This is a genomic window from Allorhizobium paknamense (genome assembly GCF_030815125.1).
Classification (GTDB): Bacteria; Pseudomonadota; Alphaproteobacteria; order Rhizobiales; family Rhizobiaceae; genus Allorhizobium; species Allorhizobium paknamense.
Genome location: NZ_JAUSWH010000004.1, coordinates 113637 through 340096, shown reverse-complemented (window position 1 = coordinate 340096; position 226460 = coordinate 113637). Strand labels below are relative to the sequence as shown.

Below are 226460 nucleotides of genomic sequence, written 5' to 3'. Positions count from 1 at the left end.
GGATCCGCCTCGTCCATCGCTCGTCTTTCCCACAGGTACAATGGAGTTGCCTCCCCTGTACCTTGCCCTGTTCAGGCCCATTCGCCCTTGCGCATGACCGGCACGCGAGCGCCATCTGCGGTCACGCCGTCGATATCGACCTGGTCGGAACCGATCATCCAGTCGATATGGATGAGGCTGGAATTGCCGCCCTGCGCCTTGATCTGGTCCGGGCTCAGCGAAGCGCCGTTCAGGAAGCACTTCGAATAGCACTGGCCGAGCGCAATGTGGCAAGAGGCGTTTTCATCGAAAAGGGTGTTGTAGAACAGGATGCCGGAGCGCGAGATCGGCGAGGAATGCGGCACCAGCGCCACTTCGCCCAGCCGTCTTGCGCCCTCGTCGGTGTCCAGCACCTTGTTCAGCACATCCGCGCCGCGTGAGGCTTTCGCCTCGACAATCCGGCCTGCCTCGAAGCGTACCTGGATATTGTCGATCAATGTGCCCTGATGGGAGAGCGGCTTGGTGGACGAGACCGTGCCTTCCACCTTCAGCGCATGCGGCGTGGTGAAGACTTCTTCCGTCGGGATGTTCGGATTGCAGGTAATGCCGTTCTTGGCGGTGGACGCGCCGCCATGCCATTCGTGACCGTCGGCAAGGCCGACTGTCAGATGGGTGCCCGGCCCGGAAAAATGCAGGGCGGAAAAACGCTGTCCGTTCAGCCAGGCGGAACGCTTGGCAAGCTCGGCATTATGGGCATCCCAGGCCGCGATGGGGTCCGGCTGGTCCACACGCGAGGCGGCGAAAATCGCGTCCGCCAGCTTGCGCACCGCCTCGTCCAGCGGCAGATCGGGGAAAACAAGTTTTGCCCAGGAAGGATTGGGGTAGGAGCAGATATTCCAGTTGATGTCGAAATTGGAGATCGGCTCCAGCGCCGGCTTGTAGGCCATGGAATTGGCCTTGTTGGCGCGGGCCACCCTGGCCGGATCCTGCTCGGACAGCAGCATCGGATTGTCACCGGAAATGGCAAGACGTGCCGCACCTCCGGCATAGGCCTTGGCCATGCCTTCATAGAGCCAGCCTGCGGCACGGTCGAAGCTTGCGTCATGGCCATGGGCATAGCGGACAAGGGTCGCTTCCTCATCGGCATAGAAGGTGGTGACGAGACCGGCGCCGGCCTTATAGGCGTGGCGGGTGATCGCCCGCACCAGCGGCAGGGCCGCCAACGGCGCGGTGATGACGAGATCCTGCTCACCGGAAAGCCGCAAACCCACCTTCACCGCCACTTCGGCGAGCTTGTCGAGCTTGACGGGATCGATGGAAGCGGAAAAATCAGGAAGGGTCATGAGCGTATCCTTGCTTTCAAAAAAGCGGAAATGGGTCTGAAAGAGGTTCTGATCAAGCCACCACGGCTGCGGCAATGGCATTCAGCACCGCCTTTGCGGCCTTCGGATCGATGCGGATCTGCAAGCCGCGCTGACCGCCATTCATATAGACATAGGCCTCCTCGAAGGCAGCGATCTCGATCACGGTCGGCACCTGCTTTTTCTGACCGAAGGGGCTGATGCCGCCGACGACAAAGCCTGTCAGCTTTTCCGCCTGCGCCGGCTTCATCATCTCGGCATGTTTGCCGCCCAGGGCGGCGGCAAGCTTTTTCATGCTCACTTCGCGATCCGAAGGCACGACGGCACAGGCCGGCTTGCCGTCCAGCTCCACCATCAGTGTTTTCAGCACGCGATGCGGCGGTTCACCAATGGCTTCGGCTGCCTGCAAGCCAATGCGCTCGGCCCCGGGATCGTAGACATAGGTCACCGTGGTGAAGGCAATACCGGCCTTTTCCAGCATCTGTGTGGCGCGGGTGGATTTCGACATGCGAAGGCCTCAGCGTCCGAAAAAGGCGGCGTATTGCTCAGGCTTGAAACCGACGATGATCCTGCCGTCCTGCGTCAGAACCGGGCGCTTGATCATGGAAGGCTGGGCCTCCATCAGCGCCAGCGCCTTTTCGGCATCCACACCCGCCCGCGCTTCCTCGGAGAGTTTTCGAAAGGTCGTGCCCGTGCGGTTCAGCAGCACCTCCCAGCCCACCTTGTCCTGCCAGGCGGCAAGGCTGGCCCGGTCGATACCGCGCAGCTTGTAATCGTGAAATTCATAGGCAATGCCCTCAGCCTCCAGCCAGGCGCGGGCCTTTTTCATCGTATCGCATGTCTTGATGCCGTAAAGGATCGTGGTCATGGGCGTCTCCTGTCCTGACCCGGTCTATCAAAACTGCCGGGCCGTGCAAGCCTGTCTGCTGACAAGGCCGTCTCGTTCCGGTTCAGGATTGGCGTTGCGCCAGCCGTTCCTGGACGTCTATAAGTGGAAAGCCCCCGCTGATCCTCTTGAAAGCCCTTCCCCCCAATGCATGAAATCGTCTTCAATGTCCTTCCTATTTTCATCCTGATCTTCATTGGCTGGCTGACGGTGAAGGCAGGGGTGATGAAGGCGGGGATCGGCGAGGCCTTGAGCGATTTCGTCTTCAAGCTGGCCGTGCCGGTCTTGATGTTTCACACCATCGTCCAGGCTGATTTTCAGGGCGCTTCACCCTTCCGGCTGTGGCTTGCCTATTTCGCCGGTGTCGGCGTGGCCTGGACGCTGGGGCATCTGGCCGCAACGCTGATCTTCGGACGCGATGCCCGCATTGGCGTGCTGGCGGGGCTGTCCTCGGCCTTCGCCAACAATGTCTTCATCGGATTGCCGCTGGTGGGGCGGATCGTCGGCGCGGACGGGCTGGTGGCGCTGTCCATTCTGCTGGCCGTGCATCTGCCGCTGATGATGGTCATCGGTACGGTGATGATGGAAAATGCCGAACGCAAGGCCGGAACGGGACAGGCGCATGGGCTGATCTTCGTGCTGAAACAGGTGGGGCGCAACCTGCTCACCAATCCGCTGGTGATCGGCCTGGAAGCGGGCATCGCCGCCCATCTGGTGTCGCTGCCCATTCCCGGCCCGCTCGAATCGGTCCTGTCGCAAATCTCCTCCATGGCCGGGCCTGCGGCACTGATTTCGCTCGGCATGGCGCTGACCCGTTACGGCGTTTCCGGCAATCTCGGCATTACCAGCGTTACCACCGTGCTGAAACTGGTGCTGATGCCCGCCGTGGTGTGGACGGCCTGCCATTTTCTCTCCCTCTCCCATGAATGGACGCTGGCGCTGGTCTTGACCTCCTCGGTGCCAACCGGCGTCAATGCCTGGCTGATCGCCAACCGTTTCGGCATCGGCCACTCGCTGGCAGCCTCCACCATCACCGTCACCACGGCGCTGGGTGTATTGTCTGTGTCCGCCTGGGCCTGGCTGCTCGGGGCATGAACTGCTGCCCATTGATTTGGAATAAAATCCAGGGTTGACCGCAGCGCGGGTTTTATAAACTCTTGCGACGTTTCGCGTTCTTACTGCATGATTCCTTAAATCGGAATCGATTTAAGGATAAAATTATGCAGCAGATTTAAAGTGTTACAGCGTCCTTTGTGCGTTTGATAAAACGCACGGCGCTGTAGGGAGGAGAAAATGCGTATGAAACAAAGAGCCCTGATATCGGCGGTGCTATCCATCGCGATGGCGGCTCCGGCGGCGCAGGCGGCGGAGCCGCGCAGGAAGCCGGTTCAGGTTCCGGTGGAGGCCCGCAGCAAGGCCATTCTGACCGTTGACGGGCTGAAATTCCGCGATCTCGACGGCAACGGCAAGCTGACGCCCTATGAGGACTGGCGGCTATCCCCGGCCCGGCGGGCGCGCGATCTTCTGGGGCGAATGACACTTGCGGAAAAGGCCGGGCAGATGATGCACGGCACGCTGCCCGGACGCGGCGGCGAGCTTGGCCGCTCGGCGGAAGGCTATGACATGACAGCGCTGGCACCGCTGATCAAGGATCTCTCGATCACCAGTTTTATCACCCGGCTGTCGCTGGCGCCGGCTGCCATGGCAGAACAATCCAATGCGGTGCAGGCGCTGGCTGAAGCCACGCGGCTCGGCATTCCGGTGACGATCAGTACGGATCCGCGCAACCATTTCCATCACGTTCTGGGGGCGGGCGAAAGTGCGGCGGGGGTCACTCAATGGCCTGAACTTCTGGGCTTTGCCGCCCTTGGCGATGCCAGACGCGTGCGCCAGTTCGCCACCATCGCAAGGCGTGAATACCGGGCAGTGGGCATTCATGAAGCGTTGAGCCCGCAGGTGGATCTGGCCTCCGAACCGCGCTGGAGCCGGATTACCGGCACTTTCGGGTCCGATCCGCGCCTGTCGAGCCGGTTGGGCGGCGCTTATGTCCAGGGCTTTCAAGGTGGTGCACGCGGGCTGGGCCGCGATGGGGTGATGACGGTCGCCAAACACTGGGTGGGGTATGGCGCCTTGCCGGACGGCTTTGACAGCCACAGCTATTACGGCCGTGTCGCCAAGCTGACCACGGCGGAACTGGACATGCATGTGGAAGCCTTCAAGGGGGCGCTGGCCGCCGGAACGGCAGGCATCATGCCCACCTATCCGATTCTCTCCGGCCCGACCGTGGGCGGCAAGCCCATCGAGCCCTATGGCGCCGGTTTCAGCCATGTGCTGCTGACCGATCTTCTGCGGGAGAAACTGGGCTTCAAGGGCATCATCCTCTCCGACTGGGCCATTACCAAGGATTGCAACGAGCGCTGCAAGGCCCCGACGGCAGAAGCGCCGCAGCGCCCGCAGGATATTTCCATGGCCTGGGGCGTGGAAAATCTGACGGTGGAGCAGCGTTACGCACTGGGCATTCAGGCCGGCATCGACCAGTTCGGCGGCACGCAGGATGTAGGCCCACTGCTGAACGCGGTTAAAAACGGGTCGGTCAGCGAAGCCCGCATCGACCAGTCGGTGCTCAGGATCCTGACGGCGAAATTCCGGCAGGGCCTGTTTGACGATCCCTACACCGATCCGGCCAAGGCAGAGGCGATCATTGCCGACAAGGCAAGCCACGATCTCGCCGAACGCACCCAGCGTGAGGCACAGGTGCTTTTGACCAACCGCAAGGGCCTGTTGCCCTTCAAGGCCGGGAAGGTCTGGCTTTCCGGGGTCGAGGCCAAGGCGGCGCAAGCAGCGGGCCTGACCGTGGTGACGACCCCCGAAGAGGCAGATTTTGCCCTGGTGCGGGCCGAAAGCCCTTCGGAAATGCTGCACCCCAACCATTTCTTCGGCAGCCGCCAGAAGGAAGGCAGGCTTGATTTTCGTGATGGCGACGCAGCCTTCGAGGCTGTGAAACAGGCCAAGGCCGCGGGCAAACCGGTGGTGCTGGCCATTTTCCTCGACCGTCCGGCCATTCTCACCAATATGCTCGACAAGACCGATGTCATCCTCGGCAATTTCGGGGCCAGCGATGCAGCGGTGTTCGATGTGCTGCTGGGCCGGGCCAATGCAAAGGGCCGCCTGCCTTTCGAACTGCCCTCCAGCATGGAGGCCGTGGAGGCGCAGGACCCTGCCATGCCGGATGACAGCCGCAAGCCGTTGTTCAAGCGCGGCGACGGTATTGTCCAGCGTTAGAGCGCTTGTCGATCTGATTGAATCAGATCGGCGCTCTAACAATTTCTTTTTGAAGCATAATCTTGATCGTCCTCGTTTCACTCCGGTCGGATTATGCTCTAAGCCAGATCGGCGATGCGCCAATAGAGCTTTTCCGGCTGGGAAAGCTCATCCATGGCAGGCATGGGCAAGGCAAGCGCCGGGGCGGGAAGGGCCACGGCTGCTTCGTCTTCGCCAACGGCGCTTTCCAATGCCCGGGTGGAGAGGAAGGCATCGTCCGCCTCTGAGACCTCGCTTTCAAGCGCTGTCTCTTCCGTCTCGTCCTCGGCATTCTCTTGCCGGTCCCGCCGCCGCGATCCGTTACCGCCGCGCCCTTCCTCGTCATCGGAGAGGGCGGCGATGGCATCAATATCCTGCTCTTCTTCCTCGCTGGCAAAATCATCCTGAACGGCCAGATAGCTGACCACCGGCAGCGGCACCGCCTGGGCAGGCGGAACAGGCAGCGGCAGAACCGTGGCCTGGGGCAAGCCGCTGATCGCCTGTTGCAGCGCGGAACCTGTCAGTGTTGAACGCGACAGCCCCTCGTCCTGCCCCTGATCGGCTTGCTGACGTGCCGGGACAGCCGTCTTTTGCAGCTCGGCCTGCGAAAGCTGTACGGCTTGCCCGGGCTCGGTGCCAGCGGGCGCGGATGCCGGGGAGAAGAACATCTGCTTGAGAAGCGCTTCCTCCCCTTCCTCCGCAGGCAAAGGCAGGGCGACAGGGCTGAGCGTGGGGGTCTCGGCCCACCCTTTCAAAGCCAGAAGATTGATCACCTCTTCCACCGGCGCCTTGCTGTACGGCGCGGAAACAAGAGGCTGCTGCTGCAGATCGTCCTGCACCGGAAGGGCCAATTCCTGCTGTAGCAGCGTTTGCAGGGCGCGGGCATCACCCGGCACTTTGACCGCAGCGGAAGGCTGAGGCGCAGACCCCGCAAGCGCAGAGGCGGGCGCGCGCGTCTCGACGGCAGTCGCCGTGGCGGCGACGGGCTGGCGCGTCTCGTCTGCCGCATCCGGCAAGGCCTCGGGCATGGCCCCTTGGGTCGTGTAAATGCCCGTTTCCTCGACAGCGGAGCCGGAAGAGGGCTGCGGCGTGGGGATGGCGGGTCGGGCAATAGCTGTGGATGCGGCATCTGTCTCAGGCGCATAGACAGGGCTGGGGCTCGCCGTGGCGCTGGAGGCAGGCGAGGCCGCAGACGGCATGGGCACGCCATCTTCGACAGGGCTGGCGGCACCCTCTGCTGGAACCATTGACAGGGCGGACCCAAGAGAAACAGCATTGGCCGCAACCGGTTGCGATAGCGGCGCGTCCCCATCCGTGACCGGGGCGGGAGCGGCGGAAGGTGCCGATACCGGGGTCTGAGCGGCCAGCGGTTCGGCGAAGGTCTCGGAGGCAGGCTGGGTGGCGGGACCTGTCGGGGCCGGAACAGCAGGCCGGGCAGGATTGGCCGCCATCGGTTCCGCCCCATCGGCAATTTCATTCTGGCTGTAGGATGTCAGAACCGACTGCGCCTTCAGATCCTGCTGATCGGCGTTGCGAATTTCAAGATAAGCGGCAATCAGCGTCGCCTCCGGCCCATCCGGCTGGGCCAGCGCGTCGAGCAGGGTCTGCAATTGCAGGCCGGCCAGAAGGTCGCCAAGACGGGTTTGCAGCGCCTGCCGTTGATCCGGCGAGAGTGATTCGAGGGCGGTGACGAAGCGTTGCACGAAGGCCGCATCCGTCTCGTCCTGCTGACGCTCGATGCCGATGGAGGATCCCACCAGCGAGGCGATGGTCAGAAGATCCGCCCGGAAAGCGCCGCGCCCGCTCATCAGCATGTTGATGCGCCCGGCAATCGAGGCGCTGGCCTCATCTTCCACCCGAACGTTCAGTTCCGGCTGGCCGGAGAGACCGGAGCGCGTGGACAGGCTATCGGTCTGGCCTTCCTGAAAGGCGACAGCAGTGCGGGACAGGGCTTGTACGGGAGGCAGCATGGCATACCCCTTCATCACAGCGGCGGACAGGCAGAGCGTAAAATCAACCGCTCATGCGGTCGCAAGCAGGGGCGCTTGACGATGGAACCGGTTTGCAGCGCGCCACCGTTCGGATCGAGCCCGGTGCGTCCGGTTCCAGCCCCGAAGGCCGACGGTGCCGGGCGCTCGGAGGAGTAAAAGACCATGACCTCCACGGATGACTCACGGGCTTTCAGTGAGAATTGCAAAATATGGTTAATAAATCATTAACGACGATGCCGTAAGTCAGCGCCTTTCCCTGAGAAGCAGGGTTCTCCGTTTCCGGGGCACGATCCTACCGTCAACAGCCGGGCCTTGTATCGCAGCCCATCCGGGATAAGAATGCGGGTTCCCCTCAGGGGCCCGATGCAACCGGTGGATAGGATGAGCCGATTGAACCCGATTTTGAACACCGACAGCTATAAGCTCGGCCATTTCCTGCAATATCCGCCCGGCGTTCAGGCCGTCAGCACCTATGTGACGACGCGCGGCAGTTCGGTCATGCCGGAAATCGTGTTCTTCGGTCTTCAGATGTTTTTGAAAGCCTATCTGGCTCAGGCCGTCACCGCCGCCGACATCGAGGAAGCGGAAGAGGTGGCGCATCTGCATGGCCAACCCTTCGACCGGCAGGGCTGGACCCATATTCTGACGAAACATGGTGGCCACATGCCTGTCAGGATCGAGGCGCTGCCGGAAGGCATGGTGGTGCGGCGCGGCATTCCGCTGGTTCAGGTCACCAATACCGATCCGGCCTGTTTCTGGCTGCCAGGCCATCTGGAAACCGCGCTGCTGCGGGCCGTCTGGTATCCCTCGACGGTGGCAAGTTCCTTGCGGCATATCCGGCGCACCCTCATGCCCTTTCTGGAAAAGAGCTGCGACGATCCGGAGACCCTGATGCCGACGCGCCTGTCCGAATATGGCGCGCGGGGCGCCACCAGCCTGGAGCAGGCGGGCCTTGGCGGTGCTGCCAATCTTCTCTTGTTTGAAAACACCGATACGCTCGCCGCCGTGCTGCATGCCCGCCGCTATTACGGAGCGAAGATGGCAGGCTTTTCCGTTCCCGCCTCCGAACATACCACCATGACCGCCTGGGGGCAGGAGCGCGAGGCGCAGGCCTTCGCCCACATGGTAGACCAGTTCGGCGACTATCCGGCCTATTCCGTCGTGTCCGACAGCTATGACATCCATAATGCCGTCTCGGAACTCTGGGGCAAGCTGCTACAGGCGCGGGTGCGCGGCAAGCCGGGCCTGCTGATCGTCCGCCCAGACAGTGGCGATCCGATCGATACGCCGGTGCAGGTGGTCGCCCAGCTTGCCTATCACTTCGGCACACGGCTGAACGGCAAGGGCTTTAAGGTGCTGGATGACAAGGTGCGGGTGCTTCAGGCTGACGGCGTCTCGCTGCGCGATATCACCATGATCCTTGGGCGGCTGGAGGGCATGGGCTTTTCAGCGGAAAACATTTCCTTCGGCGTCGGCGCCTCGCAATTGCAGAAGGTCAGCCGCGACACGTTTTCCTTCACCATGAAAAGCACCGCCATTCAGGACGGCGATGGCCGTTGGCGCGACATGTCACGCCGCCCCGTCACCATGCACGAAAAGCTGCCTGATCTCGGCCGTCGCGCTGTCATTGAGGAGGAAGGCGAGCTTACCTCCATTCGCCTGGAGGAGCTGGGCGGCAGGGTCAACCATCTGAGCCCGGTCTGGGAAAACGGCACGCTTTTGAAGGACTGGACCTTTGAGGAGGTTCGCCAGCGTGCCCGGGCGCGGCACCGGCTCTATGGGTAAAAGCGGTTTCCGCAATCTCACCATGGCGACTGCGATTCAATTCAAAGCAAGGGCCTTTTAGAAGGTCTTTCTTAAGTATTTCGGCCTAGCTTTTCTTTTGCGGGAGGGGACCGGCAGTCAGTGTCGGAATGCTGCCTCTTCGCTGAAAAAATGCCTACAGCGCCGTGCGTTTTATCAAACGCACAAAGGATGCTGTAAGACTTTAAATGTGCTGCATAATTTTCACCTTAAATCGATTCCGATTTAAGGCATTATGCAGTAGCAAAAAGAGTAACAGCGTTTGCCGCCGGATGATGTGCCGGCCGGTCGAGAGTGGCCATGACGGATGCAAATGTGAGTGAAAAACAGCCCAACCCCAGCGCCAGCCGGTCGGGCGAACAGACAGTACGGCTCGGCGCGGCCCATGGTGACGGGCAATTGATCGGCTCTTTCTTCTCCAGACCGAAAATCGGCAGATCCTCACAGGATGAGATCATCGTCGAGCCCGAATTCCCGGCCGATCAGGCGTCGGAAGCCTATTATCCGCCCGCCACATGGCTGGATGCCATGCAGCCCTATCATTACGAGGGCGCAATTCCCGACCGCAACTCCACCTTCGACGCCGACGATAACGGGCTTTACCGTATGCATCTGGCTGAAGTGGCCTGAAGACCGGGACAAAAGCCCCGGCCACTGCTGCATAATTTTATCCTTAAATCGGAGTGGATTTAAGGATAAAATTATGCAGCAGATATAAAGCGCTACAGCCTGTTCAAGGCTTGCCTTCAGCTATGGGCGAAGATGTCGGTTTCCTCCCAGCCAAGGAGATCGAGCTTGGCGCGCGTGGGCAGGAAGTCGAAACAGGCCTTGGCATGCTCCATGCGGCCATCGCGCACGAGTCTCTGGGTCAGCTTGTCCTTCAGCGCATGCAGGTAGAGCACGTCAGAGGCGGCATAATCGAGCTGCGCCTGCGAGAGCGTTTCCGCCGCCCAATCCGAAGACTGTTGGGCCTTGGAAATGTCGATATCCAGCATTTCCTTGAGATTGTCCTTCAGCCCATGTCGATCCGTATAGGTGCGGCAGAGCCTTGAGGCGATCTTTGTGCAGAAAACCGGCGTCGTCGTGACACCGAAAGTGTGAAAGAGCACGGCAATATCGAAGCGGCCATAATGAAAGATCTTTTCCCGGGCCGGATCAGCCAGCAGGGCGGTGAGATTGGGCGCAGACCTCTGGCCTGCGGCGATACGGATGACATCCGCCGAACCATCCCCCGGCGACAGTTGCACCACGCAGAGCCGATCCCGGCGCGGCACCAGGCCCAGCGTCTCGGTATCGATGGCAATGGCGCCGGTGTAGCGCGCCGCATCTTCGGCGCTGATATCGCCCTCATGGGCGCGGATGGTGGAAGCCATGTCTTACTCCGAATGGGATCTGTATCGGCTGCTGTCAGGATCGCTCTATACCTGAGCGATCCGGCAAGGAGAAGCGCGAATTCCCCTGCAGCGGTCTCTCAGACACGCGGCCTGCTCACCGGCCCCTCATCGGTCAGTTCCGTATAGGCAAGCGTCTGATCGAGATGCTCGGCCCTCAGTGCCAGCAGCTTTTCCGCATAGGCAAGCCGCACCGCCAGATAGGCCGGATCTGCCGCTACGTTGGTCAATTCGCCGGGATCGGCCTCCAGATCGAAGAGCAAGGGCGGCAGGCCGGCGAAATGCACATATTTGAAACGCCGGTCGCGGATAACCGCCTGGTTGCACTGGTTGGACTTGAGGCCGAAGGCTGCCTCCACCCCATTGCCTGCCACGTCGCGGAAGTCGAACTCCCAGAAGGCGTGATCGCGCCAGGCCTGCGGTGATTGACCCGCCAGAAAGGGTTGCAGCGAAGCGCCGTCCTGATGGTTGGTGGCCGCAACCCCCATGCACTCCAGAAGGGTGGGCATGATATCCGCCGCCGAGGTGAACTCCTCCACCTCGCGGCCAGCAACCTCCGCATGAGTGGGGTCGCGGATGACCAGAGGTATGTGATAGCTGCCATCATAAAAACCGCCCTTGCCGAACATCCAATGATCACCCATCATCTCGGCATGATCGGAGGTGAAGACGATGACGGTCCTCTCCCAATCTCCCGACGCCTTCAGCGCATCGATGATGCGGCCGAACTGGGCATCGACCTCGGTGATCATGCCGTAATAGGTGGCCGTCAGCAGGGCGATCTCGTCCGGCGTCCAATCCTTCACCAGCCCCGTCGCACCGTGCAGAAAGGCGGATTGCGGCAGGCGTGGCAAAAAGAGTGCCGCCAGCGGATGCACCGCCATTTCCTGTTCCAGCGTCGCATGACGCACCGGCTTTGGCACCTTTGCCGGCTCATAAAGCCGGTTGAACGGCTCCGGCACGCAGAAGGGCGGATGCGGACGCAGATAGGAAATATGGGCAAACCAGCCGCTCTTCTGCTCCTCCCGCCACGAGAGGAAGGCGTCAGTGAGGAAAGCCGTGGGCGTTTCGTCCGCGGCATAGGCGGGTGGCTCCAGGCTTGGCCGCACCGGCAGCGGTCCCGTCAGGTGAATATCCCGATCGGGACGCAGGCCGCCGCGTTTCTGCTTCAGCCAGCTCAACCACTGGCGATCGTCTTCCAGCAGCAATTGTCCTACGGTAAAGCCAGGCAGCACGCCTTCATAGCTCGTCAGATGCGGGTCGTGCGGGTCGAGCCCGCGTGGATCGGGCGACACATCCGTATAGCCGAACAGGGTGGGGTCGTAACCGGCGCGCCGGGCCGCAAGCGCAATCGTATCGAACCGTGCATCGAGCGGCGAGCCATTGCGGCAGACGCGGTGGTTCATCTGGTAAAGCCCGGTATAGATCGAGGCCCGGGCGGGCGCGCAGGGTGCCGTACCGGCATAATGCCTGCGAAACAGCACGCCTTCCGCAGCAAGGGCATCGATATTGGGCGTTTTAACAATCGGGTGTCCGGCCGCGGACAGACACTCTCCCCGCCATTGGTCGGCGGTGATCAGCAGGATATTGGACCGCATCTCTCTTCCATCATCTTGAAACCCGCATGCGCCCCCATGCCCCGGCTCAAGTTCCGCACTATCTCCAGACCGCATGCCGAAAGTCAAAACCTGCTCAAGCATTAAGCAGGATAGACGCAAAAAAGGTCACTTTGCCCCGCAGGCTGGAACACCTGCGACAAGCTGCCGCGTTTTATCGCCCCTTCACCCCTAAGATATGCAGGAAATGCATTGCTGCGATGCGGTATTGTCTCTGTTCACTGAGCAATGGCTCACCTATATTTCAATCATCGAAGCGACGCACTCCTCCTCCCAGTGTCGCTTTGAGAGGATCGGCAATACTCCTCCTCCTCCCAATTGCCGATCAAGTTCAAGAGCTCGACGCACCTCCTCCCGCGTCGAGCTCTTTTGCATTCTGGGCCTTTGCAATTCCAACCTCCCACTCCAGCGCCGTGCGCCATATATGGCGCACAAAGGTTCGCTGGTGCGCTTTAAATCTGCTGCATAATTCCTTAAATCGATTCCGACTTGAGGAACTATGCAGTAACTTCGGTTTTGCATTTCATTTCCAAACGATTACATAACGTCCCACGATCTACGCTCAGCGCCTTTCCGCTCATCCGGGAAGCAGCCGAACATGAAAACGATCCGGGAGAGACACCATGGCGGTAAAATTCGGCACAAGCGGCCTGCGCGGCCTGTCATCCGAATTGGTGGGCCGTGTTTCGGCACTCTATGTCACCGCCTTCGTCAAAATGCTGGAAGAGAGGCAGTTGGCGGCCAAGGGAGCAAAAGTGCTGGTGGGCCAGGATTTTCGCCCCTCCAGCCCGGACATTGCCGCAACGGCCATGGCGGCCATTCTGCGAGCGGGTTTTCAGCCGGTGGATTGCGGAACCTTGCCGACACCGGCTCTGGCGCTTTACGGCCAGACCATTGGCGCGGCATCGATCATGATCACCGGATCGCACATTCCCGCAGACCGCAACGGTATCAAATTCTACCGGCCTGACGGCGAGATCGACAAGGAGGATGAGGCTATTCTGACCGCGCTGGCGGATCGGTTGGCCGACGATGCGGATGCAAACCGTGTCGAAGCGGCAGGCGGGCCAGATGAGAGCGAAGCGGCGCAGAGGCTGTTTCTCGAGCGTTACCGCAACCTGCTGCCGGACACGGCTCTCAAGGGTCTGCGCGTCGGCGTCTACCAGCACAGCAGCGTGGGGCGTGACCTGCTGGTGACCATTCTTGAAGGCTTCGGCGCAGAGGTGGTGGCGCTTGGCCGTTCCGAAAGCTTCATTCCTGTCGATACCGAAGCGGTCTCAGAAGAGACGCGGCAGATGCTGGCGTCCTGGGCCAAGGCAGAGCCTTTCTTTGCCATCGTTTCCACCGATGGCGATGCCGACCGCCCGCTAGTGGTGGATGAAGCGGGAGAGCCGCTGCGGGGCGATCTCCTGGGCTTGATCACCGCCCGCTTTCTGAACGCCGAGGTGATTGCCACACCAGTGACCTCCAATTCCGGCATCGAAGTTGCCAGTGGCATGGAGGTGATCCGCACCCGCGTCGGCTCACCCTATGTCATCGCCGCCATGCAGGCGGCCCGGGATGCGGGCAAACGCGGGGTGATGGGCTTTGAGGCCAATGGCGGCGTGATGTTGGCCTCCGATTTCCCGCTAGAAAACGGCTTGCTCGGCGCACTGCCGACCCGCGATTGCGTGTTGCCGATTCTGGCCGCCCTCGGCAGTGCGGCGGCGGCGAAGACCAGCCTGTCCGGGCTCGCCGCGCGCCATGCCTTGCCTATCGCGCTCTCGGACCGGCTGGAGAACTATGCGCAGAACCGCAGCAGCAGCCTGATGAGCCACCTCACTGGTTCCGAAGACAATCTGAAGGCTTTTCTGGCTCCGATCGGCACACCCGCCTCCACCAGCCTGATCGATGGCTTGAGAATAACGCTTGCCGATGCACGCGTCATTCACTTCCGCCCCTCCGGCAATGCCCCCGAAATGCGCTGCTACGTCGAAGCCGCCGATGAGGCATCGGCGACGAGCCTGTTGGCGCAGGGGTTGGCGGCGCTTGGCAACTGGCAGCGTTAAAACATGCCGCGCAAAAGTGTGCCGCGGTTTTGCGATAACGACATGTGTTAAAACAAGAACGTAAAGCGCGTTGCATGAGGCCGATAAGCCGCAACGCGCTTTAGGACGCGTCGCAGCGGCTTGCCTTTTCGCCTACGGTGCGAACGATCTCAGCGATTTGCGCAAATTGTGCGGCCAGCGGATTGCTCTTGCGCCAGACCATGCCGATCGTGCGGGACGGGCGGGGATGCGGCAGCCGTGACACGCAGACGGAAGAGGAGCGGGTTTCTACCGGCACGGCCATTTGCGGAATGAGGGTGATGCCGATACCGGCGCCGACCATCTGCACCAGCGTCGACAGTGAACTGCCTTCCATCAGATCGCGCGGCTGCAGGCCGGAAATCGAGCAGAAGGACAGGGCCTGATCGCGGAAGCAATGGCCCTCCTCCAGCAGCAGCAGACGCATCTCAAGCAGCCGGTCGGCACTGGGGACAGGCTTTTCCGCGTCCTCCCGCGCTCTCACCAGCACGAATTCCTCCTGAAACAGCGGCACTTCCTGGAGCGAAGGCTCAGAAACCGGCAAGGCGACGATGGCGAGATCAAGCTTTCCCTCCATCAGGTCTTCCAGCAGGCTTTGCGTGATCGCCTCCCGCGGCCATGGATCGAGGCCGGGATAGTGCCGCGTGAGCGATGTCATGATCTCGGGCAACAGATAGGGGGCGATGGTAGGAATGATGCCGATGCGCAGCCGCCCATTGAGCGGGCCGAGTGCTGCGCGGCCCAGGTCCTGCAAATCATCCACCGCCTGAAGAATGGTCACCACACGGGCCGCAAATTCCTCCCCAAGCGCCGTCAGCCGGATCTGCCGGCCGCCGCGCTCCACCAGCGGTGCGCCGATCAGGTCTTCCAGTTCCCGGATCTGCAGGGAAAGGGCTGGCTGCGAAATGGCGCAGGCCTCTGCCGCCCGCCCGAAATGGCGAATGCGGGCCAGGGCCTCGAAATAGCGCAGATGTTTCATCGACAGGCTTATCATAAGCTGAGCATATCGCAGCCTTTAGAAGATACAATTGGAATTTATGATGGCGCTTTGTTACCCAAGGTGCAGGGAAGAAGATCTTGAGGAAGATGCCGCCTGTCACGATGCGGTCATTCTCCGAGAGTTTCTTGCCAATGGCAAGATTGACACCGGAGCCGAAAGGGCGGCCCAGTGTTTTCGAGGCTTGTCTCAAGTGTTTGTTGCGCTTGAGATATTCCTAATCAAGCAGAGGGTGCGCAGCATCTTCTCGCCTTGGATGAACAGCAAACTCCGTCGGAGGACGACATGGACGCGAAGACGAAACCGGCCGGCAAATGTCCGGTCATGCATGGCGGCAATACCGCGCTTGGCCAATCGGTCACGCAATGGTGGCCGAATGCGCTTAATCTGGACATTCTGCACCAGCACGACACCAAAACGAACCCGCTGGGCAAGAGCTTCAACTATCGTGAAGAGCTGAAGAAGCTTGATGTCGATGCTCTGAAGGCCGACCTGCGCGCGCTGATGAACGAGAGCCAGGAATGGTGGCCGGCAGACTGGGGTTCCTATGTCGGCATGATGGCCCGTGTGACCTGGCATGCCGCAGGCTCCTACCGCGTCACCGATGGCCGTGGCGGCGCCAATACCGGCAACCAGCGCTTTGCGCCGCTGAACTCCTGGCCGGATAACGTCAATACCGACAAGGGCCGCCGTCTGCTGTGGCCGATCAAGAAGAAGTACGGCAACAAGATTTCCTGGGCCGACCTGATCGCGCTGGCCGGCACCATGGCCTATGAGGCCGCCGGTCTGAAGACCTTTGGCTTTGCCTTTGGCCGCGAAGACATCTGGCATCCGGAAAAGGACACCTATTGGGGTGACGAAAAGGAATGGCTGGCCCCGAGCGACGGCCGCTATGGCGATGTCACCAAGCCGGATACGCTGGCAAACCCGCTGGCCGCCGTGCAGATGGGTCTCATCTATGTCAACCCGGAAGGGGTGAACGGCAAGTCGGATCCGCTGGCAACGGCGGCGCAGATGCGCGAAACCTTCGCCCGCATGGGGATGAACGACGAGGAAACCGTGGCCTTGACCGCTGGCGGTCATACCATCGGCAAGAGCCATGGCAATGGCAGTGCCGCGGATCTGAGCGCCGATCCGGAAGCGGCTGGCCCGGAATTCCAGGGTCTCGGCTGGATGAACACCAAGGGACGCGGTATTGGCCGTAACACCGTGGTCTCTGGCATTGAAGGGGCATGGACCACCGAGCCGACGAAGTGGGACAACGGCTTCTTCAAGATGCTGTTCGGGCATGAGTGGCATCTGGTCAAGAGCCCTGCTGGTGCGACCCAGTGGGAGCCGATCTCGATTGCCGAGGAAGACAAGCCGGTCGATGTGGAAGATCCGTCGATCCGCCTGATGCCGATGATGACGGATGCCGACATGGCGCTCCGCGTCGATCCGATCTATCGCGAGATTTCGCTGAAGTTCAAGGACGATCAGGCGTATTTCTCGGATGTCTTTGCTCGCGCCTGGTTCAAGCTGACCCACCGCGACATGGGTCCGAAGAGCCGTTACATCGGTCCGGATGTTCCGGCGGAAGACCTGATCTGGCAGGATCCGATCCCGGCTGGTAAGACCGGTTACGACGTGAAGGCCGTCAAGGCGAAGATTGCTGCGACCGGTCTGCCGGTGGCCGAACTGGTTGCCACCGCCTGGGACAGTGCCCGCACCTATCGCGGCTCCGACATGCGCGGCGGTGCCAATGGCGCCCGCATCCGTCTGGCTCCGCAGAAGGATTGGGAAGCCAATGAGCCGGCACGTCTCGCCCGCGTTCTGGCGGCTCTGGAGCCGATTGCCGCTGAAACGGGCGCAAGCCTTGCCGACGTGATCGTTCTGGCTGGCAATTACGGTGTGGAGCAGGCTGCCAAGGCTGCCGGCTTCGAGATCGAAGTTCCCTTCGCGCCGGGCCGTGGCGATGCAACCGCTGAACAGACCGATGTGGAGAGCTTTGCCGTTCTCGAGCCGCTGGCTGATGGCTTCCGGAACTTCCAGAAGAAGGATTTCGTGGTCAGCCCCGAGGAAATGCTTCTGGACCGTACCCAGCTCATGGGCCTGACGGCACCGGAAGCGACGGTGCTGATCGGCGGTCTGCGTGTGATCGGCACGAATTACGGCGGCACCGCCCATGGCGTGTTCACCGATCGTGTCGGCGCTCTCACCACGGACTTCTTCGTGACGCTGACGGACATGGCCTATACCTGGGTTCCGACCGGTCAGAATCTCTACGAGATCCGCGAGCGCAAGAGCGGCGCGACCAAGTTCACCGCCACCCGCGTTGATCTGGTCTTCGGCTCCAACTCCATCCTGCGTGCCTATGCCGAGGTTTATGCCCAGGACGACAACCAGGAAAAGTTCGTCCACGACTTCGTGGCCGCCTGGACCAAGGTGATGAACGCAGACCGTTTCGATCTGGTTTGACGCTGGCTTCCGTTCCCACCCTACAGCGGGAGCCTGCCGAAAAGAGCCTTTCTCCGGGTTTCCCGGAGAAAGGTTTTTGCGTGTAAGCCCTGCGGCGGTTCGGGATCGGATGACCTTTCGATGTTGGTTCGAGAAGAGCGCTTCACATGCTCTGTGAGGCGCTCTTTTTCTATCTTGGTAGAGCATCGACCGATTCGGCTTTTTCGGGCCGAGGCTCGCCTTGGCTGCTTGCGCGCGAAAATTTGTCGTGGCACACGTAAAGGCATAGGCTTGGAGGAAGCCGGGGACGTATTTTTTATTTCGTAAATAGTAAAATACTCGCCCTCTTCGGGTGGCTCCAAATTTCTGTTCGAAAATTGCATGCTTTTTGTCAGTTTGTGCAGGATGTGCAATCTTTACAAAACGAGGCAGAATACCGACTTTAGAGTTAGGATGCGGATTTGAACCGCATCAAGGCAGGAGTGGTTTCATGATGCTGGATGTGATGCCTCGGCCGGAGGTTCGCGACATGGTGAAAGCCGTTGCCGCTGCGCCGGATGTTGGCGCAGCCCTTGCCCTTTTGAAGATTTATTTTCCGGTCGATCATATCACTTATCACATGGCCTTCGCCTTTTCCGAAGCGGCGGACGCGCCCTTCGTGCGCAGCACCTATCCGGCGGAGTGGCTCGGGCTTTATCTCGTGCGCAATTATGTGCGCGTCGATGAGGTGGTGCGGCAGGGCATGACCACGGATGCCCCCTTCTTCTGGAGCGAGTTGCAACTGACGCCCGAATTCGTGGAAATCGTCGAGGAAGCCAGTCTTTATGGCGTGAGTGGCGCGGGCTATTCGATTCCCTTGTCGGACAGTGTCGGGCGGCGCGGCATGGTGTCGATCGTTGCCCGCATGCCGGAAGAGGATTTGCGAGAATATCTGAAAAAGACCGCCGCGATCTGGAAAACCCTGGCCGACGTGCTTCACGACAAGGCGATGCGTGAAGCCTATGGCGAAAACGATCCCGCCCGGGTCGTGACCACGCGGGAACGCCAATGCCTTTACTGGGTGGCGCAGGGCAAGGATCACCGGGATATCGCCGAAATCCTGCAGATCACGCCGCATACGGCCCGCAGCTACATGAAATCCGCCCGCCAGAAACTCGGCTGCACGACCATCGCCCAGGCGGTGGCAAAAGCTATGCGGTATAACATGATAGCGCGAACATAAGCACATCCAGGAAAAGTGGGAACCGGTTTTCCGTCCGGATGTGCGTAGGGAAAAGCACATCCAGGAAAAGTGGGAACCGGTTTTCCGTCCGGATGTGCGTAAAGAGAATCACATCCAGGAAAAGTGGGAACCGGTTTTCCGTCCGGATGTGCGTAGGGAAAAGCACATCCAGGAAAAGTGGGAACCGGTTTTCCGTTCGGATGTGCAGAAACAAAACGCCCGGAGATGATCCGGGCGTTTCTCGTTTTAGAGCGTTTCATTGTTTCACGGAAACATTGAAACGCTCTAAATTTTTGTTTTACGCATTTCCGGACGGAAAACCGCTACGCACTTTTCCTGGAGATGCTCTATGATCCGGCTTACTTCTTCTGCCAGCTCTTGACCAGGTCGTCGTAATTGACGGTGACCGGCTTTTCCTTTTCGTTGGCAATCTTCAGCTGCGGTGCGAGGTTGCCCTTCTTCACGGCATCCGCATTCCAGTAGTTGATGTCATGCTCTTCGGCGAGTTTCGGACCAATATCGCCCTGCACCTTGGCGCGTTCGAGACGGGCCAGCACCTTTTCCTGTTCGGAGCAGAGCGAATCCATCGCGGCCTGAGCGGTCTTCGCACCGGAGGCGGCGTCACCGATGGCCTGCCACCACAACTGGGCGAGCTTCGGATAATCCGGTACGTTGGTGCCGGTCGGCGACCATTGCAGGCGGGCGGGGGAGCGGTAGAACTCGACGAGACCGCCAAGCTTCGGTGCACGTTCGGTGAAGCTCTTGTCGTTGATGGTGGACTGGCGGATGAAGGTCAGGCCGACATGGCTCTTCTTCACGTCCACAGTCTTGGAGGTGACGAACTGCGCATAGAGCCATGCAGCCTTGGCGCGGTCGACCGGCGTGGACTTCAGGAGCGTCCAGGAACCGGCATCCTGATAGCCGAGCTTCATGCCGTCCTTCCAGTAAACGCCGTGCGGGCTGGGGGCCATGCGCCACTTCGGCGTGCCGTCCGCATTCACCACCGGCAGACCGTCCTTGACCATATCGGCGGTAAAGGCGGTGTACCAGAAGATCTGCTGGGCGACGTGACCTTGTGCCGGAACCGGGCCGGATTCGGAGAAGGTCATGCCCTGGGCTTCCGGCGGGGCGTATTTTTTCAGCCAGACGAGATATTTCTCGATGGAGTAAACCGCAGCCGGACCATTGGTGTCACCGCCACGGGCCACGCAGGAGCCGACGGGCCGCGACTTTTCATCGACCTTGATGCCCCATTCATCGACCGGCAGGCCGTTTGGAATGCCCTTGTCGCCGTTACCGGCCATGGAGAGCCAGGCATCGGTGAAGCGCCAGCCGAGCGAGGGGTCCTTCTTGCCATAATCCATATGGCCATAGACCTTCTTGCCATCGACATCGCGGCCGGTGAAGAATTCGGCAATGTCCTCATAGGCCGACCAGTTGACCGGAACGCCCAGCTCGTAGCCATACTTGGCCTTGAAGTCGGCCTTGTTTTTCGGATCGTTGAACCAGTCGTAGCGGAACCAGTAAAGGTTGGCGAACTGCTGGTCGGGCAACTGGTACAGCTTGCCATCCGGCGCGGTGGTGAAGGACTTGCCAATGAAGTCGTCGACATCGAGGCCCGGGTTTGTGGCATCCTTGCCTTCGCCCGACATCCAGTCGGTGAGGTTGCGGGCCTGCTGGTAGCGCCAATGGGTGCCGATCAGGTCGGAATCGTTGACATAGGCGTCATAGATATTCTCCTTGGACTGCATCTGCGTCTGGAGCTTTTCAATGACGTCACCCTCGCCAATCAGGTCGTGGGTGATCTTGATGCCGGTGATGGCGGTAAAGGCAGGCGCCAGCACCTTGGATTCATATTCATGGGTGGTGAGCGTCTCGGAAACCACCTTGATCTCCATGCCCTTGAAGGGCTTGGCGGCATCCACGAACCACTGCATTTCCTTTTCCTGGTCCGCACGGCTCAGGGTGGACAGCGGCCCGATTTCCTTGTCTAGGAATTGTTTGGCCTCGTCCATGCCGGCATGCGCCACACCGGCTGCGGCCAGAAGCAGGGCCGCCGTTGTCGAAAATAGAAACTGCCGTCGCATAATATCCTCCCGATTAGCGATTGCATGATGATGTGCCGTGAATGCACGTTCCCCCTTATACCAAGGCTCGAAGATGCTGACGCATCCTCGCCTTGAAGAGATTTCGAATATCTCAAATGCGTCAATGGCTTGAGATATTCGAAAAGGGAATACGAAGAGTCATCTTCAATGCCTCTTCGTATCACACGAAGCGAAAAACCCCCACGGCATAGACTGCTGAGAGCGCGAGCGCCCACCAGAGATTGGGACCGGCCAGACCGAGCCAGCCGAGATGAATGAAGGCCGCCCCCAGAAGCGAGATGAACAGGCGGTCGCCGCGCGTCGTCTGAAAGCGCAGCAAGCCAATACGCGGATGTCCGCCGGGGGAGAAGAATTCCCAGAGCCCCATCAGGGCGATCAGCACGGCAATGCCGATGAAGAACAGCGCCGTCGGCAGTGTCCATGCCATCCATGAGAAATCCATGATGCGATCTCCTCTCAAACCCGACCGAGCGCAAAGCCTTTGGCGATGTAATTGCGGACGAAATAGATGACGAGCGCGCCGGGAATGATGGTCAGCACGCCTGCTGCCGCCAGCACACCCCAATCCATGCCGGAAGCCGAGACCGTGCGCGTCATGGTGGCGGCAATGGGCTTTGCATCCGTGGTGGTGAGCGTGCGGGCAATCAGCAGTTCCACCCAGGAAAACATGAAGCAGAAGAAGGCGGCGACCCCGATGCCGGAGGCAATCAGCGGCATGAAGATCTTCACGAAGAATTTCGGGAAGGAGTAGCCGTCGATATAGGCCGTCTCATCGATTTCCTTCGGCACGCCCGACATGAAGCCTTCGAGAATCCACACCGCCAGCGGCACGTTGAACAGGCAGTGGGCAATGGCCACCGCGATATGGGTATCGATCAGCCCGAAAGCCGAATAGAGCTGGAAGAAGGGCAGGGCGAAGACGGCGGGCGGGGCCATGCGGTTGGTCAGAAGCCAGAAGAACAGGTGGCTATCGCCTAAAAAGCGGTAGCGCGAGAAGGCATAGGCCGCAGGCAGTGCCACAGCCACGGAAATCACCGTGTTCATCGCCACATAGGTGATGGAGTTGATATAGCCGCCATACCAGGAGGGATCGGAAAAGATCACGCCGTAATTGCGCAGGGTCGGCTGGGTCGGCCAGAGCGAAAAGGCCCCGAGGATCTCGCTGTTTTCCTTGAAGCTCATGTTGACGAGCCAGTAGATTGGCAGGAGCAGGAAGACGATATAGAGCGTCAGGATCAGGCCGGAGCGAAGCGAACGGGTGTCATTCATGGCTCATTCTCCCTTCGGCACACCGGCATCGGCGGCGTCGCTCTGGGTCATCACCGTGTAGAAGACCCAGGAAAGCAAAAGGATGATCAGGAAGTAGATGATCGACATGGCGGCTGCGGGTCCAAGGTCGAACTGGCCGACAGCCATCTTGACGAGATCGATGGAGAGGAAGGTGGTGGCATTGCCCGGACCGCCGCCCGTCACCACGAAAGGCTCGGTGTAGATCATGAAACTGTCCATGAAGCGCAGCAGCACGGCAATCAGCAGCACCCGCTTCATCTTCGGAAGCTGGATATAGCGGAAGACCGAGAAGCGCGATGCGCCATCGATGCGGGCGGCCTGATAATAGGCATCCGGAATGGAGACGAGACCGGCATAGCAGAGCAGCACCACAAGGCTCGTCCAGTGCCAGACATCCATGACGATGATGGTGATCCAGGCATGGGTGGCGTTCTGCACATAGTTATAATCAATGCCCATGGCGGCCAGCGTATGGCCAAGCAGGCCGATATCGACGCGCCCGAACACCTGCCAGATGGTGCCCACCACGTTCCACGGAATGAGCAGCGGCAGCGCCATTAAAACGAGGCAGACCGGCACGCCAAGGCCCTTTTTCGGCATGTTGAGCGCAATAAAGATGCCGAGCGGAATTTCGATGGCCAGAATGATCATCGAGAAGGTGAGGTTACGCCACAGCGCATCCCAGAATCTGTCGGAATGCAGGGTCTGGGTAAACCAGTCGGTGCCCGCCCAGAAGAATTCATTGTTGCCGAAGGTGTCCTGTACTGAATAATTCACCACCGTCATCAGCGGAATGACGGCGGAAAAGGCCACCAGCAGCAGCACCGGCAGCACGAGAAACCAGGCCTTGTTGTTCCAGGTCTTTTCCATGGTCAGGCCCTCCCGGTCATGGCGTAATCCACCCGCCAGCTATCGGCATAGATGTGGATGGCGGCGGGGTCGAAGCGAAGTTTCGCGTCAGCCGGGATCTCCTGATCCTCGCGCAACACCAGCGAAATCGGCTGATCGGCAAAGGCGGCGCGCACGATCTTTTGCCGGCCAATATCCTCCACCTTGCGGATGGTGACGGGCAGGCCTTCACGCGAAAGCGACAGGAATTCCGGGCGAATGCCAAGCTCGGTCTTGGCAGCTCCGGGAATGACCGGCCTGCCGGGCAGCGCCACGCGCGAACCGCCAATGATGGCCTCTGCCCCATCAATGCCCGCCGCCATGACATTCATGCCCGGTGAGCCGATGAAATAGCCGACGAAGGTGTGCCTTGGCCGGTCGAACAACTCGGCAGGCGTGCCGATCTGCACGATCTGGCCATCATACATCACCACGACCTTGTCGGCGAAGGTCAGTGCCTCGGTCTGGTCATGGGTGACATAGACCATGGTGAAGCCGAATTGCCGGTGAAGCTGCTTCAACTGCGTGCGCAGCACCCATTTCATATGCGGATCGATGACGGTGAGCGGCTCGTCGAACAGGATGGCATTGACGTCCGAGCGCACCAGGCCGCGGCCGAGCGAAATCTTCTGCTTCTGGTCGGCAGTCAGGCCGCGCGCCTTGCGTCTGGCCCAGCTTTCCAGATCGATCATTTTCAGGATGCCGCGCACCCGGTTCTCGATCTCGGCTTCTGGCACCTGCCGGTTTCTGAGCGGAAAGGCGAGATTGTCGTAAACGGTCATGGTGTCATAGACGACCGGGAACTGGAACACCTGCGCAATGTTGCGGGCTTCCGTCGGCAGGTTGGTGACATCCGTTTCTCCGAACAGGATGCGCCCTTCCGAGGGCTGCAACAGGCCGGAAATGATGTTGAGCAGCGTGGTCTTGCCGCAGCCGGAGGGGCCGAGCAGGGCATAGGCGCCGCCATCATCGAAATCGTGATGCACTTCCTTCAGCGCATAGACGGGATTGGCGAGGCCCTTCGGCCCATAGGCGTGGCGCAGATGATCAAGGGAAATACGTGCCATTCAAGCCTCCATCCCATCATGTGCCGGGGCGTTCTTCCCAAGCGCACGGCCCGTTCCGTCGAAGGCCATCAGGTGTCGCCGGTCGAGATAGACCGTAAACTCCCGCTCCGCCTCCACCTCGTGAATGCCGTGGGTGAGCATGACCCAGCGGGCGTCCCCCAGCCCAAGATGGATGAAGCTTTCCGAGCCGGAAATTTCGGAAATCATCGAGCGGGCTTGCAGTGCGCTGGCGTCAGTGCCCTCGGCGCGGGGGGAGAGATGGTGCGGCTGGAAGGCAAGGGTGACCGCGCCCTCAGGCACATCGGCAAGATGCGGCGGCACCGGGATGCTCTGGCCGGTGGCGATCACGAAGTCCGCACCGCGCCGCGCTGCCTCCACCGTGTTCAGCGGCGGATCGGCAAAGGTTTTCGCGGTCATCAGATCCTGCGGGCGGCGGTAGACCTCGATAGTCGGCCCGAACTGCGTGATGCGGCCTTGCGAAAGCGTGGCGGTATTGCCGCCCAAAAGCAGTGCTTCGGACGGTTCCGTGGTGGCATAAACGAAAATCGCGCCGGATTCGGCAAAGATTTTCGGCAGTTCCTCCCGCAATTCCTCCCGCAGCTTGTAATCGAGATTGGCCAGCGGCTCATCCAGCAGCACGAGGCTTGCCTGCTTGACGATGGCGCGGGCCAGCGCCGTGCGCTGCTGCTGCCCGCCGGAGAGGTTGAGCGGGGTGCGTTCCAGATAGGGCGTGAGCTTCAGCAGATCGGCGGCGCGGCGGACCTGCCGGTCGATCTCGGCCTTCTCCACCTTGCGGATGCGCAGCGGCGAAGCAATGTTTTCGTAAACGGTGAGCGCCGGATAGTTGATGAATTGCTGGTAGACCATGGCCACCGAGCGATCCTGCACCCGAACGCCGGTGACATCCTTGCCGTCAAAGAAGAGCTGCCCGGAGGTGGGCTTGTCCAGCCCCGCCATCAGCCGCATGAGGCTTGTTTTTCCAGACAGCGTCGGTCCCAGCAGCACGTTGAGCGAGCCGCGTTGCAGCGTCAATGTCGTCGGATGGATATGCGTATCCCCCGCGACAACCTTGGACAGGTTGCGTAATTCCAGCATATGCGTCAGGCCTCCTCCAACCCGGCGACATGTTTTTATGGGCAAAGCCAAACAGGCTTCGCAGATCAAGCCGCCCGGGCCGTATCCATGTACTCCTCCAGCCCCTTTGCCTCGTCTCGGCTCAGGAACAGGCCTTGCTTTGTGCGCCGCCAGAGAATGTCCTCAGCCGTTGTCGCCCATTCGCGGGCAATCAGCCAGTCGACTTCCGTCTGATAGAGCGTGCCGCCAAAGTGCCGGCCAAGGTCATTTTCGGTTCTGGCGCTGTCCAGCATGGTATGCGCCAGCGTGCCATAGCAGCGGATCAGCCGCTTGGCGTGACGGTCGGACAGGAAAGGGAAGGCGCGCTTCAGCTTGCCGACTTCACCCTCATAGCCGGTCGGCTGAAATTCTCCGCCCGGCAGATGGCTGCGGCCTGTCCAGGGAGTACCCTTGACGCCGATGGTCTCGCCAATCTTTTCCAAGGCATGTTCGCCAAGGCGGCGATAGGTGGTGAGCTTGCCGCCGAACACGTTGAGAAGCGGCGCGCCGCCTTCCGGCTGGTCGATCTTCAGCACGTAATCCCGGGTTGCTTCCTGGGCTTTCGAAGCACCGTCGTCAAACAGCGGACGCACGGCGGAATAGGTCCAGACAATATCGTCCCGCGTCACCGGTTCGGCGAAATATTCGCTGGCGCAGGCGCAGAGATAATCCGTCTCTTCGTCGGAAATCGCCACGTCCTTGGGGTCGCCCTTGTAATCCCGGTCGGTGGTGCCGATCAGCGTGAAATCGGTTTCATAGGGAATGGCAAAAATGATGCGGTTATCCGGGTTCTGGAAGAAATAGGCGCGCGGATCGTCGAATTTCTTTTTCACGACGATATGACTGCCCTGAACAAGCCGCACATTATGCGCCCGGTTCTTGCCCATGGCGCCTGAGAGAACCTGATCCACCCAGGGACCGGCTGCATTGACCAGCATCTTCGCCTTATATGTCTTGCGGCTCCGATTGGCGCGGTCTTCCACCTCGATCACCCAGATCCCATTCTCACGCCGCGCCCCGAGAACGCGGTGACGGCTGAGAATGGTGGCGCCCTTGTCGGCGGCGTCGCGAGCGTTCAGCACCACGAGACGGGCATCATCCACCCAGCCGTCGGAATATTCGAAGGCACGGGTAAAGAGCGGCTTCAGCGGCTTGCCCGCCGGGTCCTTGCGCATGTTGAGCGAGCGGGTGGCAGGCAGAAGCTTGCGGCCGCCGAGATGGTCATAGAGGAAAAGCCCCAGCCGGATCAGCCAGGCTGGGCGGATGCCGCCCTTATGAAACGGCAGAACGAAGCGCATGGGCCAGATGATGTGCGGGGCCATGGCCCACAGCACTTCGCGCTCCATCAGGGCTTCGCGCACGAGGCGAAACTCGTAGTGCTCCAGATAGCGCAACCCGCCGTGAATGAGCTTGGTGGCGCCGGAAGACGTGCCGGAGGCAAAATCATTCATTTCCGCCAGCGCGACCGAATAGCCCCGGCCCACCGCATCCCGGGCGATGCCGCAGCCATTGATGCCGCCGCCGACGACGAAAATGTCGAAAACCTGACCTTCGGACACGAACCCCTCCTGTTTCGCCCCTCCTGTTTCGCGATGCAGCAAAACAGCAAATTGCGAAAGTCAGGATAGGTAAAGCGAACCTATAGCGAATGTCAAATGAAACTTTCACAGAAAATTTACGGAGCTTCTCCCTCAGCCTCGATCAGCCGGACGCCGTGCTCGCGGCAGATGGTTTTAAGCGCCGGAACCGAGCAGACATCGGTAATGAAGGTATGAACCTGTGAAAGATGACCGATGCGCACGGGGGCGGCGCGTTCGAATTTCGAGGAATCGGCCACCAGGATCACATGCCGGGCATTGGCCATGATCGCCTGCGCTACCTTCACCTCGCGGTAGTCATAGTCCAGAAGCGCGCCGTCATGGTCGATGGCCGAGACGCCGATCACGGCATAATCCACCTTGAACTGCCGGATGAAATCTACCGCCGCTTCCCCGACGATCCCGCCATCCGAGCCACGCACCACGCCACCGGCAATCACCACCTCTATTGCCGGGAAAACCCGCAAGCGATTGGCCACATTGATGTTATTGGTAATGACCATCAATTCTTTATGGTCGAGCAGCGCTTCCCCCACGGCTTCCGTGGTGGTGCCGATATTGATGAAAAGCGAGGCATTGTTGGGAATGAGGCTGGCGGCGGCGCGGCCAATCGCCTGCTTTTCCGGGGCGGCGATGGAGCGGCGGGCTTCATAGCGTACGTTTTCCGCGCCGCTTGGAAAAATCGCGCCGCCATGCACGCGCGTGAGCTGGCGGGATTCACACAGATCGTTCAGATCCTTGCGGATGGTCTGGGGTGTCACGGAAAAGCGGTTCGCCAGTTCCTCCACCAGCACCCGGCCCTCGGCCTTGGCAATATCCAAAATCTGAGTCTGGCGGGGAGAGAGGAACATGCGTGTTTCCCTGGTTTCGTTTTTCTTTCATCTTAAAGCACCTCCAGGAAAAGTGTAGGGCGGTTTTCCGTCCGGAGGTGCGCAAAAGAAAGCACCTCCAGGAAAAGTGTAGCGCGGTTTTCCGTCCGGGCGGGGACTTCAAATAACTCGGGCGGGTGCAATTTTCGAAAAGGTGGGTAGAGTCAAAAACCGAAAGAAAACGAAAGGGAGGATGCATGTTCGACAGGGAGCTTTTCAAGGGCAGGACGGTGGTGATCACCGGGGCGGGACGCGGCATCGGGCTGGCGACGGCTGAGGCCTTTCTGGCGCATGGGGCGATGGTGATTGCCCATGCGGGGCGCAGCCTGCCGAAGGAGGGGCCGCTGGCCGAGGCGGAGCGGCAGGGCCGGGCACGATTGATCGCGGCGGATTTTCTGAGCCATAATGGCGTGGACCTCTTCGCCAACACCGTGCAGGCGGAAACGGATCATATCGACGTTCTTATCAACAATGCCGGGACCATGCAGGGCCGGTTTCCCGCCGAAGGGCTGACCCCGCAACAATATGAAAGCGTGGTGCGTCTCAACCAGACTTCGGTGGTGGAACTGACCACGGCGCTGTTACCGCTGCTGAAACAGGCCAAGGAAGCGGCGATCGTCAACACGGTATCGATTTCGGCCCGCACCGGCGGCAGCCCCGGTTCTTCTCTTTACTCGGCGTCCAAGGCCTTCATTTCTACATGGTCGCGGGCTTTGGCGCGGGAACTTGCGCCAGATGGCATCCGCGTCAATTGCGTCTCTCCCGGCACCATCGATACGGATTTTCACCAGCGCTATTCCAGCGCCGAAAAGCTGGAGGCGACCCGCAAGTCCATACCGCTGCAAAGGCTGGGCACGGCGGAAGACTGCGCGCCCTCCTATCTGTTTCTCGCGGCGGCAAGCCTTTCCGGCTATATCACCGGTCAGGTTCTGGAGGTGAATGGCGGACAGTTGATGGCGTAATACCAAGGCTCGAAGATGCTAACGCATCCTCGCCTTGAAAGAATTTCGAATATCTCAAATGCATCAACGGCTTGAGATATTCGAAAGGGGAATACGAAGAGTCATTTTCAATGACTCCTCGTATAAGCCGCTGCCCGCTCCGGGAGACGGGGTGTTACACCTCGAACTCGTCCTCGAAGGATTCCGGAAAGGTCTGCCTTGCCACTTTTTCGTTGATGACCAGCATCGCCTCATAGGAGAGCGGATCGAAATCCTTGCCCGCCGGTATGACCTCGCGGCCAAACAGCAGGTTGAGACGCGCGGCATCGAGATTGCCGCGTTCAAAGGGTTCCGCACCGAAATGATGCCACAGCGCATGCAGGAAGGCCGCGTCGATGCGGTGTTCCTTGGTGCCGGGACGGCCCCGTCGGGGGATGTTCTTTAGCGGGGTCACGCCTTTCGGATTGGCGCGGCGAATGGTGAACTGGATGCCCGTTCCCGGCATTCCCGAAGGAAAGCCCCGGTGTTTCGTCATCTCGGGAAGGTTGGCCACGCGTCTCTCCAGTCGTCTAGAGCATAATCCGACCGGAGTGAAACGAGGGTCGACAAGATTATGCTTCAAAAATAAAATATTTAGAGCGCTGATCTGATTCAATCAGATCGAAAAGCGCTCTAAGTCCGTATTTTGGATTGCGAGAAGGAGCAAAAACTGCTCCTTCATCCGTTATTGTCAGATCACTTCAGGATCAACCAAGCGTCAGCCCATCGAAGTCCGAGGCATCGTGGCGTTCGGGCAGGAAGGTGCCGGGATCGCCGGAGGCCTTGTTGACCACAATACCACGTTTGACGCCCGGACGGGCCGCGACCTCCTTGGCCCAGCGCACCACATGTTCATATTCGTGGGTGGCGAGGAAGGTGCCCGCATTCGGATAGGACTGGTCAAGCGCCAGCCGTCCATACCACGGCCAGATGGCCATGTCGGCGATGGAATACGCATCCCCGGCCACGAAGCGATGATGGGCCAACTGCCGGTTCAGCACGTCCATCTGCCGCTTGGCCTCCATGGCATAGCGGTCGATGGCATACTGGATCTTGACCGGCGCATAGGCGAAGAAATGGCCAAAGCCGCCGCCGACAAAGGGGGCGGAGCCCATCTGCCAGAACAGCCAGTTCATCACCTCGGCGCGGGCCCGCGGCTCCGTGGGCAGGAAGGCGCCGAACTTGTCGGCCAGATAGACGAGGATGGAGCCGGATTCGAACAGCCGCACCGGCGCGCCGCCGTCCTTCGGCTTGTGGTCCATCAGCGCCGGGATCTTGGAATTGGGGTTGACGTCCACGAAGCCGGAACCGAACTGCTCACCCTTGCCGATGGTGATCAGCCAGGCATCGTAGTCAGCATCCTTGTGGCCTGCTTCCAGCAATTCTTCGAGCAGGATGGTGACCTTCTGGCCGTTGGGCGTCGCCAGCGAATAAAGCTGGAGCCCATGCTTGCCCACCGGCAAGTCCTTGTCATGGGTCGGGCCGGCAACAGGCCGGTTGATACTGGCGAACTGGCCGCCATTGCCCGCCTCCGGGCTCCAGACCTTCGGTGGCTCATAGCCGGCAGGCAAATTGTTTTCCGGCGGAAATTTCGTGTCGCTCATGGCATCCTCGCGTAAACCTGACGCATTGACCGGAAAACCGGCAGCCGCCTTTGCGGTCAATGCTCTTCTTCGAAAGAGGTATCCTGTCCTGCTCTCAGTCGTTTGCGTCCAATCGCGGCTCAAAGCAAGGCATGATGGTCGTGTTACGCGAAGAATGTGGCAGTTCCGTTTGATCAATCAAGCCGGATTCACGTGAAACCCGGTCCTTCAAGGAGCATCGCAGTCACGAAGCAGGGGTGCGAAAACTATAAACCAGGAGGTCAGCCCGCCAGATAGCGGCTGGTCACGGCATAACCGGCAGCTGCGGCAATGGCGGTGAGAAAAGTGCCCCAGGCCATGTCCACAAGGCTCATGGACAGCGACCAGTTTTTCAGGGTCGCCAGATTGGTCATGTCGTAGGTGCCATAGGCGATGAGACCCAGGATGGCGCCGCTGACGATGGCCGTGGCGAGGCTGCCGCTCTGCAGGGCAGGGGCGACGGCGAAGTAGACAATGCCCGCGACATAGAAGAGATAGAAGATCGCCGCCGCCGTGAAATTCGGCTTGTCCAGCATGATCTCGCCGATGCGGGATTTGTAAAAACTGGTCGCAACTTTTCCCAGCCAGACGAAATCGAGACCGAAGAAAACGATGGCGGTCGAGAGGTAGGCGATGCCAAATTTCAGCATGAATATCCCTTCGCAGCCGTTCTCGCGGCGGCGCCCCAGAGTGTCGTCATAACCTCAGCAATGACCGGTCAGATCCCCAGAACCGGCTGGATAATCCGCAAAAGACGGCTTTTGAATTTCAAAGGCGCGTCCGTCACGGCAAGACAGATGCAGTCTTCACCTTCATCGGCGATCGGCTGGTGTTCCAGCGAGGAATCGGCGTCCTCCAGATCGCCGCGGCCAAAGCGACCGGTTTCATCGTGGAAACTGCCAGCGAGAACCAGCGTCAGCTCCCGCCCGCCATGGGTGTGTTCGGGCACCGGTTTGCCGGCGGGAATCCTCAGCAGCCGCACGCTCGTCTCACCGTCATTGGTGCGGATGGGAATGTGATAGGCCCCGCGTCCAAGCGCCTTCCATTTCAACTCCCCGACATCACCACCGACATAGGAGCGCAGAGGTTCGGGCAGGATCGCAGCCGGCCTGCCCATCGTCTGCGTCGATGACCGCGTTTTTGCCGTTGCGGGTGCGTCAGCCTCCGCCATTCGGGCCTGCATGGCGGCCCAGGAGGCGTCCACCGATGCAGCCTGCGCGTCCGTCACGTCATCCGCATCCATCAAGGCACCGGCAGCCGCTTCGATACGTCCCAGCCGCACCCGGCATTCCGGGCACAGCGCCAGATGGGTCGCAACCGCCAGTCCCCAGCCCTCGCTGAGACTTCCGCTGGCATAATCCAGCAGCAATTCATCACTGACATGGTGGCGCACGCTCATCGATGGTCCTCCATCAACCTGTCGTCGAGGGCGGCACGCAACTTCGCAAAGGCCATGCGGATGCGGGATTTGACCGTTCCCAGCGGCAGGTTGAGATCCTTGGCTATGGTACTGTGAGAGACTTCGTTAAAGAAGGAAAGCTGGAGCAGTTCGCGCTGCTCGCTGGGCAGATCCTGCATGGCGATGCGCAGGCGCTCCGCCTCCTGCCGGCTCTGGTATTCCTCGTCGGCGGAGGGCACGTCATCCGGCACGAAGGCGGGATCCTGCGGATCGAATTCCGGTCTGCGATCCTTGCGGTAGGCCGAAACCCTGAGATTACGGGCAATGGTGAAAATCCAGGCCGAGACATTGCCCCGCTCCGGATCGAAAAGTGCCGCCTTGTTCCAGACGGCCATCATGGTTTCCTGCATCAGTTCCTCAGCCGCCTGGCTGTCACGCGCCTGCCGGGCCATGTAGGCCTTCACGCGCGGAGCATAATGGCGAAACAGTGTCTCGAATGCCTCTTTGTCCCTGTCCCGCGCCACAGCCGCGAGAAGGTGAGACATGTCCTCGGTCTTTGCGTCCATAACCATCCCGTTGGCGCGCGAAGGCGCCTGTTGACCGGCAATCCCACGCCGTCCCCTCGGACGTGCGACCGGGCTCCTGGTATTGTGGCATTCAAAGGCCGTATGGGAAATGGTTATTGTCATGTTCCCCATTACGCAGCCTGCTTTCCACTGGATCACAGACCCAAAAAAGTTCCGTATCCGCTAATCCACGAGCTTCTTCATCTCGTAAAGAGTGGCAAGAATTTCAACGGAACAGCGATTCGTTTGCTGAAGCGGCAGTGCCGGTCGGGAAACACCAGGATCGTTCAGGGGAGGGATCATGGCACTCAAGGAAGACAGGTTTCCGCCCCGTGGCGGCCAGCGCGTGGCGGTCATCGGCTCCGGCATTTCAGGGCTTTCCGCCGCATGGCTTTTGTCGCGCAGCCGCCCGGTCGTGCTCTACGAATCAGAGACCAGGGCAGGCGGCCATTCCAACACGGTCGAGGTTGCCGCCGCAGGCAAAACGGTGCCGGTGGATACCGGCTTCATTGTTTATAATGAGCGCAACTACCCCAATCTCGTGGCGCTGTTCGAGCAGCTGAAGGTGCCGACGCTCGACTCAAACATGTCCTTTGCCGTCTCGCTGCGCTCCGGTGGCTTTGAATATTCCGGCTCCGGCCTTGGCGGCCTGCTCGGCCAGCGCCGAAACGCGTTCAGCCCGCGTTTCTGGCGCATGGTGTCGGATATCATGCGTTTCTACAAATCCGCCGATGCGCTTCTGGAGCGCTCGGATCTGATTGCCGCGACGCTCGGCGATTATCTGGCGCTTGAGCAGTATAGCGAGGCCTTTATCGAAGATCATCTGCTGCCGATGGGGGCGGCGATCTGGTCTACGACCGCTGCCGATATGCGGGCCTATCCGCTGCATGCTTTCCTGCGTTTTTTCATCAACCACGGTCTGGTGGAGCTGAAGAACCGGCCGCAATGGCGCACTGTCTCCGGCGGCAGCCGGGAATATGTCGGCAGGCTGCTTTCGGCCTTTGCCGGCGAGGTGCGGCTTGGCAGAAAGGTGGTGCGTGTCGAGCGTCATGAAGGCGGTGTCGATGTGGTGACCGCCGATGGCCAGCGCGACCGCTTCGATGACGTGGTGATTGCTACCCATGCCGATCAGGCGCTGGCGCTTCTCGAGGATGCTGACGGGCAGGAACGCGCGCTTCTGGGGGCTTTCGGCTACACGGCCAACACCGCCGTTCTGCATTCCGACCCGGCCCTGATGCCGAAACGCCGGGCTGTGTGGTCCAGCTGGAATTATATCGGCAACCGCAATGAGACGGCGGATGCGGCACTCTGCGTCACCTATTGGATGAACCGCCTGCAAAGCCTCGATCCGGCCGTGCCGCTGTTCGTAACCCTCAATCCCAGCCGGGACATAGACCCGAAGACCATTCACGCCAGCTTTGATTACAGTCATCCGCTGTTTGACGCCAAGGCCATCGCCGCCCAGCGCCGGATCTGGCAGTTGCAGGGTCGCCGCCGGACCTGGTTCTGCGGTGCGCATTTCGGCAGTGGCTTCCATGAGGATGGCTTGCAGGCGGGTCTTGCCGTGGCCGAGCAATTGGGGGGTGTCGCCCGTCCCTGGACGGTGGATGAGCCCTCCGGCAGAATTTTCGTCGATACGCAGCTGATGGCGGCGCAATGAGCGGAGCAAGCGCACTCTACCGCGGAGAGGTCGTGCATCAGCGCTTCAAGCCGAAGCGGCACGCGCTGCGTTACCGCGTCTTTTCCCTGCTCATCGATCTCGATGAACTGCCCCTGCTCGATCGCGGGCTGAAGCTGTTCGGCCACAATCGCCGCGCCGTGTTCAGCGTGCATGATTCAGATCACGGCCATGGCAAAAAGGGGGGATTACGGGCTTGGGTCGCGGAGCGGCTGGCTGAGGCCGGGCTGGAACGAGGCGGCGCTCAGGTGACGATGCTCTGTTATCCGCGCATCTTCGGTTATGTCTTCAATCCGCTGACCGTTTATTTCTGCCGGGATGGGGATGGGGTGCTGACCGCGATCCTCTACGAGGTCTGCAACACGTTCCACGAGCGCCACACCTATATCATTCCGGTTGCGCCTGACGCGGATGGCGCCATCCGCCATGCCTGCGCCAAGGAAATGTATGTGTCGCCCTTCGTGCCGATGGACTGCTTGTATCGTTTCCGCATCCAGCCGCCTGCTGACGGCGTGATGATTGCCATTCATGAAAGCGATCCGGAAGGCCCGCTGCTCTTTGCCTCCTTCCAGGGGCGGCGCGAAGGCCTGACAGATGGCTCCCTGCTGCGGGCGCTGTTTTCCTACCCGTTGATGACGCTCAAGGTGATGGGCGCCATTCATTGGGAAGCGTTGCGGCTATGGCTGAAAGGCGTGCCGATCCACCGCCATCGCAAGGCTGCGTCTGCCGTTGCCAGCTCCGTGATTGCGCCGGAACCCGGCACACGTCGGGCGGACGCGCTTTAACTTTTGTTTTTACGCATTCCGAACGGAAAACCGAAGAGTTTCCTGGATATGCTGCAACGTTGAGGACCCTGTCATGACCCATGCAGACCAGCAGGCATCGACCATAAGCCTTACCAAAGCGCCGTTCTGGCAGCGGGTGCTTGGCCGGTGGGCGGCGCGCCTCAGCCATGGACGGCTGACGGTGATCTTTCCCGATGGCCGTGAAATGCATGTCGAGGGCCGCGAGGCTGGCCCTTCTGCCGTTTTGAAGATCAACAGGGCCCGCACCGTCTGGCGGCTGTTGACCGGCGGCGGGCTCGGCTTTTCCCGTGCCTATCTGGAGGGTGACTGGGACAGCCCGGATATCGCCACCTTTCTGGAACTGGCCATTGCCAACCAGCAGGGCTGGGAAAAGGTCATGTCGCCTTCCAGCCTGTTTCGCCGCGTCGCCTGGCTGAAGCACCGTCTGCGGGCCAATTCGAGAGCGGGAAGCCGTCGCAACATCGCCTTCCACTACGATCTCGGCAATGATTTCTACCGGCTGTGGCTGGATGAAACCATGACCTATTCCTCCGCGCTTTATGCGCATCCCAACCAGCCCCTGGCCGAGGCGCAGGAGGCGAAATATGCCCGAATCGTCGAGCAATTGCAGATCGGCCCGCACGATCACGTGCTGGAAATTGGCTGTGGTTGGGGCGGTTTTGCCGAATATGCCATTCGCCGCACCGGCTGCCGCGTGACCGGTCTGACGCTGTCACGCGAACAGGCGGCCTATGCCCGCGACCGGCTGGCCAAAGCCGGGCTTGGTGCAAACGCCGATATTCGCCTTGAGGATTACCGCGATGTGAAAGGCAGCTTCACCCGGATCGTGTCCATCGAAATGTTCGAGGCGGTGGGCGAGGAGCATTGGCCGCTTTATTTCGATCGTGTGCGGGCTCTCTTGGTGGAAGGCGGGCGCGCCATCGTGCAGGTGATCACCATCGATGAAAGCCGGTTCGAGCAATATCGCCGTGGCGCCGATTTCATCCAGACCTACATCTTCCCCGGCGGCATGTTGCCGAGCGTCGAAACCTTCGAAAGTACCGCCAGTGCTTCGCGGCTGAAGGTTCTCGATGCCTTCCGCTTCGGGCGTGATTACGAGCGCACCCTGTTGACCTGGGACCGCAGCTTCACCGCCCACTGGCCGCAGATTGCACCGCTGGGCTTCGATGAGCGCTTCTTCCGCATGTGGCGCTACTACCTGCATTATTGCGCGGCGGGCTTCAGGACCGGCAGGCTGGATGTCGTGCAGTTCGAACTGGCGCGATGACGTAAAGCCCTCATCCGGAAGATGGGGGCTTTAAAGTGTTTCCAGGAAAAGTGGGAACCGGTTTTCCGTCCGGAAACACGAAAAACAAAGAACTACAGGTTTCCAGGAAAAGTGGGAACCGGTTTTCCGTCAGGAAACACGTAAAGGCTCTCTCTTACCGGTCCTTGCGCAACATTTTTCGCGTGATGGCGAAATAAAGCCCGTAGGGCAGCCGCCGCAGCAGTTTCAGGATCAGCACCATCTGCCAGGGGAAGGCGATCTCGAAACGGCGCTTGCTCATGCCATGGACGATGTGATCTGCGGCCTCTTCCGCCGTGATCAGGAAGGGCATCGGAAAATCATTCTTGTCGGTGAGCGGTGTCTTTACGAAGCCGGGATTGATGATGGAGAGCGTCACGCCCTTTTCCGCCAGTTCCGGATGCATGGCCTCGGCAAGCGTGATCAGCATGGATTTGCTGCCGCCATAAATGCCGCCGCCGGGCAGGCCGGTATAACCGGAAACCGAGGCGATCAGGCCGATCCGGCCTTCTCCGCGTGCCACCATCGAGGGAATGACGGCTTCCAGACAATGCCCGGTGCCGACGATATTCAACTCCACCATCTGCCGCAATTTTTCGGAATCGAAGGCGGTTGGGCGTTCGCGCAGGTAATTGCCTGCCGAAAACACCGCCCATTGGATAGGGCCGAGATCTGCCTCGATGCGGGCGGCCGTGGCCTTCACCGCGTCACGGTCGGTGATGTCCAGCGGATAGGCAAGGATGCTGTCCCCCGCCTCCGAGGCAAGTGCTGCCAGTGCGTCCGCATTGCGGGCGCTGGCCGCCACCCGAAAACCCTCACCGACAAGCTTCAGCGCCAGTGCGCGGCCAATGCCGGAGCTTGCGCCGGTGATCCAGGCGATTTTCGAGCGGGAGACGGAAGACATCATCATGACGGTTCTCACTTTGCGGCTTTGTGAAGGGGCCTGTGCTTGTGCGTGATAGCTTCGGGTTTGCGGAATTCCACCCGCGTCCAGGCCACCGGCAGACCGAACTTGGTGACAAGGGCGGTGTTCAACACGCTCCCATCCGGGCGCAGCACCATCTTGTCATGAAAACGCACCTTGTTGCCTTGGGTTTCCGGTGAAAGATAAACAAGGTAGCTGAAACGCGCCGTATCGCCAGTGAGCGTCACAGGCGCCTGGCCCACCACATCCTCGCGGGTGCCGACATAGGTCTTCGGGCCGGTCTTGACGAAGCGCCAGGTCTTGGTGTCGCGGCTGCCGTCATCGAAGCGGAAATCCTCCCTCAGGATCAGCAGGCGGCCATCCCATTTTCCGGTCAGATCGACGGTGAAGCTGCGCTTGACCCCGTTAATGGCCGAAAAGCGCCCTTCCGCCACGGTTTTGCCGGTGAAGTAGTCTTCGAAGGTAAAATCCCTGGCAAGCGCTGGCGACAGGGACGCTGCAAGCCCCGCCCCAAGGCCCAGCAGAGCATATTTCAAACGCGGCATGGTTCGGCTCCTTTGACATGAGTTCTGCTCCCGATACGCAGGCCCGGCCTCGGCGGATTTCGCTACCACTCGATCACCTTGCCGTCATAGCCATGGAAACTGCCGGTTTCCGCCGGTGTCATGCCATCGAGCACGGAGAGAAGCCGGGCGGCGCTGTCTGTCGGCTCCAGCCGCTCGTGGTTGACCGAATAGGCGGCGGAAAGGCTGGTGGCGACGGTGCCGGGATGCAGGGCGGCAACCACGGCTTCCGGCCGCGTCCGGGCAATTTCAATGGCGGCGGTGCGCAGGATCTGGTTGAGGGCCGCCTTGGAAGCACGGTAGGAAATCCAGCCGCCCAGCCGGTTATCGCCGATGGAGCCGACCTTGGCGGAGAGAAAGCCCGCTATCACCCGGCGGTTGCGGGCAAAAAGCGGCGCGAAATGCTTGAGCACCAGCGCCGGTCCCAGCGCATTCAGCGCAAATTGTGCCGCCATGGCCTCGGGCGTGATGGCTCGGATGGTCTTTTCCGGCCCGGTGCCGTCTAAGGTGAGCGCGCCGGTGGCGCAGAAGAGAAGATCGATCTCGCCCGCTTGCGCCTTGACGGCTTCGGCGGCGGCGGCGACCGTTTCCTCCCGGGTCAGGTCGAGGCCGGTCCCGCTTCGCGACAGCGCGATCAGTTTCCCGCAGCGGGGATCGGCTGCCAGATGGGCGGCAATGGCGCCGCCAATACCGCCGGATGCCCCCAGAACCACCGCTTGATAGCCCTCCTGCAGCGCCGACAACCCCGTAAACTGGCTCATCTTCAGCCCTCCCTTCCTGATCGCGATCAATCCGAACGCTGCATGGCAGCGTATTCATAAGCAATACGTTTAATGGCCACAGGTTGGATCAGGAGGGTGACTGTGATCAGAGGGTTTACGGTAGGTCTTGTCTTGGTAATCGCTGCGGCTTGTTCTGCCGCGGCCATGGAAGATCGCTATTCAGCGCGGGACATCCAGCGCAGTATCGTCGGGAAGCGGGTGTTTCTCGCAACGCCGATGGGGGGTGAATTTCCGCTGAACTATCGCCGCAACGGCGTGGTGGATGGCGATGGTCAGGCGCTTGGGCTTGGCCGTTTCGTCAAGCCGAACGACACCGGCAAATGGTGGATCGACGGCGACCGGCTCTGCCAGCGCTTTAACACCTGGTATAAGGGCGCGCCCATGTGTTTCGAGCTTTACCGGACGGGCGAGAACCAGCTGCGCTGGATCCGCGATAATGGCCAGAAGGGCACGGCGCGCATCGGCCAGACCCTATGAAATCGCTGATTCTCGTTCTGGGCGACCAGTTGAGCGCGTCGCTGTCGTCGTTGCGGGCGGTGGATCCGGCCACCGCCACCGTGCTGATGGCGGAAGTGATGGGCGAGGCGACCTATGTGCCGCATCACAAGAAAAAGATCGCCTTTCTCTTTTCCGCCATGCGCCATTTCGCCGAAGATTTGCGCAAACGCGGCTTTAGCGTGCGCTATGTAACGCTGGACGATCCGGACAACAGCCAGAGCCTGTTCGGGGAGGTGCGCCGTGCGGTTGCAGATCTTCAGCCCGGGAATATCGTGGTGACCGAGCCCGGCGAATACCGGCTGATGCAGGAGATGCGCAGCTGGCAGCGCAAGCTGAACCGGCCCGTCGAAATCCGCGGCGATGATCGCTTTCTCTGTACCCCGGATGAGTTTCGCGAATGGGCCAAGGGCCGCAAGCAATTGCGGATGGAATTCTTCTACCGCGACAAGCGCCGCCGCTACGAGGTGCTGATGGAGCCCGATGGCGCGCCGACCGGCGGCCAGTGGAATTTCGACCAAGACAACCGCAAGTCCCCGCCCAAGGGCCTCAAAGGCCCGAAGCGTGTGAGCCATCGCAAGGATGCCATCGTCAACGCGGTGCTGGACATGGTGGAGGAGCGCTTCGGCGACCATTTCGGCACGCTCAGGCCTTTTCATTTTGCCGTGACCGCCGAGCAGGCCTGGAAGGAGTACGAGCATTTCGTCGAAAAGGTGCTGCCGAATTTCGGTGACTATCAGGATGCGATGGTGGCGGGTGAACCCTATCTCTACCATTCGCTGATCTCGTCCTATCTGAATGCCGGGCTGATTCTGCCGCTGCAGGTCATCCGGCGGGCAGAAAAAGCCTATCGTGATGGCAAGGCGCCGCTCAATGCCGTGGAAGGCTTCATCCGCCAGATCCTCGGTTGGCGCGAATATGTGCGCGGGCTCTACTGGACCCAGATGCCGGGCTATGCCGAGCGCAACCACCTCAACGCCAAGCGCCCGCTGCCGCGCTATTACTGGGACGGCAAGACCAAAATGGCCTGCATGGCGGCGGCCATCGGCGATACCATCGAGCATGCCTATTCCCACCATATCCAGAGATTGATGGTGACCGGCAATTTCGCTTTGCTGGCGGGGATCGAGCCAAAACAGGTCTGCGACTGGTATTTGCTGGTCTATGCCGATGCCTATGACTGGGTGGAATTGCCAAACACGCTGGGCATGGCGCTTTATGGCGATGGCGGGTTGATGGCCAGCAAGCCCTATGCCGCCAGCGGCAAATATATTGACCGCATGAGCAATTTCTGCGGCTCCTGCGCCTATGATGTCAAGCGATCCACCGGCGACAAGGCCTGTCCCTTCAACGCCCTCTACTGGGATTTTATTGCCCGGAACGAAAAGGTGCTGAAGGGCAATCCGCGCATGACCACGATATATGCCAGCTGGAACCGCATGGACGAAGGCAAGCGGCAAGACCTGAGACAGGCCGCCGCCGATGTGCTGGGGAGACTGGACGCGTTATAGCTTCGCTCACTCCAGCATGGCGTGCAGCGCTGCGGCGAGCTTTGCCAGATCCTGTGGCCGGGACAGGCGGTGGTCGCCGTCCCGCACCAGTGTCAGAACCACATCGTCGGCGGGCAGATGTTCCATCAACTTCAAGGCATGCCGCCAGGGCACGTCCGGATCGGCCATGCCTTGCAGGATGTGAACGGGGCAGCCGGTTTCGATCATGCCGGTCAGGACCCGATTGGCGCGGCCATCCTCGATCAGGCCGCGCGTGAAGATGTTCGGCTCCGGGCTGTATTCGGACACTTCCTCGAAATAGCCTTTTTCGGCAAGCGCTGCGCGCTCCCTGTCGGTGAGATTGGGCTCGATGAGATCATGGGTGAAATCCGGGGCAGGAGCCACCAGAACCATACCTTGAACGGTAACGTCGGCTGTCTTCAGTTTTACCAGTTCCTGCACGGCGCGTAGCGCAATCCAGCCGCCCATGGACGAGCCGACCAGGACGAGGCGGCGATAACCGTAATGGTCGATGACCGCCAGCGCCTCTTCCAGCCAGCGCGAAATCGTGCCGTCGCGAAAGGCACCGCCCGATTGGCCATGGCCGGAATAGTCGAAACGCAGGGCTGCCGCACCCGTTTCAGCCGCCACGCGGTCCATCTCCAGCGCCTTGGTGCCGCTCATGTCGGAGCGGTAGCCGCCGAGCCAGACAAGCGCCGGGCGCGAGGCGTCGAGACCCGGCCTGTGGAGGGTTGCGATCTCCCTTGCGGCGTCGCCGGAGCCCACGACAAGGTTTTTGATCGCCGCTGCCTGTGTCTCTTCCGTCATAAATCTCTCCAAAAACATTCCAAAGCGAATAAAACAGGATCACAGCCCCATGACGACTGGTGATTTTTTTAAGGAGAGGTGCTAGAGTGCGCGCCGCAATGCAAGGGCTAAGCAGGATTTCCGAAAATTGGCCACCGGTTTTCGGCGCATTCCTGTTGAAACAGGCAACCCGGCACGTATGTCTTCTTCAAGGCGATGCTGACGGGTTTGATCTGGTCCTGCGCCTGCCCGCCAAACTTTTTCAAAAAAAAGTCCGAAACGACTGAGGAGAATACGACCATTCGCAGACCGTTCAAAGCCGATGCCCCCGTTAAGGACGGGCCGCGCGCCAACCGGGAGATTCGCGTTCCCCGGGTACAGTTGATCAATGAAGAGGGCCAGAATCTTGGCGTCATGCAGACCGATCAGGCGCTGCGCATGGCGGAAGAGGCCGGGCTTGACCTGGTTGAGATTTCGCCCAATGCCGAACCGCCCGTCTGCAAGATCCTGGATCTGGGCAAGCTGAAATACGCCAACCAGAAGAAGGCGGCTGAAGCCCGCAAGAAGCAGAAGATCGTCGAAGTCAAAGAAATCAAGATGCGCCCCAATATCGACACCCATGATTATGAGGTGAAGATGAAGGCGATGAACCGGTTCTTCGAAGACGGCGACAAGGTCAAGGTCACGCTCAAGTTCCGCGGCCGCGAAATGGCCCATCAGGAACTGGGCATGAAACTGCTGATGCAGGTGAAGGAAGACACCCTCGAGATCGCCAAGGTCGAGGCCGAGCCGAAGCTGGAAGGCCGGCAGATGATGATGGTGCTGGCGCCGAAATAGAGCCATGATCCGGCCGGCGTGAAGCAAGGATCGGTAAGATTATGCTTTGAGCCTGACATATTGGAGCACCGGTCTGATTCGATCAGATCGGACATCGCTCTACTGCATAATTCCTTAAATCGGAATCGATTTAAGGTCAAAATTATGCAGCAGATTTAAAGTGTTACAGCGTCCTTTGTGCGTTTGAGAAAACGCACGGCGCTGTAAGGCGCGAGACAAGAGCAGGGGCCTTTTGGCCCCATTGCTTTTTAGAGCATGGTCCCGAGAAAAGGGGGCTTCGGTTTTGCGTCCGACATTCCTGACAGAATGCTGACAAAGCCGTCAGTAAGCCGTCAGGGCTGTTCAGCCATATTGCTTCTCACAGGACAGACACCCACGTCCCCACAACGTTCCCTGTCCTGTTTACCGACCCTATGCCCCTGGGTTGGATATCAGGTTATGATCGCCTGAGAAGAAACTCCGCCGCATGCATCGCATCGGCGGAGTTTCTGTCATAGCCTGATCATTCAGGGTGTGCCGGTTCGGACAGGGGCCGAACGCGCGACTTCGCACAAAGCGGAGAAATGCAGCACGGCGCGGTCATCATGCCGCGAAGTATGAGGCTTCGCTGGAAAGCAAAAGGCGTTATAAGGACCTTTGCGACGAAAAGGTTTCCGGGAGACGAGTCGGGTTCGAAGGCATGTTTTACCGTTCACACCAGCGGTTCTCTCATTCGGTTGCCGACGCGTGTTTGCGTGGGCCGCGCATGCTTTCTGTCTCTATCTCCAGGCTCAGCCTTCCCTCGTGCTGGCGCATGACGGCAGCGATCGCCCTGATCTCTCTCAGCCTGCTTGAGCCAAGCTCTCTTATGGCCCGGGATATGCCCGGCAGCCCCGGTTCGAGGGGTGGCCCTGATGCCGGGCGTGACCATGGCCCTGGCGGTGGCCCTGGCGCTGGTATGGGGCCTGGCCCTGGTGGTGGCCAAAGATTCAACCGTATGGAGGATACGGATGCCCGAGGGGATAGCCCCTCCACACCTGCTCTCAACGACGGCAAGGATGATGCGGCTGAAGAAGCCGTGCACCAGAAGGTGCTGGAGGGCGTGAAAAGCGGGCGCTTCAAGTCTCTAAGCGCGGTCATCCGCAAACTTGGACTGGCCGATGACGTGCGCATCATCGATGTCAATTTTCAGACAGTCGGCAGTGCCGATCTTTACATCATGACGTTGAGAGAGCCTTCGGGACGCGTGCATTCGATAGAGGTCGATGCCCGCACCGGCGATCAGGCGCAGTAGGCGGTTTCCCGGGAGCCGGGTTTTTTGCCTCCATCCGCAGCTGTAAAAAAGGCGCGAGATCCATCTCGCGCCCTGCATAGCTTTACAGCCTGCTGTCGTTTCCTGTTTTCGCATCGAGCCGAGGACCGGTTTCCACTTTTCGGCCCGATGCTCTTGCCGTTCAAAGGGTTACGACGACCTTTTCGCGGGCGGATTTCAGCGCTGCATCCGCCAGTTTCAGGGCAATCAGCCCGTCCTCGATGGAGGGCGAGGGCGCGGCGTCCTGTTCCATATAGTCGAGGAAGCTGGAGATTTCCGCCGCATAGGCTGCGGTGTAGCGCGTCATGAAGAAATCATGCAGCGGCGGGCGGGTATAGCCGTCCTTGTTGGCCACTTCGATGGAGACGGGCCGCTGGTTTTCCGCAGCAACCGAGCCCAGCGAACCATGCACTTCGACCCGCTGATCGTAGCCGTACGTGGCGCGGCGCGAGTTGGAAATAATCGCCTGGCGGCCCGAGGCGGTGGTCAGCACAATGCTGGCGCTGTCGAAATCGCCGAGTTCGCCAATCTTCGGATCGACCAGAACCGAGGCGGAGGCCATGACGGAGGTGATTTCCTCTCCCAGCATGAAGCGGGCGATATCGAAATCATGAATGGTCATGTCGCGGAAAATGCCGCCGGAGACCTTGATGTATTCGGCAGGCGGTGCGCCGGGATCGCGGCTGGTGATCGTGACCATTTCCACCTTGCCGATCCGGCCCTCGTCGATGGCGCTGCGCACGGCGCGGAAATGCGGATCGAAGCGGCGGTTGAAGCCGAGCATGACCTTGCCGCCAACGGAACGCACCACTTCGGCGCAGGCTTCCGCCCGCTTGACGTCGAGGTCGATCGGCTTTTCGCAGAAGACCGCCTTGCCGGCGCGCACGAAGCGCTCGATCAGGTCGGCATGGGTGTTGGTGGGCGTGCAGATCAATACGCCGTCAATGGAGGCGTCCGCCTCGATTTGCTCGATGGTCTTGACCTCCGCACCGGACGCATCGGCAATCGCCTGTGCGGCCTCCGCAAAGGCGTCGGCCACCGCCACGAGGCGCGCGCGCTTGTCCTCGGCAATGGCGCGGGCATGCACTTTGCCAATGCGGCCTGCGCCCAGAAGAGCCAGTTTCTTTACCATGAGATGTCCTCCCGCCAGCCTCTTGCCGGCCTGACCTGTGATGTGAACATGACGCCCCGGACCCTTGCCGTGGGGGGCAGATATTCGCGTTTGGAATATACGTTCCATTTTGCTAGAATGGTCGCGTGTTTATGTCAAGGCCGCCGAAGGCCGCAGAGGGGACGCATGCAGACAGATCAGCCGCCGGACAGCATCAAGGCCTTCGAAGACCGTCTTGCGGAGGTGACGGACCGGCTGCCGAAGCGGCTGAAGCAATGTGCGGATTACGTGGCTGCCAACAAGGACCGCATTGCCGTTTCCACCGTTGCGGAAATGGCGGAGGGGGCGGGCGTGCAGCCCTCGGCCTTCATGCGCTTCTGTCAGATTCTCGGCTTTTCCGGGTTTTCGGAGATGCAGCGGCTGTTTCGCGACAGTTTCGTCGGTGGCTGGCCGGATTATTCCACCCGCCTGAACCATCTGCGCGAGACCGGCACCGGCAGCCCCGCCGCCCTTCTTGCGGAGTTTGTCGAGGCAGGGCGTGTTTCCTTGGAAAGCCTGCTCCAGGGCATCGATCCCGTGGTGCTGGATGAGGCGGTCAAGGTGCTCTCCAAGGCACGGCTCATTCACATCATGGGCCTTCGCCGCTCCTTGCCGGTGGCAAGCTATATGGCCTATGCGCTGGAAAAAATGCAGGTGCCCGCCATGCTGCACGCCGCTGTGGGCAAGCTGGAAAGCCATCATGCGCTGCGCGAAGGCGATGCGCTGCTGGCCATTACCTTTGCGCCTTACTCCGCCGAGACCATCGATCTCGTGGAATATGCGGAAAATCGCGGTATTCCCGTCGTCGCCATGACCGATACGGTGATCAGCCCGTTGCGCAAGCGCGATACGGTGATGCTGACGGTGCAGGAGGTGGATTTCGGAGCATTCCGCTCGCTCTCGGCCACGCTCTGTCTTGCCATTGCGCTCTCGGTCGCCGTGGGAACGGCCCGTCAGGAAGATTGAATATTTGGATTGAAATGAGGAAAAATAGAATATAAAGTCCATTTTCAATTCAGACATTCCATGGGCCGTGTTGCACGGCTGAGGGACATGCGACGGGGAGGAAACAGGTGTCGAAACTCGATCTGATCACGATCGGCCGGTCTTCCGTGGACCTTTACGGTGCGCAGGTCGGCGGGCGGCTGGAGGACATGGCCTCCTTCAATAAATATATCGGCGGCTCGCCAACCAATATCGCGGCGGGAACGGCGCGGCTCGGGCTCAAATCCGCGCTGATTACCCGGGTGGGTGATGAGCATATGGGCCGTTTCATCCGCGAACAGCTGCTGCGCGAAGGCGTGGATGTGCGCGGCGTCAAGACCGATCCCAAGCGCCTGACGGCGCTGGTTCTGCTCGGCATTCGCGACGAGCATCAGTTTCCGCTGATCTTCTACCGCGAAAACTGTGCCGACATGGCGCTCTGCGAAGACGATATCGATCCGGCCTTCATTGCCGAAAGCCGTTCCGTCTGCGTCACCGGCACGCATCTGTCGCATCCCAATACCGAGGCCGCCGTGCTGAAAGCGCTGCGCCTGGCCCGGGAAAACGGCGCGAAAACGGCGCTGGACATCGATTACCGCCCCAATCTCTGGGGTCTTGCAGGCCACGGCGATGGTGAAAGCCGCTATATCGAATCGGCTGCCGTGACCGCCAAACTGCAATCGACGCTGCACTGGTTCGATCTCATCGTCGGCACGGAAGAAGAATTCCACATTGCCGGGGGCAGCACCGATACGGTGGAGGCGCTGAAGGCGGTGCGCAAGGTTTCGCAGGCGGTACTGGTCTGCAAACGCGGCCCCATGGGCGCGGTGGTGTTTGAGGGGGATGTTCCCGACAGTCTGGACAAGGGTCAGACCGGTCCCGGCTTCCCCATCGAGGTGTTCAACGTGCTTGGCGCCGGTGACGGCTTCATGTCCGGTCTTCTCAAGGGCTGGCTGACGGGCGCGGATTGGCCGACGGCTCTGAAATATGCCAATGCCTGCGGGGCTTTCGCCGTCTCCCGCCACGGCTGCACGCCGGCCTATCCGAGCTGGGAAGAGCTGCAATATTTCTACCGCACCGGCATTCGCAACAAGGCGCTGCGCAAGGATGAGGCGCTGGAACAGGTGCATTGGTCCACCAATCGCGATCGCGAATGGCCGGAAATGCGCGTTTTCGCCTTTGATCACCGCATGCAACTGGAAGCCATGTGCGATGAGGCAGGCGTCTCGCATGATCGTATCGGTGACTTCAAGAAACTGTGTCTCAAGGCTGCGCTCGAGGTCTCGGGCGGGCAGCCGGGCTACGGCATTCTCTGCGATGGCCGTCTGGGCCGCGATGCGCTTTACCAGGCCTCCGGCAGCGGTTTGTGGATTGGACGTCCCGTGGAATGGCCGGGGTCGCGTCCGCTGACGCTGGAGCCGGAACTGGGCATCGATTTCGGCGGGCTTTCCGAGTGGCCGCTGGAAAATGTCGTCAAGGTTCTCTGCTTCTATCACCCCGACGATACGGCTGAGATGAAGGCGGAGCAGGAGGCAACCGTCAAGCGGCTCTTTACCGCCGCACGACGCAACCGGCTGGAAATGCTGCTGGAAATCATCCCGTCCAAGGTCGGACCGACCGATGACGATACCGCCGCCACGATCATCCAGCGCTTCTATGACATCGGCGTCTATCCCGACTGGTGGAAGCTGGAGCCGATGAAGACTGAGGCCGCCTGGGCCAATGCCTGCGACACCATCTCCCACAATGACCCCTATACGCGTGGTATTGTGGTGCTGGGTCTCGATGCGCCTGCTGCCGAACTGGAAGCAAGCTTCAAGACGGCGGCAAGCTTCGATCTGGTGAAGGGCTTTGCCGTTGGGCGAACGATTTTCGGCGAGGCGGCGCGGCAATGGCTGGCGGGCGCACTTTCCGATGAGGATGCCATTGCCGACATGGCGCGCCGCTACCGCGATCTGGCGAGTGTCTGGGATCTGGCGCGCGGCGGCGCCCGTGAACTGAAAAGCGCCTGAACTTTAGCTTCTCGAGGAAAAGCGGAAGCCCACGAGAAGGCTACAGCGCCGCGTTTTATCAAACGCACAAAGGACGCTGTAACACTTTAAAGCTGCTGCATAATTTTCACCTTAAATCGATTCCGATTTAAGCAATTATGCAGGAGGCAAGAAACAAGAGGTGGAAGGTCGTTGCAAGGCTTTCCAAAGGGAGAGAGAGATGAAGACGGTGCGTTTGACCGCCGCGCAGGCCATGGTGCGCTATATCGCCAATCAGTTGACCCCGGAGGGCGTGCCCTTCATTTCCGGCGTCTGGGCGATTTTCGGCCATGGCAATGTGGCAGGCATCGGCGAGGCGCTGCACAGCGGACGCGATCTTGTGATCACCTGGCGCGGCCAGAATGAACAGTCCATGGCGCATGCGGCCATTGCCTATGCCAAGCAGCTTGGCCGCCGCCGCGCCATGGCGGTGACCTCTTCCATCGGTCCGGGTGCTGCCAATATGGTGACGGCGGCTGCTCTGGCGCATGTCAATCGCCTGCCGGTCCTGCTCATTCCGGGTGATGTCTTTGCCAATCGCGGCCCTGATCCGGTGCTGCAGCAGATCGAGGATTTCAACGACGGCCTGATGTCCGTCAATGATTGCTTCCGCCCGGTCAGCCGCTATTTCGACCGGATTTCCCGGCCCGAGCATCTGTTGACGGCGCTGCCGCGCGCCTTCCGCACCATGACCGACCCGGCGGATTGCGGTCCGGTCACCCTTGCCTTCTGCCAGGATACGCAAGCCGAAGCCTATGACTATCCGGAAAGCTTCTTCGAACCGAAGGTCTGGCATATTCGCCGCCCGCGTCCCGACGAGGAAGAGCTTGCCCGCGCCATTGCCGCCATCAAGGCCGCGAAACAGCCGGTGATCGTGGCCGGCGGCGGCGTGCATTTTTCCGGCGCCACGGACACGCTGAAGGCTTTTGCGGAAAAGCACCAGATTGCGGTGGTGGAATCGCAGGCCGGCAAATCCTCGCTCGCCTGGGATGAGCCGATGAATTTCGGCGCTGTCGGCGTGACCGGCACGGCGGCTGCCAATGCGCTGTGCGAAACCGCCGATCTTGTCATCGGTGTCGGCACCCGCTTCCAGGACTTTACCACCGGCTCCTGGGCGCTGTTTAAAAATCCGCGCCGCAAGCTGCTGGCGCTCAACATCCAGCCCTATGACAGTGCCAAGCACGATGCGATCCCGCTCGTCGCGGACGCAAAGGTCGGGCTGGAGCTGATATCGAAGGCGCTGGGTGACCATCGTTTCCCCTCTCCCGATGCCCGCCTCAAGGCTGACTGGTTTGCCAGGGCCGATGCCGCCACCGCCGCGCCGCAGGATGGCAACAGCCTGCCTACCGACATGCAGGTGATCGGCGCGGTGCAGCGCCAGTCGCGCGACAATACGGTGGTGATGTGCGCCGCCGGCACCATGCCGGGCGAATTGCACCAGCTCTGGAAGGCCAAGCTGCCGCTTTCCTACCATATGGAATACGGCTTTTCCTGCATGGGCTATGAAGTGGCGGGCGGTCTGGGCATCAAGATGGCCGAGCCGCATCGTGACGTGATCGTCATGGTGGGCGACGGTTCCTACATGATGATGAACTCGGAACTGGTCACCGCCGTGGCGCTGAACCAGAAGATTACCCTGGTGATCACCGATAATCGCGGCTATGGCTGCATCAACCGGCTGCAAATGGGCACCGGCGGTGCGGAGTTCAACAATCTCTACGCCCACACCTCGCATGTGAACCCGCCTGCCATCGATTTTGCCGCCCATGCGGCTGCCATGGGCGCGGATGCCCGCAAGGTTTCCAGCATTGCCGAGCTGGAAGAGGCGCTGGCCGCGGCCCGGGAGGCCACCAATACCACCGTCATTGTCATCGACACCGACCCCTATCCGGCCATGGAGGAAGGCGGTTTCTGGTGGGATGTCGCCGTGCCGGAAGTGTCGGTACGTCAGGAAGTCAAGGATGCCCGTGCGCAATACGAGGCTATGATCAAGGAAAGACAGTAAGATGATCCTCTACGGAACCAACCCGATTGCCTGGTCCAATGATGACGACCGCACCCTCGGCGCGCATATCAGCCTGGAACAGTGCCTGGATGAAACCGCCAAGATCGGTTTCGACGGCATCGAAAAGGGCCACAAGCTGCCCACCACGCCGGAAGGCCTGAACGAGGTTCTGTCGCCGCGTGGCCTGAAATTCGTCTCCGGCTGGCACTCGCTGAACGTGCTGACCAACAGCATCGAAGAGGAAAAGGCCGCCATGCAGCCCTTCCTCGACCTGCTCAAGGCCATGGGCTGCAAGGTGATCATCACCTGCGAGACCTCCAATGCCATTCACGGCGATGACGGCAAGCCGCTGGTCGACCGTCCCCGGCTCTCCAAGGATGAATGGGTGAAATTCGGCGCCGGTGTCGAAGAACTGGCGAAATATGCCGCCGATCAGGGCATTGCGCTGGTCTATCACCACCATATGGGGACGATTGTCGAAAGCGAAGAGGAAATCGACGCCTTCATGGCCCATACCGGCCCGCATACCAAGCTGCTGCTGGATACCGGCCATTGCTTCTTCGGTGGTGGTCATCCGGAGCGTGTCGCGCAGAAATACATGGACCGCGTCGGTCATATCCATTGCAAGAACGTCCGTCCGCTCATTGCCAAGCAGGTGCGTGATGAAAAGCTGTCCTTCCTCGAAGGCGTGCGCCGTGGTGTCTTCACCGTGCCGGGCGATAGCGAAGGCGGCGTAAACTTCCCGCCGGTGCTTAAAATCGCAGCCGAACACGGCTATGAGGGCTGGCTGGTGATCGAGGCCGAGCAGGATCCGAATGTCCGCAAGCCCTATGACTACCAGAGCCTCGGCCTTGCCTCGCTCAAGGCCATGGCCAAGGCTGCCGGGCTGGATAAAAATTCATAAAAAGGCTTTACGGCCTTCTTCATCAAACAAGGACAAGGCCGATGAATTTTCTCGATCCCCACCACCCGTTCTTCAAACCGCTCTGGGTGCGTGTTCTCACTGTTCTGGTGCCGCTGGTCTGGGCGGGGGTCGAGCTTTACAGCGGTGAGGCCGGCTGGGCGATCATTTCCTTCGCGCTCGCCTTTTACGCCGCGTTGCAGCTCTTCTGGGTGTTTTACAAGAAACCCGGCAAGGACAAGGGAGAGACACCATGAGCAAGCTTCTGAGGAAGCCCGTTGCCGAAAGCGGCAAGGTCCACGACATCACGCCTGCAAGTGCCGAATGGGGCTATGTCGGCTTTGGCCTGTACAAGCTGAAGGCGGGCGAAAAAGCTGCCGAGCCGACCGGCGAAACGGAAGTCATCCTCGTTCTGGTGGAAGGCAAGGCGGACATATCCGCCGCAGGCAAATGCTTCGGCACGCTGGGCGACCGGATGAACGTGTTCGAAAAAAAGCCGCCACATTGCGTCTATGTTCCCGCTGGCAGCGACTGGTCGGCTGTCGCCACCACCGACGTGACGCTTGCCGTCTGCACCGCACCGGGCAAGCCGGGGCGCGAAGCTCAGGTGATCGGCCCCCAAGGGGTCAGCCTGACCGAGCGTGGCAAGGGCGCCAATACCCGCTATATCTTCCCGATTGCCATGGAAGAGCGCGACGTGGCCGACAGTCTGCTGGTGACGGAAGTCTTCACCCCGCAGGGCAACTGGTCCTCCTATCCGCCACACCGGCATGACGAGGATAATTTCCCCGATATGACCTATCTGGAAGAAACCTATTACCACCGTCTCAACCCTGCGCAGGGTTTCGGCTTCCAGCGCGTCTTCACCGAGGATGGCTCGCTGGACGAGACCATGGCCGTGGCCGATGGCGATGTGGTGTTGGTGCCCAAGGGCCATCACCCCTGCGGCGCTCCCTATGGCTATGAGATGTATTATCTCAACGTCATGGCCGGGCCGATGCGCAAATGGCGCTTCAGGAACCACCCCGATCACGACTGGATCTTCAAGCGCGACAATCCCTGAACCGCGCCGCTGCCTTCTTCCGCTACAGCGCCGGGCGTTTTTATCAAGCGCACGGCGCTGTAAGGAATCATGCAGTAAAAAGATCTTCGCGGAAGCTGCTTTTCCTTACCGGTTTGCCATCCGCGCCATCTGCTCGGGATAGCGTTCACCCTTGACTTTGGCGGGCGAGAGCAGATCCCGGAGCGTGAGCAGATCGCCGGCGCTCAAGGTGAGGTCGGCGGCAGCGATATTGTTTTCCAGATTGGCGATTTTCGTCGTGCCGGGAATGGGCACGATGAAATCGCCCTGCGCAAGGACCCAGGCGAGCGCCAATTGACCGGCGGTGGTGTTCTTCTCATGGGCCATGGCTTGCAGCGTTTCGATGAGCGTGAGATTAGCCTCGAAATTCTCCGCCTGGAAGCGCGGGAGCGCCCGGCGGAAATCCGTATCGGAAAGGGTTTTTACATCCTTCAACGCGCCGGTCAGCGCACCACGGCCAAGCGGTGAGAAGGGAACAAAGCCGATGCCAAGCTGCCGGCAGGTTTCCAGCACGCCGTTTTCCTCCACCTCCCGGCTCCAGAGCGAATACTCGCTTTGAATGGCGGCAATCGGGTGGGTGGCATGCGCCCGGCGCAGCGTGGCGGCGCTCGCCTCTGACAGGCCGAGATAGCGGATCTTGCCTTCCTTCACCAGATCGGCCATGGCCCCCACGGTCTCCTCGATCGGCACGTCCGGGTCCACCCGGTGCTGATAGAAGAGATCGATCACCTCTACGCCCAGCCGCTTGAGCGAGGCTTCCGCCACCGCCTTCACATGCGCCGGGCGGCTATCGACTCCGGAAGGACGCTCCGCCTTGGCGGCGTCGCCGATGGTGAAGCCGAACTTGGTAGCGATGGCGACCTTGTCGCGATGTCTTTTCAGGCCCTGGCCCACCAGTTCTTCATTGGTGAAGGGGCCGTAGACCTCGGCCGTGTCGAACAGCGTCACACCCAGCTCAACGGCGCGGTCCAGAAGGACAAAGGCGTCCGCCTCGCTGAGCGGCGTGCCATAGGCGTGGCTCATGCCCATGCAGCCGAGACCGAGGCTTGAGACGGAGAGCGAGGATCCCAACAGACGGTTTTTCATGATGATGCTCCTTTGCGAGACTGCTGCATGATTTCGCCCAGGGGAACCTGTTTAGAGCATAATTCGACCGGAGTGAAATGAGGATCGATAAAATTATGCAGCAGATTTAAAGTGTTACAGCGTCCTTTGTGCGTTTGATAAAACGCACGGCGCTGTAAGGTGAAAATCATAGGGCAGGTATAGAACGCCGTAACGCCAAAAACGTGTCGTTCCCTTAAAGCCGCAATTGGACTTTTATCAGAAATATCTATCTCTGCTGCAACTGCGGGGCCGGTCGCTCTGGCAGGCGGATGAACATGACCACGTTTCCGGCCAGTGTCAGGGCAAGACCCAGCATGGCGGCAATCGTCCAGTGATAATCCTCGTAAAATGTCGAAAGCGTCAAGGCCACGACAGGGAAAAGCACCGTCGCATAGGCTGCCCTCTGTGATCCCATGCGGGATACCAGCATCAGATAGGTGGTGAAGCCAACCACCGAACCAATGGCGGCCAGATAGAGCATGGCGGCCAGATAGGTGGGGTTCGGCGGCGGGACGATCGGCGTGCCGGTAACGGCAATCAGAAACAGCAGCAGTAGCGCGCCGTAACTCATCCCCCAGGCATTGGCGATGACCGGCGCGACACCGGAGGCGCTGTTGCGACGGGACGCCATGTTGCCCAGGGAAAAGAACAGCGTGCCGAGTGCTGCAAGGCCTATGCCCTTCCAGGCTTCAGGATTGCTGCTGGCGGCAATATCCGGCCCGAACAGCAGCACCAGACCGGAGGCGCCGAGCGCTGTTGCCAGAAGCGCGCGGGGGCTGATGCCATCACCGAAGAACAGCCTGGCATTGAAGACATTATAAATCGTCGCCAGCGAAAAAATCACCGAGATCAGGCCGGAGGGAATATAATGGGAGGCCTGGTAGAAGCAGATGAAATTGCAGCAGAACAGGCAAAGGGCCTGGGCCGCGATGAAGGGGTGATGCTTCATCGCCGGCCATGTCAGGCGACCGGTCAGGACCAGCGCCGCCACCAGCAGCAGGGCTGCGGTGGCAAAACGATAGAATACCGAGACCAGGACCGGCACGGGACCGACTTGCAGCGCAATGGCGATCCAGGTGGTGCCCCAGATCAGCACGGTCGAGAAAAACAACAGGAAATTCGTCATCGGCTCCGATACCACTCATGTCACGGGTGGTTTATGAAGTCGTATCCCTGCGCGGGCAAGTTGCCATGATGGCGGGCCCCGAAAAAGTCCTGTCGCCGCGCAGTCTTTCACGTTCCGGTTTCAAGTCCGCCCGCATCTGTGGGGTTTTGGGCGAGTGTGCGCATCAATTCGAGAACCTTGTCACGGATTGTCTTGTCTTTGATCTTCGGAAACGCCATGTTTAGTTCCCGCCCCTCCCGGGAAGAGGCAAAACGGATCAGATCCTCCGAATCCTCTGCCGTTTCTGGCCTACAGTCCTGCTCTGATGTGTCATCGAAGAAATAGCCCACTGGCACATGCAGCACCCTTGAGATAATGTTCATGCGATTTGGCGAAATGCGGTTATACCCGCCTTCATATTTCTGAACTTGCTGAAAGGTGACGCCCAGTTCCTGGCCCAGTTTTTGCTGGGTCAAACCCAGCATCACGCGCCGCAAGCGAACGCGTTCGCCAATTTTTGCATCGATCGGATCAACCCGCTTGGCATTCCTGCTGCCCATGGCAGAACCCCTTGGATGGTTGGAATAAATATGAATGTCGAAAATGGCTCGGAAATGAAAATCGGGCGTTGTTCTCAAAACAGGCAGGTTCAACAACCTCTGATCTGCTTGCGAATAAACGCCCGCATGCGATAAAATCCCACGAAAATTCAAGTCTGTATTGCTACGATCATTTCAAGGATGAGCTGGGACGCGCAAGGCTGACAATCCGCCTGCATTCTACCCTATGAAGGCTTCCCCCTTTTCACAAACCGCAGATTGAAACGATAGGAACACTGAATGAAAAGCGAATCAAGCGATATTTCTGCGGAGATGAGCGTTATGCGCGCAGATGACGACGAGGTGGGGCTGGCGTCACGGTGTGTGGCACTGCTTTTGGCGCGGCATGGCATTCCGAAATATCGTTACGCCGTCACCGTTTCGGAAATTCTCGGCCTTTCCTATTCCGCCGGCAACCGTCGCATGACCATGGCTTCCTCCTGGTCGCTGGAGGAGTTGAAGCGCATTGCCGAGCATTTCAACGAGACGCTGGAGGAACTGATAGCCTCCTACCGCGCCGATGCCTTCACGGAAGCGTCGATTGTCATCAATGGCCATATCATTCCTTGCCGGATACAGCTTGGCCATCTCTCCGCCAATGTGCTGCCCGGTACGCTGATTGCCAAGAAGATCGACGAGAAGTGGCAGGTGATGACGGCGGATGCCAAGCCGGGCGCGCCGGTGCATCTGGTTAGCCGCGTGTGGATCGAGAACACGTCGCGCAAACGCCGTATCGCCATTCTGGAGGATCACGCCGATACGGCCGAAACCATTCTGCAATATGTGGAAACGGCCGGTTTCGAGGCGGAGATCTTCAACGACGTCCACGCGCTTGCCGACAATATCAGCTTCGATGCCTATATTCTGGATTGGGTGATCAAGGCCGAGAACCGTCCGCAAACGGCCTTCGAACTGGTCAGCAAGATCCGGGCGACGGATGTCTATTGCCCGATCGTCATTCTGACCGGGGAGATCAACACCGGCAATGCCGATGCCGATAGCATTGCCGTGGCGCTGACCCGCTATGACCTGAAGTTCTTCACCAAGCCCGTCAGCATGCCGATCCTGATCGCCGCCTTGAATTCCAGCTTCAAAACCGGATGATGTCTGTCAATTGATGCCGGTGGAGCGGCTTGACCAGCAGTACGTCGAAATGCGCCGCTTCCTCGGGGCTCTGGTGCGAGGCGGCTGACATGCCGATCAGCTTCATCTTGCGCCATTTTTCCGTCTTTCGGATATGGGCCGCCAGTTCCGGGCCGGACATGACCGGCATGTTCAGGTCGATGAAGATCGCGCTGTAGCGATGCGCTGCGATATGGTTGAGCGCCGACATGCCGGAATTGGCAGTGTCGGTGCTGTAGCCGAGGCTTTGCAGGACATCGGAAAGACCTGTCAGCAGATGGGTCTCGTCATCCACGACAAGCACGCGTTTGTCGTCCTGGTCCATGCCTTTCGAAGGTTGTTCGGAAACGGCAACCACCGGGATGGTGACGTCGAAAATCGTGCCGTGGTCGGGCTGGTTTCGAATGGCGATGCGCGCGTCAAGCTGGGTGGCCAGCGTATGGACAACCGAAAGCCCGATGCCGCGCCCCTGGCCAAGGCTGTGCAGGCCCTTGGCCGCATAGCTCTGCTTAATCACGCGGGGCGGCAGGCCCGGCCCGGTATCGGAAATGCGGAAGGTGAGCATTCCGGCCTCAGGGTTGAAAGAGACGATCTCGATCCTGACATGGCCGGTGGAGGTGTATTTGATCGAGTTGGAGATCAGATTGTGCAGGATCTGCCCGATGCGTTCGCCATCGGCCACCACGAAGATATCCTGATCGGGATAGGCTTCCTGCACTTCGAGGTTCTTCGCCCTGGCATCCCCGAGATAGGTCCTGACCACCTCATGCACAAGTTCCCGGGCTTCGAAAGCGAAAGGCTGCAATTCGATATAGCCTGTCTGCGCCCGGGCAAGCGTCAGCATGTCGCGAAGCTGCACGGCCAGGCTGTTGGCGGCGCGGCGAATGCGGCCGTTGAGCTCCACCCGCGTGGCTGCCTCCTGCGGTTTTTCCAGCAGATCCAGGGCCGAAATGATCACCTGCAGCGAGGTCCGCAACTCATGGCTGACCATGGCGAGGAAGGTGACCTTGTCGGAGACCGCGGCCTCCGCAGCCTCCACCGCGCGGGTGCGGGAAAAAATCATCCGGAAATAGGAAATGGAAATCAGGATGAAGGAGAGGATGGCCAGAATGAGAACGATCGAGACGATCAGCACCGCCTTCTTCAGTGACCTGATGCTGCGGAAATATTTTTCCTTGAGCAGATTGTCCCGTGTCCAGGCGATATCGGACAGCCTGTTCAGATGCTGTTTGATGACATCGATCTTCCGCATGTAGTCCCGGGCCTGCGGGCCGTTCGGATTTTCCGGAATGCTTGGAAGAACAGTCTCAGAAAACTCCCGGAGAAGGGGGGCCATCTCGGAATAGCCGGGAAGCTTGCTATAGCTCCTGCTGAGTTCGGAGGGGCGGATCAGGATATTGATACCCGAGATCGCCACATTGGTATGCAGGCTGAGCGCACCATCGGGCAGCGCATCGCCATTGGCGATGCGGTTGAGATCGTCGGCAACCCTGTCGAATTGCCGGATGACCTGGGTGGTCTGCCAATAGAAGTAAAGCGGATTGGCCTCGGTCGAGGAATCCTGCCTGTCGATCTCGCCTTCGATCTGCAGCCAGTGATAGGCGCCGACGCTGAAGCAGATGACGACGAAGATCGCCGGGATCAGGAACCAGAGCAGGCCGGTCTTTTTCATTCCACTTCGATCCCGCAAAGCTGCCAGACCATGTAGGAAGTGCCGAGCGGTGTATCGATATCTTCCCTGTACTGGTCTCTGGGCAGCATCACGAAGATCGGCCCGAAATCCGAGATCTTCAGCCGCTCGTTATCCTTGCTATGCGCCAGTATCGCGCCGTATTTCTCCAGAAACGCCCGGCTCGCTTCCACGGCGAAGTTATCCAGCGCCACAAGCCGTAATTTGTCGCCCGTGGCACCGGCCTTGTCCAGAGCATCCTTGAGCAGCGGGCCGGTGAATCGGCTCTTTTCCGTCCAGAGCGTCGCCGTCGTGATGTCGTGTGCGGGCAGGGCCATGAAATCCTGCTCGCTGAACTGATAGGAGTTGGTGTCCTTGTCCTTGATGGTCGCGATATTACCGGAAACGTTCAGGAAGGCATGGCTCACGCAGCCATTCGGAACGATTTCCCCTGCCTGGGCAATCCGAGCCTCCATGAATACGGCGCCCGCAATCAGGAGCATGGAGATCGTCTTGAAGCGCATCATCGGTCTGGTCCGCAAATAGAGGGGGTGGCCGGGGAGCGGCGGGTCGGGGAAACCGGCTTACCAGCCGATATCCCAGGGACGGGGCTTGCCGTGGAAGATGACGATGCGGGCATTGTCCGGAACGGTGCCATTGCCCGTCTCGTCATCATGTTCGGCTGGCCGGACATGCGATTTCCAGGAAACGATCTGGCCGGGCAGCAGATCCTGGAAACGCTTGGCATTGCCCAGCCAGAAACGCTCCAGAAAGGCCTGATCGCCACCCTTTTCATAGGTGCGCATCCAGTGGTCCGGCTGCTCGATCCAGGCCTGCCAGACGGGCGCTCGCGCGGCCTCCGGGAGAACCATGATCGAGGATTGCAGCCCGTCGGGACGGTAGATGTCACGCATCAGCGTCAGCTCCCGAATGGCGGCAATGTCCGACAGGTCGCCGACAATGGAGGTGTCGAGGTCCATGAACAGGATATCGCCTTTGATGTCGGGGCGAAACAGTTCCATCTTCGACCACCAGCCCGGCCCGTCATGTAGGAGCGGCAGCGTGGTGACGCCATCGACCTGGCAATCCGCAAGGCAGCGGAAATCGGCCTCGGGATAATGGCGGATGACCTGCTGTTTGAGCCGCTGGACGTGATCGGGCTTGTATTCGCCGCCCGACCGCAAAACACAGAAAATCGAAACCATGAATAATAAGCCTTGCTCTTAAAAATGCCGATGGAACGGGGTTTCCTTGCCGGATCGTTCCGCCGCCTGACGTGGTCTTATAGCATATCGCTGCCATTTGGCAGCAGGCCAAGTGCCTACTGCATAATTCCTTAAATCGGAATCGATTTAAGGATAAAATTATGCAGCAGATTTAAAGTGTTACAGCGTCCTTTGTGCGTTTGATAAAACGCACGGCGCTGTAAGGCTCTTCCGTCGCAAATTTTCTCTCAGTTACCTCGTCCGGCAGCCAGCGCCGCCTCCAGCGCCCGCCAGGGACGCGCATCGTCCATATGGGCCACATTGAAGCGCATGAACGTCTCTGCTGTCAGCGAGGGGCTGAAGACATTGCCGGGCGCGAAGATGACGCCCGCTTGCAAGGCGCGCTGGGCGACATCACTGGATCCTATGCCTTCCGGCAGGCGGCACCAGAGATAGAAGCCGCCGCGCGGCATCAGCCAGGGCGTGACGCCGAGCCCCGCCAGCCTTTCCGCCACCTGACTGCGGCTTGCGGCAAGGCGGCTGCGCAATTGGTCGAGATGGCGGCGATAGGCGCCGCCGGACAGGACATGCTGCACCATATCGGTGATCAGCGGGCTGGGGCCGCCGAAATGACAGGCGATCTGCAAATCGGTCAGGGCCTTGATCCAGTCCGGCCGGGTGGCGATATAGCCGCAGCGGAGCGATGCCGACAGCGTCTTTGAAAAGCTGCCGATCCGGATGACCCGCTCCAGCCCATCCAGCCTGGGATAGGTGAGGGAGGGGTCCGGTTCGAAATCCGTGAAGATGTCATCTTCTATGACCAGCATCTCTGCCCGCGTGACGATGCTGAGCAGCCGAAAGGCGATTTGCGGCGAAAGCGTTGCGCCGGTCGGATTGTGCAGGGCGGAATTGGTGAGATAGAGCCGGGGCTTCTCCCGGTTGACCGCAGTCTCGAAAGCCTCAATGTCCGGCCCCTGCGGCGTCATGGGCACGGGAATGATCCGCACCTGATGCGCCTTGAGCGAGGTCTGGAAGTTGAAATAGGAGGGATCGTCGACAATCACGCCGTCGCCCGGCCTGAGCAGAAGACGGCAGATGAGATCGAGCGATTGCGTGCCGGAGCCGGTCAAGATCAATTGCTCCTCCTGCACGGGAAGCCCCTGATCGTAAAGCCGGGATGCCAGGAGCTTGCGCAGCGCCGCGCTGCCACGCGACGTCCCATAGGCCGTCAGCGCTTCCACCCGGCGGCTTGCAGCCTTCAGCCCGGCGGCAAGGGCGGCATTCGGCATCCAGTCTGGCGGCAGCCAGCCGCAGCCCGGGCGGGAACTGCCGGGTGCTGAATCCAGCGATTGCCGCGAGACCCAGAAGGGGTCGATGCTGCGGGGCCGTTCAGCCTCGCTTTCCGCCAGCTTCAGAGGCGGCGGCAACTGGTCTGCCACGTAAAAGCCGGAGCCCTTGCGCGCACGGATCAATCCTTCCGCCACCAGCCGGTCATAGGCCTCGACCACGGTGGACGGTGAAACGCCCATGTCCTCAGCCAGTTTACGAATCGAGGGGAGCCGGTCCCCCGCCGCCAGTTGCCGGGCCGCCAGCCGATCCCGGATGGCCGTCACCACCGCCGCCAGGCGGGATCGATTTGGTGAAAAGGGTGTATCAAGCATAAAGTGTATGCCTTTTGTCGTCCATACAGTTTGGCAAAATTGTATGCGTGTGTTTCTGGTCTGCCAAGAGCTGACAGAGGAAAAGAGCAAGGGTCAAGTTTTGTGAAACGATAGAACGGGAATGCATCTATGACGACAATCGTGGCAAGCCATGCCTCTCTCAAAGGCTGGGGGAGTGGCCTTGCGGGTGTTCTGATTTTCAGCGGCTCGCTTCCGGCGACGCGGCTTGCGCTGCAGGATTTTCCGCCGCTGTTTCTCACCTCGGCGCGGGCGGTGATTGCCGCAATTCTCGGCGCTGGCCTGCTTCTGGTGCTGCGTCAGCGTCGGCCTGAACCCGCTCAGCTGGTTTCGCTCGCCGTTGTGGCGCTGGGCGTGGTCGTCGGCTTTCCGCTGCTGACGGCGTTGGCCTTGCAGAGCATCACCTCTGCGCAATCCATCGTGTTCATCGGTCTTCTACCCCTGGTGACAGCACTGTTCGGCGTGGTGCGGGCGGGCGAGCGGCCCAAGCCTGCCTTCTGGCTCTGTGCCGGTTTCGGTGCCGTGCTGGTCGCTGGCTTTGCCGGATTTTCAGCCTCTGCCATGCCGCTGCGCGGCGCAGGCTTCATGCTGGCGGCCATTACCGTCTGCGGGCTGGGTTACGCGGAAGGGGCGCGATTGTCCCGCGCATTGGGCGGCTGGCAGGTGATCAGCTGGGCGCTGCTTCTATCTCTTCCCTGCATGCTGCCGGTGGCTTTCATCACCTTGCCCGCAAGCCTCACGGCCATCTCCGCAGCAGGCTGGGCCGGGCTTGCCTATGTCTCCCTGTTCAGCATGATGCTGGGCTTCGTTTTCTGGTATCGGGGGCTGGCATTGGGCGGCATCGCCGCCGTCGGGCAATTGCAGCTTCTTCAGCCGTTTTTCGGTTTCGTGCTGGCGGCTGCCCTGCTGCATGAGCAGGTGAGTGGGGCCATGCTTTTTACCGCGCTCTTCGTGGTGGCAAGCGTTGCTGGCGCTAAAAAATTCGCGTGACGGCGAAGGGTCTCTTCGCCGTCACGAACGGTCATCGCCTGCTCAGAGGCGGCCCTGAATGATCTTGATCTGCTTTGGCGATGGCGTTTCGTAGCGCATGATCGACAGGTAGTCGTCATAGGTCAGTTTCCCGTCAACGACGGCGTTCATGATCCGCGTGCAGATCACCACCGGGGTCTTTTCCGGCGTGGTATTGGCCAGCATGGACAGAAGCTTCATGTCCTTGCCCTTCCCGCGTGCGATACAGCGTTTGATAGCCTCCTGCCGGAGCTTCGGGCTGCCCTCAAAGGCGGTTTGATAAGCGGCATATTCTCGTTCCGTCATACAGCCGGGAAGCATGGCGAGGGCTGCAAGGCCTGCCATCCACTTTGCAATTTTCATTATCATCCCCACGATAAATGAGCCGGCTCAAGACCGGCTTTCGCCCCATGCTGGCGGGTGTAGCATTCTTCCTGCCCCATGCGCCCCGAAGCAGGGAAGAGATCAAATGCCCGCAGCATTCAATCTTGCTAGCTGATCTTCCGTCAGCTGTAAATCACCGGCCCGGGTAAGGCTTTCCAATTGGGAAAGGCTGGTGGCCGAGGCGATAGGCGCGGTGATGCCCGGACGGGCGGCGACCCAGGCAATCGCCACGGTCGCAGGCGTTGTGCCGGTCTCAGTGGCCACCTGATCGAGGGCGCCGAGGATCGCAAAGCCTTTCGTGTTCAGATAGTCACCGACACGGTAGGAGCGCGCCTTGCCCTCGGTGTCTTCCTTTTTCCGGTATTTGCCGGTGAGAAAGCCTGCGGCCAGCGCATAATAGCTGATCACGCCGATCGCCTCGCGCTGGCACAGTTCGGCCAGCGGTCCCTCGAATTTGTCCCGGCTGTAGAGATTGTATTCAGGCTGCAGAACGTCATAGGCGGGAAGGCCCGCCGCCTTCGCCACGTCAAAGGAGGACTGCATCTGCTCGGCCGAAAAGTTGGAGCAGCCGATGGCGCGGATCTTGCCCTGCTCTTTCAGCCTGGCATAGGCGGCAAGGGTCTCCTCATGCGGGCTTTCAGCATCGAAGGTGTGGCTGAGGTAGAGGTCGATATAATCGGTCTTGAGCCGGCGAAGGGAGTTTTCTGCCGCCTGCATGATCCAGCGCGCTGAGAGTGCAGGCTTGCCCTGGCCCATATCCATGCCGACCTTGGTGACGATCACCACCTTGTCCCGCGCCACGCCGCCGCGGGAAAGCCAGTTGCCGATCACCGTTTCCGATTCGCCCCCTTGATGGCCGTCCACCCAGCGGGAATAGAGATCTGCCGTGTCGATGGCGTTATAGCCGGCATCGGTAAAGGCATCGAGCAGGCGGAAGGAGGTTGGCTCATCCGCCGTCCAGCCGAAGACATTGCCGCCAAACACGACCGGGGCGATGGAAAGGCCGCTGCGGCCCAAGGCACGATGCTGCATGGGAAACTCCTTCAGAAATAGTTGCTTGGAAACCTAGCGCTACCGTGGGAAATGGCAACCGCACCGCTTTGCCGTTGTCTGGCCGCGACTCTCTGCGTAAAGTCGGCCCCTGAAAATGGGAGGAGTGTGCAATGCTGCGGTTCGGTATTCTTTCGACGGCGAAGATCGGGCGGGAACTGGTGATCCCTGCCATTCAGGATGCGGAAAATGCCGTGGTGACCGCCATTGCCAGCCGTGATCTTGCAAAAGCCAGCGCGCTGGCCGACCGGTTTTCCGTGCCGCATGCCTTCGGCTCCTATGAGGAAATGCTCGCCTCCAGCCAGATCGACGCCGTCTATGTGCCGCTGCCGACATCGCAGCATGTGGAATGGGCCATCAAGGCCGCCGATGCGGGCAAGCATGTGCTCTGCGAAAAGCCGCTGGCGCTGAAGGCTGAGGACATTGACGCCGTGATCGCCGCCCGCGACCGCAATGGCGTGGTCATCTCCGAGGCCTATATGGTCACCTACACCCCCGTCTGGCACAAGGTGCGGGAACTGGTGCGCGGCGGCGCCATCGGCACGCTCCGGCATGTGCAGGGCAGCTTTTCCTATTTCAACCGGGATCCCGGCAATATGCGCAATATCCCGGAACTGGGCGGCGGTGCCCTGCCGGATATCGGCGTCTATCCCACCATGACCACGCGTTTCGTGACCGGGCAGGAACCCCGGCGCGTGCAGGCCACGGTGGAGCGTGACCCGGATTTCGGCACGGACATCTATTCCAGCGTCAAGGCTGATTTCGGTGGTTTTGAACTCAGCTTCTATGTTTCCACCCAGATGGCCAACCGCCAGACCATGAGTTTTCATGGCACGGATGGCTTCATCGAAGTCAAATCCCCCTTCAATGCCGAGCGTTGGGGGGCAGAGGAAATCGAACTTTCCAACCGCGCCCACAGCCAATCGCAAATCTTCCGGTTCCAGGACAGCCGCCAGTATCGCCGGGAGGTGGAGACCTTCTCCCGCGCCGCCCGTGGTGAAGCCGCCGAGATCGTCACCCTGGAGAACTCGCGGGAGAACCAGCGGTTTATCGATGCCATTTTCCGTGCGGCGGACAAGGACGGCTGGGAACCGGTATAGGCTTGTGGCGACAGGACGTGACGGGTCGACCGGCACAACGGTCCGGCAAAAACTCTGGTGACGCCGTTATTGACCGATGGCGCGGCTTCTCAGGGTTTCGCTGCTGCGGCTGACACTGCGGGCCTTCAGGAGATCCTGGCGGGAGACAATCCCGATCACGCGGCGGGTTTGCGCATCGATGACCGGCACGCGGCCGATGCCGGTGGCGATGATGAGATCGGCAATCTCGCCGCTTGGCGTATCGGCATGAACGGCGGGCTGGGAGATGTCGGAAAGCGTTTCGGCAAGCGTGGCGTTATCCGGCACGTTTCCATTTTGCCAGCGCAGTGCATCGGATCTGGAGACGAGTCCGAGGAGGCGGTCCTGTTCGTCCACGACGGGGTAGCTGCGGTGGCGGGCCTCATCTCTGAAAAAGGCAAGCGCGGACGGGATTGACATGTCCCCCGGCAAGGTCTTCGGACCAGATGTCATGATCTGGTGTGCCTGCATCAGGTCGAGAGGATCGACCGTATATTCCTGCAGGATATGCCGTCCCCGGCGCGCGATCTTCTCCGTCAGGATCGAGCGGCGCATGATGAGCACGCTGATCCCGTAGGCCGCCGCTGCTGCCGCCACTGTCAAGGGCAGGGCTTCGAAGCGCCCGGTCAGTTCTGCGGCAAAAAGCGCACCGGTCATGGGGGCCCGCATCGCGCCACTCATGATTCCGGCCATACCGATCATGGCCCAGAACCCGGCATCTCCCGGAAGCCAGTGGCCCACGAAACAGCCCGTGGCGCCTCCAAGGATCAGAAGCGGCGCCAGCACCCCGCCGGATGTGCCGGAGCCGAGTGCAATCAGCCAGACGGCCGCTTTCACCACAAGCAGCAGGAGGATCATTTTCAGCGTCATGGAGCCGTCCAGCATGGACTGGATGTTGGCATAGCCAGCGCCGAGAACGCGGGGATCGATCAGGCCGCCGACGCCGACTGCAAGCGCGCCGATGGCTGGCCACCACATCCAATGCAGGGGCAGGCGATGAAACGCATCTTCGATCCGGTACAGAATGGACGAAAGGAGTGCTGCCTCAAGCCCGACCAGACAGCCGATCCCGGCTGCGGCCAGCACGGGCCATGCGCCCGCCGGCAGGGATGCGGCGAAAGGAAACATCGGGCCAGCGCCAATCAATAGGGGGCGGCAGGTCCAGGAAACCATCACGGCGGCAACCACCGGTACGAAGCTTCTGGGTTTCCATTCAAACAGCAAGACCTCGATGGCCAGAAGAATGGCGGCAAAAGGCGTGCCGAAAATTGCGGTCATGCCGGATGCAGCGCCAGCAACCAGCAGCGTCTTGCGCTCGGCAGCGCTCAGATGAAAACACTGGGCAAAGAGCGAGCCCAGAGCCCCTCCCGTCATGATGATCGGCCCTTCCGCGCCGAACGGGCCACCGCTGCCAATGGAAATCGCGGAGGAGAGCGGCTTCAGAAGCGCGACTTTGAGGGACAGGCGGCTTTCCCCATAGAGAATCGCCTCTATGGCTTCGGGAATACCGTGGCCCCGGATTTTCTCCGATCCGAACCGGGCCATTAATCCGACGATGACACTGCCGATGACAGGGATGGCAATCACACCCAGACCGACGGCGCTATCCGTGATCAGGGCTTCCGCGGTGGCGAAACGACCAAACCAGAAGAGATTGGTGGCAAGGGAGATGAGGCGCAGCAGAAGCCATGCGCCCACCGCGCCCGCCGCGCCGACCCCGAGCGCCATGCCCGCCAAGAGTATCAAGCGGTGATCTGCACTATGATCGCCAAGGCGTGGGCGTTTGGTTGGCGCGGCAGGCGTGCTAGTCATGGCGGGGCTCCTGAACGGTTCACCACGCAATTATATCGTAATACGATATTTATCAAGATTGGATGACGTGATGGCGGAAGAGACCCCGTCGCTCAAGGACAGTGACTACGCAGATCTCGCGGATTTCCGTGCGGCTTTGCGCGGCTTTCAGGCTTTCAGCGAGGACAAAGCCGTCGAGGCCGGACTGACACCGCAACAGCATCAGGCGCTCCTGGCCATTCGGGGGGCGGAGGGACAAAGGGCGACGGTGGGCTATGTGGCCGAACGCCTGATCCTCAAGCCGCACAGCGCCTCCGAACTCGTCAACCGGCTTGAAGCACTTGGCTTTGTCGTGCGCCGCGCCGATGGTGAGGATCGGCGAAAGACCATGATCCATCTGACGCCCCATGCGGAAAGGGTTCTTGCCTCCCTGTCCGCCACGCATCGCGAAGAAATTCGCAGGCTGAAGCCGATGCTGCTGATGTTGTTGGAGCGCTTTGGGTGAGTTTGCCGCGATCGCGGATGGAAAGCGCTACAGCGAACCTTTGTGCGCCCTATAGGGCGCACGGCGCTGTAAATCACGTTGCGGCTTATCAGCCTCATGCACCGTGCTTTACCTTCTTGTTTTAACGCATGCCGTTATCGCAAAACCGCCGCGCGTCCCGGCTTCCCGGAAGGCGCGGCGGATGATCTTGCCTGACCGTTTCACTCAGGCGCGCAGCGTGCCGCCGGTGGTTTTTTCGACATTGCCGACAATCTTCTTCGTCAGTGCGTCGAAATCCTCATCCGTCAGGGTTTTGTCCACCGGCTGGATCAGCACTTCGATGGCAATCGACTTCTTGCCTTCGCCGAGGCTTGCGCCCTCGAACACGTCGAAGACGTTGACGCCGGTGATCAGCTTGCGGTCGGCGCTGGTGGCGGCCTTGATCAGGCTGCCGGCCTCCACCTTGCTGTCGACCACGAAGGCGAAGTCGCGCTTCACCATCTGGAACGGCGAAAGCTCCAGGGCAGGCTTGGTGCGGGTGGCCTTCTTCTTCGGCTCCTGCATGGCATCGAGATAGATCTCGAAGCCGCAGAGCGCGCCGGACACATCCAGTGCTGCCAGCGTCTTCGGATGGAATTCGCCGAAATGGCCCAGCACCACCTTCGGCCCCATCTTGATCGTGCCGGAACGGCCCGGATGGTACCAGTCCGGTCCACCCTGCTCGATCTGCACATTGGCCATCGGCAATCCGCAGGCTTCCAGCACGGCCATGGCATCAGCCTTGGCGTCATAGACATCCACCGGCTTGCCGCCGCCCTTTGCGGCGTTGGACCACAACCGGCCAGAACCGGCGAGCGAGGCGGTGCCGCGGCGAATGCCGCCCGCCACGCGGCGTTGTCCTTCCGGCGTGTCGCCCTCATAGGTGCCGGACACTTCGAAGATCGCCACATCGCCAAAGCCACGGTCGGCATTGCGCTGGGCAGCGGTCAGCAGGCCTGGCAATAACGAAGGACGCATGTCCGACATATCGGCGGCAATCGGGTTGGCAAGCTTGAGTGCCGCACTGCCGCCGCCGAAGAGCTTGGCTTGATCTTCCGGGATAAAGGACCAAGTCACGGCTTCCAGCATGCCGCGCGCGGCCAGCGCCCGCCGCGCCGTGCGGGTGCGGATTTGCAGCGTGGTGAGAATCCGGCCATTGACGCTGCCTGTCGGCGGCAGCGGCTCGGGCTTGATCTTGTCAACGCCGTGAATGCGCATGACCTCTTCCACCAGATCGGCCTTGCCATCCACATCGGGCCGCCAGGAGGGAACGGCAACCTGCACCACCTCGCCATCGCCCTCAACCTCGAAGCCGAGACCGGTCAGGATGGTGCGGGCTTCGGTATTGGAGACGGTCAGGCCGGTCAGGCGCTTCACTTCCGAGAAGGGGAAGCTGACGACCTTCTTCTCATGGCCTTTGTAGCCCACCACCTTGGATGCCGCCGCCGTGCCGCCACACATCTCGACGATCAGTTGCGTGGTGCGGTCCAGGCCGGGGATCATGTACTCGGGATCAACGCCGCGCTCGAAACGGTAGCGCGCATCGGTGATGATGCCGAGGCTGCGGCCGCTCTTGGCGATGTTGATCGGGTCCCACAGCGCCGATTCCACCAGCACGTTGACGGTGTTTTCATCGCAGCCGGAATGCTCGCCGCCCATGATGCCGCCGATGGATTCGACGCCATTGTCATCGGCAATCACCACCGTATTGGGCGTGAGCTTGTAGGTGCGGGTATCAAGCGCCAGGATTTCTTCGCCTTGCCTGGCGCGCCGCACGGTCAGCGCACCCTTCACCTTGTCCGCATCGAAGACATGCATCGGGCGGCCCTGATCGAAGGTCATGTAATTGGTCACATCCACCAGCGCCGAAATCGGGCGCAGGCCAATGGATTTCAGCCGCTGCTGCATCCATTTCGGGCTGGGGCCGTTCTTCACACCGCGCACGAGACGGTAGGCAAAACCGGGGCAGAGGCGGGCGTCATCCAACTCGATGCGAACCTCTTGCGCGGTTTCTCCTTCCACGGTGAAGGACGGCGCCTTGGGCGCCTTCAGCGTGCCGAGGCCGGAGGCGGCGAGATCGCGGGCGATGCCGTAGATGCTGGTGCAATCCGGACGGTTCGGCGTCAGGTTGATCTCGATGACCGGGTCATCCAGCCCCGCATAGGACGCGAAGGAAGTGCCAATCGGCGCATCCTCCGGCAGGTCGATGATGCCATTATGATCCTCGGAGATGTTCAGCTCCTTCTCGGAACACATCATGCCATGGCTTTCGACGCCACGGATCTTGCCGACCGACAGCGTCACATCGATGCCCGGAACATAGGTGCCGGGCCGCGCCCAGGCGCCGACCAGCCCCGCACGCGCATTCGGCGCGCCGCAGACGATCTGCACCGGTTTGCCGTCCCCGGCATCGACGGTCAGAACCTTCAGCCGGTCTGCTTCCGGGTGTTTTTCGGCGGTCAGGATTCTGGCGATGGTGAAGGGCTTATAGGCCGCACGGTCATCGACATCCTCGACCTCAAGGCCAATCGCCGTCAGCCGCTCGCAGATTTCGTCCAGCGTCGCATCGGTTTCCAGATGATCCTTCAGCCAGGAGAGTGTGAATTTCATGGTATGTCCTCCTAGGGCCGGAATTAAACGCTCAGACCGCCGAACAGCGTCGGTACGTCCAGCGGGCGGAAGCCGTAATGGCTCATCCAGCGCACATCGGCGTTGAAGAAGTCGCGCAGGTCTGGCATGCCGTATTTCAGCATGGCGATGCGGTCGAGGCCCATGCCCCAGGCAAAGCCTTGATATTCATCGGGATCGAGCCCGCCGGCGCGCAGCACGTTCGGGTGGACCATGCCGCAGCCGAGGATTTCCATCCAGTCCTTGCCTTCGCCGAACTTGACGATCGGGCCGGAGGAGCGGTCGCATTGGATATCCACCTCGAAGCTCGGCTCCGTGAAGGGGAAGAAGGACGGGCGGAAGCGCATGGTGACGTTATCGACCTCGAAGAAGGACTTGCAGAATTCTTCCAGAATCCAGCGCATATGGCCGACATTGGCGGTCTTGTCGATGACGAGGCCCTCGACCTGATGGAACATCGGCGAGTGCGTCGCATCCGAGTCCTGGCGATAGGTCTTGCCCGGAATGACGATGCGGATCGGCGGCTTTTGTGCTTCCATGGTGCGCACCTGCACCGGCGAGGTATGGGTACGCAGCACCTTGCGCTCGCCCTTTTCGTCCGGTTGCAGGAAGAAGGTGTCGTGCATTTCCCGCGCCGGGTGGCCTTCCGGGAAATTCAGCGCCGTGAAGTTATAATAGTCGGTCTCGATATCCGGACCTTCGGCAATGGAGAAGCCCATGTCGGCGAAGATCGCGGTGATCTCGTCAATGATCTGGCTGATCGGGTGAATGCGACCGCGCTCGGCGGGAGAGGAGCGCACGGGCAGCGAGACATCCACGGTCTCAGCCGCAAGACGGGCGTTGATGGCGGCATCCTTGAGCGCCGCCTTCTTGGCATTCAGCGCCTCGGTAATCTCGTTTTTGAGCGCATTAATTGATGCCCCCCGTGTCTGGCGCTCTTCCGGGCTCATCGTGCCCAGCGTCTTCAAAAGCTCGGAGACCGAGCCCTTCTTGCCCATGGCGGCGACGCGCACGGCTTCAATGGAGGCCTCGTCGCCCGCGGCGGCAATATCGGCCAGAAGCGTGGTTTTCAAACTGTCGAGATCGGACATCTTCCGTTTTCCTGCCCAAAGGTCGGCGAGCCTTACAGCGCCGCATGATCACATAGGAAAAACCCGCGCCAGCCCTGCCAGCGCGGGTTTCCCAATACCAAATTCAGTCTGGGAAGCGCTGGTTAGTTAACCGCGCTTTCAAACTCGTTAGCCGTACCGGCTTCCTTGAGGTATTCGAGAGCCTTCTTGGAGGCTTCGACCAGCTTTGCGAAGGCAGCCGGCTCATGGATGGCCATGTCGGACAGAACCTTGCGGTCCACTTCGATGCCAGCCTTGTTCAGGCCGTCGATGAAGCGGCCATAGGTCAGGCCGAATTCGCGGACGGCAGCGTTGATACGCTGGATCCACAGGGCGCGGAAGTTGCGCTTGTTCACCTTGCGGTCGCGGTAAGCGTACTGCTTGGAACGGTCAACCGCAGCCTTGGCGGCGCGGATGGTGTTCTTGCGACGGCCGTAGAAACCCTTGGCAGCCTTCAGAACCTTTTTGTGCTTGGCGTGAGCGGCAACGCCGCGTTTTACGCGAGACATATCATGATCTCCTTAAAATGATCCAATGGGCTTCAGGTCTCAGAGACCGTTCGGCAGGTAGTTCTTGATGACCTTCTTGCCGTCAGCTTCGGCGAGGATCATCGTGCCGCGTGCATCGCGGATGAACTTGTTGGACCGCTTGATCATGCCATGGCGCTTGCCAGCAGCTGCTGCGACAACCTTACCGGTTGCCGTAACCTTGAACCGCTTCTTGGCGGCAGACTTCGTCTTCATCTTGGGCATTTTGCTACTCCATTATTCTTGTATCGAGGCCGATTGACGAGATCAGCCTCAAGCATAGAAACGGCCACGGCATGCCCTGCCGGACCGTTCGGACGCGCGCTTATAACCGCGAAGGGGATAAAGTGCAACGGGCAAAGGCCTGGCGAAACGCGAATCTTTGCTGCGTTCACACCGGGTGCGGCGGAATGCGCCGCCCGCCCCGCTCGGGAATTTCCATGGTGACGGCAAGCCCGCCCGCTGCCGCCTCCGAAAGGATCAGCGTGCCGCCATAGGCCGTGACGATATCGGAGGAGATGGCAAGGCCGAGGCCGGAGCCTGCCTGCTCCGCCCCCAGATGCTCGCCCCGGCGCAGAACCCGCTCCCGGTCGGCATTCTTCACGCCCGGCCCGTCATCGGAAATGGTGATCGCCACCATGCCCTCCCGGGTGGTGGCCTCGACGGAAATTTCACCTGCCGCCCATTTCACCGCATTGTCCAGCAGATTGCCGATGGCCTCCGCCAGATCCGCCGCGTCGGCCTCCACCTTCAGATCCGGGTCCACGGTCACCGCCCAGGTCAGGCCACGGCTTTGCGCCACCGGGTCCAGTACGCCCACAAGCTTGCGGATCAGTTTTTCCGCATCGGTGGTCTGCATCTGCTCCACGCCGAGCCGGGCCGCCTGCAATTGCCGATCGGCGCGCTGGCGGATGAGGTCGATTTGCTCGAAGGCCGTGCGCCGGTCCGAGGCCGGTAGATTGGGGACAAGCTGGGACAGCACGGTCAGTGGCGTTTTCAGCCCATGCGCGAGATCGCTCGCCCGGGCGCGCGCCTTCTCCAGCGCCGCCTCCCGCTCGGCCAGCAGAAGATTGATCTCGTTGACCAGCGGCTTGACCTCGCTCGGCACCGCCTCGTCGAGATGGGAAAGATTGCCGCCGCGCACCAGCGCCACCTGATCGCGCAGCCGCGAAAGCGGCCTCAGGCCGACGCTCGTCTGAAACAAAGCCGAGCCGAGCAGCAGCACCGCCGCCGCCAGCATGACGACCTGTGAGCGATTGCGATGCTTTTCAAGGGCGGCTATCAGTTCGTCCTCGGGAAAGCCGGTGTGAATGACGACCGAATAGGTCTTGCCCTGATCCGCCACCTCCATGGGCGTGCGCTGCACGATAATGCCCTTGCCATCCGGGCCTTCGATCCGCCCGAAGCCGACGGGGCGAATAGCGGGCACATGATCGGGAATTTCCACATCCCAGAGCGAGCGGGAGCGAAAGATGCGGCCATCGGCGGTATTGATCTGCCAGTACCGGCCAGAGGTGGGGGTGATGAAGCTGGCATCGGTGGGGGAGGAGACGAGTTCGAGCTTGCCGTCGCGCACCTTCAGCCGGGCGGCCAGGGCATCGGCGATCCTACTCATCTCCGTCTTGTATTGCTGTTCGACATAATCGATGAACAGGAAACCAGTGGCGAGCCACAGCACCAGCAGGGCCAGCGCAATCGCCACGACGGAACCCGCGGCCAGGCGCAGCCTCAATGACGACAGCATCGGCCTTGCCCCTCTTCCCTCACATGGTGTCCCCAAGCCGTGCTCATACCGGCAATTCCGTCTACTCCGCCAGCCGGTAACCGAAGCCCCGGCGGGTTTCGATGGCGTCACTGCCGGTTTTCTTGCGAATGCGGGCGATCATTGCCTCCACGGCATTCTTGGAGGCATCGTCATCGCGGCCCTGGACATGTGCGGCGATTTCATAAGGAGAAAGGACGCGCCCCTTGTTTTCCACCAGCAACTGGATCAGCCGGAATTCGGAAGGGCTGACCTCCAGTGGCTGGCCGTCGAAGGTGACGCGAAACCCGGCCTCGTCCACCTGAAACCGTCCCGCCTGGCGGGTGCTGTCGCCCCGTTTGCCGGCCCGGCGCAGCAGGGCGCGCAGGCGGGCCAGCAATTCCTCGGCCCGGAAGGGTTTGGGAAGATAGTCGTCGGCGCCCGCGTCGAAGCCGTCCACGCGCTCCATCCAGGAGCCGCGTGCCGTCAGGACCAGCACCGGCGTGTCGATCTTTTCCTTGCGCCAGCGTCGCAGAATGGAGAGCCCGTCCAGCCCCGGCAGTCCAAGATCGAGGATAATGGCGTCGTAGCCTTCTTCCTCGCCGGCTTCCCAGATCGCGGGTCCATCCGTCAGCACATCCACCTGATAGCCGTCATCCTTAAGGGTGGCGGCCACGTGGGCGCCAATATTTTCATCGTCCTCAGCCAGCAGAATTCGCAATGATTGCCTTCCCGGTCCGTCTTGATCTCTCCGCCCGTGCCGGAATCCTACACAGGCAAATGGTTTTCCGCCATAGCTATATTGAGCGCGGACATATCAGTCCAAATTAAACTTTCCTTATGGCGGCCGATCCTGTATAGGACCGCCAGCATTCAAGGTATTTTGGTGCTTTCATGGCCGATGCTGGACGACATCCCGGCTTGCGGCGTCCCATTCCTCCATTCGATAGAAAGGATCATCCGATGTCGATCACCGCAGAGCGCAAGGCCGCCCTCATCCAGGAATATGCAACCAAGGAAGGCGACACGGGTTCGCCGGAAGTACAGGTTGCCATCCTGACCGAGCGGATCAACAACCTGACGGAACACTTCAAGGGCCACAAGAAGGATAACCATTCCCGCCGTGGCCTGCTGACGCTGGTTTCCAGCCGCCGTTCGCTTCTCGACTACCTGAAGAAGAAGGACGAGGCTCGTTACTCCAGCCTGATCGGCCGTCTGGGCATTCGCCGCTAATCTCCTTCCGGCGGGCTTTCCGAAGGGAAGGCCCGCCGGCTGGTTTACGGGGCTTTTTCAAAGGCCCGCCTCCGTTTTCGCCACAAGGCGGAAACATCCCGGCAGCCCGGATGGGCCGGACCTGCCGAATGAAACCGATGACCTGTCATGGGGCAGGATTGTCGGAGACTTCCGGGCTTTAAGCCCGCATCCCCGAAGTCTCCTGCTGTCTTGCCCGTGATGTGTCAGCATCAGGCATCGCATCTTGCGCTTCGCCCGTCACCGGGCGCGGAGGTGCAGCCTATAAAGGAACAGGACATGTTCGATATTCATAGCGTGGAAATCGAGTGGGCAGGCCGCCCGCTGAAGCTGGAAACGGGCAAGGTTGCCCGTCAGGCCGATGGCGCCGTTGTCGCCACCTACGGCGAAACCGTCGTTCTCGCCACCGTGGTGTCCGCCAAGGAGCCGAAGCCGGGTCAGGATTTCTTCCCGCTCACCGTCAACTACCAGGAAAAGACCTATGCCGCCGGCAAGATCCCGGGCGGCTATTTCAAGCGTGAAGGCCGTCCGAGCGAAAACGAAACCCTCGTTTCCCGCCTGATCGACCGCCCGATCCGCCCGCTCTTCCCGGAAGGCTACAAGAACGACACGCAGGTTGTCGTCACCGTGATCCAGCACGATCTGGAAAACGATCCGGACATCCTCGCCATGGTCGCCACCTCGGCTGCACTGACGCTGTCGGGCATTCCCTTCATGGGCCCGATCGGCGGCGCGCGCGTTGGCTACATCAATGGCGAATACGTGCTGAACCCGCATCTCGACGAGATGGACGAATCCACGCTGGATCTGGTTGTGGCCGGCACCTCCGACGCCGTTCTGATGGTTGAATCCGAAGCCAAGGAACTCAACGAGGAGGTCATGCTCGGCGCCGTCATGTTCGGCCACAAGGGCTTCCAGCCGGTGATCGACGCTATCATCAAGCTGGCGGAAGTGGCTGCCAAGGAGCCGCGCGAATTCGAGCCGGAAGATCATTCCGAACTCGAAGCCGAAATGCTGAAGATTGCCGAAACCGAGCTGCGCGCCGCCTACAAGATCACCCAGAAGGCCGATCGCTACGCTGCCGTCGACGCCGTGAAGGCCAAGGTCAAGGCGCACTTCCTGCCGGCCGAAGGCGAAGCCAAGTACACGCCGGAAGTGGTTGGCGCGGTGTTCAAGCACCTGCAGGCCAAGATCGTTCGCTGGAACATTCTCGACACCAAGAGCCGCATCGACGGCCGCGATCTTGAAACGGTTCGCCCCATCGTTGCCGAAGTTGGCCTGTTGCCGCGTACCCACGGTTCGGCCCTCTTTACCCGCGGCGAAACCCAGGCCATCGTCGTTGCCACGCTCGGCACCGGCGAAGACGAGCAGTATGTCGATTCCTTGACGGGCATGTACAAGGAAAACTTCATGCTGCACTACAACTTCCCGCCCTATTCGGTCGGTGAAACGGGCCGCATGGGCTCCCCGGGCCGCCGTGAAATCGGCCATGGCAAGCTGGCATGGCGCGCCATCCACCCGATGCTGCCGACGGCGGAACAGTTCCCCTACACGCTGCGCGTCGTGTCCGAAATCACCGAATCCAACGGTTCGTCCTCCATGGCCACCGTCTGCGGCACCTCGCTGGCGCTGATGGATGCCGGTGTGCCGCTGGCAAAGCCGGTTGCCGGTATCGCCATGGGCCTGATCCTCGAAGGCGAGCGCTTCGCGGTTCTCTCCGACATTCTCGGTGACGAAGACCATCTCGGCGACATGGACTTCAAGGTTGCCGGTACGGAAGCAGGCATCACCTCGCTGCAGATGGACATCAAGATCGCCGGTATCACCGAAGAGATCATGAAGGTCGCTCTCAACCAGGCACAGGGTGGCCGCAAGCACATCCTCGGCGAAATGGCCAAGGCCATCACCGAGAGCCGGTCGCAGCTCGGCGAGTTTGCACCGCGTATTGAAGTGATGAACATCCCGGTCGACAAGATCCGCGAAGTCATCGGCTCCGGCGGCAAGGTCATCCGCGAAATCGTTGAAAAGACCGGCGCGAAGATCAACATCGAGGACGATGGCACCGTGAAGATCGCTTCCTCCTCCGGCAAGGAGATCGAAGCGGCCCGCAAGTGGATCCACTCCATCGTGGCGGAGCCGGAAGTCGGCGCCATCTACGAAGGCACGGTCGTGAAGACCGCCGATTTCGGCGCCTTCGTCAACTTCTTCGGTTCGCGTGACGGCCTCGTGCACATTTCGCAGCTGGCTTCCGAGCGCGTTGCCAAGACCACCGATGTGGTCAAGGAAGGCGACAAGGTCTGGGTCAAGCTTATGGGCTTTGACGAGCGCGGCAAGGTGCGCCTGTCCATGAAGGTTGTGGATCAGGCCACCGGCAAGGAACTGGAAAAGAAGCAGGACGGCGAAGCCGCCGCTGAATAAGCCGCGTTTCGTCTTTCTACAGGGCGCGGAAGCTATTCCGCGCCTTTTTTATATTGACTGGAAAAATGAAGACCATGAGCCGCGAAACGCTGAAGACCCTGTTTCACCCCTATGTGACCGAAACCATCGCCCTGCCGCAGGCAGGTGAACGCATCCTGTTTCTCGGCGCGGAAGCGGGGTTCGTGAAGCCGGAGGGCTTTGCGGCGGATCTGGTTCTGGTTCAGGGCTTCCGCCCGGATTTTCGCCGCCTTGAAACGGCCCGCCACACGCCGGTGCCGGTGGTGGAGGGTGAGGATTACGACGCAGCGCTGATCCTTGCCACCAAGCACAAGGGGCTGAACGAAAACCGCATTGCCGAGGCGCTGCAGCGCGTCAAAACGGGCGGCATGGTGGTGATCGCCGGGTCCAAGGAAGATGGCATCCAGTCGCTGCGCAAGCAACTGGACCGGTTGGGGCTGCAGCCGGAGTCCATGCCGAAATATCATGGTGTGGCCGTGTGGTTCCCGGTGCCGGAAGAGAGGGCGCCGGCGATTGCGGCGCTTGCTTCAAAGCCGGTGATGATCGAGGACAGGTTCGAGACCTTTGCCGGCCAGTTTTCCCATGCCCATGTCGATCCCGGCTCCGAACTTCTGGCGAGCCGCCTGCCGCAGGATTTCGATGGCAATGCTGCCGATTTCGGCGCGGGCTGGGGCTATCTTTCGGTGATGCTGAAGGAAAGAGCGCCGCGCACCCATCGCATCGATCTCTTCGAGGCCAATTACGACGCGCTGGAGCAGGCGAAGATCAATCTTGCCCGCAACTGCCCGGATCTGACGGCGCGGTTCTTCTGGCAGGATCTCACGGCGGAAGCGCCCAAGGAAAAATACGATCTGATCATCATGAACCCGCCCTTCCATGAAGGCCATGCGGCGGAGCCCTCCATTGGCGAAGCGATGATCAAGACGGCGGCTGCGGCGCTCAGCCAGGGCGGCGATCTGTTGCTGGTCGCCAATCGCGGCCTTCCCTACGAGACGGCGCTGGCGGCGCATTTCCGCCAGCATGGCGAGACCTGCCGCAATGCCCGCTTCAAGGTGCTGTGGGCCAAGAAATAGAGCATTTCCAGGAAAAGTGGAATCCGGTTTTCCGTCCGGAAATGCGTAAAAACAAAGATTTACTGCATAATTCCTTAAATCCTAATCGATTTAAGGATAAAATTATGCAGCAGATATAAAGCGCTACAGCGAACCTTTGTGCGCCATATATGGCGCACGGCGCTGTAGAGCCTTCGCAAAGTTGCCGCTTTTCTCGGGGCAATGCTCTATAATACGTCGTCCGGATGGCGACCGGGCTTGTGCTTGTAGGTCGGGAAGGTCCAGCCGAAATACAGCGCGCCGCCGCGCACGGCAAAGGCCGCCACCGCGCCGCCTGCCGAGGCCCAGTAGAGCGGCGCGCCCAGCATATAGGCGCCTGTGAAGATCGAAGCGCCGATCAGGGCAGCGGTAATGTAGATTTCCGGGCGCAGCAGCACCGAGGGCTCATTGGCGATGAGGTCGCGCAGCACGCCGCCCAGCGTCGCCGTCATCGTGCCGGTGACGATGGCAATCGTGGCCGAGCCCGTGGCCGCCAGCCCCTTGGCCGCGCCCATGACACAATAGGCGGACAATCCCACCGCATCCAGCCAGATCAGCAGTTTATAGCGCGATTCCACCAGCGGCGCGGTGAAGAAGACCACCACGCCCATGGCGCAGCAGGTAACGATATAGCCGGGATCGATCACCCAGAACACCGGAAGCCGCCCGAGAATGATATCGCGCACCGTGCCACCGCCGGTCCCGGTGATGATGGCGAAGAACAGGAAGCCGATGATATCCAACTGCTTGCGGGACGCCGCCAGCGCCCCCGTTGCGGCAAATAGCGCAACGCCTGCATAATCCAGATAAAGAAGAAGGGACATCACGCTCCGCCACGGTCACATTCCTTTTCTGTTTTAGAGCATTTCCAGGAAAAGTGGAGCCCGGTTTTCCGTCCGGAAATGCGTAAAAACAAGCATTTCCAGGAAAAGTGGAGCCCGGTTTTCCGATCGGACATGCGTAAAAACAAGCATTTCCAGGAAAAGTGGAGCCCGGTTTTCCGATCGGACATGCGCCAATACCGGGAGAGAGGCCATTCCGGTAAGAAAGCAGCAAGGGAAAGATTCTATAACGAATTATCCCTTCCTTTACCAAGGTGCAGCCGTGAAGCCGATCCTGACCGTTTTATGCGCTCTTCTTCTCGCTCTTTCCGCACCTCTGGCGATGGCCCAGCAGCAATTGGTCACCGACCCGGAAATTTATGAGAAGAGCCATTTCAACGAGCAGTGCAAGATCGCCCAATACGACAGTGATTTCATCAGCCGCATCGACATCAACAATGACGGGCTGACGGATGCCGTGGTCAATGAGGGGGCGTTCAGTTGCGATGGCGCGCGGGGACCGCAATGTGACGGCGATGGCTGCCCGTATAACTTTTATGTCCAGGTGAAAGAGGGCGGCTATCTCCTCATCGCCACCGCCCGCATCTACAGCTATGAATTCATGAAGCGCTTCGGCAACATGGTCTTTGCCTTCAAGATGCATCCGCGTTTTTGCGACCGGACGGATAGCGAGCCCTGCGAGATGATCGTGCGGGTACGCGGCGTGACCTTCGTGACGATCTCAAAGAAGTAACGCCGGTTCTCAGCGACAGCAGTGTTTCCGGACGGGAAACCGGATTCCACTTTTCTCAGGACAACGCTCTGGCGGTAAAACCCTCGACCAGCCAGCCATGCAGATCGGGATGGGCGGCCAGCACGTCGCCATGGGCGCCGATTTCCTTGCCGTTAAAGCCGGTCACAAGCCCGCCTGCTTCGCGCACCATGAGCAGCGAGGCGCCGTAATCATGCAGGGAAAGCCCGTCCTCGAAAAACCCGTCCAGACGCCCGCAGGCCACGTAGGCGGTGGAAAGCGCTGCGGAACCTAGCCGGCGCACGCCGGCCGTGGTGGCCATCAGACGGCGCAGTGCCGCGTAATAGACCTCTTCGCTCACCGATTGGACCTGACCCGGCACGGGCAGGCTCGCGCCGATCAGAGCATTTTCCTGGAGCTTTTCACCCGGTAGGGGCGTGAGATGCAGCCGTTCTCCGTTGAGCCAGGCACCCTTGCCCTTTTCGGCGCAAAACAACTCGTCCTGCATGCAGTCATACACAATGCCGGAGATGATTTCGCCTTGGTCGGCAATGGCGATGACGATGCCGAAATGCGGCAGGCCCCAGGCATAATTGGTGGTGCCGTCGATCGGGTCGATGACGATCACCGGCTGGCCCTCGGCGGCGCGGTTGCCAACGCCTTCTTCCCCGGCAATGGCGTGATCGGGGAAAGCCAGCCGCATCCGCTCAACGATCAGCGCCTCCACGGCAACGTCGATTTCGGTCTGGTAATCGCGAGGCGCCTTGTGGACGATGGAGGCGGCATGGCGCCGTTTCAGCGCTGTGCGTGCCAGTTCTCCGGCACACAGTGCGGCCTCTGCCATGGCCACCAGACCATCGGAAGCTTCCGGAAAAAGCCGCGACAGGGCAGGGGCGTAGGACATGCTGGCAGGGGACATGGGAAAGACACCGTGTAGGAGAAAATGATCAGCGCCTTCTGACCGATTTTTCTGACGGCGATATGACAGTTCCGGGAAAATCAAAGGCTGGACATGCAAAAGGCCCGGAAGACCGGGCCTTTTGCAACATGCTGTTTTTACAGCAAGCTTTGGAATTTGGTGCCCAGAAGAGGACTCGAACCTCCACGCCTCGCGGCACAGGTACCTGAAACCTGCGCGTCTACCAATTCCGCCATCTGGGCGACGAGGAGCCGTTTAAAGGGCCTCCCCTTTCCTGTCAACACGGTTTTTGAAGCTTTCGTGTCAAAGCCTGGGCGGGGGTCTTGAAAAAGCCCGGAAATCCGGCGCTCACCGTCGGCTATGAGATTTTAAAGCCGTTTAAATCCAGAGATTTATGCCGTAATTGAAAAAAATCGGCGGACCGACAAAAATTCCTTGTTTTTGGCCTGTTTCACGGCGCTCTATATGCAGGAAGGCTCACTTGGGGCAGAGCGCATATTGTTAAGTTTCGCAAAGCTTCCGGTCTGTGAGCGGATCGAATGCATTTTTTGTCCGTTGCCGCACCTTCGAAGGGAAGAATGTGTCGCGGCGGTCGTTTGAGGAGGCCACTACCCATGTTTTCAGTTCCCAGAGCGTTTCGGCGTTTTATGCAAACGCTGAAACGCTCGCACTCTCAGTTTTCACAGATTTCCGGAGGGAAAACCGGTTTGAAATGCTCTAAAGCCGTGCTGGGGCTTGCGATTGCGGCCACGGCGCTTGCGCCCGAAGCCGGTTTCGCGACCATGCCTTTTGCCAAGGCACCGCTGGTAAGCGGTGCTCAGGACCAGGCTACCGCACCGGTTCTGGATGTTCGCTATGTCTGCGATGCCTATGGCTGTTATGATCGCCCGGATTATCCGCCGCCGCCCCCGCCCGGCTATCGTCCGCCGCCACCCCCGCCACCGCCGGGGTATCGCCCGCCGCCGCCGCCGGATTATTATCGCCCCGCGCCGCCGCCGCCCGGTTACTATCGCCCGGATGGCCCCCCGCGCGCCTGGCGCCGCCATATTCAGTGGTGCCTGGACCGTTACCGGTCCTACAATCCGGATACCAACCGCTATCTGGACGCCTATGGCCGTCCGCGCACCTGCCGCTCGCCCTTCGGCTGAGCTGGGAAGATAGAGCATTGTCCCGAGAAAAGCTTCGTTGCGGTTTTCCGTCCGGAAATGCGTAAAAACAAAAGCTTAGAGCACGTCCGGTAACCCCCTGTTCACCGGACGTGCTCTAAGAGAAGGCCCGCGTCGTGCGGGCCTTCTTCAAGGCTCGGTCTTTCCGGGACGATCCACATGCCCCAGATCGCGCTGCGGATCGATGATATCGCGTACCCGCTGCTTCAACTCTTTGGGACCGGGAAAGCCGCCATCGCGCTTGCGCTCCCAGATCACCGTATCATCCAGCCGGATTTCGAAATTGCCGCCTGTGCCGGGAATGAGGGCCACCTCGCCAAGGCTGTCGCCGAAGGTTTGCAGCAGCTCCTGCGCCATCCAGCCGGCGCGCAGCAGCCAGTTGCATTGCGTACAATAGAGAATGGAAATCCGTGGCCTGTCCGTCATGGCGCTCTCCCCATCTGATCACGCGGCTAGAGCATTTCCAGGAAAAGTGGGAACCGGTTTCCCGTCCGGAAATGCGTGAAAACAAAAAGTTAAAGTTAGAGCCTGTCCGGTGAACCGGTTTTCACCGGGCAGGCTCCAACTTGTAGAAAATGGTTGTCGCGCAAAACCGGCCATCGGGAAACAGGGCATAGTTGGGAATGACGCCTGCCTTGCTCCAGCCCAGCCGCTCGTAAATCGCCTCGGCAGGCTCTCCCGTCGCCGTGTCCAGCACCAGAAGTTGCTTGCCGGCCTCCGTGGCAGCCTTTTCCGCTGCCGTCATCAGGTGCCGGGCCAGGCCCTGCCCACGTGCGCGGGTATGCACCAGCAGCTTCTTGATCTCGCCCCGGTGCGGCTGATTGGGCGGCAGCTTGAGGCCCACCTGCACCGTACCCACAACGCGGCCTGCCTGCTCGGCCACCAGCAACAGCACCTCGCCCGCCGCCACGGCGCGCTGCACCCCTTCCCAGAAGGCGAGCGCCTCCCCTTGAGAAAACGGCAACATGAAACCCACCGAGGCTCCCCCTTCCACACAGTCACGCAGCACCTCCGTCAGGTCGGAGAGGGCATGCGTCATTGCATCCGCGGTCAACAGCCGGATTTCCATCATTCTATCCTTTGTCCTTGTTTGTGTATCGCTCGCCAGGAGGGGAGCTTTTACGGGTCGGGAAGGCGATCCAGATCGATGATCACCGCATAGCGCGCCCTCTCGGGGCCGGGATTGTGAAAACCGCGCACCTCCGCCACATTCATGTAGAGGCAATCCCCTGCCTCCAGCCGATGGACCGTTTCCGCCACCGTCAGCTCCATCCGGCCCTCGAAGAGCCAGACATGCTGCCATTGCCTGCGTCCGGGGCTGGGATCGGGAAAGCGCACCGTCGCACCCGGGGGGAACTCCACCTCCACCACGTCCACTTTCGAGCCCGTACCGCCCGGCGAGACCGCCCGGCGCAGATAGCCGCTCTCCGGGTCGCGCCAGACCGGCTGGTCGGCGCGCCGCAGGAGCGGCACGGCCTTGTCCGTGTCGGCAAAGAAGGCCGAAAGCGAGTGCCCCAGTGCCGAACAGAGCCGGGCGAGAAGCGAGGCCGTGGGGCTCGCCTCGGCGCGCTCGATGCGGGAAATCATCGCCCGGCTGACGCCGGAGATCTCCGCCAGCCCGTCCAAGGTTAATCCTCGCGCCACACGCAGGGAGCGCAACCGTTCCGCAACGGCCTGATCGACTGATTTTTCCATGATAGTAGAATTTCACTCTCGTATAGTGGAGTCAAGCCTGTTCCTGGTCATCTTCGCTCAAGGCAAAGACGCTTTTATCAACAATGCTCTTGAAACTTGCCCCACTCACGGCCTTTTTCCCGTGCCAAGAGACAGTGTGATTCGCGCCGCCGATTTGTGGCGCCAGAACCCCAAGGAGAGAGACGTGATCGAGATCAGAAAACCGCAAATCGAGGAAATGCGGCCGAAGATTACCGTGATCGGGGTGGGCGGCGGTGGCGGCAATGCCGTCAACAACATGATTACGCAGGGCCTGCAGGGCGTGGACTTCATCGCCGCCAATACCGACGCGCAGGCGCTGACCATGTCGAAGGCGCCGCGCCTCATTCAGCTTGGTGCGGAGATGACGCAGGGCCTCGGCGCGGGCTCCATTCCCGAAACCGGCCGCATGGCGGCGGAAGAAAGTCTGCATGAGGTGATGGATCACCTGGCCGGCACCCATATGTGCTTCGTCACCGCCGGCATGGGCGGCGGCACCGGCACGGGCGCTGCCCCGGTGATCGCGCGTGCGGCGCGGGAAGCGGGCATCCTGACGGTCGGCGTCGTCACCAAGCCCTTCAGCTTCGAAGGCCGCCGTCGCATGATGTCGGCGGAAGACGGCATCGAAAAGCTGCGTGAAGCCGCCGATACGGTGATCGTTATCCCGAACCAGAACCTCTTCCGCATCGCCGATGCCAAGACCACCTTCTCCGATGCCTTCGTCATCGCCGACAAGGTGCTGTTCTCCGGCGTGTCCTGCATCACCGATCTGATCGTCAAGGAAGGCCTGATCAACCTCGACTTCGCCGATGTGAAATCGGTGATGAAGGGCATGGGCCGCGCGATGATGGGCACCGGCGAGGCCACGGGCGACAGCCGCGCAATGAAGGCGGCGGAAGCGGCCATCGCCAACCCACTGCTGGACGAGGTGTCCATGCGCGGCGCGCGTGGCGTGCTGATTTCCATTTCCGGCGGCATGGACATGACGCTGTTCGAGGTGGACGAAGCCGCCACCCGCATCCGCGATGAAGTCTATGACGAGGCCGACATCGTCGTCGGTGCAATCTTCGACAAGGAACTCGACGGCACCTTCCGCGTCTCGGTGGTGGCCACGGGGCTTGGTGAGAACCCGCAGGGGTAACTTCCCCCTCAAGGCGGCTGAAATCATCGACCCGAAGAGATCGGCATCCGAAGCGGCACAGTTGAGGAGTGCCGCCAGACCAATGACAAAGGGCCGCACGCTCTCCTCCGTCATGGTCGGGCTCGACCCGATCATCCATCAGCCGTTGGAAACGTGGATCCGCGGGGCGAGCCCGAGGATGACCAAAAGGCAAGGCAGAGGTTTGTCATCAAGCTGGCGGCGCAACTGAGACGAAGAGTCATTGAAGATGACTCTTCGTATTCTTTTTTCAAATATCTCAAGCCTTTGGTATATTTGAGATATTCGAAATGCCTTCAAGGCAAGGAGGCTCACGCATTTCCGAACGGAAAACCGCGATCACACTTTTCCTGGAATGCTCTAGCTTTTTGTTTCTACGCATTTCCGGACGGAAAACCGGCTTCCACTTTTCCTGGAAATGCTCTAGCTGCGCTTTTCACGCAGGCGGATCACGACGTCCACATGGGCGATTTCCATGCCTTCCGGCGGTTCCGGCAGGTTGCCGATGGAAATATTATTCACCGGAATATCGAGCACCTCGTTCTTGCCCTCCACGAAGAAGTGGTGGTGGTCGGACACATTGGTGTCGAAATAGGTGCGCGACCCTTCCACGGCCAGCACGCGGATCATCCCCGCTTCGGTGAACTGGTGCAGGGTGTTGTAGACGGTGGCAAGCGACACCGGAAAATCGGCGTCCAGCGCTTCTTCGTGCAATTCTTCGACGGTCAGGTGACGGTCGCCCTTGGCAAACAGCAAAGTGGCCAAGGCAACCCGTTGCCGCGTCGGACGAAGGCCCGAGCGGCGCAGTTTGTCTTCCACCTGTCTGCTGGCCTCAGCCATCATATCCTGCAATCTCCGAAGGCTCTCTTGAAAATCCAGTTGCGCAATATCGATATATCTCTTGCGTTGTCGAGTTTCAATAGGCCTGCCGGGGGTAAGACCCGGAGAAAGCCTCTGGATTCGGCAGGCGAGGCGATTTTACCTCTGGTGGAGGGTGTCGGCTTCCTGTAATGCGACGAACAGACCGCGGCAAGGGGTGCAAGCCTTCCCTTTTTCGTCCGGCAGCCTTCGCTGCGGACACTCGGCTTCTCTTTGCCGCGATATTGATTTAAGTCTCCTGTACCCACGAGCCTGATGGGGGGAAATGAAAGTTCGATGAGCCAAAGACAGTCCAGCTACAACTATGAGGAAATCCTCACCTGCGCCCGCGGCGAAATGTTCGGGCAGGGCAATGCCCAGCTTCCCATGCCGCCGATGCTGATGTTCGATCGCATCACCCAGATTTCCGAAACCGGCGGCCCGCATGACAAGGGCTTCATTCGCGCCGAATTCGACATCAAGCCGGACCTGTGGTTCTTCCCCTGCCACTTCCTCGGCGATCCGGTCATGCCCGGCTGCCTCGGCCTTGATGCCATGTGGCAGCTCACCGGTTTCTTCCTCGGCTGGCTGGGCGAACCCGGCAAGGGCCGCGCCATCTCCACCGGCGAGGTAAAGTTTACCGGCATGGTCACCCCCGCCACCAAGCTGGTGGAATACGGGATCGACTTCAAGCGTGTCATGCGCGGCCGCCTCGTGCTGGGCATCGCCGATGGCTGGATGAAGGCGGATGGCGAAGTCATCTATAAGGCAAGCGATCTGCGCGTCGGCCTTTTCCAGCAAAAAGCCGAGTAAACCGCACAGTCCGAATTCAATACAAAGGTCTATTCCATGAGACGGGTCGTCGTAACAGGTCTTGGCATCGTATCGTCTATTGGCAACGATGCGGCTGAAGTCACCGAATCCTTGCGTCACGCCAAATCCGGCATCAGTTTTTCGCCGGATTTCGCCGAGCACGGCTTCAAGTGCCAGGTCTGGGGCCGGCCTTCGCTCGATCCCGCTGAACTGGTCGATCGCCGCGCCATGCGCTTCCTCTCCGAGGGCGGCGCGTGGAACCATGTGGCGATGAAGCAAGCCATTGCCGATGCCGGGCTGGAAGAGAAGGATTATGCCGCCAATGAGCGTGTCGGCATCATCATGGGCTCCGGCGGCGCCTCTACCAAGCAGATCGTCGAGGCCGCGGATATCGTGCGCCAGAACAACAGCCCGAAGCGCATCGGCCCCTTCGCCGTGCCGAAGGCCATGTCGTCCACGGCGTCCGCGACGCTTGCCACCTGGTTCAAGCTGCACGGCGTCAACTATTCCATCTCCTCGGCCTGCTCCACCTCGGCGCATTGCATCGGCAATGCCGTTGAAATGATCCAGTGGGGCAAACAGGACATGATGTTTGCCGGCGGCCATGAAGATCTCGACTGGACCATGTCCGACCTCTTCGACGCCATGGGCGCGATGAGCACCAAGTATAACGAGACCCCGGCTTCGGCCTCCCGCGCCTATGACGTCAGCCGCGACGGCTTCGTCATCGCCGGCGGCGCCGGCGTGCTGGTTCTGGAAGAGCTGGAACATGCCAAGGCGCGCGGCGCCAAGATCTATGCAGAAGTTGTGGGCTACGGCGCCACCTCGGACGGCTATGACATGGTTGCGCCTTCGGGCGAGGGCGCGATCCGCTGCATGCGTCAGGCGCTGTCGACGGTGAAGGGCGAAGTGGATTACATCAACACCCACGGCACCTCCACGCCGGTGGGGGACAGCAAGGAAATCGGCGCGATCCGCGAAGTTTTCGGCGACAAGATCCCGCATGTCCAGTCTACCAAGTCGCTGACCGGCCATTCGCTCGGCGCTGCCGGTGTGCAGGAATCCATCTACGGTCTGTTGATGATGCAGGCGGGCTTTATCGGCGAGAGCGCCCATATCACCGAACTCGATCCGGAATTCGACGGCGTGCCGATCGTGCGCAGCCGTATCGACAATGCCAAGATCGATACTGTTCTTTCCAACTCCTTCGGCTTTGGCGGCACAAACGCCACGCTGGTTTTCCAGCGCTACAACGGATAAACGTCCATGGTCGTTTCGATGCAAGGCAAACGCGGGCTCATCATGGGCGTCGCGAACAATCACTCTATCGCCTGGGGAATTTCCAAGGCCCTGGCCGGGGCCGGGGCGGAGTTGGCCTTTACCTATCAGGGCGAGGCGCTGGGCAAGCGGGTGAAGCCGCTTGCCGCGGAACTCGGGTCCGATTTCATTCTTCCCTGCGACGTGGAGGATCTGTCTTCGGTGGATCAGACCATCGCGGCGCTGAAGGAGCGCTGGGGCAAGCTGGATTTTCTGGTGCATGCCATCGGATTTTCCGACAAGAACGAGCTCAAGGGGCTTTATGCCGACACCACGCGGGACAATTTCACCCGCACCATGGTGATCTCATGCTTTTCCTTCACGGAAATCACCAAGCGCGCCGCTGATCTGATGAGCGATGGCGGGTCGGTGCTGACGCTGACCTATGGCGGCTCCACGCGCGTCATTCCCAATTATAACGTCATGGGCGTGGCGAAAGCCGCGCTGGAAGCGTCCACACGCTATCTGGCTGCCGATTACGGCCCGCGCGGCATTCGCGTCAATGCCATCTCTGCCGGTCCCGTGCGCACGCTGGCGGGTGCGGGAATTTCCGATGCACGCGCTATTTTGAGCTGGAACCAGAAGAACGCGCCGCTGCGCCGGACGCCGACAATCGACGATATTGGCGGTTCCGCGCTCTACCTGCTCTCCGACCTGTCGGCCGGGGTGACGGGCGAAGTGCATTATGTCGACGGCGGCTACAACATCACCTCCCTGCCGACGCTGGAGGTTCTGCGCAACGCAGACGCCGATTGAAACAAGTGTAACCGGCAATGCCGGGGCCGTCTCCCGGGAAAAACCCGGTATGGACGTTAAAAAGGGCGCTGGATGCCGGTCTAGGGTGTGTGGGTATTCAGCTTTGGGCGGGCTGCAAACGGCAATTTCCTGCGCTTCCGGTGCTCATGTACTCAAGTACACTCCGCTCCGGTTCTCGAAAATCACCGTTTTCGCCTCCCCCAAAACTAAATCCCCACACACCCTAGAGCGCTTCAGTGTTTCATGGAAACACTGAAGCGCTCTCACGTTTTGTTTTGCGCATTTCCGGACGCAAAACCGTGTTACACTTTTGCTGGAATTGCTCTAGCGCCCTTTTTCATGTCTTGCCAATCCATCCTGTTGTAGATCATCTTGGTTTCCGGGAGGAGAGAAAAAGGATGACGTATGGACCGCGCCCACGACCCGAGCCAGCTTGAAATGGTGGTGCTGATGACGCCGGATATGGCGAATTTTTCCGGCAAGGTGCATGGCGGCGCCCTGCTCAATATTCTGGACCGGGTGGCCTATTCCTGCGCCTCACGCTTTTCCCAGCATTATGCCGTAACGCTCTCGGTGGACCAGGTGATGTTCCGCCAGCCCATTCATGTGGGCGAACTCGTCACCTTCCGCGCCTCGGTGAATTATGCGGGTCGCACCTCAATGGAAATCGGCATCCGCGTCGAGGCGGAAAACATCCGCACCGGCGAGCGCCGCCACACCAACAGCTGTTATTTTACCATGGTGGCCGTGGACGAGCAGGGCAAGCCGATTGCCGTGCCGCCGCTTGCGCTCGATACCGAGACCAAGAGGCGCCGTGAACAAGCCGCAAAGGCGCGGCGTGAACTGCGTCATGAAATCGAGACGCGGCATGCAGAGCTGAAGACAACGCCAGAACTGGCCGAATAAGGGCAAGAGGATAGCGAAGATGGGGGCACCCACCTTCGCCTTTGTTTTATAAACGGACCATAAGGGCTGTGGTTGCCCTCTCTTACTCGTCGTTCATCTTCAGTGCGGCAATGAAGGCTTCCTGCGGGATCTCCACCTTGCCGAACTGGCGCATGCGCTTTTTGCCTTCCTTCTGCTTGTCCAGAAGTTTGCGCTTGCGGGTGGCGTCGCCACCATAGCACTTGGCCGTCACGTCCTTGCGCAGCGCCCTGACCGTTTCGCGGGCGATGACCTTGCCGCCGATGGCGGCCTGGATCGGGATCTGGAACATGTGCGGCGGGATCAGTTCCTTCAGCTTTTCGCACATGCCGCGGCCACGGCGATCGGCTGCCGAGCGGTGCACCAGCATGGAAAGCGCATCCACCGGATCGCCGTTGACGAGGATGGACATCTTGACCAGATCGCCCGCGCGGTAATCGGTGATGTTGTAGTCGAAGGAGGCGTAACCCTTGGAAATCGACTTCAGGCGGTCATAGAAGTCGAAGACGACTTCGTTGAGCGGCAGTTCATAGGTGATCATGGCACGGTTGCCGACATAGGTCAGCTCGGTCTGAATGCCGCGCCGGTCCTGACAGAGCTTCAGAATGCCGCCCAGATACTCATCCGGCGTCATGATCGTCGCCTTGATCCAGGGCTCGCGGATTTCATCGATCTTCACCACGTCCGGCATGTCGGCGGGGTTATGCAATTCCTTTTCCGTGCCATCGGTCAACGTCATCTGGTAGACGACGGACGGCGCGGTGGCGACGAGATCGAGATTGAACTCGCGCTCTAGGCGCTCCTGGATGATTTCCAGATGCAGCAGGCCGAGGAAGCCGCAGCGGAAGCCGAAGCCGAGCGCGGCGGAGGATTCCATCTCGAAGGAGAAGCTGGCGTCGTTGAGGCGCAGCTTGCCCATGGCGGCGCGCAGATCCTCGAAATCGGCGGCATCGACCGGGAAGAGACCGCAGAACACCACTGGCTGTGCGGGCTTGAAGCCCGGAAGCGCCTTGTCGGTCGGGCGCTTGTCATCGGTGATCGTATCGCCGACGCGCGTATCGGCCACTTCCTTGATCGAAGCGGTGATGAAACCGATCTCGCCCGGGCCGAGGCTGTCGACGTTGAGCATCTTCGGCGTCAGCACGCCAACACGCTCGACGCCATATTTCGCGCCCGTGCCCATCATGCGGATCTGCTGGCCTTTGGACAGCACGCCGTCGATGACGCGCACCAGCACCATGACGCCCAGATAGGTATCGTACCAGCTATCGACCAGCAGCGCCTTCAGCGGCGCCTTTTCGTCGCCGGTCTTCGGGGCGGGCAGCTTGTGAACGATGGCTTCCAGAACGTCGGGAATGCCAAGGCCGGTCTTGGCGGAAATCAGCACTGCCTCTGAGGCGTCGATGCCGATCACTTCCTCGATCTGGTCCTTGATCCGATCCGGCTCGGCAGCGGGCAGGTCCACCTTGTTGAGCACGGTGACCAGTTCGTGATTGTTGTCGATAGCCTGATAGACATTGGCCAGCGTCTGGGCTTCCACGCCCTGGGAGGCATCCACCACCAGCAGCGAGCCTTCGCAGGCGCTGAGCGAGCGGGAAACCTCGTAGGCAAAGTCCACGTGGCCGGGGGTGTCGATCAGGTTCAGCACATAGGTATCGCCATCATTGGCCTTGTAGTGCAGACGCACCGTCTGGGCCTTGATGGTAATGCCGCGCTCGCGCTCGATATCCATGCTGTCGAGCACCTGCTCGCTCATCTCGCGCTCGGCAAGGCCGCCGCAGGTCTGGATCAGGCGGTCGGCCAGGGTCGATTTCCCGTGGTCGATATGGGCCACGATGGAAAAGTTGCGAATGTGGTCAAGCGGCGTGCGATTTTGTGTGCTCATGGCTGGGCATATAGAGCATTTCCAGGAAAAGTGTGAAGCGGTTTTCCGTCCGGAAATGCGAAAAAAGAGAACCAGCATTTCCAGGAAAAGTGTGAAGCGGTTTTCCGTCCGGGAATGCGAAAAAAGAAAACCAGCATTTCCAGGAAAAGTGTGAAGCGGTTTTCCGTCCGGGAATGCGAAAAAAGAGAGCCAGCATTTCCAGGAAAAGTGGAAACCGGTTTTCCAGAGAGCTGGAGCAAAAAGAAACCGCCGGATGTTGCCATCCGGCGGCTTGCAATGTCAGTCCGTTACGCCGGAATTATTCGGCGCCGCGGTTCTTCAGGGCTGCACCCAGAATATCGCCGAGCGAAGCGCCCGAGTCGGACGAACCGAACTGAGCAACGGCTTCCTTCTCTTCTGCGATCTCGAGAGCCTTGATCGACAGCATGACCTTGCGGTCCTTCTTGGAGAAGTTGACGACGCGGGCGTCGAAGACCTGGCCGACGGAGAAGCGCTCGGGGCGCTGTTCGTCGCGGTCGCGAGCCAGGTCGGCGCGGCGGATGAAGGAGGTGATGTCTTCGTGAGCAACGAGCTTCACTTCGACGCCGCCATCGTTCACACCGATGACTTCGCAGGAAACGACAGCGTTCTTGCGCAGGTCGCCGGACTGGGCAGCTTCACCAACGGTGTCGCGGCCGAGCTGCTTGATGCCGAGCGAGATGCGCTCCTTCTCAACGTCAACGTCCAGAACGACAGCCTTGACGACATCGCCCTTGTTGAACTCTTCGATGACCTGCTCGCCCGGACGGTTCCAGTCGAGATCCGACAGGTGGACCATGCCGTCGACATCGCCTTCGAGGCCGATGAACAGACCGAATTCGGTCTTGTTCTTGACTTCGCCTTCAACTTCCGTGCCAGCCGGATGGCTGTAGGCGAAGGCCTGCCACGGGTTTTCCAGCGTCTGCTTCAGGCCGAGCGAGATACGGCGCTTGGACGGATCGACTTCGAGAACGACCACGTCAACTTCCTGGCTGGTGGACAGGATCTTGCCGGGATGAACGTTCTTCTTTGTCCAGGACATTTCGGAGATGTGGATGAGGCCTTCGATGCCCGGCTCCAGCTCAACGAATGCACCGTAGTCGGTGATGTTGGTGACGGTACCGGAGATCTTCTTGCCAACCGGGTACTTGGCGGCAATGCCATCCCACGGATCGGACTCGAGCTGCTTCATGCCGAGCGAGATGCGGTGGGTTTCCTGGTTGATGCGGATGATCTGAACCTTGACCTGCTGGCCGATGGACAGGATTTCCGACGGATGGTTGACGCGGCGCCATGCCATGTCGGTCACGTGCAGCAGGCCGTCGATGCCGCCGAGGTCAACGAACGCACCGTAATCGGTGATGTTCTTGACGACGCCGTCAACAACCTGGCCTTCTTCGAGGTTCTGAACGATTTCAGAACGCTGCTCGGCGCGGGACTCTTCCAGAACCGTACGGCGCGAAACCACGATGTTGCCGCGACGCTTGTCCATCTTGAGGATTTCGAAGGGCTGCGGGTTGTGCATGAGGGGCGTGACGTCGCGGATCGGACGGATGTCGACCTGCGAGCGCGGCAGGAAGGCAACGGCGCCGTCGAGGTCAACCGTGAAGCCGCCCTTGACCTGGTTGAAGATAACGCCTTCGACGCGCTCGCCTGCTTCGAACTTGGCTTCGAGCTTGATCCAGCTTTCTTCGCGGCGAGCCTTCTCGCGCGACAGAACAGCTTCGCCGAGAGCGTTTTCGATGCGCTCGACGTAAACTTCAACTTCGTCGCCGACCTTGAGCGAGCCGTCCTTGGCCTTGGCGCCGAATTCCTTCAGCGGAACGCGGCCTTCGACCTTGAGGCCGACGTCAACGATGGCGACGTCCTTCTCGATGGCCGTGATGATGCCCTTGGCAACATAGCCTTCGGCCAGATCGGACTTGGCGAAGGACTCTTCGAGCAGGGCCGCGAAATCGTCCCGCGTGGGAGTAGAAACAGACATGAAATCTCCTGAAATGCGCTCCATCAGGAACGCCATCGCGCCGGTGGGTTAGAGTTGACATTGCCGATCGGGCTGCCCGCCCTTCAAAAAGGGCATTCCGGCGCGAGGACAGGGGATCGACAGGTTCAGGCCGGAAAACCGGGCCTGAGGCATGCTCATATGGTTTTCAACGCCGCATCGATCAAGGACCGCGCCGCCTGAAACGCCGCCTCTATACTCATTTCGGACGTATCTAGCAAGTGCGCGTCGTCCGCAGGTTTCAAAGGACTGTCGGCGCGGCCCATGTCGCGTTCGTCACGCCGCTTCACATCCTCGAAAACGGCGTCGTAATCGGCGCTGCCGCCTTTTGCGGCGATTTCGTCATGGCGGCGGCGGGCGCGCACTTCCGGCGAAGCGCTGACATAGAGCTTCACCGCCGCATCCGGGCAGACCACGGTGCCGATGTCTCGGCCATCCAGAACCGTTCCCGGCTCCTTGGCGGCAAAGCGGCGCTGGGCCTCCACCAGGGCGCGGCGCACGGCGGGCATGACGGCGATCTTCGAGGCCGCCTCGCCGATCTCATGGGCGGAGAGCACGTCGCGGTCGAGGCCGGAAAGATCAAGCTCCAGCGCGATTGTCTCGGCAAGCTTTTCGTCATCGAGCGGCAGGCCCGCATCGAGCAGCGCCTTCGCGGTGGCGCGATAGGTCAGGCCGGTATCGAGGTGGTGAAAGCCGTAATGGGCGGCAATGGCCCGCGAGAGCGTGCCCTTGCCCGCAGCGGCGGGACCGTCGATGGCGATGGTGAAGCTTTTCCGGCTGTGAGCGGCCACACGTATTTCCTTTATTCGTCTTTTGCAACGCGACCTATCATAGCTGTGCGGTGCGGTCATCCCTTGTCAGGCGAGTTTATCTTTGACAGCGCCCTCTATTGCGATTAAGGGGACCGACTACAGTTGGACCGGCCCGCGAAAGCCGGATCGTTGGCGCATGCCCTTAATCTTCACGCGTTCATGAGGCTTTGACAGTGGCGAAGGCAGAACTTGGAACCAAACGCACTTGCCCCGACACCGGCAAGAAATTCTACGATCTGAACAAGGACCCGATCGTTTCTCCCTATACGGGGAAGTCCTGGCCGCTTTCCTTCTTTGAGGAAACCTCGGTGGCTTCGATCATGGAGAAGGCTGAGGAGGACGATGTCGCCGAAGTCGATACCGAAAACACCGATATCGAACTTGTCTCGCTGGAAGACGGCGATGACGCCGCTGCCGGTGACGATATTCCGGACATGGGCGATGACGATGTCGAAATCGGCGATGACGATGACGACACCTTCCTCGAAGCCGACGAAGACGATGGCGATGACGACATGTCCGGCATCATCGGCGTGACGGGCGACGAAGACGAAGTCTGAGATTGTCCGCATCCCGATCATCACAAGCCGCATCCCCGGATGCGGCTTTTCTTTTTTGTTCATCTTCAATAGCTTGGTGCGAGGATGACAAAAATTTTCAGGCCTGCCGCTTTTTTCGCTTGTCATCGTGGCAGGGCCGAAGTAATAAGCCGCCACACCAACGGAAGCGCTGCTTCGGAAGGTGCCCGGGCCGACACAATCGGCACCCTGATGGGGCTATAGCTCAGCTGGGAGAGCGCTTGCATGGCATGCAAGAGGTCAGCGGTTCGATCCCGCTTAGCTCCACCAAATCTTTCTTCCTCACGCAATTGAAGATACGCCAGCGATAGCGCTGTGTCGTGCAAGAGCGACGTGAGGGCTGAACCGTGTTTACCGTTTCCAAACTGTTCTGGATGCTGGCGCAACCGCTGTCTCTGGTTTTCCTGCTCGGGATGCTGGCCTTCCTCGCCGGACTGGCGCGCCTGCGGGCTGCGGCTCTGGTGCCGGGCGCATTGGCGCTGATTCTGTTGTTCACCACGCTTTACACCACGGCCGGACCGGTGGCCTTGCAGGTGCTGGAAGCACGGTTCCCGAAGCCTGTCCGCGATCCGGAGAGCGTTTCCTGCATGATCGTGCTGGGCGGCGCGTTCGAGACGGAAGTGACGACGGTGCGGGGCGGGATCGAGCTGAACCAGGCGGCGGACCGGTTTGTCGAGGCGCTGCGGCTGGCGCGGGCCTATCCGCAGGCCAAGATCCTGGTATCCGGCGGCGATGGTTCGCTGAGCGGCGATTATGAGGGCGATGCCGTGGTGGCGAAACGGTTTTTCGAAACCTTCGGCATCGGAGCGGAGCGGCTGGTGCAGGAGACGCGCTCGCGCAATACTTTCGAGAATGTCGAAAACAGCAAGGACCTGCTCGCCGCCCAGGGTCTTCACGATTGCCTGCTGATCACCTCGGCCTTCCATATGCCGCGCGCCATGGGGCTGATGCGCCGCGCAGGCCTGAGCGTGACGCCCTGGCCGACCGATTTCCGTACCCGGGGCAATGAGAGGCTTGCTCTGGATTTCACCCAGCCCACCTTGAACGCCCAGCAGACCGCGACAGCGGTGCGCGAGTGGATCGGGCTTGTCGGCTATTATCTCTCCGGGCGGACGGAAAGCTTTTTTCCCGCATAACTATCCGGCCAAGAGGGCCTGCAATCCAACGGGATCGTCGGTGGTGATCTGATCGACGCCGAGCGCCAGCAGGCGGGCGATGCTCGGGCGCAGAGCCGGATCGGCCTTGCGGATCGTATAGGCATCGATCCGCACCCCGTGGCTCTGGAATGCCGCCACGAGATTGTAGCCGAGCTGGTCGGCGGCCAGAATCAGCTCATATTCCAGATAGATCATGCGAATGCCCGGCAGCGCCGTGACGGCGGAGCGAACGAAATCGTGAAAATTCCGCTCCTGCAACAGCCGTTCCGCCGCGCCGAAATGGCAGGGGTCATAGCCCACGGCGAGACCCGGCGTTGCCTCTGCCAGACGCCGTACAGCCTCGGCATCACCGCCGGAAAGGATCATCCGCCCTGCCACCGGCGCCACGGCAGCGGCAAAGTTTTCGATGATGGCTTCGTTGAGAGCGGCAGCCTCTTCCTTGAGATCGAGTTGGAGCAGTGCCGTCTCGGGGCAGGATTCGCCCGCCAGAAGAGCCGCAAGGTCTTCCAGCAGCATCACGCGGTGCGGGCTCGATGTGGCTTGAGTGTTTATACGTGTTTCCGGACGGGAAACCGGTTCCCACTTTTCCTGGAAACACTCTGGATTTTCGCGCAGGAAAAGGCCGCGCAATATGTCCGGGCTTGCGCTGGCCACAAGGCCCTGGCCGGTGGTGGCCGGATGAAGATCCCGGTCATGCAATACGGCAAAGCCGTTTCCGGCATGGCAGACGAGGTCGATTTCCACGCTGGCACCTAAGCGCATGCCTTCGAGGATCCGCGCGGGCGTGAAGGCGATGTCGCCTTTCTGCTTGCGGCCCCGGTGCCATTTCAGCCAGCAGCGATGGCCGTCCTTGTCGATGAACAGGCCCTGCCTCTGCTGGTCAGCCATGAATCAGATCCTTTTTCAGTTCCACGTCCGGGGTGTCAGCGGAGGAAAGCACCACTTTTCCGTCGCGGAAAAGGGCATGGTTGCGGATGGAAAGCCGCACCCGGTCGCCGCGCTGCCAGCGGCTGCTGGCCTCCGTCATCGCCTTGATGCGCTCTCCTTCAGAGAGTTGCAGCTCTACCTGATGATGGCTGCCGAAGTCCACCGCCCGCACCACCACAGGCCCTTCTGGGCCGGTTGCCGGGGCAAGCACGATGTCTTCAGGGCGCAGGGCAAGGGTCGCCGGGCCATCGGAAACGGTCAGCGGCAGGCAGAGATCGGGATGCTGGAAGCGGCCATCGCGCACCTCCGCCTCGATAAAGCCCATGGTGCCGATGAAGCCGGCGGTGAACTGCGTTTGCGGCCGGCGATAGACCCGGTCCGGCGTATCCAGCTGTTCGATGCGGCCATCCTTCAGCACGGCGATCCGGTCGGAGATGGCCAGCGCCTCGTCCTGGCCGTGGGTGACGAAGAGGGTGGTGATGCCCAGCCGCTGCTGGATATCACGCACCTCCTCGCGCAGTCTTTCGCGCAGATGCTGGTCGAGGCTGGCAAAGGGTTCGTCCAGCAGCAGGATCTTCGGTTCCAGCACCAGCGAACGGGCCAGCGCCACGCGCTGCTGCTGGCCGCCGGAAAGCTGATAGGGCATGCGGCTGCCATAGCCCGCAAGGCCGACGAGGGAGAGCGCCCACTCCACCTTGTCGCGGACCTCGGCGCGTGGCAGGTGGCGCAGCTTCAGGCCAAAGGCGATATTGCCGGCCACCGTCATATGCGTCCACAGCGCATGGCTCTGGAACACCATGCCCGTGGGGCGGCGCTCCGGCGGCAGATGGGTGACATCCTGCCCGTCGATCAGAATCTGGCCGCCCGTTGGGCGCTCGAAGCCGCCGATCATCCTGAGCATGGTGGATTTGCCGGAGCCGGAAGGACCAAGCAGGCAGATCAGTTCGCCATCCTCGACATCGAGGGAGACGCGATCTACGGCGGCGGTGTTGGCGAAGCGCTTTTCCAGCGCGTGAACGGTCAATCTTGCCATGGGAAACTCATTTCATAGCTTATGCGCCAAAGCCCTTGGCGAAGGTGCCGGCACCGATGAGGCGACGGGCGAAGATCAACGCCAGGAAGGAAGGCACCCACAGCATCACCGAAAGCACCGCGCCATATTGCACGACGAGCTGGTTGTTGATGTAGGTGACCATCAGCACCGGCATGGTGCGGATTTCCGGCGCGCCGATCAGCCATGCGCCTTCGGTCTCGTAAAAGGTCGAGACGAAGGTCATCAGGATGGCGGCAAACAGGGTCGGGGCGGCCTGGGGCAGGGTGATCGACCAGAACACCCTCAGCGGTCCTGCCCCGGCATCGCGGGCGGCCTCTTCCATCCGGCGGTCCACGCCCTGGAAGGCGGCGACCGGAATCCAGATCATCAGCATCAGCGTGCCGACCAGCTGGATCAGCGCCACGCCCCAGAAGGTGGCGATGAGGTTGAGATTGAGGAAGATCCCGGCAATTGCCACCAGCAGGCCGAATTTCGGAAAGGCATGCGAGGCGAGGAAGGACAGGAAAAACAGGTTTCGTCCCGGAAAGGAGAGCCGCGCAAAGGCATAGGCCGCCGGCAGGCAGATCAGCGCCGACAGGATCGTCACCGTGGTGGCGAGTTGCAGGCTGATGGTCAGCGCCTCCCAGACATCGCCCCGCGACAGCGTCTGCGACCAGTAGCGCAGGCCGAACTGCTGCGGCAGAAGGGCGGGATATCGCCAGACATCGGCAAAGGCCCAGATGGCGACGACGATCAGCGGAAACAGGATGATGACGGACAGCACAACGGCAATGGCAAGGCCGATCCAGTCCGGGCGTTTTCTGTCAAGAATGGCGCTCATGGTCTGTCCTGCCGGTTGCGGGCGATGGAGGCCACGTAGAACAGGCCGAAGATCAGGCAGACGCCAAAGCTGATCACGGCCTGGGTCTTGGCATTCAGCGGATCGAGAAGATCGGAGAAGGTGCGCTGCATGAAGGGGCCCATGAGTTCCGGCGAGGCCGGGCCGAGCAGATAGGGCAGGGTGAAGGCCGAAAAAATGCCGAGCACCGTAAAGGACAGCGTCACCGCGATGCTGGCCCCCATGCGCGGCAGGATGATGTGGGCGAAAATGCGGAGCGGTCCTGCGCCGACATCGCGTGCCGCTTCCACGGAAGCGTTGGAAATCCGCATCAGCCCGGAGGTGAGCATCAGCACGGTCAGCGGCAGGTTGTCCCAGGTCAGCCCGATCACCGGTCCCCAGGGGGTGAGATAGGGGCTCGGCAGTTTCGGCAGGCCAACGGCGTTCAGAATGATATCCACCGCGCCGTTCGGGCCGATGGTTCTGATCAGCGCATAGGACAGGATGATCGACGGCACGAACATCGGAAAGATGGCGAGCGCCTGCACGAAGCCCGCAACGCGGCTGGTGGCAAAGCGCAGGTAAAGGGCGATGGGCAGGCCGACCAGCGTCAGCAGCACCGCGGTGACGGCGGTGGTCCACAAGGTCAGCCGGAAATTGGCGATGCTATAGGCGTCGGTGAAAAAGAAGCGGTAGGATTTCAGGCTGAAGCCCATGCCATCCCCCTGCGGCAGCCAGACCGTGGAGAGGATGGCGGCAAAGATGGGATAGATGATCAGCCAGACCACGAGCAGGACCGGAACGGCAACGAGCAGAAGGCCGGTGAGGCCTCCCACCTGGTTGCGTCCGGATCGGCGCGCAAACGTGCTGGACGCGGGAATGCTTGCCATGATCAGCCCCGGGCCAGACCCGGCGCGACATTGCGGTACCAGCCGTCCGTGACGGCGGCGGGCCAATTGCCCGAGGGGAAGGTCGGAATGGTCTTCGGCACCACATCGGCGAATTTGGTGCGCAGATCGTCCGGGATATGCTCCCAGGAAATGCCGGGGAAGCCGCCGATTTCGGTGAGAATGGCCTTCTGCATCTCGGGCGTGATCAGGAAGGCAGCAAGCTTCAGCGCCGCATCGCGATGCATGCCATTGGAAAACACGGTCAGGCGGGAGAAATCACCGCACAAGGCCAGATCAGTCAGTTGCACGAGGCCGGTCGTTTCCGGCAGCACGCCTTCCTTCACAGCGGTCAGCACCTGATCCGACCAGACCGGCACCATGGTGACGACGCCCTGCGCCAGAAGCTGGATGGACTGGGTATTGCCAGAGGTATAGGCGCCCTTTTCATAGAGATAAGGGGCCATGTCCTTCAGAATGGTCCAGGCGGGCGTCAGGGTCTTTTCCGCATAATCGGCGGAATAATTGTCGAGGGTGAATTTCAGCGGATCGCGGCCATTGGCCTCGTGAATGGCGCGGCGCACGAAATTGCCGCCCGAACCGCCCTTGTCGGGACGGTTATAGATGAACTGGCCCGGATTGGCCTTCACCCAGGCGGTCAGCGCCTCCCAGGTCTTCGGGGCGTCCTTGGCGTTCAGCTTCGTGCTGTCATAGGCCAGGAGCACCTGCGAGCCGCGATAGGGAAGGGAATAGTCGCTCTGGATCGCGATCGGATTGACGTGATCATAGCCGGCGACCTCTTTCTTCAGGTTGACCCAGAGACCCGCCTGCAATCCGCCAACGGGCAGTTCCGCATAGAAGGCCTCCATCAGATCGGCCTGGGGATCGGTCTTGGTGGCCAGGGCGGCCATGGCGCGGTCGGCAATCGCCATCATCCCCGCATCGGCATTGGCCTTGGTAATGCGCAGTTTCAGGCCGGGATGAGCCTTTTCGAAGGCCGGGCGCACGACATTGTTCCAGAAATCCTGAATGTTGGAATCGGAGGCGGTGTAAACCTCGATCATATCGCCGGCGGCAAACACGCTGGAGGAAAACAACGGGCTGGCTGCCACGGCGGTGGCCGTGGCCAGGAATTCACGACGGTTCATCGAACGCTCCAGGTCTGGAAGAAGGGGCGCGCAACACTGCAAACGGCCCTATTTTTAACCCCGGCTTCTTAGGGGTTTCCTGTAACGTTTCGATGATCGTTCTGTGACGGTTTGATGAAGGTCAGAGCGCTGCGGGCGAACCCTCACCTCGTGTTTTACGCATGGCGGCAAATACGTCACCGCCCGACATCATCGCGGGGATTGACGCCGGGAATCCAGTCGCCGCCAACATTGGGTGTGCTGCTGCCGCTGAAGGTTATGCCGTCTTCGGTGGTGCAGCGATAGACGGTGCGCGGCATGCCGGAACCGAGATAGTGAAAATCCCGCGTGCCGCGGCCCTGCATCAGTTCGGTCTCGGTGCGGCAGTCATAGGCAGGCTTGAGCTTGTCCCGGTTGACGGCATCCTGCGAACGCACACCCGGCAGATCGCGATAGGTTTCCGTTGGAACCGTCCAGTTTTCCACCTTCGGCATCGTCGCATCATTCGCCGCCGCCAGGCCCGGCAGCAAAAGCACCGCCAGCGCCAGAGCCGAAAAGGGCAGGATGTGTTTCTTGTCCATGACAGACCTCCATTTCCCTTATATGGCGAGGCCGCCGACGATGCAAAAGGGGATGCCGATCACGAATTGGCGTATGCTTTGAGGGCTGGGCGCGCGCGTCGCCCTGAGAAAACCGGATTCCACTTTTCCTGGAATTGCACTAGGGTCAAAACTCAATCAGGATGGGTGTTCTGTTGAACGGGATGGGATTGAATGGCCGCGAACAAGCGCAAGGCAAGGCCCTGAGGCCTTGTCGAGCATTGTTCGCAATCAGTCGGCCCATCCCGCTCAACCCTTCGGGCAAGGCGTATTTTGCGCCTGCGGGTGTCGGAAAGGTTTGAAAATGATCGGCATTTCCTGCACCTTTCCTCCTACTCAGACACAAAATACGCCTTGCAGAACACCCATCCTGATTGAGTTTTGACCCTAAAGCCTGCGATAGCCGGTCGGTTGCTCGTAAAGCCAGCCAATGCGCGCAACCGCGCCTTCGAAATCCTCCCGCGCCACGCTCATCGTATGGCCATTGGCATGGAGAATGGTCTTTTCATCTTCCATGATGGCAACGTGCCCTTTCCAGAAGACGAGATCGCCACGCCTGAGCGCCTCGCGCTCAATGGGTGTGCCGAGCCCGGCAAACTGCATGTCGGTGTCGCGCGGGGCGGTCTTTCCCATCATCTGCAAGCAAAGCTGCACGAGGCCGGAGCAATCGATGCCGAGGCCGGAGCGGCCGCCCCAGAGATAGGGCGTTTCCAGAAACCGGGCGGCCAGCGCCACATAATCCTCAGCGGGTGGCGTTCCCATCTCCAGGCAGTGGCGGGCAATAACGAACTGGCCGCTGGAAAGCTCGAAGTAACGCGTGCCCCGGGTTTCGGCCTCGCCCACCACTTTGACGCGGCTGCCCATGGAGACGGTCACGGCATTGGGAAAGCGCAGGTCCGGCCCCGTGTAAAGAAAACTGCGCGGGGTGGCGATGATGTGGCTGTGGCCCGTTTCCGGCGCGCCAAGCGCCTCCTCCGGCAGATAGCCGACATAGTTGTCGAGCCCGGCCTTGACCCAGGCCCAGCCGGAGGCACGGTCGAGCACCGTCACGGGTTCGCCAAGCAGGAGTTCGGTATCGATGCCGCAGCCATGTTCGGGCCGGGGCCTGAGCGCCACCACCGGCTGGGCAATGCTTGCCGCTTCGCCTGCCGTAAAACGGGCGGCGTCCACCTTGCCCTCCAGAGCAAGCTCGGCGAGATCGGGGCGAAAGGCATGCAGCCGCCGGTCAAGAGGCTTGCCAGCGGATGTCTGTTGATCGGCCATGCTCTCAGCTCCTCATCATGCGGGCCTGATCGATGATCAGGTCGCCCAGTTTTTCCAGATAGAGCGCCCCCGCCACCGTGCGCTTGATCAGCACGTTGCGGCGGTCGATCTCATCGCGGACGCGGTCGACCAGCCCCATCTCGCCCATGGTGTTGAGGGCGCGGGTGATCACCGGCTTGGTGACTTTCAAGGTGGCGGCAAGGCCGCGCACCGTATGCGGCGGCGGCACCAGATAGATATGAAGGAGAATGGCCAATTGCCGAAGGGTCAGGTCGCGGGCGTCATCCTGCACCTGTTGCAGCGTCACGTGGTGCCAGAGCCCTAGAGCGGCGGTGGCGGTAAGCTCGGTGCTCATGACGGCTCCGGCAGATCCAGACTCTAAAGCCTGTTTGTTTCGTTGCCGTTCCGTATGTCATGAAAGCCCAAGGAAAAGCAAGGGGCGGGGGAGCGTTCCCATCCCCTGCTGTTTAAGGCCCCTGTTCTTCAAGGGGAGGCTGCCTTGTCCGCATCCACCGTGATCTTCACATCGATCATTTTCGAGACCCATTCCGCGGCCGGATCGGAGAACATGCCGAGATTGAGCGCCTCGCGAGACAGTTGCAGGCTGCCTTCCATATGCGCCTTGCCGCCGGTCATGGTGAGGGTAAAGGGCAGGGTGACGGGTACAGGCTTGTTTTTCAGGGTCAGCGTCCCCTCCGCCTCATAGCGCTCGCCGCCCAGAGACTTGAAGCCGGTGGTGGTGAAGACGGCATCCGGAAAGCGGGCGGAGTTGAACCATTCGCCGTTTTTCAGCGACCCTTCCTGAGTGGGGTCGCCGGTCTTCGCAGACAGCGTCTTGACGGTGACCACCGCCCTGGACGTCGCAAGATTGGCGGGATCGAAATGGATATCCGCACTCCAGTCCTCGAAACGGCCCTGGAAAGCCTTGCCGGCATGGGTACCGCTGAAGGCGATGCTGGATTTTGCCTTGTCGATGGTCCAGGTGGGTGCCGTTGCTCCGCTGGCCGGTGCGGGTGTGGCATTGGACTGAGCCGGTGCCAATGTCGGTCCCGGTGCGGCGGCCTGCGGGGCCGCATCTTCGGCTGCCGGCTCCATTGCCTGAAGGGCGGCTTGCGACAGCGGGGCGGGCCGATTTGCCTCAATGCCAGCAAGGGCCAGCACGGCGAGGGCTGCAAAACCGGCCAGCGCGCTCACTGCGCCTGCGGGCTTGTCGAGGGTCTTTTCGGCGCGCTGTTTGAAGAAAGGGAGCATCTGCGCCAGCACGCCGTCGCGTTCAATGACATGATGCTTGAGGGCGGCTGCGACATGCAGGGCAATCAGCACCGCGCCGCCATAGGCCATCCAGGCATGCGCGCCCATGGCGCCGAAGGCCACACTGCGATTGGCCTCAAGCCCCGGCAGATGCGGAATGGTGAAGAGGCCAAACCACGAGGTTGCCACCTCCAGCGGCTTGTCGGTGGCAATCGCCCAGCCGGACGATACGTAGAGCCAACCGGTCAGCGGCATCGCCAGCATGAAGGCATAGAAGGTCATGTGGGTGGCATGCGCCAGGAAGACTTCCCAGCCCTTCATGTTGGCCGGTAGCGGCGGCGGGCGATGGGTGAGCCGCCAGACGATCCGCAGCACCGTCAGCGCCAGAATGGCGAAACCGATGGACTTGTGCAGCTGGAAGGCTTGATAGGCGGTTTGCTGGCTATCCGGGCTGTTGATGGCGCGCACCATCCACCAGCCCATCGGGATCATCGACAGGATCAGGAGCGCAATCGCCCAATGCAGAAGAATGGCCACGCGGCTGTAGCGCTGCGCTTTCCGGCTATTGGCATCCGGACGATAGGTCATGTTCATGGTGAAACCTTTCCCCGCGCGTGTGAGAGTGTTGTCCCGACAGCGTCCTTTGTGCGTTTCATCAAGCGCACAAAGGACGCTGTATAAGGCGGCGGCGTCTGACCGCCGCCCGTTCCTGCGGATGGCCTGTTTACTTGGCGGAGGGATCCTGGATGAATTCGCCGTCGAAGCGGATCGTCACGTCCTTGCCGACAAAGCCGACGGGCTGACCGAAGGCGGTACGGTCGAATGTGCCTTCCGCGGCAAAGCCGATGGCGGGAACGCCTGCAAAGGGATGGCTATCAATGGCGCCGTTCAGCGTTGCCTTCAGTGTGACAGGCTTGGTCACGCCCAGGAAGGTGAGGTCGCCCGTCACATCCGCCGTGGTTTCCCCGGTCTTCTTCACCGAGGTGGAGGTGAAGGTGATCTTCGGGAACTTGTCGCTGTTCAGCATCTTGGCGTCCCGGCTGATTTCTTCCGGCCAGCTGCCATAGGGAGACTGGGCATGGCTGGCCTTGTAGTCGGCGGGGTAGGGCACGTCGACGGAGGTCGGGTCGATCGTGACTTCGATCTTCGAGGTCTCGATATGGGCCGGATCCAGCTTCAGCGTGGCCTCAAGCTTGCCGAAGCGGGCGGTGTAGTGGGACAGGCCGTTGTTATGCTTGACGGACCACAGCAGCGCGGCGTGCGTCGGGTCGAGCTTGTAGACACCCGCGACGGCGGCGCTGGCAGAGGCTTCCTGAGCCAAAGCGGCGGGCGCGAGCGCAAAAAGGCCGAGGCCGGCAGCGGTCAGGCAGCTCAGAACGGTGGTACGAACATGAAGCATGGGGCAAAGGACTCCTTTGTTGTTGCGATGCAAAAATCGCCCGGAGCCCTTTCACGGTAAACTGAAATAATTTTGATAAGTGCCCGAATATGCGCGTTTTCTGAATAATTAAGGGAAAATTGTGGAATATTTTTTTAATAGCTTCAATTTTTTGGGATCATGAGAGCATTTTTGTTCTCGTTCTTGAAAAACGGACGAAGTTTGGGCGATTGTCAACGCAGATTGAACAGTCCGTCTTGTCTGCGCCGCTGGAATCTTCCTGTTGCGACACCCATGCACCCACAATTGTTGGGTTCTGAACCGCAGATGCGTCAGGAAATCAACCAAAAAAGCCGGTGTGGAGGGTCCACACCGGCGTTTTCGAGAAAGAGAAATCGCACGCCCTCAGGCCAGCGAAGCAATATGCCGGTAGAGGGCGCGGATGGCCTGCGCTTCGCCCCCCACCGGACTGTGCGGGCGCTCCTGCGAGGACCAGGCGAAGATGTCGAAATGCGCCCAGCTCGTGGTGTTGGTCACGAAGCGCTTGAGGAACAGCGCTGCCGTGATGGCCCCCGCCATGCCCCCGGAAGGCGCATTGGTCAGATCGGCGATCTGCGTGCGCAGCAGCTTTTCATAGCCGGGGAAAAGCGGCAGCCGCCAGATGGGATCGTCGGTTTCGAGACTTGCTTCCGACAGTTCGTAGGCCAGATCGTCATCATTGGTGAAGAAGGCGGGCAGGTCGGGGCCGAGCGCCACGCGGGCGGCGCCCGTCAGCGTCGCCATGTCGATCATCAGGTCGGGATGGTCCTCATCGGCGTAGGAAAGGGCATCGGCCAGAATCAGGCGGCCTTCGGCATCGGTGTTGTCGATCTGCACCGTCAGGCCCTTGCGGCTTTTATAGACGTCGCCGGGGCGGAAGGCATTGCCGGCAATGGCGTTTTCAACCACGGGGACGATGACGCGCAGGTCGATCTTCAGCTTGGCATCCATGATCATCAGGGCAAGGCCCAGCACATTGGCAGCCCCGCCCATGTCCTTCTTCATCAGCGCCATCGAGGAGGAAGGCTTGATATCCAGGCCGCCGGTATCGAAGCAGACCCCCTTGCCCACCAGGGTCACCTTCTTGTGGCCCTTCTTGCCCCAGCGCATCTCCAGAAGGCGCGGGGCCTCGGTGCTGGCGCGGCCGACCGTGTGGACCAGCGGGAAATTATGGGTCAGCAGGTTTTCTCCGGTAATGACCGTCACTTCCGCCTTATAGTGATCGGCCAGCGCCCGGAAGGCCTTTTCCAGTTCCTCCGGCCCCATGTCGTTGGTCGGGGTGTTGATCAGATCGCGCGCCAGGAAAATGCCGGCGAGCTGGCGCTTGATGTCGTTGGAATCGGCGTCCTGCGGGATCAGCAGCTTCGGGGCATCGGATTTCTCGCTCTTGTAGCGCTCGAACCGGTAGCTGCCGAGGCCGAAGCCCAGGATAAGGCGATTGGCCGTCAGCGGCGCGGTTTCGATGTGCCAGTCACCGGCGGGAAGAGTTCTTGCCAGCTTGCCGGTGAGAAAGGGGCTTTCCGCCGGGTGGCTGCCGAGGCCGAACAGCGCGCCGCCCAGATGGCCGTCGCTGGTGGGGATGAGCAGCACGGAGCCGGTCTCGGCCTTGTAGCCGGACTTGCGCGCCCAATCGAGAGCGACCGGATCGATCGTGCCGGTTTCGATATGGGCAGGTGTTACGGCGAAGATCGGCAGGCTCTTGCCGCCTTTGGTGATGAAGGGCGACGTTCTCTCGATATATTCGTACTGGGCCATACTATTCGCTTCCGCTGTCTCAAGGGCGCCGGCCGGACAGGGCCGGTTGTGATCGCTTTCAACGCGCACCTTAAACGGCCTTCCTGAAGGAAGTCCAAATCCGGCACAGGAATTTTCCGCTTGTCCTGTGCGGGTTCGGTGCAGGCGGTCGCTGGAGCTGCATTAACTTTCCATTAGGGTTAACAGATTATTGCTAAGGCCGGACCTGCTGCTGGGCGCGGGGTTTCGATTCGGGGGTTGGCCATGGCGGGCAAGATGCATGCGAAACGGGTTTTCTTTCTGGCGCTGACGGCGGCCCTGCCGCTCCTGCTTGGCGCCTGCGCCAGCCAGCCGAAACCCGACAGAATGGCCACCGGCTCCATTCCCGCTGCCGCAACCAAGCCGCCCGAGGAGATGACGGCGGCCGAACTTGCGGCCAGCATGGACAGCATCGGCCGGGCCTACGAGAAAAATCCGAAAAATGCCGCGATCGGCATGGCCTATGCCAATCTCCTGCAGATGAATGGCCGGGCGGCCCAGGCTCTGGCCGTGATGCAGCAGGTGGCAATCGCCAATCCTGCCGATCGCCAGGTGCTGGCCGCCTATGGCAAGGCGCAGGCTGCCGCAGGTCAGCTCGATCAGGCGCTTGCCACCATCAGCCGGGCGCAGACGCCCGATCGTCCGGACTGGAAGCTCTATTCCGCCCAAGGGGCGGTGCTGGACCAGTTGGGCCGCAGCGCGGAAGCGCGTGCCGCCTATCAATCCGCCCTGCAATTGCAGCCGAACGAGCCGTCGGTGCTCTCCAATCTGGGCATGTCCTATGTGCTGACGGGTGACCTGAAGACGGCGGAAACCTATCTGCGCACTGCCGCCAAACAGCCTCAGGCCGACAGCCGCGTGCGCCAGAATCTGGCACTGGTCGTTGGCCTGCAGGGTCGTTATGACGAGGCCGAGCGCATTGCCTCTGCCGAGCTTTCGCCACAGCAGGCCGCCGCCAATCTCGCCTATCTGCGCAGCATGATGGGCCAGCAGAACAGCTGGAAGCAACTGGCGGCCCGTGACGGCAACGTCAAGACCGGGCAGAATTAGAGCATTGTCCTGAGAAAAGCAGACTTTCCGGATCTCTCAGGCCAATCAGAACCTGTCGGCGACGCGAATGCCAGCCGGTCCCAGGATGACGGCGATCAGAACCGGCAGGAAAAACAGGATCATCGGCACGGTGAGCTTCGGCGGCAGGGCGGCAGCCTTCTTTTCGGCGGCGTTCATCCGTTCGTCGCGCCCTTCCTGGGCCAGCACCCGCAGCGCCTGACCGATCGGCGTGCCATAACGTTCGGCCTGGATGAGGGCCTGGCAGACGGATTTCACGGTTTCGAGCTGGGTGCGGTTGCCGAGGTTCTCATAAGCGGTGCGGCGATCCTGCAGGAAGGAAAGCTCTGCGGTGGTCAGCACCATTTCCTCGGCCAGTTCCGGTGATTGCGTGGCCATTTCATCGGCCACGCGGCGCATGGCGGCCTCCATCGACATGCCCGATTCGACGCAGATCAGCATCAGGTCAAGCGCATCCGGCCAGGCGCGGCGAATGGAGTGCTGGCGCTTCTGCACCCGGTTCGAAATATAGACATTGGGCAGGTAAAAGCCGATATAACTTGCCACGATGGCCGCCAGGAAGCGCATGGCGAAGGGCTTGTTCTGCAGATTGCCCAGCACGAAGATCCAGATCGTCGCCAGCCCGAGGAAGATGAAGGGCAGCACGAAGCGGGCCGCCAAAAAGATGTTGAGCGCGTTCTGCGAGCGAAGCCCTGCCGCCTTGAGCCGGTCCTGTGTCTTGTCATCCACCAGCGCCTGGCGCAGGTTGAAGCGCTCGACGATGCGGCTTGCGGACTGGTTATGCTTGCTCTTCAGGTTGCCGCGGCTGGTCTCCGCATTCAGCCGGGCGCGCTCGCGCGTGCGGATCATGTCCCGCTCGGTGGACACCGCCTTCATCCGTTTGTTCAGATCGGTGCGCTCGAAGAGCGGCATGATGATGGTGTAAAGCGTGGCAAACACCGCCAGCGCCACCAGGAGCCCGATGAGCAAGTGCGGATTGGTCAGTTTTGCGGCGAAATCGGCGGACATGGCGGAGGCCTCAAATGTCGAAATTGATCATGTTGCGCATGACGAAGATGCCGATCGACATCCAGACCGCCGAGAAGCCCAGAATGAGGTGACCGCGCGGATCGGTGAACAGCACCATGATGTAGGCAGGCGAGGTGATATAGACGAGAAAGGCCACCACGAAGGGCAGCGAGCCGATGATGACGGCGGAGGCCTTGGCCTCCATGGACAGCGCGCTGACTTTGGCCTTCATCTTGCGCCGCTCACGCAGCACCCGCGACAGATTGGAAAGCGCTTCGGACAGGTTGCCGCCCGCCTGCGACTGGATGGCGATGACGATGGCGAAGAAATTCACCTCCTGGAGCGGCATGCTGTTGAACATGCGGGCGCAGGATTCCGGCACGCTGATGCCGAGCTGCTGCGAATCCACCACCTTGCGGAATTCGGTCTTTACCGGCTCCTGGGCATCGGCGGCTATCAGGCGCAGCGCATCGTTGAGCGGCAGGCCGGATTTGATGGAGCGCACCATCACATCCAGCGCATTGGGAAACTCGTTCAGGAATTTCTGTTGCCGGCGCTTGATCAGGAAGCCCACTGCCCAGCGCGGCACACCGGCACCGGCGGCAAAGGCAAGGCCCAGGCTCAAGATCAGCGACATGCCCATCATCAGGGTCAGCAGAAAGACGACACCCCCGAGCACGCAGCTTGCGATGATGAAGCGGGGCAGCGTCAGGTTCAGGCCGGTCTGTACCAGCCGCTGCTTCAAGGTTTGGCCGGAGATCTTCTTGTTCTTTTCGTTCTGCTTGCGCTCGATTTCCTTCAGCGTGTCCTGAACCGACTTGCGCCGCTTCGACAATTCCTGCACGCGGTCGCGCGTCACCTTGGCCTTGGCGATATCGGATTCGGCGGTCTTGATCCGGCTGAGCCGCGACGTCGCCTTCTTTTCCGTTTCAATCCGGCCGAACAGAAAGACATAGGCCACCGAGGCTGCCGCCACCGCCGCCAGCGCCACGATTGCAATCAGCCTCAGATCCATCAGATGCCCCCGCTCTTCTGCTCCATGGCATCGAGTGCTGCCGCCAGCCGCCGCTCCTCGTTGTAATAGCGGGCGCGTTCCCAGAAATGCGGCTTGCCGACGCCGGTGGAGATGTGACGGCCAATGATCTTGCCGGTCAGGTCTTCGCCCTCGATTTCGTAGCGCACCAGATCCTGGGTGATGATCACATCGCCTTCCATGCCCACGACCTCGGTGATGTGGGTGATGCGGCGCGAGCCGTCGCGCAGGCGGGCGGCCTGGATGATCACGTCCACCGAGCCGGAGATGATTTCGCGCACTGTCTTGGCAGGCAGCGAATAGCCGCCCATGGCGATCATCGATTCCATGCGGTTCAGGCATTCGCGCGGGCTATTGGAGTGGATCGTGCCCATGGAGCCGTCATGGCCGGTGTTCATGGCCTGCAACAGGTCGAAGACCTCCGGGCCGCGCACTTCGCCGACGATGATGCGCTCGGGCCGCATGCGCAGGCAGTTCTTCACCAGATCGCGCATGGTGATTTCGCCTTCGCCCTCGATATTCGGCGGGCGGGTTTCCAGCCGCACCACATGCGGCTGCTGCAATTGCAGTTCGGCGGTATCTTCACAGGTGATGATGCGCTCATCCGTATCGATATAGCGCGTCAGGCAGTTGAGCAGCGTGGTCTTACCCGAACCCGTGCCGCCGGAAATCACGACATTGCAGCGCACGCGACCGATGATCTGCAGCACCTGCGCGCCTTCCGGGGTGATGGCGCCGAATTTCACCAGCTGTTCGAGGGTGAGCTTGTCCTTCTTGAATTTGCGGATGGTCAGCGCCGGACCGTCAATGGACAGCGGCGGCGCGATGACGTTGACGCGGGAGCCATCCGGCAGACGCGCATCGCAGATCGGGCTTGATTCATCGACGCGGCGCCCCACCTGACCGACAATGCGCTGGCAGATCGACAGAAGCTGGGCATTGTCGCGGAAGCGGATCTCCGATTCGATGGTCTTGCCGCCCACTTCGATGAAGGTCTGGCCGGAGCCGTTGACCATGATATCGGCAATGTCGTCCCGTGCCAGCAGCGGTTCCAGTGGACCATAGCCCAGAACGTCGTTGCAGATGTCGTCGAGCAGTTCCTCCTGCTCGGAAATCGACATGGCGAAATTCTTGATGGAAATGATATCGTTGACGATATCGCGGATTTCCTCGCGGGCGCTCTCCTGGTCGAGCTTGGCCAGTTGCGACAGATCGATGGTGTCGATCAGCGCCGAGAACACCTGGCTCTTGGTATCGTAATATTCCTCGGTGCGGCTGCGCCGGCGCGGTGTCAGGTCTGGCGCGGGCGGGGCGGCAGGGCGGACGGGTTCGGCCATGTCCAGCACGGGCGCTGCGGTCACGGCGGCGCGCGGCGGCTCCCGCCCCTCGGGCGGCTGACCGGACCTGCCGAAACCATCATTTCCACGTTTACCGAACATTGCCTGTCCTATGCATGGTTGGTTCTCGCTTTACGCATTTCCGAATGGAGAACTGCGACTATACTTTCATGGAAACGCTCTATTTCCGTCCGAGCAGGCCCAATATGCGGTCCAGCCCGTTCCTCTTCTGCTTTTTCACATTGACCCGTCCCGTCACCACATGGGCGATCTGCGCGAAGCTTTCGGCTGCCGGGCATTTCGCGTCGATTTCGGCAATCATCCGGCCGCTATTGGCGGCATTGCCGAAAAGCTGCGTGTCGAAGGGAATGATCGCCATCGGTTCGATTTCCAGCGGCTCCAGAAAATCCGCCGGGCTGATCTCGGGCCGCTTCGGCATGCCCACCTGGTTGAGGATGAGATGTGGCGTCTTGTCGTTCGGGCGCAGCTTGCGCAAGGCGTCGAGGAGGTTCTTCAGATTGCGCAGATTGGCAAGGTCGGGAACGGCGGTGATCACGATCTCGTCCACCTCCGACAGCAGCGCCCGGGTCCATTCGTTCCAGCCATGCGGCACGTCCAGCACCGAAACCGGGGCAGAGCGTTGCAGCACTTCCAGCACCGGCAGGAAGGCGCCGCGTTCGAAATCATAGGCGCGGTCCAGCAGGGAAGGGGCCGCCAGCAGCGAGAGATTCTGCGAACAGGACGTCAGAAGCCGGTCGAGAAACACCTCGTCCAGCCGGTCCGGCGCGAAGACGGCTTCGGCAATCCCCTGGGCGGGATCCTGGTCGAAATCGATATTGGCCGTGCCATAGGGCAGGTCGAGATCGGCCAGAATGGTCTGTGAGGAAAACAGCGAGGCAATGGCAAAGGCGGTATTGTGGGCAATGGTGGAGGAGCCCGCGCCGCCCTTGGCGCCGATAAAGGCGATGGAGCGGCCGAGCGGCTCGGCCTGCGGATCGACAAAGATACCGGCAATGGCCGAGACGATCTCGACCATCGACACCGGCGCAACGATATATTCGGAAATGCCGTTGCGGATCAGTTCCCGGTAGAGCGCAATGTCATTGTACCGGCCAATGAGAATGACCCGCGTCGAGGGATCGCAGACCTCGGCCAGCGGTTGCAGTTCCTGCAAAAGTTCCTGCGGGCGCGCCTCGGTTTCCAGAATGATCAGGTTGGGCGTGGGCGCCGCCACGAACATGTTGATGGCCGCCGAGACACCGCCATTGGTGATCCGGAGGCTGGCCTTGGTCATGCGGCGGTCGCGGGCGCAGTTTTCCATGACGGAAAGCAGGCCCTCAGAAATGCAGAAGGCATGGATGGAGATGCGCGGCAGCGGGCGGAATTGCTCAAGATCCTCCGGCGCCACCTTTTCCGGCGGCGCATCGTTGAATTCCTGCTCATTGCTCGGAATGTCGTAATCGATCGGGCTCATGCTTGTCCTCCTTTCCGCTCAGTCGCTGGAAGAGCTGGTGGTGGAGGTATCGGTGCCCGATTGGAAATCGCTGATGACCGTCGAGCGGCGTTCGGCATCGATGGGTGTCATGCCGCGCGGACGGATGAGATCGGTGGGGCTGGCGACCTGGGCGGCAAGATTGGCCTGGCTGGCACAACCGAAATTATGCCAGTTTCGATTGTCCATGGTGTCGTTGGCCAGATCCTCCGGCCATTGGCCGCAAGGGCCAGCCACGGCAGTTGTGGCCATGTAGCTCAGCCGGATCGGCGCGGCATCGCCGGAGGCATTCGCCTGGTAATAGCGCTCGATGATCTTCGGCGAGGCGATGCCCTTGGCGACGAGATGCTGGCGGATCTGGCGCGCCAGCGTTGCCGCCGCCTGGCTGTTGGCCGAGCCGCGCGGCAGCATGAGCTGCACATAACCGGTGGAGGCGTTCCGGTAGTCCTGGGCAAAACCGGTCAGCGTGTCGGCCATGCCGATGGTGAGCTTGCTTTCACCGGGCGCCACCGGCAGGTCGAGATTATGCTCGACATCGGTGACGACGATCGGGTGGCGGGCGCGATAGTCATCCGAAATCGCGCCGGTGGTCATGCCGTCGCGGCCGGTACCGCAGCCGGTCAGCATCAATGCCAGCATCAGGGCGGCAGAGGTTTTCAAGCCAGGGCGTGCCGGGGATGCGAAAGGAGAGCGGGTCTTTGTTATCGGGCGCATCGCGGGCCTCATTTATAGATAAAGCCGACCGTACCGTGATAGGCACCCGCCGTGGCGGTTTCCTTGCGGCCGTAGACCTTGTTGACGCGGTTGAGGAAATACATGGCGCCATCCCCTGTCGGGCTGAAATTGTCATCCGGCCGGGCCAATTGATTGCGGGCCACCGGGCGCACCAGATAGGGCGTGGCGATGATCACGAGTTCCGTTTCATTGCGCACGAAGTCCTTGCTGCGGAACAGCGTGCCGAAGATCGGAATTTTCGAAATGCCAGGCAGACCGGACATGGCCTGACGGACATTGTCCTGGACGAGGCCGGCAATGACGATCGAGCCGCCGGAGGGAAGCTCCACCGTTGTGGAGGCCTCGCGCTTGCGGATCGACAGATAGGTCTGGCCGGGAATGGAGGCGTGGCTGTTGCCGGTCACGACCGAGCCCTCATAGGTGGGCTCCGACACGTCGGTTTCGATGGCAAGGCTGATGCGGCCCGCCGAGAGCACGACGGGGCGGAAATTGAGCTGGATACCGTAATCGACCGAATCGGTGGTGCGATTGACCGTGGTCTGGCCGGTCGTGCTGTCGGTGCTCACCTCCTGGCCTGCGGCAAGGCGATATTCGCCGCCGACATAGAATTTGGCCTGTTCGCCGGAAATGGCGGTGAGGCTGGGCTCGGCCAGCGTGCGCATCACGCCCGCCTGTTCCATGGCGTTGACATAGGCCGAAACGCCGAAACTGCCGATGGTCTTGGAGAGGGTTGCCGTGCCGCCCACATCCACGGCATTGCCGAGGTTTGCGGGATTGGCATAGGAAATGCCGCTGGTGCCATCGCTGGCGCTGGCGGAAAAGCCGAGCTGTTTCAGCACCTGGCGGCTCACCTCGGCCACCGTCACCTTCAGCGTCACCTGATCCTCGCCCTCGATGGTCAGCATATTGACGATCTGCGACGTCTGGCGATCTTCGGCATAGATGGCGACCGAGCCATCGCCGCTGCTGGTGCTGGTGGCGGTTTCGCCCCGGGTCGTGGCTTCACCGCCCTTGATGAAGGCTTTTGCGAGGCTCACGGCACGGGAGGAATCCTGCGGGGTCCGCACGGTGCCGGTGAGCACGACGTTGTCCGAGATGATTTCGACCTTGATGTCGCTGTCGGGAATGAAGCGCTTGAGATTGGTTTCGAGGCCCTCGATATCGCGCTCCACCTGCAGGTCGAGGCTGACGATTTCTCGGCCATCCTCACCGAAGATGAAGATATTGGTCTGGCCGACCTTCTTGCCGAAGAGATAGATGCGCCGCGATGTCCGTGTCACGCCATCGGCAATTTCGGGATCGGCCACCAGAATGTCATGGGCATCCTGCGGCAGATCGACCACAACGGCCTTGTTGAGGCCAAGCTTGACATCGCGCCTGACACCCGCACCCGCCTGGGCGATGCGGATCATGCTCTCGCTGCCGGCGGCGACGGCGGAGGCCACCTGCGGCGCGAAGGCGAGACGCTCACCGGGAAAGCCGCTCACCGTCAGGCAAAGCGAAAGGGCAAGGCAGGAAACGGATCGGGTGATCTTGCGCAGCGATGGGGAGGGCAGGGCCATGACATGTCTCATTGTTTGCTGGCTCCCGCGGATTTGACGATTTGTCCGGCCTTGATGACCTGGACCTGCGGGCTGCCGGATTCGCCCGAGAGCAGGTAGGCGGCAGCCCGATTGTCCTGTTCCTGCGCATCGGCCACGGACCGCAGCGCCAGCGATAGCCGCTCGGCCATCTGCTGGGCGGCGGCCAGAACCTTGGTCTGTTCGGGGGTGAGTTCCAGCGTCGCGGTGGTGCCGATGACGGCCTTCGTGCCGTCGTTCTTTTCCTCGATCTGCTGGTCGATGGCCAGAACGCGGACATTGGACAGCACGGTTTCCGTCAGGTGCTGGTCGTTATCGCCCTTGCGCACCATGATCACATCCACCCGGTCGTTCGGCAGGATGAAGCCGCCCGCACCGGTGCCGACGGAGATATCGGTGGCAACGGCCCGCTTGCCTGCCGGCAGCAGCGCCGAAAGGATGCGGCTGGAGGAATCGGCAATCTTTTCCTGGCGCACCGGCTCGCCCTCGAAGATCGGCAGGCGCACCACGGCGCCTTCGAGATCCTTCAAGGCGGTGGGCCGTTCCGCCTCGGTCACGAAGCCCTGCACGAGATCGGATTTCGGCCAGTCCATCCAGCGCAGCGATTTCTCGTTCAGCCTTGAGCCGACCGGCAGGCTGGCGGTCGCCACCAGAACCTTGACCTTGGGCTCCTTCTCGACCACCGGCTCGCTTTGCTGCACGATGACTTCCGCCGGCCCGCGCATGTTCACGGCCAGCAGCCCGGCCATGCCGGCTGCGGCCACGGCGACCACGAGAATGATGATGCGGGCGGGTTTCATTCCTGTTCCTCGAACACCTTGAGTGCTTTGCCGAAGAAGAACAGGAATTGGTGTAATTATGGTTAACGCGATACTTACAGCCTTGGTTAATAAGACTTTACAAAATCAGAAAAAGGCGTTGCTTACAAAAACAGCGGCGGTAACACCGTGATCTTCGAAAGGCTGAGCAGACCGCCGGCGGCAATGGCGATGCCATAGGGAATTTTCTCGGCATGAAACAGCGAATGCGGCAGCCGCCAGCCAAGGCCGGACAGACGGCGGGACTGGCTGCGCAGTAGCAGCAGGACAAGTGTCAGCACACCACCACAGACGGCGACATGCAGCAGAAAGCCAAGAAGGGCTGCATTCCAGCCGAACCATGGAGCGGCTGCCGCAAGAAGCTTTGCGTCACCCCCGCCCATGGCTCTCACTGCAAACAGCAGAAAGCAGACGCCAAGGACCACAAACCCTGCCAGAAGCGAAAAGGCGAAGGTAACGGGGCTCATGCCGGATAGAAGAGCGGCCAGAAAAAATCCCGCCAATAGAAAAAGCACCAGGCTATTGGGAATTTTCATGGCGACCAGATCCGTGATTGCCGCCGCCAAAAGGCAAAGCGGGAAGATCAGCAGGATCAGGGTTGCGGCCATGGGATGCTCATCCAAAACACATGTATTTCCAGCTGCGCTTACAAAGAATAAAGCCGCCCCTAAGAGGCGGCTCTTATCCGGAAGCGCAGTGTAATGCGGCTTACTTGACGTTGTTCGTTACCTTGCCGGAAATCGTCACGAAGGCCGTGTTCAGCGATGAACCCAGCGTCGAGGCGCCGGTGATCAGGGCGACGGAGATAAGGGCGGCGATCAGGCCGTATTCGATGGCGGTTGCACCGGACTCGTTCTTGAAGAACCGTGCGAAAATCTTGGTCATTCTCTTTCCTGCTCCACGAGGTTGATCTCTGTCCGTCAACTGTTGCCGTCGATCGGAGTGAGGTCAAATTACAGGTCAGGACATTGCCATCGGCTTAATATTTCCACTTAATAAGCAGTTAAAGGCCAAGGAGTTTTACCATGGTAAATGGTTTTGCAGGATAATATATAGAATTGAATCGAACAGGAAAAACCCGGCATTTCCGAATATTTTTGATTGTACTTATTTAGGGCTTTCGCTCATTCCGGGAGGCGGTCTTCGCGTCGTGCGATGCTTTCTGCTCCGTATCGGAGCGGGTACTTAAGGATTGATTTACCAATATTATCCATAATTCACAGGCTTCATTGAGGAAAGCGCAGGTTTCATGGCGATCTTCCATCCCTACCGCCTTGCCGTGGCTGTTTTGGCCACTCTTCCGTTTCTGCCGCCGATGGTGGCGGCGGAGGAGGGGCTTTTGCGCGTCTATATGAATCAGGCGCGTGTCCTGAAACTGGACCGTCCGGTCAGCAAGGTCATCATCGGCAATGACAAGGTTGCGGACGCGACCGTGGCTGATTCCAGGACAATCGTGCTGACGGGCCGCAGTTTCGGCGCCACCAACCTCGTGCTGCTGGACAGCGACGGCAATGCGATTGTCGATGAGCGGGTGCTGGTGTCAATCGATGAAGGCAATACCGTCAGGATGTACAAGCAGACGCAGCGCACCGTGCTCTCCTGCACGCCGAATTGCGAGCAGCACACCACCTCCGGCGGCGATTCCAGCAGCAGTTCGTCATCTTCCACGGGTTCGCAATAGCGGACTTCTGGTTGAAATCATTCAAAAGACGGCAAAACGGGAAACGGAAATTAAATATCTGGACCGTTAGTGTCGGCGCATCGTTTCAAAGATTGCGTTTCTTCATGGCCAGCCGTTCCCCAAGCAAAATGTCCGTCCTGGCGCGCCTCAGACGCTGGAAGCGGCTGACGGGATGTTTTCGCCGGTCCCGCGACGGCGCGGCTGCCATTGAATTTGCCATTCTGGCCATTCCCTACATGCTGATCGTCTTCGCTATTCTCGAGACGTTCATTGCCTTCATTGCCGAGCAGGTGGTTTATTCCGCCGTGGACAAGCTGGGCCGTGAGATCCGCACCGGCAATATTACCTATAATCTCAGCCGCAGCACCGATGTCACCGCAGCCCAGTTTCGGCAACTGGTCTGCAACGAGATTTCCTTCCTGATGAGCTGTGACGCGACCGAAGTGTCGACGCCGACGCGGCTTTGGGTGGATGTGCGCACCTTCTCGACCTTCGCGGACATTCCCACCACCATCAGCACCACGTCTTCCGGCAGCCTCGATACCTCCTCCATGGCTTTTACCCCGGGCGGCTCCGGCAAGATCAACATGGTCCGCTTCTTCTATTACTGGCCGATCACGGTGGATCTCGTGCGTCCCTATATCGCCAATATCAAACTGCCGAGCGCCAGCAGCAAATCCGATTACCTGATCATTTCCACGATCGCCTTCCAGAACGAGGATTATCCGTGAGCGCGCGCCCATTCCGTTTCGGACCTTTGCCGCGTCTGCTGCGGTGTTTCCTCCGCGACAGAAGCGGCATGGGCGCGGTGGAATTCGCCATCGTCGTGCCGATCCTTCTGGTGCTCTATCTCTCGGCCTTCGAGCTGACGGTGGCGCTCAGCGTCTCGAAACGGGCAACCGCCAGCGCCGGAGCCATTGCCGATATCGTGGCGCGGCAGACAAGCGTGACCAAGAGCTTCCTCGCCACCATGCCGGATGTGTTGACGGCAATGTTCGTGCCCTTCAAGACCACCGGCTATACGATGAAGATCACCGGGATCAAGATCGACAGCAACACCCAGGCAACCGTCTCCTGGTCCTGGGCGCAGGATGGCAGCAAGCCTTACGCCGTGGGCAGCAGCGTCACCATGCCCACTGGAATGGCAGTGGCCAATTCCTTCTTCATCCATGCTGAAGTGACGGTGCCGCACCAACTGGTCACCTATCTCCCCGGACTGGCAGGATCGACCGCAGCGACGATCACGCTGGGCGACGATTATTATTATCGCCAGCGGCGCAACGAGGATCTGGCCTGCTCCGACTGCTGACAGCTTTCCGGGATTAGAGCATAATCCGACCGGAGTGAAACGAGAATCGACAAGATTATGCTTCAAAAATAAACCGTTAGAGCGCCGATCTGATTCAATCAGAACGAAAAGCGCTCTATCGGGCGCACAGGCTTGCAATTTGCCAAATATCCGTAGTCGGGGTATTCAGCCTCAATCAAAGAGAGGGCTGAGAAGGACGCCCTTTACAGCGCCCTTTGTGCGTTTTATCAAACGCACAAAGGGCGCTGTAACATTTTAAATCTACTGCATAATTTTATCCTTAAATCGATTCCGATTTAAGGATAAAATTATGCAGTAGAGTGTGTACGCATTTCCGGACGGAAAACCGCTATGCACTTTTCTCGGGACAATGCTCTCATAGGGATAATGAATGGCGCGCGCTTTTCTGTTTGTTCTCGATTCCTTTGGTGTGGGCGGTGCGCCGGATGCGGCCAGCTATGGCGATGAGGGAGCCGACACGCTGGGCCATATCGCCGAATTCTGTGCGGCGGGTGCTGCTGACCGGGCGGGCCTGCGTGCCGGGCCGCTGCAATTGCCCAATATGTCGGCGCTGGGGTTGATCGAGATCGCCCGCATGGCCTCCGGCAATCTGCCTGCCGGCATGGAGATGCCGGAACGCCTCTTTGGCCTGCATGGCGCGGCTTCCGAAATCTCGCGCGGCAAGGATACGCCGTCGGGCCACTGGGAAATTGCCGGCGTGCCGGTGCGGTTCGACTGGGGCTATTTTCCAACCGAGGGCGATGCCTTCCCTGAGGCGCTGGTCGAAGAGCTTTGCGCCCGCGCCGATCTGCCGGGCATTCTCGGCAATTGCCATGCATCCGGCACGGAGATCATCGAGCGCTTCGGTGAGGACCATATTCGGAGCGGCAAACCCATCTGCTACACCTCGTCGGACTCCGTCTTTCAGGTGGCGGCGCATGAGACCCATTTCGGGCTGGACCGTCTCTATGCGCTCTGCGCTCTGCTGCGGGACCTGCTCGATCCGCTGAACATCGGACGGGTGATCGCCCGGCCCTTTACCGGTGAAAAGCCGGGCCGGTTCCAGCGCACCGGCAACCGCAAGGATTATTCCGTGCCGCCGCCGGAGCCGACCCTGCTTGACCGGCTGGTGACGGCTGGCCGCACCGTGCATGCCGTCGGCAAGATCGGCGACATCTTCGCTCATCAGGGCACCCCGCGTGAAATCAAGGCCAGCGGCAATGAGGCCCTGATGGCCGCGGCGCTCAGGGCGATGGAAGAGGCGCAGGATGGCGATCTGGTCTTCACCAATTTCGTCGATTTCGACATGGTCTATGGGCATCGCCGCGATGTGCCCGGTTATGCGGCGGCGCTGGAGCAGTTCGATCTCTGGCTGCCGGATGTCTATCGCAAGCTTGGGCCGGAGGACATGGTGATCCTGACGGCGGATCATGGCTGCGACCCCACCTGGCGCGGCACGGACCATACGCGCGAGCGCGTGCCGATCATGGCCTTCGGCCCATCGATCCGCTCGCGCAATATCGGCATCCGCAGCACCTATGCCGATATCGGCGAGACGGTGGCGGCTCATCTCGGGCTTGCGCCCGGCCCGCATGGACGGAGTTTTCTGTGACCGGACATCTTCTCAAAGCTGAATTGCATTGCCACATCGAAGGCGCCGCGCCGCCAGCGCTCACGGCGCGGCAGGCAGAAAAATATGGGCTTGCCACCGAAGGCTTCCTGCGGGATGGCGCTTATGTCTGGGGTGATTTTACCAGCTTCATCAAGGCCTATGATTTCGTGGCCTCCGTCTTTCGCACCGAGGAAGATTATGCGGCGCTCGCCGAGGCCTATCTGACGGAACTGGCAGGCGTGAACACGCTCTATGCCGAGCTGTTCGTATCGCCCGACCATGGCGAGGCGGTGGGGCTCTCGGCGGAGGCCTATATCGACGGACTTGCCGCCGGAATGGAGGCCGCCCGGGCAAAGACCGGCATCGAATCCCGCATGGTGATCATCGGTGAACGGCATCTGGGGCCGGAGAATGTGTTGCGCCGGGCGCGCTGGCTGGAAAAATTCCAGCATCCACTAGTAACCGGTTTCAACATGGCGGGCGAGGAGCGGATGAACCGAGTCTGCGATTATGCGGAATCCTTCGCTATCGCCAGGGGCGCAGGTTATGGCATCACCATTCACGCCGGGGAATTGTGCGGCGCCTTCAGCGTGCGCGATGCGCTGGATCTGGTTCAGCCCAGCCGTATCGGCCATGGGGTGCGGGCCATCGAGGATGCCGATCTCGTCCGGCGGCTGGCCGATGAGGGCGTGGTGCTGGAAGTCTGCCCGGCCTCCAATATCGCGCTCAAGGTGTTTCCCGATTACGACAGCCATTCGCTACCGGCCCTGGTGAAAGCGGGCGTCAAGGTCTGCATCAATTCCGACGATCCCCCCTTCTTCCACACGTCGCTGGCCAGGGATTACGAGATTGTCGCTGGCATGGGCTTCGATGATGATGCCATCAATGCCATGACGCGCACGGCGCTTCAGGCTGCTTTTGTCGACGAGGCGACCCGCTCCCGCCTGCTTGCCCGCTTCGATGCGGCGGCTTCTGGGGAATAAGCGCGTTTACGGCAGGCTTTTGGCTTGCCCCGCCTGGCCTTTCGATGAGAAGACACGCAATTGAAGGACGAAAAGAAGAGAAGGTTTCCCATGGACGGCGTTACAGTCATCGATCATCCGCTCGTGCAGCACAAGCTTACCATCATGCGCCGGAAGGAAACTTCGACGGCCAGTTTCCGCCGGTTGCTGCGCGAGATCTCGACCCTCTTGTGTTATGAAGTGACGCGCGATCTCGAATTGACGATGGAAACCATCGAGACGCCGCTCACCGAAATGCAGGCGCCGGTGCTGGAAGGCAAGAAGCTGGTCTTCGCCTCCATCCTGCGGGCCGGAAACGGCCTGCTGGAAGGCATGCTGGAACTGGTGCCGTCCGCCCGTGTCTCGCATGTCGGCGTCTACCGCGACCACGATACGCTGCAGGCCGTGGAATATTACTTCAAGGCCCCGGAAAGCCTGGATGAGCGGCTGGTCATCGTCGTCGATCCGATGCTTGCCACCGGCAATTCCTCCATTGCCGCCGTCGACAAACTGAAGGAACGCGGTGCCCGCAATCTCCGTTTCCTCTGCCTGCTGGCCGCTCCGGAAGGGGTGAAGAATTTCGTGGAGGCCCATCCCGATGTGCCGGTCTATACCGCGTCGCTGGACAGCCATCTCAACGAAAAGGGCTATATCGTGCCCGGCCTCGGCGATGCCGGTGACCGCATGTACGGTACGAAATAAACTCCGTCTATCCGTCTTTCGGTCGAGCCCGGTCTTTCACGGCCGGGCTTTGCATTTGCATTTGAGCTTTCCGGTTAAGTGCAATGCAAGCTTCTCTGCTCTAATACCAAGGCATCGAAGATGCTGACGCATCCTCGCCTTGAAGAGATTTCGAATATCTCAATTGCGTCAGAAGCTTGAGATATTCGAAAAAGGAATACGATGAGTCATTTTCAATGACTCTTCGTATAAGCTTTTGTTTTCATGCATTCCCGGACGGAACCCGCACTGCACTTTTCCTGGAAATGCTTTGGTTCGCAGTAGGAGAGCGGCTATGCTGATGCGCGTGGCGATTTTTGCGAGCGTGGCAGTGGCTGCGGCCACGCAGGTGCCGAGACTGATGGAGGCGCTCTCCGAGACCGGCGTGCCCTCCGCACCTGTTCCCGTGGTTTCCACCGCCGCTCCCACGCCCGCCACGCTTTCTGCCTTGCCCTATGGGCAGGCGGTGCTGATGCCTGATGCGCGCGGCCATTATGGCGCCAGTTTCCGGCTCAATGGCAAGCCGGTCGAGGCGCTGGTGGATACCGGCGCCTCCTATGTCACCCTCAATGAAAGCACGGCGCGGCGGTTGGGATTTTCCGGCAGCAACCTGACCTTTGCCTACAAGGTCAATACCGCCAATGGCGAAACCGCAGCAGCACAGGTCACACTGGATCGGGTCGAGATCGGCAATCTGCGCGTCAGCGACGTGCCAGCCCTGGTGCTGCGCGACAAGGCGCTGTCGGATACGCTGATCGGCATGAGTTTTCTGACGAAACTCGGCAGCTACCGCGTCGATAATGGCAGGCTGACGCTGTCACAGCGGTGATTTTTACAATCCCGGCGGGATGCATTGGCATCCGCCGGGTATTTCACAAGGATCAATGCGCGCCGGACATGTCGCCGAGGATATCCTTGGAGGCGACGGTGGAATCGGCGTTCAGCTTGTAGACCATGGGCACGCCGGTGGCGAGGTTGAGCTTCAGGATCTCTTCCTTGGAAAGCTTGTCCAGCACCATGACCAGCGAGCGCAGCGAATTGCCGTGGGCTGCCACCAGCACCTTTTCGCCGCGTAGCACGCGGGGCAGGATTTCGGTGAGGTAATAGGGCCAGACGCGGGCGCCGGTGTCGCGCAGGCTTTCGCCGCCGGGCGGGGGAATGTCATAGGAACGGCGCCAGATATGCACCTGTTCCTCACCCCATTTTTCGCGGGCATCGTCCTTGTTGAGGCCGGAGAGATCGCCATAGTCCCGCTCGTTGAGCGCTTCGTTGCGGATGGTTTCCAGCCCGCTCTGGCCGATATTCTCCAGCACGATGGCGCAGGTCTTCTGCGCGCGGATCAGCGAGGAGGTATAGGCGACATCGAAGGTGATGCCGTAATCCTTCAGCGCCTTGCCCCCGGCATTGGCTTCCTGCACGCCAAGCTCGGTCAGGTCCGGGTCGCGCCAGCCGGTGAAGAGATTCTTCAGGTTCCATTCGCTCTGGCCATGGCGCACGAGCACGAGAGTACCGCTCATCCTGTCATTCCTCTTTGACATCAATTGCTGGAAGAAAGCCCGAGAACATCGAGCATGGAATAAAAACCGGGCTTCTTGTCGAAGGCCCACAGGGCGGCCTTGACCGCACCGCGCGCAAAGATCGTACGGTCCCCGGCGCTGTGGGAGAGCGTCACCACTTCCCCTTCACCGGCAAACAGCACCGAATGTTCGCCAATCACCGAGCCGCCGCGCAGCGTGGCAAAGCCGATGGAGCCGGTGTCGCGCGGGCCGGTATGGCCGTCACGCACCCGCACCGAATGGTCTTTAAGGGCGATGTCCCGACCTTCCGCCGCGGCCTCGCCAAGAAGCAGGGCGGTGCCGGAGGGGGCATCGACCTTGTGCTTGTGGTGCATTTCCACGACCTCGATGTCCCAGCCGGAGGCTTCCAGCGCCCGGGCGGCCTGCTTGACCAGCACCGACAGCAGATTGACGCCAAGGCTCATATTGCCGGATTTGACGATGCGGGCATGGCGGGCGGCGGCGGCGAATTTCGCCTCATCCGCTTCCGAACAGCCGGTTGTGCCGATCACATGCACGATGCGGGCCTGGGCTGCCAGGGCGGCAAACTCCACCGACGTTTCCGGACGGGTGAAGTCGATGACGCCATCGGCGTTGACGAAGGCGGCCAGCGCATCCCCGGTGACGGGAATGCCAAGCGTGCCGAGACCGGCGACTTCACCGGCGTCCTTGCCGATGACGGGCGAGCCGGGCCGGGCCACGGCGGCATGCAGCACCGCTCCTTGCGTTTCGGAAATGATGCGGATCAGCGCCTGGCCCATTCGGCCACCCGCGCCCACCACCACCAGCTTCATCGGCCCTGTCATGCGTCTTTCCTCGAATTCTGCCGGGGATCGCCTCGTCTGATTCCCGGTTTACTGATCCTTGCGGACGGTCGCCTGCAAATTGTTGAGGCGAGCGTAAAGCCCCTCGGGCCGGGTCGCAAGCTCCTGATGGCTGCCTTCTTCCACCACGCGGCCTTCCTGCATCACCACGATCTTGTCGGCTTTGACCACGGTGGAGAGACGGTGGGCGATGACCACGACGGTACGCCCGCTCATCGCCTCGTCCAGCGCCTTCTGCACGGCGGCTTCCGATTCGGTATCGAGCGCCGACGTCGCCTCGTCGAGCAGCAGGATCGGCGCATTGCGCACCAGGGCGCGGGCAATGGAGAGCCGCTGGCGCTGACCGCCCGACAGCGTCAGGCCGTTTTCGCCCACCGGCGTCTCATAGCCTTGCGGCTGCGCCATGATGAAGTCATGGGCATAGGCAAGCTTTGCGGCCTCCTCGATCTCGGCATCCGTCGCTTCCGGCCGGCCATAGCGGATATTGTCGCGGATCGTGCCTTCGAAAAGATAGGGCTGCTGCGAAACATAGGCGATGTGCCTGCGCAGGGATGCCTTGGTGACATCGGCTATATCCTGCCCGTCGATGAGGATCTGGCCCTGCGGCGGATCGTAAAAGCGCGGAATGAGGGTGATGATCGTCGATTTGCCCGCCCCGGAGGGGCCGACCAGCGCGGTGGTCTTGCCGCCTTCGGCAACGATGTCGATCCCTTTGAGGATTTCCGGCCCGGTCCCATAGGCAAAATGCACGTTTTTCAGCTCGATGCGGGCTTCGCGCACCTGCAATTCATGGGCGCCGGGCTTGTCGCGCTGATGCGGCTGGGTATCGAGGATCGCATAGATCATCCGCGCATTGACGACGGCGCGTTCCATCTGGATCTGCAGCTTGGCCAGCCGCTTGGCAGGCTCATAGGCCATCAGCAGCGCGGTGATGAAGGAGAAGAAGGCGCCGGGCAGCATGCCGCCGGCAATCGAGCGCCAGGCCGCATAGGCAATGACGGCGGAAATGGCGAGACCGGCAAAGCTTTCGGTGATCGGCGAGGTGCGTTCGGAAAGGCGGGCAATCCGGTTGGCGCGGTTTTCGGCGCTGTCGATGATGCGCTCGACCTTCTGGGCCAGTTCGCCTTCCATGGTGAAGGCCTTCACCACGGCAATGCCCTGGATGCTTTCCTGCATGGCGCCCAGCACGCGGCTGTTGAGCAGCACGGAATCGGTGGTGGCCTTGCGCAGCCGCCGCGAGATGTAGCGCAGCGAATAAAGAACCGGCGGAGCCACCACGAAGACGATCAGCGTCAGGATCCAGTCCTTCGAGATCATGACGAAAATCAGGCCGATCAGGCTCAGCAGGTCGCGGGCGGTGGAGGTGACGGTGAGGTTCAGCACGTCACGGATGCCGTTGACGTTCTGGCTGATCTGGGCGGCGAGATGGGCCGAGCGGGCTTCGTTGAAATAGCCCATGGACAGCGTCATCAAATGGTTGAACAGCCGCTTCTGGTAGCGCGCGACGATATTGTTGCCGATCTTGGACAGCGCCACCGCCTGACCATAACTGGCAAGGCCCCGGAGGCTGAAGGCAATGAAGATCGACAGGCAGATGATCCAGACGAGGTCGGCCCGCTTGTTGGCGAAGGCCTCGTTGATCACCGTTTCCATGATCCAGGCGCTGAAGGCGGTGGTGAGCGCCACGGTGGCCAGACAGGCGATGGCGAAGATATAGCCACGCAGATGGTCGCGCCCGTTTTCCGCGATCACCCGTTTCAGCACGGCGGTGACGCTTTCCGATGTCACGGGCAGGGAGGGCTTTTGAGTCTCGCGCAAGAAAGGCCTTTCGCTGTCGGTTGCCGGCGAGCCGCCGCCGTGAAATGTCATCCGGCCGTGCTCGTTTTGCCGGGGTCCGTTGGGCTCTATAGCCAGTCCTTGCGCCTTTGACCAGTGCGGCGCTGCGCGGCCCTCTCGATCCGGTCGCTTTACGCTATCATTTTTTGCAAGGTCCATGGACCTTCATCAGGCGGTCATCACACCCACCATCAGGGAGAAGGAGAGAAAGCCAAGCCAGAGGGCGGCAAGGCGCTGGATGGTTTGCAGGCGCCGGGGGCCTCCCTGTCCGGTTTGGGTGAGCCTGCCCGCAACGCCCCAGATCACCGCCACGGCGCCCACCAGCACAATAAACAGGCCGAAATAAAGGGGAAAGACTGCCTCGCCCGGTGCAGGCAACAGCACGAGAGCAAAGACCAGCGCCTTGGGATTGAGCATGGTGGTGACATAGACCCGCCCTGCGCTGATATGGCCGTGATCTTCGCCTGTTACCGGCATATGCCAGAGTTTCAGGGCGAGGATCAGAACCCAGACGGCAGCGGCCAGTTTGAGAGTGGCGGCAAAGCCCGGCCAGTGTTGCGGCAGGTGCTGGCCGATCAGCAGAAGCGGGATAATCGTCGTCAGATAGCCGCTGATTTCCGCTGGCAGCAGGCGCAGCACCCGCGTAAGCCCGAAACGCGCGCCGGCGACACCCATCAATGTGTTGGTCGGCCCCGGCGCAAGCAGCAGGGCAAGGACGGCGAAGAGAAAGGTCGAAAGCGGCATTGGGCAATCCATGCTCAAAAATCAAGATCACATTCAGGTTCCGAGAAACCCGATCTGTCAGGACATGCGCGTCCATACACCGGTTTTGCCGCGGGACGGGGATGCGCGCCTTGATCAAAATCATGTAGAGACCGGCGCATCGCAATCTCTTCAAAAGACCGGCAGAAGGTGAAGGTCACATGGCAAGACGGAAAAAGCCTGTGTTGAAGGCGGAGGAGGAGCGGCAGTTGCGGCTTGCCGCCCCCGGACTGCTCTCCGACCTTGTGGCAGGCCGGATCGCGTCACCGCGCAAGGTGCTGGAACTCGCAGGCATCAGACCGGAACGCAGCCGTCTGGAAAAGCTCAGGAACAGTTGGGACAAGGCCGAGGAAACAGAACGGCAGGCTTTTCTGCAGTGGTTAGGGGATGCCAGGGGGATTGCCATCGGCAGCAAGCCGGAACCGATCGCGGACGGGCGCTATCTGACGCCGCACGGCATCCGTGTTATCGAGGACAGCATGCGTGCGCGCCGCCTTCAGCCGGAGGACGTCATGGCAAGCCTCGGTTTTCCCGGCGAAGGGCGCGCCCTTATCAAGGCGCTGGCAAGGCGCAGCAGCCTTAGACTGAAGGTGATCCGGGCGCTTGCGGACTGGGTGTGAAGAGTATGTCCGCACGGAAACCGGGGTTCCCCTTTTCCTGGAAACAGGCTCCTCCACTCATACCAAGGCTCGAAGATGCTCACGCATCCCCGCCTTGAAGGTATTTCGAATATCTCAATCGCGTCAGTGGCTTGAGACATTCGAAAATGGAATACGAAGTGTCATCTTCAATGACTCTTCGTATCACACCTTAACTGCCTGGTCCGTTCGTTCCTCGTCGCCGAAGAAGCGGAGATAGCGCTCCACCTCGGCGGCCTCGCCGGTCGCCTTGCGGGGATTGTCGGAGAGCTTGACGGCGGGGCGGCCATTGGCCTCCACCACCTTGCAGACGATGGAAATAGGCTTCAGTCCGGCATTTTCGCTGGGCGCGCAGCCAATGAAATCATTGGTGAGATTGGTGCCCCAGCCGAAGCTCATCCGCACGCGGCCTTCGAAATGGCGATAGGTGGCAATAATGGCATCCACATCCAGCCCATCGGAAAAAATCAGCAGCTTCTGGCGTGGATCGCGGCCCATGCGCTCCCACCAGGCAATGATTTTTTCACCGCCCTCGATCGGCGGCGCGCTGTCGGGGCGGAACCCTGTCCAGTCGGCCACCCAGCCGGGGGCATTGCGCAGAAAGGCTGCAGTGCCGAAGGCGTCCGGCAGCACGATCAGCAGATTGCCGTTATAGAGCCGGTTCCAGTCGCGCAGAACCTGATAGGGGGCGGCAGCCAGTTCTTCGTCATTGCGGGCAAGTGCGGCCACCACCATCGGCAGTTCATGGGCATTGGTGCCCACGGCTTCCAGATCGGAATCCATGGCCAGCAGCACGTTGCTGGTGCCGGTGAAGGCCTCGCCGATACCCTCCTTCAACGCCTCCACGCACCAGCGCTGCCAGAGAAAGCTGTGACGGCGGCGTGTGCCGAAATCCGAAATCCTCAGCCCCGGAAGCGCTTTGAGGCGCTCGACCTTTTCCCACATCTTCGCCTTGGCGCGGGCATAGATCACGTCCAGCGTGAAATAGCCGAGCGATTTCAGCGCCGAGCGGCTGCGCAATTCGTTGATGATGGCAAGGGCCGGAATTTCCCAGAGCGTGGTTTCCATCCAGCGGCCCCGGAAGGTCAGTTCATACTGGCCGTCGCGCTTGGAAAGCTCGTAGGGCGGAAGCCGGAGCGTCGAAAGCCAGGACAAAAATTCCGGCTCGAAGATCTGGGTGCGGCCATAAAAAGTATTGCCCGCCAGCCAGATCAACTCCTTCTTCGATATCGTCAGGGATCGGACATGGTCGAGCTGCGCGCGCAGTTCCTGCTCGTCGATTTCGTCGGCCAGCCGCACGCTGGTGGTGCGATTGATGAGCTGAAACGTGGCGTCCACCTGCGGGTAGAGCTTCCAGATCATCTGCAACATCAAAAGCTTGTAGAAATCGGTATCGATCAGGCTGCGGATGATGGGATCGAGCTTCCAGGCGTGGTTATAGACCCGTCTTGCTATGTCTGTCTTCGCCATGGGTCCTCGCCGCCCGTACTTTCGGTATCCTCTCTATCAGAAAAACTGCACCGAAAGTCCAGTGGCAAGTCTTAGATCCTGTCCGTGGTTCCGGACGGAAAATCGCTGAACACTTCTCCTTGAAATGCTCTTATACGAAGAGTCATTGAAAATGGCAGTTCGTATTCCCCTTTCGAATATCTCAAGCCCTTGATGCATTTGCGATATTCGAAATTCTTTCAAGGCGAGGAGGCTGACGCATCTTCGAGCCTTGGTATTATCAAGGATTCGGGCGTGGCTGTTCCGGCTGGGCGGGGGTGGTGGTCGGGCGGGTGGTTTCGGTGGCGGGGTCGCGGGCGGGTTCGATGGAATGGCCCCACCATTCGGCGGGGATCCACAGGACCAGCGCCAGAATCAGTCCGGCGAGCAGGACGATCAGCACCGGCTTGCCGCGAAAGCCCTGGCGGGCTTCGGTGGTCGTCACGCCGTCATTGGCGGCGCGCCGTTCATTGCTGTTCTGATCCTTGATCGGGGCTGCCATGGGCCTCTCCTGCCGTTTCGAGGGTTATCCCGTACAACGTCAGGCGGGCGGGCAAGGTTCCTTTAGGGTGTGTGGACATTCGCCCTTAAGCGGGCTGCAAACGGCAATTTCCTGCGCTTCCGGTGCTCATGTACCTAAGTACACTCCGCTCCGGGTCTCGCAAATCACCGTTTTCGCCACGCCCAAAGCCGAATGTCCACACACCCTAGTCTGGTTTCTCAATACCCGGCCCAGCGGTCCACCACATGCTCCAGCGCTTCGCCCGCCTCATATCGGGCGATCTGCTGCTCGACATGGCGGAACAGGGCACGAATGTCCGAGGCTGCGGCGGCATGAGGGGTAATGACGACGTTTTCCATCGCCCAGAGCGGGCTGTCGGCGGCAAGCGGCTCCTTTTCGAAGACATCCAGCGAGGCGGCTCCCAAGACGCCTTTTTGCAAGGCGGCGATGACATCGGCCTCCACCTGGCTGCCGCCGCGCCCGGCATTGAGGAAGACCGGCTTGCTGAGCGCCCCGCCCTGGCGAAGTCTGGAAAACAGGCTGCTGTCGTAAAGCCCCCTGGTTTCCGAGGTCAGTGGCAGCAGGCCGACGAGAATGTCGGTCTTGCCGAGGAAGGCATCCAGATGGTCCTCATCGAAGGTTTCGATCCCCTCCAGCACCTTCTGGCGCCGCGACCAGCCGATGACGGTAAAGCCCATGGTCTTGAGCTTGCGGGCCGCATCCTCGCCCAAAACGCCAAGCCCCATGACACCCACCGTCACGTCACGCGCCTCCGGCTGCAGGGCAAGCTCGTTCCAGAGTTTTTCCCGCTGCTGCCTCTGATAGGTGGTCATCTGGCGCAGGTGATAAAGACAGTTCAGCACCACCCACTCGCTCATCCGGTCCGTCAGGCTGCGATCCACGAAGCGCACCACAGGGCGGTCGGGAAGGTCCGGCAGGGCCAGGATGTGATCGACGCCCGCGCCGCCGGAAAACAGCACCTCAAGCGCGGTTGCGCGTTTAAACAGGCTGGGGTCCGGCTTCCAGAGCAAGGCATAGGTTGCGTCCGAGAGATCGCGGCCAGCGTTTTCGGGCAGGCCGAGATCGATCACGTCGCGATCGGCAAAGGCGCCTTTCAACGCCTCATCCATGGCGGCGCGCGAAAACTTGAGGTCGATCACCACGGGACGCTTGGCAGACATGGGGGAATCCTTGGGAAATGCGGAGAGAGAATGTTTATTGCCGGATGCCACCGATCGTCATGGCCTTGAGATCGAAGGCGGCGGCCAGCAGAGCCTTTGTATAATCCTGTTTCGGTGCGCGGAAAACCTCTTCCGAGGGGCCTTGTTCCACCACCTTGCCCATGCGCATGACAATGAGATCATTGGCAAGGGCGCGCACCACCTTCAGGTCGTGGCTGATGAAGAGATAGGCGAGATCGTGGCGGGCTTGCAGGTCGCGCAGCAGATCCACCACCTGCGCCTGCACGCTCATGTCCAGCGCCGAGGTCGGCTCGTCCAGCATCACGAAGCGCGGTTTCAGCACCATGGCGCGCGCAATGGCGATGCGCTGGCGCTGGCCGCCGGAAAATTCATGCGGATAGCGCCAGCGGGTGGCCGTATCGAGCCCCACTTCCTCCAGCGCCCAGGCCACGCGGGCGCCGCGTTCGGCGGCGGAGAGTGCCCGGTCATGCACCTTGAGCCCTTCTGCAATGATTTCGCCCACCGACATGCGCGGGCTGAGCGAGCCATAAGGGTCCTGGAACACCACCTGCAAACGGTCGCGCAGCGGTCGCATGGCCTTGAAGGAATAGCGGTCGATATCCTGACCGATAAAGCTGATGCGGCCCTTCGAGGAAATGAGCCGGGCGAGCGCCAGACCCAGCGTCGTCTTGCCGGAACCGGATTCGCCCACCACCCCCAGCGTCTGCCCGGCGCGTAGCGTCAGGTCGATACCGTCCACCGCCTTCACATGGTCGACGACGCGGCGGAGAAAGCCGGCCTTGATGGGAAACCACACCCGGATATCCTGTCCCTGCATGACGATGGGGCGGGAAGGGTCGGTGGCGGGCGGCTCGCCTTTCGGTTCGGCGGCGAGCAGCTTCTTCGTATAGGCATGCTGCGGATTGGAGAAAATGGCCTCGACCGGGCCGGTCTCGACGATCTCGCCCTTGGTCATCACGCAGACCCGGTCGGCGAATTTGCGCACGATGCCAAGATCATGGGTGATGAACAGCATGGACATGCCGTGGTCTCGCTTCAGCCCGGCCAGAAGCTCGAGGATCTGCGCCTGCACCGTCACATCCAGCGCTGTGGTCGGCTCGTCGGCAATCAGCAGCTTCGGGCGGTTGGCAAGCGCCATGGCGATCATCACGCGCTGCCTCTGGCCGCCGGACAATTGGTGCGGATAGGCGGCAAGTCGCTTTTCCGGATCGCGGATGCCCACCTGTTTCAAAAGCTCCAGAATGCGTGGCCGCAGCGCCTTGCCGCTGGCCTGCCGGTGCAGTTCCAGGATCTCGCCGATCTGCTGCTCGATGGTGTGCAGCGGGTTGAGCGAGGTCATCGGCTCCTGGAAGATCATGGTGATGTCGTTGCCGCGCACGCCGCGAAGCGTTGCATCATCAAGCTTCAAGAGATCGCGGCCTTCGAACAGGATTTCGCCGGAGGGATGGCTGGCGGCCGGATAGGGCAGCAGCCTGAGCACGGAGGCTGCCGAGACCGACTTGCCGGAGCCGCTTTCGCCCACCAGCGCCACCACTTCGCCGGGAGCGATGTCGAAGCTGACGCGGTTGACGGCGAGGCTTTGCGCGCCTGCCTGGTGAAAGGCGACGGAGAGATCGCGAACGGACAGGATCGGTGCGCTCATCGGAACGTCTTCCTCGGATCGAAGGCGTCACGCACCGCCTCGCCGACGAAAATCAGCAGCGACAGCATGATCGACATGGTGAAGAAGGCGGTGAGCCCCAGCCAGGGGGCTTGCAGGTTGCGCTTGGCCTGGGCGATCAGTTCGCCCAGCGAGGGCGAGCCGGGCGGCATGCCGAGGCCGAGGAAATCCAGCGAGGTCAAGGTGGTGATGGAACCGGAGAGGATGAAGGGCAGGAAGGTGAGCGTCGCCACCATGGCATTGGGCAGAAGATGGCGGAACATGATGGTGCCGTTGCCGACGCCAAGCGCGCGGGCGGCGTTCACATATTCGAAATTGCGTGCCCTGAGGAACTCCGCCCGGACCACGCCGACGAAACTGACCCAGGAAAACAGCAGCATGATGCCAAGCAGGATGAAGAAGCCCGGCGGCAGCAGCGAGGAGATGATCAAAAGAATATAGAGCACCGGCATGGAGGACCAGATTTCGATGAAGCGCTGCATCAGAAGGTCGGTCCAGCCGCCGAAATAGCCCTGCACCGCGCCTGCGGTGACGCCGATCAGCGCCGAGGCCAGTGTCAGCGCCAGCCCGAACAGCACGGAAATGCGGAAGCCGTAGATCATCCTTGCGGCAACATCGCGGGCCTGATCATCGGTGCCGAGCCAGTTCATGTTGCCGAGGTTGCAATTGGGGTCCTCCACGCCTTTGGGATAGGCCGAGCAGCGCTCCTGCTTGCTCATCAGCCAGAAGGGCGGAGTGGGGGCCGAATGCGGGATTTCGGAATTCACCGTGCGGTAGGAATAGCGGATGGGGGGCCAGATCATCCAGCCATGGGCATTGATCTCGTCCGACACGAAGGCCGAGCGATAATCGGTGACCGCGAGGAAGCCGCCGAATTTTTCCTCCGGATAGTTCACGAAGACCGGAAAGAGAATTTCGCCCTTGTAGGAGGCGATGATCGGCCGGTCATTGGCGATGAATTCCGCTCCGAGGCTCAAGATGAACAGCGCCATGAAGATCCAGAAGGACCAGAAGCCCCGGCGATTGGCCCGGAAATTCTGCAGGCGGCGGCGATTGGTGGGGGAAAGCCATGGCTTCTTCGGGGGCATGCCGATCGTCTCTGCCATCAGACATCCCTCCGGTCGAAATCGATGCGCGGATCGATCCAGGTATAGATCAGGTCGGAGACGAGGCTGACGACAAGGCCGAGCAGCGAGAAGATGTAAAGCGTGGCAAAAACGATGGGGTAATCCCGGTTGACGATGGAGAGATAGCCGAGCCTGCCCAGCCCATCCAGCGAAAACAGGTTTTCGATCAGGAGCGAGCCGGTGAAGAAGGCTGAGATGAAAGCGCCCGGAATACCGGCAATGACGATCAGCATGGCATTGCGGAAGACATGGCCGTAGAGCACGCGATGTTCACTCAAGCCCTTGGCGCGGGCCGTCACCACATATTGCTTCTTGATTTCGTCGATAAAGGAATTCTTGGTCAGAAGCGTCGTGGTGGCAAAGGCCGACAGCAAAAGCGCGGTGAGCGGCAGCGTGAGGTGCCAGAGATAATCCACCAGCTTGCCCCAGAGCGTCAAACTGTCAAAATTGTCGGAGGTGAGGCCGCGCAACGGAAACCAGTTGTAGAAGGAGCCACCGGCAAACAGCACGATCAACAGGATGCCGAACAGAAAACCCGGCACGGCATAGCCGACCACGACGAAGGCGGAGGTCCAGACGTCGAAGCGCGACCCATCGCGCACCGCCTTGGCAATGCCGAGTGGAATGGAAATCACGTAGGAGAGCAGCATCACCCACAGGCCGAGCGAAATCGAAACCGGCATTTTCTCGAGAATGATCGAGGTGACGGAGGCATTGCGGAAGAAGCTCTCGCCGAAATCGAAGCGGATATAATTGCCCATCATCTCCAGAAAGCGGGTGAGCGGCGGCTTGTCGAAGCCGAACTGCTTTTCCAGCTTGGCGATCAGCTCCGGATCGAGCCCCTGCGAACCGCGATAGCGCGAGCCGTTTTCATCCCCCATGCCCTGCATTATGTCGCCGCCGCCGGACAGCCGCTGGTCGGCGCTGTCGCCCTGGCCGGTCAGTTGCGCCACCACCTGTTCCACCGGCCCGCCGGGCGCGAACTGGATGACGAGAAAGGAAATGCCCATGATGCCGACCATGGTCGGGATCATCAGAAGCAGGCGGCGCAGGATATAAGCGCCCATCAGAGACGGGCTCCGGTGTCAGTATAGGCGGGGCAGGGCAGGCGTGCCAATCGTCTTCCTCAATCTCTCATCGGGGCGTGGCGAATCGAATTGCTCATTGGTACTCCGCGGAAGGGTCCGATGCAAAGGGAGGGTCAGTTTCCTCCCTGGCGCGACCACCAGATATCCGGAAATCCGATGGCGAATTCCGGCAGGTCCTTGGCGTGAACAAGCCGGTTCCAGTAGGCGATGCGCGCCGTATTGCCGTAATACATCGGCACCACGTAATGATGCGCCAAAAGCACACGGTCCAGCGCCCGCGTGGCGGCAACCAGATCGTCGCGATCCTTGGCAAAGATCACCTTGTCGATCAGCTTGTCGATGCCGGGATCGGCAATGCCGGCATAATTGCGCGCGCCTGGCCGGTTGACGGAGGATGAGCCCCAGTATTCACGCTGTTCGTTGCCGGGGTTTCGCGTCTGGCCCCAGACGGTCCAGGTCATGTCATAGTCGAAATTGCGCAGGCGATTGAGATATTGCGAAGAATCCACCGTGCGGATCGTCGCCTCGATGCCGATCTTGCGCAGCATGTTGGCATAGGGGACGGCCACGACCTCAAGCGTCGGACTGCTCAGCAGGATTTCGAAAGACAGCGGCGCTCCGGTCTTGGCATTGACCATGCGGTTGCCGCGCAGTTCATAACCCGCCTCCTTCAAGAGGCCGACGGCCTTGCGCAGATTATCGCGCTGCTTTTCAGGTGTGCCGCCCACGGGATTGGTATAGGGAGTGGTGAAGACCTGCGGCGGCACCTCATCCTTCACCGAATTCAGGATCTCCAGTTCCTTGCCTTCCGGCAGGCCGGAGGAGGCCAGTTCCGTGCCCCAGAAGAAGCTGTTCACCCGCTTGTAGGCGTTGTAGAAAACCGTCCTGTTCAGTTCCTCGAAATCGAAGGCGTAGGTCAGGGCCTCCCTTACCCGTTCATCCTTGAAGAGGTCGCGGCGCATATTGGGCACCATGGCCTGCATGATGCCGGTTGCGCGGTAGGGGTTGGGCAGTTCCTCGCGGATCACCTCGCCGCTGTTCACGGCAGGAAAATCAAAGGCCGTTGCCCAATGGGCCGCCTTGGTTTCCATCCAGAAATCCACATTGCCAGCGCGAAAGGCTTCAAACTCGACATTGTTGTCGGAGAAATAGCTGTAGCGGATCTGCCGGACGTTATAATAGCCGATATTCACATTGAGGTTCTTGCCCCAATAATCGTCCCGCAGCTCGTAGGAGATGCTGCTGCCGGGCGAAAACCCCGAAATGCGATAGGGGCCGGAGCCCATGATCGGCTCCAGCGTCGTTTTGGTGATGTCGCGTGGCTTGCCGTCGGCGCCCGTGGCCTCCCACCAGTGCTTCGGCAGGATATCCAGCTCCGAAACGATCATGGGCAATTCCTTGTTGCCCTTCTGGTCGAAGGTGAAGGTCACCTCCCGGTCTCCGGTCTTTTCCGCCTTCAGCACATGGGCGTAATAGGTGGTGTAGAGCGGGTGCAGTTCCTTGAACTTTTCGAAGCTGAAAACCACGTCTTCCGGTGTCACCGGCTTGCCATCCACCCATCTGGCCTCGGCGCGCAGGCGGAACTTTGCAAAGCTGTAATCGTCGGGATAGGCCACCGCCTCGGCCAGCAGGCCATAGCTTGTACCATCCTCGTCCATGGAGGGTTTGAAGAGCGTTTCCGTCACATAGGACGCACGCGGCAAAAGACCGGCGGCAAGATTGCCCTTGTCCAGAACCGGATTGAAGGTATCGAAGGTGCCGTCGGCGGAGAGTTTCAGCGTTCCACCCTTCGGTGCCTCCGGATTGACATAGGAGAAGCGCTGAAAACCCTCAAGGTATTTCGGCGCCTCGATAATGCCGATGGCGTGCCGCCACTGCAATTCCTCTGCTCCGGCGATGGCCGATGAAAACAGCAGACCCCCTGCAACCAGCAGAAGGGTGGCGAGGGTCTTGCGAAGGGATAGGGTCAATCCAGAGGTCTCCAGGTACATCATGGCAATGCTTATAAACCAGAATTCCGCAGGAATGGGAGTGGCCCTCACGCTGCTTTGATGGAAGGGGAATTTTGGGAGTCATTCCGGTTTATGGAAATATCGGCTAGGTTTTGTCCGGTATTTTTGTTTCGAAGGTGATTCTTGGCCCGTCCCCTTGCGCTGTTTCTGTCCTTTGCCCTGTCTTCCCTCCTCATTGCCGGTGATCTGAGCACGGCCTTTGCCGGAGAGGATGAGCCCGCCAAGCAGGCGTTCGGCGCCATGCAATTGCCCACGGCCGGCCCTGCCACGCCCTATGGCTTTTACGCCAAGGGCTGCATGGCCGGGGCCGTGGCCCTGCCCACGGATGGGCCGACCTGGCAGGCCATGCGGCTGTCGCGCAATCGCCGCTGGGGCAATCCGGCCATGATCGGTTTTCTGGAGCAACTGTCCAAGGATGCCCCCAGGGTAGGCTGGCCGGGGCTTCTGGTGGGGGATATCGCCCAGCCGCGTGGCGGGCCGATGGTCAATGGCCATGCCTCGCACCAGATCGGGCTGGATGCCGATGTCTGGCTGACGCCGATGCCCGCCAAGCGGCTGAGCGTGGCTCAGCGCGAGGATCTGCCTTTTACCTCCATGCTGGAGAAGAACAAGTTCCTGACTATCGACGAAAAGGCCTGGACGCCCGCCCATGCAAGGCTGTTGATGCTGGCGGCGAGCTATCCGCAGGTTCAGCGCATCTTCGTCAACCCGGCCATCAAGAAGAAGCTCTGCGACAGCTGGACCGGCGACCGAACCTTCATGGGCAAGATCCGCCCGCTCTATGGCCATGATGCGCATTTCCATATCCGGCTGTCCTGCCCGGCAGGGGCTGGCAATTGCAAGGCGCAGGCGCCGGTGCCCGCTGGCGATGGCTGCGACAAGTCACTGGCCTGGTGGTTCACCAAGGAGCCGTGGGAGCCGAAAAAGCCTGCCCCTTCGCCGAAGCCCGCGCCGCCGCCACGCCCGGTCATGGTGTCTGATCTGCCCAAGGCCTGTGCGGCCATTCTCGATATGCCCGCCGTGAAGGACGAGGCGCATGCCACCTATGGCGGCCCGGCGGCCTATGTCGATCCCGGCCCGGTGCCGGTCTCGGCTTCCGCCCGTGCCGCTCAGCCGAAGGGTCAGGATACGCCGCTGCCGGAAGAGGATGTGCCGCTGCCCGCCACCCGGCAGTGAGGCGGCAGGGGACGCTTTTCTTTTGGCTTTCTCCTGTGTAAGAGAACACTCAAATCGATTGAATGGCCGCGCGGACTGCTGTGCGTCTATTCTTTGGACGTCTAGAGGGGCAAGGGGAGGAGTTGGCAGGCATGGCCGAGCGTCGCACGATCGCCCTGATCGCCCATGACAAGATGAAGGACGAGATGGCGGAGTTTGCCAGCCGTCACCGTCAGTTTCTGAAAGACTGCAAGATCGTGGCCACCGGCACGACGGGCGGACGGGTGCAGGATGCCGCCCCCGATCTCGACGTGACGCGGATGAAGAGCGGCCCGCTGGGCGGCGACCAGCAGATCGGCGCGATGATTGCCGAGAAAAAGGTCGCCATGCTGATCTTCTTCGTCGATCCACTCACCCCCATGCCGCATGATGTGGATGTGAAGGCGCTGATGCGTCTTGCCATTCTTTATGATACGCCGATGGCGCTCAACCGGGCGACTGCCGAATTGCTGCTTCCCGCAATCGGCTGACAAGCCGGATTGCGGTCCACCGAAAACGGAAATTTCCATGGCCAGACATCTCGAAGACGAGCACATTCCCTTCCCGATCCTTGTCGGTGATATTGGCGGCACCAATGCCCGCTTCTGGATATTGACGGATGTCTATGCCGAGCCGCGTGAATTTCCGCATGTGCGGACGGCGGAGTTTCCCACCATCGATCAGGCCATCCAGGACTGTATTCTGGACAAGACCGCCGTGCAGCCGCGTTCGGCGATCCTGGCCGTGGCAGGCCCGATCAAGAGCGATGAAATCCCGCTCACCAATTGCGATTGGGTGATCCGCCCGAAGCAGATGATCGCCAATCTCGGTTTCGAGGATGTGCTGGTGGTCAATGATTTCGAGGCGCAGGCGCTGGCCGCCGCATCGCTGTCGAAGGATGACCGCGAACCGATCGGGACCCTTGCCGAGACCAGCCTTGCCTCCCGCGTGGTGCTGGGACCGGGAACGGGGCTTGGCGTCGGCGGTCTCGTCTATTCCCGTCATGTCTGGGTGCCGGTGCCGGGCGAAGGCGGCCATGTCGATATCGGCCCGCGCTCCAAGCGCGATGACCAGATCTTTCCGCATATCGAGAGGATCGAGGGCCGGATTTCCGGCGAACAGATCATCTGCGGGCGCGGTATCGTACATCTCTACCGCGCCATTTGTGCCGCCGACGGCATCGAGCCGCGCTGGACGGACCCGGCGGACATCACCTCGCACGGGCTGGAACACACCGACCCGGTGGCGGTGGAAACGCTGGAACTGCTCGCCACCTATCTCGGCCGGCTGGCGGGCGATCTGGCGCTGATCTTCATGGCGCGCGGTGGCGTCTTCCTCTCCGGCGGCATTTCCCAGAAGATCATTCCGGCGCTGAAACTGCCAGCCTTCCGCGCCGCCTTCGAAGACAAGGCGCCGCACAGCGCCCTGATGAAGACCATTCCGACCTTCGTCGTGACGCATCCGCAGGCGGCTCTGGCCGGGCTTGCAGCCTATGCCCGCACCCCCTCCAGCTACGGCGTCAGCCATGACGGACGCCGCTGGCGGAAGGGATAACACGAAGAGCCATTGAAGATGGCCGTTCGTATTCCCTTTTCGAATATCTCAAGCCCCTGATGAATTTGAGATATTCGAAATCTTTTCGAGCCTTGGCATAAGGTCGCTCTGTTACCGGTCCTTGAAGGCGGGTTTGCGCTTTTCGATGAAGGCGGCCATGCCTTCCTTCTGGTCTTCCGTGGCAAAGAGCGACTGGAACAGGCGGCGTTCGAAGCGCAGGCCCTCGGCGAGCGTCTGCTCCGCAGCGCTTGAAATGGCCTCCTTGGCCATCAGCACGGCAGGCTGGGAGAAGGAGGCGATTTTGCCGGCGGCGGCAAGGGCTTCCTCCAGCAGCTTCTCGGGCTGAACGATGCGGGCAACGAGCCCGGCGCGCTCGGCCTCTTCCGCATCCATCATCCGGCCCGTAAGGCAGAGATCCATGGCCTTTGCCTTGCCAACGGCGCGGATCAACCGCTGCGTGCCACCCATGCCGGGAATGATGCCGAGGGTGATTTCCGGCTGTCCGAACTTCGCCGTGGGCGAGGCGATAATGAAGTCGCACATCATCGCCAGTTCCGCGCCGCCGCCTAGCGCAAAGCCGGAAACGGCAGCGATGATCGGCTTGCGAAAGCCGGCCACTTCCGACCATCCGGCGAGAAAATCCTGCCGGTAGATGGTGGTGAAGTCCAGCGCCTGCATTTCCTTGACATCGGCGCCCGCCGCAAAGGCCTTTTCCGAGCCGGTCAACACCACGGCGCGCACCTCGGGATCGGTCTGGCAGGCCGAAAGCACGGCGATCAGTTCCGTCAGCACCGTGGAGTTCAGTGCATTGAGCGCCTCCGGGCGATTGAGGCGGATCAGCATGACCTGTCCATGCCGTTCCAGGATCAGCGTTTCAAACGGGGTTTCGCTCATCTTTCTCTCCTCTTGTACCAAGGCTCGAAGATTCTAAGGCATCCTCGCCTTGAAAAAATTCGACTATCTCAAATACATCAAGGGCTTGAGATATTCGAAAGGGGAATAGGAAAAGTCATTTTCAATGACTCTTCCTATTACTTTTGGCAGGTCGGGCAATAGAAGGTCGAGCGTCCGGCCTGGACGATGCGGGTCACGGTACCGCCGCATCCGGGGGTGCGGCAGGGCTCGCCCTCCTGGTCGTAGACATTGAAACTGTGCTGAAAATAACCGAGCGATCCATCGGTCTGGATATGGTCGCGCAGCGAGGAGCCGCCTGCGGCAATCGCTTCAGTGATCACCTCGCGGATGGCCAGTGTCAACTGTTCCAGTCCCATGCTCGGCGTGCCATCGGCGTTCACCAGCGTGCCTGCGGCGCGGTCCGGCGCCAGATGGGAGCGCCACAGCGCTTCGCAGACATAGATATTGCCGAGGCCCGCAATGTTTTTCTGATCGAGCAGCGCGCTTTTCAGCGGTTGGGCGCGGGACTTGAAGCGGCTTGCCAGATAATCCGCGCTCAGCGCATTGCCCAGCGGCTCCGGTCCAAGCCCTGTAAAGGCGGCGTGGCTTTCCATGCTGCGGCGCTCCACCACATCCATGAAGCCGAACCGGCGCGGATCGTTATAGATCACCTTCACCGCCCCCTTTTCCGGCGAGGTCAGATGGAAGATGACATGATCGTGCTTCTCGTCCTTGGAGCGGGCATGGTGAAAGTCACCCGGCTGCGCCTCACCCTCCTCCTCGACGATGCGATAGGAGCCGGACATGCCGAGATGGGACAGGATGGAGGTGCCGTTCTCAAGGTCGATGAGCAGATATTTCGCCCGCCGCGACAGGGCGGCGATCCGCTGGCCTTCGGCCAGGCCAGCCAGATTTTTCGGAAGCGGAAAGCGGAGATCCGGCCTTCGCAGCTCCAGGCGGCGGATGGTCGCACCCTCCATAAAGGGCTGAAGTCCGCGTTTTACCGTCTCCACCTCTGGCAATTCCGGCATGGGGGCTCCATCTTTCTGTTTCGGTGGGCGTCGCAATGGGTTAAGGACGAGGGCAAGGACCCGATCCGGCGCCCGGACAGCAACGCTGCGATACCTATCCTATCGCGGTTGTTTCCGCCACCGCCTGGCAAGATGACGTAGAGTGGAGTGATCCGATGGCTGAACACCGTATTTCCGCCGAGGGCGGCATGGAAACCTCCTATGGGTTTCGCGAGGTGCCGGAGGGGGAAAAGCAGGGCCTGGTCAATGAGGTCTTTCACAAGGTCGCCAAACGCTACGACATCATGAACGACGTGATGTCGGCGGGCATGCACCGGCTCTGGAAGGATGCCATGGTGGCGGCCCTTCATCCGCGCCGCGATCCGAATTACAAGGTGCTGGACGTGGCCGGCGGCACGGGCGACATCGCCTTTCGCATCATCGAAGCCTCGAAGCGCACGGCCCATGCCACGGTGCTGGATATCAACGGCTCGATGCTGGCGGTGGGCGCGGAGCGGGCGAAAAAGCGCGGCCTTTCCGAAAACCTCACCTTTGTCGAAGCCAATGCCGAGGACCTGCCCTTTGGCGACAACCAGTTCGATGCCTATACGATTGCCTTCGGCATTCGCAACGTGCCGCATATCGACAAGGCGCTGTCGGAGGCCCATCGCGTGCTGAAGCGCGGCGGACGTCTGCTGGTTCTGGAATTTTCCGAGGTGGAGATGCCGTTGCTCGACCGGGTCTACGACGCCTGGTCCTTCAATGCCATTCCGCGGTTCGGCAAAATGATCACCGGCGATGCCGAGCCCTATCAGTATCTGGTGGAATCCATCCGCAAATTTCCAAACCAGAAGGATTTTGCCGCCATGATCGGCAAGGCGGGCTTCTCGCGCGTCTCCTTCACCAATTACACCGGCGGCATCGCGGCGCTGCATTCCGGCTGGAAGATCTGAGGCGATGAGCACAGTCAGCGCCTATGTCCGGCTGGCGCGGGTCGGCTGGATCCTCGTCCGCGAAGGGGTCGTTTCGGCACTGCCCTCCGAGGGGCTGCCGCCGATGGTGACGCTGGCGAAAAGCGTGGTGTCGGCCTTTGCCCGCAAGCGCGCCTCGCATCTCACCCGTGCCGATCGCCTGTCGCAGGCCATCGAAAGGCTGGGGCCGTCCTATGTGAAGATCGGCCAGTTTCTCGCCACTCGCCCCGATGTGGTGGGGGCGGAACTGGCGCAGGACCTGACCGGCCTGCAGGACCGCATGGCCTTTTTCCCATCCGAGGCAGCGAGAACCGCCATTCGCGACTCGCTGGGCCGCACGGTCGAGGATCTCTATCTGGAATTCGGCCAGCCCATCGCTGCCGCTTCCATCGCCCAGGTGCATCCTTGCCTGGTGGCAACGCCTGCCGGGCCGAGAAGGGTGGCGGTGAAGGTGGTGCGCCCCGGCGTGCGCCGCCGCTTCGCCGCCGATCTGGAGGTCATGTATCTGGTGTCGCGCATGCAGGAACGCTTCCTGCCGCATATGCGCCGCCTGAAGCCGGTGGATGTGACGCGGACGCTGGAGCAGACCACCAAGATGGAGATGGATCTGCGGCTGGAAGCCGCAGCCCTTTCGGAGCTTGCGGAAAACACGCGGGACGATCCCGGCTTCCGCGTGCCCGCTGTCGATTGGGAGCGCACGGGCCGCGACGTCATCACCATGGAGTGGATCGAAGGCGTCAAGATGTCGGATGTCGAGGGGCTGAAGGCCGCCGGGCATGACCTCAACGCGCTGGCCGATGCGCTCATCCAGTCCTTCCTGCGCCATACGCTGCGGGACGGCTTTTTCCATGCCGACATGCATCCCGGCAATCTCTTCGTCGATCCGCAGGGGATGATCGTGGCGGTCGATCTCGGAATTTCCGGGCGGCTCGGCAAGAAGGAGCGGCGGTTCCTGGCGGAAATTCTCTATGGCTTCATCACCCGCGATTACCTGCGGGTGGCGGAGGTGCATTTCGAGGCAGGCTATGTTCCCGGCCATCACAATGTCGCAAGCTTTGCCCAGGCCATCCGCGCCATTGGCGAGCCGATCCACGGCCAGTCGGCGGAAACCATCTCCATGGCGCGGCTGCTCAGCCTGCTGTTCGAGGTGACGGAACTCTTCGACATGGCGACGCGGCCCGAACTCGTCATGCTGCAGAAGACCATGGTGGTGGTGGAGGGCGTGTCGCGCATGCTCAATCCGCAATTCAACATGTGGAAGGCCTCCGAGCCGGTGGTGGGCGCCTGGATCCGCGACAATCTTGGCCCCAAGCGCATCGTGGCCGATGTGAAGGATGGGCTGAAGGCTGCCGTGCGGGTGGCCGAAGCCCTGCCGGAGATTGCCGCCAAGACCGAGAAATTCCACGGCGAACTCATGCATATGAGCGAGCATGGTCTGCGCTTCGACAACGAAACCGCCGAGGCCATCGGCAAGGCGGAGGCGCGGCATTCCCGCTCCGGGCGCGTGGCGCTTTGGGTTATCGCGTTGGCGCTGGTTTCCATTGCCCTGCATCTGGTGCTGTAGGACGGATCGACATTCAGGCTTGAGCGGGCTGCAAACGGCAATTTGTCTCAGCTTCCGGTACTCATGTACGTTAAGTACACTCCGTTCCGGTTCTCGAAAATCACCGTTTTCGCCTCACTCCAGCCTGAATGTCGATCCGTCCCAGGGCCCTATAATCCATCTCAAAAAAAGATGAGGCTGCCCGGAACCATTCCTGCTTTCCCGCGTTAGATGCGAAACCGGTCGCATGGCGGGCGTTCCGGTGGTCAAGAGAGGCGGGCTTGGATATCTCGGTATGACGGGATATCCAAGCCCGCCTTGGTGCGTGGATGAGAGGGCATGGCGCGAGACGGTCTGGACGATCAAACGGTGAAGGCATTACCATCCGGCTTCTTTTCCCGGCTTTATGGGCCGGTGTGAGGGCGGGACGAATGTCGGCGACCAATGCTATTTTCATGCGCTCCACCCTGCTGATGCTGGCGGTAGGAGCGGTCATTCTTGTGAGCCTGATTGCCTCTTCGCTTTGGCTGGTGGGGCGGACGCGCGACACCTTCAGCGTCGTGGTGGAAGAACGCACGATCCGCAGCACCAGTGCGGATCTTCTGCAGGCTTTGACCGATGCGGAAACCGGGCAGCGCGGCTATATCATCACCCGGCAAAACGAATTTCTGACGCCCTATGACAATGCGGTGAACCGGACCGAAACCCTGATGTCGGCCCTTGAGGAGCAATTGGCCCGGCATCCGGAGCGGGCCCATCGCGTGCCGCAACTGCGTTCGCTGGTGCAATCCAAGTTGAAGGAATTGTCGGCGACTGTCGATCTGGCCCGCAGTGGCCGCTGGGACGAGGCGGTTTCGGTGGTGCGCGGCGGCTTCGGCAAGAATGTCATGGATGATGTTCGCACCATTCTGGATGAGGTGCGCAATGACGCCGACCGCAGCCTCAACAACGGCGTGTCCGCGCAGCTTTCGGCCAGCACCTGGCTGAAATGGTTTACTCTTGGTGGCGCCGTTGCCATCGTGCTGGTCGTCGGCGGGGCCATTGCCATCATCATTCAGCATGTGCGCGAGCTTTCCGAAGCGCGCAATGAGGTGGAGGTGCTGAACCGGGGCCTCGAGGAACGCGTTCAGGAGCGCACCGAGGATCTGATTCAGGCCAACCAGGAGATCCAGCGTTTCGCCTATATCGTCACCCATGATCTCAGAGCCCCCCTCGTCAATGTCATGGGCTTTACCGCCGAACTCGACACCGCGCTCAAGGCTCTCCAGACCTATGTACTGGCCGATGGCGACAGTTTGAGCGAGCAGCAGATCGCCGACGCCCGTCTGGCGGCCGCCGAAGACCTGCCGGAAGCCATCAATTTCATCCGCTCCTCGACGCGCAAGATGGATGGGCTGATCAACGCCATCCTGAAGATTTCCCGCGATGGGCGCCGTCAGCTGAAGCCGGAAAAGGTCAGTCTGAAGGAGATCATCGAAATCACTGCGGAAAGCGTGCACCATCAGATTGCCGAAAGCGATGGCCGGACGGACATTCATATCGCGGTGAACGAGATCATTTCCGACCGGTTGTCCATCGAGCAGATTCTCGGCAATCTGTTCGACAATGCCATCAAATATCGCCGGCCCGACCAACCGCTGATTTTATCGGTGCGAACGGTTCAGGACGGCAGACATTTCGTTCGGATTGACATAGAAGACAATGGACGTGGTATTGCCGAGGAAGATCACGAGAGAGTTTTCGAACTCTTCCGCCGATCCGGCCAGCAGGACCAGCGCGGGGAAGGCATAGGCCTTGCGCATGTTCGTTCACTCGCCCGCAATCTGGGCGGTGAAATTACGGTCAAGTCTAGCCTTGGCGCGGGGTCCACCTTTATCCTGCGTCTGCCAATGGATCTTTCGAAGCTTGTACGGAGTAGCGCATGAAAGCGGTGGGCAAGGAAGTCACGATCGTCATGATCGAAGATGATGAGGGCCATGCGCGCCTTATCGAAAAAAACGTCCGCCGCGCTGGCGTCAACAACGAGATCATTCCCTTCGCCAATGGCAATGAGGCGCTGGATTTCATTCTGGGACCGGACCGTTCCGGCGAGGTCTCGCGCGACCGCTATCTCCTGATCCTGCTCGATCTCAACCTGCCCGACATGTCAGGCACCGATATTCTCGAAAAGGTGAAGAACAACCCGTATACGCGCCGTTTGCCGGTCGTCATCCTGACGACCACCGATGATGAGCGGGAAATCCAGCGCTGCTACGACCTGGGCGCCAATGTCTACATCACCAAGCCGGTGGATTACGACAATTTCGCCAACGCCATCCGGCAGCTCGGCCTGTTCTTTTCCGTCATGCAGATTCCGTGAACCGAGCCGTACCGGCATGAATGTCCGCATCCTTTACCTCGATGACGATCCGGCCATAGCGCGGCTGGTGCAGAAGGTCTTCAGCCGCAACGGCCATTCCGTCAGCCACGCGGAAGATCTGGAGCAGGCGCTGGAGCTTCTGGGCCGCGAGACCTTCGACGCCATCGTACTCGATCATTATCTGCGCGCCATGACCGGTCATGATGTGCTGGCGCGGCTGCGGGCCGAAGGCATTTCCCTGCCGGTGGTCTATGTCACGGGGTCCAACGAGGCGGAGATTGCGGTCAACGCCATCAAGGCCGGTGCATCCGATTATGTGATCAAGAGTGTCGGTGAGGATTTCCTGCCGCTTTTGATGAGCGCCATCGAGCAATCCGTGGACAATGCCCGGCTGCGCGCCGAAAAGGCCAGAGCCGAGGAGGAAATCCGCCTGGGCAAGGAACGGGCGGAAGCGCTGCTGGCGGAGGTGAACCATCGCGTCGCCAACAGTCTGGCGCTGGTGGCAAGCCTCATCCGCCTGCAGATTTCCAATGCCCGCAGCGATGAGGTCAAGGCGGAACTGGCCGAAACGCAGGCGCGCATCACCGCCATTGCCGGCATGCACCGAAGCCTTTACACCTCGCACGATGTCAGCCGGGTCGATCTCAACATCTATCTCGCCAATCTGGTCGGGGAAATCGGCAATTCGCTGGCAAGCCCCGAGCGGCAGATCAATCTGACGGTGGAGGCCGACCCGCTCTCGCTGAAATCCGACAGGGCGGTGTCCGTTGGCATGATCGTCACCGAACTCGTGACCAATGCCTATAAATATGCCTATCCGGAGGCTTCGGCCGGCGATATCCGGGTGCGGCTGAAGCAGACTGGCCCTGATCAGGCCCTGCTGACGGTGGAGGATGACGGCGTCGGGATCACGGCGGATGCCGCCCCAAAAGGCACCGGCCTTGGCAGCCGCATCATCAAATCCATGGCCGCCTCGCTCGGTGCCGGGCTGAGCTATGAGGAGCGCAGCCAAGGCACTGTGGCCCATATTCCGATTGATCTGACAAGATAGGGCTTATACCAAGGCTCGAAGATGCGTCAGCCTCCTCGCCTGGAAGAGATTTCGAATATCTATGAGTCAGGGGCTTGAGATATTCGAAAATGGAATAGGAACTGCCATCTTCAATGACCCTTCGTATCAGTCTTCGATGCGTTCGATCACCACCGGGCGCGCCATGGGACGGGTGTCCTCGATGGCATAGGCCGCGACCAGAGCGTCTGCGGCGCGCGCGCCGCTTGCTTCCTCGGCGGCGTGGACAAAGCCCAGTACATCGCCGCGCGCCACCTCCGTGCCCAGCGGCAGGAGCCCGCTGAAGCCGACGCTGGGATCGATCGTATCGGTGGGTCGCCGCCGACCGCCGCCGAGATCGATGACGGCAAGGCCAAGATCGCGGGTTTTGACGGAGGCGAGATATCCGGCCTTGCCAGCCAGCACGGGAATGGTGACCGGCGCGGACGGCAGATAATCGGCTGCACGCTCCAGAAAATCATGCGGGCCGCCAAGGCCATGCACCATGCGGGCAAAAACCTCCGCCGCCGCCCCGCTCTTCAGGCTGGCGCGGCAACGGGCCTCGGCACGGTCGCGGTCCACCTCGACCCCGGCATTGACCAGCATCTCTGCGCCGAGTGCAAGCGTCACCGCCTCAAGCCGCGTGCCTGTCTTTTCGCCTTTCAGGAAAGAGACGGCGTTCAGAACTTCCACCGCGTTTCCGGCAGCATCGGCCAGCGGCTCATTCATATCCGTCAGCAGGGCGGTGGTTTTCATGCCCGCGCCATTCGCCACCTCCACCAGAGCTTCCGCCAGGGTGCGGGCTTCGGTCATGTCGCTCATGAAGGCGCCATTGCCCACCTTCACGTCCAGCACCAGGCTGGTAAGCCCGGCGGCCAGCTTTTTCGACAGAATGGAGGCGGTGATCAGCGGCACGGATTCCACCGTGGCCGTCACGTCACGCACGGCGTAAAGCCGTTTGTCAGCAGGGGCCAGATCGCCGGTTTGGCCGATGATCGCAGTGCCAACCTCGGCCACCACCTTGCGAAAGCCTGCGGCACTCGGCTGGATTTCATAGCCCGGAATGGATTGCAGCTTGTCCAGAGTGCCGCCGGTATGGCCGAGGCCACGACCGGAAATCATCGGAACGGCCAGCCCGCAGGCCGCCATCAGCGGGGCGAGCATAAGAGAAATATTGTCGCCGACGCCGCCGGTGGAGTGCTTGTCGGATATCGGCCTGTCCAGCCCGTTCCAGGCGAGAACCGTGCCGCTGTCGCGCATGGCAAGGGTCAGCGCCACGGTCTCATCCCGGCTCATGCCCCGCAGAAACACCGCCATGGCGAAAGCGCCGATCTGCCCTTCCGAAAGCCTGTCTGCCGAAAGCGCCTCAATGAAGGTGCGGATCTCACCGGCGGACAGGCTCTGGCCGTCGCGTTTGCGGCGGATGATCTCCTGCGGCAGCATCTCAATATCCCGAAGCGGCTGCCGTCGATGCGCCTCCACCGAGCACAGTCACGATATCGTTGAGCAGACCCGATGCACCAAACCGGAAGGTGGAGGGCATGACCCAGTTCTCGCCCATGATGGCGCTGGCGTGGCGGAAATAAAGTGCAGCATCCCCCACGCTCGAAATACCGCCAGCCGGCTTGAAGCCGATATTCTTGCGGCTGTCGCGAATGGCCTGCAGCATGATGTCGGCGGCTTCCAGCGTTGCATTCACCGCCACCTTGCCGGTGGAGGTCTTGATGAAATCCGACCCTTCGGCAATGGCAAGCTCCGATGCGCGACGGATGAGTTGCGGCTCCTTGAGTTCGCCGGTTTCCAGAATGGTCTTCAGCAGCACCGGCGATGGGCAGGCGGCCCGCACCGCACGCACCATCTCCGACACGGCGGCCTCATCGCCCGCCTTCAGCCTGGTATAGGGAATGACCAGATCGATTTCGTCCGCACCATCGGCAATGGCGTGTTCGGTCTCCCGCACCACCTCGTCCACGGAAAGCGCACCGGAGGGAAAGTTCACCACGGTGGCGATGCGGATGCTGTGGTCGGTTCCAAACAGGCTGCGCGCCTGCGCCACGAAGCGCGGCCAGATGCAGACCGCCGCCGCTGCGCCGTAGGGCGTGCGGGCGCGGGCTACCAGCGCCGTTATCTCTTCTGGCGTGCAATCTTCCTTCAGATTGGTCAGGTCGAGGACCGAGAGGGCCACGGCGGCGCATTCACGCAGTTCGCGATTGTCCAAGGTCATTTCCTCCGGCAGGGTTAGCACATTTCCGGTCAACACGGGTTCAGCGGATATGCTCTAAGTTTTTGTTTTTACGCATTTCCGGAGGGAAAAACCGTTTCCACTTTTCCTGGAAATGCTCAAGTTATCAACGCCAGCATTGTCTTCAATATCCGGGCCAGCTTACTGCCGCCGATCGGGGCCATGTCCTTGGTCTCGTCATGGCTCAGTTCGTCGCCCGTCATGCCCGCACCATAATTGGTGATGACGGAGGCTGCCGCAAGCCGCAAGCCCAGGAAACGGCCCAAAATCACTTCCGGCACGGTGGACATGCCCACCGCATCGGCGCCCAGCAGCCGTGCCATGCGGATTTCTGCCGGCGTTTCGAAGCTCGGGCCGGAAAACCACATGTAGACGCCCTTGGGCAGTGCAATCCCTTCGGCCTCTGCCGCCTGCCGCATGGCCTCCGCCAGTTCGGCATCATAGGCTGCCGTCATGCCGACGAAACGCGCGTCGCTCGGCTCGCCGATCAGCGGGTTGAGGCCGGAATAATTGATATGATCGGTGATCTGCATCACCGAGCCCGGCGGCAGGTCGGGACGCAGCGACCCTGCGGCATTGGTGAGGATCAAGGACTGAACGCCCAGTTCCTTCAACACGGTCAAGGGCAGGCGCATGGCGCTGGCATCGCCGCTTTCGTAATAATGCACCCGGCCAGCCAGCACGATCACCGGCACGCCGTTCAAATGTCCCGCCACCAGTTCCTTGGCATGGCCGGAGACGCCGCCTGCGGGAAAGCCCGGTAACTCGCCATAGGGGATGCGCACCGCATCGCTCACCTCATCCGCCAGCCCACCCAGGCCGGAGCCGAGGATGATCGCGATACGCGGCAGCAGCCCATTCAGCCGGTCCACCAGCAGGTCGGTTGCGGGCATCATCCGAGAATGTCCGTCTCGAAGCTGAAGGGCAGAAGTTCTTCCATGGTCAGGGTCTTCTGAACGCCCGCCTCGTCGCAAAGGTAGATCCGGGTGTCGGCGCTGGCAAATTCCCGGATTTTCTGGCGGCAGCCGCCGCAGGGCGGGCAGAGCGCCAGCTTCTCGGCAATCACCGCAATTTCCCGGATTGTCTTGCCGCCACCCATGATCATGCAGCCGATGGCCGTCGGTTCGGCACACCAGCCCTGCGGGAAGGACAGGTTCTCGATATTGGCCCCGGTGTAGATCTTGCCGTCATCGGCGCGGATGGCGGCGCCCACCGGAAATTTGGAATAGGGCGCATGTGCCTTGGCCATGGCATCGCGGGCGGCTTCGAACAGATCATGCGCCATGGATCAACGCTCCTTCACATAGGGCACGCCGCCAGCCTTTGGCGGCTTGGCCGCGCCAATAAAGCCTGCCAGCAGAATACAAGTGAGAATATAGGGCAGGGCCTGGAAAATTTGCACAGGCACTTCGCCTATGCCCGGCACGGCCTTGCCCTGCATGAAATTGGCCAGCGCATCGAGAAAGCCGAACAGCAGGCAGGCAAACATCACCGGCACAGGCTTCCACTTGGCAAAGATCAGCGCGGCCAGTGCGATATAGCCCTTGCCCGCCGACATGTCCTTGATGAAGGCCGCGGACTGGGCAATGCCGAGATAGGTGCCGGAAAAACCGCAGAGCAGGCCCGCAACGATCACTGCTCGATAGCGTAGCCACTCCACGGAAATGCCTGCCGTATCCACTGCACCCGGATTTTCACCGACCGCCCGTAGCCGGAGCCCGAAGCGGGTGCGGTAGAGCACCCACCAGGACAGCGGCACGGCCAGAAAGGCCAGATAGGTGAGGATATTATTGCCGGAAATGACATTGACATAGAGCGGGCCGATGATCGGCACCTCGCGCATGGCGTCCACGCCCGGCAGGGTGATCGGTGAAAACCGGGCATCGCCGGAAAGCTGCGGGGTGCGGCCGCCCTGTCCGTACCAGGCCTGCCCCAGCACGGCGGTCAGGCCCGCAGCGACAAAATTCAGCGCCACGCCGGAAATGATCTGGTTGCCGCGATTGGTGATCGAGGCAAAGCCGTGAATGATCGAAAAGACGATGGAAACGCCGATGCCGCCGAGAAGCCCGGCCCAGGCCGAGCCGGTGAGATAGGCGACGACGGCAGCAGCAAAGGCTGAGGCCAGCATCTTGCCTTCGAGACCGATGTCGAAGATCCCGGCGCGTTCCGAAAACAGCCCGGCCAGCGCCGTGAAGATCAGCGGTATAGAAAGCCGCACGGTGGAGCCGAGGATGGAGACCAGCATGTCGAAATTTTCCATGATGCTGGCTCCTTACGATTTCTTGAACGACAGATAGAGGCGCACCAGCGCCGGTCGGAACATGAATTCCAGCGCGCCCGCAAAGAGAATGACGAGGCCCTGGATGACCACGATCATGTCGCGGGTAATATTGGGCATGTCGAAGGAAAGCTCCGCGCCCCCCTGGTAGAGAATGCCGAACAGAATGGCCGCAAGTACGATGCCGAGCGGATGGCTGCGGCCCATCAGCGAGACGGCAATGCCAACGAAGCCCGCGCCGCCCACGAATTCCACCTGCAAACGGGCCGATGCGCCCATCACCGGGTTGAGCGCCATCATGCCCGCCAACGCCCCGGAGAGCAGCATGGCGATGACGACGATGCGTGTATAGGAAATACCGGCATAGGAGGCCGCCGAGCGGGAAATGCCGAGCGTGCGCATTTCATAGCCCAGCTTGGTGCGCCAGATCAGCACCCACACCACCACGCACATGACGAGCGCGATGATGAAGGAGACGTTGAAGGGGGCCGCCCCTAGCTTCAGGCCGAACAGGGCCAGCAGCCAGTCCAGCTTCGGCAATTGCCCGCCCTCCAGGAAGGTGCGGGTTTCCGGCGCCATCTTGCCGGTGACGCGCAGCACATTGACCAGCAGATAGACCATCAGCGCCGAGCCGATGAAATTGAACATGATGGTGGTGATGACCACATGGCTGCCGCGTCTTGCCTGCAGCCAGGCCGGAATCAGCGCCCAGGCCGCACCGAACACCGCAGCGCCCAGCACGGCAAAGGGCATGGTGACATACCAGGGGCAGTAATGATCCAGCGCCAGCGCCACCAGCGCAGCACCCAGCCCGCCGACATAGGCCTGGCCTTCCGAGCCGATATTGAACAAACCGGCATGATAGGCGACCGCCACGGACAGGCCGGTGAAAATGAAATTGGTGGCATAAAACAGCGTGAAGCCGATGCCTTCACCCCGGCCAAGCGCGCCTTGCAGCAGCAGCACCAGCGCATCCCACGGATTTTCACCGATGATCCAGACGACGAGCCCGGAAATGAGAAAGGCGAGGATCAGGTTGATGAGCGGCAGCAGGCCGTAGGTGATCCAGTTCGGAAGGGGAATGGAAGCGGTGCTCATCAAAACCTCAAGCGGCAATACCGGCCATCATCAGGCCGAGCGTCTGTTCCGTGGCATCCGACGGCTTCTCGCCAACGATCCTGCCTGCAAACATCACCAGGATGCGGTCGGAGAGTGCGCGGATCTCATCCAGCTCCACCGAAACCAGCAGCAGCGCCTTGCCAGCGTCGCGCGTTTCCACGATGCGGCGGTGAATGAATTCGATGGCGCCGATGTCGACGCCGCGCGTCGGCTGGCCGATCACCAGCATTTTCGGATTGCGCTCGATTTCGCGGGCCACGACGATCTTCTGCTGGTTGCCGCCGGAGAAATTGGCGGTTTTCAGCCGGGCATTCGGCGGGCGGATGTCATATTTGGCGATTTCGACCTCGGCGGCGGCGCGGATGGCGACGGGATCGAGGAAGGGACCTTTGCCGTAGCGCTGATCCCGGTGATAGCCGAGAATGGCGTTCTGGCTTTCCTCGAAGGGCAGCACGAGGCCCATGTGGTGACGGTCTTCCGGAATATGGCCGATGCCCAGCCTGCGCAGCATGGCCGGATCGAGCCCCGAGACCTTCTGGCCTTCCAGCAGGATCTCGCCCGATACAGGCTTGCGGATACCGGTAATGGCCTCAAGCAACTCGCTCTGCCCGTTGCCGGCCACACCCGCAATGCCAACGATCTCGCCGGCGCGGATATCGAAGGAGACGTCATCCACCATGGTAACGCCGCGATTGTCCTTGACGGTCAGGTTGCGGACCGACAACAGAACCTCGCCCGGTTGGGCGGGCTTCTTGTCCACCCGCAGAAGAACCCGGCGGCCAACCATCAGCTCGGCCAGTTCCTCCACCGTAGTTTCCGCTGTCTTGCGGGTGGCGACGATCTCGCCGCGCCGCATGACGGAGACCGTATCGGTGATGGCCATGATCTCGCGCAGTTTATGGGTGATCAGAATGACCGTCTTGCCCTGATCGCGCAGCACGCCGAGGATCTTGAACAGGTGATCGGCCTCGGCAGGCGTCAGCACGCCGGTCGGTTCATCGAGGATCAGGATGTCCGCGCCGCGATAAAGGGCTTTGAGAATTTCGACGCGCTGTTGCAGGCCAACCGCCAGTTCCTCGATTACCGCATCGGGATCGACATCGAGGCCGTAATCCTTTTCGAGCTGCTTCAGCGAGGCGCGGGCCGCATCCGTGCCCCTGGCCAGCAATGCCCCGCCTTCGGCGCCCAGCATGATGTTTTCCAGCACGGTGAAGTTTTCGACCAGCATGAAGTGCTGGTGCACCATGCCAATGCCGGCCGCAATTGCCGCCTGGCTGTCCTTGATGGTGATGGTTTCGCCGCCCACTTTGATCGAGCCCTGGTCGGCCTGATAAAAGCCGTAGAGGATCGACATCAGCGTCGACTTTCCCGCGCCGTTTTCGCCGATGATCCCGTGAATGGACCCCTTGGAAACCGTCAGGTTGATGTTCTTGTTGGCGTGAACCGGACCGAATTTCTTGTCGATCCCGATCAGTTCAATCGCAGGCGCTTGAACCACGTCATAAGCTCCAGAAAATGCGGTGGGCCCATCAATCCATGGGGGAATTGCTGCGCTCCAATCCAAAAGCGCATCGCATGTTTTGGAGAGCGCCACAAGAGATCTGCCGCTCAAATGAGCAGCGGACAAATTTGAACAGCAAAGTCTCGACATGAAAAAGGGTGCGAAGCGAAAGACACCTCGCACCCTCTCAGACGTCTCAGCCCTTCGGGCAGGCGTTGTCGGTCATGTAGTCATGCACCTTGATCTTGCCGGCAATGATATCGGCCTTCGCCTTGTCGACGGCTGCCTTCATCTCGGCGGTGATCAGCGCCTTGTTGTTGTCGTCCATGGCGGGCATGACGCCTTCTTCCTTCACGCCCAGCGTCTGGATGCCGCCGGTGAACTTGCCGTTCTTGGTGTCCATGAAGGCGTTGTAGACGGCCAGATCGACGCGCTTGACCATGGAGGTCAGCACCGAGCCCGGATGCAGGTGGTTCTGATTGGAATCGACGCCGATCGAGAACTTCTTGTTATCGGCTGCCGTCTGCAGCGCGCCGAGACCAGACGCACCGGCTGCCGCATAGATCACGTCGGAGCCCTGGTCGATCTGGTTCTTGGTGAGTTCACCGGCGCGAACCGGGTCGTTCCAGGCAGCGCCCGTGGTGCCGACCATGTTCTGGAAGACTTCGATCTTCGGATTTGCAGCGCGTGCACCCTGCTCATAGCCGCATTCGAACTTGCGGATCAGCGGAATATCCATGCCGCCGACGAAGGAGACCTTGCCGCTCTTCGAGGCCATCCCGGCCAGAAGACCGACGAGGTAGGAGCCTTCCTCTTCCTTGAAGGTGACGGAGCGCACATTCGGCTTGTCAACGACGGAATCGACGATCACGAACTTGGTGTCCGGAAACTCGCCGGCCACCTTTTCCATTGCCGAGGTCCAGGCAAAGGACACGGCGACAACCGGGTTATAACCGCGCGAGGCGAAGTTGCGGATGGCCTGCTCGCCCTGCGTATCGCTGGTGGGCTCGAAATCCCGGAACTTGATGCCCGTCTCCTTGGAGAACTTCTCCGCGCCGTTTGCAGCCGCTTCGTTGAAGGACTTGTCGAACTTGCCGCCGGTGCCATAGACCAGGGCCGGCTGGAGATCGGCAGCGAGCGCCGTACCGGACATGGCGACCATGGCAAAAAGCGAAATAAGGGATTTCTTCATTGTGCAGCCCTAGTGTTGCTATTGATGTTCTTGAGCGGCCCGGCTGCTTTCAAAGCATCATGACGGGCGCGCCTGCCCCCTCTCAAGGATCTGGCTGGCGCGCATCCTTGCATGGCTTTGCGAAAAATTCACCAGATTTTTTTCATCCGGTAAATAATAGTAAACTCGCTGAATTTTCAGGCATAAAAGCTGAAAAATCAGACGCATCCGCATCGTTTATGCTGCTTTTCTAGCCGATCGGGCAGGCCACACCGGTGCCACGCAATCCACAATAACCATTGGGATTTTTCGCCAGATATTGCTGGTGATAGTCCTCGGCATAGTAAAATGGACCTGCGGGCGCGATCTCGGTGGTAATCTCCTGAGCATGGCCTGCCTTGCGCAGGGCGGCCTGGAACAGGTCGCGTGCAGCGGCTGCTTTTTCCAGATCGGCCTCGTCTTCGGCATAAATCGCCGAACGATAGGTCGTTCCGATATCATTGCCCTGCCGCATGCCCTGGGTCGGATCATGGGCCTCGAAGAACACCTTGAGCAGATGGTCGAGACTGGTCTGGCCGGGATCGTAGACCACTTTCACCACTTCCGTGTGGCCGGTGAGCCCGGTGCAGGTCTCTTCATAGGTCGGATTGGGCGTCAGGCCACCCTGATACCCGGCAGCCGTGACCCAGACGCCCTTCTGGTTCCATAAGAGCCGCTCCGCACCCCAGAAACAGCCCATGCCGAGAAAAATGGTTTTCATACCGTCGGGGTAGGGGCCTTTCAGGGGGCGGCCCGAGACATAATGCAGCTTGGCGGTTGCCAGCGGCTGGTCCCGCCCGGGCAGGGCGGTCTCGGCCGTCGGCATCACGGTCTTCTTGCTGAACAAGCGATCGAGCAACATGGTCATCTCCTTCTCGGCCTGCTTTTCAGGCCGGTTTGGCGGTCATTCACTTCTATATAGCTATCGCATTTCAAACGGCCATCTCACGGCCTGCGCAGGCAAATGTTCCAAGGAAAAACGCCTTGGCCAGTGCGTTCAGGCATCAGGCGGCAAACCGGCCAGCAGGCCGCGGCCGCCGGTATCCGGCCATCCAAAGCAGCAGCGCAAGGACGAGAAACACCGCGAAGCCCGGCTGCCGCAGCATGCCTGCCTCGATCACCATCCAGACTGGCTGACCAAGATAGGTTTCCGTCAGGCTTCGAAATGCCAAAAGCGAGGCGGTATCCACACTTTTCCAGAGAGACCCGAAGCTCGTCGTGATCATGCTCGAAGCGGCGACGGAGGCGATGGAATCGAAACTTGCGGTCAAAACGGCAAGGATCAGGAAGACAAGGCTGAAGGCGCGCAAGACAAACCGGATCATGTTTTCCTCCGCTGGCGAGGCTTGCAAAACAGGCTGACCCCCGTGCGGATCAGGCTCGCCGCTTCCTGACTTCGACCGGTAATATGGTGCAGGCTCCCCGTGCCCGGCAATAAGCCAGCTGTGAAAACTTCACGAGAGCCACAAAAAATCTTTCACAATCGCCTTGCGCGCTGACGAATCCTTGGTATATGTCCGCCCCGAACGGCCAAGTCGACTATCGCACTGGCTGCGACGGACAGGTGGCCGAGTGGTTTAAGGCGCACGCCTGGAACGCGTGTGTACGTGAAAGCGTACCGAGGGTTCGAATCCCTCCCTGTCCGCCATCTAAACCGCTTTTCAGCGTGTCTGAATAAAATTCCCCCGATGTTATAGTCTGGAGCAGGTGTCCGTGGGCGGCTGCATCGCCATGGGTCGGATCCGGGAAGATACGTGCCCCGGCCCGGGGGCTCAGGCGGGAGAATGTGCGCCAGGCGGCAGAAAGCGCGTTGACGAGGGCGTTCTTTCCGGGTATATGCCCGCCCACAGTTAGGAAAGCTTCTGCTTTTTCCGCGATTGCATCCCGAAATGCTGATGAGACGGGTCGCAACATATCCGGCGGCAGGCAGGGGTTTGGTTGATATTCAAGAGAGGCATCCATGGCCAATACAACGTCGGCAAAGAAGGCGACCCGCAAGATCGCTCGCCGCACCGCAATCAACAAGAGCCGCCGCTCGCGCGTTCGCAACTTCGTTCGCAAGGTGGAAGAAGCCATCGCATCCGGCGATGCGACGCTTGCTGCTGAAGCGCTCCGCGCTGCCCAGCCGGAACTGCATCGCGCCGCTTCCAAGGGCGTGCTGCATGCCAACACGGCGTCGCGGAAGATTTCGCGTCTGGCGAGCCGCGTAAAGGCTCTCGCAGCCTAAGACTGCTGCTTTTTCAGTTTGAACGTAATGAGCCTGGCTTATGCCGGGCTTTTTGCGTTTTCTAAAATTCAATGCAGCCATAGCGGGTTTTGACAAAACGGTGTCACGCGCGTGACAGAATTAAATAATTAAAATCAGTGACTTAGAGGAGGTCTTTCCATTTTGGGCAGGTTGCCTTAACGGCAGGTGGTGGCAATATGGAGTCAAGAGAATTTTTTATTTTCGACAATTCCGTGGCAGTCCTTCGTTTTGAAACAGAAAACTCCTTGATTCAAAAGAGATTCTTTTTTGTGTTTTTTCGGAGCTCAGATGTCCCGCCGCGAGTCAATGCCGGGCTCTTAATTTTAGGTAAAATTCATTATTGATCTCCGTCGATGATCCTGCCTAAATGACTTTCAAGAGAGGCGCGGACAAAGGCTCCAAACGAGAGTTGAAGCCAGACCCGAACGGCTCGTTGAGCCGGCCTTTTGAAGCGGGGCGGTTCAGTTCCGTTTTTTCATACATAAGTTGCTTTTTGCCCCCGGGCCCTCGGGCACGGGACGGTTAAGTTTTGGTCTGTTGGGATCTTTGCCTGCGAACCGGATGACGGACATATTTGTCTGGAATACGCGGGCGGGGCTGAATATTCCGGGGCACCCATGTTCCCGGAGGGGTGTGTGAGGTGGCTCCTGCGTCATTCCTCAAATCGAGATCGATTTGAGGGAGATCATGCAGCGGATGTAAAATGTTACAGTGGCCTGCCTTTGATAAAAGGCCAGGTTCTGTCGGCAGAAGGAGATTTTGGACGGTCTTCATAAACGAGGATGAAGGGCTGTTTCGAAAGACCTGCGGGAAAAGAGAACAGGTTTGCCGCAGGGGTGACCACGTCACCAAAGAGGGTCCGCTCTCCGAAAGGGAACAGAGAGGGCCTTAAAAAGATCGGGTATGGCAGGGATAATGCCGCACCGAAACGGATCTCCCGGAAAGCCTTGGCGACACGGGGGGCAAGAGAAGGTAGGGCCCTGGGGAGGTGTGCTGGTTTCCGGCAGTCCGAAGTCCAGGGGCATGTCATCGCTTCGCATCTGCGGGTGGTGAACGGGGGTCACATGTATCGTTCAGTTTCGGACGATGCCGGGAAAACGAGCGTCGGGCAGGTATGGCAGTTGCCCGGCATCTTAGGAAAAGTGGAAGGCGGCGATATGCAAATGAATATGGTGACGGCAAGTGCGGTAGCCGGTGGGGACGAGGCGCGCACGACGAAGCAGGCCGTTTGCCCTGATACGGCGGGAGAGACTTCCGAAATCATGCATGACGCGCTGTTCGAACGCTTTTGTGTGCGTTTGAAAGCCCAGGTCGGTGCTGATGTCTTCGCCAGCTGGTTTGGCCGGTTGAAGCTGCATTCGGCATCGAAGAGCGTGATCCGGCTTTCCGTGCCGACAACGTTTCTGAAGTCCTGGATCAACAATCGTTATCTGGATCTCATCACCACCATTCTTCAGGCTGAGGATCCAAGCATTCTGAAGGTGGAAATCCTCGTGCGCAGCGCCAGCCGCAATGGCCGCGTGGCCGGTGGCGAAGACCGCAGCACGGTGGCCGAAACGACGGCCCAGCCTGTGCAGCAGAAGCGCTCCGCTCCGCAATCGGCCACGCCGCTTGCCGCAGCCGCGCCTGCCATCGCCCAGCCACAGCGCCAGCCCGCTCAGGGCCCGCTCTTCGGCTCGCCGCTCGACAGCCGCTTCACCTTCGACGCCTTCATCGAAGGCGCCTCGAACCGGGTGGCCGTTGCCGCTGCCAAGACCATTGCCGAAGCCGGGGCCGGAGCCGTGCGCTTCAACCCGCTGTTCATCCATTCCTCCGTCGGTCTTGGAAAGACCCATCTGCTGCAAGCCATTGCCAACGCGGCGATCCAGAGCCCGCGGGCCCCGCGTGTCGTCTATCTGACGGCGGAATATTTCATGTGGCGCTTTGCCACCGCAATCCGCGACAATGATGCTTTGACGCTGAAGGACTCGCTGCGCAACATCGATCTCCTGATCATCGATGACATGCAGTTCCTCCAGGGCAAGACGATCCAGCACGAATTCTGTCACCTCCTGAACATGCTGCTCGATAGCGCCAAGCAGGTTGTGGTGGCCGCCGACCGCGCCCCATGGGAGCTGGAAAGCCTCGATCAACGTGTCCGCTCGCGCCTCCAGGGTGGCGTGGCCATTGAAATGGAAGCGCCGGATTATGAAATGCGCCTCGACATGCTGAAGGTGCGTCTGGGCAATGCCCGCCGGGAAGATCCGAGCCTCGATATCCCCGAGGATATTCTGGCGCATGTGGCGCGCAACGTTGCCAGCAGCGGCCGTGATCTCGAAGGTGCGTTCAACCAGCTGGTCTTCCGCCGCTCCTTCGAGGCAAACCTGACGGTCGATCGTGTGGATGAGCTTCTGGCGCATCTCGTCGGCTCTTCCGATCAGAAGCGTGTCCGGATCGAGGACATTCAGCGCATCGTGGCACGCCATTACAATGTCTCGCGGCAGGAACTGGTCTCGAACCGCCGCACGCGGGTCATCGTCAAGCCGCGTCAGATTGCGATGTATCTGTCCAAGACCATGACGCCGCGCTCCTTCCCGGAAATCGGACGTCGTTTTGGTGGACGTGACCATACCACCGTGCTGCACGCGGTGCGCAAGATCGAAGAGTTGATTGCCGGCGATCAGAAGCTTTCGCAGGAAATCGAACTGCTGCGCCGTCTGATCAACGAGTAATCAGGTGTCAAAAAAGGGCTCGGCTATGCCGGGCCCTTTTATTTTGCTCGGGTCAGGTTCGGGCGATGACGATAATTTCCGGGCTCTGTGTTGTGAAGACAGAGCCGTCCCACCAGCCAAGCAGATCGATCGTCCGAAATCCCGCTTCGTTGAAAAGGCGGCGAATGGTTTGGGCGGAGGCAAAGCGCAGACGGCTTTCACTGATGAAGGTTTTGCCGCTTTCGACCACTGTGAAGACGGCATCGAAGGTTACATGCTCGTCTTCCACCCGTTTCACCTCATAGAAGACTTCCACGCGTCCAGCATCTGCAATTTCGGCTGAGGACCGGGTTTTTTCCGGTGTCCAGTCTTGCCAGGCCTTTTGAAGAGGGTTGCGGCTTTCGATGATAATCGTGCCTTCCGGTGCCAGATGGCGGTGGATGGCCTTCAGGGCTGCATGTGTTTCCCGATCATCCTGAAAGACCTGAAACACATGGCCTGTCATGATCGCGAGGTCGAAGCGCCTTTCGCTTTGGAAATCTTCTGCTGTTGTCTGATGCCACTCGACCTTGTGAGCCCCGTCCTTTTGCCGGGCCACCGTCAACATGCCTGGAGCGGGGTCTATGCCGGTGACCTTATGGCCTTTAGCCGCAAGACGTAAGGTCACCGAGCCTGTGCCGCACCCGACATCCAGAATACGGCAGGGCTGTTTCGCAAAGTTCTCATAGAAAGCGCCATCCTCGCCATGATGGTTGAACGCGTCATAAAAACGCGCCATTTCAAAACGTGCGAAGGCGTCATCCACGGGCATCGCGCTCCTCCTCTTCGGTTGCTTACATGGAGGAGTATGGGATCAGCAGGCGAGATCGGCAACCACGGCGTCCAGCACCAGCATGCCCTTGGGCGTGCAGCGCAGACGGGAATTGCCAAGGCGTTCTATGAAACCGTGTTCCAGTAAAAACTGCTCGCGCACCGGATCGGGATCGCGGCCGGAAAGCTCCTGCCAGCGGGCGAGATCCACGCCTTCGCGCAGGCGCAGGCCCATCAGCAGCAATTCATCGGCCTGCTCGTCATTGCCCAGCAGGTCCTGGTCCACCATGCCGTGACCTTCAGCTTCCACCGCCTCCAGCCAGCGTTCCGGATTGCGTTCGGTGGCGGTCGCCAGTTTCTTGTGGGCCTGGCTCAGGCGGCCATGGGCGCCGGGGCCGATGCCGGCATAATCGCCATAGCGCCAATAGGTGAGGTTATGACGGCTTTCCGCGCCGGGTCTTGCGTGGTTGGAAACCTCGTAAGCCGGGAGCCCCTCGGAGGCTGTGATGTCCTGGGTTGCCTCGTAAAGCTCGGCGGCGCGGTCCTCATCCGGCGTGATGATCTTGCCAGCCTTGTGCAGGCCAAAAAAGGGCGTGCCTTCCTCAATGGTCAACTGGTAGAGCGACAGGTGATCCACGGCATAGGAGATCGCCTGCCGCAATTCCTGTTCCCAGGCCTCCACCGTCTGGTCCGGTCTGGCATAGATGAGATCGAAGGACATGCGCGGGAAAATCTCCCGTGCCAGACGCACCGCCTTCAGCGCATCCTCCACCGAATGCAGGCGGCCAAGGAATTTCAGGTCCCTGTCGTTCAAGGCCTGAACGCCGAGCGACACCCGGTTGACGCCCGCGGCGCGATAGCCGCGAAACCGCTCTGCCTCGACGCTGGTGGGGTTGGCCTCCATGGTGATTTCGATGCCGCGCGGCACGGTCCAGTGCCGGGCGATGCCGTCCAGAATGGTGCCCACCGTTGCCGGATCCATCAGCGACGGCGTGCCGCCGCCCATGAAGATGCTGGTCACGGTTTTCGGGCCGCTCAAGGCCCGCATGACCTCCATCTCCTTGAGGAAGGCAGCGGCGAAACGCGGCTGATCGATCTTCTGATGCCGGACATGGCTGTTGAAGTCGCAATAGGGGCATTTGGCCGCGCAGAAAGGCCAATGCACATAGATGCCGAAGCCAGGCTCGCCCGTATCCGGAAGCAGAAGGGAGGTGGGCTCGGCCATGAGCGGTCAGGCGTCCAGGCAGGTTTCAACGAAGATCTTGAAGGCGCGGGCGCGGTGCGACAGCGCCTGCGGCTGGCCGGGCTTCCAGCCGTGCTTTTCTTCCGATGTCATCTCACCGAAGGTGCGGTCATGGCCCTCAGGCTGGAAGATCGGGTCATAGCCAAAGCCTGCCGTGCCACGCGGGGCAGGGGCAATCACGCCCTCGACCTCGCCCCGGAACATTTCCGTATGGCCATCTGGCCAGGCGAGGCAAAGAACGCTGACGAAGCGCGCCGTGCGGGCCTCGGGCGTCAAGGCGCCCTTCTCTGCCAAGGCTTTTTCCACCTTGTCCATCGCCATGGCAAAATCGCGGCTGCCGTCCGGCCTTTCCGCCCAGTTGGCGGTGTAGACACCGGGGGCACCCTCCAGAGCATCGATTACCAGGCCGGAATCGTCCGACAGGGCCGGAAGGCCGGAGGCCTTGGCCGAGGCGAGCGCCTTGATCGCGGCATTGTCCTCGAAGGTCGTGCCGGTTTCCTCGGGCTCGATGAAGTTCAGTTCCTTGGCGGATTTCGCCGAAAACCCGAAGGGGCCGATCAGATCGGCAATCTCGGCGATTTTTCCGGCATTATGACTGGCCACGACAATGGTTTTGGTCTCAAGCTTGCGCATCTTCGTCCTCAATACCCCAGAGACGGGCCTCGGCACATTCCAGGCTGTTGCCCGCCGGATCGCGGAAATAGATCGAACGGGCGCTGTTCGGCCAGAAGAAATCGGCCTCGATCTCGACGCCAGCCTCCAGCAGTCGGGCTTTGACGCCCTCTATCTCCGCTGCCGCAACCCGAAAGCAGACATGGCCAGGCCCGCGCGCACCATGCGGCGGCACGGGAAGCGCGCCCTGCGGCGCGGGTTTTACCGTTTCCGCCGGGTTGAACACCAGCAACACACCCGGCCCGCAACGATAGAACACATGGCGCTCTGCCTCCCGCAGGATCTTTTCAAAGCCCAGCAGCCCGCCATAAAACCCCTCCGCCGCGTCGATATCGTCGACATAGATTGCGGTTTCCAGCACGGCTTCGAGGGGAAGGGCCATGGCTTACTCCTCTTTAACCCAAGGCTTGTTTCTGCAGGTCCACCAGGCTTGCAATGCCGTTGCGGGCAAGGTCGAGCAGCGTCAGGAACTCGTCCTGGCTGAAGGGCTTGCCTTCCGCCGTGCCCTGGATTTCAACGATGCCACCGGCACCCGTCATGACGAAATTGGCATCGGTTTCGGCTGCGGAATCCTCCAGATAATCGAGATCGATCACCGGCTGGGCGGCAAAGATGCCGCAGGAAATCGCGGCGACATGGTCCTTCAGCACGCGCTCCACCTTGACCATGTTGCGCGCTTCCATCCATTTCAGACAGTCGTGCAGGGCAAGCCAGGCGCCGGTGATGGAGGCCGTGCGGGTGCCGCCGTCCGCCTGCAAGACGTCGCAGTCGATCGAGATCTGGCGTTCGCCCAGCGCTTCCAGGTCGACGACGGCGCGCAGCGAACGGCCGATCAGCCGCTGGATTTCCAGCGTGCGGCCACCCTGCTTGCCGGAGGCGGCTTCGCGCTTCATGCGTTCGCCCGTGGCACGCGGCAGCATGCCGTATTCGGCGGTCACCCAGCCCTTGCCGGTATTGCGCAGCCATGGCGGGGTCTTGTCTTCCAGGCTTGCCGTGCACAGCACATGGGTGTCGCCGAACTTCACCAGGCAGGAGCCTTCCGCATGTTTGGACACATTGCGCTCGAAGCTCACCTTGCGCATCTGATCGGTTTTTCTGCCTGAAGGCCGCATTGTCTTCTCCCAAAAGCACAAGGGAGACATTTCCCTCCTGCATCAACACGACCGAAGCCAGGTGCCGTTTGGGTGCCAAGGCTTCGGGGATCTCTGCTGCCTTCTAAGGTCGCTTGGCGGCTTTTGCAAAGGAAAAGCCATGACGGGCACGGCACGCCGTTAAAATACCGTTGTTAAGCCGTTGCGGCGGGCTATATTATGAGAATTGAAACGGATCATCCGAAGGGCAGATGGGTAACAGCACGATCAGGGACGGCCAGATTTCCTCGGCACTGGACGAACGGTCCAGGGAAGTGTTTCGCCGCATCGTGGAAACTTATCTCGATTCCGGCGAGCCGCTGGGCTCGCGCAATCTGTCGCGCATCCTGCCGATGACGCTCTCGCCCGCCTCGGTGCGCAATGTGATGAGCGATCTGGAGGAACTGGGCCTTATCTATGCGCCGCATATCAGCGCCGGTCGCCTGCCAACCCAGATGGGCCTGCGCTTCTTCGTCGATGCCTTCATGCAGGTGGGCAATCTCTCGGAGGAGGAGCGGGGCTCGATCGAGCGGCAGATCCGCCCCAGCGAAGACGACCAGTCGATGGAGGGCGTGTTCAACGAGGCAAGCCGGATGCTATCCGGCCTGTCGCGCGGAGCGGGGCTGGTGATCGCCGCCAAGTCCGATCCGGTGTTGAAACATGTCGAATTCATCCGGCTCGAACCGACCAAGGCACTGGCCGTGCTGGTGGGCGAGCATAACCAGGTGGAAAACCGCATCATCGACTTGCCCGCAGGCGTCACCGCCTCGCAATTGACCGAGGCGGCCAATTTTCTCAACGCCCATCTGGCAGGCCAGACGCTGCATGAGGTGCGCAGTCAGCTGGAAAAGCTGAAAGGTCAGGTGGAGAGCGAACTGGATGAGCTTTCCCGCGATCTGGTGGAGCGCGGGCTTGCGGTCTGGTCGGGCGGCGAGGGGGAAAAACCGACGCGGCTGATCGTCCGCGGCCGGGCCAATCTGCTGGAGGGGCTGGCGGGCCTGGAGGATATAGACCGGCTGCGCCTGCTGTTCGACGATCTGGAGCGCAAGGAAAGCCTGATCGAGATCCTCAATCTCGCCGAAACCGGCCCCGGTGTGCGGATTTTCATCGGCTCGGAAAACAAGCTGTTTTCTCTCTCGGGCTCATCGCTGATCGTCGCGCCCTATCGCGACGGCGATGACCGCATCGTCGGTGCGGTCGGCGTGATCGGGCCGACGCGGCTCAACTATTCCCGCATCGTGCCGATGGTGGATTACACCGCCCAGCTCATGGCGCGGCTGTCACGCAAAGGCAGCTGATAGGGTTTTCCCGTGCATCTCTTGCATCGCGCGCTCTTGATTTTTGCCGGGCGAACGCTGATATCGGGCGCGGACAACACGCATTCCAAGCATACCGGAGAACGTCATGACCGACGACACAACCAAGAACGGACCTGACGCTGCTGCGGCTGACGCGCAGGCGCAAACCAAGACCGAAGCCCCCGAGGCAACTCCTGCTGTCGAGGAGCCGAAGGCCGAAACGCCCGATCCGCTGGCGGCGCTGCAGGCGGAGAACGCCGATCTGCGCGACCGTTTCCTGCGGCTTGCCGCCGATATGGATAATCTGCGCCGCCGCACCGACCGCGACGTCAAGGACGCCAAATCCTATGCCGTGACCAGCTTTGCCCGCGATATGCTGGCGGTTTCGGACAATCTGCGCCGCGCCATCGAGGCCGTGCCGGCGGAAGCCCGCGAGGCTGCCGAGGCTGGTCTGGCCGCGTTGATCGAGGGCGTGGAGATGACCGAGCGCCACATGCTCTCTACGCTTGAGCGTCACGGGGTGAAGAAAATCGAACCCGAGGGCCAGCGTTTCGACCCGAACTTCCATCAGGCCATGTTCGAGGTTCCGAACCCGAATGTGCCGAACAACACCGTGGTGCAGGTGGTGCAGGCCGGTTACACGATCGGCGACCGCGTCTTGCGCCCCGCCATGGTCGGTGTGGCCAAGGGTGGCCCGAAGGCCGATTCCGCCGCTGCGCAGGAAGAGACCAGCAAGGCGGAGTGATAGATTCGGGAGCGCTTCCGTGTTTCACCGAAGCGCTCTCATTCTTGGTTTTTCAGCCTATCTGAACGAAAAACCGTTGGCGCTTCTCTCGAAGGGGCAATACCTCTTGAGCGACATTTCTGATCAAGGAATGTCAGGCCATTTCCCGTTCGCGGGTTTCAAGCCGCCCCTGATCGGGTGTGAAGCCTGCAATATTCAGCCCGTCTTCACCCAGGATGACGGCACTACCGGCGGGAACCTCTACCCAGCTTTCGCTATTGTCGTCCAGGGGTTCCGAGACCAGGCAATAGCCGCCTTCAGCGCCCATCGGCCCGGCATAAAGGGTCGGGGCGAATTCGTCCGTAGAATAGCGCACGGCATAAAGGGTTGCGCCATCGGAAAAGGCGGCGGTGAAGCGCACGCGGGCCTCTCCGGTCATGTGGCGGCTGAGGCCTTCCACAAAGCCGATGGCTTCCGCCATGGCCGCCAGCGGGCGCTCCGCCATGCCGAACTGCATGGCGAGCAGGAACAGCAGTTCTGAATCGGTGGTGCCGTGACGCGCGTTGAAATGCGTATCGTCCAGCATGGCTTCCATGGAGCGGCGAATGCGGTCGAAATGATCGATCTGCCCATTGTGCATGAAGGACCAAGGGCCGAGCACGAAGGGATGGCAATTGTCGCGCCGGGTCGCGCCATGGGTGGCGGCCCGTACATGGGCCAGAAACAGCCGCGAGCGGATCTGCCGGGCAATGCTTTTCAAATTGCAATCGGACCACGCAGGCAAAACATCGCGAAAACGTCCGGGTTCCGCACGGTCGCCGTACCAGGCGAGACCAAAGCCATCGGCATTGGTGGAGGTCTTGGCGCGCGTGGCGCAGACGGATTGTTCAATCAGAGAGTGAGCAGGCGAAGACACCAACTCCTCGATGAAAAGCGGTTCTCCCCGATAGGCTGCCCAGCGACACATGTCTTGAAAAGCTCCAGTGACCGGCCCTGTTCGCAGCCGATAACACCATTGTTGATGGCAATTGATAACGAAGCATGAAGCTTCATGCCTTTCATGACAAATTTTTGACCAAGCGCACAATCACATTTCGCAGCGCAATATTTCGCTGTGTGAAGCGCCTTGGCAAAGCAGGGGATTTCGGCGGGCTCAATCGCCGCTATGACGGGCATACCAGGCGGCGCAAAGGGCGGATACCGTAATCATCACCGTCAGGAACAGGCCGAACATCATTTCGATTTCCATGGCGCTACCCTCATATGGAGCAAGGATTTCAGGGTAACGCGCAAAAGTTACAGAAGTTTCACCGAAGTGTCACCGAAGCGCCGTGGACCTGTCGCAGTCCGGTGCAAGAGGTTTCGCTTAGGATCATTCCATGCTTCGATGAAACACGGAATGATCCCAGCTTTTTGTTTCTACGTATTTCCGGAGGGAAAACCGGTTTCCACTTTTCCTGGAAATACTAGAAAGCCTTGCCTCCAAGCCTTGCCATGCGACAAGGGGCTGGAGGACAATGCAGCCCTCCGAAGCGATTCCAGGATCCTGCCCTTGCGCTATGCCCTCTATTTCACCCCTCCGGCCGACGATGTCCTGACCATGGCCGCCGCCCGCTGGCTGGGCCGGGATGCCTTTGCGGGCAATACCTTGCCGCAGCCCGAAATCCCCGGCTTTTCGCCCGAGGAATTTGCCGCTCTGACCGCCGATCCGCGCCGCTATGGTTTTCACGCGACGTTGAAGGCACCCTTTGCCCTGCGGGAGGGCCGGACGGAAGAGGCATTGCTGGATGCCTTTGCCGAATTTTGCGCGAATAATGCGCCGCTGACCGTGCCGTCCGTGCGGGTCGATCAGCTTGGCCCCTTTTTCGCGCTGGTGCCTTCGGCTCTCTACGCGGATCTGCAGACGTTTGCGGCCCGCATTGTCGAGGCTTTCGACCCCTTCCGGGCACCGTTGAGCGAGGCCGACCGGGCGCGGCGCAAGCCGGAAAGGCTGTCTGAAACCGAGCGCGCCTTGCTGGACCGCTGGGGCTATCCCTATGTCATGGACGCCTTCCGTTTTCACATGACGCTGACGGGGCCGGTGCCCGAGGCTCAGGCCCCCGCGATGGCGGCAGCGACGTCCAAAGCGTTTCATCCCTTCATTGACAGGCCGCTTGAAATTTCCGGCCTTGGACTTTTTCAGGAGCCGTCGCCCGGCGCGGCGTTTACCCTTCACACGTGGCTGCCCCTTCAGGGCAAACGAGGTTGACCATGTCGCAGGAAACAGTTTTCAACAATGCCACCGTCGTTCTGGAAAACGGCGTGCTGCTGAATGGCGCGGTGGTGGTCCGGGACGGGCTGATCGCCGAGGTTTCCGAAGGGCCGAGCCGGGTGGGTGAGGATTTCGGCGGCGATTACCTGATCCCCGGACTGGTGGAACTGCATACCGACCATCTGGAAAGCCACTATTCGCCGCGTCCCGGCGTGCGCTGGAACAAGACGGCGGCCATCCAGGCCCATGATGCGCAAGTGGCCGCCTCCGGTATCACCACGGTTTTCGATTGCCTGCGCATGGGCTCGGATGAAGATGGCGGTTTCGAAAAGGGCGAGATGCGCGAGATGGCGGACGCCATCCAGGCCGCCGAGCGCGACAACCGCCTGCGCGCCGAGCATCTTTTGCATCTGCGTTGCGAAGTGGCCTCCGACAATGTGATGGATCATTTTGCCGATTTCGAGCAGGATCCGCATGTGCGGCTGGTGTCGATGATGGACCATTCCCCGGGCCAGCGTCAGTTCCAGACCATGGAGCAATACACGCTCTACTACAAGACCAAGCGCGGCCTGACGGATGAGCAGTTCGCCCGCTTCGTGGCATCACGCCTGGCGCTGTCGGAGCGCTATGCCGCCCGCCATCGCGATGAACTGGCGAAAATCTGCGCCGCGCGCGGCATCACCGTCGCCAGCCATGACGATGCCACGCTAGAGCATGTGGAAGAGGCCAAGGGCCACGGCGTGAAGCTGGCCGAATTTCCAACCAGCCTCGAGGCGGCGGATGCCTCGCACAAGGCCGGCATGAGCGTGCTGATGGGCGCGCCGAACGTGGTGCGCGGCGGCTCGCATTCCGGTAACATCGCAGCCGCCGACCTTGCCGAACGCGGCGTGCTGGATGTTCTGTCATCCGATTATATTCCCTTCAGCCTGCTTTATGCGCCCTTCATGCTGGCGGACCGCTTCGAGGGTATCCACCTGCCGCAGGCGCTGTCCATGGTCACGGCCACGCCCGCCCGCACCGTGGGGCTGGATGATCGAGGCCGGATCGCGCCCGGCCTGCGCGCCGATCTCGTGCGGGTGCGTCGCGACCACGGGGTGCCGGTGGTGCGCTCCGTCTGGCGGCAGGGGCAGCGGGTGGTGTGATGAGCCTCATCCCAGCCGGGACATCCCGACAGCCGCAGGCCGCAACCGGCTGTCTCATTGCCGTGGTGGGGCCTTCGGGGGCGGGCAAGGACAGCCTGATCGATTTCGCCAGACGGCATTTTGCGGGGCAGGACGGCGTGCATTTTGCCCGCCGGATCATCACCCGTGACGCCCAGGCCGGTGGGGAAGACCACCAGCCTGCCACGCCGGAAGAATTCGAGGCATGGCGTGCGACAGGCCGCTTTGCCGTGGACTGGCAGGCGCATGGACTATGCTATGGCATTCCGGCAGACGTCTGCGGCCTGCTCGGCCAGGGCCAGGTGGTGATCGCCAACGGTTCCCGTTCAGTCCTGCCGCGCTTTGCGGACGCCTTTGGGTGTCTGCTGGTGGTGAATGTCACCGCCAGACCCGAGGTGCTGGCCGACCGCCTGGAAGCGCGCGGCCGCGAAAGCCGCGAGGATATTCTGGCGCGGCTGGCGCGAAGCTCGCTGGCCATTCGCGGGGATTATCATGTGGTGGAGATAGACAATTCCGGCCTGCTGGAAGAGGCTGGCCGGAAATTTGTGGCGGTGATCGAGGATCAGTTGCTGCGGTGATCGGTAGGTGAGCGCATTTTCAGGAGAACCGGTTTCGGCTTTCCCTGGAAATGCTCTAATGCGCCTCGTCCCAATTGTTCGCGGCCCGGGCATCCACTTTGAGCGGCACGCGCATGGCAACGGCTGGCATGGCCGCCTGTTCCATGGTGGCGGTGATCACGGGCATGGCCGCGTCCACGGCATCATCCTCCACTTCGAAGATCAATTCGTCATGCACCTGCAGCAGCATGCGCACGCGCTCGGAAAGGCCGGCCTTTTCCAGGGCAGGCTCGATCTGGATCATCGCACGGCGGATGATATCCGCCGCCGAGCCCTGGATCGGCGCATTGATGGCGGCCCGCTCATTGAAGGCGCGCATGGACGGGTTTGAGGACTTGATCTCCGGATAATGGGCGCGGCGGCCGAAAATGGTTTCCACATAGCCGTGCTCGCGGGCAAAGGCCTTGGTGTTTTCCATATAGTCGCGAATGCCGGGGAAGCGCTCGAAATAGCGCTTGATATAGTCCCCCGCTTCCGAGCGCTCGATGCTGAGCTGGTTGGCGAGGCCAAAGGCGGAAATGCCGTAGATAATGCCGAAATTGATTGCCTTGGCGCGGCGGCGCACTTCGGAAGGCATGCCCTCCACCGGAACGCCGAACATTTCCGAGGCGGTCATCGCATGAATATCGACGCCATCGGCAAAGGCCTGGCGAAGCTGCGGGATCTCCGCCACATGGGCCAGCACGCGAAGTTCGATCTGGCTGTAATCGGCAGACAGCAGCTTGTGGCCCGGCGTCGAGATGAAAGCGGTGCGGATCTTTCGCCCTTCCGCCGTGCGCACGGGAATATTCTGGAGATTGGGCTCAGAGGAGGAAAGCCGCCCCGTGGTGGTGGAGGCGAGCGAATAGCTGGTATGGACCCGCTTTGTCTGAGGGTGCACATAGCCGGGCAGGGCATCGGTATAGGTGGATTTCAGCTTGGTCAGCTGGCGCCAGTCAACAATCTTGCGCGGCAGAGGTGCGCCCTGGGCGGCGAGATCTTCCAGCACCTGCGCCGAGGTGGACCATTGGCCGGTCTTGGTTTTCGAGCCGCCGGGCAGGCCCATCTTGCCGAAGAGAATATCGCCGAGCTGTTTGGGGGAGCCGACGTTGAAACGCTCTCCCGCCAGTTCGTAGATCTCGTCCTCGAAGGCGGCAGCCTTCTGGGCCAGTTCGCCGGAAAGGCGCGACAGGATCTGCCGGTCGATGGTGATGCCACGCGCTTCCATATGCGCCAGAACCGGCACCAGCGGCCGTTCCAGCCGTTCATAAACCCGCGTCAGACCCATGGCCGCCAGGCGCGGCTTCATCACCAGCCACAGGCGCAGCGTCACATCCGCATCTTCTGCGGCATAGGCGGTGGCCTTGTCGATATCCACCAGATCAAAGGTGACGGCGCCCTTGCCGGAACCGGCAACCTCCTTATAGGTAATCGGTGTATGGCCAAGCCAGCGTTCGGAGAGCGCGTCCATGCCATGGGTGCCCTGGCCGGCTTCCAGCACATAGGAAATGAGCATGGTATCGTCGAAGCTCTTCAACGTGATGCCGTAGCGCTTCATGACGAGGTAATCATATTTCAGGTTCTGCGCCACCTTGAGAACGGCCGGGTCTTCCAGCAGCCCTTTCAGGGCGGCCAGCGCGTCCGCCATCGGAATCTGGCCTTCCGCATGGCCGCCACCCAGAAGATCGCCATGGCCGGTGCGGTGGCCAAGCGGGATATAGGCGGCCTTGATGGCCGATGCGCCCGGGGTGGAGCTGTTGTCCTGCAGCGCCAGCGAAAAGCCGACAAGCTCCGCCTGCATGGGGTCGAGCGAATTGGTTTCCGTATCGAAGGCGACGAGGCCGCTTTCCCGGGCTTCCGAGAGCCAGAGCGTGAGGGTCGGCAGGTCGCGGATCGTCACGTAGCGGCTGCGGTCGATCTCCTTGCCGCCGAAGGCCTCCAGCCGGGCGGCGGCAAGATCATCCGGTTTGGTGCCATCGGTTTTTCCGGGCGTGCTGGCCAAGGGTGCGGGCGAGACGGCGGCGGACGATGCCTGAGGCTCCGCGCCCGGATCGAGGTCCGGCCCATGGGCGGCCTCTCCCCATTCCACCACCAGCGTGGCGGGGGCAATGGCGCTTGCATCGCAATCGCAGGCCTCCGCCACCCGGCGGGTAAGGCTGGTGAACTCCATGGCCTTCAGGAAGGCGATGAGCTTCGGCCCGTCCTGCTTTTCCAGCATCAGTGCATCGAGCGGCATGTCCAGCGGCACATCGGTGCGCAGCGTGACGAGTTGCCGGGAAATCTGCACCAGATTCCGGCCCGCCAGAATGTTTTCCCGGCGCTTGGCCTGCTTGATCTCCTCTGCACGGGCGAGCAGCGTATCGAGATCGCCATATTCTTCCAGGAGCTGGGCGGCGGTCTTCGGGCCAATCCCGGGAATGCCGGGAATATTGTCGGTGCTGTCGCCGGTCAGCGATTGCAGGTCGATCATCTTTTCCGGCGGCACACCCCATTTCTCGATCACTTCGGGAATGCCGATCTGCTTGTCCTTCATGCTGTCATACATATGGACATTGGGCGTCACCAACTGCATCAGGTCCTTGTCGGAGGAGACGATGGTGACATCCGCGCCGATCGCTTCCGCCGCGCGGGCATAGGTGGCGATGATATCATCGGCCTCGAAGCCTTCGGTCTCGATGCAGGGCAGATTGAAGGCGCGGGTGGCCTGGCGGATCAAACCGAACTGCGGCACCAGATCTTCCGGCGGTGCCGAGCGGTTGGCCTTGTATTCGGGATAGATGTCCTTGCGGAATGTCTTCGACGAGTAATCGAAGATCACCGCCAGATGGCTGGGCGTGACGCCGACAGAGGTATCGCGCGCATCGGTCAACAGCTTCCATAGCATGTTGCAGAAGCCCGAAACCGCGCCCACCGGCAGGCCATCGGATTTGCGGGTCAGGGCCGGAAGCGCGTGAAAGGCCCGGAAGATGAAGCCGGAGCCGTCGACAAGAAAGAGATGATCGCCTTTTTTCATGGTCACAGGGATACAGTATCGGATGGAAAAGTGGAAACCGGTTTTCCGATCATCCGCTGCAAAAACCTTGGCCCCGGAAACCTTGGCCCCGGAAACCTTGGCGCTGCAAAAACCGTCGCGATGACATCCTTGCCCGCCGGGCGCAAGGATGTGGACTGCCTGTGGTGGATCGATCGCCACCGGGGCCACCTTGCGAGATTCGGCGGCGGCTTAAAGATCGGCGGAAATTTTTCTGCAAAAAATTCGTTTTGAAGGGGATGGAATCGGGCGTCCGAGGCCCGGAAATCATGGCGATATGCAGAAAGTGATGATTTTTCGCTGTCATCACGAAAAGCTTACCGCATTGTAATCTAACCTCCCTTGAAAAGACACATTTGGGGGCGCATTTACTAATCACCGGCGCAACGAGAGCGTCGCGGTCTGACAGTCGGCTCGTCCCCCGCCGCTTCAGACTTGAGGACAAAGGCCTTATCCCCCTCTCCGGGCCTTTGTCCACCTTTTAAGAAAGTCGTCACGGCGCCGCCTCCTGCCGTGACGACTTTTTTGTTTGATAAACCATCAGGCCGCCGCAGACAGGCGTTCCGCAGGAATGCGGTAGGAAATCGCTTCGGCCAGATGCATGCGGCTCAAGGTTTCCTTGCCGTCGAGATCCGCAAGGGTACGTGCCACTTTCAGAACGCGATGATAGGCACGCGCCGAGAATTTGAACTTTTCCGCAGCATCCCTGAGCAATTGCAGGCCCGCCGCATCGGGCGCGGCGATCTTTTCGATCAGCGCTGTAGAGCAGGCGGCATTGGTGGACACCCCGGTCGCGCCGAGAGCCAGAAGCCGGTCCAGCTGTCTTTGCCGGGCGCGTGCCACGCGTTGGGCGACATCGGCGCTTCTTTCCGCCGCCATCGGCTTGATCAGATCGATCGCGGAGACGGCGGGAACGTCGATGCGAATATCGATACGGTCCATCAGCGGCCCGGAAATGCGGGCCTGATAATCGCTAACGCAGCGCGGCCCGCGGGCGCAGCTATGGCCGGGTTCGCCCGCCATGCCGCAGCGGCAGGGGTTCATGGCCGCGACCAGCTGGAATTTCGCCGGATAGGAGACACGGTGATTGGCCCGCGCAATGATGCATTCGCCGGTCTCCAGCGGCTGACGGAGCGCATCCAGCACCTGGGGCGTGAATTCGGGAAACTCATCCAGGAAAAGCACGCCATGATGCGCCAGCGAAGCCTCGCCCGGTTTGGCGCGCATGCCGCCGCCCACCAGCGCTGCCATGGTGGCGGAATGATGCGGAGTGCGAAACGGCCGCCGGTCGGACAGCCGCCCGCCGGAAAGCTGGCCGGCAATGGAGTGGACCATGGAGACTTCCAGCAGTTCCGCCGGGGCCAGCGGCGGCAGGATGGAGGGCAGGCGCGCGGCCAGCATCGATTTTCCCGATCCCGGCGGGCCGACCATAAGCAGGTTATGGCCGCCGGCGGCAGCCACCTCCAGTGCCCGTTTGGCGCTTTCCTGGCCCTTGATGTCGGCAAGGTCCGGCAGGTTGCCGGGCAACATCCGCGAGGCGGGCTGCGGACGGCTCAGAACCTGGGTGCCGCGAAAATGATTGGCCAGCGCAATCAGGCTGCGGGGGGCGAGAATGTCGATCTCCGACCCGGCCCAGGCCGCTTCCGGCCCGCAATCGGCGGGGCAGATCAGGCCCTTATCGAGAGCATTGGCGGCCATGGCGGCGGGCAAGGCGCCCGCCACGGCGGCAATCGTGCCATCCAGGTTGAGTTCGCCGATCACCAGATAGCCGGAGAGCGCATCCGCCGGGATCGCCTCCAGCGCGGCCATCAGGCCAAGGGCGATGGCAAGATCGAAATGCGAGCCTTCCTTCGGCAGGTCGGCGGGCGCGAGATTGATGGTCACGCGTTTGGGCGGCAGCGCCAGCCCGGACGCATGCAGTGCCGCCTGCACCCGCTCCCGGCTCTCGGCCACTGCCTTGTCGGGCAGGCCGACGATCTGCATGCCGATCTTGCCGGGGGCCACCATGACCTGAACATCCACCGGCACGCCTTCAATGCCCTGAAAGGCCACCGTACTTACCCGCGCCACCATGTCGTTCCCCAGCCCTGTTTTCAGATCGCGTTCAACGCCTCGCAACCCCTGCGAGAGATGGCAACCATGCCACGAAAAAATCGGAAGAACAAGAACAAGAGTGGAACAAAATTGACCTGAATGCGAGGAAAAGTTGCATCAGGTTGTAAAATCGAAACAAAATGGGGACGAAGGGAGAAAGAGAGGAGATCACCGATATGTGCAGCCTTTTTGCTGAAGAAATTCCTAGGGTCGGGTACCCCTTTGCATTGACGGGTTTTCCAAGTATTTCGGTAAGCAATCATGTAATGATTCCGTCATAAAACGTTCAACTCACTGTCATCTTGGCTCACTAATGGCTTGGCTCACCCCAGTTCCGGTGGAGAGGATCAAACCATGTTCAAGAAGCTTTCGATGGCGGCGCTTGCCGTGAGCGTATCGGCCACCTCGTCTTTTGCGGCCACCAATATTACCTGGTGGCACGGCATGGGCGGGCGCAATGGCGAGGTGATCAACGAGGTTGCCCAGAAGTTCAACGCCGCCCAGAGCGAATGCGCCCTGACGCCCACCTCCAAGGGTTCCTATGAAGAGGCCCTGGCCGCCGGGATCGCTGCCTTCCGTTCTGGCCAGCAGCCGAACATTCTCCAGGTTTTCGATGCTGGTGCCGCCACGATCATCAATGCCAAGGGCGCGGTCATTCCGGCGGAAGACCTGATCACCAAAGCCGGCTACAAATTTGACCGCGATGCCTTCATCGAAGGCGTGAAGTATTTCTATGCGGACAACACCGGCAAGTTTGTCGGCATGCCGTTCAATTCCTCGGCGCCGATCATGTATATCAACACCGATGCCCTGAAGAAGGCCGGTGTGGAGGCGCCGAAGACCTGGGAAGACTTCGAGAAGATTGCGCCGAAGCTGAAGGAAGCCGGCTATATTCCGCTCGTTCAGTCGCAGCTGACCTGGCAGTTCACCGAGAATTTCTTCTCGCGCAACAATATCCAGTTCGCGTCCAACAACAACGGCTATGACAGCATCAAGGACACGGTCATCAACGTCACCGATCCGAACCATGTCATGATGTATGAAAAGCTGAAGGCCTGGAAGGATCAGGGCTATTTCGGCTATTACGGTGCTGCCTGGAACGATAACCAGAAGGTGTTCGAAGACGGCAAGGCTGCGCTCTGGATCGGCTCCTCCGGCTCCTTCGGCGGGCTGAAGAAGACGGCGACCGTTCCCTTCTCGGCGGATTTCCTGCCCTATTGGGGCTCCATCAAGGGTGCGGGCGTGCATTCCTTCATCGGCGGCGCGGCGCTCTTTGCCATGTCGGGCAAGTCGGATGCCGAAAACAAGTGCACCGCTGCCTTCTTCAACTTCCTGACCTCGCCGGACATCCAGAAGTTCTACCACCAGTCCACCGGCTATGTGGCCATCACCAAGGCTGCCTACGAACTGGCCAAGAAGGAAGGCTACTACGACAAGGAGCCGGTGGCCGAGGTCGGCATCAAGCAGCTGTCGCTGCCGGGCGGCGAGTGGGACAAGGGCTACCGCATGGGCTTCTACCCGCAGATCCGTTCCGTGATGGAGCGTGAATACAACAAGATCTTCTCCGGCGAGACCACGCCGAAGGCCGCCATGGAAACGATCAAGAAGGAAGCCGACGAGCTTCTGGCCCGCTTCGCCAAGACCGCCGGCTGATCGCCTGTCCTGATACCCTCATGACCCGGAGGCGCCAAGCCGCGCCTCCGGGATCCTCCATAAGGAAAAGGCCATGAAGCGCGTTCAGTTCGAATCGAAATTCCTGCCCTATCTGTTTCTGCTGCCGCAGCTTTGCATTGTCGTCGTCTTTTTCTACTGGCCGGCGGCGCAGGCCATCCGTTCGTCTTTCTTCATCGAGGACCCTTTCGGATTCGGTTCGACCTTTGCCGGTCTTTCCAACTACACCGATATGCTCGCCTCATCCGAATACCAGCGCATCGCGCTCTTTACAGTGTGTTTCAGCGTGATCGTCACCTTTCTGGTGCTGGCCATCGGGCTGACGCTGGCGGTCAAGGCGGATGCGGTGATCCGGGGCCAATCCACCTACAAGACCATCCTGATCGTGGTCTATGCCATTGCGCCGCCGGTGGCGGGACTGATCGGCTCCATGCTGTTCGATCAGCATATCGGCCCCTTCGTGAAACTGGTCGCCCTGTTCGGCTGGGACATGAAGCTCGGGCTCAATTATTTCGACACGGCCTTTGCCATGGTGGTGATCGCGGTGTGGAACCAGATTCCCTATAATTTCATCTTCTTCCTGTCCGGCTTGCAGAGCATTCCGGCCTCGGTGCGGGAGGCGGCGGTTCTCGATTGCCGCTCTGGTCCACGCCGTTTCTTTACGGTCATCCTGCCGCTCCTCACCCCCACGGCCTTCTTTTTGCTGGTCATCAACATGACCTATTCGCTGTTCGACACCTTCGGGGTGATCGACGTGATCGTGAAGGACAAGCCCGCCGATAACCCCATCACCCTGGTCTATAAGGTCTATACCGATGGTTTCCGGGGCAATGACCTCGGCTCCTCCTCGGCGCAATCGGTCATTCTGATGATCGTCGTTATGGTGCTGACCATGATCCAGTTCCGCTTCATCGAGCGCCGCGTTCATTACGGTTGATGCCATGTACAAGACGAAATTCTTCGACCATCTCATTCTGATCGTCGGCTGCCTGCTGATGTTGTCGCCGATCATCGTGGCCTTCACCACCTCGACCCATACGGCGGCGGAAATCCACCAGAAGGGGCTGATGCTGACCCCCGGCGGCCATTTCACCGAAACCTACAGCAAGGTGCTGTTTGCCCAGACCGGCTTCAACGGAACGGTGACGGGGCTCAGCATGATGCTGAATTCGTTGATCCTGGGCTTGGGCTTTGCCATCGGCAAGATCGTGCTGTCGATGATGGCGGCCTATGCCATCGTCTATTTCCGCTTCCGCTTTGCAACGCTTGCCTTCTGGATGATCTTCACCACGCTGCTTCTGCCGCTCGAAGTGCGCATCATGCCCTCCTATCAGGTGATGAGCGAGTTGCACCTGCTCAACACCTATACCGGGCTCATTCTGCCATTGCTGGCCTCTGCCACCGGCACCTTTTTCTTCCGGCAGTTCTTCAAGTCGGTACCGGAGGAATTGCTGGAGGCGGCCCGCATCGATGGCGCAGGCCCCTTCAAGTTCTTCATCGACATCCTGATCCCGCTGTCGCGCACCATGATCGCCGCCGTCTTCATCATCATGTTCGTTTATGGCTGGAACCAGTATCTTTGGCCCATGCTGATGACCACGGATGAAAGCTTCTTCACCCTGATGCGCGGCATCAAGCAGATCCTGCAGGTCTGGGTCGGCGCGCAGATCCCCGATTACAACGAAGCCTTTGCCATGGCCGTGCTGGCGCTCTTGCCGCCCGTGCTGATCGTGGTGGTGTTCCAGAGCTGGTTCATCAAGGGCCTCACCGAAACCGACAAGTAAGGAGCCGGTCATGGCATCCATCGACATCAACCAGGTCTCGAAACTCTATGATGGTGGCGTCAAGGCCGTCAGCGGCGTCGATATCCAGATCAACGACGGCGAATTCATCGTGCTGGTCGGCCCCTCCGGTTGCGGCAAGTCCACGCTGCTGCGCATGGTGGCGGGGCTGGAAAGCATTTCCGAAGGCACGGTGCGCATCGGCGACCGGGTGGTCAACACCGTCGAGCCCGCCGACCGGGATATCGCCATGGTCTTCCAGAATTACGCGCTCTATCCGCATATGACGGTGCGGCAGAACATGGCCTATGGGCTGAAGAACCGGAAGACGCCAAAGGCGGAGATCGAGGCGCGTGTGGCGGAAGCCGCCCGCATGCTGGAACTCGAACCCTATCTGGACCGCAAGCCGCGCGCGCTCTCGGGCGGCCAGCGCCAGCGTGTCGCCATGGGCCGCGCCATTGTGCGCAAGCCTGCCGCCTTCCTGTTCGATGAGCCGCTGTCAAACCTCGATGCCAAGCTGCGCGTCTCCATGCGGGGTGAAATCCGCAAGCTGCAACGGCGTCTGGGCACGACATCGCTTTACGTCACCCATGACCAGTTGGAAGCGATGACGCTGGCCGACCGGCTGGTGGTGCTGAGCGGCGGGCGCATCGAGCAGATCGGCACGCCGCTTCAGGTCTATCACCGTCCGGCCACCACCTTCGTGGCGAGCTTCATCGGCTCCCCGGCCATGAACCTGATCAAGGGCCGCATCGAGGGCAATCGCCTGTCGATCTGGCCGACCAGCCTGACCTTTCCGACCGACCCCAACCATTCCGGCGAAGTCACCATCGGTCTTCGGGCCGAAGATCTGTTCGAGGCGCGCGACGGCCTGCCGCGCCTGCCTTTCCGTCTGGATTATGTCGAGGAACTCGGTGCGACGCGCCTCGTCCATGGCCGCATCGGCACGCAGGCGCTGACAGCCTCGCTGCCGGTGGAGGCAGAGCTTGCCGACGAGATGGTACTGAGCTTCGAGCCGCGGAAGATGCATTTCTTCGACCGTGACGGACGGCGTTTCGATCCTGCTGTTCCGGGTGTCGATCTTGCCGTGGCGGAAAGCCTTCTGGATGGTGGCGTCTCCATCGCTTAAAATGCAGGATCGGGTATTAACCTGACGAAAAGCCGTCCCCTGTAGGTTCAACAGGATTACTGGGGGACGTCATGCCGATCAAATTGCTTCTTGCCGGGCTGCTGCTTGTTGCGCCACGGCGTCAGGTGGAAAAGGCCATTGTTTCTGCTCCGGCCAACCGGCTGGAGATGAAGCCTGCGCCGATCAATCCGGACTGGATCATCGATGGCAATCCGCAGGCGCGGGTGGGAGACCATTCCCGCAGCGATGACGAGGCGGGCACGACGGCGGTGTGGGAATGCACCGCCGGCACCTTCCGCTGGTATTTCGGCTGGGACGAGACGGTCGTCATCCAGGAAGGCGCGGTGGAGGTGACGGGTGAGGATGGCGAGAGGCGGCTTTTGACCGCCGGTGACATCGCCTATTTCAAGGGTGGAACCTGGGCGACGTGGCGCATCGAGCGCTATGTGCGCAAGATCGCCTTTCTGCGCAAACCCTTCCCCGAGCCGCTGGCAACGCTTTACCAGCTGCGCAATGCGTTGCGTGCGGGGCAGAGACGCGGCCTTTAGGGCATAATCCGACCGGAGTGAAACGAGGATCGAAAAGCCCTCTGACATATAAAGCAAAGTCAGAATGCATCCTTGAAATGCTGGGGCCAGCGCCCCGGCAAGACGACGACGATGTCGCAGCGGATGGAAAGCCTGTGAGCATCGCTGCGTCTGGATAGCCAGGCATCACCGGCGGCACGGATGCGGCGCTGGCTGTCATGGCTTACCGCATCCACGCCCAGCCGTTCCGAGGCGCGGGCCTTGACCTCCACCAGCACGATCAGATCGCCCTTGCGGGCAATGATATCCACCTCGCCGAAGCGGTTGCGATGGCGCAGCGCCAGAATGCGGTGGCCCTTCAGCAGCAGGAAGAGCACGGCCAGCCATTCGGCGAGACGGCCCCGCCGCTCGGCCTGTTTGCGCCGGTTCTGCGGGTTCTTGCCTCTCATCGGTCGGATTTCAGCTCCAGCAGGCGCTGGTAGAGGTCTTTGCGCGCAAGCCCGGTTTGGCGTGCCGCCTCCGCCGCCGCCTTGGGTGCGGGCAGGGTGGCGGCAAGCATCATCAGCAAGGCATCCACATCTTCCGCCGCAGGGGCGGCGGGTGCGGCGGGCGGGCCGATGACCAGCACGATTTCGCCCTTCACCTGCCGGTCGTCGTCATAGAAGGCGGAAAGCTCGGCCAGCGTACCGCGGCGGAATTCCTCGAAGGTTTTCGTCAGTTCCCGGCAGACGCAGGCTGGCCGTTCGCCGCCCAGCACATCGCAGGCGGCGGCAAGGGTCGCGCCGATGCGATGCGGGCTTTCGAAGAAGATCAGCGTGGCGGGTGTTTCTGCCCATGCTGTCAGCACGTCGCGCCGCGCCTTGTCCTTGGTCGGCAGGAAGCCTGCAAACAGGAAGGCGTCATTCGGCAGGCCGGAGCCGACAAGGGCTGCGAGCGGCGCGGATGGACCGGGCAGCGGCACCACCTTCAGCCCGGCCTCGATGGCCAGCTGCGCCAGGCGGTAACCAGGATCGGAGACCAGCGGCGTGCCGGCATCGGAGACCAGCGCCACGGATTTGCCTGCGGCGAGCGCTTCGATCAGCTTTGGCCCCACCTCGGCGGCATTGTGCTCGTGATAGGCATAGGGACGGGTGGCGATGCCGTAGCGATCCAGCAGCACGCGGGTGACGCGGGTATCCTCGCAGGCCAGGACATCGGCGCCCGCCAGCACTTCCAGCGCTCTCAGCGTGATGTCGCCGAGATTGCCGATCGGCGTTGCAACGAGATAGAGCGCCGCTTCCAGCGGGCGCGCCTGCACCGGACTGTCATTCAGCCGGTAACTGCGCGGGGGTCTTGGGGCCTTGGTATCGGGTTCGGTCACGGTGCATTCCTGTGGATGAGATATGGTCATAGAACCAAGCGCAGCCCGGCTGCAAGGTGTGGGCATGGGGGAAAACATCTCCGCACGGCCTTGCTTTTCGCCGAAGGTCTTGCTTTTCGCCGCCTTTTCCTGCCATTTTGCCGGTCCCATTCTCCGGTCCGCACGTGGCCGGAACAGCAGAACCGATCCGCCCGAGGATCACCAAGGTCGAAAGTGGCAGCGTCGATGCGTATTACTCTTGAACGGTCCAACCTCCTGAAATCCCTCAATCACGTTCACCGGGTCGTCGAACGGCGCAACACCATTCCGATCCTGTCCAACGTGTTGCTGCGCGCCGAAGGCAACACCCTTGCCATGAAGGCGACCGACCTCGATCTCGAAGTGATCGAAGGCACGGCGGCCATGGTGGAACAGGCAGGCGCCACAACGGTTCCGGCGCATCTGCTCTATGAAATCGTCCGCAAGCTCTCCGACGGCGCGGAAGTGCTGCTCTCCACCAATCCGGACGGCTCCAGCATGACGGTCGCTTCCGGGCGTTCGAAATTCTCGCTGCAATGCCTGCCGGAAGCGGATTTTCCCGATCTCACCGCCGGAAGCTTCAGCCATTCCTTCAAGCTGAAGGCTTCCGACCTGAAGATGCTGATCGACCGCACCCAGTTTGCGATCTCGACGGAAGAGACCCGCTACTACCTGAACGGCATCTATCTGCACACGATCGAAGCCGGCGGCGCGTTGAAGCTGAGAGCTGTCGCAACTGACGGTCACCGTCTGGCGCGGGCCGATGTGGAAGCGCCGTCCGGCTCCGAGGGCATGCCCGGCATCATCATTCCCCGCAAGACGGTGGGAGAATTGCAGAAGCTGGTGGACAATCCCGATCTCGTCGTTTCCATCGAAGTGTCCGATGCCAAGATCCGCTTCACCATCGGCGAGATCGTCATGACCTCGAAGCTGATCGACGGTACCTTCCCGGATTACCAGCGGGTCATCCCGACCGCCAATGACAAGGAAATGCGGGTGGATTGCCAGGGCTTCGCCCAGGCTGTCGACCGCGTGTCCACCATTTCCTCCGAGCGGGGCCGTGCGGTGAAGCTTGCGCTCAACGATGGCCATCTGACGCTGACCGTCAACAATCCTGATTCCGGCAGTGCGACGGAAGAGATTGCCGTTGGCTATGAGAGCGATGCGATGGAGATTGGCTTCAACGCCAAGTATCTGTTGGACATCACTGCACAGCTTTCCGGCGATGATGCGATCTTCCTGCTGGCGGATGCCGGATCGCCGACCTTGATCCGCGATACCGCAGGCGATGATGCGCTTTACGTTCTGATGCCCATGCGCGTTTGACCGCGCGCGCCTGTAGGTTGTTTAGCCAGCGAATCGCCACCGATTCGCTGGTTTATTTTTTGTTACCATGCCCCTTTGCCTCTTGTTTTTCAGTGAAATGACGCCAACATGCCGCGCACGCACCAAGGATTGGCGCAAACGGAAATGCGTGGAGGAAATGGCCGATGAAGTTCAACCTCAAGCGGCGGCTGGAGCAGAAATTCGATGAGGAGATCCGCTTTTTCAAGGGCATGATGCAGGGCCCGAAGGCGGTGGGCGCCATTGCGCCAACATCGATCTTCACCGCGCGCCGCATGGCGAGCGTCATCGACACGGGCTCCGGCCTGCCGGTTCTGGAGCTTGGGCCGGGCACGGGGGCGATCACCAAGGCCATTCTGGCACATGGCGTTCAGCCGGAAAAACTGGTCTCCGTCGAGTATTCCGCCGATTTCTATCGTCATCTCAAGGCCAGCTATCCGGGGGTCAATTTCATCCACGGCGATGCCTTCGATCTGGACAAGACGCTGGGGGCGTTGTCTGGCGTGACCTTTGACAGCGTGATTTCCGCCGTGCCGCTTCTGAGCTTTCCGATGGAGCAGCGCATCCGGTTGGTGGAGGATCTGCTGGACCGCATCCCACGCGGCCGGCCGGTGGTGCAGATCTCCTACGGGCCAGTGTCGCCGGTGATTGCCAAGGGCGGCAGCTATCACATACAGCATCTGGATTTCATGGTACGCAACCTGCCGCCTGCCCAGCTCTGGATCTATCGCCGGACCTGACGTTTTTTCCGTGTTTCCGGACGGAAAACCGTAACAACACTTTTCCTGGAAACACTCTGGTTTTGTTTTGCGTGTTTCCGGACGGAAAACCGCAATAACACTTTTCCTGGAAACACTTGAGATGTTCGGCCTCTACATCACCCATCCCCAGGTCAGGATCGATCCGCAGGTGCCGGTGCCGCAATGGGGGCTTTCCGAGCGGGGACGGCAGAGGTGTTTTAAGGCGATGCGGCAGGATTGGGTGATGCGCCTTGGCCGTATCGTCACCAGCGACGAGACGAAAGCCATCGAAACCGCGGAGATTTTTGGCCGCGCCTGCGGCGTGCGGCCTGAGATCGTGGCGGGCATGCATGAGAATGACCGTTCCGCCACCGGCTTTCTGCCGCCCGAGGCTTTCGAGGCGGCGGCGGATCAATTCTTTACCCACCCAAATGAGAGCTTTCGCGGCTGGGAAACGGCAGAGGCGGCCCAGATGCGGATCGTGCGGGCCGTTCAAGGCGTGCTGGAGCATCACGATCCGGCTCTTCCGCTTGCCTTCATCGGTCACGGCGGCGTCGGCACATTGCTGAAATGCGCGCTTCTCGGGCGCCCTATCAGTCGGTTGGAGGATCAGCCTGCGGGTGGAGGCAATCTCTTCGCCTTCGCCCTTGCGGATTTGCGTCCGGCATGCGACTGGACGCCCATCGAAAAGGCAGGCCTCTTGCTTTTTGCCTGAGGACAGCCTGCCATTCACAAGAGGGAGCTTTGAATGCAGGCGCGGAACCGTTTGATCGTCGGTCTGGATGTACCCACCGTGGCCGACGCGGAAAAGCTGGTGGCTCAACTGGGGGAAGAGGTTCGCTTCTACAAGATCGGTTACCAGCTGACCTTTGCAGGAGGCCTGGAATTTGCCCGTGACCTGGCCAAGGACGGCAAGCAGGTCTTTCTGGACATGAAGCTGCTCGATATCGACAACACCGTGCATTCGGCGGTGGAAAACATCGTGCGCATGGGCATGACCATGCTGACGATCCACGCCTATCCCAAGGCCATGAAGGCGGCGGTCGAGGCGGCCCAGGGGTCCGGCCTTTGCCTGCTGGGCGTGACGGTGCTGACCTCGATGGACAGCCAGGATCTGGTGGACGCAGGCTATCAGGCCGATGCCCGGGCACTGGTGCTGAAGCGCGCCGATCAGGCCCGCGCCATCGGCATGGGCGGTATCGTCTGCTCGGCCGAAGAAGCCGCCGCCGTGCGCGCCATCGTCGGACCGGATCTTGCGGTGGTGACGCCCGGCATTCGCCCGGCAGGCGCGGACAAGGGCGACCAGAAGCGGGTGATGACGCCTGCAGAAGCGCTTGCTGCCGGCTCCAGCCATCTGGTCGTTGGCCGTCCCGTCGTCAAGGCGCCCGATCCGCTGGCCGCAGCCCGCGCTATCCTCTCGGAGATGCAGGGGGCTTTTTAACGCCCGTCCCGATTGAGTTTAATTCTAAGCGCTTTTCGATCTGATTTAATCAGATCGAAAAGCGCTCTAGGGTGTGTGGACATTCGCCCTTGAGCGGGCTGCAAACGGCGATTTCCTGCGCTTCCGGTGCTCATGTACTCAAGTACACTCCGCTCCGGTTCTCGAAAATCACCGTTTTCGCCACGCCCAAAGCCGAATGTCCACACACCCTAAGGCTTCATCCGGTTATCGCTGACCGTGTTGGAGGCGCCGGAATCGCGGATCATGTCTTGATCGGCGCCGGTAATCTCATTGCCGGTCACGGTGTTGAAATCCGCGAAGCTGCGATTGTCCGCACCGCTGCCGAAGGGAAGCGACGGGTCCTGATAGCAATAGAGCGCCCGCCAGATTTCCTTGGAGCCGAGCCACACTGCCGGGCGCGGCTTCACCGCATCGCGATAGAGGAAATGGTTGTCGCTGATCTGGTTATGCTGCGGTGTCTGATGCCGGATCGTGCCGCCCTCGCCGCAATTGCGGTACAGGAAAATGCCGCCATTGCCGGCATCGATGAAGGTATTGCCGGTGATCACATTGTGCGCGGAGCCGTCGACGGCAATCATTTCGCGGTTTCGCGTGCCAAGTTCGAAACGGTTGGCGATGATGCTGTTATGGCCCGATTCCGCATCCAGATAGATGGCCGTGCCCTTGGTGTGGCCGGTCAAGGTGGAGTGATTGATCTCCACATGGGTGACGCCCGGCGCGATATAGAGCGGTATGGGGCCATCCGCGACGATGGTCAGGTTTTCAAGCAGGATATGAGAAGGGGCCGCCGCCTGGGCGCGCTGGGTATGGCCTTGCGAGAGCGATGACTGGCGCACCTCTTCCGCCTCGCCGTTCGGGCCCATGCCCATGATCTGGATTGTCCCGTAGACCTTGCAGTTGCGGATATGAATGTCACGCGGCACACTCCAGCCGCCATCTTCTTCCGGCAGAGACCGAATGGAAATGGTGGGCGGTGCGCCCTTGGGCAGGTGGCCCGGAATGCCGATGATGCCGCCATGGCAATCGAGGCCCGCGCCACTGGCGCGCGCGCCTTCCAGCACGATGTCCTTCATCACCACATCCTCTGCGGTGAGGTTTGCCACGCAATCCAGCGTCACGCTGTCGGCGGGATCGTCCGGGGCTTCCCGGAGCGCTTCATAGACCTCGGGGCCACAGGTCTTGACCGCGCCCGGGCGCGTCGGGGCGGCATGGGCGGAAGATAAGGCAAAGCCACCGACAAACGCCAGAATCACACCGATAGGAAGGCCTGCCGCATAAAGCCGTTGAGACGAAAAGCGCAGGCTTGCGCCGGTATTGCCGGGTTCGGCTGGATGGGGAAAGGCGGCTGGCGGCAAAGCGTGCATGGCGTGTCTGACCTGTTGCGAAAGGGCCGGATCCGGGAGGGGGGCGGAACTGCCCGGACTATACTCATGATATTGCTGCAATGCGAATGCCGTTCTCCCGATTCCTTATCAAGCGCTCTAAATCTTTGTTTTTACGCATTTCCGGTGGGGAAACCGGATTCCACTTTTCCTGGAAACACTCTATGGTGCACCGGACGCCTGCATCGGTCTCAGACCGATCTTGCCGGTGATGTCGTTGTGTGCTGAGCGAAAGAGGTGTTTTCATGGCCAAGGCTTATTGGATCGCGCGTGTCGATGTTCGGGAGCCGGAGCGCTACAAGGACTATATCTCCACCGCAAAACCGGCCTTCGAACGTTTTGGCGCGGTCTTCCTGGCGCGTGGCGGCAAGACGGAGGCGCTGGAAGGGGAGGCCCGGGCCCGCAACGTGGTCATCGAATTTCCCTCCTTTCAGGCTGCCGTGGATTGCTACAACTCGCCGGAATATCAGGCCGCGGTGAAAATCCGCCAGGAAGTGGCCGATGGCGAGATTGTTCTCATCGAGGCTGTTGTCTAACCCTGCCTGCATGCCGTCCGGATCAGCCGGGGTTGCGGCGCTGTTTCTGCTTCACCTTGTTCGGCAATTCGGATAGAAAGCAGGCCATTCTCTGGTCATTCTTCCCTGTGCAGGAGCCTCTGTCATGACACTCGCCACCATCCCGCCGCTTGTAACCGTTTTCGGGGGCTCCGGTTTTGTCGGCAGGCATGTCGTGCGGGCGCTGTCGCGCCGCGGTTATCGCGTGCGGGTGGCCGTGCGCCGCCCTGATCTCGCCGGCTTTGTGCTGCCGCTCGGCAATGTCGGGCAGATTTCGCTGGCCCAGGCCAATCTGCGCTATCCCGATAGCGTCCGGAAGGCTGTGGAAGGCGCTTCCTTCGTGGTCAATTGCGTCGGCATTCTCTTCGAGGCAGGCCGCAACAAGTTCGATGCCGTGCAGGATTTCGGTGCGCGCGCCGTAGCCGAAGCCGCCAAGGGTGCCGGGGCGGGGCTCGTCCATATCTCGGCCATCGGTGCCGATGTCGGTTCCCCCTCCGCCTATGGCGCCAGCAAGGGACGGGGTGAACAGGGCGTGCTGCAGGTGCTGCCGGAGGCAATCATCCTGCGCCCCTCCATCGTTTTCGGGCCGGAAGACGGCTTTTTCAACAAGTTCGCCGCCATGTCGCGCACGGCCCCCTTCCTGCCGCTGATCGGCGGCGGCAAGACCCGCTTTCAGCCGGTCTTCGTGGAAGACGTGGCCGAAGCCGTGGCCCGCGCGGTCGAAGGTTCGGTTGCCCCCGGCATCTATGAACTGGGCGGCCCGGAAGTGCTGACCTTCCGCGAATGTCTGGAGGAGATGCTGAAGGTGGTGGACCGCAAGAAGCCGCTCATCTCGCTGCCCTTCGGGCTTGCCTCCTTCATCGGCGGCGTGGCCTCCGCCATTCCGCTGATCACACCGCCGCTGACGGCGGATCAGGTCGTGCTGCTGAAGAAGGATAATGTGGTCTCCGATGCCGCCAAGGCAGAAGGCCGCACGCTCGAGGGTCTCGGCATTCGCCCGACGCCGCTGGCCGGCATTCTGCCTGCCTATCTCGTGCATTACCGTCCGCACGGCCAGTACAGCCGCTCCGGCAAGGCTGCCTGAAGTATTCTCTATCACCGCCTGCCCGGGCAACCTGCCGGGCAGGCGGTGAAGGAAATGTGCCACCGTTGCACAAAAGACGCAGCGGATAAATCCTTGCGTTAACGCAGGATTCAGCAAGATCTTCTATTGATGAACGAACGGGGCCTGAGTAAACACCAAGCCAAGGCGCTTCGGACCCCGTACCGTGTTCCAGCCCCCACCCCATTGCATTTTTCGAGGTCAGTCATTCATGGGCAAGTCTATCGCACTGTTTTTTGCGTGTGCGGCATTGGTTGTCATCGCCGGTTCCTTCATGGCACCGTCCACCGTCGCGGCCCGCAAGGGCAACAACTGCTCGCCCGCCTATGGCGTCGATCCGTGCAGCACCGCGTCGATCACGCCGTCTTCGACGAAGTGAGTGTGGTCTGCACACTCTTTCGGGGGTGAGGCAGTTAGAAAATCGAGCGCATCGCAGAGGCTGCGATGCGCTTTTTTATGGCAGGACGTTTTTACTTCACGAAGACAAGGCCGATCAGGCCGACGATGCCGACGATGATGCGCCACCAGGCAAAGGGCGCATAGCCGCGGCGGCTGACGAAATTGAGTAGGCCGCGCACCACGATCAGCGCCGAGAAGAAGGCGGCGATGAAGCCGATGACAATCAGCATGCTGTCATCGAAGCTCAGCGCATTGCGGTTCTTGTAGAGATCCAGCACGAAGGCGCCGAGCATCGTTGGCATGGCGAGGAAAAAGGAAAATTCCGCCGCCGAACGCTTGTCCGTGCCCATGAGCAGTGCGCCGACAATGGTGGAGCCTGAACGCGAGGTGCCGGGGATCATCGCAAGGCACTGGAAAAGGCCGATCTTGAAGGCCAGCGGCAGCGGATAATCCATGGCGTCGGTGTAGCGCGGCGTCAGCGTCATCCGGTCCACCAGCAGCAGAATGATACCGCCGACGATCAGCATGATGCAGATCAGCATCGGCGTTTCAAACAGCACGTCCTTGATGAAATCGTGGATCAGCGCGCCGATCACGGCGGCCGGCAGGAAGGCGACCAGGACGGACAGCACGAAGCGGCGGCTGCGCACGTCGCTCGGCAGCGCCAGCGCCACGGTGATGAGCTTGTGAGCGTAAACCGAGAGAATGGCGAGAATGGCGCCGAGTTGGATCAGCACGGCAAAGGTATTGCCGGGCGATTGGAAGCCGAGAAAATGCCCGGCCAGCAATACATGTGCGGTAGAGGAGACGGGGATGAATTCGGTCAGGCCCTCAATGAGGCCGAGAATGAGCGCGCTGATGATCGATTGTGCTTCCATGAAGAATCCCTGGGAGGTGGTCTTTGACAGAATGAGGGCGGGTGCGCACCAAAGCTTCCCCTCTTGGGAGCGATTCGGCAGTTCCCCTTGAAATCAGAGGATTTGTGGCGGTCTAAGCCGCCAAGGTCAACCTTCCTTGCTGGATAGCGCCTGTCTTTGGATGACAAACGAGGCGATTCGCTTGTATGACGGAAGCTCTTTGTTTTCACGCATTTCCGAACGGAAAACCGGTTTCCACTTTTCCTGGAAATGCTTTAAACGAATCCAAACGTTTCGCCCCCTCCGCATGCCATTGCGCCAAGAAGACTTAAAAGAAAACCATGTCCACTCTTTATCATCATCCCATGTCGACGGCGTCGCGCTTCGTGCGGCTCATTCTGTCCGAATACGGTTATCAGGTCGATCTGGTGGAGGAGCAGACCTGGGAGAAGCGCCGGGAATTCCTCAATCTCAATCCGGCAGGCACGCTGCCGGTCTATGTGGATGACAATATGCGTACGCTGTGCGGCGCCACCGTCATCTCCGAATTCCTGGACGAAACCCATGGCGTCTTGAAGCGCGACCGGCGGCTTCTGGCGGAAGATCCCTTCCAGCGCGCCGAAATCCGCCGTCTGGTGGACTGGTTCCTGCAAAAGATGGAGCAGGATGTGACGCGACCCCTGGCGCGCGAACGGGTCTTCAAGCTGCAGATCCCGAATGGTCTGGGCGGCGGTGCGCCGGATTCGAAAATCCTGCGTACGGCGCGCGGCAATATTCGCCAGCATATGAAATATCTGAGCTGGCTTGCCGGATCGCGCACCTGGCTGGCGGGTGATCGCCTGAGCTATGGCGATCTCGCGGCCGGGGCTGCCGTCTCGGTGCTGGATTATCTCGGCGAAATCGACTGGTCGGAAGCGCCGATTGCCAAGGATTGGTATCAGCGGCTGAAATCGCGCCCGTGCTTCCGTCCGCTGCTGGCTGAGCGGGTGCGCGGCCTCACCCCGGTTTCGCATTATGCGGACCTTGATTTCTGACGGATAAGGGCATGGCTGAGCGGCTGCCCCGGGACAAGCAGGCGGAACGGCGGCGGACGCTGACGGAATTTCTGCGGCAGGAGGCGGCGAATAAGGGTTTCGATCTCTGCCGGATCACCGCGCCCGATGCCATCCCCGAGGCGCCTGCCCGGCTGCGGCAGTTTCTGGAGGCCGGACGGCACGGCACCATGGAGTGGATGGCCGAAACCGAGGCGCGCCGCGCCGATCCGCGGGTCTTGTGGGCGGATGTGCGCAGCATCGTGCTGTTTGGCATGAATTACGGGCCGGAAAGCGATCCCCGTGCCTTGCAGGCGCAGACCGACAAGGCGGCTATCTCCGTTTATGCGCGCAATCGCGACTATCACGACCTGATCAAGGGACGGTTGAAGGAGGTCGCCACCCGGTTTGCGGCGCGGGCGGGGGAGGATGTGAAGGTCTTCGTCGATACCGCGCCGGTGATGGAAAAGCCGCTGGCGGCGGCGGCAGGGCTGGGCTGGCAGGGCAAGCATACCAATCTCGTCAGCCGGGAGTTCGGTTCCTGGCTGTTTCTCGGCAGTCTTTTCACCACGGCGGATCTCAGCCTCGATGAGGCGGAGCGCGATCATTGCGGCTCCTGCCGCGCCTGTCTCGATGCCTGCCCGACAGCGGCCTTTCCCGCGCCCTACCAGATCGATGCCCGTCGCTGCATTTCCTATCTGACCATCGAACACAAGGGCTCGATCGACAGGGCGCTGCGCCCGGCCTTTGGCAATCGCATCTATGGCTGCGACGACTGTCTGGCCGCCTGTCCGTGGAACAAGTTTGCCCGAGAGGCGCGGGAGATTAAGCTTCAGGCGCGGCCCGATCTCACCGCCCCCGACATTGCCTTTTTCCTCGGGCTCGATGATGCGGCCTTTCGCGCCCATTTCAGCGGGTCGCCGGTCAAGCGGATCGGGCGGGCGCGGTTTGTGCGCAATGTGCTGATAGCCGCCGGCAATTCCGGTCTGCCGGAATTCGTGCCTGCCTGCCGGAGCCTCCTTGCCGATCCTGCTCCCGAGGTGCGTGGCATGGCGGTCTGGGCCTTGTCGCGGCTGATGCCGCCACAGGATTTTCAGGCGCTTGCCGCCCTTGCGAAGGGCGAGGAGGATGCCGATGTTGTTTTGGAATGGCAGGCCGCAGGAGAGTGACATGACGCTGGTGATTTTCGGAGCAGGCTATTCCGGCAAGGCGATTGGCCGGGCCTTTGCCGCCAAGGGGCAGACCGTTTACGGCACGACGCGCTCTGAAGCCAAGGCAGAGGCGCTGAAGGCGCTGGGTATCACGCCGCTGGTCTTTACCGGGGAGGCCTTGTCACGCGAGGTGGAATCCGCGCTCGCCTCGGCCACGCATCTGGTGCAATCCATCGCGCCCGGTCCCGACGGCGATCCGCTGATGCGGCTGACGGGGGCAAACCCCATGGCGCTGATGCCGCGCCTGCATTGGGCGGCCTATCTCTCCACCGTCGGCGTCTATGGCGACCATGACGGCGCCTGGGTGGATGAGGATACGCCCTGCAAGCCGGTGTCGCAGCGCTCGCTGGAGCGGGTAGAGGCCGAGCAGCAATGGCTTAAGGCAGCCGCCAGAGCAGACATTCCTTTGGCCGTGTTGAGACTTTCCGGCATTTACGGGCCGGGCCGCAACGGCTTCGTCAATCTCGCCCAGGGAACGGCCAAACGTCTGGTCAAGCCCGGCCAGGTTTTCAATCGCATCCGGGTTGAGGATATCGCCGCCGCCACGGTGTTTCTGGCCGAACGCGGGGCAGGCGGTCTCTTTAACATTACCGACCATGAGCCGGCCCCGCCGCAGGATGTGGTGAGCGAGGCCGCGCGGCTGATGGGCGTCGAACCGCCCCCGGAGCAGGCCTTCGAGACGGCGGTGCTTTCGCCCATGGCGCGCTCCTTCTATGGCGAGAACAAACGCGTCCGTAACGACCGTATATGCAACCTTGGATTTCAGTTCCGCTTTCCCGATTACCGGGTTTCTCTTGCCCAATTATGGGCCAGCGGATGCTGGAACGAAGAGGTGTTTTAAACGTTCATTCCTAGAAAATGGCAGTTCTCACTGTGAAAATTCTAGCCTTGCCATCATTTCTGCTGAAATGAGGCGGGATTTGTGGCGCTGTTTTCGCGCCTCACGCAAAATTTTTTTGTGATCTGATTCGCTGATTCGAAGCGCCAATTTCTTCCGGCTTTTTGCTTGATTCAAAAACATTTTTCTAAGATCTTAAGCTTTCATTAACCAGAGCCGGAATCACGAATGTTACCTTCTGTAATGTTCCGTGAACACATTTGGCACTTTTTTGCCATTTTTTGCCCTGCTTAAGCCGTCCCGCGCAAAATTCATCTCTGAATATGACAAGGGAAGCGAAGACTTGGCGAAGAAAGCAGGTTCCATCATGACGGCTGTGTCCATTGCAACCGTTCTGGGCCTTACTCCATTCACGGCTTTTGCAGGCACAACCTGTGGCGGCGCCTCCTGGTATGCCCTGGGCTCCAGAACGGCCTCCGGCGAACGCATGAACCCCACCACGCTGACGGCTGCGCATAAGTCGCTGCCTTTCGGCTCGAAGGTGAAGGTGACCAACCGCAACAATGGCCGCACGGTCGTGGTGCGCATCAATGATCGCGGCCCTTACACCCATGGCCGGGTGCTGGATCTCTCCAAGGCCGCCGCCGCCGATATCGGCATGATCGGCAGCGGCACAGCCAAGGTGTGCTACGAACTGATAGGCTGACCACTGCTTGCCGCCTCCAGAAGATGTCCGGGAAAAGCGGAATCCCATTTTCCGTCCGGAAACGCCCAAAATCGACACGGGCTTGCCCTTTCAGTCATTCGCCGGTACCACGGCGGCCATGACGGAGAGCCAAGGAGACGGACATGCGATTGGGCGGCAGGCTGAGTGGTGCCATTGATATTCTGGCGGATATAGAGACCCGCCGCCGTCCCGTGGCGGATGCCCTGAAGGATTGGGGGCTTTCGCATCGCTTCGCCGGTTCCGGCGACCGCGCCGCCATCGGCAATATTGTCTATGACGCGCTGCGGATGAAACTCTCCCACGCTTTCCTGCTGGACGATGATAGTCCTGCGGCTCTGGCCTATGGCGTGCTGCTGCGGCAATGGGGCTATACGCCGGAAGCACTGGCCGCGGCGCTGGAAGGAGACAGTTTCGCGCCCGAACCCTTGGGCGAGGCCCGCCTTGCCGCCTTTTCCAGCCGCAGCCTTGCCGATGCGCCGCTTTTCGTGCAGGGCGATGTGCCCGATTGGGTGGAGCCGTCGCTGGAGGCGGCTTTCGGTGCGGGCTGGCTCAAGGAGGCCCAGGCGCTGTGCGAGCGGCCCAGCCTCGATCTCAGGGCCAATACGCTGAAATCCACCCGCGACAAGGTGATCAAGGCGCTGGAGCGATCCGGTGCCGAGCCGGCGCCGATTGCGCCGAACGGTATTCGCATTGCGCCCGGCGAAGGTCCCTCGCGGCTGCCGAACGTGACGGCGGAGCTTGCCTTTCAAAAGGGCTGGTTCGAAGTGCAGGACGAAGGTTCGCAACTGGTCGCCGATCTGGTGGAGGCGGGCGAGGGCGAGCAGGTGCTGGATTTTTGCGCCGGTGGCGGCGGCAAGACGCTCGCCATGGCGGCGGCGATGAACAACAAGGGTCAGGTGCATGCCTTCGATGCCGACCGCAAGCGGCTGGCGCCGATCATCGAGCGGCTGAAGCGCGCCGGCACCCACAATGTGCAGGTGCATGACCGGCCCGAAGCCCTGCAGAAGCTGGAGGGCCGGATGGACAAGGTGCTGGTGGATGCGCCCTGCACCGGAACCGGCACCTGGCGCCGCCGCCCGGACACGAAGTGGCGGCTGACCCCGCGCAATCTTCAGGAGCGGATCGACCAGCAGGCGGAGGCGCTTGCCGACGCCGCACGGCATGTGCGCCCCGGGGGCGAGCTTATCTACGTGACCTGCTCCATCCTGCCGGAGGAAAACCAGAACCAGATCGCGGCCTTCGTCGCCCGGCACCCGGAATTTTCGGCGGTGCCGCTGATGCCCCGGTGGCAGGCCCGCTTCGGAACTGCGCATAAGCCGGTGGAAAGTGAAACGGGCGGCTTGACCCTCAGCCCCGGCCTGACCGGCACGGACGGGTTTTTCTGCGCACGGCTGCAAAGAGCCCTGTAATTTACTCCTTCGCCTTTTCAGAGTTGTGTTTCGTCAAAAGGTAGTAAAGCCCGGCTGGGCGTCAGCCTATACAATCAAAAGATGAGTATCTGCAAATATTCATGATTGTTTGACACAAGTTTGTTTTTGCGCCATCACTCCGCCATGACGGAGCCGTGATGTCTGTTGAACGGGCGGCTCGGATGGAAGAGGCGCGTTTCGGCGCCAAAGGAGAGAGCATGTCGCGCATATCCTCGATTGGCGCCGGTCTGGCGCTTGTGGTTGCCTCGCTGGGGCTTGCGGTTCCAGCCCTTGCCGCCCCGGATGAAAAGGCGGTTCTGAAGCAATATGCGGCGCTGGCCGAAGCCAAGTATGAGGATTCCCTCATCACCGCCAAGGCGCTGGACAAGGCGATTGACGCCTTGATCGCCACGCCGAGCAAGAAGACGCTGCGTGCGGCCCGCACCGCCTGGATCAAGGCGCGCGTGCCCTATCAGCAGTCGGAAGTCTATCGCTTCGGCAACAAGATCGTCGACGACTGGGAGGGCAAGGTGAATTCCTGGCCGCTGGATGAGGGCCTGATCGATTACGTCGATGCCTCCTACGGCACCGAAAGCGATACCAATGCGCTCTACACCGCCAATGTGATCGCCAATACCAAGATCAAGATCAATGGCGAAGAGGTGGATGCAAGCCATCTGACGCCGGAATTCCTGGAAAAGCTGCATGAGGCGGGCGGCGTCGAAGCCAATGTCGCGACCGGCTATCACGCTATCGAATTCCTGCTCTGGGGCCAGGATCTGAACGGCACCGGCCCGGGTGCGGGCAATCGCCCCTATACCGATTACGACACCAAGAACTGCACGGGCGGCCATTGCGACCGCCGCGCCGAATATCTGAAATCCGCCTCCACCCTGCTGGTCAAGGATCTTCAGGAAATGGTCGATGCCTGGACGCCGGAAGGCGAAGCGACCAAGACCCTGCTCGACGATCCGAAGGCCGGGATCACCGCCATTCTCACCGGCATGGGCTCGCTCTCCTACGGCGAACTGGCGGGCGAGCGCATGAAGCTCGGCCTGCTGCTGCATGATCCGGAAGAAGAGCATGATTGCTTCTCCGACAACACCTACAATTCCCATTATTACGATGCTGTCGGCATCCGGTCCGCCTATATCGGCCAATATACCCGCGTTGATGGCACGAAGCTGTCCGGCCCGTCGCTGTCGCAGCTCGTGGCGGCCAAGGACAAGGCGCTGGACAAGGAAATGAAGGAAAAGCTCGCCGTGACCGACAAGGCCATGAGGGCCATGGTCAAGCGCGGCAAGACCGTGGAAGCCTATGACCAGATGATTGCCGAGGGCAACAAGGAAGGCAATGCCACGGTGCAGGCCGCCATTGACGGCTTGATCGACCAGACCAAATCCATCCAGCGCGTCATCGCAGCGCTCGATCTCGGCGAGGTCAAGCTCGAAGGCTCCGACAGCCTCGACAACCCGAACGCCGTCTTCAAGAAGTAAGGCCGCATGCTCATGATCCGGGTCGCAAAGCAGCGTCTCTCCTTTCGCCGTCAGGCCTGGGACTCTGCTTTCCCCCGGCTTGTGCCATGGGCTTTCCTGGAAACTCCCAAGGCCGCTTCTGCGGCCTTGTTGCTTGCGCTGGGTCTGGCCTTTGCCGCTTCGGCTGAAGAGCCGAAGGGCATTCAGCGTCCGGATCTGACCGCCGGGGAGCGCGCGCGCGTGGATACCGTGACCCGCCCCGCCAGCGATTTTTCCCGTGCCGAACCCTTCGAGGCGATGAGCGCGGGCTCCGCGACCTTTGTGGGGCGCGTCGATCACAGCGTGTTTCGCCATGCACTTCCAAGCCTCAGCCTTGAGGATCAGCATCGTTTCGTGCTGGGCAAGGCGCTTTTCGAAAAGCTCTGGGTGTCCGCGCCGTCTTCCACCCAGGCCAGTGACGGGCTGGGACCGCTGTTCAACGCCCGCTCCTGCGAGAGTTGCCATCAGAATGGCGGTCGCGGCCGTCCGCCGACCGAGGCGGGAGATGCCACCTCGATGTTCCTGCGGCTGGCGCGTCCCGCGCGGGACCGGCAAGAGCAGGCGGAGATCGCCGCGCTCAAGCGTCTCAACATGCCTGACGACACCTATGGCCGGCAATTGCAGGACCATGCCGTGCCGGGTCTTGCGGCGGAAGGGCAGGTCGCCGTCACCTATGACGATGTGCCCGTGACGCTTTCCGGCGGCGAGACGGTGGTGCTGCGCCGCCCGCATTATGCCGTTACCGATCTCGCCTATGGGCCGCTTGGCCCGGACACGACGCTTTCGCCGCGTATTGCCAATCCTATGATCGGCATGGGCCTGATCGAGGCGATTGCCGAGGCCGATATTCTGGCACTCGCCGGGCAGCAGGCGAGCGACGGCAAGGGGATCAAGGGCACGCCCGCCTTCGTGCTGGATCATCTGAGCGGCCAGAAGGTGTTGGGCCGCTTCGGCTGGAAGGCGGAAAATGGCTCGGTACGGGACCAGAGCGCCAGTGCTCTTGCTGGCGATATCGGCATTTCCTCGCCGGACGATCTGCGCCATGCCGGCGATTGCACGGCAGCGGAAAAAGCCTGCCTTGCGCTGCCGAATGGTGTTCAGGCCCGCCTTGGCGCCACCGAAGCGCCGCCGCCGGTGCTCGATCTGATGACGCTTTACGCCGAAAGCCTTGCGCCACCCAAGCGCCGCACGGTGGATGATCCCGCCGTGCTCAAGGGCAAGGCAGCCTTTTACGGCGCGGGCTGCGCCACCTGCCACCATCCGAAATTCGTGACCCGCAGCGATGCCGCCAACCCTGCCTTTGCCTTTCAACTGATCTGGCCCTATTCGGATTTTCTGCTGCATGACATGGGCGAGGATCTGGCCGATGGTCAGCAGGTGGGGCTGGCCAGCGGGCGGCAATGGCGCACGCCGCCGCTTTGGGGTATCGGTCTTGCCCGCACGGTTAACGGCCATGCATTCTATCTGCATGACGGCCGCGCCCGCAGCCTCGACGAAGCCATCCTCTGGCACGGCGGCGAGGCGGAGGAAGCCCGTGAAGCCTTTCGTAGCATGACGCCCGACGATCGCCGGGCTCTTGTCACCTTTCTGGAGTCGCTCTGATGAAAGCGTTTTTATCCCTGATCGCCGCGCTGGCCGTTCTGCCCGCCATCGCCTTTGCTGAGGATGCTGAGCCGCATCATGCCGCCGGTCTGCAGCTGGATGCGGTGCCGGCGGTCATGACCCGGGTGGTGGATGGCTTCATCCGCCCCGGCTATCACGAAGCCCATGACAAGGCCGAGGCGTTGGCGGCAAGGTTGAAACAGAGCTGCGCCAGCCCCTCGCCGGAAGGGCTGGAGGCGGCGCGTCAGGACTATCGCGCGGCGGTTCTGGCCTGGTCGCGCATCGAAATCGTCCGCACCGGGCCGGTGATCGAGGAAAACCGCTTCGAGCACATTCTCTTCTATCCCGACCGCAAGGGGCTGGCGCTCAAGCAGATCCAGGGGGCGATCGCCTCCAAGGATGAGAGCTTTACCCGGTCCGAGGCCCTGCGGCAGAAATCCGTGGCGATCCAGGGTCTCGGCGCGCTGGATTACGTGCTCTATGGCACGGGCGCGGAGCAGTTGGCGACGCCGGAGGGGCAATTTCGCTGTCTCTATGCCACGGCCATCGCCGGCAATGTCGCTGCGATGACGGGCGAACTGGCAAGCCTCTGGGATCAGCCGGACGGCATTGGCAAGGCCTGGACCGAGCCCGGTCCGCAAAACGACGTCTTCCGCGATGGGCCGGAAGCCGTGACCGGGCTGCTCGGCATTCTGGTTCATGGTGCGGAGACGCTGCGGGACGAGCGGATCGAGACCTTCTACAAGGGCGGCAATGGCCGCATCGCGCCGAAACAGGCGATTTACTGGCGCTCCGGCCTGACCTTTGCCTCCATGCGCGCCAATCTCCAGGGCCTTCACGACCTGTTGAACGGGGCCGGAGTGAAGGACCTGATGCCTGAGGACAAGCGGGCGGCGGTGGAAAAGGTCAACCAGATGTCGGCAGCGCTGGATACGCTGCTGGCAGGTCTGCCGCAGGACCCGGAAAAGGCGACCACCGATCCCGCCGCCAGGGCAAGTCTCGATCAATTGCTGGCTCAGAGCCGCGACATGATCACCGCCTTGAGCGATGGCGTTGGCGGGGCCGTCGGGCTCACGGCCGGTTTTTCCTTCGCCGACGGGGATTGACCGATGGGCACGCCAGGGCAGGGAAGCAGCGGCCTGATCGACCGGCGGCAGTTTCTGAAAGCGGCGGGAGCCGTCTTTCTGGCCGGGCTTGCACCACGCGCGGCGGAAGCGCTGGTCCGGACCGATGCCGTCTATGCCTCTGCCTTCCGCGACCGCAACGGCGATTTCGGCCTTGCCATTTTGAGCGAGGCAGGCGAGGTGGTGACGACAGCCGAGCTTCCCGGACGCGCCCATGGGCTGGCCGCCAGTCCCGTCACCGGCCAGGTGGTGGCCTTTGCCCGCCGCCCCGGCACCTTTGCGCTGGCGCTGGATCTGAAGGGCAAGACGGAGCCGGTGGTGTTTTCCGCTCCGGAGAACCGGCATTTTTACGGACATGGCCATTTCTCCCCGGATGGCAGGCTGCTTTATGCCAGCGAGAACGATTTCGACGGCAATCGCGGTGTGATCGGCCTTTATGACGCCCTGGACGGCTTTCGTCGCCTCGGAGAATTTTCCGCCCATGGGATTGGCACCCATGACATGAGCGTCAGCGATGACGGCAGCCTGCTGATCATCGCCAATGGCGGTATCGAGACCCATCCGGATTTTGGCCGGACCAAGCTCAATCTCGATCATATGCAGCCCTCTCTGGTGCTGGCGGACGCCAAAACCGGAGCGCTTCTTGAAAAGCATGACATGCCCGCCAATCTCCGGCAGCTTTCGACACGGCATGTCGATCTGGATGCGAAGGGCCGCATCTGGTTTGCCTGCCAGTATGAGGGGCCGCGCACCGATCTGCCGCCCTTGGTCGGGCATTTTTCCAGGGGGGAGGCGGTTCGCTTCATCGATCTGCCGCCTGCGGTGACCGAGGGGCTTGCCAATTACGTCGGGGCGATTGCCGTCAACCGCATGGACGGCCTCGTTGGTGTCACCTCACCGAATGGCGGCATGGCTGTGACGATCGAGGCGGCAAGCGGCAGGGTGCTTTCCCATCATCCCGTCGCGGATGCCGCAGGCATTGCCGCTGCTGCCCATGGTTTTGCCGTCTCGTCCTATCGCGGTGATTTCGCCGGAAAAAAACAGGATGTGAACTGGGATCAGCACATCATCCGTTTGCGTTGATCAGACGTAGAGCAGAAACGCTCTAATTGCTGATAAATGAGGTATCCCATGCGTCGTGCTGTTCCCTATGCCGTTTTCATCCTTGTCGTCGTGGGCCTCGGCTCGTTGATGGGGCTATTGAACCTGCCGGGCGAATGGTACCAGTCGCTGCAAAAACCCTCCTTCAATCCGCCTGCCTGGATCTTCGGTCCCGTCTGGACCGCGCTTTATGTGATGATCGGCATTGCCGGCGCCCGGATATGGCTGCTGAAACCGCGCTCCACGCCGATGGCGCTGTGGCTGGCGCAGATGGTGCTGAACCTGTTGTGGACGCCTGCCTTTTTTGGTCTGCACAGCCCCGGTTTCGGGCTGGTCGTGATCGTGCCGCTGCTGGCGCTGATCCTCGGGTTCATCGTCAAGGCCTGGCCGATGGACCGCCTGGCGTCCGTGCTGTTCTGGCCCTATGCGGCCTGGGTCTCCTTTGCCAGCCTGCTCAATCTCTCGCTGTTTCTCCTGAATTGACGGCGATCACGCCCGAGCTTGCGGCTTTTTGCGGCGCAACATCTTGCTCCCTGCCCTGACGCATGGCAATTTTCGCTCGCAAAAAATCAAGGCTGAGAACAGGACAGTGGAAGAGCGAATTCGCGCAAGTTTTGCCCGCCAGGGAGCCATGGAGATGCTGGGCGCGGAATTGACGCGCATCAGCCACAAGCTGGTGGAGATCGAACTGCCCTTTCACCAGAAGCTCACCCAGCAGCACGGCTTCCTGCATGCGGGCGTCATTTCCGCCGCGCTCGATACGGCGTGCAGCTATGCGGCCTACACGGTGCTGGAGCCGGACGCCTCGCTGCTCACCATCGAGTTCAAGGTGAACATGATGTCGCCGGGGCGCGGCGAACGCTTTCTGTTTCGCGGTGAAATCACCAAGCCCGGCTCCACCATCATTGTTGCCGATGGCCGCGGCTATGCTATAGGCGACGGACCCGCCAAATTGATCGCCTCGATGACCAGCACGCTGATGGTCATTCGCGGACGACAGGATATTCGCGAATGACATTTGAACTGAAATCGGTTTCCGGCAAATCCATCCTTTTCGTCATGGCTGCCGAGGCGGAATATGGCGCGCTGTTGCGCAGCCGCATCCAGCCGCTGATGACGGGCGTGGGGCCCGTGGAGGCCGCCGTGGTGACGACCCGGGCGCTCTCATCGCTGGACGCCGCGCAGAGCCTGCCCGATCTTGTCGTTTCGCTCGGTTCGGCGGGATCGCGCCGCCTGGAGCAGGCCGAAGTCTATCAGGTGTCCTCCATTGCCTATCGCGACATGGATGCCTCCGCCTTTGGTTTCCCCAAGGGGCAAACGCCGTTTCTTGACCTGCCGCCGGTGGTGGACCTGCCGCTGCGTATTCCCGGCATTGCCGCCGCCAGCCTTTCCACCGGCGCCAATGTGGTTTCGGGCGCGGCCTATGACGCCATCGAGGCGGATATGGTGGACATGGAAAGCTGGGCGGTGCTGCGCGCCTGCCAGGCTTACAATCTGCCGCTGATCGGCCTGCGCGGCATTTCCGACGGCAAATCCGATGTCAACCATATCGACGACTGGACGGAATATCTGCATGTGGTGGACCGCAAGCTGGCTGCATCGGTGGATGCGCTGTTTGCCGCCATGGGCAATGGCGTTTTCTGGTTCTGACCAAGGGAAACGCGAAGGTCAGGCTTTTTGACGATTCCGGCAATTGGGTGATTGCCAGACGCATCGCTTTTATTTAAAGGCTCGCCATGACCCAGATAGCGCATCCCGACAGCATCCTCATCATCGATTTCGGCAGCCAGGTGACGCAGCTGATTGCGCGCCGCATTCGCGAGGCCGGGGTCTATTGCGAAATCCATCCGTTCCAGAGCGCGCGTGAGGCTTTTCTGAAGCTTCAGCCGAAGGGCGTGATCTTTTCCGGCGGTCCGGCCTCCGTGACCGATGACGGCAGCCCGCGCGCGCCGCAGGAGGTGTTTGAGGCGGGCATCCCCGTCCTCGGCATCTGCTATGGCCAGCAAACCCTCTGCACCCAGCTTGGCGGCGTGGTGGAAGGCGGTCATGCGGCGGAATTCGGCCGCGCCGATGTGGAGATCAGGACGGCAAGCCCGCTGTTCGAAGGCTTCTGGGAAGTCGGCAAGCGGTATCCGGTATGGATGAGCCATGGTGACCGCGTCACCAGACTGCCGGAGGGCTTCGAGGTCATCGCAACCTCGGAAAACGCCCCCTTTGCCATCGCCGTCGATGAAAAGCGCCGCTACTATACCACCATGTTCCACCCGGAAGTGGTGCATACGCCGGATGGCGCAAAGCTTCTTTCCAATTTCGTGCACAAGATCGTCGGGTTGAAATCCGACTGGACCATGGCCGCCTACCGGGCCGAAATGATCCGCAAGATCAAGGAACAGGTGGGCACGGAACGGGTTATCTGCGGCCTTTCCGGCGGCGTGGACTCCTCTGTTGCCGCCGTTCTGATCCATGAAGCGATCGGCGATCAGCTCACCTGCATCTACGTCGATCACGGCTTGATGCGCATGGGCGAGAGCGAGCAGGTCGTCGGCATGTTCCGCGACCATTACCATATTCCGCTGATCCATGTGGATGCCTCCGACCTGTTCCTGACGGAGCTGGCCGGTGTGACCGACCCGGAAGTCAAACGCAAAACGATTGGCCGCCTGTTCATCGAAGTGTTCGAGGCGGAAGCCGCCAAGATCGCCGCCGATGGCAAGGGCGCGCCGAAATTCCTGGCGCAGGGCACGCTCTATCCGGACGTGATCGAAAGCGTCTCCTTCTCCGGCGGTCCTTCCGTCACCATCAAGAGCCACCACAATGTCGGCGGCCTGCCCGAGCGCATGAACATGCAGCTCGTCGAGCCGCTGCGGGAACTCTTCAAGGATGAAGTGCGGGCACTGGGCCGCGAACTTGGCCTGCCGGACAGCTTCATTGGCCGCCATCCCTTCCCGGGTCCGGGGCTTGCCATTCGCTGCCCGGGTGCCGTGACCCGCGAAAAGCTGGATATCCTGCGCAAGGCGGATGCGATCTATCTCGATGAAATCCGCAAGGCCGGGCTTTACGATACCATCTGGCAAGCCTTTGCCGTGCTGCTGCCGGTGCAGACCGTTGGCGTCATGGGCGATTACCGCACCTATGATTTCGTCTGCGCGCTGCGCGCCGTCACCTCGGTGGACGGCATGACGGCGGATTTCTATCCCTATGACATGAACTTCCTGGGCCGCACCGCCACCCGCATCATCAACGAGGTGCGCGGCATCAACCGCGTCGTCTATGACGTGACCTCGAAGCCGCCCGGCACGATCGAGTGGGAGTAAGCCAGCCGCTGCCGGATCGGACACGACCGGCAGCACGTTGGCAGTTTGCGATTGCCGCCGTGAACAAAGGCTTGGATTGCATCGGTCTTTCTGTGAAAGATTGATTCCAGTTCCATAGGATCGTTTGCGCGATCCTGACCCGTGCTGCCCCCATCACAGAGGTCCATGCCCATGTTCAAACGCTTCCTGTCGGCGCTTGCCGGCCAGAAAGGCAAGCCGCCTGCCGCATCATCCCCCGGCCAAAATGACAGCCAGGAACCGCCTGCCGGGCAGGAGGAGATGATCGTTGCCTATGACGCCTATGGGCGGGAGATGCGGATTGCCCGCAGTGACTGGCGGGAGAAGGTGTTTCTGCCCAGCCTTGAGGAGAAGTGGGACAAGCCTGACGACCTCTATGACGCCATTCTCACCGGGTTGAGGGATGGCTTTGCCGCCGATCTCAACGCCGCCTCGGCGCGTCTGGTGGAGATCGATGCGGATGCCGAGCGCGGCCATGTCATGCATGGCATTGTACTGTTGCAGACCGGCCAGCTGGATGCCGCCGAAAAGACGCTGCGCAGCGGCATTGAAAAGGTCGGCGAAACCGGAACGCTGCTCACCAATCTCGCCAAGGTCTTCGCCGAGCGCGGCGATCAGGTCGAGGCCGAGACTATCCTTTGGCGTGGTATAGAACTGGATCCGAACCAGGACAATGGCATGCTGTGGTGGGTGAGCCTGCAACAGGAGAAGTGGGGCGAGGCGGGTTATCTCGACGCGCTGAACGCCGTGGCAGCGCTGCCCGGCAGCTGGAGGGCGCAGCTTTGGCTGGCCCGCCATCACCTCGAGCACGGCAACGTCGAGGCAGCACGTGCGCTCTATCAGCAGGTGCTGGCGAGTGGCAGCTTCGATAGCCGCGCACTGATGATGATCTCCGGCGACCTTGGCAATCATGGTCAAATCGCGTTGATCGCCGACCTTGTCGCACCCGTTTATGATGAGCATCGTCATGATCCCATGGCGGGGCTCAACCTGCTCAGAGCCTATCAAGAGCTTGGCCGGGTGGTCGAGGGCGAGGCGCTGCTGGCGCGCCTGTATGCGCTGGGCTTTGCGCCGCTCAGGCAGCATCTCGACGGTTTCGCACAGGCCTTTCTGCGCCTTGGGCAACAGGCGGCCAAGGCGACGCCGATGGCGCCGGAAGAGGTGCAGTTCAGCACTCTCGCACTCACCCAGCCCATCTGGCAGTACAGCCTGTGCAAGGCTGATTGGCTTTTTGCTCAAAAGCCGGAAGCCGCGCCGCAAGTGGGCTTCGTCGCCTGGTCGAAGACGGAGGAGGGCGCTGAACGCTCCGAGGTGCAGCGCGAGGACGATGGTGGCCGCCTGACCCGCGCCATTCCGCTCTATCTGGCTGAAGCCGTGCATTACTGGAGCGATTATGCAGGCCATTGCTTCATCAGCCTTGTCGAAGGCGGTGGCCCCGTGGTGTCGACCCGCGAAATCACCGGTGAAGATCTGTTCGACGGCCTGCCGTCTGCCATGACGCATGTGGTGACGGGCATGCTTGGAAGCAGCGGCGAGGGCAAGGCCCGGCGCTGGCATCTGGCGCTGACGCTGTGGGATTGCACCACCCGCACGGCACAGGCCACGGAGCGGGGCGAGGCGGATGATGGCGCGCTCGGCGCACTTGTGCTGAAACTGGAGCAAGCCGTCCTCTCCCGGATCGGGCGTGGCCGGGACGTGCCGCTGGATCTTTTCTATCACCGGCCTTCCGCAGAAGCCATGGCGGTTTATCTGGCGGAGCTTGGCCAGTCTCTCACCCTGACCTTTGCCGCCAATGAGCGGGTGCCGCGCTCGGCGCTTTGGGGAGAGCGCACCATGCTGGACTGGCCGCTGAACATGGCGCTGCATTGGCCTTCGGTTGCCACGCCAAAGCTGATGTATCTTTCAAGCCTCGCCAAGGCTTATGATTATCGCTCCGATGTTCTGATGGAGTATCGAGAGCGGACCTTGCAATTGCTGCGCGATGCCGAGGGGCCGGATAGTCCCGAACGGCAGCTTCAGCCACTGGTCTGGAAAATCTTCGGCATGCAGGAGGAATTCGAGGCGCACCGCTTCTCTCTGCCAGCGGATGCCAGCCCTGCCTATCGGGCATGGCTGGAGCGTGTGGCGGCAAAGTAAAATAGAGAGCATTTCCAGAAAAGTGGAAGCCGGTTTTCGTTCGGAAATGCGTGAAAGCAAATAGAGCATTTCCAGGAAAAGTGGAAACCGGTTTTCCGTCCGGAAATGCGTGAAAGCAAATAGAGCATTTCCAGGAAAAGTGGAAACCGGTTTTCCGTCCGGAAATGCGTGAAAGCAAATAGTTAAAGGGCAGCCATGCCGGACATCACGCCCATTTTGCTCACCCTCGGCTTTCTTGGCCTGATGCTGGTGTTTGTCCTCTGCTTCGTGATGGTGCTGAGGGCGCGGCTCAGGGCGGCGAAAGCCAATCGGGTGGAGATGCGTGGCGATGCGCTGCATGTGCCGCTGATCGCCGCCTTTTCCGGTTGGAAAGGCGTGCCCTGGCTGAGCCGCGCCTCCAGCGATATCAGACCGGTTCTGCTGCTTCATCCCGATCACATCGAATGCCGGGTGATCCGCACCCGCAAGAAGCCCTATACCCATGTCTCCCGCGTCGATTACCGCCGCAGTATCGGCACGGAAAACGTGGTGCTGGAATTTTCCGACAGTCTGAGAAGCTTTATCGGCAACACGGCCAATCCGGAGGTGGCGCGGGATGCCATTGCCTTTTTGCGTCAGAAGGGCTGCCCGCTTTCGGGGCGGGCAGAGGACTTGCTCTCGAAAGGCACGCTTGAGCAGGCTGTTCTGGATCAAGATTAGAGCATAATCCGACCGGAGTGAAACGAGGATCGACAAGATTATGCTTCAAAAATAAACTGTTAGAGCGCCGATCTGATCCAGTCAGATCGAAAAGCGCTCTAAAAATGCGGTGGCTTGGTCACCGGGATGGCGTCACGCGACTGCTCTTCCAGCATCAGGAAGCGCTCGGTCAGCCGGTCGAGCTTCACCCGCATCTGCTCCGTCAGCTTCCACTGCTCGGCCAGTTGTTCGGAAAGCTCGTCAATGGTCTTGGTCTGATAGGCAACGGTTTCCTCAAGACGGATAAGACGATCGTCCTGCTCGGTCATGTGGTCTCTCCTTTTTGCCATGGTCACGCATGCCGCAGATGGCAATCCGAAGGCCATGCGTCAAGCCGCATCGCCGGACTTCCTACTGCATAATTCCTTAAATCGGAATCGATTTAAGGATAAAATTATGCAGAAAATTTAAAGTGTTAAAGCGTCTTTTGTGCGTTTGATAAAACGCACGGCGCTTTAATCCCGCTGCGCTTTTTTCTTCTGATAGGGCATCAGCATGACAGCCGAGGCCGTGACGGCGGCGGCGAAGGTGAGCGCCAGCGGCAGGCCGAGCATCAGGCCGACGATCAGGCCGCTATCGCTGTGGTCGAGTCGCGTGCCGAGGCCGCCGACATCCAGCCAGAGCAGGAGCCCTGCCACCAACAGCCCGAGAGCTGCACCAAAAAGAGCGTTGCCGCCGAGAAAACGCAGCATGTCCCAGTGGTCCTGACGGGCCTCTTCCGGTGTCAGTTCGTCGTCCATCTTTCCCACTCCCCGCTTGCCTTGCAGTCTATCGCTCTTTGCTGAAAAAATCAGTCGGCGTCTTGTCTCAGGCGTGATTTCCGCCTAAAGCCCGTTGCGGCTTATCAGCCTCATGCAACGTGCTTTACGCTCTTGTTTTAACGCATGTCGTTATCGCAAAACCGCTGCACACTTTTGCGCGACATGCACTAGTGGAATGAATTTGACATTTGATACCCATTTGCGGGGAACTCGAGGATCAAATGTCAAATTCGAAAATTCCAATAGAATCATAAGGTTGCTAGTGGTTTTCATGATTGTGACATTTGCTCTCGAGGGTGCTGCACAGGGTAGCAAATGTCACAATCAAACCACTAGCTCCACAACACAATGACCGAGAAGACGTTCATCACCCGGCTGAAGCTCACCGACTTCCGCAATTATGCGGCGGCCTCTCTGTCGCTTGACCAGCGGCATGTCGTGCTCACCGGCCATAACGGCTCCGGCAAGACCAACCTCATGGAAGCGGTTTCGTTCCTGTCGCCAGGGCGTGGCCTGCGGCGGGCGGTGCTTCAGGACGTGGCCCGTGCTGGAGCTACGGGCGGCTTTTCCATCTTCGCCGCGCTGGAGGGCATGGAAGGCGATGTCGAACTGGGCACCGGTACTGAGTTGCAGGAAGAAAATGCGGTGCGCCGGCTGCGCATCAATGGCGCCGCCGCCCGTTCCGTCGATGAACTGACCGACCATCTGCGCCTGCTCTGGCTCACCCCGGCCATGGATGGGCTGTTTACCGGGGCTTCCGCCGAAAGGCGGCGTTTTCTCGACCGGCTGGTGCTCTCCATCGATCCGCTGCACGGGCGGCGCGCCAGCGATTTCGAGCGCGCCATGCGCAGCCGCAACCGGCTTTTGTCCGAGGGGCGCTTCGATCCCTCCTGGCTTTCCGGGCTGGAAGAGCAGATGGCGGCGCTGGGCATTGCCATGGCGCTGGCGCGGCAGGAAATGATGCGTCTCCTTTCGGGCCTGATTGCAGAACGGGAAGACCCGGAAAACTTCCCCGTAGCCGATCTGCGGCTCTCCGGCTTTCTGGACGAGGGGCTGGATGCGCCTGCCATCGATCTTGAGGACCGCTATCGCACGCTTCTCGAACAGGGGCGCGGGCGCGATGCGGCGGCTGGCCGGACGCTGGAGGGGCCGCATCGCAGCGACCTCCTCGTGCGCCATCGGGAAAAGAATATGGAGGCGGAGCGCTGCTCGACCGGTGAACAGAAGGCGCTGCTGGTCGGCATCGTGCTTGCTCATGCCGAGCTGGTGGCCACCATGACCGGTTTTGCCCCCATTCTCCTGCTCGATGAGATTGCCGCCCATCTGGATGAGGGGCGCCGGGCGGTGCTGTTCAACCGCATCGACGCGCTCGGCGGGCAGGCCTTCATGACCGGCACTGATCGCGCAATGTTTTCGGCGCTTGGTGAGCGGGCGCAACATATCACGGTGCGGGACGGGCAGCTCCTTTCGTGACAGATTGCGGCAGATATGAGAGAAAAGGCCATGGAACCGCTGACGCCTGACGAAATCACCCGATATCAACGCCATATCCTGCTGCCGGAAGTCGGCGGCGCCGGTCAGCAGAAGCTGAAGGCGGCGCGGGTGCTGGTCATCGGTGCGGGCGGGCTCGGTGCGCCGCTTCTCCACTATCTCGCGGCGGCAGGTGTCGGCACGATCGGCATGGTGGATGACGATGTCGTCTCGCTCTCCAATCTGCAAAGGCAGGTCATCCACGATACCGGAACACTCGGTCACCTGAAGACGGAGAGTGCGGCGCAGGCCATGGCGCGGCTCAATCCGCATGTCAGGGCGATCCGCTTCGAGGAGCGCTTCGACGGGACGTTTGCGGCCCGCCATCTCAGCGGTTTCGATCTTCTGGTCGATGGCTCGGACAATTTCGACACCCGCTATGCCGCTGCCGATGCGGCGGAGACGGCTCGTGTGCCGCTGGTGACCGGAGCTGTCGGGCGGTTCGAGGGGCAGTTGACGGTGTTGAAGCCCTATGAAGCCGGGCCGGATGGCAGCCTTTATCCGCGCTACCGCGATCTTTTTCCGGAAAAGCCGCCGCAAGGGCTTATTCCGGCCTGCGCCGAGACCGGTATTCTCGGCGCATTGACAGGCGTGATCGGCACGCTGATGGCCATGGAGGTGATCAAACTGATCACCGGCATTGGCAATCCGTTAGTAGGACGCCTGTTACTTTATGATGGTCTTTCGGCGCGTTTCGATACAGTGAGCTATCGCCGCCGCACACAGAGGTAAAACGGATGACATTGGAAATCCGGCAGATCGATGAGAGTTTCACGGATTGGGACGGGTTGCTGGCGCTGGTGCTCAATGCCTTCGACTACATGCATCCGCTGATCGATCCGCCATCCTCGGCGCTCAAGCTGACGCCTGAGTCGTTGAAGGCCAAGGCGCATGAGGAAATCGGCTATATCGCGCTTGATGAGGGCAGGCTCGTGGGTTGCCTGTTCTGCCGCCAGGAAAGCGAAGAGACGCTTTATCTCGGCAAGCTGGCCGTGCTTCCCACCTTGCAGGGCAAGGGCGTGGGCCGTGCCATGCTGGCGGCAGCGGAAGGCGTGGCCAAGGCCTGCGGTGTGACGCGGCTTCGGCTGGAGACACGGATTGAGCTTAAGGACAATCACCGCCGTTTCGCCGCCTGGGGCTTTGCCAAGACCGCCGATAAGAGCCATCCGGGCTATGACCGGACGACGTTCATCGAAATGGTCAAGGCGATTTAGGGCATTATGCGTAGATGGAAAGCGCGACAGCGAACCTTTGTGCGCCGTATATGGCGCACGGCGCTGTAGAGCATTTCGGTGATATCTGTTCTCAATTCCGCCCGGGCAAAACCCGGTTCGGTGGCCGATGGCCATCGAAATAGGTGCGGATATTGATGATGACCTTGTCACCCATATCGATGCGGCCCTCAATGGTGGCCGAGCCCATATGCGGCAACAGCACAACCTTGCCCTCTTCCGCGAGTTTCAGCAGCTTGGGATTGACTGCGGGTTCGTTTTCAAACACGTCGAGCCCCGCTCCGGCAATCTTGCCCTCGCGAATATACTGGATCAGCGCCTGTTCATCGATGATGCCGCCACGGGCGGTATTGACGATGTAGCTCGTCGGCTGCATCAGCGCCAGACGGCGCGCCGAGAGCAGATGAAAGGTTGCGGGGGTCGAGGGGCAATTGACCGAGACGATATCCACCCGCGCCAGCATCTGGTCGAGACTGTCCCAATAGGTTGCCTCCAACTCGTCCTCGGTCTGCGGGCTGACGCGCTTGCGGTTGTGGTAGTGGATGGAAAGGCCGAAAGCCTTGGCGCGCCGCGCCACCGCTGTGCCGATCCGGCCCATGCCGACAATGCCGATGCGCTTGCCCCAGATGCGGCGACCGAGCATCCAGGTGGGAGACCAGCCAGCCCATTCACCGGGCTTGTCGGTCAGCACCCGCGATCCCTCGGCCAGACGACGGGGTACGGCCAGGATCAGCGCCATGGTCATGTCGGCGGTGTCTTCGGAAAGCACGTTCGGGGTGTTGGTGACGGTGATGCCCCGGCGCGCGGCGGCATCGATATCGATGTGATCGGTGCCATTGGAAAAACTGGCGATCAGCTTCAATTGTGGCCCGGCTGCCTCGATCAGCGCGGCGTCGATCCGGTCGGTCACGGTGGGCACCAGCACATCGCAGCGCTCAACGGCATCCAGCAATTGCTCGCGGCTGCGCGGGGTGTCATCAATGTTCAGTTCGGCGTCGAAAAGTTCGCGCATGCGGGTTTCCACCGCATCCGGCAATTTGCGCGTGATATAGACCTTGGTTTTTTTTCGTTGCGTCATGGCGACTTTCGAGACCTTATAAAGATGTCGTTAACCAAGTCGGGCGATGATTCCCGCATGATTCACATAGAGCAAGTCCAGGAAAAGTGTAACACGGTTTTCCGTCCGGACTTGCGCGGAAAAGGCAGGTCTGGACAAACAACCGCCTGTTTTTCAGGGTGTTTTTGCAAAAGTGCAAGTCTGCGTGAAACATCAATCCATTTGCCGGTGGACATGCGGAAAACCAGAGAGATGGGGCGTTTCGGCAGATCGCTCAAGGTGAGAGAATGCTGAAGCGCCTGCAATCTGTTGTTTGGGTGGCCGTGGTGGCGCTCACCACGCTTTCAGGCGCAGCGCCCGCTTTTTCTCAAGGCTCTACAAAGGGCGCCAGCGGCCTGCCGCTGCCGCGCTTCGTCAGCCTCAAGGCGGCGCGGGTGAATTTGCGCATCGGGCCGAGCACCGATTACGCCACCTCGTGGATGTATACCCGTTCTGGCCTTCCCGTGGAAATCATCCAGGAATATGAAAACTGGCGGCGCATCCGCGATGCCGATGGCACGGAAGGCTGGGTCAATCAGACGCTGCTCTCCGGCGAGCGCACGGCGCTGGCCGCTCCGTGGATGAAGGGCAAGGGCGAGAACATCTATGTCAACCTGCGAGCCGACGCCCAGACAAGTGCCCGCATCACCGCCAAGCTGCAGCCCGGCGTGCTGATTCACCTGAAGGAATGCAATGGAAACTGGTGCTACGGTCAGGCGGATGACGTCAAGGGCTGGGTGGCGCAGAACGAGATCTGGGGTGCCTATCCCGGCGAGGCTTTCAAGTAACGTTGGGGTTGCGAATGGCCGCGGGAGACTGATGATCTCCACGGCAGCGAAATTGGAATCTCCTTTATAAATTCCAGGTTGCACTTTATTTTATAGCAATCCTTAAATGCATTTTGCCCTTGACTTGGGCATTTGCATAAAATATCCGCACATCCAGAGGCGGTTCCGCAAGATGCGCATTGGTTCAGTTCAACCATGTGATGCGGATTTTTTAAAAGCATGAAACAGTGAAAGTTTTGAAAGTCGGACATTCCGTCTGGGATGGCCCTACAGCGCCGTGCGCCATATATGGCGCACGGCGCTGTAGCACTTTAAATCTGCTGCATAATTTTCCCCTTAATCGACTCCGCTTTTAAGGAATTATGCAGTAGGCGGCCTCAACCGGGCGTCTGAGGCGAGGCCGTTTCGTTCTGTCCGTCATCTCTGCAATCCACGCCTTGCGGTTTCCGGAGATGCTCTGCTTCAAGGTAATATCTCCATGTTTATGGCTGCGATTGGCGTTCCCTTCGGTGCGCTTCTGGGAACTCTGGGTGGATTTCTGGGAACGGGTGGCGGAACCTTTGCGATACCGCTTCTTGTGCTGTTTGCTGCCTACGATCAGAAGGCCGCCCAGGGAACGGCCCTGGTCATGGTGGTGACCAATGTTCTCTACGCGCTTCTGAAATATCGCAAGAAGGGCAGTTTCGATATGAACACTGCCATCATTCTCGCCGTCAGCGGCAGTGTCACCTCGGCACTGGCCTCGCTCTGGGCCTTGTCTCTGTCCAGCGAAACGCTGAAGACGGGCTATGGCATCTTTCTGATCATGCTGTCCGCCTTCATTGCCGTCACGCGCAATCGAAAGCTGGTGGCGGGTCATCTGGATGCGCGCTGGGCCTTCCTTCCTGGCGCGCTTGGTGGCGTCTCGCTCGGCCTGTTCGGGGTGGGTGGCGCCATGCTTGCGGTGCCGCTGCTGGTGATGTTCTACGGCCAAAGTCAGGTGCGCGCGCAAGGTCTGGGTTTGGCGCTGGCTTTGCCGGGATGCATGATCAGTCTCCTGCAATATGGCTATTATGGCCATGTGCACTGGGCTCTTGGGCTGACGCTCGCAGTGGGAGGCTTACTGGGTGTCCCGGCAGGGGTGCATCTGGCGCACAAGGTTCAGGAAAAGACCCTGATCCTGTCTTTCTGTATCCTGCTGATTATCGCAGGTCTGCTGGTTATTCTGAAATGATCTACAGCGCCGTGCGTTTTATCAAACGCACAAAGGACGCTGTAACACTTTAAATCTGCTGCACAATTCCTTAAAGCACGTTGCGGCTTATCAGCCTCATGCAACGTGCTTTAAATTCTTGTTTTAACGCATGTCGTTATCGCAAAACCGCTGCACACTTTTGCGCGACATGCTGTAAATCGATTCCGATTTAAGGAATTATGCAGCAGCATAAGGGGGTCCGGTGAAGAAACCTTCACCGGACTGGTCAAATCAAACCGGGATCAGCCCCGCATCCTCGCCGGCCTTCTTCAGGGATAGGCTGGGGCGGGGACCGATCTGCTGGATGACGATTCCGGCGGCAAGGCAGCCGAGCTTGCCGCAATCTTCCAGCGAGCGGTTCTGGGTATAGCCATAGAGAAAGCCGGCGGCGAAGAGGTCGCCGGCACCGGTGGTGTCCACAAGCTCGTCGATGATGGTGGCGGAGACGTGGATACGTTCGCTGCCCTTGAGGATCACGGCGCCCTTCTCGCTCATGGTCACGGCGGCCAGCTTGCAATCCTGGGCGATCCGGCTCAGCGCCTCCTCGAAATCCTCGGTTTCATAGAGGGCAAGCGCTTCCTGTTCATTGGCGAAGACGATATCCACGGTTCCCGATCGCATCAGGTCGAGAAATTCGTCGCGATAGCGGTGAACACAGAAACTATCGGACAGTGTCATCGACACTTCGCGGCCATTGGCATGCGCAATACGGGCGCAATCGAGGATGGCCTGCTTGGCGCGCGGCGGATCCCAGAGATAGCCTTCGAAATAGGTGACCTTGGCCTGGGCCACCACCTGTTCTTCCACATCCTCCGGGCCGAATTCCACACAGGCGCCCAGATAGGTGTTCATCGAGCGTTCGCCATCTTCCGTCACGAAGATCATCGAGCGGGCGGTCGGCGGCTCGCCGCCGCCGGGGCGTGTTTCGAAATGCACGCCCTGGGCGCGGATGTCATGGGCAAAGATTTCGCCCAACTGGTCGGCGGCGACCTTGCCGAAATAGGCGGCGCGTCCGCCGAGATTGGCAACGCCCGCCGCCGTGTTGCCGGCACTGCCGCCGGAGGTTTCGATGGCCGGACCCATAAGGCTGTAGAGCCGTGTGGCGCGTTCGGCATCGATCAGGTTCATGGCGCCTTTGGTGATCTCGTTATCGATCAGAAATCCATCTTCGCAGCGGGAAATAATATCGACGATGGCATTGCCGATCGTGAGAACATCGAATTGCGTCATGAAGTCAAAAGTCCCTGGCTGAACGTCCTTCGCTTTTTACCTGATTTGGCCGAACGCGAAAGCGAAAACCATCGGTACTTGACTTTCCGTTCCCGGAAAAAAACCGGGGATGATCCAAGGAGAAAAAGATTGCGATCTTCAGGCGGCGCTGCTGTCCATGGCGGAGGCGGCGCTACCGCGATGTTCCAGCAATTGCCGGGTCTCATCCGCCGACACAGGTTTGCCAAACAGATAGCCCTGACCGAAATCGCAGCCGATGCTTTTCAGGAAATCGAGCTGGTGGTCTTCCTCAATGCCCTCGGCGGTCGTCGATATGCCGAGCCCCTGTCCCAGTCCCAAAATGGCGCGGACGATATCCTCGCGCTTCTTGTCGGTCTCGAAACCGGTGACGAAGCTGCGGTCGATCTTGATCTTGTCGAAGCGGAATTTCGATAGTTGCGACAGGCTGGAATAGCCGGTGCCGAAATCGTCCAGAGCGATCTTGATGCCCGCCGCCTGGAGTTCGCCCAGGATGGCGGTGGCCGAGTCCATATCCCGAACCAGCGCGGTTTCCGTGATTTCGATTTCCAGCCGCTGCGGCGGCAGGCCGGTTTCCATCAGCACATTCATGATGCGCAGGCCCATCTGCCTGTCGCTCAATTGTATGGGGGAAATGTTGAAGGCGAGGCGGATGCTGTCGGGCCAGGCCATGGCGTCGCGGCAGGCCGCACGCAGCAGGCGTTCGGACAATTCGACGATCAATCCTGCGTCCTCGGCAAGCTCGATGAAATCGCTGGGCGGGATGATGTGGTTGGGACCGGCTTCCCAGCGGGCCAGCGCCTCGAAACCACGGATTTCGCCGCTGCGCAGGTCGATCAGCGGCTGGTAATAGGGCACGATGCTGTCATTGCGAATGGCGCGTTTCAGCGCCATTTCGGTTTCGGCCCGCCGCATCACCCGGTCTTCCATGATCTTTTCGAAGGCAAAAACACTGTTGCGGCCGCTTTTCTTGGCGACATACATCGCTACATCCGCGCAATGCACCGCATCGTTGAAGTCCGCGGAGTCCTCGGGATAAAGCGCAAAACCGATGCTGGCGCCAATTTCGGAGGTCATGCCGCCCACGTCATAGGGCGCCGACAGACAGCGCAGGATTTTGTGACCGAAGCGCAGACAATCCATGCCGGGATGCCGCTCGGCAATCAGCAGGAATTCGTCGCCGCCCAGGCGATAGGGCAAGGCTCCGGTGAAGAGCGTGTTCAGCCGATGCGCCACTTCCTTCAGCAGCAGGTCTCCGCCGTGATGGCCGACCAGATCGTTGACCCGCTTGAAACCGTCGAGATCAATGGAGTAAACCGCATAGCCGTGGGCGGGCTGTTTGCCGGCAAGGCCGGCCTTTTCCAAGGCGCGGCGGTTGGGAAGCAACGTCAGCGGGTCGTGATGGGCGAGCCAGTCGATATTTTCCTCAGCGCGATTGCGCCGGGCAATCTCCCGCTTCAGGTCGAGAATGCGCCGCCACGCATAGATGAGGCCGAAAACCCCCACGATATTGAAGGCCGTGAAGATCTCATCCAGTTGCCATTCTTCGTGGGCATGCAGAAATCGATCGAGCCGCTCATGAAACTGGATCCGCGTTCCAAACACCAGCAGCAGCACGCCAATGGCCAGCAGCAGCAGGGCTTCCCTCATCACCCGGTTTTTCAACATCCCTGGAAGCCGCACGCGCCGAACACTCCCTGATGACCGCTGCTTTCACAGCGAATTGGCACACCTTCCTGCGTAATCTTTATTGTTGAATAATTATCTAATAAATTGGAGAGAAATGCAGGGAGCTGCCTGCGGCGAGCAGAGCAGGCCCTCAGTCGTGTGAGGATCAGGCGGCGTTGGAGGCCTGATCTTCGTTGAGGAAAGTGTAAAGGGCCGTTGCCGAATCGCTGGCGCGCAACTTGGTCACCAGATCCTGATCCCTGAGCACCCGGGCAATGCGGGAAAGGGCCTTCAGGTGATCGGCGCCTGCACCCTCAGGCGCCAGAAGCAGAAACACCAGATCCACGGGTTGCTCATCCAGCGCCTCGAAATCGATCGGCGTTTCCAGTCGGGCAAATATGCCCTTGATGGAGGAAATGCTGTTGAGCTTGCCGTGCGGAATGGCAATGCCATTGCCCACCCCCGTCGAGCCCAGCCGCTCGCGTTGCAGGATGACATCGAAAATCTCCCGCTCGGCAATGCCGGTGAGCTTCGCGGCCTTGGCGGCGAGTTCCTGAAGCAATTGTTTTTTGGAATTAACCTTCAGGGCGGGAATGATCGCGTCCTGCTGCAGCAAATCTGCCAAGGCCATTGGGTTTTCCTTTTACGCCGCCGACGTCCCGGAAAAGGCGATGGCGATGCATCGCCTTTTCCACTGTTGCTGTTTTGCGCAAACGTGACCGCCTGCGCCCTCGATCTCATTCAGCCCTTGATGCTCGCGGCATCGATCCAGCCGATATTTCCGTCATTACGGCGATAGACGATGTTCAGATCCTGTCCGCCGGGGCTCTTGAACAGAACGATGGGCTCATCGGTCATGTCCAGGGCCATGACGGCAGAGGCCACCGACATCGTCTTCAGCTTCTTGGTGCTTTCCGCCACGATGGTGGGCGCAAAATCTTCCGGCACTTCGTCCTGTTCCTCGGGAACGGCATCCATGACGGTATAGGCAATTTCGGACGCGGTACCCGCATGGTGGTCCTTGAGCTTGCGCTTGTAGCGGCGCAGGCGCTTCTCGATCCGTTCCGCTGCGGCGTCGAAGGCCAGTTGCGGATCATTGGCTTCACCGGCCGCGTGAAGGTTCACGCCGCTGTCGAGATGCACCACGCAATCGGCAGAGAAGCGCGAGGCCGATTTGGTCACCGTCACCTGACTGGAATACCCTCCGTCAAAATATTTCGTGACACCGTCCGCGATCTGGGTCTCGATCCGCTGCCGGAACGAGTCGCCGATTTCCATATGTTTGCCGGATACACGCACACTCATGGAGTTTCCCTTCTTATCGTGATTTGCGGGTACCAGTTTACGCCAAGCGGCGCGCGCCTCCAAGCCTTTCCATCGCTCAAGTCTGCGCTCGGCCGTCTCGCTACCCATCAGGCCTCAGCCCGTTGGCTCGTGTCCCTGCAACCATTCCTTCTCGGCCCGCTACAGCGCCGTGCGCCCTATATGGCGCACAAAGGTTCGCTGTCGCACTTTACATCTGCTGCATAATTTTCTCCGTAAATCGGTTCCGATTTAAGGAATTATGCAGTAACCGCTCTTCCCGTCATTATCCTGTGGGGCTCGCCTTCGCCGCTGCTGGTCAGGATGGTGGTCCTGCACGTTTTGCGCGATTGAATTCGGCCCGTTTTTATTTCACGTCGCTCTAATGACGCCGCTCGCAAAAGTCAACGCTTGGTTAATTTTATGTTTTGGACGGTCAGGCAGAACTGCGGGCAAGGGCTCTCTTTTCTCGCCTGCGTTGTACTGATGACGGGATATTCATTGCCTCGCGATATTTTGCCACAGTGCGCCGGGCCAGATCGACACCGCCACTTCTGAGGCTTTCGACAATATCGTCATCGGACAGGATATTGTCAGGGCTTTCCTGGGCGATCAGCATGCGGATACGGTGGCGCACGGCTTCCGCCGAATGGCTGTCACCGCCTTCGGCGGAGCCAATCGAGACGCTGAAGAAATATTTGAGCTCGAACAGGCCGCGCGGCGTCAGCATATATTTATTGGAGGTGACGCGGCTGACGGTGGATTCATGCATCTTGATGGCGTCGGCCACCGTTTTCAGGTTCAGCGGCCGCAAATGGTCCACGCCATGATGCAGGAAAGCCTCCTGCTGGCGGACGATCTCGCTGGCCACTTTCATGATGGTGCGGGCGCGCTGGTCGAGGCTGCGGGTCAGCCAGTTGGCGTTTTGCAGGCATTCGCTGAGGAAGGCCTGCTCACCCTCCTCGCGTCGTCCATGCTTCTGCACCTCGGCATAATAGGCGTTGTTGACCAGCACACGGGGCAGGGTTTCCGGGTTCAGCTCCACGGCCCAGCCGTCGGCGGAAGGCCGGACGAAGATGTCCGCAACAATGGTTTCCGTCGGGCCGGTCTCGAATGCGCCGCCCGGGCGCGGGTCCAGCGTGCGGATCTCCGCCAGCATGTCCAGCAGGTCTTCCTCGTCCACGCCGCAAAGCCGTTTAAGCGTCGCGAAATCCCGCCGCGCCAGAAGATCGAGGTTTTTGACCAGCGCCGCCATGGCCGGGTCGAGCCTGTCCCGTTGCCGCAGCTGAATGGCGAGGCATTCGCCCAGATCGCGCGCAAACACGCCCGGCGGGTCGAAGCCCTGCAACAGGGTCAGCACCCGTTCCAAATCCATCACCGTTGCGCCAATGCGCTCGGCCAGTTCAGGCATGTCGGCACGGAGATAGCCGGTTTCATCGATCTGGTCGATCAGGGAAAGCGCGATCATCCGGTCGTGGGCTGCGGTCACGGCAAAGGGCAATTGCTGTAGCAGATGGTCGCGCAGCGAGGGGCGGGCGGCCACGAAATCGTCGAGATCGTAATCGTCCATGCCATCCGACAGTCCGCCAGGCATGGATTTCCACTGGCCGAGCAGATCCGGCGCATCGACCTTGGGGAGTGCTGCATCATCGCTGAAGGCGGTGCCGAAATTGGCGTCCAGGCTGTCGCTCAGCTGGCCGTCGCTGCGCTCATACCAGTCGCTGTCGGGGCCTTCTGTGCTCTCGGGTGCGGAAGCGGCCTCGGGTTCGGGGCCTGTGGCGGGAAGGTCACCCGCGCCCAAAGGCTCATCATTTGGCTGAAAATCGAGCAGTGGGTTCTTTTCCACTTCCTGCGCGATGAATTGCACGAGTTCGAGATGGGTCATCTGCAGCAGCTGGATGGACTGCATCAGCTGCGGCGTCATGACCAGGGACTGGCTCTGGCGAAGGAAAAGGCTGGCAGACAGGGCCATGGCGGACGAAAAACTCCCCTACGCTTCTCCTCGGACTCCCTTTGTTCCAGTTTTTTGGGCGTTCGAAGTCTCAACTGGCCCAAAAATTGCTTTTTTGAAGAGTTCGGTCAAGCGGTTCAGCCGATTGGACTTGAAATAAGTCAGACCGGCTGCCGTTTAGAGGCTGAATTTATCGCCCAGGTAGAGACGGCGCACATCCTGGTTGTTGACGATGTCGTCGGCGCGGCCATGGGTCAGCACTTCCCCGGCATGAATGATATAGGCGCGGTCGATCAGGCCCAGCGTTTCGCGCACATTATGGTCGGTTATCAGCACGCCGATGCCGCGGGCCGTCAGATGCCGCACCAGGTTCTGGATATCGGACACCGAAATCGGATCGACGCCGGCAAAGGGCTCGTCCAGCAGCATGAAGGTCGGATCGGTCGCCAGCGCGCGGGCAATTTCCAGGCGCCGGCGTTCGCCGCCCGAAAGGGCGACCGCCGGAGACTTGCGCAGCTTCTCGATGTTGAACTCCGCCAGAAGCTCGTTCAGCTTCTGCTCGCGCTTGCCGGTATTGCGCTCATGCAGTTCCAGCACGGCGCGGATATTGTCTTCCACGGTCAGCCCGCGAAAGATCGAGGCTTCCTGCGGCAGATAGCCCACGCCAAGGCGCGCGCGGCGGTACATCGGCATGGAGGTGACGTCATTGCCGTCAATGGCAATCGTGCCCTCATCCACCGGCACAAGGCCGGTGATCATGTAGAAGCAGGTGGTCTTGCCAGCGCCGTTTGGGCCGAGCAGGCCCACGGCCTCGCCCCGGCGCACCACGAGAGATGCGCCGTTTACGACGCGGCGGGTATTATAGGTCTTGGTCAATCCATGCGCGATCAGCGTTCCCTGATAGCGGCTCTTATCCCGCACCGACGCCTCGGGCTGGCCACCGGTAGCCGGAGGCTTTGCGCTCAAACCTGGAATTTTCACAGGCAATGACCTTATTGCTTCTGCGGCTGCTGCTGCGACTTCGGATCGAGCTGGATCTGCACGCGTCCGCCGCAACTGTCGAGCTTCGCCTCACCCGTCGTCATCTTCACGGTCAGGCGGCAGCCGACGAAGACGTTCTTGCCTTCCGACAGCACGACCTTGTCGCCTTCCAGCGTGAAGATCTGGGTGTTCATGTCGAAATGACCCTTATCGGCCGTGGCCTTCTGGGTTTCCGTGTTCAAAACGACGTTCTGCATGACGTCGATGGTGTCGATCTTGGCGTCACCGCTGGTGACGGCCGCACCCTGACCCTTATATTTCACCACCATGGAGGCCGACTGCATGGTCGTGGTGCCCTGCACCACGCGGACATTGCCGTTGAAGAAGGCGGTGTTTTCCTGCTGGCGCACTTCGAGCTGGTCGCTTTCGATCTGGATCGGCTTGTCGCCGGACAGTTTCAGCCCGTTCATATTGCTGGTGGTGGACTGGGCGAGGGCCGGAGCGGCCAGCGCACCAAGGCCGCAAACCAGCGCCAGGGTGGTGAGGACAGGAAGACGACGGGATCCTTGCGTCATGATCGGCTCTCAATTGCCAGTGTTCTGGAGGGCGGAACCGGCGATGTTCATGCGAACGGCTCCCGTTAATGTGATGACCTGTCCCTTATCCGTCATATCCATGGACTGCGCAACCACCGACGCATCCTTGGTTCTGATCGAGACCGGCTGGGTCGTCTTAAGCTTTCCGGCCTTCACGTCAAGGTCGGCGGATTGAAAGTCTGCGGTGACGCCGCTGGAGAGCTTGATCTCGAAAGGCTTGTCCAGCACCATCTTGTCGCTGGCGCGGTCATAGGTGCCGCTCTGAGCCTTGATGTCCGCCATGTCCTGATCGTTGACCGGCATCTGCGCGACAATCGTTTCCAGCGTGATGAGGTTGGGGTTCTTGATGTCCTGAAGCGCCCTCAATGCCTTCATCGAATAGGAAGCGCCATCGGAATTGCGCCCGGCGATGGCAGGTTTCGACATCACAACCTTGCCGTCCTCGATATCGGCGCCCTCGATCTTGATCGATTCCGGCAGATAGGTGCGCACCACCGACACGGCGATGAAGCCGAAGGAGAGCAGCATGGCTGCCGCTGGCAACAGGATCTTCAGCCGCCGCACCCGCGCGGAATGGCCGACCGCCCGCCGGTAGCGATCGTTCGAAGGGGGTGCAAAGGGCTCGTCAGAGCCTGCATCAAGACGTTTGAGCATGGGTGTGCTGTCCGTAGGGCCGACGGCGCAAGCCCGTCGTCATCAAGGCTTTGATCCTGTCCGGCATGTTTCGCATGTCCGCTTCTGGCTGCCAATATGGTTTTTTTAAAGTCGCTTACAAGCACCGTCACCCCTTCATGCTCAAGCCGAGGAGAGGGGGCAGGAAGCCGACCTTATCGCAAAAAGCCTTAAGCGATTGATTAATCCGATTTTCTGTGATGTTTTACGCAGGCTGAGGCGTTGTTCGCGGCATTGCACCCTGCCAATGGCGGCGGCCGCGCTCCGTCAGCATCCAGGATGAAAATCGACAGAAACTAAAGGGGGTTATCGTGATCAAGTCGGAATTGGTGCAGATTGTTGCCGCGCGTAACCCGCATCTCTACCACCGCGACGTCGAAAACATCGTCAACGCGGTTCTCGACGAGATCACCGATGCGCTGGCGGGCGGCAATCGCGTGGAATTGCGGGGTTTTGGCGCCTTTTCCGTCAAGAACCGCCCCTCCCGCACCGGGCGCAATCCGCGCACCGGCGAGACGGTGTTCGTTGAAGAAAAATGGGTGCCCTTCTTCAAGACCGGCAAGGAACTGCGCGAGCGGCTCAATCCCGGCATGGGCGATATCGACATCGATGAAGATGCCGATTGAGCTGTTTTCAAAGCCGTGCAAGAACCACGACACGTTTGGAGTTTCTGCTCTTGAAAACCGGCCATCGCCATCCATCTCAAGCTTGCGATGATGGAATTGCCGGTGACGGGAATTGAATGCGTAAAAGAGCCGGAGGGTGAAACCATGATGGTCAGGAAAGTCGTCAATCTGGTGGTGTTGATCCCGCTTGCCATCGTGCTGGTGGTGCTGTGCGTGGCCAACCGGCAGACGGTGACCCTGGCGCTCAACCCCTTCCGTCCGGAAGACCAGATGCTGTCGACCAGCGCGCCCTTCTTTGTCTTCCTGTTCCTTGCTTTCCTGCTGGGCGCTCTCGTTGGCGGCTTTGCCGTCTGGCTGTCCCAGGGCAAACATCGCAAACGGGCGCGGATCGAAGCGCGCTCTGCCGCCCGCTGGGAAAGCGAAGCCGACAAGCACAAGAAGCGGGCCGACGACGTTGTGGCCAACCAATTGCCGAAATTGTCCTCGCGGTAAGGCCAGGTTTTCAAAGTAAGAGCCATTGCAAGCTGGCTGAGGCGCGAAGGCGCCACGAAATCCATGGGAAAAGCCCAGAGAGCTTTTCGAGGAAGGTGCGTAGCGGCTTTCCGTTCGGATATGCGTAAAATCAGAGAGCTGGAGCGGCCCGCTCTTTCGCCGAGCCTGGCTTGATGCTATGCGCGGGGCAAGCGATCCGCCCCTCAAGGTGTCGATGCGCTTTATTCCTGACCCATCGTAACAAAGGCCGCCTTTGCCGTGAAAGACAGAACGAAACGTCCATCGCCCAAACGGCAGAGCGCTGCCAAGCCCTCCGGCGGGCCGCGGCGTTTCACGCAAGAGCGCGCATCGTCCGAACAGCATCACAAGCATTCGGCAGCACCCAAGGCGAAGGCCGAGCCCGTAGCCGCCTCGAAGCCCGTGCCTGCCGAGCCGCAGGCGGTGGCGGAAAAGCTTGGGCTTCGCAACGGGGCCCTTCCACGCGAAAGCGTACCGGTCATTCTCGAATCCATCGGCGCGGGTGACTTTCACCTGATCGACAGCGGCCATGGGCTGAAGCTCGAGCAATACGGTCCCTATCGCATTGTCCGCCCGGAGGCGCAGGCGCTCTGGCCGCCAGCCCTGCCGCAGCATGCGTGGGACAAGGCGGATGCGATCTTCACCGGCGATACGGATGAGGATGGTATGGGCCGCTGGCGCTTTCCCCGCGAGGCGCTGGGCGAGACATGGCCTCTCAATCTTCTGGGTGTGGATTTTCTCGGCCGCTTTACCGCCTTCCGGCATGTGGGCGTGTTTCCCGAGCAGATTGCGCACTGGTCCTGGATGAAATCGGTGATCGAGGCCTCGGACCGGCCGCTGAAAGTACTCAATCTCTTCGGCTATACCGGGGTTGCCTCGCTGGTGGCGGCTGCCGCCGGTGCCGAGGTCACGCATGTGGACGCCTCCAAGAAGGCGATTGGCTGGGCGCGGGAAAATCAGTCGCTCAGCCGCCTCGATCGCGCACCGATCCGCTGGATTTGCGAGGACGCGATGAAATTCATCCAGCGCGAGGAACGGCGCGGCAGCCGCTACGACATCATTCTCACCGATCCGCCGAAATTCGGACGCGGACCGAATGGTGAGGTCTGGCACCTGTTCGACCATCTGCCGCAGATGCTGGCCACCTGCCGCGAAATCCTGGCGCCGAAGCCGAAGGGGCTGGTGCTGACGGCCTATTCCATCCGCGCCAGTTTCTACGCCATTCATGAACTGATGCGTGAGACCATGCGCGGCAAGAATGGGCTGGTGGAATCGGGGGAACTGGTTCTGCGCGAGGCGGGTCTCGATGGCAAGACGCCGGGACGCGCGCTTTCCACTTCACTTTTCAGCCGTTGGACACCCGCATGAGTGAGAGCTTCAAGGATCAGAGCCGGGATCCGGCCCATCGTCGCGTTGGCCAGGTCAAGGAAGTAACGAGCCTGACCAACCCGATCGTCAAGGACATCAAGGCCCTGTCGCAGAAGAAGACCCGGGAAGAAACCGGCACGTTTCTGGCGGAGGGGCTGAAGCTGATCATCGATGCGGCGGAACTGGGCTGGAGCATCCGCTATCTTCTCTATGCCAAGGCTGCCCGGGGAAAGCCCCTGGTGGAAAAAGTGGCGGCCCGCACCGTGGCGCGCGGCGGCATGGTGCTGGAGGTGAGCGAGAAGGTGATGTCCTCCATCACCCGCAAGGACAATCCGCAAATGGTGGCGGCGGTCTTCGATCAGCAATGGATGCCGCTGTCCAAGGTCAGGCTGGAAAAGGACCAGACCTGGGTGGCGCTGGACCGGGTGCGCGATCCCGGCAATCTCGGCACGATCATCCGCACGGCGGATGCGGCGGGCGCTTCCGGGGTGATGCTGGTGGGCGATTGCACCGATCCCTTTTCCATGGAAACAGTGCGCGCCACCATGGGCTCGGTCTTTGCCCTGCCACTGGTGAAAACCGGCCTGCAGGAGTTTCTGGCCTGGAAGAAGACAGCCGGTATATCCCTGGTCGCGACCCATCTGGCGGGCGCGGTGGATTATCGCCGCATCGATTACAAGAGCCGTCCGACGGTGCTGCTGATGGGCAACGAGCAATCCGGCCTGCCGGAGGAGCTTGCGGCGGCGGCAGACCGGTTGGCGCGCATTCCGCAGGCGGGCCTTGCCGATTCGCTCAATCTCGCCATCGCCACCGGCATCATGCTGTTTGAGGCGCGGCGGCATCTCCTCACGCTGGAAGGCGCCGAATGACCACCTCGCCTGCGCTGTTTTCCCGCCCCGTTGCGGCCATCGCCTTCATTCTGGCGGCGCTTTTCCTCGATCAGGCGGTGAAATATGCCGTCGAGGTGGAGTTGCCCATGCATGAACTGGTGCATGTGGTGCCGATGCTCGGGCTGTTTCGCACCCACAATCTCGGCGTGGCCTTTTCCATGCTCTCGCATCTCGATGCCTGGGCGATTGTCGGCATGCGCCTTGCCATCGTCGCCTTCGTGCTCTGGCTCTGGCGCAATACCAGCCGCGATCACCGCTTCGCCCATCTCGGCTATTCGCTGATCATCGCAGGCGCCTTCGGCAATATCATCGACCGTTTCGTCTATGGCTATGTGGTGGACTATATCCTGTTCTATACGGATACGTGGTCCTTCGCGGTCTTCAACCTGGCGGACTCCTATATCAGCATCGGCGCCGGGCTGATCCTGCTGGAGGAGTTGCTGCTGCTGCGGCGCAATAAATCCTAAATTTCTAATTTTTATGATAACCGGACGGAAACACACTGTGCCGCACAATGCCGTTTAGTGGCGACGTTTCCTTAACCGGGACGGCGTAATCATAAAAACTGTGCCGAACAGGGGCTAGACCATCTCCGCGAAGCGCGGCGTCTGGACAGGATGGGTCGGCTGCCCCGGGACGGCCCCGGCAGGAAACAGCAGGGCCATGATGCCAATGGAAATTGAGGAGGCTGAGCTTTCCCCCGTAACCGCCGAAACCGTGCGCACGCGGCTTCTGGCGACGGTGAGCCATGAAATGCGCACCCCCCTCAACGGCATTCTGGGCATGAGCCATCTGCTTGGCCGCACAGACCTTTCTCCCGAGCAGCGCAATTATCTGGCCGCCATCGTGCAGGCCGGAGAAGCGCTGAACCAGCTGGTGGCCGATCTTCTCGACTATTCGACGTTGGAAACGGGCCATTTCGAACTGCATAGCCAGCGGGTTTCGCCGCGGCGGCTGATTGAAGGCGTGGTGGAAATGCTGGCCCCGCGCGCCCATGCCAAGGGGATAGAGATTGCCGCCACCGCGCAGGCCTGCGTGGCGGAAGAGATCGAGGTGGATGTGGCGCGCCTGCGTCAGGTGCTTTTCAACATCATCGGCAATGCCGTGAAATTTACCCAGGAAGGCGGAGTGCTGGTCTCCAGCAGTTGCAGCGGTCACGATCTGTTGATCCGGATCCGCGATACCGGGCCGGGCATGAGCGAAGAGGAGCGGGCGCGGCTTTTCGTGGAATTTTCCCAGGCGGGCGACCAGCTTCAGCGCAGCGGCGGCACGGGGCTCGGCCTCTTCATTTCACAGCGCCTGATGATGGCGCTGGGCGGCTCTCTGGCCGTGACGGAAAGCTGCAAGGGCAAGGGCAGCCTGTTTGAAATTCGCCTGCCGTGCACCGCCGCGGCCATCGAGCCTGCCGCCCTGCCGCGCGAACGCCTGCTGGAAAGCTCGCGGGTTCTTCTTCTGGCCCCGAACGGTCCGGCGGCAGAAGCGACGGAGGCGAGCATCCGCGCGCTGGGCGGGATCTGCTACCGCACCTGCAACGCGGCCATGGCGGTGGAGATCCTGCAGCAGGTGAGGGAACGGGGCGAGGTGCTGACGGATATCATCGTCGATCACCGCCGGGTTTCCGATTACGACGCACAAGTGGTGGCGCATCTTCAGGGCATGCCGCGTCTGCGCCGTATCTATCTCGTGACGCCGGAGGAGCGCCCGGTACGCCCCCTGACCGGCTTCGACGCTTGGTTGATCCGCCCCTTGCGGGAACAGACGCTGAGCGACGTGTTGCGCGGCCTGATGAGCGGCGTCGATACCGATGTTGCGGAAGAAAGTGCCAAGCCGGACGATCTGGCGGAGTCGCGCCGCCAGCGGTCGCTCTCCAGCCTGAATATCCTGGTAGGCGAGGATGACTATGTCAACGCGACGCTTCTGAAGGCCGTGCTGAAGAAGGCGGGCCATGAGGTCAGCCATGTCGGCGATTTCGATGCGCTCAGGCGGGAAGTGGCCTCCGATCTCGGCGCCGAGGCCGATCTCATCATTACCGATCTCGGCATGCCGGGGGGCGAGGGCGCATCCGTGCTGCGCTATGTCCGCATGGTCGAGCAATTGAAGCGCCGCCGCCGCTGCCCGATCGTGGTCCTGACCGGCGATCTGCGCGACAGTTCCCGCGTCGATGCGTTGGCAAGCGGGGCCGATCTGGTGCTGCAAAAGCCGGTCAATCCGGATCGTCTGCTCAGCGAAATCCGTTCGCTGTTGCAGGTGGGGGAATATCGCAGCTACGGCTGATCCGCTTTGCGGGCGAGCGAGAAAGCAGTATAGAGCCTTTGAAAGACGTGCTCTCAGCTTTTCCGCATTTCCCTACGGAAAACCGCGGCTACACTTTTCTCAGGACAATGCTCTGGCAGC

Annotated in this window: 218 protein-coding genes and 3 tRNA genes (1 of these 221 only partly in view); 102 read left to right on the top strand and 119 right to left on the bottom strand. The window is 60.8% G+C overall.

Annotated features, from left to right (window positions below; genetic code table 11):
* The 4 genes in view from QO005_RS09295 to QO005_RS09280 are tightly spaced (at most 54 nt apart) and all read right to left on the bottom strand, a layout consistent with a single transcriptional unit that may run on beyond the window.
* Positions 1-17, bottom strand: the start of a protein-coding gene (locus tag QO005_RS09295; protein ID WP_307157714.1) for a MarR family winged helix-turn-helix transcriptional regulator. The gene continues 493 nt to the left of window position 1, outside the view; the window shows 17 of its 510 coding nt (coding positions 1-17); it begins with the start codon at positions 15-17; its stop codon lies off the left edge, out of view.
* Between the two features lie 54 nt (positions 18-71).
* Positions 72-1322, bottom strand: coding sequence for an aminopeptidase (locus tag QO005_RS09290; RefSeq protein ID WP_307157713.1), 1251 nt, complete (start codon positions 1320-1322; stop codon positions 72-74).
* A gap of 52 nt (positions 1323-1374) precedes the next feature.
* The gene (gene ybaK / locus QO005_RS09285; RefSeq protein ID WP_307157712.1) at positions 1375-1848 is read right to left on the bottom strand and encodes a Cys-tRNA(Pro) deacylase; all 474 of its coding nucleotides are present in this window, start codon (positions 1846-1848) and stop codon (positions 1375-1377) included.
* A gap of 9 nt (positions 1849-1857) precedes the next feature.
* Positions 1858-2208 (bottom strand): ArsC family reductase, encoded by a 351-nt coding sequence (locus tag QO005_RS09280; protein ID WP_307157711.1) that lies wholly within the window; start codon positions 2206-2208, stop codon positions 1858-1860.
* A 165-nt stretch (positions 2209-2373) separates the two neighbouring features.
* On the opposite strand from QO005_RS09280, the gene QO005_RS09275 reads away from it, so the two are divergent.
* Entirely contained in the window at positions 2374-3321 is a 948-nt protein-coding gene (locus tag QO005_RS09275) for an AEC family transporter (RefSeq protein WP_307157710.1), read from the top strand.
* Between the two features lie 204 nt (positions 3322-3525).
* Positions 3526-5508 (top strand): glycoside hydrolase family 3 protein, encoded by a 1983-nt coding sequence (locus QO005_RS09270; RefSeq protein WP_307157709.1) that lies wholly within the window; start codon positions 3526-3528, stop codon positions 5506-5508.
* Between the two features lie 98 nt (positions 5509-5606).
* Here the strand turns inward: QO005_RS09270 and QO005_RS09265 are convergent, their stop codons facing one another.
* Positions 5607-7496, bottom strand: a complete 1890-nt coding sequence (locus QO005_RS09265) for a hypothetical protein (protein WP_307157708.1) — start codon at positions 7494-7496, stop codon at positions 5607-5609.
* Between the two features lie 14 nt (positions 7497-7510).
* Positions 7511-7681, bottom strand: coding sequence for a hypothetical protein (locus QO005_RS09260; protein ID WP_307157707.1), 171 nt, complete (start codon positions 7679-7681; stop codon positions 7511-7513).
* A 217-nt stretch (positions 7682-7898) separates the two neighbouring features.
* On the opposite strand from QO005_RS09260, the gene QO005_RS09255 reads away from it, so the two are divergent.
* Complete coding sequence (locus tag QO005_RS09255; protein WP_307157706.1) at positions 7899-9302, top strand: nicotinate phosphoribosyltransferase; 1404 nt, start codon at positions 7899-7901, stop codon at positions 9300-9302.
* A gap of 318 nt (positions 9303-9620) precedes the next feature.
* Positions 9621-9950: a hypothetical protein gene (locus QO005_RS09250; RefSeq protein ID WP_307157705.1), complete on the top strand. Its 330-nt coding sequence runs from the start codon at positions 9621-9623 to the stop codon at positions 9948-9950.
* 116 nt (positions 9951-10066) lie between these two features.
* Here QO005_RS09250 and QO005_RS09245 read toward each other — a convergent pair whose 3' ends face one another.
* Positions 10067-10693: a ribonuclease D gene (locus QO005_RS09245; RefSeq protein WP_307157704.1), complete on the bottom strand. Its 627-nt coding sequence runs from the start codon at positions 10691-10693 to the stop codon at positions 10067-10069.
* A gap of 98 nt (positions 10694-10791) precedes the next feature.
* Positions 10792-12309, bottom strand: a complete 1518-nt coding sequence (locus QO005_RS09240) for an alkaline phosphatase family protein (protein WP_307157703.1) — start codon at positions 12307-12309, stop codon at positions 10792-10794.
* Positions 12310-12950: 641 nt separating this feature from the next.
* Here QO005_RS09240 and QO005_RS09235 point away from each other — a divergent pair.
* Complete coding sequence (locus tag QO005_RS09235) at positions 12951-14375, top strand: phosphomannomutase (RefSeq protein ID WP_307157702.1); 1425 nt, start codon at positions 12951-12953, stop codon at positions 14373-14375.
* A gap of 100 nt (positions 14376-14475) precedes the next feature.
* On the opposite strand, the gene QO005_RS09230 is transcribed toward QO005_RS09235, so the two are convergent.
* The gene (locus QO005_RS09230) at positions 14476-15387 is read right to left on the bottom strand and encodes a hydrogen peroxide-inducible genes activator (RefSeq protein WP_307157701.1); all 912 of its coding nucleotides are present in this window, start codon (positions 15385-15387) and stop codon (positions 14476-14478) included.
* 288 nt (positions 15388-15675) lie between these two features.
* On the opposite strand from QO005_RS09230, the gene katG reads away from it, so the two are divergent.
* On the top strand, positions 15676-17847 hold the full coding sequence (katG, locus tag QO005_RS09225) for a catalase/peroxidase HPI (RefSeq protein WP_307157700.1): 2172 nt from the start codon (positions 15676-15678) through the stop codon (positions 17845-17847).
* Positions 17848-18316: 469 nt separating this feature from the next.
* A complete protein-coding gene (locus QO005_RS09220) occupies positions 18317-19048 on the top strand; it encodes a helix-turn-helix transcriptional regulator (protein ID WP_307157699.1) in 732 nt (243 codons plus the stop codon).
* Positions 19049-19407: 359 nt separating this feature from the next.
* Here QO005_RS09220 and QO005_RS09215 read toward each other — a convergent pair whose 3' ends face one another.
* The 8 genes from QO005_RS09215 to QO005_RS09180 form a co-directional block, all read right to left on the bottom strand.
* Positions 19408-21135: an ABC transporter substrate-binding protein gene (locus tag QO005_RS09215; RefSeq protein WP_307157698.1), complete on the bottom strand. Its 1728-nt coding sequence runs from the start codon at positions 21133-21135 to the stop codon at positions 19408-19410.
* A 181-nt stretch (positions 21136-21316) separates the two neighbouring features.
* Complete coding sequence (locus tag QO005_RS09210) at positions 21317-21598, bottom strand: DUF2160 domain-containing protein (RefSeq protein WP_307157697.1); 282 nt, start codon at positions 21596-21598, stop codon at positions 21317-21319.
* A gap of 14 nt (positions 21599-21612) precedes the next feature.
* Positions 21613-22425 carry a carbohydrate ABC transporter permease gene (locus tag QO005_RS09205; RefSeq protein WP_307157696.1) on the bottom strand — a complete coding sequence of 271 codons (813 nt, stop codon included), beginning with the start codon at positions 22423-22425 and terminating at the stop codon, positions 21613-21615.
* A 3-nt stretch (positions 22426-22428) separates the two neighbouring features.
* Complete coding sequence (locus tag QO005_RS09200; protein ID WP_307157695.1) at positions 22429-23316, bottom strand: carbohydrate ABC transporter permease; 888 nt, start codon at positions 23314-23316, stop codon at positions 22429-22431.
* Between the two features lie 2 nt (positions 23317-23318).
* A complete protein-coding gene (locus QO005_RS09195; RefSeq protein ID WP_307157694.1) occupies positions 23319-24401 on the bottom strand; it encodes an ABC transporter ATP-binding protein in 1083 nt (360 codons plus the stop codon).
* A complete protein-coding gene (locus tag QO005_RS09190) occupies positions 24402-25496 on the bottom strand; it encodes an ABC transporter ATP-binding protein (protein WP_307157693.1) in 1095 nt (364 codons plus the stop codon).
* A gap of 65 nt (positions 25497-25561) precedes the next feature.
* Complete coding sequence (gene glpD / locus QO005_RS09185; RefSeq protein ID WP_307157692.1) at positions 25562-27073, bottom strand: glycerol-3-phosphate dehydrogenase; 1512 nt, start codon at positions 27071-27073, stop codon at positions 25562-25564.
* Between the two features lie 116 nt (positions 27074-27189).
* Positions 27190-27963, bottom strand: coding sequence for a DeoR/GlpR family DNA-binding transcription regulator (locus QO005_RS09180; protein WP_307157691.1), 774 nt, complete (start codon positions 27961-27963; stop codon positions 27190-27192).
* Positions 27964-28178: 215 nt separating this feature from the next.
* Here QO005_RS09180 and QO005_RS09175 point away from each other — a divergent pair, with 215 nt between their 5' ends.
* The gene (locus QO005_RS09175; protein ID WP_307157690.1) at positions 28179-28943 is read left to right on the top strand and encodes an SDR family NAD(P)-dependent oxidoreductase; all 765 of its coding nucleotides are present in this window, start codon (positions 28179-28181) and stop codon (positions 28941-28943) included.
* A gap of 154 nt (positions 28944-29097) precedes the next feature.
* Here QO005_RS09175 and QO005_RS09170 read toward each other — a convergent pair whose 3' ends face one another.
* The 5 genes from QO005_RS09170 to QO005_RS09150 form a co-directional block, all read right to left on the bottom strand.
* Entirely contained in the window at positions 29098-29475 is a 378-nt protein-coding gene (locus tag QO005_RS09170; protein ID WP_307157689.1) for a hypothetical protein, read from the bottom strand.
* 193 nt (positions 29476-29668) lie between these two features.
* Positions 29669-30565 carry a glutathione-dependent disulfide-bond oxidoreductase gene (gene yghU, locus QO005_RS09165; RefSeq protein ID WP_307157688.1) on the bottom strand — a complete coding sequence of 299 codons (897 nt, stop codon included), beginning with the start codon at positions 30563-30565 and terminating at the stop codon, positions 29669-29671.
* A gap of 260 nt (positions 30566-30825) precedes the next feature.
* Positions 30826-31230 (bottom strand): DUF2177 family protein, encoded by a 405-nt coding sequence (locus QO005_RS09160; RefSeq protein ID WP_307157758.1) that lies wholly within the window; start codon positions 31228-31230, stop codon positions 30826-30828.
* A gap of 71 nt (positions 31231-31301) precedes the next feature.
* Positions 31302-31982 carry a ChrR family anti-sigma-E factor gene (locus tag QO005_RS09155; protein ID WP_307157687.1) on the bottom strand — a complete coding sequence of 227 codons (681 nt, stop codon included), beginning with the start codon at positions 31980-31982 and terminating at the stop codon, positions 31302-31304.
* Complete coding sequence (locus QO005_RS09150) at positions 31979-32527, bottom strand: sigma-70 family RNA polymerase sigma factor (RefSeq protein ID WP_307157686.1); 549 nt, start codon at positions 32525-32527, stop codon at positions 31979-31981. Before QO005_RS09150 ends, QO005_RS09155 begins: the two co-directional genes overlap by 4 nt.
* A gap of 322 nt (positions 32528-32849) precedes the next feature.
* Between QO005_RS09150 and QO005_RS09145 the strand changes: the two genes are divergently transcribed.
* The 3 genes from QO005_RS09145 to QO005_RS09135 all read left to right on the top strand — a co-directional run bounded on the left by QO005_RS09145 (position 32850) and on the right by QO005_RS09135 (position 36299).
* A complete protein-coding gene (locus QO005_RS09145) occupies positions 32850-34208 on the top strand; it encodes an NAD(P)/FAD-dependent oxidoreductase (RefSeq protein ID WP_307157685.1) in 1359 nt (452 codons plus the stop codon).
* A complete protein-coding gene (locus QO005_RS09140) occupies positions 34205-35011 on the top strand; it encodes a DUF1365 domain-containing protein (RefSeq protein ID WP_307157684.1) in 807 nt (268 codons plus the stop codon). The genes QO005_RS09145 and QO005_RS09140 overlap by 4 nt, the downstream gene beginning before the upstream one ends.
* A 73-nt stretch (positions 35012-35084) precedes the next feature.
* Complete coding sequence (locus QO005_RS09135) at positions 35085-36299, top strand: SAM-dependent methyltransferase (RefSeq protein ID WP_307157683.1); 1215 nt, start codon at positions 35085-35087, stop codon at positions 36297-36299.
* A gap of 154 nt (positions 36300-36453) precedes the next feature.
* Here the strand turns inward: QO005_RS09135 and QO005_RS09130 are convergent, their stop codons facing one another.
* The 3 genes from QO005_RS09130 to QO005_RS09120 form a co-directional block, all read right to left on the bottom strand.
* Complete coding sequence (locus QO005_RS09130; RefSeq protein WP_307157682.1) at positions 36454-37227, bottom strand: SDR family NAD(P)-dependent oxidoreductase; 774 nt, start codon at positions 37225-37227, stop codon at positions 36454-36456.
* A gap of 8 nt (positions 37228-37235) precedes the next feature.
* Positions 37236-37787 (bottom strand): DUF3833 family protein, encoded by a 552-nt coding sequence (locus QO005_RS09125; protein WP_307157681.1) that lies wholly within the window; start codon positions 37785-37787, stop codon positions 37236-37238.
* Positions 37788-37849: 62 nt separating this feature from the next.
* A complete protein-coding gene (locus QO005_RS09120; RefSeq protein ID WP_307157680.1) occupies positions 37850-38566 on the bottom strand; it encodes an SDR family NAD(P)-dependent oxidoreductase in 717 nt (238 codons plus the stop codon).
* Between the two features lie 165 nt (positions 38567-38731).
* Between QO005_RS09120 and QO005_RS09115 the strand changes: the two genes are divergently transcribed.
* Together QO005_RS09115 and QO005_RS09110 are read left to right on the top strand one after the other, a co-directional pair.
* Positions 38732-39064 carry a hypothetical protein gene (locus QO005_RS09115; protein WP_307157679.1) on the top strand — a complete coding sequence of 111 codons (333 nt, stop codon included), beginning with the start codon at positions 38732-38734 and terminating at the stop codon, positions 39062-39064.
* Entirely contained in the window at positions 39061-40593 is a 1533-nt protein-coding gene (locus QO005_RS09110; protein WP_307157678.1) for a cryptochrome/photolyase family protein, read from the top strand. Before QO005_RS09115 ends, QO005_RS09110 begins: the two co-directional genes overlap by 4 nt.
* 6 nt (positions 40594-40599) lie before the next feature.
* Here QO005_RS09110 and QO005_RS09105 read toward each other — a convergent pair whose 3' ends face one another.
* Complete coding sequence (locus QO005_RS09105) at positions 40600-41400, bottom strand: alpha/beta hydrolase (protein ID WP_307157677.1); 801 nt, start codon at positions 41398-41400, stop codon at positions 40600-40602.
* 279 nt (positions 41401-41679) lie between these two features.
* On the opposite strand from QO005_RS09105, the gene infC reads away from it, so the two are divergent.
* Together infC and QO005_RS09095 are read left to right on the top strand one after the other, a co-directional pair.
* Positions 41680-42216 (top strand): translation initiation factor IF-3, encoded by a 537-nt coding sequence (gene infC / locus QO005_RS09100; protein ID WP_307157757.1) that lies wholly within the window; start codon positions 41680-41682, stop codon positions 42214-42216.
* Between the two features lie 976 nt (positions 42217-43192).
* The gene (locus QO005_RS09095; protein WP_307157676.1) at positions 43193-43489 is read left to right on the top strand and encodes a hypothetical protein; all 297 of its coding nucleotides are present in this window, start codon (positions 43193-43195) and stop codon (positions 43487-43489) included.
* A 160-nt stretch (positions 43490-43649) separates the two neighbouring features.
* Here QO005_RS09095 and iolG read toward each other — a convergent pair whose 3' ends face one another.
* A complete protein-coding gene (iolG, locus tag QO005_RS09090; protein WP_307157675.1) occupies positions 43650-44639 on the bottom strand; it encodes an inositol 2-dehydrogenase in 990 nt (329 codons plus the stop codon).
* Positions 44640-44804: 165 nt separating this feature from the next.
* Here iolG and QO005_RS09085 point away from each other — a divergent pair, with 165 nt between their 5' ends.
* From QO005_RS09085 to iolB, 6 genes are all read left to right on the top strand, one after another.
* Entirely contained in the window at positions 44805-45623 is an 819-nt protein-coding gene (locus tag QO005_RS09085; RefSeq protein ID WP_307157674.1) for a MurR/RpiR family transcriptional regulator, read from the top strand.
* A gap of 107 nt (positions 45624-45730) precedes the next feature.
* The gene (locus tag QO005_RS09080) at positions 45731-47653 is read left to right on the top strand and encodes a bifunctional 5-dehydro-2-deoxygluconokinase/5-dehydro-2-deoxyphosphogluconate aldolase (protein ID WP_307157673.1); all 1923 of its coding nucleotides are present in this window, start codon (positions 45731-45733) and stop codon (positions 47651-47653) included.
* A 199-nt stretch (positions 47654-47852) separates the two neighbouring features.
* Positions 47853-49676, top strand: coding sequence for a 3D-(3,5/4)-trihydroxycyclohexane-1,2-dione acylhydrolase (decyclizing) (gene iolD / locus QO005_RS09075; protein ID WP_307157672.1), 1824 nt, complete (start codon positions 47853-47855; stop codon positions 49674-49676).
* A gap of 1 nt (position 49677) precedes the next feature.
* Positions 49678-50580 carry a myo-inosose-2 dehydratase gene (iolE, locus tag QO005_RS09070; RefSeq protein ID WP_307157671.1) on the top strand — a complete coding sequence of 301 codons (903 nt, stop codon included), beginning with the start codon at positions 49678-49680 and terminating at the stop codon, positions 50578-50580.
* A 41-nt stretch (positions 50581-50621) separates the two neighbouring features.
* Positions 50622-50834: a hypothetical protein gene (locus QO005_RS09065; protein WP_307157670.1), complete on the top strand. Its 213-nt coding sequence runs from the start codon at positions 50622-50624 to the stop codon at positions 50832-50834.
* Positions 50831-51640: a 5-deoxy-glucuronate isomerase gene (gene iolB / locus QO005_RS09060; RefSeq protein ID WP_307157669.1), complete on the top strand. Its 810-nt coding sequence runs from the start codon at positions 50831-50833 to the stop codon at positions 51638-51640. The genes QO005_RS09065 and iolB overlap by 4 nt, the downstream gene beginning before the upstream one ends.
* 105 nt (positions 51641-51745) lie before the next feature.
* Here iolB and QO005_RS09055 read toward each other — a convergent pair whose 3' ends face one another.
* From QO005_RS09055 to QO005_RS09045, 3 genes are all read right to left on the bottom strand, one after another.
* On the bottom strand, positions 51746-52744 hold the full coding sequence (locus QO005_RS09055; RefSeq protein WP_307157668.1) for an aldo/keto reductase: 999 nt from the start codon (positions 52742-52744) through the stop codon (positions 51746-51748).
* 247 nt (positions 52745-52991) lie between these two features.
* Positions 52992-53891, bottom strand: coding sequence for a DMT family transporter (locus tag QO005_RS09050; protein WP_307157667.1), 900 nt, complete (start codon positions 53889-53891; stop codon positions 52992-52994).
* 107 nt (positions 53892-53998) lie between these two features.
* The gene (locus QO005_RS09045; protein WP_307157666.1) at positions 53999-54523 is read right to left on the bottom strand and encodes a helix-turn-helix domain-containing protein; all 525 of its coding nucleotides are present in this window, start codon (positions 54521-54523) and stop codon (positions 53999-54001) included.
* Between the two features lie 186 nt (positions 54524-54709).
* On the opposite strand from QO005_RS09045, the gene QO005_RS09040 reads away from it, so the two are divergent.
* Positions 54710-55573 carry a helix-turn-helix domain-containing protein gene (locus tag QO005_RS09040; protein WP_307157665.1) on the top strand — a complete coding sequence of 288 codons (864 nt, stop codon included), beginning with the start codon at positions 54710-54712 and terminating at the stop codon, positions 55571-55573.
* Here the strand turns inward: QO005_RS09040 and QO005_RS09035 are convergent.
* From QO005_RS09035 to QO005_RS09020, 4 genes are all read right to left on the bottom strand, one after another.
* Positions 55560-57263: a hybrid sensor histidine kinase/response regulator gene (locus QO005_RS09035; RefSeq protein ID WP_307157664.1), complete on the bottom strand. Its 1704-nt coding sequence runs from the start codon at positions 57261-57263 to the stop codon at positions 55560-55562. The genes QO005_RS09040 and QO005_RS09035 overlap by 14 nt on opposite strands.
* Positions 57260-57787 carry a putative pterin-binding protein gene (locus tag QO005_RS09030; RefSeq protein WP_307157663.1) on the bottom strand — a complete coding sequence of 176 codons (528 nt, stop codon included), beginning with the start codon at positions 57785-57787 and terminating at the stop codon, positions 57260-57262. Before QO005_RS09030 ends, QO005_RS09035 begins: the two co-directional genes overlap by 4 nt.
* A gap of 57 nt (positions 57788-57844) precedes the next feature.
* On the bottom strand, positions 57845-58465 hold the full coding sequence (locus QO005_RS09025) for a hypothetical protein (protein WP_307157662.1): 621 nt from the start codon (positions 58463-58465) through the stop codon (positions 57845-57847).
* Positions 58466-58713: 248 nt separating this feature from the next.
* Positions 58714-60126, bottom strand: a complete 1413-nt coding sequence (locus QO005_RS09020) for an aminotransferase-like domain-containing protein (RefSeq protein ID WP_307157661.1) — start codon at positions 60124-60126, stop codon at positions 58714-58716.
* A 129-nt stretch (positions 60127-60255) separates the two neighbouring features.
* On the opposite strand from QO005_RS09020, the gene QO005_RS09015 reads away from it, so the two are divergent.
* The gene (locus QO005_RS09015) at positions 60256-61134 is read left to right on the top strand and encodes a DMT family transporter (protein ID WP_307157660.1); all 879 of its coding nucleotides are present in this window, start codon (positions 60256-60258) and stop codon (positions 61132-61134) included.
* 42 nt (positions 61135-61176) lie between these two features.
* Here QO005_RS09015 and QO005_RS09010 read toward each other — a convergent pair whose 3' ends face one another.
* Together QO005_RS09010 and QO005_RS09005 are read right to left on the bottom strand one after the other, a co-directional pair.
* Positions 61177-61515, bottom strand: coding sequence for a hypothetical protein (locus tag QO005_RS09010; protein ID WP_307157659.1), 339 nt, complete (start codon positions 61513-61515; stop codon positions 61177-61179).
* Between the two features lie 102 nt (positions 61516-61617).
* The gene (locus tag QO005_RS09005) at positions 61618-62568 is read right to left on the bottom strand and encodes an aldo/keto reductase (protein ID WP_307157658.1); all 951 of its coding nucleotides are present in this window, start codon (positions 62566-62568) and stop codon (positions 61618-61620) included.
* 131 nt (positions 62569-62699) lie between these two features.
* On the opposite strand from QO005_RS09005, the gene QO005_RS09000 reads away from it, so the two are divergent.
* Positions 62700-63686, top strand: coding sequence for a Gfo/Idh/MocA family protein (locus QO005_RS09000; RefSeq protein WP_307157657.1), 987 nt, complete (start codon positions 62700-62702; stop codon positions 63684-63686).
* Between the two features lie 66 nt (positions 63687-63752).
* On the opposite strand, the gene QO005_RS08995 is transcribed toward QO005_RS09000, so the two are convergent.
* On the bottom strand, positions 63753-65516 hold the full coding sequence (locus QO005_RS08995) for a chloride channel protein (RefSeq protein WP_307157656.1): 1764 nt from the start codon (positions 65514-65516) through the stop codon (positions 63753-63755).
* 70 nt (positions 65517-65586) lie between these two features.
* Here QO005_RS08995 and QO005_RS08990 point away from each other — a divergent pair, with 70 nt between their 5' ends.
* Positions 65587-66000: a MarR family winged helix-turn-helix transcriptional regulator gene (locus QO005_RS08990; protein WP_307157655.1), complete on the top strand. Its 414-nt coding sequence runs from the start codon at positions 65587-65589 to the stop codon at positions 65998-66000.
* Between the two features lie 204 nt (positions 66001-66204).
* Here QO005_RS08990 and pheT read toward each other — a convergent pair whose 3' ends face one another.
* The 6 genes from pheT to QO005_RS08960 form a co-directional block, all read right to left on the bottom strand.
* A complete protein-coding gene (gene pheT, locus QO005_RS08985; protein ID WP_307157654.1) occupies positions 66205-68628 on the bottom strand; it encodes a phenylalanine--tRNA ligase subunit beta in 2424 nt (807 codons plus the stop codon).
* Positions 68629-68651: 23 nt separating this feature from the next.
* Entirely contained in the window at positions 68652-69737 is a 1086-nt protein-coding gene (gene pheS / locus QO005_RS08980) for a phenylalanine--tRNA ligase subunit alpha (RefSeq protein ID WP_307157653.1), read from the bottom strand.
* A gap of 122 nt (positions 69738-69859) precedes the next feature.
* A complete protein-coding gene (rplT, locus tag QO005_RS08975) occupies positions 69860-70264 on the bottom strand; it encodes a 50S ribosomal protein L20 (protein WP_307157652.1) in 405 nt (134 codons plus the stop codon).
* A gap of 39 nt (positions 70265-70303) precedes the next feature.
* Positions 70304-70507 (bottom strand): 50S ribosomal protein L35, encoded by a 204-nt coding sequence (gene rpmI / locus QO005_RS08970; RefSeq protein WP_027487755.1) that lies wholly within the window; start codon positions 70505-70507, stop codon positions 70304-70306.
* A 166-nt stretch (positions 70508-70673) separates the two neighbouring features.
* Positions 70674-72026: a sensor histidine kinase gene (locus QO005_RS08965; RefSeq protein ID WP_307157651.1), complete on the bottom strand. Its 1353-nt coding sequence runs from the start codon at positions 72024-72026 to the stop codon at positions 70674-70676.
* A gap of 61 nt (positions 72027-72087) precedes the next feature.
* The gene (locus QO005_RS08960) at positions 72088-72744 is read right to left on the bottom strand and encodes a response regulator transcription factor (protein WP_307157650.1); all 657 of its coding nucleotides are present in this window, start codon (positions 72742-72744) and stop codon (positions 72088-72090) included.
* A gap of 242 nt (positions 72745-72986) precedes the next feature.
* Here QO005_RS08960 and rpsO point away from each other — a divergent pair, with 242 nt between their 5' ends.
* From rpsO to QO005_RS08945, 3 genes are all read left to right on the top strand, one after another.
* The gene (gene rpsO, locus QO005_RS08955; protein ID WP_307157649.1) at positions 72987-73256 is read left to right on the top strand and encodes a 30S ribosomal protein S15; all 270 of its coding nucleotides are present in this window, start codon (positions 72987-72989) and stop codon (positions 73254-73256) included.
* A 297-nt stretch (positions 73257-73553) separates the two neighbouring features.
* Entirely contained in the window at positions 73554-75692 is a 2139-nt protein-coding gene (gene pnp, locus QO005_RS08950) for a polyribonucleotide nucleotidyltransferase (protein WP_307157648.1), read from the top strand.
* Between the two features lie 74 nt (positions 75693-75766).
* On the top strand, positions 75767-76783 hold the full coding sequence (locus QO005_RS08945; protein ID WP_307157647.1) for a class I SAM-dependent methyltransferase: 1017 nt from the start codon (positions 75767-75769) through the stop codon (positions 76781-76783).
* 206 nt (positions 76784-76989) lie between these two features.
* Here the strand turns inward: QO005_RS08945 and QO005_RS08940 are convergent, their stop codons facing one another.
* The gene (locus QO005_RS08940) at positions 76990-77625 is read right to left on the bottom strand and encodes a trimeric intracellular cation channel family protein (RefSeq protein ID WP_307157646.1); all 636 of its coding nucleotides are present in this window, start codon (positions 77623-77625) and stop codon (positions 76990-76992) included.
* 340 nt (positions 77626-77965) lie between these two features.
* On the opposite strand from QO005_RS08940, the gene QO005_RS08935 reads away from it, so the two are divergent.
* Positions 77966-78376 (top strand): hypothetical protein, encoded by a 411-nt coding sequence (locus QO005_RS08935; RefSeq protein WP_370878037.1) that lies wholly within the window; start codon positions 77966-77968, stop codon positions 78374-78376.
* A gap of 55 nt (positions 78377-78431) precedes the next feature.
* Here the strand turns inward: QO005_RS08935 and QO005_RS08930 are convergent, their stop codons facing one another.
* Positions 78432-79277, bottom strand: a complete 846-nt coding sequence (locus tag QO005_RS08930) for an inositol monophosphatase family protein (protein WP_307157756.1) — start codon at positions 79275-79277, stop codon at positions 78432-78434.
* A gap of 172 nt (positions 79278-79449) precedes the next feature.
* A tRNA-Leu gene (locus QO005_RS08925) sits at positions 79450-79534 on the bottom strand.
* A gap of 465 nt (positions 79535-79999) precedes the next feature.
* Between QO005_RS08925 and QO005_RS08920 the strand changes: the two genes are divergently transcribed.
* Positions 80000-80440, top strand: a complete 441-nt coding sequence (locus QO005_RS08920; RefSeq protein ID WP_307157644.1) for a BA14K family protein — start codon at positions 80000-80002, stop codon at positions 80438-80440.
* Positions 80441-80587: 147 nt separating this feature from the next.
* On the opposite strand, the gene QO005_RS08915 is transcribed toward QO005_RS08920, so the two are convergent.
* The 3 genes from QO005_RS08915 to QO005_RS08905 form a co-directional block, all read right to left on the bottom strand.
* Complete coding sequence (locus QO005_RS08915; protein ID WP_307157643.1) at positions 80588-80884, bottom strand: Rdx family protein; 297 nt, start codon at positions 80882-80884, stop codon at positions 80588-80590.
* A 121-nt stretch (positions 80885-81005) separates the two neighbouring features.
* Positions 81006-81530: a GNAT family N-acetyltransferase gene (locus tag QO005_RS08910; RefSeq protein WP_307157642.1), complete on the bottom strand. Its 525-nt coding sequence runs from the start codon at positions 81528-81530 to the stop codon at positions 81006-81008.
* Positions 81531-81577: 47 nt separating this feature from the next.
* Positions 81578-82153, bottom strand: a complete 576-nt coding sequence (locus tag QO005_RS08905) for a helix-turn-helix domain-containing protein (RefSeq protein WP_307157641.1) — start codon at positions 82151-82153, stop codon at positions 81578-81580.
* Positions 82154-82337: 184 nt separating this feature from the next.
* Here QO005_RS08905 and ftsZ point away from each other — a divergent pair, with 184 nt between their 5' ends.
* Complete coding sequence (ftsZ, locus tag QO005_RS08900) at positions 82338-83312, top strand: cell division protein FtsZ (RefSeq protein ID WP_307157640.1); 975 nt, start codon at positions 82338-82340, stop codon at positions 83310-83312.
* Between the two features lie 441 nt (positions 83313-83753).
* On the opposite strand, the gene irrA is transcribed toward ftsZ, so the two are convergent.
* Complete coding sequence (gene irrA, locus QO005_RS08895) at positions 83754-84173, bottom strand: iron response transcriptional regulator IrrA (protein ID WP_307157639.1); 420 nt, start codon at positions 84171-84173, stop codon at positions 83754-83756.
* 312 nt (positions 84174-84485) lie between these two features.
* Between irrA and fabA the strand changes: the two genes are divergently transcribed.
* From fabA to QO005_RS08875, 4 genes are all read left to right on the top strand, one after another.
* Positions 84486-85001, top strand: coding sequence for a 3-hydroxyacyl-[acyl-carrier-protein] dehydratase FabA (gene fabA / locus QO005_RS08890; RefSeq protein ID WP_307157638.1), 516 nt, complete (start codon positions 84486-84488; stop codon positions 84999-85001).
* A gap of 36 nt (positions 85002-85037) precedes the next feature.
* Complete coding sequence (gene fabB, locus QO005_RS08885; RefSeq protein ID WP_307157637.1) at positions 85038-86261, top strand: beta-ketoacyl-ACP synthase I; 1224 nt, start codon at positions 85038-85040, stop codon at positions 86259-86261.
* Between the two features lie 6 nt (positions 86262-86267).
* Positions 86268-87074, top strand: coding sequence for an enoyl-ACP reductase FabI (gene fabI, locus QO005_RS08880; protein WP_307157636.1), 807 nt, complete (start codon positions 86268-86270; stop codon positions 87072-87074).
* A 405-nt stretch (positions 87075-87479) separates the two neighbouring features.
* On the top strand, positions 87480-87980 hold the full coding sequence (locus tag QO005_RS08875; RefSeq protein WP_307157635.1) for an acyl-CoA thioesterase: 501 nt from the start codon (positions 87480-87482) through the stop codon (positions 87978-87980).
* Between the two features lie 82 nt (positions 87981-88062).
* On the opposite strand, the gene lepA is transcribed toward QO005_RS08875, so the two are convergent.
* The 3 genes from lepA to cmk all read right to left on the bottom strand — a co-directional run bounded on the left by lepA (position 88063) and on the right by cmk (position 92694).
* On the bottom strand, positions 88063-89883 hold the full coding sequence (gene lepA / locus QO005_RS08870; protein ID WP_307157634.1) for a translation elongation factor 4: 1821 nt from the start codon (positions 89881-89883) through the stop codon (positions 88063-88065).
* 298 nt (positions 89884-90181) lie between these two features.
* Positions 90182-91885, bottom strand: a complete 1704-nt coding sequence (rpsA, locus tag QO005_RS08865; RefSeq protein ID WP_307157633.1) for a 30S ribosomal protein S1 — start codon at positions 91883-91885, stop codon at positions 90182-90184.
* A 155-nt stretch (positions 91886-92040) separates the two neighbouring features.
* The gene (gene cmk / locus QO005_RS08860) at positions 92041-92694 is read right to left on the bottom strand and encodes a (d)CMP kinase (RefSeq protein ID WP_370878030.1); all 654 of its coding nucleotides are present in this window, start codon (positions 92692-92694) and stop codon (positions 92041-92043) included.
* A gap of 194 nt (positions 92695-92888) precedes the next feature.
* Between cmk and QO005_RS08855 the strand changes: the two genes are divergently transcribed.
* From QO005_RS08855 to QO005_RS08845, 3 genes are all read left to right on the top strand, one after another.
* On the top strand, positions 92889-93275 hold the full coding sequence (locus QO005_RS08855; protein WP_307157631.1) for a TIGR02300 family protein: 387 nt from the start codon (positions 92889-92891) through the stop codon (positions 93273-93275).
* Between the two features lie 212 nt (positions 93276-93487).
* Positions 93488-93563 (top strand) — tRNA-Ala (locus QO005_RS08850).
* 77 nt (positions 93564-93640) lie between these two features.
* Positions 93641-94429, top strand: a complete 789-nt coding sequence (locus QO005_RS08845; protein WP_307157630.1) for a YdcF family protein — start codon at positions 93641-93643, stop codon at positions 94427-94429.
* On the opposite strand, the gene QO005_RS08840 is transcribed toward QO005_RS08845, so the two are convergent.
* The 11 genes from QO005_RS08840 to QO005_RS08790 form a co-directional block, all read right to left on the bottom strand.
* Complete coding sequence (locus tag QO005_RS08840; protein ID WP_307157629.1) at positions 94430-95338, bottom strand: glycerophosphodiester phosphodiesterase; 909 nt, start codon at positions 95336-95338, stop codon at positions 94430-94432.
* On the bottom strand, positions 95331-96410 hold the full coding sequence (locus tag QO005_RS08835) for an ABC transporter ATP-binding protein (RefSeq protein WP_307157628.1): 1080 nt from the start codon (positions 96408-96410) through the stop codon (positions 95331-95333). Before QO005_RS08835 ends, QO005_RS08840 begins: the two co-directional genes overlap by 8 nt.
* A gap of 19 nt (positions 96411-96429) precedes the next feature.
* On the bottom strand, positions 96430-97251 hold the full coding sequence (locus tag QO005_RS08830; protein ID WP_307157627.1) for an ABC transporter permease: 822 nt from the start codon (positions 97249-97251) through the stop codon (positions 96430-96432).
* Positions 97248-98138 (bottom strand): ABC transporter permease, encoded by an 891-nt coding sequence (locus QO005_RS08825; RefSeq protein WP_307157626.1) that lies wholly within the window; start codon positions 98136-98138, stop codon positions 97248-97250. The genes QO005_RS08830 and QO005_RS08825 overlap by 4 nt, the downstream gene beginning before the upstream one ends.
* A 2-nt stretch (positions 98139-98140) precedes the next feature.
* A complete protein-coding gene (locus tag QO005_RS08820; protein ID WP_307157625.1) occupies positions 98141-99283 on the bottom strand; it encodes an extracellular solute-binding protein in 1143 nt (380 codons plus the stop codon).
* 176 nt (positions 99284-99459) lie between these two features.
* Positions 99460-99843, bottom strand: a complete 384-nt coding sequence (locus tag QO005_RS08815; RefSeq protein ID WP_307157624.1) for a hypothetical protein — start codon at positions 99841-99843, stop codon at positions 99460-99462.
* A gap of 405 nt (positions 99844-100248) precedes the next feature.
* On the bottom strand, positions 100249-101124 hold the full coding sequence (locus QO005_RS08810) for a C40 family peptidase (RefSeq protein WP_307157623.1): 876 nt from the start codon (positions 101122-101124) through the stop codon (positions 100249-100251).
* 4 nt (positions 101125-101128) lie between these two features.
* Positions 101129-101479 carry a MarR family winged helix-turn-helix transcriptional regulator gene (locus QO005_RS08805; RefSeq protein ID WP_307157622.1) on the bottom strand — a complete coding sequence of 117 codons (351 nt, stop codon included), beginning with the start codon at positions 101477-101479 and terminating at the stop codon, positions 101129-101131.
* 128 nt (positions 101480-101607) lie between these two features.
* Positions 101608-102969 (bottom strand): cytochrome b/b6 domain-containing protein, encoded by a 1362-nt coding sequence (locus QO005_RS08800; protein ID WP_307157621.1) that lies wholly within the window; start codon positions 102967-102969, stop codon positions 101608-101610.
* Between the two features lie 130 nt (positions 102970-103099).
* Positions 103100-103774: a YceI family protein gene (locus QO005_RS08795; protein WP_307157620.1), complete on the bottom strand. Its 675-nt coding sequence runs from the start codon at positions 103772-103774 to the stop codon at positions 103100-103102.
* 384 nt (positions 103775-104158) lie between these two features.
* Complete coding sequence (locus tag QO005_RS08790; RefSeq protein ID WP_307157619.1) at positions 104159-105547, bottom strand: leucyl aminopeptidase family protein; 1389 nt, start codon at positions 105545-105547, stop codon at positions 104159-104161.
* A 243-nt stretch (positions 105548-105790) separates the two neighbouring features.
* Here QO005_RS08790 and QO005_RS08785 point away from each other — a divergent pair, with 243 nt between their 5' ends.
* Complete coding sequence (locus QO005_RS08785) at positions 105791-106615, top strand: tetratricopeptide repeat protein (RefSeq protein WP_307157618.1); 825 nt, start codon at positions 105791-105793, stop codon at positions 106613-106615.
* Between the two features lie 45 nt (positions 106616-106660).
* Here the strand turns inward: QO005_RS08785 and QO005_RS08780 are convergent, their stop codons facing one another.
* The 9 genes from QO005_RS08780 to QO005_RS08740 form a co-directional block, all read right to left on the bottom strand.
* Positions 106661-107641, bottom strand: coding sequence for a type II secretion system F family protein (locus QO005_RS08780; RefSeq protein ID WP_307157617.1), 981 nt, complete (start codon positions 107639-107641; stop codon positions 106661-106663).
* A 10-nt stretch (positions 107642-107651) separates the two neighbouring features.
* A complete protein-coding gene (locus tag QO005_RS08775; protein ID WP_307157616.1) occupies positions 107652-108656 on the bottom strand; it encodes a type II secretion system F family protein in 1005 nt (334 codons plus the stop codon).
* Positions 108656-110113, bottom strand: a complete 1458-nt coding sequence (locus QO005_RS08770; protein WP_307157615.1) for a TadA family conjugal transfer-associated ATPase — start codon at positions 110111-110113, stop codon at positions 108656-108658. The genes QO005_RS08775 and QO005_RS08770 overlap by 1 nt, the downstream gene beginning before the upstream one ends.
* 79 nt (positions 110114-110192) lie before the next feature.
* A complete protein-coding gene (locus QO005_RS08765; protein ID WP_307157614.1) occupies positions 110193-111485 on the bottom strand; it encodes a CpaE/TadZ family protein in 1293 nt (430 codons plus the stop codon).
* Positions 111486-111503: 18 nt separating this feature from the next.
* Positions 111504-112217, bottom strand: coding sequence for a CpaD family pilus assembly protein (locus QO005_RS08760; protein ID WP_307157613.1), 714 nt, complete (start codon positions 112215-112217; stop codon positions 111504-111506).
* Positions 112218-112225: 8 nt separating this feature from the next.
* The gene (locus tag QO005_RS08755) at positions 112226-113800 is read right to left on the bottom strand and encodes a type II and III secretion system protein family protein (RefSeq protein ID WP_307157612.1); all 1575 of its coding nucleotides are present in this window, start codon (positions 113798-113800) and stop codon (positions 112226-112228) included.
* Positions 113801-113808: 8 nt separating this feature from the next.
* Entirely contained in the window at positions 113809-114618 is an 810-nt protein-coding gene (gene cpaB / locus QO005_RS08750; protein WP_307157611.1) for a Flp pilus assembly protein CpaB, read from the bottom strand.
* 122 nt (positions 114619-114740) lie between these two features.
* Positions 114741-115244, bottom strand: a complete 504-nt coding sequence (locus tag QO005_RS08745) for an A24 family peptidase (protein ID WP_307157610.1) — start codon at positions 115242-115244, stop codon at positions 114741-114743.
* Between the two features lie 100 nt (positions 115245-115344).
* Complete coding sequence (locus QO005_RS08740; protein WP_307157609.1) at positions 115345-115521, bottom strand: Flp family type IVb pilin; 177 nt, start codon at positions 115519-115521, stop codon at positions 115345-115347.
* Between the two features lie 430 nt (positions 115522-115951).
* On the opposite strand from QO005_RS08740, the gene QO005_RS08735 reads away from it, so the two are divergent.
* From QO005_RS08735 to QO005_RS08705, 7 genes are all read left to right on the top strand, one after another.
* On the top strand, positions 115952-116317 hold the full coding sequence (locus QO005_RS08735) for a pilus assembly protein N-terminal domain-containing protein (protein WP_307157755.1): 366 nt from the start codon (positions 115952-115954) through the stop codon (positions 116315-116317).
* Between the two features lie 104 nt (positions 116318-116421).
* A complete protein-coding gene (locus tag QO005_RS08730) occupies positions 116422-117048 on the top strand; it encodes a TadE/TadG family type IV pilus assembly protein (protein ID WP_370878029.1) in 627 nt (208 codons plus the stop codon).
* Positions 117045-117626 (top strand): TadE/TadG family type IV pilus assembly protein, encoded by a 582-nt coding sequence (locus QO005_RS08725; protein ID WP_307157608.1) that lies wholly within the window; start codon positions 117045-117047, stop codon positions 117624-117626. The genes QO005_RS08730 and QO005_RS08725 overlap by 4 nt, the downstream gene beginning before the upstream one ends.
* 391 nt (positions 117627-118017) lie before the next feature.
* Positions 118018-119238: a phosphopentomutase gene (locus tag QO005_RS08720; RefSeq protein ID WP_307157607.1), complete on the top strand. Its 1221-nt coding sequence runs from the start codon at positions 118018-118020 to the stop codon at positions 119236-119238.
* A complete protein-coding gene (locus tag QO005_RS08715; RefSeq protein WP_307157606.1) occupies positions 119235-120221 on the top strand; it encodes an adenosine deaminase in 987 nt (328 codons plus the stop codon). Before QO005_RS08720 ends, QO005_RS08715 begins: the two co-directional genes overlap by 4 nt.
* A 90-nt stretch (positions 120222-120311) precedes the next feature.
* Complete coding sequence (gene upp / locus QO005_RS08710; protein WP_307157605.1) at positions 120312-120941, top strand: uracil phosphoribosyltransferase; 630 nt, start codon at positions 120312-120314, stop codon at positions 120939-120941.
* A 313-nt stretch (positions 120942-121254) separates the two neighbouring features.
* A complete protein-coding gene (locus QO005_RS08705) occupies positions 121255-121788 on the top strand; it encodes a retropepsin-like aspartic protease family protein (RefSeq protein ID WP_307157604.1) in 534 nt (177 codons plus the stop codon).
* A 52-nt stretch (positions 121789-121840) separates the two neighbouring features.
* Here QO005_RS08705 and QO005_RS08700 read toward each other — a convergent pair whose 3' ends face one another.
* The 4 genes from QO005_RS08700 to QO005_RS08685 all read right to left on the bottom strand — a co-directional run bounded on the left by QO005_RS08700 (position 121841) and on the right by QO005_RS08685 (position 125919).
* Positions 121841-122476: a 2,3-bisphosphoglycerate-dependent phosphoglycerate mutase gene (locus QO005_RS08700; protein ID WP_307157603.1), complete on the bottom strand. Its 636-nt coding sequence runs from the start codon at positions 122474-122476 to the stop codon at positions 121841-121843.
* Between the two features lie 20 nt (positions 122477-122496).
* Positions 122497-123309, bottom strand: a complete 813-nt coding sequence (gene dapB / locus QO005_RS08695) for a 4-hydroxy-tetrahydrodipicolinate reductase (protein WP_370878036.1) — start codon at positions 123307-123309, stop codon at positions 122497-122499.
* 60 nt (positions 123310-123369) lie between these two features.
* Positions 123370-125157 carry an ABC transporter ATP-binding protein gene (locus QO005_RS08690; protein WP_307157601.1) on the bottom strand — a complete coding sequence of 596 codons (1788 nt, stop codon included), beginning with the start codon at positions 125155-125157 and terminating at the stop codon, positions 123370-123372.
* Between the two features lie 186 nt (positions 125158-125343).
* The gene (locus QO005_RS08685; protein WP_307157600.1) at positions 125344-125919 is read right to left on the bottom strand and encodes a hypothetical protein; all 576 of its coding nucleotides are present in this window, start codon (positions 125917-125919) and stop codon (positions 125344-125346) included.
* 179 nt (positions 125920-126098) lie between these two features.
* On the opposite strand from QO005_RS08685, the gene QO005_RS08680 reads away from it, so the two are divergent.
* Positions 126099-126557: a hypothetical protein gene (locus tag QO005_RS08680; RefSeq protein ID WP_307157599.1), complete on the top strand. Its 459-nt coding sequence runs from the start codon at positions 126099-126101 to the stop codon at positions 126555-126557.
* A gap of 183 nt (positions 126558-126740) precedes the next feature.
* Here QO005_RS08680 and pncB read toward each other — a convergent pair whose 3' ends face one another.
* The 7 genes from pncB to QO005_RS08645 form a co-directional block, all read right to left on the bottom strand.
* Positions 126741-128045, bottom strand: coding sequence for a nicotinate phosphoribosyltransferase (pncB, locus tag QO005_RS08675; RefSeq protein WP_307157598.1), 1305 nt, complete (start codon positions 128043-128045; stop codon positions 126741-126743).
* Between the two features lie 259 nt (positions 128046-128304).
* A complete protein-coding gene (locus tag QO005_RS08670; protein WP_307157597.1) occupies positions 128305-128565 on the bottom strand; it encodes a hypothetical protein in 261 nt (86 codons plus the stop codon).
* 218 nt (positions 128566-128783) lie between these two features.
* Positions 128784-129746 (bottom strand): 2-hydroxyacid dehydrogenase, encoded by a 963-nt coding sequence (locus QO005_RS08665; protein WP_307157596.1) that lies wholly within the window; start codon positions 129744-129746, stop codon positions 128784-128786.
* Positions 129747-129780: 34 nt separating this feature from the next.
* Positions 129781-131409, bottom strand: a complete 1629-nt coding sequence (locus QO005_RS08660) for an ABC transporter ATP-binding protein (protein WP_307157595.1) — start codon at positions 131407-131409, stop codon at positions 129781-129783.
* A complete protein-coding gene (locus tag QO005_RS08655; RefSeq protein WP_307157594.1) occupies positions 131406-132533 on the bottom strand; it encodes an ABC transporter permease in 1128 nt (375 codons plus the stop codon). The genes QO005_RS08660 and QO005_RS08655 overlap by 4 nt, the downstream gene beginning before the upstream one ends.
* Positions 132533-133621, bottom strand: coding sequence for a microcin C ABC transporter permease YejB (locus tag QO005_RS08650; protein ID WP_307157593.1), 1089 nt, complete (start codon positions 133619-133621; stop codon positions 132533-132535). The genes QO005_RS08655 and QO005_RS08650 overlap by 1 nt, the downstream gene beginning before the upstream one ends.
* Positions 133622-133755: 134 nt before the next feature.
* Complete coding sequence (locus QO005_RS08645) at positions 133756-135612, bottom strand: extracellular solute-binding protein (protein ID WP_370878028.1); 1857 nt, start codon at positions 135610-135612, stop codon at positions 133756-133758.
* Positions 135613-135777: 165 nt separating this feature from the next.
* Between QO005_RS08645 and mepA the strand changes: the two genes are divergently transcribed.
* The 3 genes from mepA to QO005_RS08630 all read left to right on the top strand — a co-directional run bounded on the left by mepA (position 135778) and on the right by QO005_RS08630 (position 138402).
* Entirely contained in the window at positions 135778-136830 is a 1053-nt protein-coding gene (gene mepA, locus QO005_RS08640; protein ID WP_370878027.1) for a penicillin-insensitive murein endopeptidase, read from the top strand.
* 131 nt (positions 136831-136961) lie between these two features.
* Complete coding sequence (locus tag QO005_RS08635; protein ID WP_307157592.1) at positions 136962-137339, top strand: methylglyoxal synthase; 378 nt, start codon at positions 136962-136964, stop codon at positions 137337-137339.
* A 37-nt stretch (positions 137340-137376) separates the two neighbouring features.
* A complete protein-coding gene (locus QO005_RS08630) occupies positions 137377-138402 on the top strand; it encodes a glucokinase (RefSeq protein WP_307157591.1) in 1026 nt (341 codons plus the stop codon).
* A gap of 111 nt (positions 138403-138513) precedes the next feature.
* Here QO005_RS08630 and QO005_RS08625 read toward each other — a convergent pair whose 3' ends face one another.
* A complete protein-coding gene (locus QO005_RS08625) occupies positions 138514-139296 on the bottom strand; it encodes an enoyl-CoA hydratase (RefSeq protein WP_307157590.1) in 783 nt (260 codons plus the stop codon).
* 137 nt (positions 139297-139433) lie between these two features.
* Positions 139434-140327: a bifunctional DNA-formamidopyrimidine glycosylase/DNA-(apurinic or apyrimidinic site) lyase gene (mutM, locus tag QO005_RS08620; RefSeq protein WP_307157589.1), complete on the bottom strand. Its 894-nt coding sequence runs from the start codon at positions 140325-140327 to the stop codon at positions 139434-139436.
* A 155-nt stretch (positions 140328-140482) separates the two neighbouring features.
* Between mutM and ubiE the strand changes: the two genes are divergently transcribed.
* The 5 genes from ubiE to QO005_RS08595 all read left to right on the top strand — a co-directional run bounded on the left by ubiE (position 140483) and on the right by QO005_RS08595 (position 146230).
* The gene (ubiE, locus tag QO005_RS08615; protein ID WP_307157588.1) at positions 140483-141259 is read left to right on the top strand and encodes a bifunctional demethylmenaquinone methyltransferase/2-methoxy-6-polyprenyl-1,4-benzoquinol methylase UbiE; all 777 of its coding nucleotides are present in this window, start codon (positions 140483-140485) and stop codon (positions 141257-141259) included.
* 4 nt (positions 141260-141263) lie between these two features.
* Positions 141264-142841, top strand: a complete 1578-nt coding sequence (gene ubiB / locus QO005_RS08610; RefSeq protein ID WP_307157587.1) for a 2-polyprenylphenol 6-hydroxylase — start codon at positions 141264-141266, stop codon at positions 142839-142841.
* A 410-nt stretch (positions 142842-143251) separates the two neighbouring features.
* A complete protein-coding gene (locus QO005_RS08605) occupies positions 143252-144745 on the top strand; it encodes a sensor histidine kinase (RefSeq protein WP_307157586.1) in 1494 nt (497 codons plus the stop codon).
* On the top strand, positions 144742-145179 hold the full coding sequence (locus QO005_RS08600; protein ID WP_307157585.1) for a response regulator: 438 nt from the start codon (positions 144742-144744) through the stop codon (positions 145177-145179). The genes QO005_RS08605 and QO005_RS08600 overlap by 4 nt, the downstream gene beginning before the upstream one ends.
* Positions 145180-145195: 16 nt before the next feature.
* A complete protein-coding gene (locus QO005_RS08595) occupies positions 145196-146230 on the top strand; it encodes a response regulator (protein ID WP_307157584.1) in 1035 nt (344 codons plus the stop codon).
* Positions 146231-146356: 126 nt separating this feature from the next.
* Here QO005_RS08595 and deoA read toward each other — a convergent pair whose 3' ends face one another.
* From deoA to QO005_RS08545, 10 genes are all read right to left on the bottom strand, one after another.
* Positions 146357-147670 (bottom strand): thymidine phosphorylase, encoded by a 1314-nt coding sequence (deoA, locus tag QO005_RS08590; protein WP_307157583.1) that lies wholly within the window; start codon positions 147668-147670, stop codon positions 146357-146359.
* Position 147671: 1 nt separating this feature from the next.
* Positions 147672-148445, bottom strand: coding sequence for a deoxyribose-phosphate aldolase (deoC, locus tag QO005_RS08585; protein WP_307157751.1), 774 nt, complete (start codon positions 148443-148445; stop codon positions 147672-147674).
* A 122-nt stretch (positions 148446-148567) separates the two neighbouring features.
* On the bottom strand, positions 148568-149365 hold the full coding sequence (locus tag QO005_RS08580; protein ID WP_307157582.1) for a purine-nucleoside phosphorylase: 798 nt from the start codon (positions 149363-149365) through the stop codon (positions 148568-148570).
* Entirely contained in the window at positions 149362-149754 is a 393-nt protein-coding gene (locus QO005_RS08575; protein WP_307157581.1) for a cytidine deaminase, read from the bottom strand. Before QO005_RS08575 ends, QO005_RS08580 begins: the two co-directional genes overlap by 4 nt.
* Positions 149755-149757: 3 nt before the next feature.
* Positions 149758-150729 carry an ABC transporter permease gene (locus QO005_RS08570; RefSeq protein ID WP_307157580.1) on the bottom strand — a complete coding sequence of 324 codons (972 nt, stop codon included), beginning with the start codon at positions 150727-150729 and terminating at the stop codon, positions 149758-149760.
* Between the two features lie 12 nt (positions 150730-150741).
* Positions 150742-151845, bottom strand: coding sequence for an ABC transporter permease (locus QO005_RS08565; RefSeq protein ID WP_307157579.1), 1104 nt, complete (start codon positions 151843-151845; stop codon positions 150742-150744).
* A gap of 7 nt (positions 151846-151852) precedes the next feature.
* Positions 151853-153364 carry an ABC transporter ATP-binding protein gene (locus QO005_RS08560; protein ID WP_307157578.1) on the bottom strand — a complete coding sequence of 504 codons (1512 nt, stop codon included), beginning with the start codon at positions 153362-153364 and terminating at the stop codon, positions 151853-151855.
* Between the two features lie 199 nt (positions 153365-153563).
* A complete protein-coding gene (locus QO005_RS08555; protein WP_307157577.1) occupies positions 153564-154559 on the bottom strand; it encodes a BMP family lipoprotein in 996 nt (331 codons plus the stop codon).
* Between the two features lie 229 nt (positions 154560-154788).
* Complete coding sequence (gene msrA, locus QO005_RS08550) at positions 154789-155439, bottom strand: peptide-methionine (S)-S-oxide reductase MsrA (protein ID WP_307157576.1); 651 nt, start codon at positions 155437-155439, stop codon at positions 154789-154791.
* A 142-nt stretch (positions 155440-155581) separates the two neighbouring features.
* Positions 155582-155902: a hypothetical protein gene (locus QO005_RS08545; RefSeq protein ID WP_307157575.1), complete on the bottom strand. Its 321-nt coding sequence runs from the start codon at positions 155900-155902 to the stop codon at positions 155582-155584.
* A gap of 233 nt (positions 155903-156135) precedes the next feature.
* Between QO005_RS08545 and QO005_RS08540 the strand changes: the two genes are divergently transcribed.
* The 3 genes from QO005_RS08540 to dnaA all read left to right on the top strand — a co-directional run bounded on the left by QO005_RS08540 (position 156136) and on the right by dnaA (position 159536).
* Positions 156136-156225 (top strand) — tRNA-Ser (locus QO005_RS08540).
* A gap of 312 nt (positions 156226-156537) precedes the next feature.
* A complete protein-coding gene (gene rpsT, locus QO005_RS08535; RefSeq protein WP_307157574.1) occupies positions 156538-156804 on the top strand; it encodes a 30S ribosomal protein S20 in 267 nt (88 codons plus the stop codon).
* 1178 nt (positions 156805-157982) lie between these two features.
* The gene (gene dnaA / locus QO005_RS08530) at positions 157983-159536 is read left to right on the top strand and encodes a chromosomal replication initiator protein DnaA (protein ID WP_307157573.1); all 1554 of its coding nucleotides are present in this window, start codon (positions 157983-157985) and stop codon (positions 159534-159536) included.
* A 52-nt stretch (positions 159537-159588) separates the two neighbouring features.
* Here the strand turns inward: dnaA and QO005_RS08525 are convergent, their stop codons facing one another.
* From QO005_RS08525 to rph, 5 genes are read right to left on the bottom strand one after another with little or no spacing between them, the layout of a single operon-like run.
* Complete coding sequence (locus QO005_RS08525) at positions 159589-160326, bottom strand: class I SAM-dependent methyltransferase (RefSeq protein WP_307157572.1); 738 nt, start codon at positions 160324-160326, stop codon at positions 159589-159591.
* Positions 160327-160368: 42 nt separating this feature from the next.
* Positions 160369-161550 (bottom strand): radical SAM family heme chaperone HemW, encoded by a 1182-nt coding sequence (gene hemW / locus QO005_RS08520; RefSeq protein WP_307157571.1) that lies wholly within the window; start codon positions 161548-161550, stop codon positions 160369-160371.
* A gap of 6 nt (positions 161551-161556) precedes the next feature.
* Entirely contained in the window at positions 161557-162201 is a 645-nt protein-coding gene (rdgB, locus tag QO005_RS08515; protein ID WP_307157570.1) for an RdgB/HAM1 family non-canonical purine NTP pyrophosphatase, read from the bottom strand.
* The gene (locus QO005_RS08510) at positions 162188-162622 is read right to left on the bottom strand and encodes a VOC family protein (RefSeq protein ID WP_307157569.1); all 435 of its coding nucleotides are present in this window, start codon (positions 162620-162622) and stop codon (positions 162188-162190) included. Before QO005_RS08510 ends, rdgB begins: the two co-directional genes overlap by 14 nt.
* Positions 162623-162635: 13 nt before the next feature.
* A complete protein-coding gene (rph, locus tag QO005_RS08505; protein WP_307157568.1) occupies positions 162636-163352 on the bottom strand; it encodes a ribonuclease PH in 717 nt (238 codons plus the stop codon).
* 230 nt (positions 163353-163582) lie between these two features.
* Between rph and hrcA the strand changes: the two genes are divergently transcribed.
* Together hrcA and grpE are read left to right on the top strand one after the other, a co-directional pair.
* On the top strand, positions 163583-164668 hold the full coding sequence (gene hrcA, locus QO005_RS08500) for a heat-inducible transcriptional repressor HrcA (RefSeq protein ID WP_307157567.1): 1086 nt from the start codon (positions 163583-163585) through the stop codon (positions 164666-164668).
* Positions 164669-164774: 106 nt separating this feature from the next.
* Positions 164775-165413, top strand: coding sequence for a nucleotide exchange factor GrpE (gene grpE, locus QO005_RS08495; RefSeq protein WP_307157565.1), 639 nt, complete (start codon positions 164775-164777; stop codon positions 165411-165413).
* A gap of 133 nt (positions 165414-165546) precedes the next feature.
* On the opposite strand, the gene QO005_RS08490 is transcribed toward grpE, so the two are convergent.
* The gene (locus tag QO005_RS08490; protein WP_307157564.1) at positions 165547-166359 is read right to left on the bottom strand and encodes a class II glutamine amidotransferase; all 813 of its coding nucleotides are present in this window, start codon (positions 166357-166359) and stop codon (positions 165547-165549) included.
* Positions 166360-166944: 585 nt separating this feature from the next.
* Between QO005_RS08490 and QO005_RS08485 the strand changes: the two genes are divergently transcribed.
* Genes QO005_RS08485 through phnN form a run of 3 tightly spaced genes read left to right on the top strand, consistent with a single transcriptional unit; the run spans position 166945 to position 169381 of the window.
* Positions 166945-167640: a DUF1045 domain-containing protein gene (locus QO005_RS08485; RefSeq protein ID WP_307157563.1), complete on the top strand. Its 696-nt coding sequence runs from the start codon at positions 166945-166947 to the stop codon at positions 167638-167640.
* Between the two features lie 2 nt (positions 167641-167642).
* The gene (locus QO005_RS08480; RefSeq protein WP_307157562.1) at positions 167643-168785 is read left to right on the top strand and encodes an alpha-D-ribose 1-methylphosphonate 5-triphosphate diphosphatase; all 1143 of its coding nucleotides are present in this window, start codon (positions 167643-167645) and stop codon (positions 168783-168785) included.
* On the top strand, positions 168785-169381 hold the full coding sequence (gene phnN / locus QO005_RS08475) for a phosphonate metabolism protein/1,5-bisphosphokinase (PRPP-forming) PhnN (RefSeq protein ID WP_307157561.1): 597 nt from the start codon (positions 168785-168787) through the stop codon (positions 169379-169381). Before QO005_RS08480 ends, phnN begins: the two co-directional genes overlap by 1 nt.
* Positions 169382-169436: 55 nt before the next feature.
* On the opposite strand, the gene polA is transcribed toward phnN, so the two are convergent.
* Entirely contained in the window at positions 169437-172412 is a 2976-nt protein-coding gene (gene polA, locus QO005_RS08470; protein ID WP_307157749.1) for a DNA polymerase I, read from the bottom strand.
* On the opposite strand from polA, the gene QO005_RS08465 reads away from it, so the two are divergent.
* A complete protein-coding gene (locus QO005_RS08465) occupies positions 172395-172664 on the top strand; it encodes a hypothetical protein (RefSeq protein WP_307157560.1) in 270 nt (89 codons plus the stop codon). The two genes, polA and QO005_RS08465, sit on opposite strands and share 18 nt — an antisense overlap.
* A gap of 306 nt (positions 172665-172970) precedes the next feature.
* On the opposite strand, the gene QO005_RS08460 is transcribed toward QO005_RS08465, so the two are convergent.
* Entirely contained in the window at positions 172971-174503 is a 1533-nt protein-coding gene (locus tag QO005_RS08460; RefSeq protein ID WP_307157559.1) for a YifB family Mg chelatase-like AAA ATPase, read from the bottom strand.
* Positions 174504-174878: 375 nt separating this feature from the next.
* Between QO005_RS08460 and QO005_RS08455 the strand changes: the two genes are divergently transcribed.
* From QO005_RS08455 to QO005_RS08435, 5 genes are all read left to right on the top strand, one after another.
* Complete coding sequence (locus QO005_RS08455; RefSeq protein ID WP_307157558.1) at positions 174879-176177, top strand: extracellular solute-binding protein; 1299 nt, start codon at positions 174879-174881, stop codon at positions 176175-176177.
* A gap of 73 nt (positions 176178-176250) precedes the next feature.
* On the top strand, positions 176251-177132 hold the full coding sequence (locus QO005_RS08450; protein ID WP_307157557.1) for an ABC transporter permease subunit: 882 nt from the start codon (positions 176251-176253) through the stop codon (positions 177130-177132).
* Between the two features lie 4 nt (positions 177133-177136).
* Positions 177137-177979, top strand: coding sequence for a sn-glycerol-3-phosphate ABC transporter permease UgpE (ugpE, locus tag QO005_RS08445; RefSeq protein ID WP_307157556.1), 843 nt, complete (start codon positions 177137-177139; stop codon positions 177977-177979).
* Positions 177980-177989: 10 nt separating this feature from the next.
* On the top strand, positions 177990-179105 hold the full coding sequence (locus QO005_RS08440) for a sn-glycerol-3-phosphate import ATP-binding protein UgpC (protein WP_307157555.1): 1116 nt from the start codon (positions 177990-177992) through the stop codon (positions 179103-179105).
* A gap of 71 nt (positions 179106-179176) precedes the next feature.
* On the top strand, positions 179177-179653 hold the full coding sequence (locus tag QO005_RS08435) for a cupin domain-containing protein (protein WP_307157554.1): 477 nt from the start codon (positions 179177-179179) through the stop codon (positions 179651-179653).
* 59 nt (positions 179654-179712) lie between these two features.
* On the opposite strand, the gene QO005_RS08430 is transcribed toward QO005_RS08435, so the two are convergent.
* Both QO005_RS08430 and rsmI read right to left on the bottom strand, forming a co-directional pair.
* Positions 179713-180081, bottom strand: coding sequence for a YraN family protein (locus tag QO005_RS08430; protein WP_307157553.1), 369 nt, complete (start codon positions 180079-180081; stop codon positions 179713-179715).
* A complete protein-coding gene (gene rsmI / locus QO005_RS08425; protein ID WP_370878035.1) occupies positions 180078-181070 on the bottom strand; it encodes a 16S rRNA (cytidine(1402)-2'-O)-methyltransferase in 993 nt (330 codons plus the stop codon). Before rsmI ends, QO005_RS08430 begins: the two co-directional genes overlap by 4 nt.
* A 147-nt stretch (positions 181071-181217) precedes the next feature.
* Between rsmI and dnaN the strand changes: the two genes are divergently transcribed.
* From dnaN to pyrF, 4 genes are all read left to right on the top strand, one after another.
* Entirely contained in the window at positions 181218-182336 is a 1119-nt protein-coding gene (dnaN, locus tag QO005_RS08420) for a DNA polymerase III subunit beta (protein WP_307157551.1), read from the top strand.
* Positions 182337-182500: 164 nt separating this feature from the next.
* Positions 182501-183094, top strand: a complete 594-nt coding sequence (gene pmtA / locus QO005_RS08415) for a phospholipid N-methyltransferase PmtA (protein WP_307157550.1) — start codon at positions 182501-182503, stop codon at positions 183092-183094.
* A gap of 121 nt (positions 183095-183215) precedes the next feature.
* Positions 183216-183809, top strand: coding sequence for a histidine phosphatase family protein (locus QO005_RS08410; protein ID WP_307157549.1), 594 nt, complete (start codon positions 183216-183218; stop codon positions 183807-183809).
* A gap of 33 nt (positions 183810-183842) precedes the next feature.
* Positions 183843-184535: an orotidine-5'-phosphate decarboxylase gene (gene pyrF, locus QO005_RS08405; RefSeq protein WP_307157548.1), complete on the top strand. Its 693-nt coding sequence runs from the start codon at positions 183843-183845 to the stop codon at positions 184533-184535.
* A 209-nt stretch (positions 184536-184744) separates the two neighbouring features.
* Here the strand turns inward: pyrF and QO005_RS08400 are convergent, their stop codons facing one another.
* Positions 184745-185920 (bottom strand): right-handed parallel beta-helix repeat-containing protein, encoded by a 1176-nt coding sequence (locus QO005_RS08400; RefSeq protein WP_307157547.1) that lies wholly within the window; start codon positions 185918-185920, stop codon positions 184745-184747.
* Between the two features lie 263 nt (positions 185921-186183).
* On the opposite strand from QO005_RS08400, the gene QO005_RS08395 reads away from it, so the two are divergent.
* The 3 genes from QO005_RS08395 (at position 186184) to QO005_RS08385 (ending at position 187973) form a co-directional block, all read left to right on the top strand.
* Positions 186184-186474, top strand: a complete 291-nt coding sequence (locus tag QO005_RS08395; RefSeq protein WP_307157546.1) for a DUF1330 domain-containing protein — start codon at positions 186184-186186, stop codon at positions 186472-186474.
* A 124-nt stretch (positions 186475-186598) separates the two neighbouring features.
* Positions 186599-187576, top strand: a complete 978-nt coding sequence (locus QO005_RS08390; protein ID WP_307157545.1) for a complex I NDUFA9 subunit family protein — start codon at positions 186599-186601, stop codon at positions 187574-187576.
* Between the two features lie 229 nt (positions 187577-187805).
* Entirely contained in the window at positions 187806-187973 is a 168-nt protein-coding gene (locus QO005_RS08385; protein ID WP_307157544.1) for a hypothetical protein, read from the top strand.
* Between the two features lie 91 nt (positions 187974-188064).
* Here QO005_RS08385 and QO005_RS08380 read toward each other — a convergent pair whose 3' ends face one another.
* Complete coding sequence (locus tag QO005_RS08380; protein ID WP_307157543.1) at positions 188065-188871, bottom strand: undecaprenyl-diphosphate phosphatase; 807 nt, start codon at positions 188869-188871, stop codon at positions 188065-188067.
* 320 nt (positions 188872-189191) lie between these two features.
* On the opposite strand from QO005_RS08380, the gene QO005_RS08375 reads away from it, so the two are divergent.
* From QO005_RS08375 to QO005_RS08305, 15 genes are all read left to right on the top strand, one after another.
* Complete coding sequence (locus tag QO005_RS08375) at positions 189192-189884, top strand: glutathione S-transferase family protein (RefSeq protein ID WP_307157542.1); 693 nt, start codon at positions 189192-189194, stop codon at positions 189882-189884.
* Positions 189885-189895: 11 nt separating this feature from the next.
* Complete coding sequence (queG, locus tag QO005_RS08370; RefSeq protein WP_307157541.1) at positions 189896-191050, top strand: tRNA epoxyqueuosine(34) reductase QueG; 1155 nt, start codon at positions 189896-189898, stop codon at positions 191048-191050.
* Position 191051: 1 nt separating this feature from the next.
* Entirely contained in the window at positions 191052-191933 is an 882-nt protein-coding gene (locus tag QO005_RS08365; RefSeq protein WP_307157540.1) for an SDR family oxidoreductase, read from the top strand.
* A 340-nt stretch (positions 191934-192273) separates the two neighbouring features.
* Entirely contained in the window at positions 192274-192636 is a 363-nt protein-coding gene (locus QO005_RS08360; RefSeq protein WP_370878026.1) for a septal ring lytic transglycosylase RlpA family protein, read from the top strand.
* A gap of 143 nt (positions 192637-192779) precedes the next feature.
* Positions 192780-194066, top strand: coding sequence for an RsmB/NOP family class I SAM-dependent RNA methyltransferase (locus QO005_RS08355; protein WP_307157539.1), 1287 nt, complete (start codon positions 192780-192782; stop codon positions 194064-194066).
* 218 nt (positions 194067-194284) lie between these two features.
* Positions 194285-195562 (top strand): imelysin family protein, encoded by a 1278-nt coding sequence (locus QO005_RS08350; protein WP_307157747.1) that lies wholly within the window; start codon positions 194285-194287, stop codon positions 195560-195562.
* Positions 195563-195574: 12 nt separating this feature from the next.
* Positions 195575-197182: a di-heme oxidoreductase family protein gene (locus tag QO005_RS08345; protein WP_307157538.1), complete on the top strand. Its 1608-nt coding sequence runs from the start codon at positions 195575-195577 to the stop codon at positions 197180-197182.
* Positions 197182-198288: an imelysin family protein gene (locus QO005_RS08340; protein ID WP_307157537.1), complete on the top strand. Its 1107-nt coding sequence runs from the start codon at positions 197182-197184 to the stop codon at positions 198286-198288. Before QO005_RS08345 ends, QO005_RS08340 begins: the two co-directional genes overlap by 1 nt.
* Positions 198289-198291: 3 nt before the next feature.
* On the top strand, positions 198292-199389 hold the full coding sequence (locus QO005_RS08335) for a DUF1513 domain-containing protein (RefSeq protein WP_307157536.1): 1098 nt from the start codon (positions 198292-198294) through the stop codon (positions 199387-199389).
* A gap of 48 nt (positions 199390-199437) precedes the next feature.
* Entirely contained in the window at positions 199438-199890 is a 453-nt protein-coding gene (locus tag QO005_RS08330) for a TspO/MBR family protein (RefSeq protein ID WP_307157535.1), read from the top strand.
* Between the two features lie 55 nt (positions 199891-199945).
* Positions 199946-200422, top strand: a complete 477-nt coding sequence (locus tag QO005_RS08325; RefSeq protein WP_370878034.1) for a PaaI family thioesterase — start codon at positions 199946-199948, stop codon at positions 200420-200422.
* Entirely contained in the window at positions 200419-201057 is a 639-nt protein-coding gene (locus QO005_RS08320) for a 5'-methylthioadenosine/S-adenosylhomocysteine nucleosidase (RefSeq protein WP_307157534.1), read from the top strand. The genes QO005_RS08325 and QO005_RS08320 overlap by 4 nt, the downstream gene beginning before the upstream one ends.
* Positions 201058-201143: 86 nt before the next feature.
* The gene (gene guaA / locus QO005_RS08315) at positions 201144-202721 is read left to right on the top strand and encodes a glutamine-hydrolyzing GMP synthase (protein WP_307157533.1); all 1578 of its coding nucleotides are present in this window, start codon (positions 201144-201146) and stop codon (positions 202719-202721) included.
* 165 nt (positions 202722-202886) lie between these two features.
* Positions 202887-204875, top strand: coding sequence for a tetratricopeptide repeat protein (locus QO005_RS08310; RefSeq protein ID WP_307157532.1), 1989 nt, complete (start codon positions 202887-202889; stop codon positions 204873-204875).
* A gap of 195 nt (positions 204876-205070) precedes the next feature.
* Entirely contained in the window at positions 205071-205574 is a 504-nt protein-coding gene (locus QO005_RS08305; protein ID WP_307157531.1) for a hypothetical protein, read from the top strand.
* A gap of 98 nt (positions 205575-205672) precedes the next feature.
* Here QO005_RS08305 and QO005_RS08300 read toward each other — a convergent pair whose 3' ends face one another.
* Both QO005_RS08300 and QO005_RS08295 read right to left on the bottom strand, forming a co-directional pair.
* A complete protein-coding gene (locus tag QO005_RS08300; protein ID WP_307157530.1) occupies positions 205673-205882 on the bottom strand; it encodes a SlyX family protein in 210 nt (69 codons plus the stop codon).
* A 186-nt stretch (positions 205883-206068) separates the two neighbouring features.
* The gene (locus QO005_RS08295) at positions 206069-206353 is read right to left on the bottom strand and encodes a hypothetical protein (RefSeq protein WP_307157529.1); all 285 of its coding nucleotides are present in this window, start codon (positions 206351-206353) and stop codon (positions 206069-206071) included.
* 369 nt (positions 206354-206722) lie between these two features.
* On the opposite strand from QO005_RS08295, the gene recF reads away from it, so the two are divergent.
* From recF to QO005_RS08280, 3 genes are read left to right on the top strand one after another with little or no spacing between them, the layout of a single operon-like run.
* Positions 206723-207847, top strand: coding sequence for a DNA replication/repair protein RecF (recF, locus tag QO005_RS08290; RefSeq protein WP_307157528.1), 1125 nt, complete (start codon positions 206723-206725; stop codon positions 207845-207847).
* 30 nt (positions 207848-207877) lie between these two features.
* Entirely contained in the window at positions 207878-208636 is a 759-nt protein-coding gene (locus QO005_RS08285) for a molybdopterin-synthase adenylyltransferase MoeB (protein ID WP_307157527.1), read from the top strand.
* 5 nt (positions 208637-208641) lie between these two features.
* Positions 208642-209118 (top strand): GNAT family N-acetyltransferase, encoded by a 477-nt coding sequence (locus tag QO005_RS08280; RefSeq protein ID WP_370878025.1) that lies wholly within the window; start codon positions 208642-208644, stop codon positions 209116-209118.
* 91 nt (positions 209119-209209) lie between these two features.
* Here the strand turns inward: QO005_RS08280 and QO005_RS08275 are convergent, their stop codons facing one another.
* Positions 209210-210214, bottom strand: coding sequence for a 2-hydroxyacid dehydrogenase (locus QO005_RS08275; protein WP_307157526.1), 1005 nt, complete (start codon positions 210212-210214; stop codon positions 209210-209212).
* Positions 210215-210480: 266 nt separating this feature from the next.
* On the opposite strand from QO005_RS08275, the gene QO005_RS08270 reads away from it, so the two are divergent.
* Both QO005_RS08270 and QO005_RS08265 read left to right on the top strand, forming a co-directional pair.
* Complete coding sequence (locus tag QO005_RS08270) at positions 210481-211020, top strand: SH3 domain-containing protein (RefSeq protein ID WP_307157525.1); 540 nt, start codon at positions 210481-210483, stop codon at positions 211018-211020.
* Positions 211021-211498: 478 nt separating this feature from the next.
* Entirely contained in the window at positions 211499-212233 is a 735-nt protein-coding gene (locus QO005_RS08265; protein WP_307157524.1) for a sulfite exporter TauE/SafE family protein, read from the top strand.
* 252 nt (positions 212234-212485) lie between these two features.
* Here QO005_RS08265 and QO005_RS08260 read toward each other — a convergent pair whose 3' ends face one another.
* The 8 genes from QO005_RS08260 to lptC all read right to left on the bottom strand — a co-directional run bounded on the left by QO005_RS08260 (position 212486) and on the right by lptC (position 220654).
* Positions 212486-213484: an adenosine kinase gene (locus QO005_RS08260; protein WP_307157523.1), complete on the bottom strand. Its 999-nt coding sequence runs from the start codon at positions 213482-213484 to the stop codon at positions 212486-212488.
* A 138-nt stretch (positions 213485-213622) separates the two neighbouring features.
* Positions 213623-215152: a putative bifunctional diguanylate cyclase/phosphodiesterase gene (locus tag QO005_RS08255; RefSeq protein ID WP_307157522.1), complete on the bottom strand. Its 1530-nt coding sequence runs from the start codon at positions 215150-215152 to the stop codon at positions 213623-213625.
* A gap of 184 nt (positions 215153-215336) precedes the next feature.
* Positions 215337-215801 carry a PTS IIA-like nitrogen regulatory protein PtsN gene (gene ptsN / locus QO005_RS08250; RefSeq protein ID WP_307157521.1) on the bottom strand — a complete coding sequence of 155 codons (465 nt, stop codon included), beginning with the start codon at positions 215799-215801 and terminating at the stop codon, positions 215337-215339.
* A gap of 110 nt (positions 215802-215911) precedes the next feature.
* Positions 215912-216475 carry a ribosome hibernation-promoting factor, HPF/YfiA family gene (gene hpf / locus QO005_RS08245; RefSeq protein ID WP_307157520.1) on the bottom strand — a complete coding sequence of 188 codons (564 nt, stop codon included), beginning with the start codon at positions 216473-216475 and terminating at the stop codon, positions 215912-215914.
* Positions 216476-216908: 433 nt separating this feature from the next.
* Complete coding sequence (gene rpoN / locus QO005_RS08240; RefSeq protein ID WP_307157519.1) at positions 216909-218444, bottom strand: RNA polymerase factor sigma-54; 1536 nt, start codon at positions 218442-218444, stop codon at positions 216909-216911.
* 156 nt (positions 218445-218600) lie between these two features.
* Positions 218601-219404 carry an LPS export ABC transporter ATP-binding protein gene (gene lptB / locus QO005_RS08235; RefSeq protein WP_370878024.1) on the bottom strand — a complete coding sequence of 268 codons (804 nt, stop codon included), beginning with the start codon at positions 219402-219404 and terminating at the stop codon, positions 218601-218603.
* A gap of 11 nt (positions 219405-219415) precedes the next feature.
* The gene (locus tag QO005_RS08230) at positions 219416-219979 is read right to left on the bottom strand and encodes an LptA/OstA family protein (protein WP_370878023.1); all 564 of its coding nucleotides are present in this window, start codon (positions 219977-219979) and stop codon (positions 219416-219418) included.
* Between the two features lie 9 nt (positions 219980-219988).
* Positions 219989-220654, bottom strand: a complete 666-nt coding sequence (gene lptC / locus QO005_RS08225; protein WP_307157518.1) for an LPS export ABC transporter periplasmic protein LptC — start codon at positions 220652-220654, stop codon at positions 219989-219991.
* A 329-nt stretch (positions 220655-220983) separates the two neighbouring features.
* Here lptC and QO005_RS08220 point away from each other — a divergent pair, with 329 nt between their 5' ends.
* The 6 genes from QO005_RS08220 to QO005_RS08195 all read left to right on the top strand — a co-directional run bounded on the left by QO005_RS08220 (position 220984) and on the right by QO005_RS08195 (position 226340).
* On the top strand, positions 220984-221298 hold the full coding sequence (locus tag QO005_RS08220; RefSeq protein WP_307157517.1) for an integration host factor subunit beta: 315 nt from the start codon (positions 220984-220986) through the stop codon (positions 221296-221298).
* A 147-nt stretch (positions 221299-221445) separates the two neighbouring features.
* Positions 221446-221790: a lipopolysaccharide assembly protein LapA domain-containing protein gene (locus QO005_RS08215; protein WP_307157742.1), complete on the top strand. Its 345-nt coding sequence runs from the start codon at positions 221446-221448 to the stop codon at positions 221788-221790.
* A 258-nt stretch (positions 221791-222048) separates the two neighbouring features.
* On the top strand, positions 222049-223176 hold the full coding sequence (locus QO005_RS08210) for a class I SAM-dependent methyltransferase (protein ID WP_307157516.1): 1128 nt from the start codon (positions 222049-222051) through the stop codon (positions 223174-223176).
* Positions 223173-224045, top strand: coding sequence for a TrmH family RNA methyltransferase (locus QO005_RS08205; protein WP_307157515.1), 873 nt, complete (start codon positions 223173-223175; stop codon positions 224043-224045). Before QO005_RS08210 ends, QO005_RS08205 begins: the two co-directional genes overlap by 4 nt.
* Entirely contained in the window at positions 224042-224533 is a 492-nt protein-coding gene (lspA, locus tag QO005_RS08200) for a signal peptidase II (RefSeq protein WP_307157514.1), read from the top strand. Before QO005_RS08205 ends, lspA begins: the two co-directional genes overlap by 4 nt.
* Positions 224534-224729: 196 nt before the next feature.
* Positions 224730-226340 (top strand): ATP-binding response regulator, encoded by a 1611-nt coding sequence (locus QO005_RS08195; protein WP_307157513.1) that lies wholly within the window; start codon positions 224730-224732, stop codon positions 226338-226340.
* Positions 226341-226460: the final 120 nt, after the last annotated feature.

Excerpts from the sequence above, each read along its gene's own strand:
- QO005_RS09290 (WP_307157713.1), bottom strand. The coding sequence starts at position 1,322 with ATGACCCTTCCTGATTTTTCCGCTTCCATCGATCCCGTCAAGCTCGAC.
- ybaK (WP_307157712.1), bottom strand. The coding sequence starts at position 1,848 with ATGTCGAAATCCACCCGCGCCACACAGATGCTGGAAAAGGCCGGTATT.
- QO005_RS09280 (WP_307157711.1), bottom strand. The coding sequence starts at position 2,208 with ATGACCACGATCCTTTACGGCATCAAGACATGCGATACGATGAAAAAG.
- QO005_RS09275 (WP_307157710.1), top strand. The coding sequence starts at position 2,374 with ATGCATGAAATCGTCTTCAATGTCCTTCCTATTTTCATCCTGATCTTC.
- QO005_RS09270 (WP_307157709.1), top strand. The coding sequence starts at position 3,526 with ATGAAACAAAGAGCCCTGATATCGGCGGTGCTATCCATCGCGATGGCG.
- QO005_RS09265 (WP_307157708.1), bottom strand. The coding sequence starts at position 7,496 with ATGCTGCCTCCCGTACAAGCCCTGTCCCGCACTGCTGTCGCCTTTCAG.
- QO005_RS09260 (WP_307157707.1), bottom strand. The coding sequence starts at position 7,681 with ATGGTCTTTTACTCCTCCGAGCGCCCGGCACCGTCGGCCTTCGGGGCT.
- QO005_RS09255 (WP_307157706.1), top strand. The coding sequence starts at position 7,899 with ATGAGCCGATTGAACCCGATTTTGAACACCGACAGCTATAAGCTCGGC.
- QO005_RS09250 (WP_307157705.1), top strand. The coding sequence starts at position 9,621 with ATGACGGATGCAAATGTGAGTGAAAAACAGCCCAACCCCAGCGCCAGC.
- QO005_RS09245 (WP_307157704.1), bottom strand. The coding sequence starts at position 10,693 with ATGGCTTCCACCATCCGCGCCCATGAGGGCGATATCAGCGCCGAAGAT.
- QO005_RS09240 (WP_307157703.1), bottom strand. The coding sequence starts at position 12,309 with ATGCGGTCCAATATCCTGCTGATCACCGCCGACCAATGGCGGGGAGAG.
- QO005_RS09235 (WP_307157702.1), top strand. The coding sequence starts at position 12,951 with ATGGCGGTAAAATTCGGCACAAGCGGCCTGCGCGGCCTGTCATCCGAA.
- QO005_RS09230 (WP_307157701.1), bottom strand. The coding sequence starts at position 15,387 with ATGATAAGCCTGTCGATGAAACATCTGCGCTATTTCGAGGCCCTGGCC.
- katG (WP_307157700.1), top strand. The coding sequence starts at position 15,676 with ATGGACGCGAAGACGAAACCGGCCGGCAAATGTCCGGTCATGCATGGC.
- QO005_RS09220 (WP_307157699.1), top strand. The coding sequence starts at position 18,317 with ATGATGCTGGATGTGATGCCTCGGCCGGAGGTTCGCGACATGGTGAAA.
- QO005_RS09215 (WP_307157698.1), bottom strand. The coding sequence starts at position 21,135 with ATGCGACGGCAGTTTCTATTTTCGACAACGGCGGCCCTGCTTCTGGCC.
- QO005_RS09210 (WP_307157697.1), bottom strand. The coding sequence starts at position 21,598 with ATGGATTTCTCATGGATGGCATGGACACTGCCGACGGCGCTGTTCTTC.
- QO005_RS09205 (WP_307157696.1), bottom strand. The coding sequence starts at position 22,425 with ATGAATGACACCCGTTCGCTTCGCTCCGGCCTGATCCTGACGCTCTAT.
- QO005_RS09200 (WP_307157695.1), bottom strand. The coding sequence starts at position 23,316 with ATGGAAAAGACCTGGAACAACAAGGCCTGGTTTCTCGTGCTGCCGGTG.
- QO005_RS09195 (WP_307157694.1), bottom strand. The coding sequence starts at position 24,401 with ATGGCACGTATTTCCCTTGATCATCTGCGCCACGCCTATGGGCCGAAG.
- QO005_RS09190 (WP_307157693.1), bottom strand. The coding sequence starts at position 25,496 with ATGCTGGAATTACGCAACCTGTCCAAGGTTGTCGCGGGGGATACGCAT.
- QO005_RS09180 (WP_307157691.1), bottom strand. The coding sequence starts at position 27,963 with ATGTTCCTCTCTCCCCGCCAGACTCAGATTTTGGATATTGCCAAGGCC.
- QO005_RS09175 (WP_307157690.1), top strand. The coding sequence starts at position 28,179 with ATGTTCGACAGGGAGCTTTTCAAGGGCAGGACGGTGGTGATCACCGGG.
- yghU (WP_307157688.1), bottom strand. The coding sequence starts at position 30,565 with ATGAGCGACACGAAATTTCCGCCGGAAAACAATTTGCCTGCCGGCTAT.
- QO005_RS09155 (WP_307157687.1), bottom strand. The coding sequence starts at position 31,982 with ATGAGCGTGCGCCACCATGTCAGTGATGAATTGCTGCTGGATTATGCC.
- QO005_RS09150 (WP_307157686.1), bottom strand. The coding sequence starts at position 32,527 with ATGTCTCACCTTCTCGCGGCTGTGGCGCGGGACAGGGACAAAGAGGCA.
- QO005_RS09145 (WP_307157685.1), top strand. The coding sequence starts at position 32,850 with ATGGCACTCAAGGAAGACAGGTTTCCGCCCCGTGGCGGCCAGCGCGTG.
- QO005_RS09140 (WP_307157684.1), top strand. The coding sequence starts at position 34,205 with ATGAGCGGAGCAAGCGCACTCTACCGCGGAGAGGTCGTGCATCAGCGC.
- QO005_RS09135 (WP_307157683.1), top strand. The coding sequence starts at position 35,085 with ATGACCCATGCAGACCAGCAGGCATCGACCATAAGCCTTACCAAAGCG.
- QO005_RS09130 (WP_307157682.1), bottom strand. The coding sequence starts at position 37,227 with ATGATGATGTCTTCCGTCTCCCGCTCGAAAATCGCCTGGATCACCGGC.
- QO005_RS09125 (WP_307157681.1), bottom strand. The coding sequence starts at position 37,787 with ATGCCGCGTTTGAAATATGCTCTGCTGGGCCTTGGGGCGGGGCTTGCA.
- QO005_RS09120 (WP_307157680.1), bottom strand. The coding sequence starts at position 38,566 with ATGAGCCAGTTTACGGGGTTGTCGGCGCTGCAGGAGGGCTATCAAGCG.
- QO005_RS09115 (WP_307157679.1), top strand. The coding sequence starts at position 38,732 with ATGGAAGATCGCTATTCAGCGCGGGACATCCAGCGCAGTATCGTCGGG.
- QO005_RS09110 (WP_307157678.1), top strand. The coding sequence starts at position 39,061 with ATGAAATCGCTGATTCTCGTTCTGGGCGACCAGTTGAGCGCGTCGCTG.
- QO005_RS09105 (WP_307157677.1), bottom strand. The coding sequence starts at position 41,400 with ATGACGGAAGAGACACAGGCAGCGGCGATCAAAAACCTTGTCGTGGGC.
- QO005_RS09095 (WP_307157676.1), top strand. The coding sequence starts at position 43,193 with ATGGAGGATACGGATGCCCGAGGGGATAGCCCCTCCACACCTGCTCTC.
- iolG (WP_307157675.1), bottom strand. The coding sequence starts at position 44,639 with ATGGTAAAGAAACTGGCTCTTCTGGGCGCAGGCCGCATTGGCAAAGTG.
- QO005_RS09085 (WP_307157674.1), top strand. The coding sequence starts at position 44,805 with ATGCAGACAGATCAGCCGCCGGACAGCATCAAGGCCTTCGAAGACCGT.
- iolD (WP_307157672.1), top strand. The coding sequence starts at position 47,853 with ATGAAGACGGTGCGTTTGACCGCCGCGCAGGCCATGGTGCGCTATATC.
- iolE (WP_307157671.1), top strand. The coding sequence starts at position 49,678 with ATGATCCTCTACGGAACCAACCCGATTGCCTGGTCCAATGATGACGAC.
- QO005_RS09065 (WP_307157670.1), top strand. The coding sequence starts at position 50,622 with ATGAATTTTCTCGATCCCCACCACCCGTTCTTCAAACCGCTCTGGGTG.
- iolB (WP_307157669.1), top strand. The coding sequence starts at position 50,831 with ATGAGCAAGCTTCTGAGGAAGCCCGTTGCCGAAAGCGGCAAGGTCCAC.
- QO005_RS09055 (WP_307157668.1), bottom strand. The coding sequence starts at position 52,744 with ATGAAAAACCGTCTGTTGGGATCCTCGCTCTCCGTCTCAAGCCTCGGT.
- QO005_RS09050 (WP_307157667.1), bottom strand. The coding sequence starts at position 53,891 with ATGACGAATTTCCTGTTGTTTTTCTCGACCGTGCTGATCTGGGGCACC.
- QO005_RS09040 (WP_307157665.1), top strand. The coding sequence starts at position 54,710 with ATGAAAAGCGAATCAAGCGATATTTCTGCGGAGATGAGCGTTATGCGC.
- QO005_RS09035 (WP_307157664.1), bottom strand. The coding sequence starts at position 57,263 with ATGAAAAAGACCGGCCTGCTCTGGTTCCTGATCCCGGCGATCTTCGTC.
- QO005_RS09030 (WP_307157663.1), bottom strand. The coding sequence starts at position 57,787 with ATGATGCGCTTCAAGACGATCTCCATGCTCCTGATTGCGGGCGCCGTA.
- QO005_RS09025 (WP_307157662.1), bottom strand. The coding sequence starts at position 58,465 with ATGGTTTCGATTTTCTGTGTTTTGCGGTCGGGCGGCGAATACAAGCCC.
- QO005_RS09020 (WP_307157661.1), bottom strand. The coding sequence starts at position 60,126 with ATGCTTGATACACCCTTTTCACCAAATCGATCCCGCCTGGCGGCGGTG.
- QO005_RS09015 (WP_307157660.1), top strand. The coding sequence starts at position 60,256 with ATGACGACAATCGTGGCAAGCCATGCCTCTCTCAAAGGCTGGGGGAGT.
- QO005_RS09010 (WP_307157659.1), bottom strand. The coding sequence starts at position 61,515 with ATGAAAATTGCAAAGTGGATGGCAGGCCTTGCAGCCCTCGCCATGCTT.
- QO005_RS09005 (WP_307157658.1), bottom strand. The coding sequence starts at position 62,568 with ATGCAGCATCGTGCCTTGGGCCGCAGCGGCCTTTCCATCGCCCCGGTC.
- QO005_RS09000 (WP_307157657.1), top strand. The coding sequence starts at position 62,700 with ATGCTGCGGTTCGGTATTCTTTCGACGGCGAAGATCGGGCGGGAACTG.
- QO005_RS08995 (WP_307157656.1), bottom strand. The coding sequence starts at position 65,516 with ATGACTAGCACGCCTGCCGCGCCAACCAAACGCCCACGCCTTGGCGAT.
- QO005_RS08990 (WP_307157655.1), top strand. The coding sequence starts at position 65,587 with ATGGCGGAAGAGACCCCGTCGCTCAAGGACAGTGACTACGCAGATCTC.
- pheT (WP_307157654.1), bottom strand. The coding sequence starts at position 68,628 with ATGAAATTCACACTCTCCTGGCTGAAGGATCATCTGGAAACCGATGCG.
- pheS (WP_307157653.1), bottom strand. The coding sequence starts at position 69,737 with ATGTCCGATCTCGACAGTTTGAAAACCACGCTTCTGGCCGATATTGCC.
- rplT (WP_307157652.1), bottom strand. The coding sequence starts at position 70,264 with ATGTCTCGCGTAAAACGCGGCGTTGCCGCTCACGCCAAGCACAAAAAG.
- rpmI (WP_027487755.1), bottom strand. The coding sequence starts at position 70,507 with ATGCCCAAGATGAAGACGAAGTCTGCCGCCAAGAAGCGGTTCAAGGTT.
- QO005_RS08965 (WP_307157651.1), bottom strand. The coding sequence starts at position 72,026 with ATGCTGTCGTCATTGAGGCTGCGCCTGGCCGCGGGTTCCGTCGTGGCG.
- rpsO (WP_307157649.1), top strand. The coding sequence starts at position 72,987 with ATGTCGATCACCGCAGAGCGCAAGGCCGCCCTCATCCAGGAATATGCA.
- pnp (WP_307157648.1), top strand. The coding sequence starts at position 73,554 with ATGTTCGATATTCATAGCGTGGAAATCGAGTGGGCAGGCCGCCCGCTG.
- QO005_RS08945 (WP_307157647.1), top strand. The coding sequence starts at position 75,767 with ATGAGCCGCGAAACGCTGAAGACCCTGTTTCACCCCTATGTGACCGAA.
- QO005_RS08940 (WP_307157646.1), bottom strand. The coding sequence starts at position 77,625 with ATGTCCCTTCTTCTTTATCTGGATTATGCAGGCGTTGCGCTATTTGCC.
- QO005_RS08935 (WP_370878037.1), top strand. The coding sequence starts at position 77,966 with ATGGCCCAGCAGCAATTGGTCACCGACCCGGAAATTTATGAGAAGAGC.
- QO005_RS08930 (WP_307157756.1), bottom strand. The coding sequence starts at position 79,277 with ATGTCCTACGCCCCTGCCCTGTCGCGGCTTTTTCCGGAAGCTTCCGAT.
- QO005_RS08915 (WP_307157643.1), bottom strand. The coding sequence starts at position 80,884 with ATGACGGACAGGCCACGGATTTCCATTCTCTATTGTACGCAATGCAAC.
- QO005_RS08910 (WP_307157642.1), bottom strand. The coding sequence starts at position 81,530 with ATGATGGAAATCCGGCTGTTGACCGCGGATGCAATGACGCATGCCCTC.
- QO005_RS08905 (WP_307157641.1), bottom strand. The coding sequence starts at position 82,153 with ATGGAAAAATCAGTCGATCAGGCCGTTGCGGAACGGTTGCGCTCCCTG.
- irrA (WP_307157639.1), bottom strand. The coding sequence starts at position 84,173 with ATGATGGCTGAGGCCAGCAGACAGGTGGAAGACAAACTGCGCCGCTCG.
- fabA (WP_307157638.1), top strand. The coding sequence starts at position 84,486 with ATGAGCCAAAGACAGTCCAGCTACAACTATGAGGAAATCCTCACCTGC.
- fabB (WP_307157637.1), top strand. The coding sequence starts at position 85,038 with ATGAGACGGGTCGTCGTAACAGGTCTTGGCATCGTATCGTCTATTGGC.
- fabI (WP_307157636.1), top strand. The coding sequence starts at position 86,268 with ATGGTCGTTTCGATGCAAGGCAAACGCGGGCTCATCATGGGCGTCGCG.
- QO005_RS08875 (WP_307157635.1), top strand. The coding sequence starts at position 87,480 with ATGGACCGCGCCCACGACCCGAGCCAGCTTGAAATGGTGGTGCTGATG.
- lepA (WP_307157634.1), bottom strand. The coding sequence starts at position 89,883 with ATGAGCACACAAAATCGCACGCCGCTTGACCACATTCGCAACTTTTCC.
- rpsA (WP_307157633.1), bottom strand. The coding sequence starts at position 91,885 with ATGTCTGTTTCTACTCCCACGCGGGACGATTTCGCGGCCCTGCTCGAA.
- QO005_RS08840 (WP_307157629.1), bottom strand. The coding sequence starts at position 95,338 with ATGGCTGACCAGCAGAGGCAGGGCCTGTTCATCGACAAGGACGGCCAT.
- QO005_RS08835 (WP_307157628.1), bottom strand. The coding sequence starts at position 96,410 with ATGGCAAGATTGACCGTTCACGCGCTGGAAAAGCGCTTCGCCAACACC.
- QO005_RS08830 (WP_307157627.1), bottom strand. The coding sequence starts at position 97,251 with ATGAGCGCCATTCTTGACAGAAAACGCCCGGACTGGATCGGCCTTGCC.
- QO005_RS08825 (WP_307157626.1), bottom strand. The coding sequence starts at position 98,138 with ATGGCAAGCATTCCCGCGTCCAGCACGTTTGCGCGCCGATCCGGACGC.
- QO005_RS08820 (WP_307157625.1), bottom strand. The coding sequence starts at position 99,283 with ATGAACCGTCGTGAATTCCTGGCCACGGCCACCGCCGTGGCAGCCAGC.
- QO005_RS08815 (WP_307157624.1), bottom strand. The coding sequence starts at position 99,843 with ATGGACAAGAAACACATCCTGCCCTTTTCGGCTCTGGCGCTGGCGGTG.
- QO005_RS08810 (WP_307157623.1), bottom strand. The coding sequence starts at position 101,124 with ATGGCCGATCAACAGACATCCGCTGGCAAGCCTCTTGACCGGCGGCTG.
- QO005_RS08805 (WP_307157622.1), bottom strand. The coding sequence starts at position 101,479 with ATGAGCACCGAGCTTACCGCCACCGCCGCTCTAGGGCTCTGGCACCAC.
- QO005_RS08800 (WP_307157621.1), bottom strand. The coding sequence starts at position 102,969 with ATGAACATGACCTATCGTCCGGATGCCAATAGCCGGAAAGCGCAGCGC.
- QO005_RS08795 (WP_307157620.1), bottom strand. The coding sequence starts at position 103,774 with ATGCTTCATGTTCGTACCACCGTTCTGAGCTGCCTGACCGCTGCCGGC.
- QO005_RS08790 (WP_307157619.1), bottom strand. The coding sequence starts at position 105,547 with ATGGCCCAGTACGAATATATCGAGAGAACGTCGCCCTTCATCACCAAA.
- QO005_RS08785 (WP_307157618.1), top strand. The coding sequence starts at position 105,791 with ATGGCGGGCAAGATGCATGCGAAACGGGTTTTCTTTCTGGCGCTGACG.
- QO005_RS08780 (WP_307157617.1), bottom strand. The coding sequence starts at position 107,641 with ATGTCCGCCGATTTCGCCGCAAAACTGACCAATCCGCACTTGCTCATC.
- QO005_RS08775 (WP_307157616.1), bottom strand. The coding sequence starts at position 108,656 with ATGGATCTGAGGCTGATTGCAATCGTGGCGCTGGCGGCGGTGGCGGCA.
- QO005_RS08770 (WP_307157615.1), bottom strand. The coding sequence starts at position 110,113 with ATGTTCGGTAAACGTGGAAATGATGGTTTCGGCAGGTCCGGTCAGCCG.
- QO005_RS08765 (WP_307157614.1), bottom strand. The coding sequence starts at position 111,485 with ATGAGCCCGATCGATTACGACATTCCGAGCAATGAGCAGGAATTCAAC.
- QO005_RS08760 (WP_307157613.1), bottom strand. The coding sequence starts at position 112,217 with ATGCGCCCGATAACAAAGACCCGCTCTCCTTTCGCATCCCCGGCACGC.
- QO005_RS08755 (WP_307157612.1), bottom strand. The coding sequence starts at position 113,800 with ATGGCCCTGCCCTCCCCATCGCTGCGCAAGATCACCCGATCCGTTTCC.
- cpaB (WP_307157611.1), bottom strand. The coding sequence starts at position 114,618 with ATGAAACCCGCCCGCATCATCATTCTCGTGGTCGCCGTGGCCGCAGCC.
- QO005_RS08745 (WP_307157610.1), bottom strand. The coding sequence starts at position 115,244 with ATGGCCGCAACCCTGATCCTGCTGATCTTCCCGCTTTGCCTTTTGGCG.
- QO005_RS08740 (WP_307157609.1), bottom strand. The coding sequence starts at position 115,521 with ATGACCAAGATTTTCGCACGGTTCTTCAAGAACGAGTCCGGTGCAACC.
- QO005_RS08735 (WP_307157755.1), top strand. The coding sequence starts at position 115,952 with ATGGTGGCGGCGGAGGAGGGGCTTTTGCGCGTCTATATGAATCAGGCG.
- QO005_RS08730 (WP_370878029.1), top strand. The coding sequence starts at position 116,422 with ATGGCCAGCCGTTCCCCAAGCAAAATGTCCGTCCTGGCGCGCCTCAGA.
- QO005_RS08720 (WP_307157607.1), top strand. The coding sequence starts at position 118,018 with ATGGCGCGCGCTTTTCTGTTTGTTCTCGATTCCTTTGGTGTGGGCGGT.
- upp (WP_307157605.1), top strand. The coding sequence starts at position 120,312 with ATGGACGGCGTTACAGTCATCGATCATCCGCTCGTGCAGCACAAGCTT.
- QO005_RS08705 (WP_307157604.1), top strand. The coding sequence starts at position 121,255 with ATGCTGATGCGCGTGGCGATTTTTGCGAGCGTGGCAGTGGCTGCGGCC.
- QO005_RS08700 (WP_307157603.1), bottom strand. The coding sequence starts at position 122,476 with ATGAGCGGTACTCTCGTGCTCGTGCGCCATGGCCAGAGCGAATGGAAC.
- dapB (WP_370878036.1), bottom strand. The coding sequence starts at position 123,309 with ATGAAGCTGGTGGTGGTGGGCGCGGGTGGCCGAATGGGCCAGGCGCTG.
- QO005_RS08685 (WP_307157600.1), bottom strand. The coding sequence starts at position 125,919 with ATGCCGCTTTCGACCTTTCTCTTCGCCGTCCTTGCCCTGCTGCTTGCG.
- QO005_RS08680 (WP_307157599.1), top strand. The coding sequence starts at position 126,099 with ATGGCAAGACGGAAAAAGCCTGTGTTGAAGGCGGAGGAGGAGCGGCAG.
- pncB (WP_307157598.1), bottom strand. The coding sequence starts at position 128,045 with ATGGCGAAGACAGACATAGCAAGACGGGTCTATAACCACGCCTGGAAG.
- QO005_RS08670 (WP_307157597.1), bottom strand. The coding sequence starts at position 128,565 with ATGGCAGCCCCGATCAAGGATCAGAACAGCAATGAACGGCGCGCCGCC.
- QO005_RS08665 (WP_307157596.1), bottom strand. The coding sequence starts at position 129,746 with ATGTCTGCCAAGCGTCCCGTGGTGATCGACCTCAAGTTTTCGCGCGCC.
- QO005_RS08660 (WP_307157595.1), bottom strand. The coding sequence starts at position 131,409 with ATGAGCGCACCGATCCTGTCCGTTCGCGATCTCTCCGTCGCCTTTCAC.
- QO005_RS08655 (WP_307157594.1), bottom strand. The coding sequence starts at position 132,533 with ATGGCAGAGACGATCGGCATGCCCCCGAAGAAGCCATGGCTTTCCCCC.
- QO005_RS08650 (WP_307157593.1), bottom strand. The coding sequence starts at position 133,621 with ATGGGCGCTTATATCCTGCGCCGCCTGCTTCTGATGATCCCGACCATG.
- QO005_RS08635 (WP_307157592.1), top strand. The coding sequence starts at position 136,962 with ATGGCCGAGCGTCGCACGATCGCCCTGATCGCCCATGACAAGATGAAG.
- QO005_RS08630 (WP_307157591.1), top strand. The coding sequence starts at position 137,377 with ATGGCCAGACATCTCGAAGACGAGCACATTCCCTTCCCGATCCTTGTC.
- QO005_RS08625 (WP_307157590.1), bottom strand. The coding sequence starts at position 139,296 with ATGAGCGAAACCCCGTTTGAAACGCTGATCCTGGAACGGCATGGACAG.
- mutM (WP_307157589.1), bottom strand. The coding sequence starts at position 140,327 with ATGCCGGAATTGCCAGAGGTGGAGACGGTAAAACGCGGACTTCAGCCC.
- ubiE (WP_307157588.1), top strand. The coding sequence starts at position 140,483 with ATGGCTGAACACCGTATTTCCGCCGAGGGCGGCATGGAAACCTCCTAT.
- ubiB (WP_307157587.1), top strand. The coding sequence starts at position 141,264 with ATGAGCACAGTCAGCGCCTATGTCCGGCTGGCGCGGGTCGGCTGGATC.
- QO005_RS08605 (WP_307157586.1), top strand. The coding sequence starts at position 143,252 with ATGTCGGCGACCAATGCTATTTTCATGCGCTCCACCCTGCTGATGCTG.
- QO005_RS08600 (WP_307157585.1), top strand. The coding sequence starts at position 144,742 with ATGAAAGCGGTGGGCAAGGAAGTCACGATCGTCATGATCGAAGATGAT.
- QO005_RS08595 (WP_307157584.1), top strand. The coding sequence starts at position 145,196 with ATGAATGTCCGCATCCTTTACCTCGATGACGATCCGGCCATAGCGCGG.
- deoA (WP_307157583.1), bottom strand. The coding sequence starts at position 147,670 with ATGCTGCCGCAGGAGATCATCCGCCGCAAACGCGACGGCCAGAGCCTG.
- QO005_RS08580 (WP_307157582.1), bottom strand. The coding sequence starts at position 149,365 with ATGATGCCCGCAACCGACCTGCTGGTGGACCGGCTGAATGGGCTGCTG.
- QO005_RS08575 (WP_307157581.1), bottom strand. The coding sequence starts at position 149,754 with ATGGCGCATGATCTGTTCGAAGCCGCCCGCGATGCCATGGCCAAGGCA.
- QO005_RS08570 (WP_307157580.1), bottom strand. The coding sequence starts at position 150,729 with ATGGAAAATTTCGACATGCTGGTCTCCATCCTCGGCTCCACCGTGCGG.
- QO005_RS08565 (WP_307157579.1), bottom strand. The coding sequence starts at position 151,845 with ATGAGCACCGCTTCCATTCCCCTTCCGAACTGGATCACCTACGGCCTG.
- QO005_RS08555 (WP_307157577.1), bottom strand. The coding sequence starts at position 154,559 with ATGAAGAAATCCCTTATTTCGCTTTTTGCCATGGTCGCCATGTCCGGT.
- msrA (WP_307157576.1), bottom strand. The coding sequence starts at position 155,439 with ATGTTGCTCGATCGCTTGTTCAGCAAGAAGACCGTGATGCCGACGGCC.
- QO005_RS08545 (WP_307157575.1), bottom strand. The coding sequence starts at position 155,902 with ATGATCCGGTTTGTCTTGCGCGCCTTCAGCCTTGTCTTCCTGATCCTT.
- rpsT (WP_307157574.1), top strand. The coding sequence starts at position 156,538 with ATGGCCAATACAACGTCGGCAAAGAAGGCGACCCGCAAGATCGCTCGC.
- dnaA (WP_307157573.1), top strand. The coding sequence starts at position 157,983 with ATGCAAATGAATATGGTGACGGCAAGTGCGGTAGCCGGTGGGGACGAG.
- QO005_RS08525 (WP_307157572.1), bottom strand. The coding sequence starts at position 160,326 with ATGCCCGTGGATGACGCCTTCGCACGTTTTGAAATGGCGCGTTTTTAT.
- hemW (WP_307157571.1), bottom strand. The coding sequence starts at position 161,550 with ATGGCCGAGCCCACCTCCCTTCTGCTTCCGGATACGGGCGAGCCTGGC.
- rdgB (WP_307157570.1), bottom strand. The coding sequence starts at position 162,201 with ATGCGCAAGCTTGAGACCAAAACCATTGTCGTGGCCAGTCATAATGCC.
- QO005_RS08510 (WP_307157569.1), bottom strand. The coding sequence starts at position 162,622 with ATGGCCCTTCCCCTCGAAGCCGTGCTGGAAACCGCAATCTATGTCGAC.
- rph (WP_307157568.1), bottom strand. The coding sequence starts at position 163,352 with ATGCGGCCTTCAGGCAGAAAAACCGATCAGATGCGCAAGGTGAGCTTC.
- hrcA (WP_307157567.1), top strand. The coding sequence starts at position 163,583 with ATGGGTAACAGCACGATCAGGGACGGCCAGATTTCCTCGGCACTGGAC.
- grpE (WP_307157565.1), top strand. The coding sequence starts at position 164,775 with ATGACCGACGACACAACCAAGAACGGACCTGACGCTGCTGCGGCTGAC.
- QO005_RS08490 (WP_307157564.1), bottom strand. The coding sequence starts at position 166,359 with ATGTGTCGCTGGGCAGCCTATCGGGGAGAACCGCTTTTCATCGAGGAG.
- QO005_RS08480 (WP_307157562.1), top strand. The coding sequence starts at position 167,643 with ATGTCGCAGGAAACAGTTTTCAACAATGCCACCGTCGTTCTGGAAAAC.
- phnN (WP_307157561.1), top strand. The coding sequence starts at position 168,785 with ATGAGCCTCATCCCAGCCGGGACATCCCGACAGCCGCAGGCCGCAACC.
- QO005_RS08465 (WP_307157560.1), top strand. The coding sequence starts at position 172,395 with ATGATCGCCTTTTTTCATGGTCACAGGGATACAGTATCGGATGGAAAA.
- polA (WP_307157749.1), bottom strand. The coding sequence starts at position 172,412 with ATGAAAAAAGGCGATCATCTCTTTCTTGTCGACGGCTCCGGCTTCATC.
- QO005_RS08460 (WP_307157559.1), bottom strand. The coding sequence starts at position 174,503 with ATGGTGGCGCGGGTAAGTACGGTGGCCTTTCAGGGCATTGAAGGCGTG.
- QO005_RS08455 (WP_307157558.1), top strand. The coding sequence starts at position 174,879 with ATGTTCAAGAAGCTTTCGATGGCGGCGCTTGCCGTGAGCGTATCGGCC.
- QO005_RS08450 (WP_307157557.1), top strand. The coding sequence starts at position 176,251 with ATGAAGCGCGTTCAGTTCGAATCGAAATTCCTGCCCTATCTGTTTCTG.
- ugpE (WP_307157556.1), top strand. The coding sequence starts at position 177,137 with ATGTACAAGACGAAATTCTTCGACCATCTCATTCTGATCGTCGGCTGC.
- QO005_RS08440 (WP_307157555.1), top strand. The coding sequence starts at position 177,990 with ATGGCATCCATCGACATCAACCAGGTCTCGAAACTCTATGATGGTGGC.
- QO005_RS08435 (WP_307157554.1), top strand. The coding sequence starts at position 179,177 with ATGCCGATCAAATTGCTTCTTGCCGGGCTGCTGCTTGTTGCGCCACGG.
- QO005_RS08430 (WP_307157553.1), bottom strand. The coding sequence starts at position 180,081 with ATGAGAGGCAAGAACCCGCAGAACCGGCGCAAACAGGCCGAGCGGCGG.
- rsmI (WP_370878035.1), bottom strand. The coding sequence starts at position 181,070 with ATGTTTTCCCCCATGCCCACACCTTGCAGCCGGGCTGCGCTTGGTTCT.
- dnaN (WP_307157551.1), top strand. The coding sequence starts at position 181,218 with ATGCGTATTACTCTTGAACGGTCCAACCTCCTGAAATCCCTCAATCAC.
- pmtA (WP_307157550.1), top strand. The coding sequence starts at position 182,501 with ATGAAGTTCAACCTCAAGCGGCGGCTGGAGCAGAAATTCGATGAGGAG.
- QO005_RS08410 (WP_307157549.1), top strand. The coding sequence starts at position 183,216 with ATGTTCGGCCTCTACATCACCCATCCCCAGGTCAGGATCGATCCGCAG.
- pyrF (WP_307157548.1), top strand. The coding sequence starts at position 183,843 with ATGCAGGCGCGGAACCGTTTGATCGTCGGTCTGGATGTACCCACCGTG.
- QO005_RS08400 (WP_307157547.1), bottom strand. The coding sequence starts at position 185,920 with ATGCACGCTTTGCCGCCAGCCGCCTTTCCCCATCCAGCCGAACCCGGC.
- QO005_RS08395 (WP_307157546.1), top strand. The coding sequence starts at position 186,184 with ATGGCCAAGGCTTATTGGATCGCGCGTGTCGATGTTCGGGAGCCGGAG.
- QO005_RS08390 (WP_307157545.1), top strand. The coding sequence starts at position 186,599 with ATGACACTCGCCACCATCCCGCCGCTTGTAACCGTTTTCGGGGGCTCC.
- QO005_RS08385 (WP_307157544.1), top strand. The coding sequence starts at position 187,806 with ATGGGCAAGTCTATCGCACTGTTTTTTGCGTGTGCGGCATTGGTTGTC.
- QO005_RS08380 (WP_307157543.1), bottom strand. The coding sequence starts at position 188,871 with ATGGAAGCACAATCGATCATCAGCGCGCTCATTCTCGGCCTCATTGAG.
- QO005_RS08375 (WP_307157542.1), top strand. The coding sequence starts at position 189,192 with ATGTCCACTCTTTATCATCATCCCATGTCGACGGCGTCGCGCTTCGTG.
- queG (WP_307157541.1), top strand. The coding sequence starts at position 189,896 with ATGGCTGAGCGGCTGCCCCGGGACAAGCAGGCGGAACGGCGGCGGACG.
- QO005_RS08365 (WP_307157540.1), top strand. The coding sequence starts at position 191,052 with ATGACGCTGGTGATTTTCGGAGCAGGCTATTCCGGCAAGGCGATTGGC.
- QO005_RS08355 (WP_307157539.1), top strand. The coding sequence starts at position 192,780 with ATGCGATTGGGCGGCAGGCTGAGTGGTGCCATTGATATTCTGGCGGAT.
- QO005_RS08350 (WP_307157747.1), top strand. The coding sequence starts at position 194,285 with ATGTCGCGCATATCCTCGATTGGCGCCGGTCTGGCGCTTGTGGTTGCC.
- QO005_RS08345 (WP_307157538.1), top strand. The coding sequence starts at position 195,575 with ATGATCCGGGTCGCAAAGCAGCGTCTCTCCTTTCGCCGTCAGGCCTGG.
- QO005_RS08340 (WP_307157537.1), top strand. The coding sequence starts at position 197,182 with ATGAAAGCGTTTTTATCCCTGATCGCCGCGCTGGCCGTTCTGCCCGCC.
- QO005_RS08335 (WP_307157536.1), top strand. The coding sequence starts at position 198,292 with ATGGGCACGCCAGGGCAGGGAAGCAGCGGCCTGATCGACCGGCGGCAG.
- QO005_RS08330 (WP_307157535.1), top strand. The coding sequence starts at position 199,438 with ATGCGTCGTGCTGTTCCCTATGCCGTTTTCATCCTTGTCGTCGTGGGC.
- QO005_RS08320 (WP_307157534.1), top strand. The coding sequence starts at position 200,419 with ATGACATTTGAACTGAAATCGGTTTCCGGCAAATCCATCCTTTTCGTC.
- guaA (WP_307157533.1), top strand. The coding sequence starts at position 201,144 with ATGACCCAGATAGCGCATCCCGACAGCATCCTCATCATCGATTTCGGC.
- QO005_RS08310 (WP_307157532.1), top strand. The coding sequence starts at position 202,887 with ATGCCCATGTTCAAACGCTTCCTGTCGGCGCTTGCCGGCCAGAAAGGC.
- QO005_RS08305 (WP_307157531.1), top strand. The coding sequence starts at position 205,071 with ATGCCGGACATCACGCCCATTTTGCTCACCCTCGGCTTTCTTGGCCTG.
- QO005_RS08300 (WP_307157530.1), bottom strand. The coding sequence starts at position 205,882 with ATGACCGAGCAGGACGATCGTCTTATCCGTCTTGAGGAAACCGTTGCC.
- QO005_RS08295 (WP_307157529.1), bottom strand. The coding sequence starts at position 206,353 with ATGGACGACGAACTGACACCGGAAGAGGCCCGTCAGGACCACTGGGAC.
- recF (WP_307157528.1), top strand. The coding sequence starts at position 206,723 with ATGACCGAGAAGACGTTCATCACCCGGCTGAAGCTCACCGACTTCCGC.
- QO005_RS08285 (WP_307157527.1), top strand. The coding sequence starts at position 207,878 with ATGGAACCGCTGACGCCTGACGAAATCACCCGATATCAACGCCATATC.
- QO005_RS08280 (WP_370878025.1), top strand. The coding sequence starts at position 208,642 with ATGACATTGGAAATCCGGCAGATCGATGAGAGTTTCACGGATTGGGAC.
- QO005_RS08275 (WP_307157526.1), bottom strand. The coding sequence starts at position 210,214 with ATGACGCAACGAAAAAAAACCAAGGTCTATATCACGCGCAAATTGCCG.
- QO005_RS08270 (WP_307157525.1), top strand. The coding sequence starts at position 210,481 with ATGCTGAAGCGCCTGCAATCTGTTGTTTGGGTGGCCGTGGTGGCGCTC.
- QO005_RS08265 (WP_307157524.1), top strand. The coding sequence starts at position 211,499 with ATGTTTATGGCTGCGATTGGCGTTCCCTTCGGTGCGCTTCTGGGAACT.
- QO005_RS08260 (WP_307157523.1), bottom strand. The coding sequence starts at position 213,484 with ATGACGCAATTCGATGTTCTCACGATCGGCAATGCCATCGTCGATATT.
- QO005_RS08255 (WP_307157522.1), bottom strand. The coding sequence starts at position 215,152 with ATGAGGGAAGCCCTGCTGCTGCTGGCCATTGGCGTGCTGCTGCTGGTG.
- ptsN (WP_307157521.1), bottom strand. The coding sequence starts at position 215,801 with ATGGCCTTGGCAGATTTGCTGCAGCAGGACGCGATCATTCCCGCCCTG.
- hpf (WP_307157520.1), bottom strand. The coding sequence starts at position 216,475 with ATGAGTGTGCGTGTATCCGGCAAACATATGGAAATCGGCGACTCGTTC.
- rpoN (WP_307157519.1), bottom strand. The coding sequence starts at position 218,444 with ATGGCCCTGTCTGCCAGCCTTTTCCTTCGCCAGAGCCAGTCCCTGGTC.
- QO005_RS08230 (WP_370878023.1), bottom strand. The coding sequence starts at position 219,979 with ATGACGCAAGGATCCCGTCGTCTTCCTGTCCTCACCACCCTGGCGCTG.
- lptC (WP_307157518.1), bottom strand. The coding sequence starts at position 220,654 with ATGCTCAAACGTCTTGATGCAGGCTCTGACGAGCCCTTTGCACCCCCT.
- QO005_RS08215 (WP_307157742.1), top strand. The coding sequence starts at position 221,446 with ATGGTCAGGAAAGTCGTCAATCTGGTGGTGTTGATCCCGCTTGCCATC.
- QO005_RS08205 (WP_307157515.1), top strand. The coding sequence starts at position 223,173 with ATGAGTGAGAGCTTCAAGGATCAGAGCCGGGATCCGGCCCATCGTCGC.
- lspA (WP_307157514.1), top strand. The coding sequence starts at position 224,042 with ATGACCACCTCGCCTGCGCTGTTTTCCCGCCCCGTTGCGGCCATCGCC.
- QO005_RS08195 (WP_307157513.1), top strand. The coding sequence starts at position 224,730 with ATGATGCCAATGGAAATTGAGGAGGCTGAGCTTTCCCCCGTAACCGCC.